Below are 224,325 nucleotides of genomic sequence, written 5' to 3' on the forward strand. Positions count from 1 at the left end.
TACCGCCGACCAATGCTTCCAACGCCAGGTTGGATAGTTCCGAATTCAAGGCCTCGACCAGTTCGGCGTAGGTCGCGGCCTCGGCGAAGCTGTCGCTGGCCAGCACGGTCAGTTGGTCGTTGACGCGAACATGCAGTTCTTGCAGTCCCAGGGCGCTGAGGTCGCTGGGGTTGGAGAGGTTGAGCAGCTTCAGGCTCAGCGCGTTGTCGCTGTCCGCCGGAGCGGTCTCGGTGTCCGGCAAGCTCAGTTGCAGCAGGTCGGCCAGCGCGGCGGGGATGTGGGTCAGTTGCCCGTCGGCTTCCAGGCGAATCCGCAGCGGTTGTGGCGATTGACCGGGGAGCAGGTGCAGATCGGTGGGGCTGGTGATGGTCAGGTTGGGCTGACCGCCCGCCAGGTAGAGCTGCGAGGCATTGGCGTGCGCCTTGGGCGCCGCCATGAGCCAAACGGTGGCGAGCAAGCCCACGACCAGCAGCATGATGAAGCGGTTGGCGCTCGGCCAGCGGTTTGAGAGGGTCTGGCGTGGTGTTCCTGTGAGCGGCGTGTGCATGCTGTCGGTCCCCTGTTGGCGCTCTGGCCTGTTGAACGCGTCCTGTTCGCTGCCTGAATCAGCGCGGGCGTGTGTCTGGCAGATGGCGACCCGACCGGGCGATGGGCTCGCCGGGGGTGGCCGTGATGATGTCGCTGAGTGGTGGCGGCGGATTGTCCCAAATAATGTCGCGAACTCGCAACCCATCGAAATCGTCGGGATAAACGCCGCTGTCGTTTAGTTGCGGCTGCGACAGGGTGAAGCGGTAAGATGGGCGCGCTATCGCGCCCGCGCGCCGCGTGGGAGATCGACAACGGTGGAATTTTGACGGAGAAGTGGAATGAGTTCGAGTAGCGTGCGGTTTGCCGAGGCGGCGATGCGTCATCTGGCGGGTGAGGATGTGGCCTTGAATGAGGCCCTGCAGAGTATTTTTGCGCGCATTCTGAGCCGTCAAGTGACGGTGGATGAGGCCAATGACAGTATCGATATCGCGGATGCGTTTGCCACCTTATTGCCGGTCTTCACCTTTGTTGCCTCGCCGCCAACCGCCGAGGATCGGCCGACGGCGCCGATGCTCTACGGGGAGCGAATCGATGATGCGATCGATCAAGCGAGAGCCGAACTCTTCGGCGACGAGACCGATCCCGATCCCGATCAGGTGGCCTATCACAGCCTGGCGCAAGGGGTCGAGCAGCAGACGCTCAGCGGGACCACTGGCCAGCAGGATGTCTTTGTGGTCCCTATCAGGGAAGATGACAGCGGTGTCTTTGCCAACATCGGGGAGGCGGTGATCCAGGATTATCAGCAGGAGGATGGCGATCTGATCCTGTTCGTGGGGCAGCGCAATGAGTGGGCGTCTTTCGATGAGTGGGCGCCGATCAGCGTGCGGCCGCAAGATGGCAACGCCACCCTGAGGTTCGACAACAACGAACAGCTCAGCGCGCCCGACCAACTCCAGCGGCTGATGATCGAGGGCGCGGAGACCGCTCGCCCCTATTCCAACGCGCCCACCGACATCACCAACGTAGAGATGGCCTTTGCTGCTCAAGCCAGCCTGGAGGATGCCGGCGGCCTGGAGGCCTATGTCACTGAATGGCTGCTTTGACTCGCGCGCGATCCTGCTCATCGACCTCGCCTTCGTGCTGATGCGCTGATGGTGTACTGACACGCTGATGGCGAACCCCCCTTTAGCTGAATTGCGCCAGGTCTTCCAGCATGTCAACGGCCACTGCGCGCTCAATGATCTCTCGCTGGCGGTCAACCAAGGCGATGCGCTGTTGCTGATCGGTCCGAACGGCGCCGGCAAAAGCCTCACGCTCAGGCTCATGGTCGGCCTGGATCATCCGTCGGCCGGATCGGTGCGGTTGTTCGGACAGGATCTGAGACACCTGACGGATGCGCGGATGAATCGCTTGCGAGGACGCCTCGGTGTCGTCCTACAGGGCGGCTCGCTCCTCGATGAGCTGACGGTGCTCGAGAATCTGCTGCTGCCGATGCGCGCGCAAGCGCAACCGCGCGCGCGCCTCGCCCGCGCCGCGCGGCTGGCGATCACCCAACTGCAGCTCGACGGCATGGAGCATCAGTACCCGCGCGCGCTGTCGCTCGGCCAGCAACGCCGCGCGGAGTTGGCGCGCGCCCTGATCAACCAGCCCGAGCTGCTGATCTGCGATGGCCTCAGCGATGGGCTCGACCCGCCGGCCCTACGCGATATCCTTGGCATCTTGAAGGTACAGCGCGAGCGTCGTGGTCTGAGCATCATCGCCACCGATAACGGCATGCTGGAGATCATCGGCCCCGACGACCGTGTGGCCGTGTTGGATCGCGGCCGGCTCCTGTTCGCGGGCACCCGCGCGGATCTGGAGGCTCGCAGCCGCGATGATCTCGCGCTTCGCACCCTCTTCGAGGGGCATCCCTAGCCGCCGAGCAGGCCAGTCACCAGAATCACCAGGATGAGCAGGTTGAACCGTCTCTATTCTCCCCCCGAGCTGGGCGCGCCGGGTAAGCGTCAGGCCCAGGACCGACAGCGCGAGCTGACCCTGGCGGGACTCTTCGTGCTCCTGATGGCCGGCGTGGTCGTCGCCATCCTGCTCTGGCTCGCCCCTGGCCTGTTCGGCGGCTACGACCTGCGCGCCTACTTCCTCGAAGCCGATGGTCTCGACAGCGGCATCGATGTGATCCAGGAAGGCTTCGTGATCGGCCGGGTGCGTGCCTTGGAGCCGGTCTTCCAGCGCGATGCCGACCGCGGCGATTGCCCGCCGCCGCCTGCCGCGCGCGCGCCCGAACTGCCCTGTTTCCGCGCCACCCTGCACATTCAGCAGGCCTGGCCCGTGCCTGGCGAAAGCGTCGCCCAACTGGCCTCGGCGGGCGTGTTGCGTGGCAATATTATCCGCATCCTTCCCGGCCCCTCCGCCGATACCCTGAGCCCTGGCAGCGTCATCCCGACGATCGAGCGCGAGCCCGATCTGGGCATGCAGATCGCCACCGCCCTGACCCAAGCCCAACGCACGCTCGATGAGCACATCCGCCCAGCGCTGGCGCAACTGCAGGCGCGTCTCCAGGGCGTCTTGGCGATGTTCGGCGAGCAGGCCGAGGACGGTGACGGCGAGGGGGGCGTTGGAGCCGATCTCGGCCAGGGACTGGGCGCGGTGCTCGACAACCTGGTGCAACTGAGCGCCGATATCGAGCAGAGTGTCGACCCGGAACAGATCCAGGCGATCCTGACCACCGTGCAGAGCCTCTCCGAGAACCTGGCGAGCGTATCCTCGACCCTGCCCGCGCGCACCGACGACATCCAGGCGGCCGTCGCCCGCTATGGCGCGCTCGCCGACGAACTCCGGGGCTTGGTCGAGAACAGCCGCCCGAATGTCGAAGGCTCGCTCGACGATGTGCAATATGTGCTGCAAGAACTCTCGGCGGCCCTGGCGCCGATCCTGGCCAATATCGAGAACGCCTCGCGCAATCTCTCCGCCCTCGCGCGCGAGCTGCGCGAGCAACCCACCTCGCTGCTGCGGGGCCGCGAGCAGGAGGATCAAACCCCATGGTTCGAGCGTTGATCACGCACCGCCGGTGGGCCGGCGGTCTCGGCCTGTTCCTGCTGATCTGCCTGTTCCTGCTGAGCGGCTGCGGCTCGGGACCGCCAGTGCGCGAGCATTTCTACAGCCTGCAGCCCGAGGTCAGCGTCACGCCAAGCGCCCAGACTCTCCCTGGCACCTTGCTGGTGACCCCCTTGGGATCACGGGGATTCCTGGGCGGCACCCAGATCGTCTTTCGCACCGCCGAGGAACCGCTACAGGTGCAGCGCTATGACGACTTCCTCTGGGAGACCACGCCCGGACCGGCGCTCGCCGAGGCGTTGATCTCCGCGCTGCGCACCACCAACACCTTTGCCTATACGGTCTCGATTGCCGATCGGGCGCGGGCCGATTTCATGCTCAACGGCGAACTCACCCGCCTGGAGCATCGGCCTACCGCCGACCCGCCGGCGGTGAGCCTGGCCATGACGCTCACGCTGATCACCAACCACGATCGAGCCACGCGCTTCTCGCACACCTACAGCGGGAGCGAGCCGACCAGGGCGAGCACCCCCGAGGCGATGGTAAGCGCCTTCAACCGCCTGAGCGGGCGCCTGCTCTCCGAGGCCGTGCGCGATCTCCAGCGCCTGGCGCCACGGCTCGCGCGTGACGCACCGCTCACGCGTGACGCGGCGGGTCGCGACTAAACCTTGTCTCGGCGCGACGCGGACCCCTTCGCGGCCCTGATGCCGGCCGAGGTCGGCCGCATGCCGGTGGCCTGGCATCAGTTGCGCATCCCGGGACCGCCGCCCGCCTTTGCGCTGCGCCCGGAAGAACGGCACGGCAACACGCCGATGGAGCGCTTTCAGCGCCGTCGTATCCAATCGCTGGAGATTCCGCGCGGGGATGATTCCACGGCTGGAACCAGCCCCGGCTCCGGCTCCGGCTCCGGCTCCGGCTCCGGCTCCAGACAAGAGACTGCAGTGGGCCCTAGGGACCACCTTGCCCTGATCGACAAGGCCGCGCCGCACGCGCTGTTCGATCTGATGCTGAGCGAGGTCTCGCCGCCGAGCGCCGATCACCCCGCGAAGGCCGATGCCAGCGCGGTGGCGCCGGCCACGGGCCGCGTCCTCTGGCAGACGGCGGCGAATTTCCACCGCTTCGTCGCCACTCCCGAAATCCGGCGCGCCTTCGGCCTGGAGGGTGGCTGGCCGCAGTTGGCGCTCAACTGCGATCCCCACACCCGCGACCGCGAGAGCGTGCAGGCGCTGAAACAGTTCCACCTGCACCTGATCTACTGGCGCGCTGGCGATTTGCAGCCCTTGCAACAGGTCGAGCGCCTCGCCGATCAGCGCGATCCTTATCTGAGGCGTCAGTGTCTCGACCCACTCAGTTTCCTCGGCCCTGAGATCCTGCACGAGCGTTTGGCCGATCTCGCTCTCGATCCGGATGGCGCTGGCGCTAGCGCTGGCCATGGCGATCTCGCGCGCGCCGGCGTCACCCTGCTGCCGCCTGATCCAGTCGCGACCTGCATGGGCCAGCGCCCGCTGGGCTGCCTGCTGCGAATCGCGCACTGGGACCTGCTTGCGAGCGCCGCCTTCGAGCAGCTCATCCGCGCCCTGCATCGGCGTCTCGCCGAGACCGCAGCCCTCTTGCTGCAGGCATTCACCGGCGCCACGCAACCGCCCGCGCCTTGGCAACGGCATCGGCTCCTGCCCAGCGCGCGGATCGCCGAACAGCTCGGCCAGCTCGGTCTCAGTGCCGAGAGCGAGGCCGGGCTGCGCGCGCTGGCCCAGCGCCTGCGTGACCTGCCAGCTCCGCTCGCCGAGGCGCTGCGGCACGCCTCGGCCGCGCGGCGCATGCACTGCATGACCCTGAACCAACCCTGCTATAGCCTGACGCTCAGCCCGCTGGATGCGCGCGGCGATGGGCCGCTGTTGCTGACGCTGCAGGTCAAGCTCCTGTCTGGCATCGGCGGTGCCGGGCTGTTCTCGTTTCCCGGCATCCCGAGTGTTCGGGTGCTGCGCTCCCAGGGCTGTTTCTCACAAGAGGATTGGCGCCAGCGCGCGGACTTCCAGCGCCGCTTCGCGGCCTACAACAGCGAGGCCTTGCAGGCATCCGGGATTGGCGCCGGCACCGGCAATAACGCTGGCGAGACCGGGCTGGCCCGTGGGCCTATCGCGCGGCTGCGCGATCTCGCCACCGGTTGGTCGCTCTAGGCGCTCGCGATGGACTTCGCTGCCTATGCCCATCTGTGGATCCTTTTCTCGCTGCTCTCGGCGTTCTTCCATGCCTCGCGGCTCGCGGTCACCAAACACCTGAGCCTGACCCTGTCGGCGCGTGCGCTCACGCTCTATGTCAACCTCGCCAGCCTGCTGGTGACCCTGCCACTGGTGATCTGGTCTCACCAGTTCCCGGTCGATGATCCGGTCTATCTCGGCGCGGTGCTCTTGGGCGGGCTCCTCTCCGGCCTGGGGGGGTGGTCGCTGAATGTCGCCATCAAGCGCAGTGAGGTCTCGCTGGTGGGACCGATCTTGACGCTGACGCCAGCGTTCGTGATCGTCATCGAATGGCTGCTCACCGATACCCTGCCCGGCCCCTTCGGTTTCGTCGGCATCGGCTTGTTGATCATCGGCAGCTATGTGCTCTCGCTCGGCGCCGCGGAGGAGGACTGGTACCAACCGCTGCTGCGTCTGGTCACCAATCCGGGCAGCGCCTTCACGTTGACCGCAACCGGCTGCTTCGCCGCCGCCTCCACCCTCGGGCGCATCGGCATCGAGCGCTCCGATCCGCTCTCGTTCGCGGTGGTGGTCGCGGTGGTCAATCCCCTGGTCCTGTTCACGCTGTTCAGCCTCCAGGACCGGCGCTTCTATCGCGAGGTGTTGCCCCCGGATCTGGCCCGCCAGACCAAGCCGCTGCTGCTGCTCGGGCTGCTCTTCGCGCTCATGCGCCTGGCCGATCAGATCGCACTCAGCATGACGCTCGCCAGCTATGCGATGGCAGTCAAGCGCGCCGCCGGTATGTTCTCGGTGCTGATCGGGCGCTGGTGCTTCGCCGAGGGCGGCACCCGCACCAAGCTGATCGGCAGCGCCATCATGCTGTTCGGCCTATTCGTGCTGACGCAGCTCTAGCCGAGACGCCGCGACTGATAGCTCGTCAACGGTGCTGGACAAGCCCTGAGGATGACCGCAACTGGATCGGCCGACGACCACTCAATTCGACGCGAACCGAGCGACGTCGATCGAGACCGCATGACTATGCACGCTCGTTCAAAGGGCGAGTCCAGGTTAATAGAGGTAGGGAATGAACTTGCGCACGCGCCGCGCATAGTCGTGATACTCGGGATGGCGCGCGCTCAGCCAGGCCTCCTCCTTGCGTGCCTTGAAATCGAAGAACAGGAAGCCGACGATCAGGAGCAGAACATGCGATAGGCTGAGCGTGTAGAGGGTCCAGGCCAGGGCAGCGCTCAACAGGCTCGAATAGAGCGGATGGCGCACCAGCGCGTAGACGCCATGTTGCACCACCTGGCTATGATCGACCGGATAGGGCAAGGGCGTCAGATAATCACGGAGATGATGAGAGCCCAGGGCCGCAAAGATCAGCGCCGCGAGCGCTAAGGGCACGGCCAGGATCAGCCGCGGCAGCAGCAGATCGGCAAACAGGCCGGGTGAGAGCCCGGGGTGCCACACTGGGGTGATGGCAAAAATGAGCATCAGCGCGAACTGGATCGCGACGAGCAGCTCGCCGCGCCGTCCGAACCCGGGTCGAGCGCTGGATGGATTCATGAGAGTCTCCGCTATCGGCGTTATCAGAGCCCTTCAGTATCTCATCCGCCCGCCTGCCGTGTTGGGTTCAATCACCGCCGAGGCGGCACCAACGGCCTCCCGGATGCTAACTCTGGTGCTGGACCCAAGCCGCCCAAGCGTCCAGACTGTCTCGCCATGCTCAAGCCCATACTCGCATTGCTCCTCGTCATGACCACGTCCGCCCTCGCCTATAACCTCGGCCTGATCGATGATTGCCGCCACCCAGACACGCAATCCACGCTTGGAACCACTTGGCGCCTAGCCACTGATCGTGTCATGGGCGGGGTCTCGGAGGCACGCATGACCAAGCGTATAGTCGATGAGCGCCCGGCCTTGTGCCTAAACGGTCGCGTGAGCCTGGAGAACAACGGCGGTTTCGTGCAGATGCACCTCGACTTGTCCCCTGATCCCGGCCCGGTCGACGCCAGCGCCTTCGACGGCATCCGGTTGATCGTGCGCGGTGATGGTGCCGATTACAATATTCATCTCAAGACGACGGCAACGACCCTGCCCTGGCAATCCTACCGAGCTACCTTCAGCACCGACTCGCAATGGCGTGAACAGCGGTTACCGTTTGTGGCATTCGAGCCGCACCGTTTAGGCGACTCCTTTGATCCGAGCCAACTCGAGCGCCTTGGCGTCGTGGCGATCGGCCGGGCGATGACGGCCGATGTCTGCATCGCCGAGATCGGTTTCTATTCGCACTAGCACCTTCTCGCACCCTCGCCACCGGGGTTAGCCCAGGCGTCTCGCCTCAGCCCCCATCCAGAGCAGGCCCGCATCCGCGCTCGCTAGCGCGCGACTCGATCCCGTTGGCCTGCTCTAGTCCCCTTACCTCCGCGCGATCAAGCACTCGGCAAAGACTCCGATATCCGGGGTCAATAATCGAGGCTAGGCCTCAGAAAACGTTTACTAATCGCCTCTTCAAACAATTTTTTCAAAGTTGCCGTAATCACCTTGTCTTACAACGAAAATCGGCATTTTCAACCTTGACCTGCGGAAACCGCCCTCTTAAGATTGAGAAAAAGTGGGGCAAGGTGGAGTCTTGGGGAGCGACTGATCGCCTCTTAAAGAGGGCTGGTCATGTTTCGGGGGACACAATTTCTGAGCCTAGACGCGAAAGGACGGCTTGCGATCCCTTCGCGTCAACGCGAGCGGCTGATGCAGCTCTGCGACTCTCATCTTGTCATCACCGCCCACCCGCAGCGGTGCCTACTGATCTATCCAGAGCCCGGCTTTGCCGAGCTTGAGCGCAAGCTCAACGCGATGCCCGCGCATCTCGAGGAGACGACGGCGCTTCAGCGGTTGTTGATCGGTTACGCGAACGACGTCGACATGGACGCTCAGGGGCGCGTGCTCCTAACACCAGCGCAGCGTGAATTCGCTGCCCTGGAGAAGCGCGTCGCGCTGGTCGGCATGGTGAATCGCTTCGAACTCTGGGACGAGGCCGCCTGGCAGGCGACGATCAAGGAGGCTGAAGGGGTCGACCTCGCGAGGTTGGCCAACAATCCGGAAACGGCATCGTTCTCGTTCTAAACCTGAACCAGAACCAGAACAGCAGCAAATACATAGGGGGCGAGCCAGTCGATGGCATCGCATGAGCATGTCCCGGTGCTATTGGAAGAGAGCATGCAGGCTTTGGCAATCAGCACACATGGCCGCTACCTGGACGGCACCTTCGGTCGCGGTGGCCATGCCCGCGCGCTGCTAGCCCGACTTGGGCCTGCGGGACGGCTGCTGGCCGTTGACCGCGATCCCGAGGCGCTCGCGGCCGGCCAAGCCCTGGCGGCCAGCGACCCGCGCTTGGAGGTCGAGCAGGTCCGCTACTCGCAGCTCCCCGCGCTTGCGCGAGCGCGCGGCTGGACGGGGCGGATCGACGGCCTCCTGCTCGATCTCGGCGTCTCCTCGCCGCAACTGGACCAACCCGCCCGTGGCTTCAGCTTCCATGCCGATGCCCCGCTCGACATGCGCATGGACCCGAGCAGCGGACAGAGTGCCGCCGACTGGCTTGCGAGCGCCAGCGAGCAGGCCATCGCCAGCGTCCTCAAGGAGCTGGGCGAGGAGCGCTTCGCCCGCCGCATCGCCCGCGCCATCGTCGCCGCGCGGCAACAGCAGCCGCTGACCACGACCGGCCAGCTCGCCGCCCTGATCGAGCGCGCGGTGCCCACGCGCGAGCCCGGAAAGCACCCGGCCACGCGCAGCTTCCAGGCCATCCGCATCCAGATCAATGGCGAACTCGACGAATTGCGCAGCGCCCTCGCCGGCGTCTGCGACCTGCTCGCCAGCGGTGGTCGCTTGGTCGTGATCAGCTTCCATTCGCTCGAGGATCGGCTGGTGAAGCGCTTCATCCGCGACGAGGCCCAGGGCGCGAACATCCCCAAGGGCGTGCCGGTGCGCGACGCCGAGCTGTGCCGACGCCTGCGCATCATTGGCTCCCCGGTGCGCCCCTCGGCGGCGGAGATCGAGCGCAACCCACGCGCGCGCAGCGCCGTGCTGCGCGCCGCCGAGAGGTTGCCATGACCCCTCCAGGATCGCGTATCGGAGCCCTCATCGGGATCGGCCTCCTCGGCCTCGCCGTGGTCACCACGGCCACCGCCGTGGTCTATGTCAAGTATCTGACCCGCGTCGAATTCGTCGACCTGCAGGCGGTGCGCGCCGCGCGCGATGCACTCGATGTCGAATGGGGCCGGCTGCGCATCGAGGAAGCGGCGATGGGCACGCAAACCCGCATCGAGCGTACCGCCCGCCAGTCGTTGAAGATGCATCTGCCGCGCACCGGCGAGCTGCGTGTCGTCGAGGTCAAGCGCGATGATCGGAGCTGATCGCAAGGCGGGCCGCAAGACGGGGCACACACAGGGCCGTCAACGGCGAGCATCGGCACCGCATGCACGCGTAGGCGGGCGTTTCGACGCGCGGCGCATGCTCATCGGCCTGGTGCTGGCGGCGGCCTTCGTCTCGGTGACCGCCAGCGCCTTCTATCGTCAGGTGGTCGAGACCGACTTCCTCAAGAACGAAGGCACCAAGCGCTTCCTGCGCGACCGCGAGATCCCGGCCCGTCGCGGCATCATCATGGATCGCAATGGCGAGCCGCTCGCGATCAGCACCGCCGTGGCGACCATCTGGGCCGACCCCCAACACTTGATCGCGCGCGCCGACGCCTTCGAGGCCCTGGCCCGCGCGCTCGAGGAGCCAGAGGAGGCCTTGGCGGCACGGATCGCCCAATATGCGAACAAGGGCCGGCGCTACATGTATCTGCAGCGCCGGGTCGAACCGCACCGCGCGCGCGCGGTCGAGGACGTGGTCGAGACCTATCGCCTCGCCGGTGTGGGCATGGATACCGAGTATCGCCGCTTCTACCCAAGCGGCGAGATCCTGGGCCAGGTGGTGGGCTTCACCGGCATCGACGATCAGGGACAAGAAGGCATCGAGCTGATCCGCAACGACCAGCTCGAGGCCAACCCCGGCAAGCGCCGGGTGATCCAGGATGGACATCGGCGCATCGTCGAGGAGGTCGAGCAATTGCGCGCGCCGGTGCATGGCGAGGATGTCGTGCTCAGCATCGACCAGCGCCTCCAGTTCCTGGCCTATCGCGAACTCAAGCGCGCGGTCGAGGAGCACCAGGCCATCGGCGGCTCCGCGGCGCTGTTGGACGTGCGCACCGGCGAGATCCTCGCCTTGGTCAATCAGCCTTCGTTCAACCCCAATCAGCCGCGGCGTGAATCCGCCGAGGCGCGCCGCAACCGCGCGCTCACCGATGTCTTCGAGCCCGGCTCCACGGTCAAGCCCTTCGTCATCGCCGCCGCGCTCGAGCGCGGCCTGATCAAGCCGCACACCGCGATCGACACCTCGCCCGGTGTGCTGCGCATCGGCAGGAATCGGGTGCGCGACTATCGCGACCTCGGCCAGCTCGATACCACCAGCATCCTCACCAAATCCAGCAATGTCGGCGTGGTCAAGATCGCCCAGCAGATGGACCGGGCGGTGCTCTGGCAGCTCTATGGGGCGATTGGCTTCGGCCAGACGACCGAGGTCGGTTTCCCCGGAGAACGCACCGGCTACCTGCCTCATTATTCGGATTGGTCGAGTTTCGAGCATGCCACACTGGCGTTCGGCTACGGGCTCAATGTCACCACCCTGCAACTGGCCCAGGCCTACGCGATCATCGCCGCCGATGGCCTCAAGCGGCCCATGACCCTGTTCCGGCGCGATCGCATTCCGCCCGCCGAACGGGTGTTGACGCCTGCCACCGCGCGGGCCGTGCGACAGATGCTCGAAACCGTGATCTCGAGCGACGGCACCGCCCGGCGCGCCGCGATTCCGGGGTATCGGGTGGCGGGCAAGACCGGCACCGCGAAGAAGGCCACGGCGAACGGTTATGTCGACGGCAAGTACCAGTCCGTGTTCGTCGCCATGGTGCCGGTCACCGAGCCGCGTTTCGTGATGGTGGTGATGGTCGACGAGCCGAGTGGCGAGGACTATTACGGCGGCCTGGTCGCCGCGCCGACCTTCGCCAAGGTGATGCCGGCGGCGCTGCGGCTCTACAATGTCGCGCCCGATGATCCCAAGCATCCCCTGATCCTGACCTCGGCCCCGGAGGCCCCGCGATGAGCACCGCACCCGCCTCGACACCCGCCGCCGCGAGCGATCCGCCCCGGTGGACGCTCGCCGCTGCCGCCGAGGCCATCGGCGCGCGGCTCAGCGGGGCGGATGGCCCCTTCGCCGGTGTCACCACCGACAGCCGAGGCGACTGTCGAGACCGCCTCTTCATCGCCCTGCGCGGGGTGCGTTTCGACGGCCACGACTATGTCGCCGAGGCCGCCGCCAACGGTGCCATCGCCGCGCTGGTCGAGCAGGCGTTGGACGACGACCCGCTGCCTCAGCTCATCGTCGCCGACAGCCGGCTCGCCCTGGGGCGACTGGCCGCCGCCTGGCGCGATCGCATCGCGGCGCGGGTGATCGCCATCACCGGCAGCAACGGCAAGACCACAGTCAAGGAGATGCTGGCCGCCATCCTCGCGCAGGTCGGTCCCACCCGCGCCACCGAGGGCAACCTCAACAACGACATCGGCATGCCGCTGACCCTGCTCGGTGCGCGCGACGAGCGGTTCCTGATCCTCGAGATGGGCGCCAACCATCATGGCGAGATCGGCTATCTCACCGAGATCGCGCGCCCCGATGTGGCGCTCATCACCAACGCCGGCCGCGCCCATCTCGAGGGCTTCGGCAGTGTCGAGGGCGTCGCCCACGCCAAGGGCGAGATCGCGCGCGGCCTGCCCGCCGACGGCACCTTCGTGTTCATGGCCGACGTGCCCTGGACGCCACTCTGGCAAGACCTGGCCGAGGCACGCCCGACCCTGAGCTTCGGCACCGGCCCGAATGCGCAGGTGCATGCCGACGAGCAGGCCATCACCCAGACCTGGGATGCCGACGGCTTCCGTAGCCACTTCCGCGCGATGATCCACGGCGCCGAGCTTGAGATCGCGCTGCCCTTGGCCGGCTCCCACAATGTCCGCAATGCCCTGGCGGCGATCGCCGGCGCCACCGCCCTGGGCATCGATCCAGCCGCGATCCGCGCCGGCCTCGAGCGCTTGCACCCGGTCGCGCGTCGCCTGCAACCGCGTCGCGCCCGAAATGGTGCCAAACTCCTCGACGACAGCTATAACGCCAACCCGGACTCGCTCGCGGCCGCCGTGGATGTGCTCACCGCGTTGCCGTTGCCGAGCGATGGGCGCCACCTGCTGGTGCTCGGGGATTTCGGCGAGCTGGGCGCCGACAGCGTCGAGGTGCACCACGAGATGGGCGTCGCGGCACGCGCGGCGGGCGCCAGCGCCCTCTATGCGCTCGGCCCGCTGAGCACGCACGCGGTCGCAGGCTTTGGCGAGGGCGCGCGGCATTTCACCGATCAACACCGCTTGATCGAGACACTGCGCGCCGAGACCGGCCCGGCGGATGTGCTCTTGATCAAGGGCTCACGCCGCGCGGCCATGGATCGCGTCGCCGATGCCCTATGCACGGACCGAGAGGAACACTAACGGATGCTTTTGCTCCTGACCGATTGGCTCAGCCAGTACCAGAGCGGTTTCACCGTCTTTCGCTATCTGACGCTGCGCGCCATCCTCGGCGGGCTGACCGCGCTCGCCATCTCGCTGCTGATCGGACGACCGCTGATCCGCTGGCTGAGCGCCTACAAGGTCGGCCAGACCGTGCGCGACGACGGCCCCGAGACCCACTTCTCCAAGGCCGGCACGCCGACCATGGGCGGCACCCTGATCCTGGTGGCGATCGCGGTCAGCACCCTGCTGTGGGCAGATCTGCACAATCGTTTCGTCTGGGTCGTGCTCCTGACCACGCTCGCCTTCGGCGCCATCGGCCTGCTCGACGATTACCGCAAGCTCGTCCTGCGCGACCCCAAGGGCCTGGCGGCGCGCTGGAAATACTTCTGGCAGACCGTCGCCGGCCTGGCCGCCGCGCTCTATCTCTATCTGAGCGCCACCACCGCCGGCGAGACCGCGCTGCTGGTGCCCTATCTCAAAGAGGTCAGCTTCCAGCTCGGCCCGGTCTTCGTGCTCTTTGCTTATCTGGTGATCGTCGGCTCCAGCAACGCCGTGAACCTGACCGATGGGCTCGACGGGCTCGCCGTGCTGCCCTCGGTGATGGTCGCCGCCGGCCTCGGCATCATGGTCTACGCGGCCGGCAACATCGAGATCGCCGGCTATCTGAAGATCCCCTATGTGCCCAATGTCGGCGAGGTGGTGATCTTCTGCGGCGCCCTCGCCGGGGCCGGGCTCGGTTTCCTCTGGTTCAACACCTATCCGGCCCAGGTCTTCATGGGCGATGTCGGCGCGCTGGCGCTCGGCGCCGCCTTGGGCGCCGTCGCCGTGGTCGCGAAGCAGGAGATCGTGCTCTTCATCATGGGCGGCATCTTCGTGCTCGAGACCCTGTCGGTGATGCTGCAGGTCGGCTCCTACAAGCTCACCGGTAAGCGCATCTTCCGCATGGCGCCGCTGCACCATCACTATGAACTCAAGGGCTGGCCGGAGCCGCGCGTCATCGTGCGTTTCTGGATCGTCACCGTGGTGCTGGTCCTGATCGGCTTGGCGAGCCTCAAGATCCGATGATGACGAACCGCGCGCACAAGATCGTGGTCCTCGGGCTGGGCCAGACCGGTCTCTCCTGCGCCCGCTGGCTGCAGGCGCGCGGCAGCGAGGTAGCCGTGCTCGACTCGCGCGCGTCACCGCCCGGGCTGGCACGACTGCAAGCGGAGCTGCCCGATGTCGCGGTCCTGCTCGGCGGCTTCGATGAGGCGGTCTTGCACGCTGCCGACGAGATCGTCGTCAGCCCTGGGGTGCCACTCGAGACGCCCGCGCTCCAGGCCGCGGCGGCGCAAGGCATCCCGATCATCGGGGATATCGAGCTGTTCGCACGCGCCGTGACGGCACCGGTGATCGCGATCACCGGCTCCAACGGCAAGAGCACGGTGACCACCCTGGTCGGAGAGATGCTGCGCCAGGCCGGGTCGAAGGTCGCCGTCGGCGCCAACCTGGGCGTGCCGGCGCTGGATCTGCTCGGCGCCGAGGCCGATGGGTATGTGCTCGAACTCTCGAGCTTCCAGCTCGAAACGACCTCCTCGCTTCGGGTGCAGGCGGCAACGGTGCTGAATCTCTCCGCCGATCATCTGGATCGTTATACGAGCCTGGCCGACTATGGCGCCGCCAAGGCGCGCATCTTCGCGCACGCCGCGTGCGCCATCGTCAACCGCGATGACCCGGTTGCCGCGAAACTCGCCCAGGGCGTGACCGAGCAGATCGGGTTCTCGCTCTCGGCCCCTGCGGGCGAGGCCGACTATGGGCTCGTGATGCACGCGCGCGAGCCCTGGATCGCGCGCGGCACGCAGCCATTGATGCCCGCCGCCGCGCTGCCGGTCCCCGGTCGCCACAACCTGGCCAATGCCCTGGCTGCGCTGGCGCTCGCCGAGCGCGCCGGCATGGACCCCGAGAGCGGCTGCGAGGTCTTGCGCGAGTTCAAGGGCCTGCCGCACCGCGGCGAGGTGGTCGCCGAGCGAGGCGGCATCCGCTGGATCAACGATTCCAAGGGCACCAATCCCGGCGCCACGGTTGCCGCGCTTGCCGGGGTCGTCGCCGATGCCCCCCGCGCTGGCGTGGCGCCCGCTGACGCGACCGATTCCAGCGCGATCGCTCCCGTCGCCACCGGGCACGCCCGCGCCGTGCTCATCGCCGGCGGCGATGGCAAGGGCGCCGATTTCTCGCCGCTCGCACCGGTGGTGCAACGCTGCGCCCGCGCCGTGGTGCTCATCGGCCGCGACGCGCCGCTACTCGAGCAAGCCCTGCGAGACACCGTGCCATTGGAGCATGCGGCGAACATGGCGGCGGCGGTACGACTGGCCGATCGGCTCGCCGAGCCCGGCGATAGCGTGTTGCTCTCGCCTGCTTGCGCGAGCTTCGATCAATTCGACGACTATCAGCATCGCGGCCGCGCCTTCGCCGCCGCTGTCGCGGAGTTGCACGCATGAGCCCGCCGCGCCCTGCTCCACGCTCACCGAGCGCCCGCCCGAGTGCCACCCCCAGGCGCGGCCGCCCGCGTCGGCGTGATCAGATCGATGCTCCCATCGATACGGCCTTGCTGGTCTGCGTGCTTGGTCTGCTCGGACTGGGGTTCGTCATGGTGGCCTCGGCCTCGCTGCCGATCGGTGCTCGCGATTATGCTGATCCCTTCTTCTTCGTGATTCGCCATGGTATCGCCCTTGCTCTCGCCGCGATCTGTGGTCTGCTCTGTTTCGCGATCCCGATCCAGGTCTGGGAACGCTCCGGCATTTGGCTGATGCTCGTCGTCTGCGCTTTGCTGCTGCTCGTGCTCATCCCGGGCATCGGCCGCACCGTCAATGGTGCCACGCGCTGGATTGCGCTCGGCGGCTTCAATCTGCAACCCTCCGAGCTGATCAAATTCACCTCGGTGGTCTATGTCTCGGGCTATCTGGTGCGACGCCAGCTCGAGGTCACCACCTCCCTGATCGGCTTCGCGCGGCCCATGGTCCTGATCGGCCTCGCCGCGAGCCTGATCATGGTGCAGCCCGACTTTGGCACCACCGCCGTCTTGCTCGCCACGGTGATGGCGTTGCTGCTGCTCGGGGGCGCTGCGCTTTGGCCGTTCGCGCTGCTGTTCAGCACGGTCGTCTCTGGCATGGCGCTGCTGATCTGGATCGAGCCCTACCGCCTCGAACGGGTGACCTCGTTCCTCAAGCCCTTCGATGACCCGTTCAACACCGGCTATCAGCTCAGCCATGCACTGATCGCGATGGGGCGCGGGGAGTGGCTCGGCGTCGGCCTCGGTAACGGCATCCAGAAGCAGTTCTATCTGCCCGAGGCGCATACCGACTTCCTGCTCGCGGTCATCGGCGAGGAACTCGGCATGCTCGGCGTGCTCGCGATCATCCTGACCTTTGCGTTCATCACCTGGCGCGCCTTCGCGATCGGCGCGCGCGCCCATGCCCTCGGTGCCTTTTTCTCGGCCTATGCTGCGCATGGCTTGGGTCTGGTGCTCGGCATGCAGGCGTTCATCAGCGTCGGGGTGAATACCGGCCTGTTGCCGACCAAGGGCCTGCCGCTGCCCTTCATCAGCTACGGCAGCAATGCGCTGATCGTCTCGGTGATGATCGCCGCGCTGCTGTTGCGCATCGACTTCGAGCTGCGCCGCAAGGAAGGTGCGCCACTGCCCGCGGCCGGTGTCGCCCGCAGCATGCGCAGGCCTGGGAGACTCCGATGGCACCGCGCATAGTCATCATGGCCGGGGGAACCGGCGGACATGTGTTCCCGGCGCTCGCCGTCGCCGAGGTGCTGCGCGCGCGCGGGGCCGAGGTGTGCTGGCTCGGCACCCAGGCCGGCATCGAGGCGCGGCTGGTGCCGGCGCAGGGTTTCGAGATCGACTGGCTCGCGATCACCGGTCTCCGTGGCAAGGGGCTGCGCACCCGGCTCGCCGCGCCGCTGCGGCTGGCGCTGGCATTGCGCGAGGCCGGGCGCATCCTCGAGCGGCGCGATCCGCACGCCGTGCTCGGCATGGGCGGTTTCGTCTCCGGGCCAGGCGGCATCATGGCGCGGCTGCAGCGACGGCCATTGCTGATCCAGGAGCAGAACAGCGTGCCGGGCCTGACCAATCAATGGCTGGCGCGGGTCGCCGATCGGGTGTTCGAGGCTTTCCCCGACAGCTTCCCGGCCGCGCGCCGGGCGATCACCACCGGCAACCCGGTGCGCGCCGAAATCGCCGCGCTGCCAGCGCCCGGCGAGCGGCTTGCCGGGCGCAGTGGCGCCGCGCGGCTGCTGGTGCTCGGCGGCTCGCTCGGTGCCCAGGCGCTGAACGAAACGCTGGCGCGCGCGCTGGCCGAACTGCCACCCGCGTTGCGTCCAACGGTGCGCCACCAAGCCGGCGAGCGCACCCTGGCACTGGCCCGCCAGGCCTACGCCGAGGCCGGCATCGAGGCCGAGGTCAGCGCCTTCATCGCCGACATGGCCGCCGCCTATGCCTGGGCCGATCTGGTGGTCTGTCGCAGCGGCGCGCTGACCGTCGCCGAACTGGCGGCGGCCGGCTTGCCGGCCATCCTGGTGCCCTATCCGCACGCGGTCGATGACCATCAGGTCGGCAACGCGCGCTGGCTCAGCGAGGCCGGCGCCGCGCGGCTGCTCCTACAACGCGAGATGAGCGTTGAGCGTCTCGCGAGCCTGCTGCGCGAACTGCTCGCCGATCCCGCGCAACGGCTGCGCATGGCCGAGGCCGCGCGCGCCAAGGCCCAGCCAGATGCGCAAGCGCGCATCGCCGACACCTGTCTGGAGCTGGCGCGATGAATGCCGCCCATCGCATCCACAGCGCGGCCAACATGGGTCGCATGCGCCGGCTGCACTTCATCGGCATCGGCGGCGCCGGCATGAGCGGCATCGCCGAGTTGATGGCCAACCTGGGCTATGAGGTGCAGGGCTCCGACCAGCGCGAGAACGAGGTCGTGCGCAGGCTCCGTGGACTCGGCGTGCACTGCTTCATCGGCCACCGCGCCGAGCAGGTGCACGAGGTCGATGCCGTCGTCGTCTCGACCGCGATCGATGAGGCCAATCCCGAGATCCAGGCCGCGCGCGCCGCGCGCATCCCGGTGGTGCGCCGTGCCGAGATGCTGGCCGAGCTGATGCGCTTCCACTACGGCGTGGCCGTCGCCGGCACCCACGGCAAGACCACCACCACGAGCCTGATCGCCAGCGTGCTGGCCGAGGCCAATCTGGACCCGACCTTCGTCATCGGCGGTCTGCTCAACAGCGCCGGGGCCAATGCGCGCCTTGGCAGCAGCAAATATCTGATCGCCGAGGCCGACGAGAGCGACGCCTCCTTCCTCTATCTGCAGCCGATGCTGGCGGTGGTCACCAACATCGATGCCGACCACATGGGCACCTACGACAACGACTTCGATCGCTTGCGCGGGACGTTCAAGGAATTCATCCATCACCTGCCCTTCTATGGGCTGGCGGTGCTCTGCGTCGATGATCCCGAGGTCGCGGCGCTGATCCCGTCGATCTCGCGTCCGGTGCGCACCTATGGCACCACCCCGGAGGCCGATGTGCGCGCGCTCGATCTGCGCCAGCAGGGGCCGCGGATGCATTTCGAGGTACGGCACACGGAGGCCGAGGAGCCGTTCCCGGTCACGCTCAATCTGCCCGGCCGGCACAATGTCCTGAACGCACTTGCGGCGATCGCCATCGCGCTCGAGCTGGGCATCGAGGAGCGCGCGATTCAGCAGGCGCTGAGCACCTTCGCCGGCATCGGTCGGCGTTTCGTGGTCAGCGACTGCACGCTCTCGGATGGGCGCGCGGTGACGCTGATCGACGATTACGGCCATCATCCCCGCGAACTCGCGGCGACCATCGAGGCGGCTCGGGGCGGTTGGCCCGGCCAGCGCCTGGTGCTGGTGTTCCAGCCGCATCGCTATTCGCGCACCCAGGAGCAGTTCGAGGACTTCGTGCAGGTGCTCTCCGAGGTCGATCAGCTGCTGCTGTGCGAGGTCTACCCGGCCGGCGAGCCGTCGATCCCCGGTGCCGACGGGCGCAGCCTGAGTCGGGCGATGCGCTCCCGGGGTCAGGTCGAGCCAGTGTTCGCCCAGGAGCTGAGTGAAGTCCCAGCCCTGCTCGAGAGCCTGCTCGAACCTGGCGACCTGCTCCTGATCTCCGGCGCCGGCGACATCGGCCAACTCGCGGCGCGTCTGCCGGGTCTGCTCGGGGAGGCGCGGACATGAGGACGCGCACCGCGGACATGAGTACGAGCACGGGGACGGGCACAAGCAGCCTGCGTGGAACCCTGCTCCTGGACGAGCCTCTCGGCCGCTACACCAGTTGGCGCGTCGGCGGGCCGGCCAAGCGGCTCTATCGACCGGCCGATCAACAGGATCTCGCCTGCTTCCTCGCTGGGCTCGAGGCCGATGAGCCGCTGTTCTGGCTCGGGCTCGGCAGCAATCTGCTGATCAGCGATACCGGTTTCCCCGGCACCCTGATTCATACCCAAGGCTGCCTGAACACCATCACCGCGCACTCCGACACCCAGCATTCCGAAACCCGGGGTTCCGGCGAGGCTGCCGCAACCACGCTTCGGGTCGAGGCCGGCGCCAGTTGCGCCAAGCTCGCCCGCTTCGCCAGCCGTCTGGGGCTGGTCGGTGCCGAGTTCCTGGCCGGGATTCCCGGCACCCTGGGCGGCGCCCTGGCCATGAACGCCGGTGCCTGGGGCGGCGAGACCTGGCCCTTAGTCGAGCGCGTGCGCACCATCGATCGTGAGGGCCAAATCCGTGAACGCGCGCGCAGCGCCTTCCGCGCCGGGTATCGACAGGTGACGGGGCCGGAGGGCGAATGGTTCTTGAGCGCCGATCTGGTCCTCGCGCCCGGCGACAGCGAGGCCGCGCAAGCCCGCATCCGCACGCTGCTGGACCAACGCGCGGCCACGCAACCGATCGGCCTGCCGAGCTGCGGCTCGGTGTTCCGCAATCCCCCCGGGGACCACGCCGCGCGCTTGATCGAGGCCGCCGGTCTCAAGGGCCGCCGTCTCGGCGGCGCCGAGGTCTCGCCCAAGCATGCCAATTTCATCATCAACCTCGGAGAGGCCACCGCCCGCGAGATCGCCGCCTTGATCGACCTGGTCCAGGACGCGGTCGAGCGCCACAGCGGCATCCGTCTCCAGCCCGAGGTTCGCCGCCTGGGGGCATTTTCATGAAGACCCTGTTCCCCGCTCCCTTCGATCCGGCGCGCTACGGTCGGGTGGCGCTGATCCTCGGCGGTCACTCGGCGGAGCGCTCGATCTCGCTCAAGAGCGGCGCGGCGGTGTTGGCGGCACTGCAACGGCTCGGCATCGAGGTGACGCCGATCGATCCGGCCGAGCGCCCGGGCAGTCGCTTGTTCGAGGCGCTCAGCCCCGCGCACTTCGATCGCGCCTTCCTGATCCTGCATGGTCGCGGCGGCGAGGATGGCCAGATGCAGGGCGCGCTCGAGACCCTGGGGCTCGCCTACACCGGCTCCGGCGTGCTCGGGTCGGCGATCGCGATGGACAAATACCGCAGCAAGCAGATCTGGAACGGGGCCGGACTGCCCACCGCCGAGTGCGCGCTGATCCTCGATGAAGCCGATCTCGCGCCGGCGGCCGAACTCGGCTTTCCCCTGATGATCAAGCCCGCGCACGAGGGCTCCAGCCTCGGCATGGCGCGCGTCGACGACCACGATCAACTCGTGCACGCCTGGCGCGAGGCGGCCACACTCGATGCCAGCGTGATCGCCGAGCACTGGCTCACCGGGGCCGAGTACACCTGCGCTATCCTCGGCGACCAGGCGCTGCCGCTGATCCGGCTGGAGACCCCGCACGTCTTCTACGACTTCGACGCCAAGTATCAGGCCGACAGCACCGCATATCGCTGCCCCTGCGAGCTGCCGGACGCGCTCGAGGCCGAGTACCGGCAGCTCTGTCTGCACGCCTTCCGCAGCCTCGGCGCCAGCGGTTGGGGACGCGTCGACTTCATGCTCGATGCCAACGGCCGGCCGCGCCTGCTCGAGGTCAACACCATCCCCGGCATGACCGATCACAGCTTGGTGCCGATGGCCGCGCGCGCCGCCGGCCTCGACTTCGACAGCCTCTGCGCGCGCATCCTCGAGACCAGCCTGCCAGAGGCATGCGTATGATGACCGAGACCACCCGGTTGACCCTGCTCGTGCGCCTATCGAGCGCCCTGTTGCTTATCGGGGCCCTGATCGGCGCCGGCTGGATTGCGCTACAGTGGGAGCCGGTGCTGCTGCCGGTGCGCGTGGTCAGCATCGAGGGTGAGATGCACGGGCTCTCGCGCGATGAGTTGCAGCAGACCATCGGCGCCGAGATCAGCGGCGGCATCCTGACGCAAGACCTGACCACCTTGCGCACGCGCGTGCAGCGTCTACCCTGGGTCGAGCGGGCCACGGTGCGCCGCATCTGGCCCGATCGCATCCAGCTCACCGTGCACGAGCACACCGCCATCGCGCGCTGGAACGACAACGGCCTGGTCACCGAGCGCGGCGTCGTGTTTCGCCCAAACGACGCCCGGCTTCCGGCCGGGCTCGCCCGCCTCGGTGCCGCCGACGATACGCACGCCCCCGAGGTGGTCGCGCGCTTTCGCGACTGGGGCGCGCGTTTGCTCGCGCTCGGGCTGATCGTCGATGGGGTGCGCCGCGACGCGCGCGGCGACTGGTCGATCGAATTGCTCGGCGGCACCCAGGTCCTGCTCGGCACCGATGATGTCGAGCGCCGCCTGCAGCGCTTGGTCGCCGCTTATGGCGAGATCGAGGCCATTGGCATCCCCACCCGGCTCGATCTGCGCTACAGCAATGGGCTCGCCGTGCGCTGGCTGCCGGCCGGACGCAGCGGTGGTGGCCCTAAGCGCATCGCCGCTCACTGACTTTCTATTCGGAGCGCAACTGCATGGCAAGACGCAGTGAAAAAAACCTCGTCGTCGGACTCGACATCGGCACCTCGAAGGTGGCCGCCCTGGTCGGCGAGATCAAGGCCGATGACACCATCGAGGTCATCGGGGTCGGCACCCACCCCTCACACGGGCTGAAAAAGGGCGTGGTGGTGGATATCGAGTCCACCGTGCAATCGATCCAGCGCGCGGTCGAGGAGGCCGAGCTGATGGCCGGCTGCGAGATCCATTCGGTGCACGCCGGCATCGGCGGCAGCCACGTCCGCAGCCGCAACAGCGACGGCGTCACCGCGATCAAGGACCACGAGGTCAGCCAGAGCGATGTCGATCGCGTCATCGACGCGGCGCGCGCCGTGGCCATCCCGGCCGATCAGAAGATCCTGCACATCCTGCCGCAGGAGTTCATCATCGACGATCAGGATGGCATCCGCGAGGCCATCGGCATGTGTGGCGTGCGCCTCGAGGCGCGCGTGCACATGGTCACCGGAGCGGTCAGCGCCGCCCAGAACGTCGTTAAGTGCGTTCGCCGCTGCGGTCTCGAGGTCGATAACCTGGTGATCGGTCAGCTCAGCTCATCGCTCGCGGTGCTCAAGGAGGATGAAAAGGAACTCGGTGTGTGCCTGGTCGATATCGGCGGTGGCACCACTGACTTGGCCGTGTTTACCGATGGCGCCATCCGCCATATCGCGGTGATCCCGATCGCTGGCGATCAGGTCACCAACGATATCGCCGTCGCCTTGCGCACACCGACCCAGCACGCGGAGACGATTAAGATCGAGCATGGCTGCGCGCTCTCCTCGAAAGGCGGACAGGAGACCATCGAGGTGCCGAGCATCGGTGAACGGCCACCTCGGCAGTTGTCGCGCCAGACACTCGCCGAGGTCATTGAGCCCCGCTATGAAGAGCTACTTAATCTGCTCCAGGGCGAACTCAGGCGCAGCGGCTTCGAAGAGCTGATCGCCGGCGGCGTTGTGCTTACCGGCGGCAGCGCGAAGATGGAAGGCATCGTGGAACTGGCCGAGGAGGTCTTCCACATGCCGGTAAGAGTCGGACTTCCCCAGTCGGTCACGGGAATGGAAGACAGCATCGCCGATCCGGTCTACGCGGCCGGCGTCGGGCTGCTCATCTATGCCAAGCAGCATCGCTTCTCGAGTGCTGCGGATCGCCAGAGCGCGGGCGTTTGGGGACGCCTGCGTCACTGGTTAAGCGGCAATTTTTAACGATGATCATCGGGCGAGACCATCCCTGCGGCCCGAGGGGACAATGGGCAACGCAGTCGATTACAACAGTGATTTCGCGAGGTAACTGATATGAGCTTCGAGCTAATGGACACCCAAACGCAAAACGCCGTGATCAAGGTCATCGGTGTCGGTGGTGGCGGCGGTAATGCCGTCAACCACATGGCGGCGGCCAACATCGAGGGCGTGGAGTTCATCTGCACCAATACCGATGCGCAGGCGTTGGAGAATGTCGCCATCAAGACCATCCTGCAGTTGGGCGCGGGCATCACCAAGGGGCTGGGCGCCGGTGCCGATCCCGACGTCGGCCGGCGCGCGGCGGAGGAAGATCGCGATCGCATCAAGGATGTGCTCGATGGCGCCGACATGGTCTTCATCACCGCCGGCATGGGCGGTGGCACCGGCACCGGCGCCGCGCCGATCGTCGCCTCGGTGGCGCGCGAACTCGGCATCCTGACCGTGGCCGTGGTCAGCAAGCCGTTCGTGTTCGAGGGCGGCAAGCGCGCCAAGGTCGCCACCGACGGCATCCTCGAGCTGGAAAAGCACGTCGACTCCCTGATCACCATCCCCAACGACAAGCTGCTCGCGGTGCTCGGCAAGCAAATGACCCTGCTCGATGCCTTCAGCGCCGCCAATGATGTGCTACTGAACGCCACCCAAGGCATCGCCGAGTTGATCACCCGTCCGGGTCTGATCAATGTCGACTTCGCCGATGTCAAGACCGTGATGTCCGGCATGGGCGTCTCGATGATGGGCACCGGCTCGGCGACCGGCGAGAACCGCGCGCGCGAGGCCGCCGAGAAGGCCATCAACAGCCCGTTGCTGGAGGACATCGATCTCGCCGGTGCCAATGGCATCCTGGTCAATATCACCGCCGGCATGACGCTGACCATCGGTGAATTCGACGAGGTCGGCAACACGGTGCGGGACTTCGCCGATGACAACGCGACCGTGGTGGTCGGCACCGTCATCGATCCGGAGCTGGAAGAAGAGCTGCGCGTCACCGTGGTCGCCACCGGGCTCGGCGATCGCAAGGCCGAGCGCCTCGCCGCCCGGGGCGGCGAGCCGAAGATGCGCTTGGTCGAGAACGAGCGCGACAGCACGGCGCCGGATTATCGGGATATGGACCAGCCCGCCTATATCCGCAACAAACGAGCCGCAGGCGGCGGTGAGGCCACCGCAACCGACCTCGACTATCTCGATATCCCGGCTTTCCTGCGCCGGCAAGCGGATTGATCGCGGGCAACCCCCTAATGCAACTTATTGGCGCTGAGTCACACATCTCTCGCGATACGATTCAGCGCTTGATAAAAATTCGGGAAAACCCTAACATTCACGTTCTGTGAAAGCCGCGCCATGCTGAAGCCCATGGATGGGCACAGCCGGCATGCCCTAACCAAGATCCCAAGACGCGGTCCAGTGCCAGGGTGCCGGTCACCGCAACGCTCGGAGGAGCGCTCATGATCCGCCAACGAACACTCAAGAATGTGATTCGGGCGACCGGCGTCGGTTTACACACCGGCGAGAAGGTCTATCTCACGCTCCGCCCGGCGGCGGCGGATACCGGTATCGTCTTTCGCCGCACCGATCTCGATCCAATCGTCGATCTTCGGACCAACCCACTGAATGTCGGCGACACGCGGCTCTCGACCACCCTGTGCAATGGCGACATTCGGGTCTCCACGGTCGAGCATCTGCTTTCGGCCTTCGCCGGCCTTGGGATCGACAATGCCTTTGTCGATCTGAGCGCGGCCGAGGTGCCGATCATGGATGGCAGCGCGGCGCCCTTCGTGTTCTTGCTCCAGTCCGCCGGCATCGAAGAGCAGAACCGTCCACGCCGCTTCATTGCGATCAAGAAACCCATCGTGGTCGAGGATGGCGATAAATATGCGCGCTTCGATCCCTGGGAGGGCTTCAAGGTCGAGTTCTCGATCGACTTCGACCACCCCGTGTTCGCATCGCGACTGCAAACGGCCACAATCGATTTTTCCACGACCTCGTTCGTCAAGGAAATCAGTCGCGCACGCACTTTTGGATTCTTGCGCGATATCGAGGCCTTGCAACAGCAAAACCTAGCACTCGGCGGCAGCTTGGATAATGCCGTTGTGGTGGATGATTTCCGCGTGCTGAACGAAGGCGGTCTCCGCTACGAGGACGAATTCGTCAAGCACAAGATCCTAGATGCGATTGGCGACCTCTATTTGCTCGGGCATCCGCTGATCGGCGCGTTCCACGGCCACAAATCTGGCCACGCCTTAAACAATCGTCTGCTACGCGCCCTGCTCGCTGATCAAGCGGCCTGGGAAGAGGTCACCTTCGAGGATGATTTGGAATTCCCCATTCGCTACGGGCAGCCGATCACGGCGAATTAATCAAGACTATGCTCGCTTGCAAACGCTTGGCCGTTTAGAATGGGGCCCGCTCTAGGGTTCGCGCTAGGCGTTCGAGCGCCAATGACAGTTCAGAACGCCCAGCCTCGTTGCGATCTGAGCCGTTACCCACGCACTCAGCCGGTGGGCTAGAGTCTGGCGGCGGATGCCGAGGCATGGACAGTGCCACCTGCGGCGAGACGCGCACCCGACAGGTCTCGACTTCAATGCCAGCGGGGGCAAGGCTGGCAATCAGCTCAGAACAAAGAAACCGAACACGGTCAACCCAGACGGGGGAATCAACAAACAGCGTCAGTTCACCCGCCAGCAGTGAGGCCTGACGGCAATGCATTGCACTGTCTGCGGGTAAGTGTCCGCGAATCTCATACAGTAGCCGCTCGCGCCGCTCAATCTCATCGAGCAAGGCCGCGACAGGTTTGCTTGCGCGTAAATGACGACGAACATGGGATGTCGGCTTGGGCATGGAGTGAGCCTCAGCGTTATCGAGAAATCGAGAAAGATATCCAAACGTCCGTTCGGCATGGCCACGCAGTTCCGCTGCGCGTCGTTATGACCGGATCCGATTGCGAGACGCAGCTTGGCTCACCAGCCGCGTTGCGAACGTGAATGACAAAACTGCTCGGAGAAACGATGCAACGGCTCAACGACAGTGACTCTCAATCCGGCTACAGTTCCGTAGCACTCCTTGTGGTGATGCTGATTGCCATGCTGGCAGGCACCACCGGCTTCTGGCTTGGTAAGCACCGCTTTTCGGCACCCGCACAAAACGACCTAAAAACCGTCCTCACTCACGTCAACGCCCGACATAACACAAGCACCGAGCGCGACGATGATGCTCATCTAGACAGTATCGCGATCCGAGTCGGGCAACTCCAGGCCGAAATCATCCGAATCAATGCGCTTGGGCAACGTCTCGTCGAGATGTCTGGGCTCGACAGCGAAGAATTCGATTTCCAACACCCTGCCCCCTCTGGCGGCCCAGAGAAGGCGAGCCTGCGCGAGAACAGGATCGATGAGGTCGGACAAGACCTCGCTAAGGTGCTCGCCGAGATCGATGACCGAAAACGCAAGCTCGGTCTTCTCGAAACGCTGATCATGGAGCGAGACCTCACAAGTCAGGCGGTTCCAGATGGCTGGCCACTGACCACTGGCGGCGTGGTGACCTCAACCTTCGGACTGCGTCGCCATCCGATCACTGGGCGCCGCAGCGTACACAAGGGCATCGATATCGCCGCCAAGCATGGCTCTGATATCGTCGCCATGGCCGACGGCCTCGTGGTCTTTTCCGGGCGCAAGAACGGCTATGGCAAGATCATCGAGATCCGACATACCGATGGCCTAGAAACCTGCTATGCGCATAACTCACGCAACCTGGTCAGCGAAGGCGAACTCGTCACTAAGGGGCAGGTTATCGCCAAGCTGGGGTCAACAGGGCGCTCGACAGGTCCCCATGTTCACTTCGAGGTACGACGCCATGGCAAGGCCCTTGACCCCATGCGATTCCTCGATCTGAACGAGCGTTCACGTTTCGCCCGCCTCTAGCTCCGGTATTATGCCGCGTCAATTCCAGCCCACTACCTGAAAGAGCCCCAATCATGGCCCTACGCCTTTTCCGAAAGGTCTTCGGCAGCCGTAATGAGCGTTTGGTCAAGCGGTTGATGAAGTCCACCGAGCAGATCAACGCGCTCGAGGACAACCTCAGCACGCTCTCCGACGAGGAGCTGCGTGCGCGCACCGGTGTCTTTCGCGAGCGGCTCGCCGAGGGCGCCAGCCTCGATGATCTCCTGCCCGAGGCCTTCGCCGTGGTGCGCGAGGCCGGCAAGCGCGTGCTCGGCATGCGCCACTTCGATGTGCAACTCGTCGGCGGCATGGTCTTGCACCATGGCAAGATCGCCGAGATGCGCACCGGCGAGGGCAAGACGCTCGTCGCCACCCTCGCCGCCTATCTCAATGCGCTGCCCAAGAAGGGCGTGCACATCGTCACCGTGAACGACTACCTGGCGCGGCGCGACGCGACCTGGATGGGTCAGCTCTATCACGCGCTGGGCTTGAGCGTCGGTGTCATCAACAGCTCCGGCGGACTCGGCCCGGACAACGCCTCGTTCCTGTTCGACCCACACTATGAGCCGCCCGAGCAGGAGGGCTACCGGCATCTGCGCCGCGCCACCCGCCGCGAGACCTATCATGCCGACATCACCTACGGCACCAACAACGAGTTCGGCTTCGATTACCTGCGCGACAACATGGCGTTCACGCCCGAGCAGCGGGTGCAGCGCGATCCCTTCTACGCCATCGTCGACGAGGTCGACTCGATCCTGATCGACGAGGCGCGCACGCCCTTGATCATCTCCGGGCCGTCGGAAGGCAACACCGAACTCTATACCAAGATCGACCGGATCATCCCCGGCCTGACGCGCCAGGAGCCGATCACCAACGACGAGGGCCAGCCCGACTTCGGCCCCGGTGATTACTCGGTCGACGAGAAGGCGCGCCAGGTCTACCTCAGCGAAGAAGGTCACGAGAAGGTCGAACAACAGCTCGCCGAGCTGGGCCTGCTCGGCGCGGGCGAGAGCCTCTATGACGCCGGCAACATCGTGCTCATGCACCATGTCTACGCCGCGCTGCGGGCGCACGCGCTGTTCCAGAAGAACGTCGACTACATCGTGCGCGAGGGGCAGATCATCATCGTCGACGAGTTCACCGGCCGCACCATGCCGGGCCGGCGCTGGTCCGAGGGGCTGCATCAGGCGGTCGAGGCCAAGGAAGGCGTGGCCATCCAGCAGGAGAACCAGACGCTGGCCTCGATCACCTTCCAGAACCTGTTCCGACTCTACCCGAAGCTCGCCGGCATGACCGGCACCGCCGACACCGAGGCGTTCGAGTTCCAGAGCATCTATGGGCTCGAGGTCACGGTGATCCCCACCAATCAGCCGATGATCCGCGATGATCGCGGCGATCTGATCTATCTGACCCAGGACGAAAAGTACCGCGCGATCATCGCGGACATCCGCGACTGCGTCGAGCGCGGCCAGCCGGTGCTGGTCGGCACCGCCTCGATCGAGACCTCGGAGCTGGTCTCGCAGAAGCTCAAGGACGCGAAGATTCCGCATGAGGTGTTGAACGCCAAGCAGCACGAGCGCGAGGCCGGCATCATCGCGCGCGCCGGCGAGTCCAGCGCGGTGACCATCGCCACCAACATGGCCGGTCGCGGCACCGACATCGTGCTCGGCGGCAACCTCGATGCCGAACTCGAGCAGGCGGCCAGCGAGTCCGATCGCCGACGCATCAAGGCCGATTGGAACCGCCGTCATGCCCAGGTCATCAAGGCCGGCGGCCTGCATGTGATCGGCACCGAGCGCCACGAATCGCGTCGCATCGACAACCAGTTGCGCGGGCGCTCCGGGCGCCAGGGTGATCCGGGCTCGACCCGCTTCTATCTCTCGTTGCAAGACAACCTGATGCGCATCTTCGCCTCCGAGCGCGTGGCCAATATGATGCAGCGCCTCGGCATGCAGGATGGCGAGGCGATCGAGCACCCCTGGGTGACCAAGGCGATCGAGAATGCGCAACGCAAGGTCGAGGGACGCAACTTCGATATCCGCAAGCAGTTGCTCGACTACGACGATGTCGCCAACGATCAGCGCAAGGTGATCTATCAGCAACGCCGCGAACTCATGGATAACGAGGATGTCTCCGAGACCATCGCCGCGATGCGCCACGACGTGCTCGACGAGCTGATCAACGGCTTCATCCCGCCCCGCAGCTTGGAGGAACAATGGGATGTGGCGGGACTCAGTGCGGCGTTGCAGGATGCCTACGGCGGCGATTGGCCGATCCAGCACTGGCTCGATGAGGACGACGAGCTGCACGAGGAGCCCTTGCGCCAGCGCATCGCCGCCCAGCTCGAGGCGCTGGCGGCGGAAAAGGAGCGGTTGGTCGGCGCAAAGAACATGCGCCAGGTCGAGAAGGCGGTGATGCTGCAGACGCTCGATACCCAGTGGAAGGACCATCTCGCGCAGATGGACTACCTGCGCCAGGGCATCCATCTGCGCGGCTATGCGCAGAAGAATCCGAAGCAGGAGTACAAGCGCGAGGCCTTCGAGATGTTCTCGGCAATGCTCGCGAGCATCAAGCAGGATGTGGTCAAGACCCTGGCGCGGATGCAGCTGCAGATGCCCGAGGACATCCTGCCACGAGGACCGAGCCCAGAGGCGTTCCAGTTCAAACACGAGGCCTTCAAGGGGCTGCCCGCCACGGCCAAGCAGGCCGAAGAGGCTGGCGCCGGGCTGGCGCCACATCAGGCCGTGGCGAGCGACACCCAGCGCCCGGACGACGCCGAGGAGGCGCAGCCCTTCGTGCGTGATGGTCGCAAGGTCGGTCGCAACGAACCCTGTCCCTGCGGCTCGGGCAAGAAGTACAAGCAATGCCATGGGCGTGTCGCTTGAGGCCCAGCGCGTCGCCGATGCCTGAGCATGCCTCGATTCGCGGCATCCGGGTCGCCGCCGTGCCGGCCGCGATCCGCTATCGCGACCGCGACGACCTGGTCTTGATCGAACTGCCGGAGGGGACCGCCTGCGCGGCGACCTTCACCCGTAATGCCTTCTGTGCGGCACCGGTCACCGTCGCGCGTGAGCATCTGGCGACAGCCGCTCCACGCTGGCTGTTGATCAATGCCGGCAACGCCAATGCTGGCACGGGTCGCCGGGGGCTTGAAGACGCCGCGGCCTGCTGTCAGGCATTGGCGGCGCTGAGCGCAGTGGAGCCGGCCCAGGTGTTGCCCTTCTCGACTGGCGTGATCGGTGAGGATCTGCCGGTCGATCGGCTCACGGCGGCACTGCCGACGGCGCTCTCGGCCCTCGCTGAGGACGGCTGGGACGCCGCCGCGCGCGCGATCATGACCACCGATACTCAGCCCAAGCGCGCGACGCGACAATGGCGGCTCGGCGACCGGCAGGCGACCCTGACCGGCATCGCCAAGGGCGCCGGCATGATTCGCCCCGATATGGCGACCATGCTCGCCTTCATCGCCACCGATGTGGCGATCGCGCCGGGGCTGCTGCAACAGTGCTTGAACCAGGCCGTGGATGGCTCGTTCAATGCGATCAGCATCGACGGTGACACCTCGACCAACGATGCCTGCGTGCTGGCCGCCGCCGGCAGTCTCGGCAATCCGCCCCTCGATGATCCCAACGCGCCTGAATGCATCGCCTTTCAGCAGGCACTCGAGGCGCTCTGCGAGGAACTGGCGCGCACCATCGTCGCCGACGGCGAAGGCGCGACCAAGCTGGTCAGCATCGAGGTCAGCGAGGCGCGCGCTCCAGCCGAGGCTCGCCAGGTCGCCGAGACCATCGCGCATTCGCCCCTGGTGAAGACCGCGCTCTTTGCCTCGGACCCGAACTGGGGGCGCATCCTGGCTGCGGTGGGGCGCGCGGGTCTCGAGTCACTGGATATCGACAGGGTGCGCATCTGGCTCGACGAGGTGTTGATCGTCTCCGGCGGGGGCCGCGATCCGAGCTATGAGGAGACCGCTGGACGCGCCGTGATGGCCCAGGCGGCGTTCAGCATTCGGGTCGCGCTGGGTCGGGGCAGCGCCAGCGCGCGATTGCTGACCTGTGATCTCTCCTATGACTACGTCCGCATCAATGCCGAGTACCGGACCTAGCGTGGGGCTAGTCCATGTCGCCGCTGGGGTTCTCAGCGACAGCGAGGGGCGGGTACTGATCGCCCAACGCCCAAAGGGCGCTCACCAAGGTGGCCTCTGGGAGTTTCCCGGTGGCAAGCTGGAGCCCGGCGAGCCCGTCGAGCAGGGGCTTGCCCGCGAACTCGACGAGGAACTTGGCATTCAGGTGACCGCCTCACGGCCGCTGATCCGCCTGCGGCATGATTATGGCGATCGCCGCGTCCTGCTCGACATCCATCGCGTGCTCGACTACCAGGGCACGCCCAGCGGGCGCGAGGGTCAGGCGTTGGATTGGCAGCGCCCAGAGCACATGGACCCCGCGCGCTTCCCGGCCGCAGATCGCCCCGTCATCAGCGCGTTACGTCTGCCGAACCGCTATCTGATCACAGGTGCCGGTGCCAATGTCGGTGCCCATGCCGGACCCAGCGACCCGGACGCCTTCGTCGCCCGGCTCGGGCAGATTTTAGCGCGTGCCGATCTGCGCATCGTCCAACTGCGCGCGCCTGGACTCGATGCCGAGGCCTACGCCCAACTCGCCCAGCGGTGCGCCAACGTCTGCCGCGATACCCAGGCCCGGTTGCTGCTGAACTGCGATCCCAGGCTCGCTGCCGAACTGCCCGGCTCCGGCCTGCATCTGACCGAGGCCCGGCTTTTGGCACTGACCGAGCGGCCCAGGATCGACAAGCCGCTGATCGGTGCTTCTTGTCACAGTGCAAGCGCGCTGGCCAAGGCGGCCGAACTCGGGCTCGACTACGCACTGCTCTCGCCGGTACGACACACGCGCAGCCACGCGGACGCGATCCCGCTGGGTTGGTCGCGCTTCGCCGAGCTGGTCGAGGATGCCTGCCTGCCGGTCTATGCCTTGGGCGGTGTCGACGAGGCCGATCTCGACACCGCGATTCGCCATGGCGCCCAGGGCGTCGCTGGCATCAGCGGCTTTTGGGGTTGATCAGCGCGGAAGCATCCCCCACAGCAGCAGGAGGATCACTGCGAACGCGCCAACCGCATGCAGCAATCGGTCGTGCCACCGATGCTGGCGATGCAGCGCCTCGATGCGGCGATCGAGACGGGCACGCTCGGCCAGCGCGGGATCGATGAAGGTGCGGCGGTGATCAAGCTCGATGGCGTCGGCCGCGATCACCGCCTCCTCGAGCGTGACCGCGTAGCGCCGCGGCTCCAGGGTGATGAGTTGGTGACGCAGGCGCTCATGCAGATGCATCGAGGCGGCCTCGATATCGTCGAAGCACGCAACGAACCCCAGCCCGGGACGATCGGGCCGGGGTTCGTGATCCTGTGTGCTGACCAACACCACATCGGGTTGATCTGGCGGTTGATCAGGCTCAGTCTCGAGCAGTAGGTAGCCTTTTTGCATCAGTGTTGCCGTGGCGCACTCAGGCACCCGTCCAGCACGGGCCCGCGCCTGGTCTCAAACGGCCTCGGCGGTCAGCTCCCAGTTGCACTGATCGATCAGCTCCAAGGTCTCGCGTTTCAGGGGCGCGCGCTCATCGGGCTTGAACTCGCGGCCGTTCGACCAGGCTTGTTCGGCGATTTCAGCCTCGAACTGCAGGCCTTGGCGACGCAGATGCCATAAGGTGTGGGTTTGTTTCGGAGTCATCGTTCATTCCTCGGTATGGGCTGAAGCATAGTGTAGCCAGGACAGTCCTCAATGGGTCACATGTCCCTGTTGCCCGAAGTAGACACGAATCGAGCGCGTGCATCAATCACCAAGACGCATCCCATGAGCCTGCTCGATGTGGTGGCGAGCCTTGCGCTTGCCCAGAAAACCACAGCGTTATCAGGGATTCTGCCGAACACCGTCGGCATCGTCACAGGCCTGCGCGCGTCGGGTGCCGGCGCGAAATGCTGCGCCGCGTCAATTGATCAATCCCTGGCGGCTTTTCTCGCAAGCGCATCGGCCTTATGTTGGACATCGAGAACGCGTCACGTTTCACCCTCCTGTCGATCAGCCGTCCCTGAGCAGTCATTGAGATGGACCAACGGGTATCAACCTCTCTAACCTTGGCACAATTACCGGTGGGCGCCTGCGCTGTGGTCACCCGGATCGTCGGTGGCCATGAGCTGCACCGCAAGCTGCGCGGACTCGGCATCCGCCTCGGCACCGAGCTGCGGGTCGAGCATCGACGCGGCTCGGGACTCGTGGTGTCGGCCGGCAATACGCGCATCGCGCTGGGCGGCGGCATCGTTGAGAAGCTGACCGTCAGCAGGCTCGACCAGCCCTCATGAATCACACGCCTGACCAGCCAAACCGCTCGACGCCGTCCAAAGCGCCCTTGATCCTGGCGCTGGCCGGCAATCCCAACTGCGGCAAATCGGCGCTGTTCAACGCGCTCACCGGGATTCGCCAAACCACGGGCAACTGGCCGGGGGTCACGGTCGAGCGGCGCGAAGGCCGCAGCGAACTCGATGGCCGCCCGGTGCGCGTGATCGATCTGCCCGGCATCTACGCCCTGGACGCGGACTCACTCGACGAACAGGTCACCCGTGACTATCTGTTGAGCCGCGAAGCGGATCTGGTCATCAATGTCGCCGATGCCTCCAACCTCGAGCGCAACCTCTATCTGACCATCCAGCTCCTGGAACTCGATGTCCCGGTCGTGCTGGCGCTCAATATGATGGACGTCGCGCGCAAGCGCGGCATCGCGTTCGACACCGACACCCTTGCCGAGAAACTCGGCTGCCCGGTGGTGCCGGTGGTCGCGGTCTCCAAGGAGGGCATCACCGAACTCAGCGCGCGCGCACTGGCCGTCGCCGATGGCCGCGAGCCCGGCGGTCATGCGCTCGGCCATGATGAGAGCGTCGAACAGGCCATCGCCGAGCTGGCGCCCAGACTCAGCGGCGAGTCCGAGCGCAATCAGCGCTGGCGCGCGTTGAAGCTGATCGAGACCGGTCCCGAGGCCCAGACCAAGGAGGCAGCGGGGCTCGAGGAACGGATACAGCGTTGGCGCCGGGCGATTGCCGCGCGCTCCGGCGAGGACGCCGACATCCAGATCGCCGACACCCGCTTCGCGCATGCCCACGCGCTGGCCAAGACCGTGCAGCGCCAGCGCGGTGGCACCGGTAGTCATCTGTCCGATGCCATCGATCGCGTCGTCCTCAGTCGTCTCTGGGGCATCCCGCTGTTCCTGGCGATGATGTACCTGATGTTCGTGTTCACCATCAACATCGGCGGCGCCTTCATCGACCTGTTCGATGGCGTGGCCAGCGCCTTGTTCGTCGATGGCCTGGGCGCGCTGCTGAGCCAGCTCGGCGCCCCGGATTGGCTGCGGCTGATCCTGGCCGATGGTGTTGGCGCCGGCCTGACCGTGGTCGCCACCTTCATCCCGATCATCGCCAGCCTCTACATCTTCCTCTCCGCGCTCGAGGATTCCGGCTACATGGCGCGCGCGGCCTTCGTCATGGATCGCTTCATGCGCTCGATCGGGCTGCCCGGCAAGGCCTTCGTGCCGTTGATCGTCGGCTTCGGCTGCAACGTCCCGGCGGTGATGGCGACGCGCACGCTCGAGAACGAGCGCGAGCGCAAGCTCGCCATCCTGATGAACCCCTTCATGTCCTGCGGCGCCCGCTTACCCGTCTATGTGCTCTTCGCCGCTGCCTTCTTTCCGCATTCCGGCCAGAACGTCGTCTTTGCCCTCTATCTGACCGGCATCGCGATCGCGCTGCTCACCGGCCTGGTCATGAAACGAACCCTGCTCGCCGGCACCAGCACGGGCTTCATGATGGAGCTGCCGCCCTACCACATGCCGCGGCTGCGCGGGGTCTTGCTGCGGACCTGGGACCGGGTCAAGCTGTTCCTGCGCGAGGCGGGCAAGATCATCATCATCATGGTCGTGATCCTCAACCTGCTCAGCTCAATCGGCACCGACGGGCGCCTGGATCAGACCGACAGCGATGAGTCGATCCTGGCCGCGACGAGCCGCCTGGCCACACCCTTGTTCGCGCCCATGGGAATCGGCCAAGACAACTGGCCCGCCGTGCTCGGCATCTTCTCCGGCGTGTTGGCCAAGGAGGTCATCGTCGGCACCCTGGATAGCCTGTACAGCCGTCTCGCGCTCGAAGCCGCGCCCGCAGAGGAGGATCAGCGCTTCCGTCTGGGACCGGCGCTCGGCGCCGCGCTCGCCACGGTCCCGGCCAATCTGAGCGAGGTCGGCCGCAGCATCGCCGATCCGCTGGGGGTCGGGATTGGAGCCGAGGTCGATCCCGAGGCGATCGCCGCCGAACAGGCCCTCACGCCCGGCACCTTCGGCGCCATGGAAGCGCGCTTCGACGGGCGTGCTGGGGCCTTTGCCTATCTGCTGTTCGTGCTGCTCTACTTCCCCTGTGTGGCCACCCTGGGCGCCATCGTGCGCGAGGCCGGCGCCCCGTGGGCCAGCTTCGTGGCGGCCTGGACGACAGGAATCGCCTATATCAGCGCGACCCTGTTCTACCAAACGCTCACCTTCGAGCGCCATCCGCTCGCCTCCGGGATCTGGATCGGCGCCTTGCTCGTGCTCCTGATCCTAGTCTTCACCGGCCTTCGCCTCTGGGGCCAGCGCGGTCGCACGAGGCCACTGGCCACCGCGCGCGAACACGCCTGATGCTGATCCAAGCCCGCGATCTGGTGCGCCAGCAGGGCCTGGCCTCACTGCAAGAGGTGGCCTTGCAGCTCGGCGTCTCGAGCGAGGTCGCGCGCGCGCTGCTCGCAAAATGGGTCGCGAAGGGACGCATCGAGCGTCTCCCGACAGCCACCGCTTGCAGCGGCTGCACCCTCTGTGACAGCGCGCCGCGCGAGCTGTATCGCTGGTCCGGGAACCGTGCTGACAGCGCCGCTCACTCGCGGTCCGGGCGCAGCTCCAAGGTGCCGAGCACCTGTCCCGCGGCGGGGCCCTCCCAGGGCCAGGGATGCGATTGGCCCGATAACCAGTCATCGAGTTGATCGGCGCGGAAACGCGACAGGCGATGCCCAGATTGCCCAAGCGTCAGGGTGCCGCGCGTTGCGCCCCAGTTGCTCGGCGCGAACACCACTCGCATCGAGGCGACATTACCGATCTCGCGCGGATGCGTCAGCGGTGCCAGGGCCACGTCGATGGTGCCATGATCGCCGCCACGGCCGATGGGACCGAGATTGAAGAGCGTCCCGAGCAGTGGCTCCCCGTCGAAGGCATGGGGGAAGGTCAGCCGACGAAGCTGGGCCAAGGTCGGTGCCGCCTCCCCCAACGCCTCCTCCAGCGGCACGGCCTCTTGCAAGGCGCGCGCCGTCGCATGCAGCGCCCGCGCCCAGATCGCCGCTGGGCCCTCCTGCTGCTCGGATGTCTCGCGATCGTCCCAAAAACTTGAATGATCGCTGCGCATCGCCTCGGCCAGCGGTCCGTAGGTGCGGGTCTCTAACCCCATCAGCAGTTCCAGATCCGGTCCCAGTTCGTCGCCATAGAGCGCCCGATAGAGGGCTGGGCGCAACAGCACGAAGAACGCGGCCGGCCGGCTGTCCTCCGAAAAATCCCCCGACCACTCCAGCAACCGCGTCTCGGCGAGCTTGGCTGCCGCTGGATCAAGGCGCTTGATCTCGGGGAGATGCCGCCGCAAGGAGGCCAAATAGAGCGTCGCCTCCAGGCTGACGCGATCGGACTGCATGCGTTCCATCCGACCGAGATCGAACGTTCCTGGCCGGTCCAGCAGCGCCTTGATCCGTTGCGCCCGGAACGGTGCCAGCCAGGAATGGCCGATCACCAGCCTGTCCTCGCCGCCCGCAGTCGTGTGGTCTTCGTCGCCGGCGGTCATCGCATCATTGGCGCTGACCAAGCGTTCGCTGGCCGGATCGGAAACGCCAGGGTTGCGCGCGAATGGCAGGTAACCGTTCCAGCCATAGCCAGACACCCAGCCTGGGGCTGGAAAGGCCCCGCTGCCGCGTCCACGGCGTGGCATGAGCCCCGACACCTGCCAGGCAATCCGGCCATTGCGATGCGCGAAGAGCAGGCTCAGTGCGACCTGGCGAAAATCCTCGGCGGCCGCGCGCGCCTCCTCGATGCTGGTCGCGGTATTGAGCCGCCACAGGCCGACGAAGGCGCGATCCGGGCGATCGAAGGTCGTGCGCAGGGCGATGCGCTCGCGCGGGCGGCGCACCGCTGCGAGACCGGCGGGATTTGCATCCGGTGTCTGCAGCAAGGCATCGATCAGCACCCCATGACGGGTCGAGCGAATCGGCAGCGCGATCGTCTCTTGCAGCCCTTCGGAGGCGCTAGCCACCCTGATCCGCTCAACCCGGACCTCGATCGGTTCCCAGCGGTCATCGGGTCGCAACACCTGCGTGCCATCCTCACTGAGGCGCTCCAGAAAGACATCCTGCGTATCGGCCACAGCGGCGGTGAGCCCCCAGGCCAGGTGCTCATTGTGCCCGAGCAGAATCCAAGGCACGCCTGGGAGGCTGACGCCAGCGGCGTGATAACCCGGCGCCTGCATCTCGAGTTCATACCAGGAACTCGGGAGCGACACGAACAGATGCGGATCATTCGCGAGCAGCGCGGCGCCATCGCGGGTGCGCTGGCCGGTGATGGCCCAGGCATTGCTCAGGGCCTGGGCGGCACGGTCCACCCTCGCCGACGCTGGCGCCGATATCGAGGCAAGCGGTATCGAGGCAGAACGCCTCCCGGACGCGAGCCGATAATCCGGCAGCTCGAACGCATCGGCGGGTGCCGGCTTGCCGAGATCGGTCGGAAACAGCTCCAACGCGCGAGCATTGCCCAAGCGCTGCGCGAGCCGCAAAAAGACCAATTCCTCGGCGAGATTCCCCGAGTTGAGCCACGCCATGTAGGCACCGACAAGCAGGCTATCGTGTGGCTGCCAGGGGCTGGGTTCGAGCCCGAGCACCTGGTATTCGAGCGGCAGACGATGCTCCGCGAGTGCCTGGTCCAGATAGGCATTGACGCCATCGGCGTAGCGCTGCAGCAGGCGTTGCCAGCGTGGCTCGAGCGCGTCGAAAGACAGATGTGCGGCATGGGACAGTCCGATCGTGCGGTAGAAGCGGTCGGCGACTAGCGCGTCCTCGCCAAAGAGTTCGGCCAGACGTCCACCCGCAAGCCGGCGAAGCAGATCCATCTGCCAGTGCCGCTCGCGAGCGACCACGAAGCCCTGGGCGAAGAGCAGATCACCGAGGCTCTCGGCCTCAATGCTCGGCACCGCATGAGGACCGTAGCGCACCGTCACCGGCTGTTTGAGCGCGGCGAGCTTCAGCTGACCGGCGTAGCTCGGATTGGGGCGATGCAGCCACCAATACAGCAGCCCCGCGATGATGAGGAACGTCACGGCGAAGCCGAGTAAGAGCCAACGCCATCGCGAGCGCATGCGAGTAAGCAAAGATCAGCCTCGGATGGAAGTGCGCGCCAGACCCAACGGAACCGGCGCCGGCCAAACAGCCTAGCGTTGACCAGCGCCGATCGGGTCCGACTAATTGCGCAGTGCCTTGACCTCCTTTGCACTCACCGGAGGCGCATCATTGCCCCAGTTGGCGCGGATATAGCTCGCGACGGTGGCCAGTTGCTGGTCGCTCAGCACCGAGCCGAACGAGGGCATCACCACATGCGCTGAGAACGCCTCCGAGGGATCGGCCGGGGCACCGAGCAAGAGGGTCTTGAGCACATCATTCGGCTGCTTCTGGTCGACCACTGGATTGCCACGCAAGGCCGGGAAATAAGGTTTCAAGCCCTGACCATGATCCTGATGGCAAGCGCTGCAGTTCTTCACGTAGAGCGCACGTCCCTTCTTGTACTGTTCCTCGGTCAGCATCTCCGGCACCCGAGGCTGATGGTCCGGCTCGGTCTTCGCCGGCAGATCCTTCAGGTAGACGGCCATCGCGCGCAGGTCGGAGGCCGCTAGCTTCGATAAACTCTCATGCACCACCTCGGCCATCGGCCCCAAGGCGGCGGTTGCGGGGGCGTCACTCGGGTCCGCCTCGGTCATCGCATCGGCCGAATCAGCCGAATCAGTCGCATCAGCCGGCGCCAACCCAGTCCGTAGGAAGGTGGCCAGCTCGTCGACACTCCAGCGGCCAAGGCCTTGATGGAGATTCGAGGTCAGATTGGGCGCATACCAGCCATCGACGATCGCCCCGGTCATCGCCTCTGCAGGCTCGGTGGCTCCAGCCAGATTGCGCGGGGTATGGCAGGCGCCACAGTGGCCGAGGCCCTCGACCAGATAGGCACCACGATTCCATTCATCGCTGCGCTCGGGATCAGGCTCGAAACGACCTTTGTCGAAATAGAGCGTCTGCCAGCCGAACATCACATCACGCACCGAGAACGGCCACCGCAGCGTGTTCTCGGGGGGTTGATAATTCGAGGGCTCGAGCGACATCAGGTAGTCCTTGATCGCGAGCAGATCATCATCCTTGACCTTGGTGAAGGACGGATAGGGCAGCGCCGGATAATAGGGCAGCCCGCTCGGCGCGATGCCATCCTGCAAGGCATGCAGGAAATCCTCATCGCTGAACGCGCCGATGCCCTTGTCCTTCGAGGGCGTGATATTCGGTGTATAGAGCGTGCCGAACGGGGTCTCGATCGGCACACCACCCTCGAACGGCTTGCCATCGGGGCGCGTATGGCAGGCGGCGCAATCACCCGCGATCGCCATGTAGCGACCGTACAGCAACCGGCCTTCGGATAGATCACCGGCGGCAGGCGCCGCTTCGGCGGGTTCATCACCAGCGATCGCGAGCGCGCTAGCGCACAACAGGCCAACCGTCAAACTCAAAACGTGAAAACGCATAACCGATGTCTCCATCTGCAGCAGGATGAATGAGGGAATGAGGGAGTCGAGCGGCCGACACCTGCAGAAACTGTCCATCAACTTATTCCAGATTTGAACACCCGTGTAAGGCGATCATTGGGAAGTAAAAAAGTGGACAGCGACTCAGAAGGCAACGGTTCCATGTCCGGTCGCCTCCTGATCGAACACATCCAGGTAGGCGGTGAAGATCGACAGGCTCACCAAGGCCGCGAACAGGAGCATCAGCGGGATCAGCAGCAGCATCAGCACCCCCGTCAGCATCTCCGAGACGATACCCAAGAGCGCTGTCAGCAGACCGAAGGTCAGGCTGGCCCCCACCAGGAGCGACAACAACGCCAAGCCGTAGACGGCAAAGGGGACGATATTCTTCCAACAGGCGCGAAAACTCATGCGCATGGCCGCCACCGCCGTCATGCCATCGAGCACCACCAGCGCCGGCGCGAACCAGTACAGCATCAGCAGCGGCACCAGACAGAGCAGTAGCAGCACCAGGAAGAGACCGAGCCCAGGCCCGACGACAGCGGCGGCCAGTGCCGAATCATTCGAACTCAAGGCCTCCATCGACCCGGCCGTCAAGACGCCGGTCGCCACCGAAATGAGTCCCGCCACCAGCGAGACGACCATCAGGCCAGCCACGTAGAGCAAGCCGACCGTCGCCAGTTGCCGGCCGCGATGGGAAAAGCCCACCAAGACCGTCGTCACCTGCAGGGTGCCGGTGCGCTGCTGCTCCCGTGCGCCGAGCATCAGACCACCGGCAAAGACGGGGCCCAGGATCATCGAGACCAGGGAACCGATGACCGGTACCAGGCTGAGCACCACGGTCACCAGGTAGACCAAGGCCAAAGCCGTGAGCCAGGCCCAGGACTGCTGCTTGAATTGCGCCCAGGCCTGCTTGATCCAACCCCAACCATGGCGGGCCGGACGCGCTGCCGGATCGAGCGACGGACGCATCCCTGTCGTGCTCACCCCTGAGGCTGGCCACGAGGGAGGCGGTGGCGCGGTCGCGGTCACGGCCGGCGGCGTCTGCTCGCTGGCCCCTGACATCGGCTCGATGCGCGCCACGAGGCCAATCTCCTTGAGCACCTCGAGATAATGCCGGGCGTTGGCCTCATCGACATCGGTCTTCAGCACCCGCGACTCCCCGGCATCGATCAGGGCGCGTGCCTTGTCCTCGCTCACCTTGAACACGGCGGCGAAATCGCGCACGGCCGCCTCGACCGGGGTCGAGGGGCTGAGCGTGCCGGTAAAGACGACCTGAAAGACCTGCGCCATCGCTCCACTCCTCAAGCGGTCAACCGCTTCTTCATCCAACTCAACAAGCCCGGTTCCGCTTCCCAGACATCGCGCATCGCCTCGCGATAGAGCCAGGCCTGATCCTCCCCGCCGGGAGTGAACCCGGCATCGTCCAGGGCCGGGCGCTTGATGCGTTTGCGCAGCAGGAAGCGCGGGATGCGCGGCAAGCGATCGACCGCGCTGCTCAGCGCGCGTGCCGCGCGCTCCTGCTGGCCGAGCCGATAGAGCGCGAGCACCTCGCCATAGGCCAGATCGGCGAGCAGATCGTTCGGGAAGCGGCGCGCCAGCTCCAAGGCCTGGCGATCCGAGCGGGCGCGCAGATAATGGTTCATCAACTCGGCGCGCGCGCCATGATTGTCCTGCGGATTGAGCGCCAGCAAACGCTCGACCACCGCTGCGGCGGCCTCCTCGCGCCCCGCCTCGGCCTCGTGCAGATAGGCGCGGAACAACAGCCTCAGCGCCGGCCGATTACGCTCGGCGCTCCAGGGCAGACTGGCGATGCCGGTGGCCGCCACCGAGGTATCGATGATCGCCAGCGCGCGCTGATAGAGCGGACCGAGCAGCGTATGCGCCACCCAGGGCAGGCTGCTCTCCGGATGCTCATAGAGCGCGGTCGCCAGATCATCGAGCACATCCAGGCTATTCGCCGCGCTCGGCTGCGCGCTGAGAAACCGCATCCAATCGTCACTGTCCCAGAGCGCGCCGTCATCGAGCGCCGAGAGCTGAGTCGAATAGGGTTTCGAGGCCGGGAAGACACGGTGCCATTCCCGCTCGATGGCGCGCAGATCGGTGCTCGGCAACAGCGCGCCAATCGCGCCCGAGAGCGGATAGGCGCACTCGCTCGGGAACGGCTCATCCGGGAACAGCGACAACTGCAGGCCGGCCCCCGACGCGAGCGGATCATCCAATGGCTCGATCTGATAGGGCGCCAGCGGCAAGGCGGATAACGACCTGATCCAGTGACAGAGTTCCAGCAGCAGCGGGTCCATGGCCGCCGCGTGGCTGGACACCAGCGCCTCCTGCGGATCGACCATCGCCTGCTCCAGGAACTCGAGCAGGCCGGCATCGACGGTGCCCGTGCGCCGCAGCCGATGGCGCCAGAACTGCGCCCGAGAGCGGGCACGCACATCATCATGGCGGGCCGCGAGTAGCGTGATCTCGAGCACCGCCGTGGAGGGATTATCCGGGCCGTGGCGCAGCGCCTGCTCGAAGGCCTCGTCGGCATAGTCGAGTTCACCCTCGTCCATGAACATCATGGTGAAGCGCTGCCAGGCGGCGGCCTTGAGTTCGCGGCTGCCTTCATCGGTGATGCGCAGCAGGAACGCCTGCTTCTTCTTCCAGTGATCGAGCGCATCGAGCGCATCGCAGAGGATATCGAGCGCGGGCTCGAAACGACCATCCAGATCCCCGATCTCGCCTCGGAACAGCGGCTCCAGCAAGGATGCGGCCCGCCCCGGCCGATCATGCTCGAGCCAGCGTTCGGCGACCTTCGCCAGCAGGGTATCGGGAACGGCCTGACGCCTGAGGGCCTCCTGCATCGCCTCCTCCGGCAGATCCTCGATCAGCAAGCCCCAGATCAGCTCCGGCGGCAGCTCGGGCAAGGGCCCAAGCGGCTCGCAACAGTCGCCATAGCTGAGCCCGGAGCCGCAGAAACAGGGCTCATCGCTTTGCGGTGTCGACAGCGTGAGCGGCCGCCAATCATTGTCGGCACGCGGGGTCGCATTCCAGATCGCCACCCCCAGCATGGTTGCGAGACGCTCGGCCTCGCCGTCGAGCAGCTCGGACTCGACGCCGAGTTCGGCTGGAATAGTCGCCTGCGACCAGGCGATGTAGCGGCCCAGATCACCATCCCCGGCGATCTGCCGCACGGCCTCGCGCAGTAGTCGCTCCATCCGCTGCGGGTCCGTCGTCTCGCTTTGCATCAGGACGCCCTCCGGCTGGTTTCTGCTGAGATAGTGCCAACACGATTCCCTCGTGGCATTGTACCCGGATGGGCGCGGGCCGTCTCGGCGCCTACTTCGCCTTCTGCTAATGAGCCCATGAGCGATACCGTCGTCAAAATCTTCGTCTCCTCACCCGCCGATGTCGACCACGAGCGCGCCGTGGTCAAGGACATCGTCGAGCAATTGGCAACCGAATATCTGCCCTACTTCGAGCTGCGCGCGGTGCTCTGGGAAGAGGAGGCGCTAACGGCGGATCGGACCTTCCAGGCCGGCCTCACGCAACCGCAGGATTGCGACATCGTCCTGGTCATCCTCTGGACCCGGCTCGGCTCACCGCTGCCGCAGGAACCCTATCGCGGCATGACCGGCACCGAGTGGGAGTTCGTCAACGCGGTCGAGGCCTCGGCGCGGGCCGGCAGCCCCGAGGTGCTGGTCTACAAGAAGTCCATGCCGAAGCTGGTCGACATCACCGATGCCGGGCTCGCGCGCGAGGCGATCGAGGACCGGCGCCGTCTCGAAGACTTCTTCCGCACCCACTTCTTCTTCGAGGACAACAGCTTTCGCCGCGCCTTTCGCACCTTCGACAACGCCAGCGCCTTTCGCGAGTTGGTCGCGACCCAACTGCGCAAGCTCCTGAACCGGCGCATCAGCGCCGAGCGGCGCGCCGCCACCGGCGAGCTGCACTGGCAAGGCAGCCCGTTTCGGCCCGATCGGCCCTTCGACACCAGCGACGAGCGCATCTTCACCGGCCGCGAGCAGGAAGTCCGCGAACTCCTGCGGGCACTCGAGCGATTCGCGATGAAACGCACGAGACGAACCAGCCGGGCCAACCCGGTCAGCAAGACCCGCACGGCCAACCTGCTGTTGTTGACCGGCCCGAGCGGCTGCGGCAAGACCTCGCTGCTGCGCGCGGGCGTGTTGCCACGCCTGACACGCCCGTTCCAGTTCGACGGGATTGCCGCCGTCTGGGTGTGCCTGGTCGCGCCAACCGAGGACTCGGTCGATCCCCTGGCAATCCTCGCCGAAGCCCTGTGCGCACAGGCCAGCCTCGGTCCGCTGCTGGCCGGCTTCGGCTTGCGCGCGCCCGCGCTACGCCGCCTGCTGCACAAAGATCCCGAGCTGGCGGCGCAACAGATCGCCAGCGCCATGGCCCAGCGCACCCCCGGCACCGCCAGCCGCGATGGTCATCGCCTGCTGCTCCTGCTCGACCCGTTCGACAGCCTGCTCGAGCAGGCCAGCGACAAGCAGTTGCTCCACCTTGCCGAGGCCCTGCAGGCGCTCGCGTTCACACCGGCGATCTGGATCATCGCGCTGCTGCGCAGCGACGCGGTGCCGGCGCTGGAACGTCTACCGGCCCTGCGTGCGTCGATTCGCGCCCAGGGCTGGACCGAGATCGAGCCGCCCTCAGCGGCGCGCATCCGCCAGGTGGTCGAGATCCCGGCGCGCGTCGCCGGCATCGATTTGGATACCCACAGGCTCGGCGAACGCGAGCTAGTCGAACAGCTCGAGGCCGATGCCAGCCGCCTGCGCCTGTGGCCGTCATTGCTCCAGCCGGTGCTCGAGGCCGCTTATCAACGCGCCCAGCAACGCCAGGCCAGCGACGGCGGCGAACTCTGGCTCTCGGGGGCCGATTATCAGGCCGCTGGGGGCATCGGCCGCCAGGTGTTGACGCGAGCGGCCGAGGTCTGGAGAAGCGTCGATGCCGAAGCACATGCCGCGCTGCCACGCCTCTGCCGCGCACTGATCACCTTGGAGGGCGGTGCCCTCGCCCGCCCGACCATACGCCACGGCAACCTCGAGCTGCTGCGCCGCGATCCGGCTTGCAAACGCTTGCTGGAGCGCCTAATCGAGGCGCGCCTGATCATCAGCGAGGGCCTGCACGATCCGACCCTGAGCATCCATTGTGACGCGCCTGACCAGCGGATACGCGCTGAACCGACCACGATCTGGCACGACTGGCGACGACGCTGGAGGCGTCCGCGTCGGGGCGGACCTGATCCGGAGCCGCCCGCGGCGGAAGCTCAAACGGCCGCTGCATCGACCGCAACCGCAGTCGTCGCCGGCGACACCGCGCAAACCGTCGATGCCAGTACCGACGCCGATACCGACACCGAGCACCAGGATTGGCGCGAGTACCAAGCCGTGGTCAGCTTCAGCCACCCCTGGCTGCTGACCCACTGGGAGCCGGTGCACACCTGGCTCGCCGTGCCCGCCAACCGGCAGTGGCTGGCGCGGCGTTTCCAACTCGATCGCCAAGCCCAGCTCTGGAAGCGCACCAATTGCAACAGCGAATACCTGCTGCGCGACGCCGGCTCGGTCGAGGCCCTGGCCTTGCAAGAGACCTATGCCGAGGAACTCGAGCCCTTGGAGCGCGAGTTCATCGACCACTCCAAGGCCCATGTCGCGCTCCTGCGTCGACGCCGCTTCATGGTGCGTTTGGTCGGGCTGGTGCTCGCGGCCCTGGTGCTGATCTCGGCGCTCTCGGCCGGCCTGGCCTACCACGCCTATACCGACGCTCAGATCAACCTGAGCCGCAGCAAGCTCAACGAGGCCAATCTCTCGATCAACCGTGGCAACACGCCGCAGGCGGTCGATCTGGCGCTCGGCGCCGGCGCCGACCTGCCGCAGCGCGCGGTGCAAACCCTCGGCCTGGCCTTCAGCAGTAATCGACTGCTGGCGATGGCCGCCGCTGCGAATCCCGGGCCCGACGAACCACGCCTACCCAGCCTCAATGCTGCCGGCTCACAGCTCGCCACCTTCCTGCCAGGCCGTGGGGCGACGCTGCTCGCGCTCGAACAGGGCCGCTTCGAGCCGATCCAAACCCTGGCCGACCCAGCGCTGGGCGTACATACGCTGGTCTTCGGGCCGGACACCCTGGTCGTTGGCATCGGCGCCGAGGGGCTTTGGCGCCTCCCGGCCGGCGCTGGCGCCGAACCGGATTATCCCTGTGGGTCCTCACCCGGACTCAGCCTGGCCCTGGATGAGCGCCGCCAGCGCCTCGCTCTCAGCCGCCCGGGCGCGGATGGTCAGCAGGGCCTCTGCGTCGTCGATCTCGCGCAGCCGGGGCGCGTCATCCTCGACAAAGCGCTCGCCGATGGCCCCCTGCGCAGCCTCAGCTTCGCGCCCGATGGCCAGGCCTTGCTGACCGCTGCGGCCAGCGGTCGCACGCGCCTCATCGACCTGCAATCGGGCGCGGTGACCCTGTCGCTGCCGCGCGACAAGGCCACCGGCCGGCCGTTCAACCGCGCTGTGTTCGACGCCCGTAGCGAGCGCATCGCCATCGCCTCCGCCGACGAGCGCATCCGGCTCTACCAACGCGACGGCGAGCCGATCGCCGAACTTTCATCCGCGCGCATCGGAGGACGCATCTTCAGCATGCATCGCAGTGCGGTGCGCGATGTCGCCTTCGACCCCTCCGGCGCCTTCCTGGTCGCCGCCGACGACGAAGGGCAGATCGTGCGCTGGACCCTGAGCGACGAGGCGGGTGGCACCCTGAGCGACGAGGCGCGCGGAGCCGAGGACGCTCAACCGCCTCGCTTCGATCAGGCCGTGGTGCTGAGCAGCCATCGCCTGAGCGCCGGCCCGGTGCGCATCATCGAGCCCCCCGCGCGGGCGGAGTTCAACGAGAGCCTGGTGCTCAGCGCCTCGCTCGACGGCACCGCCAAGCTGACCGGCCTGCAGACCGGCAAGCCCATCGCCGTCCTCGGCCATGACGCGGCGATCACCAGCGCCGACTTCCATGCTGGCGGCGAGCGCGTGGCGACCTTCTCAGCGCGCGATGAGACGGTGCGCCTGTGGAGCGTCAAACCGGTCTCGCGGCTTGCTTACCGGCTGCGGCATCCGGACCATGTCTGGTCGGTCGACACCGCCCTCGCGCCGCCCGCCATCGCCCGTGGCAGCGAGGCGCTGTTGTTGGCCACGGCGGGCTTCGACGGTGGTGTCAGGGTCTGGCGTTACAGCCGCCAGGGCGCAAGCAGCCAACCCACACCCTGGGTCGCGTTTCTCGATGACGACGCGCAACGCCCGGTGCGCCAAGTCCGCTTCTCGCCGTCCGGGCGCCGCCTGGTCTCGGCGCACGACGACGGGACCGCGCGCATCGCCGATCTGATCGACAAGCGCCTCGACTGCCGGCTGCAAGTCACCGAGTCCGACCGAGGCGAGGTCTACAACGCCCTCTTCAGCCCCGACGCCCGTTGGATCCTGACCACCTCCAATGACCCCTCCGCGCCGGTGCGCGCCTTTTCCTCGGAGACCTGCGAGCCCTTGCACACGGGTGATTGGCCCGATGTCGGGCTCCAGCACGGCGGGCAGGCCATCAAGGCCGCCGCCGTGGCCAGCACGGCGACGGGCACCCTGGTGGCGACCGGTGATGAGGCCGGCATCCTGCGGCTGGCCGAACGCACCCACGCCGGTCGCTGGCAGCATCGCTGCAGCATCGAGGTCGGCGTCGGCGCCATCGGCGACATTGCCCTGAGCCTGGACGCGAGCCGGGTCGCCGTCGCCGGCGAAGCCAACCGCGCGGCCCTGATCAGGCTCGATGCGCCGACCGCGCTCCGGGCGCTCGATGCGTCCTTCACGGCCGACGCATTCCTCGCCGGCCAGGATGCCGTCACAGAGGACGCAGTCTCCAAGACCGACTGCGGCTCGATGCGCTTCCTCGAGGGCCACAGCGACCGTCTCTACAGCATCGCCTTCGCGCCGGATGGCAAGCAACTGGTCACCGCGTCCCTGGACAAGACCGCGCGCCTCTGGGACCAGCACGGCGAGCCCATCGCGATCCTGGTCGGGCATCAGGATCGCATCTATCGCGCCGAGTTCAGCCCCGACGGGCGGTGGCTCCTCACGGGCTCGCGCGATGGCAGCCTGCGTATCTGGAAGCGCCCGCAACACCCGCAACGAGCCAGCGACGACGTGGCCAGGCTGTCGACCTTCCTGCCGCTGGAAGCCGATGCCGGTGGTGTCGCCAATGCGGTGTTCAGCCCCGACGGTCACTATGTCGCCGGCGCCTATTGGGAGAACGCCGCCATCCTCTGGCGACTCTGGGCCGAGGATGCCGAGGCGACGGGGAGCGCGCGCACGGATTGGGGACCGGACCGCTCGGCGTTGGCGCTGGTGCGCGAGGCCTATCGTTTCCGACGCGATAACCAGGTCGCCGAGCCGACAGCCAGCGACCTGGAATCCAGCCGCCTGAAGCCCAGCGACTGATGCGCCCTCAGTCCCAGACCGCCACGCCCGCGTGTCACCGATGAACAGGCCGAGACAGCACGGAATCGGAGGCGGGCGCGGTGTCGCTCCCAGGCAACGGCTCGGACTCGCACGCTGGCTCCAGCGACCGCTTGCCGCGCTTGGCCGGGCGCTTGGCCAGACGCCTGACTGGGCACCTGACCGGGGACGCTCGCGCGTGAGCTGGGTGGGGCTGATCCTGGCCATCGCGCTGCTCGCGGTCATCACGAGCCAGATTCCGTTGCGCGAGACCGACATCGCCGTCTATTCGACCGCCGCCGAGCGCGTGTTCACCGAGGCCGAAGACCCCTACCCGCGTCGCCCCGGCGACGTGCTGCCCTTCACCTATCCGCCCACCGCGCTGGTGTTGCTGTACCCGATCGCCGGCTTGAGCCTCGAGCAACTGGCCGCCGCGATGCGGGCGTTGAACCTGCTGCTGGCGCTGGTGGTGATGATCGTCATCGTCGGTGAGTTGGCGCGCGACGACCCGAGCGACAGGCTGCGTGTCTGGGGGCCGCTCTATATCGCCGGCTTCGGCGGGCTCTATCTGAACCTGCAGTTCGGCCAGATCAATCTCTTGCTCCTGCTGCTGATCTGGGGCTACTGGCGCGCGCTGCGCCGCAGTCGCGAAGGCGCCGGCGCGGGCGCCCTGCTCGCGCTCGGCTGCATCGCCAAACCCCATTATGTGCTGCTCGCTCTCGGCGCCGGGCCGCTGCCGCAACGGCGGTTGATCGTCGGCGGCCTGCTCGCGGGCGGTCTGCTGATCGCGCTCAGCCTCTGGGTCGCGCCGACCGGCAGTTGGATCTCCTGGTGGCGGGAGATCGTCGCCACCGCCAGCCTCACCGAGCTGCCCCCCGGTCATAGCTCGATCGCCGCGCCCTGGAATCGCAGCCTGGCGGGTGCTATCGCGCGCTTCCTGGTGCCGAACAAGTTCAGCACCCTCATCGCCGATGATCCGGCCCTGGCCGCGCGTCTCACCGGTAGCGCGATACTGATCGTCATCGGTGCCACTGGCGCGCTGCTCTGGCGCTCGATGCGGCGCGATCTCGCATCGGACAGCGCGACAGCAACAGGGCTCCGAGATCGGAATCGCCTCGAGCAACAGGCAGCAGAGGCGACATCGACGCCGATACCGCCGCGCGGTGCGCTCGATCACGACCTGGAACTCTCGCTGATCAGCATCGCGGTCTTCCTGATCGCGCCCGCAAGCTGGACCCACCATCTGGTGCTCTTGCTACCAGCCGCCCTCGTGGTGCTGCGCGAGCGGGTCCTCGCGCCCAGTCGCGCGGTCAGCAGCCGCTTTGCCGCCGGCCTGGTCCTCGCCGTGCTCGCCCTCACCCTCGATGACCTGATCCCACGCGAGATCCGGGTCAGCTCGCTGCCGCTGATGTCGCTGATGACCGTCGCCGTCATCGCACTCTGGCTGCTGCTGGCAGAGCAGCTCTGGCAACGTAGTGGCCGGCGGGGAACGCGCATCCCGATTTGAGCACCCCAGCGCGCCGGTACCAGTCCGTTGGCGGACTATCGAGTCCGCGGTGATCGGAAGTATGCTGAACCACAGCGGCCACGGCCTTCAGCCGCGACCCAACCAATGACTGTCCACCGACACTGAGCATGAGGGCAACGCAGCATGTGGGACCAACGCTTCGACCGTGACGACTACTTCTACGGCACCGAGCCGAGTCACTTCCTGGTGGCGCAGCGCGATCGGCTGCGGCCGGGGCAGCGCGCGCTCGTGGTCGCCGAGGGCGAGGGACGCAATGCCGTCTACCTCGCTGAGCAGGGGCTCGCGGTCACGGCGTTGGACAGCTCCCGGGTGGCCTTGGCCAAGGCGCAACGGCTGGCTGCGGAGCGTGGCGTCGAGGTCGATTTTCGCGACGCCGACCTCGCGCATTGGCCGTGGGAGCCGGAGGCCTATGACCTGGTCGTGGCCATCTTCATCCAGTTCGCCGATCCCGCGCTGCGGGCCGCCATCTTCGCCGGCATGCAGCAGACCCTCACCCCCGGAGGCCTACTCTTGCTGCACGGCTTCACGCCGGCCCAGCTCGCCTATGGCACTGGCGGCCCGCCCTGTGCCGAGCTGCTGTACACGCCGGAGCTGCTGCGCGAGGCCTTTGCCGAGATGGAGATCCTGCGCCTCGATGAATACGAACGCGAGCTTCAAGAAGGCAGTGGTCATGCCGGACAGGCCGCGCTGATCGATCTGGTCGCTCGCCTGCCCGTCGCCGCCGAGCTAGACGTTCCCGGGTGAGGTCTGATCAGCCACTGATACTGCTCGGTATCGTCGGCCATCAGCTGACATGCAGCGTGGGCGCCAGCACAATGACGTCTCCTGGCGCTCAAGGGCTCTGGGGCGAGCAGATCTGGCCTCACGTTGGAAGTAGACTTGGTCCAGCGGCACGGACTGAGCGCGCTCACAAGCAGCCTCCAACATGAAATCCGATCGATTCTTGCCCAGCAGATTCGCTGCCTGATCGATCAAGTCACGCTGTTCAGGGAGGGCTCAGGTTGATAGCGGCAATGCGCAAAGCAGGCTCCAGCCGTGTAGACAATCGATACACCCTCGAGAAATTGGTCGCCTTCATCACAGCAGCAGCGGGCCAATGATGATAAGGATCTGGAGGCTGAAGACAGCATGAACAGACAAACAGCGGAAGCGTTGTTGCGAACGGCCACAGGCAGACTGGCCGCAGATTCAACAGCAGATCTTGTCAAACCAGATCACCGCGATTTTCGCAGGAGCGACTGTCCAATGAATCCTTCGTCGATGAGGTTCTTCTACCGATTGCGGACAGGATTGGTCTGTTGGTCGTGGACGAGGCGCACTGCATCTCCGACTGGGGACATGATTTCAGACTGGACTATCGTCGTCTGGTCAACATCCTTCGGCAGCTGCCGCCAAACATGCGTGCAGGTCAAGCACCTGGCCTCGAAGGTCTTGGCGTTGGCCGCGCGTCGCGTCGCCCACGACTTCTCGGCGCGCTATGGTGAGGCGGTGGTGCTGCTGGAGACCTTCGTGGAGACGCCGCGCTTTGCCGGCACCTGCTACCGGGCCGCGAACTGGCAGGCGCTGGGCGAGACCACCGGGCGTGGCAAGCTCGATCGCCACCACCGCGCCGCCTTGCCGCGCAAGACGGTCTATGTCTACCCGCTGCGCGTGGACTTTCGCACCGCGCTGGGGGTGGCGGCATGAGTGCACTGGCCGCCGAGTTTGCGGGGATCCATCTGAGTGATCAACGTCTGAATTGCCGCGCCCGAGGGTTGCTGGAGAAATTGGGAGACAAACCGACGGTGAGTATTCCCGCCGCCTGTGGAGGCTGGCACGAGACCCGTGCCGCCTACCGCCTGTTCGAGTCACCGCCGAGCGCGTGCTGGCACCGCATATCGCCTGTACCGAGGCGCGTCTGCGTGAGCATCCCCGGGTGCTGTGCATCCAAGATACGACCGAGCTGGATTATTCCACCAAGAAGGGCATCGCCGGGCTTGGGCCATTAAACTACGAAAGCCGCTGGGGCCTGTATCTGCATCCGACCCTGGCCGTGACCCCGGATCGGGTGGCGCTCGGGCTGCTCGATCTCTACAGCTGGGCGCGCGAGCCCGGCCGCTTAGGGCAGGAGAAAGACACCAACCGACCCCTTGAGGACAAAGAGAGCGTGCGTTGGGTCGATGGCTTTGCGCATGTCAATGAACTGGCCGAGTCACTGAGCGAGACGCGCCTGACCTATATCGCTGATCGCGAAGGCGATCTCTATGAATAGCCATGCGGCGGTCGAGCCATCTAGTGTTGGCGTATCACCATCGTTTTCGCCGGGACTGATTTCACCACCAAGCGCATGGCGAGATAGGCGCCATCACAGGCATAATTCAGCGTTTAGAGACCAAGGTGCGGACAAGCGCGCACCACGAAAGAGCATGCAATACGATACAGACGATCTTCGCATTCGCGCCATCAAGCAGGTCATCGCCCCGAAAGACCTGCACGCCGAGTATCCCATCACCCCTGCGGCGGCCACCACGGTCCATGAGACGCGCAAGGCCATCCAGCGCATCCTGCACGGCGAGGACGATCGCCTGCTGATCGTGGTTGGCCCCTGCTCGGTGCATGATCCAGCCGCCGCACTCGAGTATGCCCAGCGGCTGGGCGAGGTCCGCGATCAGGTCCGCGATCAGCTGCTGATCGTGATGCGGGTCTACTTCGAGAAGCCGCGCACCACAGTCGGCTGGAAGGGCCTGATCAATGATCCCTACCTCGACGGCAGCTTCGAGATCAACAAGGGCCTGGGTCTGGCGCGTCAGTTGCTCATCGACCTCAACGACCAGGGCATGCCGGCTGGCACCGAGTTCCTCGATCTGATCAGCCCGCAATACATCGCCGATCTGGTCAGTTGGGGCGCGATCGGCGCGCGCACCACCGAGAGCCAAGGACATCGCGAGCTGGCCTCGGGCCTATCCTGTCCGGTCGGCTTCAAGAATGCCACCGATGGCAGCGTCAAGGTCGCCATCGATGCGATCCATGCCGCCGCGCGCCCGCATGTGTTCATGTCACTGACCAAGGACGGGCACTCGGCGATCTTCTCCACCACCGGCAACGAGGATACCCATATCATCCTGCGCGGCGGCAGCCGGCCGAATTACGACACCGAGAGCGTCGACATCGCCGCCACCGCGATCCAGGAGTCGGGGCTGGTGCCGAAGATCATGATCGACTTCAGCCATGCCAACAGCCGCAAGCAGCCGGACAAGCAGGCGCGGGTCGCCGAGGATGTCGCCGGTCAGATCGCGCGCGGTGAAACGCGTATCCACGGTGCCATGATCGAAAGTCATCTCGTCGGCGGGCGGCAAAACCTCACCGCCGCCGGCGAACTGGTCTACGGCCAGAGCATCACCGATGCCTGCCTGGACTGGGAGCAGACCGCGCCCATGCTGCTGCGCCTGGCGGAAGCCGCCGAGCAGCGTCGCGCCTGTTGCTGACGGTTGACGCGCCCAGCCTCGGGAGCGGGCGCGCTACTTCTCGTCGAAGCCCGCCATGTGATACCAGCGGCGGGCCTCCTCGGGATCCTTCTCGACACCGCGCCCTTCCTCGTACATCATCGCCAAGGTGGTCTGCGAGCCGGCCAAGCCCTGCTCGGCGGCCTTCTTGAACCAGGCCACGGCCTTGCTCGCGTCTTGATCGATGCACTCGCCTTCCATGTACATGAACCCCAGCCCGTGCTGGGCGACGCCGAGCCCGGCCTCGGCCGCCGCGCGCATGTATTTGAAAGCCTGCATGGGATTCTCGAGCATACCGAGCCCATTCTGCGCCATGATCGCAACACGATACTGTGCTTCCGGATCACCGGCCTCGGCGAGCGGTCCCAGCAGACCCACCGCGCGCGAGAATTGCTTGGATTCGAATGCGGCGATGCCGCTGCTGAGATCCATGTCCTGGTTGGTAAAGGCTTCGCTCATCGGGAGAGTCCTCGTCGGTTGGGGTGTGCGGGATGGCGGTGTCGAGGCGCCGCGATGTGGCTGTCAGACAGCCTGTTCGCCGTGACTCATCGACTCATCGGCAAGGCCACGCGCGCTTGCCATTGACCGAGCAGATCCTCGTTCGCGGCGCCCAAGGCGATCCGTTTGTCGAGCCTGAGGGTCGCATCTGGCGCGTTGCCGCCGGGCGCGTACAATCGGGTCGCGGCGCCGGCCTCCTCGGCGATCAGGCGGCCGGCGGCGTGGTCCCAGAGTCCTTGACCGCCGTGCAGATAGAGCTGGAAACGCCCGGCACCGAGCCAGCACCATTCCAGCGCGACCGCGCCCAGATTGCGCTGCGAGCGGAAGGAATCAGCACCGAACAGCTCGGCGACACGTGCTTTTGGTAACCGCTTGAAGTCGATCATCGCGAGACAGTCCCCAAGATCTACGCCAGGGCTGTAGGGTCTGATCGGCTGGCCATCGAGCTGGGCGCCCTGGCCAAGGCGCGCGCTGAAGCATTCGTCGCGCACCGGGTCCAGCACCAGCCCAAGCTCGACCCGACCGGCCCGCAGCAGGGCCAGCGAGATGCAAAACCCGGGAAAGCCACAGGTGAAGTTGCTGGTGCCGTCGAGCGGGTCCAGACACCAGAGCGCGGTATTCTCATCGGCGAGCAGACGCGCTTGCTCGGCGCTGGACATCTCCTCGCCGAGCAGCGGGATCATCGGCCAGCGTTCGGCGAGCGCCGTCACCAAGCGCCGCTGCACGGCGAGATCGGCGTCGGTGACCAGACTGCCATCGGCCTTCTCGCGGGCCTGCGGCTGGGCGAAGCGGGGCAGGAGTTCAGCGCGCGCGATCTCGCGCAGGAGTGTGCTCAGCGTGGCAAGATCGGGCAGTGCGTCGGTTGACATGCGGGTTGGCTCGGCTGTGTGGGCGATCTCCGAGGAGGACAGATGCACGCGATTCGCCGCAAATCAATCGGGCCGGAGTCGAAATCCATGGGCGAGGCGGATCTGATGGCGGCGCACGGCCGGGCGTCTTCACCGCCACAGGTCCGGCTGCGAGCGCGGCCTGGGTGGTCTCGCCATGCCGCCCAAGCCCTGCTGTTCGCGTTACTGTTGTGGGCGCTGCCGGGCGCCTTGGAGCCGCCTTCGGAGCTTGAGCCGCAGTATGCCGCAGCGGCGGCGATCCAAGTCCCGGACGCGGTGCGTTTCGATGCCGCGCGCGCGGCCCTCGGCGCCGGCGAGCAGGACACCTTCGAGCAGTTGACGGCGACGCTCGAAGGCCACCCACTGCAAGCCGAGCTGCAGCGCGCCGAGTTGCACGCGCGCATCGATCGCGCCGAGGCGTCCGAGGTGCGGGCCTTCCTGGAACGCTACCCGGGCAGCGTCCCGGCCGAGCGCATTCGCCACCAATGGCTGGCGCGACTCGCGCGCGAGGGGCGCTGGACGGACTACCTCGAGGACTATGTCGATGATGGCTCGACGCAGCGCGAATGCTGGTATCGACGCGCCCTGCTCGCGACCGGACGCGCAGCCGACCGCACAACCGGACCTGAGGCCCAAGCCTTCGCGGGATTGACCGAGCTGTATCTGACCGCGCGCTCGCTGCCGGCGGCGTGCGATCCGTTGTTCGCCGCCTGGTACGCCGCCGGCGGGCTCGACAGCGAGCAGGTCTGGGCGCGCGTCGAACGCGCCTTGGCACACGACAACGCCGGGGTCGCTGCCTATCAGGCGCGTTATCTGCCGAGCACGCAGCAGCCCTGGCTGGAGCGGCTGGTGGACGTGCATCGGCGTCCGGAACAATTGCTCGAGGCGCCGCTCACCGCCGAGCAGGTGCCGGACGCGCTGCGCCGCCAGCACATCCTGGTGCACGGCCTGCAACGCCTCGCCGAGCGCGCGCCGGCGCAGGCCGAGCTGCTGCGGGCCTCGATCGCCGCGGCCGAGACCCTGCCTGCGGCGCTCGCCGAACGCGCCGATGCCGCCGTCGGCCAGGCGCTGGTGCGGGCCGGAGATGCGCGCGGATTGGATGCGCTGGCGCGCCTCGAGCCGCGCGCTGACAATATCGACCTGCAGCTCGCGCGGCTGCAAACGGCCCTGCGCGCGCGCGCTTGGTCGCGGCTCGCCGCCTGGTCGCGGGGACTGCCGGCGGCGGCCGATGAGCTTGGCAAATGGCGCTACTGGCGCGGTCAGGCGCTGATGCGGGTCGCGACCAGCGCGGCCGAGCGCGCGGCGGCCGCGCATGCCTTCGCCTCCGCAGCCAGGGAGCGCACCCTATGGGGCTTTCTCTCGGCGGAGCTGATCGGGCGCCCGTTGGCCCTCGATCACCAGTCGATCCCGGTCGCCGCCGATGCGGTCGAGACGCTCCTCGCCTCGGAGACGATCGCGCCCATTCAGGCCTTGCAAGTGCTCGGCCGCGATGAGGATGTGGCCCGCGAATGGCGCGCGCTCACGCGCTCGATGTCGCGCGAGCAACGGCTGGCGGCGGCCGCCGCCGCGGCCCGACTCGGGCTGGTGAACGAGTCGATCCTGACCCTGGCGCGCGCCGCCTACTGGGACGATCTGGAACTGCGTTTCCCGCTCGCCCATCGGTCGCTGGTGCATGATGCCGCCGCCGAGCAGGGGCTGCCGTTGGACTGGGTCTATGCCGTCATTCGCCAGGAAAGCGCCTTCGCGCCCGGTGCCGCCTCGCATGCTGGCGCCATCGGCCTGATGCAATTGATGCCGGCCACCGCACGCGAGGTCGCGAGCAAGACCGGCCGCCCGCCCCCAGAGCGACCGGACCTGATCGACCCGGCATTGAACATCGCGCTCGGCACGACCTACCTGGCCGAGATGCAGCGTCGCTTCAACGCTCATCCGCTGGTCGCCAGCGCCGCTTACAATGCCGGCCCAACGGCGGTGCGCCGCTGGCTGCCGGAGGCGCCGATGCCCGGCGCCCTGTGGATGACCGAGATTCCCTATGCCGAGACGCGCCAATACGTGCGCCGCGTCCTGACCTATCGCGTCATCTATCGGTACCGGCTCGGGCTGGAGCCGTTGCGGGTCGGCGCCTTGCTGCGTCCGGTGCCTTGACGCAGTCCTGAGCGGGAGACGCTGATCGATCTTTCACGGCTCTGTTATCCTGACCCGCTGCGGGGTCTTACCCTCGTCGCCACGCGCTCTTTTCCCACTGCCTCCTGCCAACTGCTCCCCTCTATCGCTGCAGCCTCATGCGTTTTTTTCTCCTCATCGCCGTCGTGCTGAGTCTGTCGGCCCTCGTTCCCGCGCCCGCTACCGCTGGCGATGCGGCCGATGCCATGGCCCAGGCGATGGCGCGGATGATGGAGGCGATGGGGCTCTTCGATGGCGATGGCGATGCGCCCGCCTCGTCCATGCCCTCGATGATGCCGGGTATGAGCCCGTTCGGTGGCCAGATGCCCTGGGGCCAGATGCCGGGCTATGAGAGCTTCGCCGATCCGATCACCGCCTTCGGCATGCGCGGCATGACGGACGCCTTCACCGCGAACGGAGGCTGGCCCTGGGCCAGCAGCGGCAACCGCCTGGATGGGATCTGGGAAGGGCGCGATGGCGGGCTGATGATCCTGCGCCAACCACGCTTTCGGCTGCATGCAGCTCAGGGCGGGCATATCGAGGGCCTGTTCCAGCACCGTGGCGAGCGCATCGCCTTCTACGAGCCCACCACCGAAAGTGTGCGTGCCTACGAGCTGGCCGAGCAGCAAGGGCGGTTGGTGATGCGCGATGCCGCTGGCAACACCTATCTCTATCGGCGCCTCTGGCTCGAAGCACCGAGCTGGGATTGGCCCCAGGGCGGCAGCGGCCACTGACCTCAACCGATGAGCAGGCCGAGGCCGACCAGGATCAGCAGGCCGGCGAAGAGGCGTTTCAAGGTCGCGGTGGGCAGATGATGCGCCAGGCGCGCACCGAGAGAGGCGCTCGGCATGCTGGTGCTGACGATGGCGAGCGCCGCCGGCCAGTAGACGAAGCCGAGGCTGTGGGCGAGCAATCCGCTCTGCTGCCAGCCCGAGAGCACGAAGCCCAGGGTGCCGGCGGCTGCGATCGGCACGCCGCAGGCACTCGCGGTGCCGATGGCGTGGCGCATGGCGACCCCATGCCGGGCGAGAAAGGGCACCACCAGAATGCCTCCGCCGACGCCGAGCAGGGCGGACAGGGTGCCGAAGCCAAGGCCGGCGCCGAGCAATCGCGTCGATCCGGGTCGCGGACGCGGGCGCGGCCTGACCGGGCGCAAGAACATGCGCAGCCCGGCATAAAGCAGGAAGCCGGCGAACAGACGCTGCAACCAGAGCGGGGCGATCCAGGCGCCAGCGAACGCCCCGAGGCCGGCGCCGAGCAAGAGCCCGGTGCCGAGCCAACGAAACAGGCTCCAGTCGACGGCGCCGCGCCGATGATGGGTATAGGCCGAGATCGCGCCGGTGGCGACGATGGTCGCCAAGGAGGTCGCGACGGCTTGATGCGGCGCCCAGTCGCCGTGCAACGGCAGCCAGGCGAAGAGGGCGAGCAGCGCCGGCACGATGATCGCCCCGCCGCCGACCCCGAACAGCCCGGCGAGCAGGCCGGCGAGTGCGCCAGTGGCCAAGTAAGCGATGAGGGCGAGGGGAGTCAATGGGGCTCAGGGTGTGCCGGTTCGGGGCGTGTCGGTTTGAGGGCGTGAGGCATGAGGATCGATTCGATGATGAGCGAAAGCACACAGGCAACGAGACAGGCGGGCGATCTCGTCTCGACCGGTCTGGACGGCTTGGACCGGGTGCTCGATGGGCTGCGCCTGGGCGACAATGTCGTCTGGCGCGTGGATGATATCGAAGATTATCGTCATTTCGTGCCGCCTTTCGTCAGCGCCGCCGCCGCCCAGGGGCGCGCGGTCATCTATGTCCGCTTCGGGCGCCATGCGCCGCTGATCGCGCCGGGGCCCTCGGTGCGTCGCGTGCGCGTCGATGCCCTGCGCGGGTTCGAGGCCTTCACGCGCCATGTGCATCAGTTGATCACCGATCACGGTCGGGGCGCGTTCTATGTCTTCGACTGCCTCTCCGATCTGCTCTCGGCCTGGGCCACCGATCTGATGGTCGGCAACCTGTTCCGGGTGGTCTGCCCCTATCTCTGTGAACTCGACACCGTGGCCTACTTCGGGCTGCTCTCGCAGGCGCACTCCCACCGCACCATGGCGCGCATCCGCGACACCACCCAGGTGCTGATCGACGTGCGCCATGCCAACAACGCGCGCTATCTGCAGCCGGTCAAGGTCAGCGGCCGGCACTCGCCGACCATGTTTCTGCCGCACACGCACCATAACGGCGACTTCACGCCGGTCGCCAACAGCAGTGCGGCGACGCGCTTGCAGGCGGCGCTGCTGCGGCGCGACAGCGAAAGCGCCTGTCAGATGGATTACTGGGATCGGCTGTTCCTGGAGGCCTCGGAGTTGACCGCGCGCGAGGCCCCGCACGCGCAACGCGCGCAGGTGCTTGACCAGCTCTATCGGGTGCTCATCAGCCGCGACGAGCAGGTGCTCGACCTGGCCCGGCGGCATCTCGATCTGCAGGATCTGGTCGCCATCCGCGGGCGCATGATCGGCAGCGGCTTCATCGGTGGCAAGGCCGTCGGCATGTTACTCGCGCGGCGCATCCTCGAGCGCGATGATCCGGCGTTCTGGGCGCCCATCCTGGAGCCACATGATTCCTTCTACCTCGGCTCCGATGTCTACTACTCCTATCTGGTGCACAACGGCTGGTGGACGCGCTTGATGCGCCAGCGCACGCCGGAGGGCTATTTCGCCGAGGCAGAGACCCTGCACGCCGATCTGCGCCAAGGCGAACTGCCCGAGGAGGTGCGTCTGGATCTCGAGCGCATGCTCGATCACTTCGGGCAGTATCCGATCCTGGTGCGCTCGAGCAGCCTGCTGGAGGATGGCTTCGGCAACGCCTTCGCCGGCAAGTACGAGAGTGTCTTCTGCGTCAACCAGGGCTCGCCGGAGCAGCGCCTCGCGCAGTTGGAGGCGGCGATCCGCCAGGTGTTCGCCAGCACCATGAGCAACGATGCCCTGGTCTACCGTCGCCAGCGTGGGCTGGAGGCGCGCGAGGAGCCGATGGCGCTGCTGCTGCAGCGAGTCAACGGGCGCTATCACGGGCGCTATTATCTGCCCGATTGTGCCGGCGTCGGGGTCTCGCGCAACCTCTTCGTCTGGGAGCCCGATCTGGACCCGGCCGCCGGCATGCTGCGGCTGGTGGTGGGCCTGGGAACCCGTGCCGTGGATCGCATCGAGGGCGATCACGCGCGCGTGGTCGCGCTCGATCAGCCGCGCCGGCTGCCGTTTCGCGATGCCAATGATCCGGGCCAGTTCTCCCAGCACGATGTCGATGTGCTGGACATCAGCGATAACCGGCCACGCACGCTCGCGGTGCGTGATCTGGCGGCGCTGGCGCCGGCCTGGCCGCTGTCCTGGTGCGCCGAACTCGACCGCGAGGCCAGCGAGCGGGCACGCGCGCGCGGTGGCGCGCCGGTCTGGCGCGTGACCTTCGCGCCCCTGCTCGAGCGCACCGCCTTCGGCGCGGTGCTGCAGCGCATGCTGCGCACGCTGGAGGCGGCCTACGCCTATCCAGTCGATATCGAGTTCACCGCGCACCTGGCCGCCGACGGCACGCCGACCTTCAGTCTCGTGCAGTGCCGCCCATTGCAAACCCTGGGGCCGGCGCAGCGGGTGGAGCTGCCCGAGACGGTGGCCGAGCAGCGGTTGTTCTTCGCCACCCGCGGGCATTTCATGGGCGGCAATATCGATCGGCCGATCAGCCGCGTGATCCGCGTCGATGGCCGCCGCTATGGCGCCTTGTCGCGGACGCAAAAGTACGCCGTCGGGCGGCTCGTCGGTGACGTCAACCGCGCCCTTGCCGAGCGCGACGCCTGCCCAACCTTGCTGATCGGCCCCGGCCGGTGGGGGACCAGCAGCCCCGAGCTGGGGGTGCCGATCCGCTTTGCCGACATCAACCGCATGGCGGTGATCGCCGAGGTGGCCGAGATCGGCGCTGGCATGACCCCGGATCTGTCCTTCGGCTCGCACTTCTTCCAGGATCTGGTCGAGTCCGGCATCGCCTATGTCGCCCTGTTTCCCCGCCTGCCCGGTCATCACTACCATCCGGACTGGCTCGAGCGCCTGCCCACTGCGACACGCATCGCCGCGCCCGCCGAGACCGATCCCGAGGTGGCGGCGAGCGTCAGCGTGGTCGATGTGAGCGCCACCGGCCTGCGCCTGAGCGCCGATGTGGTGCGTCAACGCTTGCTGTGTTATCAGCCGGCCGAGTCAGTCGAGCCGACCAGCTAGCCAACCCAGCCGTCAACGCCAGCACTCAGATCAGCCCCATCGCCACCATCGCGCGGCCGACCTTCAGGAAGCCGGCGATATTGGCGCCCACCACATAGTTGCCAGACTGGCCGAACTGGTCGGCGGTCTCGAAGCAGGTGCTGTGGATGCTGGTCATGATCTCGCGCAGGCGCGCCTCGGTGTACTCGAAGGACCAGGAATCGCGACTGGCGTTCTGCTGCATTTCCAGGGCGCTGGTGGCGACCCCGCCGGCGTTCGCCGCCTTGCCTGGGGCGAAGGCGACGCCGGCCTCGAAGAAACGCTCGATGGCCTCGGGCGTGGTCGGCATGTTGGCGCCCTCGGCGACCGCGATGCAGCCATTGGCCATCAGCGTGCGCGCATCCTTCTCGGTCAGTTCGTTCTGGGTCGCGCAGGGCAGCGCGAGCGCGCAGGGGATGTCCCAGATGCCGCCGTTCTCGGTATACAGGCTGTCGGGCTTGCGCTCGGCATAGACTTTGATCCGGCGCCGCTCGATCTCCTTGATCTCCTTGAGCAACGCCAGATCGATGCCGCCCTCGTCGAGGATCACCCCGTTGGAATCCGAGCAGGCGATGACCCTGCCGCCGAGTTCCTGGATCTTCTCGATGGCGTGGATGGCGACATTGCCGGAGCCGGAGACGACGCAGGTCTTGCCGTCGAGCGAATCGGCGCGGACCTTGAGCATCTCCTCGAGGAAGAACACCACCCCGTAGCCGGTCGCCTCGGTGCGTGCGCGGCTGCCGCCCCAGTCCAAGCCCTTGCCGGTCAGCACGCCGGATTCATAGCGATTGGTGATGCGCTTGTACTGGCCGAACAGGTAACCGATCTCGCGCTGTCCGACGCCGATGTCACCGGCCGGGACATCGGTATTCTCGCCGAGATGGCGATACAGCTCGGTCATCAGGCTCTGGCAGAACCGCATGATCTCGCGATCGGAACGGCCCTTGGGATCGAAGTCGCTGCCGCCCTTGCCACCGCCGATCGGCAGGCTGGTCAAGGCGTTCTTGAAGATCTGCTCGAAGCCGAGGAATTTGATGATGCCCAGGTACACCGAGGGGTGAAAGCGCATGCCGCCCTTGTAGGGGCCGAGCGCGCTATTGAACTCGACGCGAAAGGCGCGGTTGATGTGCACGACGCCCTGATCGTCCTGCCAGGGCACGCGGAAGATGATCTGGCGCTCCGGTTCGCAGATGCGTTGGATGATCTTGTAGTCGGCGAACTCGGGGTACTTCACCAGCACCGGGCCCAGTGACTCGAGCACCTCGCGCACCGCTTGGTGGAACTCGGTCTCGCCGGGGTTGCGGTGCAGCACATCCTGATAAATGGGCTCGAGTTTTTCGTCTAGGCCTACTGCCATGGTGTCATCTCTCCACAGACGTCGGATGAAGCTCGGATGCCAGGCGATGACCGCTAGGTGCGGTGCCGGAACCGAGCCGGAGCGCTGGATCAGGCCCCGCTAGAGGTTCATAATGCACGATTTTCACCGTCCGGGGTGCCGATGACCCTGCTTGAGCCTTAGGGACCGTTTGGATGAGCGCGAAAACAGTCTGTATTCTCGGTGGTACCGGTTTCGTCGGGCAGCACCTGCTCGGCCGTCTCGGTCGGGCCGGCTGGCATTGCCTGGTACCGACGCGGCGGCCGCATCGCCACCGCGAGCTGAAGCTGCTCGAGCAGCTGACCCTGGAGCCCGTCACGGCCTTGGATCGGGTCACGCTCGATGAACTCCTGCCGGGCTGCACGGCGGTCGTGAACCTGATCGGCATCCTCAACGAGGACGGCCGTTCGACCTTCGAGCGGGTGCATGTCGAGCTGGTGCGCGAGCTGACCGCCGCCGCGACCGCCGCCGGCGTGCCACGCCTGATCCAGATGAGCGCGTTGAACGCCGATGCCGAGCGCGGCGCCAGCGCCTATCTGCGCTCCAAGGGCGCGGGCGAGGCGCTGGCGCATCGGGCCGAGGGTTTGCAGGTCACCAGCGTGCGCCCATCGGTGATCTTCGGTCGTGGCGACAGCTTCTTCAATCGCTTCGCGTCCTTGCTGGAGCTGACGCCGGGGGTCTTTCCGCTGGCCTGTCCGCAGGCGCGCTTCGCGCCGGTGTGGGTGGGCGATGTCTGCGAGGCCATCGCGCGCGCGTTGGAAGACCCGCAAACCATCGGCCAGCGTTACGATCTCTGTGGCCCGCGGGTGTTCAGTCTCGAGGAGTTGGTGGCGCAGACCGCACATTGGATCGGTCGACGGCGTCTGCTGATCGGCCTCAACGATCGCGCCTCGCGCTGGCAGGCCGAGTTGTTCGAGCGTCTGCCCGGCAAGCCGTTCACGATGGACAATTACCACTCGATGCAGATCCCGAGCACCTGCGGCAAGCACGCCGGGCTGCTCGAGCTGGGCATCCATCCGAGCGACATCGAGACCATCGTGCCGACCTATCTGCGCTGAGGCTAAGGCCAATGTGGCGTTCGTCGTGGTCCGATGTTCGCCGGGCCGTCCAGGTTAGAGCCGGTCACTGAGATCGCGAACGGCGAAGCCACCGAGCCTCAGCGCGTCGAGCCCTTTCGACAGCGCCAGCACCTGAAAACGCTCGCCCATCTGGCTCGGCAACAATAACTGCTTGGCGCCGGCGGTCAACGCTAGCATCGCCAATGGATCATCGGCGCCGGCCTCGGCAATCAGCGCATCGATGCCACAGCCAATCAGGAAGTTGGCCTGGGTGGTGTAGCCGGCGAGCTCGAGTCCCGAGGCTTGGCCGGCCTCGGCCAGGGCGCTGAAATCGACGTGAGCGGTGATATCCTGCAAGCCTAGGTTGCGATAGGGGTCGCTGTGCGCGCGATGACGACTGTGGCACATTAGGGTGCCTTGGTCGCGCTCGTCGAGGTAGAACTCGGCGCGTGGATAGCCATAGTCGATCAGCAGTAGCAGGCCCGCATTGAGCATGGTGGCGAGGGCCTGGGTCCAGGGCGCGAGCCGCAGATTGATCTCGGAGCGGTAGCCAGGCTGGGTGGCGAGGCCCCTGGCCTGCAAGGCCTCGACCGCGGACTGGAGCGCGGGCGCGGCCGGTTCCGCGAGGATCTCGGCGAAGCCCTCGCCCTCGATGCCGACGCAAACCTCTTGCACCCGGCCCTCGTCGCTGATCTGGAAACGATGCACCGGCATTGCGTCCAGCACCTCGTTCGCGAGGATGATGCCGTTGAAGTGCTCTGGTAGGCGCTCGAGCCAGTGGCAACGCTCGCACAGTTCGGGTACCCGTTCTGTTAGGGTCCGACGCTGCCGTTCGGCTAGATCCGGACTCGGCTCTAGGATCAGGTAACGCTCCGGCAATGGGCCGTGCGCGGCTAGGGCCGTCAGCAGTTCGGCCGCTAGAGCGCCGGTGCCGGCGCCGAGCTCGAGCAGATCGCCGCAGCCGGCGCCATGGGCGCCGAGCGTGGTCAAGACCTCGCGGCTGGGCGCCGCGAGGCAGCGCGCGAACAGCGGCGAGATCTCCGGGGCGGTGACAAAGTCGCCTTTCGGCCCCAGTTTCGGGGCACCAGCGACGTAATAGCCGAGTCCAGGCGCATAGAGCACGAGGTCCATGAAACGGTCGAACGCTAATCGGCCGCCGGCGGCGACGATCTCGTGGCGAACCAGGGCGTCAAGTGCCGTGCGTTGGGCGCTGGTCTGGTCTGAAGTATCAATCATCACGAATCAGGGATAGCTTGGGAGGGTCCTTTGAGCGATCGAACAGCTTCGAATCCAATGAGCCCAGCGCGGAGCTCACTCAGCGGCAAGGTTGCGCTGATCACCGGCGCGGCGCAGCGCATTGGCGCACGCATCGCGCGCCTGTTGCACGCCGAGGGCGCCGATCTGGCGCTGCACTATCATCGGTCGCGCGCGGCCGCCGAAGCCTTGCAGCAGGAGCTGCAGGCGCAGCGCCAAGGCTCGGTGCAGTTAGTGCAAGCGAATCTCTGCGACATCCCGCGCCTGCCGGCCCTGCTCGCCGAGGTCGAAGCCTATCACGGGCGCCTGGATCTGCTGGTCAACAATGCCTCCAGCTTCTACCCGACGCCGCTCGAGGAGGCCACCGAGGCGCACTGGGACGAGCTGCTGGGCTCCAATCTCAAGGGGCCCTTCTTTCTCACCCGCGCCGCCGCCCGACTGCTGCGCGCAAACCACGGGGCGGTGGTCAATCTGGTCGATATCCACGCCCAGCGACCGCTCAAGACGCATCCGATCTACTCCATCGCCAAGGCTGGGAATGCGATGATGGTCAAGACCCTAGCGCGCGAACTCGGCCCCGAGGTGCGGGTCAACGGCATCTCGCCGGGCGCCATCCTCTGGCCGGAACAGGGGCTGTCGGACACCACCAAGGATGAGATCCTTGGGCGCACGGCGCTCGCCCGCGCGGGTTCGCCGGACGACATTGCGCGCACCTTGCTTTTTCTGGCACGCGACGCCGATTACATCACCGGCCAGATCATTGCCGTCGATGGTGGCCGTACCCTGCAGCAGTGAGCGCCGCGTGTCGCTCTTATCAACCCTCCACTATCAACCAACCCCTCAGGTATCTGATGACTGAAGAGAAGAAAGCCATCCTCCATCAAGGTTCCGAGCGCAGCTCGCCGTATCCGGTTAGCCGGCTGGCGCCGGCATTTCAGGCCCCGGCTCTGGCCGAGGAGATCGAACGCGCCGAGTCCATGCTCAGCGCGCGTACGAGCGCCAAGCTGCGCGTCATCGCCGATCAGATCAAAGCCCTTCAGGCCGAGGCACGCAAAGCCCTGGACGAGGCGCGCGACGAGCACGCGCTGACCCATGCCGAGTGCGCTTTCAAGCGTCTGCCCGGCAAGATCTACCATCTCTATCAAAGGCCTGATGGCCGCCGCTATTTCTCGATGCTGTCGCCCGAGGATTGGCGCGACGCACCGCCACATCCCTATGTCGCCTCCTATCGGCTTGAGGCGGACTACTCTTGGACAGCACTCGAGGATCTGGATCAGTCCGACGATACGGGCGATCTGGTGCAGCAGCTATTGCGCATCGATGGTTTGGCTGGTCTTTAGTCCGGCACTATCAAGCCAGGCCCATCAAGCCAACCAGCTCCTCGCTGCTCATCACATGACAATAGATCATGTTGATGATCGCCAGCTCTTGCTCGTGCAATGCGTCGGTACCTGCCGCGCAGCAGTCCTCGAGTAGGATCACTTGGAAACTCTCGTCGGCGAGGCTGCGCACTGTCGATGAAACGCATTGATCGGTGTAGATGCCGGTCACGATCAGGGTGCGGATGCCCATGTTGCTCAGCAACAGGCGCAGGTTGGTGCCGGTCAGCGCGCTGTCGGTGGTCTTGGTGACTACGATCTCGCCCGGCGCCGGTGCCAGCTCCGGGATGATCTGGGAGCCTGGGCTGTCCTTGGGCATCAGCAGGTTGTTCCAGCCCGGCATCTTCTGACTCAGCGAGCGATCGCGCCCGTCCTCGAGCTGGCAGGCGATGCGGGCATGGAGCACGTCCAGGCCGTTCTCGCGAAACCGTTGTTGCAGCGCTTGCAGCCGGGGGATCACTGTAACGCGCATGCGCTCATGGAACGGCGCCCAGCGCACGCGCTCGCTCGGATCTTCATGCAGTTCCATGCCATAGTTCTGGACATCGATGCAGAGCAAGGCGGTCTCGGCATGGATGAGGACCGGATCTTCAGGCTCGGGGGCGTTGTGGTAGTAGAACGAGCGGTGAGCGGTCTTCCAGGTCATCGGGTTGGCTCCGGAGCAAGGGGTTGGCGACACGTTTACCGGGGCTGAGCGCTGCCTACTCTGCCAGAACGTCCGGTCAGCGTCATCAGTGAGCGGCCTGGGCGCGGGGCCTTGGCCGTCGGATGTTGCGCTTCTTCAATGCCATTGCGCGCGTAATCCTTAGAATTCTCCTCAGTTATGTCCGATTCCGCGTTGCGGCCCCTTGGTATGTCACAGACTGCTCTCGATACCCGTCGACTTCCTCATTTCCCAATCGCCTTCTTCGCCGTGGTGATGGGCCTCTCCGGGCTGACCATCGCCTGGGAGAAGGCGTTGCACGTGTTCGCGCTCGAACTCGATGGCGTCGGGCTCGATCCCAGCCTCGGTATTGGCCTGTGGATGGCGAGCACGACGGCGGCCATCTTCGTGCTCCTGCTGCTGTTCTATCTGGCAAAGCTGGTGGTGTATCCGAAAACGGTGCTCGAAGAGCTGCGCCACCCGGTCAAACTCAACTTCTTTGCCGCGATCTCGATCAGCTTGTTGCTGCTCTCGATTGCCTTCTTGCCCATCGATGAGTCCATCAGCCGCCCGCTGTGGATGACCGGTGCCAGCTTGCACCTGCTGTTCACGCTCTATGTGGTCAGCGTCTGGATCCATCATGAACACTTCGAGGTCCATCACATGAACCCGGCCTGGTTCATTCCCGCCGTCGGTAATGTGTTGGTGCCAGTCGCTGGTATGCCGCTGGGATTCATCGACGTCTCCTGGTTCTTTTTCAGTATTGGCCTCCTGTTCTGGGGCCTGCTGATGACGATTATCTTCTATCGGCTGTTGTTCCACGCTCCGATCCCTGAGCGTTTCATGCCGACGCTGTTCATCCTGATCGCGCCACCGGCGGTGGGCTTCATCGCTTACATCAAACTGGTGGGCCAGCTCGATCCGGTGGCGAAGGTGCTCTACTTCGTCGCCCTGTTCTTGACCTTGCTGCTGTTTGTCCAAGCGCGCTACTTCGCCCGCTTGCGCTTCTTCCTCTCGTGGTGGGCCTATACCTTCCCGCTCGCGGCGATCAGCATCGCCAGCATGCTGATGTTCGAGCAGGGCCAGGGTGATGTGTATCGCTGGATCGGCGCCGGGCTGCTCGCGGTCCTCACGCTCGTGGTCGCCTTCCTGCTTTTGCGCACCCTGTACGCCATCGCGCGCCATGGCATCTGCCTGCCTGGGCATTAGCGGCGGAAATCCCTAGAGCCCGCCGTCCGGCGGGACCTTATCCACCGCCCTTCAACCTGTTCGAGATCATCCATGAAACAGACCCTTTTGCAAGAGAAATACCCGATTTACACCCTCGAAGTCAGCAAGGACGAAACCCGTTTCACGGATGTCGAGTCGGTGATTGCCTACCTGAAGACGTGCATCGATGCGCACGAGGTTGCGCGCTACATTGGCGAGTTCGATCACCTCGAGCACACGCGCTCGTTGCCAGCCGGGCGGATCGCCGAGGGGATCGAGTCCGCGAAGCACATCCTGTTCTGCTTTGGCACCAAGCTGCTCGACCCGCATGTGATGGCGGTTCGGCCGCGCTCGATCGGCGTCGTCGATCAGGGAGATCGCTTCATCGTGACGTTCCTCGAAGCGCCGATGCCGCCCGCGAATGAGGCCATGGAGCGTTGGGTGAAGGCACTCGTCGAACAGCCAAACCCAATAGCTGCCTGAGATCGGACCTAAGCGAACTCGCTGCATGCTTAGGACGCGGCGCTCCGCGAACCGCGCTTCAGCGGCTCGCCGCAGCGCTTGCAGAGGTAGCGTTGTCCCTTCGCGACCTTATTGTGGCGGATGCTCGAGAGCCGATGCGCCATGCAGCCGCAGTGATAGTCGAAGTAGTGCAGCGTGCGTGTCTCTAAACCGCTCACATCGTAATCATGGCAGCGCGTCGGTTCGGCGCCGAGCATGCGCATGATGCGCTGCCATTCGGCTCCGTGCGGGCGGATGCCCGGACCGTGACATTGATAGGCCAGGACATGGGCGACCTCATGCGGGATCGTCTCCTCGATGAAATCGGCGCCGCCGCGCTTGAGTAGCTCGAGGTTGTAGCGGATCAGAGCGCGACCGTCTGGGCGAATGCGCACCTGGCCCGCGCTCTTGCCGCGCAGATCAAAACGGATCTCGATTCGAGTGCGTTCCAAGCGCCCTAGCAGGGCACGAGTCCGCGCCTCCGCCACCGCGATCAGATCGGCAACCGACGCGCGGCGCAGCTTGCTCGCCTCGGCCTCGACCTCGGCGTCAGCATCGGGCGACGAAGCCGGCATTGCGTTCTGGTTTTGCGTTTCGCTCACGATAGGCTTATCATTCATTGGCTGAGATACAAGGGTTGAGTTGGCTGATGCCGCTCATCGCCTCAGGCGTGATGGCCCCGGTCTCGGGGTTTTTTCATCCGCGATCCGCTGCAGACCCCAGACGAGGCTGCTTCCGGCAGAGTCTCGCAGGGTGCTGCTCCGAACAAGGGGGCCGCTGGCCCTCTTTTTTGTTTGCGGTCCAGCACATGCGATGGGTGCCGCGCTCGCCGTGAACTCTAGCCAGTACTCGGCCATCGCAAGCCGGGTGGACGCGATCCTATCAGCGGTACTGAATCTTTAAGATGCGACGGGCAAATGATCGACTAACAACCCTGGTGACCTCGGTCGTCGAGCCGATGGGCTACGAGACCCTTGGCGTCGAGCATGCCTCGGCTGGCAGCGGGCAAGCAGTGTTGCGAGTCTACATCGATCACGCCGACGGCATTGGCATCGAGGATTGCGAGACGGTCAGCCGGCAGCTGAGCGGTGTCCTTGATGTCGAAGATCCGATCAGCGGTCACTATGATCTCGAGGTGTCGTCGCCTGGGCTCGATCGGCCGCTGTTTACAGTCGAGCAGGTCGCTCGCTACCGCGGTCACCAGATTCGCGTGCGGCTCGAGGAAAAACGCGATGGTCGGCGCAACTTCGAAGGCGAGGTGTTGGGGGTGAGCGACGATGGTAAGCACATCGAACTCGCGCTCGACGGGGTGGCGATACAGCTGCCGGTAGAGCGGATCGAAAGTGCCCGTGTTGTGCCGGAATTCAATTTTTCACAGTCCGCTCGTTGACGAACCGGATGCCGGACGGGCCGAGAGCGACCGACATCAGGGTTAGGGGCCGATGAACAAAGAGATATTGATGGTCGTCGATGCCGTCTCGAACGAGAAGGATGTTCCCAAGGACATCATCTTCGAGGCCATCGAGGCCGCGCTCGCCTCGGCGACGCGCAAGAAACATGGTGGCGATATCGAGGTGCGGGTCGCGATCGACCGCAGCACCGGTGATTACGAGGCCTTCCGCCGCTGGCAGGTGGTCGAGGATCAGGATGGTGAGCCGCTCGAGGCCTCGGAGCGCCAGATCACCTTGTCCGCAGCCAAGGAGCTTGATCCTTTGCTCGAGCTCGGTGGCTACATCGAAGAGCAGATCGAGTCGGTGCTGTTCGGGCGCATCGCGGCGCAGACCGCCAAGCAGGTTATCGTGCAAAAGGTGCGCGAGGCCGAACGCGCCAAGATCGTCGAGCTATTCAAGAGCCGCGAAGGCGAGCTAGTCACCGGCATCGTCAAGAAGGCCGAGCGTGGCACCATCGTCATCGATCTGGGCAACAACGCCGAGGCCTTGGTCCCGCGTGATCAGGTGATCCCAAAGGAGACCGCGCGCCCCGGCGATCGCCTGCGCGGGCTGCTCTACGAGGTGGCCGCCGAACTCAAGGGGCCGCAACTGTTCGTCAGCCGCACCTCGCCGAAATTGCTGATCGAGCTGTTCAAGCTCGAGGTGCCGGAGGTCGGCGAGGGCACGATCGAGATCATCGGTGCCGCGCGCGATCCGGGCACGCGCGCCAAGATCGCGGTGCGCACTCATGACCAGCGGATCGATCCCGTCGGCGCCTGTGTCGGCATGCGCGGCTCGCGCGTGCAAGCGGTCTCGAACGAACTCTTCGGCGAGCGCGTCGACATCATTCCCTGGGACGAGAACCCGGCGCAGTTCGTGATCAACGCCATGCTGCCCGCCGACGTCGTCTCGATCGTCATCGATGAGGACGCCCGCAGCATGGATGTCGCGGTGAAAGAGGAAAACCTGTCGCAGGCGATCGGCAAGGGCGGGCAGAACGTGCGCCTCGCCAGCCAGCTTACCGGTTGGGAACTGAACGTGATGAGCGAGGAGGACGCCGCGGCTAAGAGCGAGGAAGAGGGGCGCCGCCTGGTCGAGCGTTTCATGTCGGATCTGCGGGTCGATGAGAATGTCGCCGGGGTCCTGGCCGAGGAAGGCTTTACCACAGTCGAGGAGATCGCCTACGTGCCCGAGTCGGAGCTGTTGGCGATCGCGGATTTTGACGAGAGCCTGGTTGGCATTCTGCGCCAGCGGGCCCTCGAAGCGCTGTCGAGCCAAACGCTCGCAAACAACGAGAACCCGGATGCGGTACCGGATGCGGATCTGTTGGCGATGCCGATGATGGAGGAGGCCCAGGCCTATCGGCTAGCTCGACGCGGCATCATCACAGTCGCTGATCTCGCCGACCAGTCGGTGGATGAGCTGTTAGAGGTCGACGGCATGGACCCGGAGCATGCGGCCAGCCTGATCATGGCGGCCCGCGAGCCGATGTTCGCCGGCTCGCAGAACGACTAGTCATCGGAGGTGCGAATGAGTACTGAAGTCACGGTCAAGCAACTCGCGACGACGGTCGGGATCCCTGTGGAGCGGCTGCTGACGCAGCTCCAGGAAGCGGGCATCTCGGCTCAGGCCGAGAATGCCACTATTACCGAGGGTGAAAAGATCCAGCTGCTGCAGCATCTGCGGCGCAGCCACGGTAAAAAAGACGAGCCGGCTGAACAGCCGGAGAGCGAGGCGACCAGCGTGCGACGTCGGCCGGCCACCAACGATAGCCGGGCCGCGCGTCCGTCGCGGCCAGCGCCAAACCGCGGTGCGGCACCTCAGCGTGGCTCGGCGGCTCGCACGGGCAAATCGGTCAATGTCGAGGTGCGTCGTAAACGCAGCTTCGGCAAGCGCAATACGGAGACGCCGCAGCCGGCGGCCACAGTGCGCACGACACAGCGTCCCGAACCCGAACGCACTGAGGCCAAGGGTGCCTCGCCGATCGATGAGCAGCGCCGGCGCGCCGAACTCGAAGCACGTCGTGCCGAGGAGGATGCCCGCCGGCTCGCCGAGCAGGAGGCGCTCGAGACCCGCCAGCGCGAAGAGGCACGGCGCAAGGCCGAGGCCGATGCGCGCGCCAAGGCCGAGGCTGAACAGCGCCGCAAGGCCGAGGAAGAGCAGGCGCGAGCGCGCGCGGAGGCACCGACGGCAAGGTATGAAGCCACGGAGCCAGACGAAGCGATGCCGGTTCCAGCCGCTGATGCGGGCGAGAGCGAGAGCGAGACCGAACAGCAGCGCGATGAACGGCGCAAGGCGGCGAAGAAACACGCCGAGCGCAGCGAGAAGGAACGCCTAGAGCGCGAGCGCGAGCGCGCCGAGAAAGATCGCAAGGCCGCCCGCAAGGAACCGACGCGGACCAAGAAGCATGATCCCACCACAGCGCTCGAGGAAGAGACCTCGGAAGAGGCCGTGATCACGCGCCCCTCGGTGCGTCGGCGCAAGAAGCCGGGCAAGCCGCAGCTGCAGGACAAGCACGGCTTCCAGCGGCCAACCGCACCGGTGGTGCGCGAGGTCGAGGTGCCGGAGACGATCTCGGTCGGCGATCTCGCCGCGCGCATGTCGGTCAAGGCCGGTCAGGTCATCAAGGAGCTGTTCAAGCAGGGCATGATGGTCACCATCAACCAGACGCTCGATCGCGATACCGCGATGCTGGTCGTCGAGGAGATGGGCCACAAGGCGGTCGAGGCCAAGGAAGAGGATGCCGAAGATGCGCTGATGGCCTTGCTGGAAGAAGAAGTCGGTCAGGCCGAGGCCCAGTCGCGCCCACCGGTGGTGACCATCATGGGCCATGTCGACCACGGCAAGACCTCGCTGCTGGACTACATCCGCCGCGCCAAGGTCGCTGCTGGCGAGGCCGGTGGCATCACTCAGCACATCGGCGCCTATCACGTCGAGACCGAGCGCGGCACCGTCTCATTTTTGGATACCCCGGGCCATGCCGCCTTCTCGGCCATGCGCGCGCGTGGTGCCAAGGCCACCGACATCGTGATCCTGGTGGTGGCCGCCGATGATGGGGTTATGCCACAAACCATCGAGGCAATCCAGCACTCGAAGGCGGCCGGGGTGCCGGTGGTGGTGGCCGTGAACAAGATGGACAGGCCCGATGCCAACCCGGATCGGGTGATGCAGGAGCTGACCCACCATGAGCTGGTGCCGGAGGAATGGGGCGGCGATACCATCCTGGTCAAGGTCTCGGCTAAGACCGGTGATGGCATCGACGATCTGCTCGACGCCGTGCTGCTGCAATCCGAGGTGCTGGAGCTGAAGGCGCCGGTCGAGGGGACGGCCCACGGCACCATCGTCGAATCGAGCCTGGAGAAGGGCCGCGGCACGGTTGCCACCGTGCTGGTGCAATCCGGCACGCTGCGGGTGGGCGATATGATCGTCAGCGGCGCCGAGCACGGCCGGGTGCGGGCGATGTTCGATGAGCTGGGGCGCTCGGTGAAGAGCGCCGGCCCCTCGATCCCGGTACAGGTGTTGGGTCTCTCGGGCTCGCCGAATGCCGGCGATGACGTGATTGCCGTCACCGACGAGAAACGGGCGCGCGAGGTCGCCGAGCTGCGCCGCGAGCGCGATCGGCAGACGCGCATGGATGAGCAACGCGGCGCGAATCTCGATCAGCTGTTCTCGCAGCTCAAGGAAGGCGACCTCAAGAGCGTCAACATCATCCTCAAGGCCGATGTGCAGGGCAGCGTCGAGGCGCTCAAGGAATCCCTGGTCAAGCTCAGCAACGATGAGGTCAAGGTCGCCGTGGTCGCCTCTGGTGTCGGCGGCATCACCGAGTCGGACGCCAACCTGGCGGTGACCTCCAACGCCATCGTCCTTGGCTTCAACGTCCGCGCCGATGCCGCGTCGCGGCGGGTGATCGAAGAGCAAGGGCTCGACCTGCGCTATTATTCGGTGATCTACGAGCTGATCGATGACGTCAAGAAGGCCATCTCCGGTCTGCTCAGCCCGATCGTCACCGAGGAGATTATCGGCTTGGCGCAGGTGCGCGACGTGTTCCGCTCGTCGAAGTTTGGCGCCATCGCTGGCTGCATGGTGATCGAGGGCGTGATCCGCCGCAACAGTCCGATTCGCGTGCTGCGCAATAACGTGGTCATCTACGAGGGCGCGCTGGAATCACTGCGCCGCTATAAGGAAGACGTCAGCGAGGTCAAGAACGGCACCGAATGCGGCATCGGCGTGAAGAACTACAACGATGTGCAGCCGGGCGACCAGATCGAGGTCTTCGAGCGCAAGGAGCGGGCGCGCGAACTATGACGAGCGTTCGCCAGCAAGACCGCGCATGCTCCAGCCGTGCAGTCTCCAGCCGAGAGTGCGCCAGCCGCGCGCACCCTCGGCGGGTACGCCCTGGCAGCCAAGCGCGCTCGGGGTCGGCCCGATGAGTCGCGCGCCCCAGCGCGGTTTCGATCGCGGCGAGCGCATTGGCGCGGCGATGCTGCGCGAATTGACGCAGCTGCTCAGGCGCGCCAAGGACCCCCGCCTGGGTGAGATCACCCTGCATGAGGTTCGCGTCAGCCGCGATCTGGCGCATGCGAAGGTGTATTTCACCTGCTTTCCGGCCGATGAGGCCGGCGCGGAGCAGCAACGGCTCTTGAATGGCACGCTCGCGGGCTTCCTGCGCCATGAGTTGTCGCGGACCGCGCGCCTGCGCACGGTGCCGCAGTTGCATTTCGTCCACGATGAGTCGGTCATGCGCGGCGAGCGCTTGTCCGCGCTGATCGATGAGGCGGTCGGCCAGGAGGCCGATCAGCCGCGGACCGATTCTCGGATCACCGGCGATGACGATCAGCGCGCGGATGAGGCAGCCGATGCCTCCGCGAACGAACGCTGAACGCACGCCCCGCACTTGGAACATCATGGGTAGACGACGCAGACGGGGCCGCGAGGTCAACGGCATCCTGTTATTGGACAAGCCTTTGGGGATCTCCTCCAATCACGCGCTACAGCGCATCAAGCGCCTGTTCGACGCGCAAAAAGCAGGCCACACCGGCAGCCTGGACCCGCTGGCGACCGGCTTGTTGCCGTTGTGTTTGGGCTATACCACCAAGTTTTCGGCCTTCCTGCTCGACGCCGATAAGCATTATCGGGTGCGGGTGCGGCTCGGCGAGACCACCGAGACTGCCGATGCCGAGGGCGAGGTCATCGCGACCGCTCCGGTCGACGACGTCACCGAGGCGCGGGTGCGCACGGTGATGGAGGGCTTCGTCGGCCTGATCGAACAGTTGCCGCCGATGTACTCGGCGGTCAAGCACGAGGGTCAGCGCCTCTATAAACTGGCGCGCGAAGGCAAGGAGGTCGAGCGCACGCCACGCGCGATCCATATCCACAGCCTGGAGCTGGTGGAGTTCGCGCTGCCGGAGATCGAGCTGGACGTGCATTGCTCCAAAGGCACCTATGTGCGCACCCTCGCCGAGGATATCGGCAAGCAGCTCGGTTGCGGCGGTCATGTCGCGGCACTGCGCCGTACCGGTGTCGGCCCCTATCTCGAGGGCGAGACCGCGTTCGTGACCCTGGCCGAGATCGAGGCCCAGGCCGAGGAGCAGGGTGCCGAGTCGCTCGATGCGCGGCTGCTGCCGCTGGAATCGACGCTCGGGCATTGCCCGGCCGTGCGCCTCTCGGCCAACAGCGCCTTCTACCTTGGCCAAGGCCAGCCGGTGCTGGTGCCGCAGGCGCCGACCGAGGGCCTGGTGCGGCTCTATGATGTCAGTGATCACTTCCTTGGTGTAGGTGAGATCCTTGACGACGGTCGCGTGCAACCAAAGCGCCTGATCTGAGGTCACCGATGCGAGGGGCCTGCCGGGGCCTCGGTTTCAAACCGGTGACGGAGTCCGTAGAATCGCGCCTCTCACAGATTCAACGCCTTGTCCCTGAAGTCATTGTTGGGGCCGGGGCACGTTCAACCGACGCCATCCAAGGCGTCGTTTTCCATCAGGAGTCAGACAATGACAATGACCGCAGAAGAGAAACGCCAGATCGTCGAGGAACATGCGCGCGGCGCCAACGACACCGGCTCGCCCGAGGTGCAGGTCGCGCTGCTGACCGCCCGCATCAAGCAGCTCACCGGCCACTTCACCGAGCACAAGCAGGACCATCACTCGCGCCGTGGCCTGGTGCGCATGGTCAGCTCGCGGCGCAAGCTGCTCGACTATCTGAAGCGCAAGGATCTGGATCGCTACCGCGCGTTGATCCAGAAGCTCGGCCTGCGTCGATAAACGCCTCTCGCTCGCTCATTCCCATGCCAGGTGCGGGCTAGCGGCTCAGGTCGCCAGCGCTCGCCCCGATCCCCGTTCGGGGACCATCCAGAGGACCGTCCTAGTGACCCCAATCCGCAAGACTTTTCAATACGGCGATCAGACGGTAACGCTCGAGACCGGCGAGATCGCGCGCCAGGCCGATGGTGCGGTCCTGGTCAACGTCGACGATACCGTGGTACTCGTCACCGTCGTGGTCGACAAGCGTGCAACGGAGATGAAGGATTTCCTGCCGCTGACCATCGACTACCAAGAGAAGACCTATGCCGCCGGACGTATCCCCGGCGGCTTTTTTCGTCGTGAGGGCCGCCCCAGCGAGGCCGAGATCCTGACCTCGCGGCTGATCGACCGCCCGGTGCGCCCGCTGTTCGCCAAGGGCTTCGGGCGCGAGGTGCAGGTGATCGCGACGGTGAAATCGCTGAACCCGGCGGTCAACCCCGAGGTGCCGGCCCTGATCGGCGCCTCGGCGGCGCTGTCGATCGCCGGTCTGCCGTTCAACGGCCCGATCGGTGCCGCGCGCGTCGGCTACAAGAACGGCGAGTACATCCTGAATCCAGTGGTCACCGGGCTGAATCCAGACAGCGATCTCGACCTCATCGTCGCCGGCACCGAGAGCGCCGTGCTGATGGTGGAGTCCGAGGCGCGCAGCCTCTCCGAAGAGGTCATGCTCGGCGCCGTGCTGTTCGGCCACGAGCAGATGCAGAGCGTGATCCAGACCATCAAGGAGCTGGCCGCCGAGGTCAACAAGCCGCCGCTCGACTGGGAGCCCGCGCAGACCGACGCCGAACTCAAGACGGCCGTGACCGAGGCCTGCGCCGATCAGATCGGCGAGGCCTATCGCATCAAGGACAAGATGGAGCGCCAGGCGGCGCTGACCGAGATCCGCAAGGCGGTGTTCGAGCAGTTTGCCGGCGAGGACTCGCCCTGGCCCCAGCCGCAGGTCTATGGCGTGGTCGAGAAGCTCGAAAAAGAGATCGTGCGCGGGCGCATCCTGGCCGGCGAGGCGCGCATCGATGGCCGCGATACCGCCACCGTGCGCCCGATCCACGTTCGCACCGGCGTGCTCCCGCGCACCCACGGCTCGGCGTTGTTCACCCGCGGCGAGACCCAGGCCATGGTCATCACCACGCTGGGCACCGAGCGCGACTCGCAGATCATCGACGCACTCGAGGGCGAGCGGCGCGAAGCCTTCATGCTGCACTACAACTTCCCGCCCTTCTGCGTCGGCGAGACCGGCCGCGTCGGCAGCCCGAAGCGCCGCGAGATCGGCCACGGTCGCCTGGCCAAGCGCGGCGTACTGGCCTCGATGCCGACCCCGGCTGAGTTCCCCTACTCGATTCGCGTCGTCTCCGAGATCACCGAGTCGAACGGCTCCAGCTCCATGGCCAGCGTCTGCGGCACCAGTCTGTCGCTGATGGACGCCGGCGTGCCGATCAAGTCACCGGTGGCCGGTGTGGCGATGGGCCTGATCAAGGACGGGGAGCAGTTCGCGGTGCTGACCGACATCATGGGCGACGAGGATCATCTCGGCGACATGGACTTCAAGGTCGCCGGTCCGGCCGAGGGCATCAATGCCCTGCAGATGGACATCAAGATCGATGGCATCACCCGCGAGATCATGGAGCAGGCCCTGGCGCAGGCGAAGGACGGCCGGCTGCACATCCTCGGCGAGATGAACAAGGTCATCGAGACCCATCGCGCCGAGATGTCGGAGCACGCGCCGCGCATCATCGAGTTCAAGATCCACCCGGAGAAGATCCGCGACGTGATCGGCAAGGGCGGGGCGACCATCCGTGCGCTGACCGAGGAGACCGGCGCCACCATCGATATCAACGACGATGGCGTGGTGAAGATCTTCTCGGTGCAGAAGAGCGCCGGCGAGGAGGCGAAGAAGCGCATCCGGCTGATCACCGCCGATGTCGAGGTCGGCAAGATCTACGAGGGCAAGGTCGCGCGCCTGATGGACTTCGGCGCCTTCGTCACCATCCTGCCAGGTCGCGATGGCTTGGTGCACATCAGCCAGATCAGCGACGAGCGCGTCGAGCGCGTGAGCGACAAGCTCAAGGAAGGTGATGTGATCCGCGTCAAGGTGCTCGAGGTCGACAAGCAGGGCCGTATCCGTCTGAGCATGAAGGCGGTGGCCGAGGATGAGGCGCCCGACGCCTGAACCGGCTGCCTGAGCCGGCTGCCTGCTCGCCGAGCCCGTCGGCGAGCGGCTTATCGCGGCGCTTGCGTGCGCTGCGATCAGTCCTCGCAGGAGAGCTCGAACGCGATCATCCCCTCCTCGAGATGATCCGAGACCATCGGATGGGCGAGCACATAGGCGGCGGCGCGGATGCTGAAGTCGCCCAAGGCCTCGTCCACCGCTTCCTCCCATTCCTCGGTGCTGTAGTCACCGCGCCCGACCCACATCAACGCCACCAGCTCCGAGCGTTGACGCTCCGACATCTCGGTGACGATGTTGCTGAATTCGGCGACGTTGTAGTCATCGCCGTGATGCGCCAAGACCTGCATCGCCCAATCATCGCTGGGGCTGGTCGGGACCTCCGGGAAAACCACCGATTCCTTGGCCTGGAACTCGCGTGCCAGGTCGATCAGTGAACAGAGTGTGTCCAACGGGATGTGCAGCCGCACCTTTGCCTCCTCGAGTCCCCTGGTTGCGGGACGGGTTTTTTCATCGTGCTTGCAGTGTACTACGCCGCGTTTGCTCGCCGGTCTGACGCGGAACAACCCGGCGCGCCATGATGCGGCAGCCATCTCGGCGGCGCGCCCCTGTACTGGACAGCCCCTTGGCAGCGAGGCACACTTTCCCTCTGCCCACGGAGCCAAACCATGTCATCGAACCCCGATCACCACCCGGGGCACGCCCCGGAACCGACTCGGAACGATACCGCCCACGCGGCCGCTGCGCCCTCAGCGCGCCTATCGAGAGGACTGGCGCGCGTGCGCGATGGCGCCCGCTTCTGGGCCGATGTGGTCAGCAAGACCGGTCAGGCCTGGCTGCAGAGCCAGGCCTTCATCTACGCCGCCGCGTTGGCCTTCTTCACCGTGTTCTCGATTGCGCCGGTCTTGATCATTGCAGTCACCGTCGCCGGCGTCGTGTTCGGTCCCAAGGCGGCCGAGGGTGCGCTGCTGGAGCAGCTCGAAGCGGTGGTCGGCCCGCAGGCTGCCGGGGTCATCGAGACCGCGCTGGCCAATTCACAGATCGCCGAGGCGGGCATCTGGCCGACCCTGCTCGGTCTGGCCGCGATCCTGCTCGGTGCCACCACCGTGTTTGCGCAGATGCAGGTCTCGTTCAACAGCATCTGGGGCGTGGCACCGAAACCCTCGAAAAACAGTCTCTGGCTGTGGGTACAGGCCCGGCTTCGCTCGCTGAGCGTGATCCTCGCCATCGGCGTGGTGCTGCTGCTGTCGTTGCTGGCCAGCGTTGCGCTGAATACCGTCATCACCTATGCCGACCAATGGTTGTTGGTGTCCGCGCCTTTCATTCGGGTGCTCAACGGGTTGCTCTCACTGGTCGTGATCACGCTGCTGTTCGCGGCCATGTTCAAGATCCTGCCCGATGTCCAGTTGCGCTGGAACGATGTGCTGCTCGGCGCCTTCCTGACCGCGCTGCTGTTCACGCTCGGGCGCTCGCTGATCGCCGCCTATCTGTCGCAGACCGCGACCGCCTCCACCTATGGCGCCGCCGGCTCCCTGGCGCTGCTGCTGCTGTGGGTGAACTACTCGGCCTTGATCATGCTGTTCGGAGCCGCCTTCACGCGCGCCTATCTCGAGGCGCGCGGCAAACCGATCCACCCGACGCCGCTGGCCGTGGCCGTGCGGCAGCGGTTGGTTGGTGAATGATGAATAACAACGCGCTCATATTGGCAGATGCGGCGATACGATCTTTGGCTGATGATGCCGATCTTTCCGATAGTCTATTGACTATTTTTGCTCGGATATTGAGCCACCAAGTGACCGTCAATACAGAAACCGAGGAGGTTGAATACGGCGCTGCGTTTGACAAGCTGCTATCCGTTTTTACCTTTGTCGCTATTCGCCAAGACGAGCGTCAGGGCTCGCCCTCCGACTTTGGAGGTGGTGGCGAGGATAATCCCAAGGGGCACGCCCTGCTGGCGTTCCAGAACCGGCGCATCGGGGTCATTGACGACGTCTTGACCGACACCCGCAGCCGCCATGAGATGCCGTTGCTGCGCGATGACGACCACCGCAGCGACGCCTTGACCCGGGAGCGCCGGACCGTCTAGGTCGCGGATCGGGCCTTTGTCAATGCGCCGTTCTGGGATGCGAAGAAACGGGCGCTGAAGGTCACGGTGATCACACGCATGAAGAAGAACCTGTGCGTGGATTCAACCGAAGGGTTGCCGATCGCCGAGCCTCCCTGCAATGCGGGGGTGCGCTCGGACTTGCGCATCCGCCTGGTCAGCTCGCAGGAGGACTGGCCTCTGATCCGCTATCGCACGCCCAGTGGCACGGAACTGGCTTTGCTGACCAACGAGTTCAGCCTCCTTCCGGGCGTGGTCGCCTTCCTGTATGGCCGGCGCTGGGAACAGGAGAAGACGCATGACACTTGGAAGAACGACTTCGCCGTGGCCAAGGCTTGGGGCCAATCATCGGTGGCCATCGCCAATCAGGCCGATCTGGCGATCATCACCACCCTGCTGGTGCATCGGATGCTCGCGCGCTGCCTGAACGGCGAGCCCGCTGGCGATGAGAAGGCGCTGCGCAAGCAGGATCGGCGACAGCAGGGCCTCGCCGATCGGGCGGTCAGCACCGAGCGCCCGGCCTGGAGTGCGCCGCTGTACCGCTACACGTCGAAACTCAGCCGTCAGGTGCTGCGCTTCTTTAAGCTCGCGTTTCTCAAACCCGCCTCGCCACAGCTCTATGAGACGCAGCTGCGGCCATTGTTGATGGCGTACCTGTGAGGGGGAGGCGGACACCGTTGCGAATACCAGGACCACGCGCGATCACGTCAATGCCGGCAATCTCACCAATAACCTCAAATTCGGTCATACCAATTTTTGTCTCTCAGCGCGTATCCAGAATGGCAGCAACCAGCGCGCGGTCGAGATCAAGCGCTTCAGCGATCTGCATCGGATCGAGACCCAGCGCGTGCAGCTTGGTAACAGCGGCGATGCGGGTGGCGTCGCGCTGCGCTTCGGCCTGTTTTCGGGCCTGTTCTTCCTGCTGCCACTGCGGATAGACGAAGGCCTGGTAGAGGGGGTCGTGGCGTAGCGCATCCAACGGCGTGCGCCCGAGCAGATCGCGAATGTCGAATTGGAAGCCGGGCAAGGCCCAGGAACGGACAATGCCGTCAGGACCAAGCAGCGACTGGAAGCGGCCGTCGCTGCCCCGCGACAGAAAGGTCAGTCGCTCGGGATTGTGATGAACGATGTAATACTCACGCACGCCAGCTTGCGCATAGTCGCGACGCTTCTCCACCTCATCGCGCTCTCGCGCGGCGCGGTTGCTGTCGGACAGGGCCTCGATACAGAGGTCGAAGACACCGCGATAGGAGCGGTCGAGATCGCCTAAGGGAACCGGATTGTCGTTGCGCACGACGGCAAGGTCCGGTTTGCGAATGACGACGCGATCGGAGAGCGCCAGGCGAAAGCCATGCTCAAGCGCCGTGCACCTGGCGATCGGATGCCACTTGAGGAACTCGTCGAGCAACGCACGGAGCCAGTTGTAGATCCAGTAGGTCAGATTGTCCGACACTGGCTTCTCCTCCAAGCGGCCGTTGTTCCATTCGTAGTGCACATCCGGAAATTCGTAGTAAAAGGCCCAGTATTCGGCCTCGGAGACCCGGCGCCCGTCGGCATTCATCAGCTCGTCCTCGTTAGGCCGGAGATCCTCAGTGATGGGTAAGGCCTTGGCGGCAGCAGGCATGTGGGCACCCCTTGGGTGTGGAGCGAACGGTTGACGACATTGCCCCATTAAGCCGTTGTCATCTTGGAGAACGCTAGAGCGAGGATGTGCTGAAGCCAAGACGCAGCAGCTGGCTATCGATACCGCGCGACCGCAAGCGACGCGAACGAATGATGGCCTCTGGGATACGGCTGAAGACAACCGCGACCAGCCAAGCCAGCAGTGAATATTCGATGACGACGAAAATCCGCGCGATGGTTTGCAGCATCGCCCCGGTAAAATTGATCTGCCAGCCAATCAGCGCATGGACGCCAACAGCCAGCAGCAGCGCGAGTACCAATGCGGCCATCGTGCGCCAGCGTGTCTCTCGGCCGAGCTGGGCCTTGGCACGACGCTCGGCGCGGCGCGCCAGCTGATAGGCCAAGAGCGCGATGACGATCGCGCTGATGACAGCCACTGCAGCGGCCAGCCACTGCCAGACCGCCTGCCCAAGCCATTCCCTGGCCAGCCAAGGCGGCAGCGCTTGATTGTCGGCCCAGGTGAAATCGATGCCGGTGCCAGGTGTCAGCGTGTAGGCACGATAGATCCCCGGGGTCGAGCCCTGCGGCAGATAAGGCAGATCCTCAACACTCGCAAAGAAGTCCTCCGCCCGGTCGACGGTATCGGTACTGAACAGCCAGGATTCCGCCCGTGGCCCTTCTTGCACCTGCTGGAGCAGGATCTCGGTATTAGGTATCCGCCATTGGGTCAGGGCCTGGCGCTCAACCTGCTCGGCATCCGGGATACTGCTGTAAGGCGGCAGTCCGACGCGATCGATGACCTCCTTCAGCAAGAGCGCGACCTCAACGCCGACACTATCCGCAAAGGCCCGGGGAACCTCGCTGAGATCCAAAGTCCGTACCGCACGACGCAGTGGCCGAATCGTCTCCCGGCCCGGCTGCTCGGGGTCCTTGCCGATCAGATAGACGCGGTCCAGGTTCAGGACCAGGCTTTCAATGGTGGCCCTTGGGCTTGAGGTGTCCGGCGGCCTGAGCGGATTGGCATCAGGGGCAATCGCTGTTGGCAGCCAGTGATCGGTGCCTTCAGCGAGGAGCGGTTGCCCCAGTAAGGCCGACAGCACAAGCAGCCCGCCGAGCAGCCCCCTGAGCGCGCATCGCAGTAGCAAGCAAATGAACCGAGCCAAGATCACCCCAAGCATCCTATCGTCCGCGCCAAATCAGCGCGACAGTCTATCCTGATTCTGACGACGCAGGCGGTGACGTCGGCAGGCTAGACGCACGCCCAAACCACCGCTGCAGCCGTCCATGCGCACTCTCATGCATCGACAATAGCGCTGGAATCACCAGCAGGATCAGCAGGGTTGCGAAACCGAGTCCGAAGGCGATGGACGTCGCCATCGGGATCAGGAATTGGGCCTGATACGAGGTCTCGAACAATAGGGGCATGAGTCCGGCGATGGTGGTCAGCGAGGTCAGCAGCACCGCGCGCAGGCGTTGGCTGGCGGCCTCGATCAGCGCCTGCTGGATCGACAGTCCCTCGCCGCGCAGCTGCTTGTAGAAGCTGACCAGGATGATCGAGTCGTTGACGACGATGCCGGAGAGACCAAACATCCCGAACAGCGACAAGATGGTCAGATCGATGCCCATGAACCAATGCCCAAACAAGGCGCCGGTGAGCCCGAACGGGATCACCGCCATCACCACCAGCGGCCAGCCGTAAGAGGAAAACACCCAGGCCAGGATCAGGTAGATCAGGACCAGCCCGAGCATCAACCCCTTGCGCATGTCCGAGAGGGTGTCGCGCTGATCGGCCGAGCGGCCCTCGAACGAAGAGTCGATGCCGTAATCGCGCTGCAGCTGCGCCAGGGTGCCGTCCTCGAGGCCGGCGATCACCTCGCCGACAGTGGTCACGGTAGCATCGACATCGGCCGTGACCTCGATCGCGAGCTTGCCCTCGGCATGGCGCAAGACCTCGAAACCACGCCGCGAGTCCCAGTCCGCGACCGCCGTCAGCGGCACCGAGTCGCCCGCCGGCGTGCGCACATTGAGCCGATACAGACTGGCCAGGGTGCCACGCTCGGCCGAGGGCAGCATGACCCGGACCTCGACCTCATCGGCGCCATCCTGAAGGATTTGCACCAGTTGGCCATCGAAGGCGGTACGCAGCTGGCGCCCGAGATCGGACACGGTCAGGCCCAGCGCCTCGCCCACCGGGGTGAGCCGATAGATCAACTGCTCGCGCCCATAGGCCATGTCGTCATCGACCTCGAGCACGCCGTCGATGCCGGCGATGGTCTCGGCCAGGGCCAGCGCGGCGGTCTTGAGCTGTTCCGCCGAGGCGCCGGTCAGCCGGATCGTCAGATCGCGGCCGGGCGGGCCGACCCGGCGGGCGGTGATGTTCAGCGACTCCAGCCCTGCCGGCATCTGGATACGCTCGCGCCAGGCACGGATCAGCGCATTGTTGCGCACGCGGCGCAGGTCGGGCTCGACCAGCTCGATCTGCAGCGAGCCGAGCTGATCGGCCGCAGCGCCACTGCCAGCGCCGCTCTTGGAGCCGTGAAAGGCGAGGACGACGTTGATCAGCGGGCCTTGGTCGAGGGCCTGCTCGGTCTCGGTCAGTGTCTCCTCCAGGTGCGCCAGGAACCGGTCGACCCGCGCGCGCGGCGTGCCAGCGGCGAAGGTCACATTGGCGTTGATGATCTGCGGCTCGGGCGTCGGGAAGAAGACGAAGCCGAGTCGCCCACCGGCGAGCAGGCCGACCGCGAGGGTCAGCATCGCAATGGCGCTGGCGACGGTCGCGAAGCGCTGGCGCACGGCGACGATCACCAACGGCCGGAAGGCACGGTCGCGCAGCCACTCGAAGCCCCGGTCGAGACGCGCGCGCAGCGAGTTCGGCTTGATCTTGTGCGTATGCACGAAGGCATTGCGCAGATGCCCCGGCAACACCAGGAAGCTTTCGACCAACGAGGCCAGGATCACGCAGATGATGACGATGGGGATAGCACCGAGGATGTTGCCGATGCGCCCACCGACCAGGATCAGCGGCAGAAAGGCGGCGACGGTGGTCAGCGATGAGGCGATGACCGGGGCCAGCATCCGCCGCGCGCCGCCCTCGGCCGCCAGTAACGGATCCTCGCCCATTTGGTAGTGCGCCATCGCGTCCTCGCCGACGACGATGGCGTCATCGACGATGATGCCGAGCGCCATGATCAGCGCGAACAGGCTGAGCATGTTGATGCTACCGCCGACCAGGTAGAGGATGAACAGCGTGGCGGCAAAGGAGACCGGAATCCCCCAGGCGACCCAGAAGGCGACCCGACCGGTGAGGAACAGGTAGAGGATCGCCACCACCAGCACCAGCCCGCCGAGGCCATTGGTGACCAGCAGCATGATGCGATCGCGCACCAACTCCCAGGAGGCATCGTAGACGCTGATCTCGATGCCGGGCGGCAGGGTCTGGCGCGCCTCCTCCAGCCATTGGCTGAAGGCGCGCGCCGCCTCCAGGGTGTCGCCGCGCTCACTGCGTTGCAGCACCATCTCGATCGCCGGCTGGCCATCGACCGTGAGCAGCACCGAGCGATCCTGCGGCACGCGCTCGATCTCGGCGACATCGCCGAGTTCGACGCGCAGCTGCTGGTCGGCGCGGATCGGGATCTGCTCGAAGCCCAAGGCCTCGCGGCGCTTATCGAGGCTGCGCAGCTCGCGCGAGCCTTCATCGCGGCCGATCGAACCGGCGGGCAGATCCAGGCTGAAATCACTGACGCGCTGGCCGACCTCGCGCAGGCCGACCCCAAGCTGCTCGAGTTGGTCGTGATCGACCTGGATGCGGATCTCCTCCTGCGGCAGGCCATTGATCTGCACCTGATCGAGACCGCGCTCGAGCAGCTCGGTCTCGAAGCGGCGCACGAGCTGGCGCATCTCGGCGCGATCCTGGAGCCCGGTGATCAGCAGCCGCGCGACCTGCTCATAGCGCGTCGTCAGTGCGACTTCCGGCTTCTCGGCATCCTGGGGAAAGTTGCGGAATGCATCCACCGATCGGCGGACTTCGTCCAGGGCCAACAGGGGATCGATCCCTTCGTCGAATTCGAGCGTGATCGAGGAGATGCCCTGGCTTGAGGTCGAGGTCATCTTGTCGAGCCCGTCGACGGTGCGCAAGCGCTGCTCGAGCGGGTCGGTGATGCCGTCTTCGATATCCTCGGCGCTAGCGCCGGACCAAACCACGCGCACCGAGACGATATCCAGCTCGAAGGTCGGGAAGAACTGCACATTGAGCCGATCGAGCGCGAAGGCGCCGGTCAGCAGCATGATGACCATCAGCAGGTTGGCGGCAACCTTGTGATGGGCGAACAGACCGATGATGTCGGTGCGATGCTGCTCGAGCCTGCTCATCGCCCCGTCTCTCCAGCGGCATCATCAGCAGCCTCAGCGCCGATGATCTCGACCCGGAGCCCCTCGACCGCATTCGGCATGTGGGTGGTCACCAGCGCATCCCCGGGTTCGAGTTCATCGGAACGCACCAATAGCCGCTCCTCGCCACGCGCGCCGAGTCGGGTGCCCAGGGGCTCGACATCGATCCCATGCATGCGCCCATCCTCGACCACATAAAGGCGGTTACTGCCATAGACGGCGCGGAACGGCACCTCGATCAGCGCCTCGCGCAGCGGTCGCTCGAGCGTCACGCTCAACAGCTGCCCGAAGCGCACCAGGCCCGGCTCACCCTCGACCTCGAACAGGGCGTCGACACCGCTTGGATCGGCTTCCCCCGCCAATCGGTCGAAGCGCAATGTCAGGGATTCGCCGCCGATCATCGCCCTCGCCCTCAGTGCGATTCCCTGAGTGGCCGCCGCGATCAGCTCGTCCTGATAGGGCGCTGGAATCCGCGCCCGAACCTCCAGGCGCTCGGTGGCATAGAGGCGCACCAGCACCTCGCCCTTGCTGACCTGATCGCCCTCGGTCACCTCGACGCCGGTGACGATCCCCTCATAGGGCGCGCGGATGGTCGCGCGCTCGAGTTCGAGTTGCAGCTCCGCCCGTCTCGCCTCGGTGCTGGCGAGCCGCGCCTCGAGCCCACGCAGTCGGCTCGGATGATCGGCGATCGCCATTTCACGGTTGCTGACCACCAGTTGCTGCTGGGCCTCGCTGCGCTTGGCATCATCCAGCGCCTGTTCGGCGCCGACCTGCTGCGTCTTCAAACGCTGCTGACGCGCCACCGCGTCCCGCGCCAGTTGTAGCAGGCGCCGCTCTTGTTCGAGCGCGCGGCGATCGGTCTCGGCGCGGTTCTTCTCGCTGGCGATCTGCGCCTCGAGATCGGCGATCTCGGCCTCGACCTGCGCGATACGGGGACGAAAATCACGCTCGTCGAGGCGCAGTAACACCTCGCCTTCGGCCACGACATCCCCATCCTGGACCCGTACCTCGGCCACCCAGGCCGCTGCCGAGGCGGCCGCGCGCAGCAGATCCGGGGTCTCGACCCGACCATAGAGTTCGAGCTGGGGTGAGGCAGTGATGCGCTCGACCGGTTCGACCTCGACCCGCCAGATACGCTCTTGCACCGTCGGCGAGGCCTGCTCGGACTTGGTCGATTTCAGGATTTGGAAGGCACCGACACCCATGGCGAGGATGAGGACGGGCAGCAACACTTTGAAAAGACGTCTCACGCGGGATTCTCAAGACAGACGAACGAGGTGGGGATTGGCGTAGTGTCGTGGCGCGCCGGGTCAATGGCAACGACGAAGCGCAGCACATGGGCGCCGAAGGGGGCGGACACAATGAGCGAGTTGGGATTGGACAGCGCGCTTGTGGAGGAATTCGCGGCGGTTGGAGCAGTGTTCAGTACCCGCGCTCGGCGAGCAGCAGCGCGCGCACGGGGGCTGGATGGCCCTCGATGGTGAGACTCGGATCGTTCGGATCGAGACAATCGGCCAGGGACTGAAAGCGCATCCAGGGCGTCGCGCGTTGCTCTTCAGTGGTCGTGCGGGACAGGTCGACCAACCGAATCTCGCGGTAACCCGCCGCCGCGATCCAGTCGACCAGGGTCGCGACGCTTGGGATTGCGTGGACGTTGCGCATCCGGGCATAGCGCCCGGCCGGGATCAGGGTCTCGTGATGTGATCGCTCGGGGCGATCGATCACGAGCGTCTCGAGGACCAGCTCGCCACCCGGGCGAAGACAGTCGCGCAAGCGGGCCAGGTGTTGAGCTGGATCGCGTCGGTGATAGAGCACGCCCATCGAGAACAGGGTATCGAACCCGCCTGCGGCCGCGTCGCAAAGGCTTGGCAGATCATCATCGGCGAGCGGCAGCACGGCGAGGCGTTCAGCGCCGATGAGTTGGTTGAGGGCGAGGAACTGCAGCACGAAGCGCGCCGTGGGGTCGATACCGAGCACCCGCTCGGCGCCGGCACCGAGCGCGCGAAAGCCGTAGTAGCCATTGCCACAGCCGACATCGAGCACCCGGCGCCCGGTCAAGGGCGCGATGGCCTCGGCCAGACGCGCCCATTTCCAGTCCGAGCGCCACTCGGCATCGACTTCGACCCCATGCAGACAGAACGGCCCCTTGCGCCAGGGGTGCAAGGCGTCCAGCGCCTGGCGTAGCTGGGTCTTCACCGCCGCCGGCAGCGGTCGTTCGCTCGTCACCCCGACGCAGGGCTGATCCAGGATCACACGCTCCGCCGGCAGCGTCGGCAGCCGTTGCAGGGCCTCCACCCAGTCGAGCAGATCGCCATGCCGGGCCGGCTGCAGCCGTTCGCCGGTGAGCTGCGCCAAGGGCGCGCTCCAGGCGGCGAGCGGTGTCGCGCGCAAGGCCTCGAAGAAGGGCGCGAAGCGCTGTGTGAGGGCCTGTTCGGAAGCCATCAGCGCGCCACCCAGCCAACGAAGTTCAGACATTGGAAGAAGGGCTCGATGCGCGTGAAACCGGCCTCCTGCAATCGATCCTGATGCGTTTGCATGCTGTCTGGGATCAGCACCTGCTCCAAGGCCGCGCGCTTGCGAGCGATCTCGAGCTGGCTGTAGCCCTGCGCGGCCTTGAAGTCGGCATGCACCTGGGTCAAGAGTGCGTCGTCATCGCCCAAGGCGACCTTCTCGGCCAGGATCAGCGCCCCACCCGGTCGCAGCCCAGCGCGGATGCGCTGCAGCAACGGCAAGCGTTGCTCGGGCGCGAGGAATTGCAGGGTCAGGTTCAGCACCACGAGACTGGCATCGGCGATGGCGACATCGGCCAGATCGGCACAGATCGGCTGCAGCCGACCGCGCTGGATCGGCTCATCGAGCCGCAGCCGCAGCTCATCGAGCATCGCTGGCGCCCGATCGACGGCATAGAGGCGGATGGCGGCGTCCCCGTCATCCAGGCTCGGCGGCAGCCGGGCCAGGATGCTGGCGCTGCTGGCGCCGAGCGAGCAGCCAAGATCATAGACGCGCGTGCCTGGCTGCACCAGGCGGGCACCGAGCAGGCCGATCAGGCGCACCAATTCGGCCAAGCCGGGCACCGAGCGGGCGAGCATGTCGGCGAAGACCCGCGCCACGCGCTCGTCGAAGATGAAATCACCGCGCGGCGCATCGGCGCGCGCGTAAAGGGTGTCAACGCATGAAGGTGGCATTACAACAGATCGCATCAGACCAGATTGGAGACCATCGCCGTCGCGCCCTGTTAGGATACTCGACCCTGTCGATCGACTTGCCCCCATCGGGAGCCATTCATGAACGATGCCAGCGCGCAACCCATGGTCGAGGACGATGAGGCCGATATCACCTCGGTCGACACCGATGCGCCGCTTGTCAACCCGGAGCCTGACCTGGACGATCCCGCACTGTACCTCAACCGCGAGCTGACCTGGCTCGCTTTCAATCGCCGTGTGCTGCACGAGGCGGATGATCCTCGCACACCGCTGCTCGAACGGGTGAAATTCCTCGCCATCGTCAGCAACAACCTCGATGAATTCTTCATGAAACGCATCGGCGGTCTCAAGCAGCAGATCGCCGCCGGGGTTCACAGCCAGACCGTCGATGGGCGCACACCGCGCCAGCAGCTCGATGAGTGTCGCGATGAGATCGCCGAGATCCAAGCCGAGCAAGCGCGTATCTACCGCGAGGTCATGCGCGCGCTCGAGGCGCAAGACATCCATCTGGTCGAGGTCCACGCGCTCTCGGCCGAGGTGCGCAAGCGCCTGCGCGAGCATTTCCGCACCGACATCTTCCCGATGATCACGCCGTTGGCGATGGACCCGGCGCACCCCTTCCCGTTCATCTCCAACCTGGCGCTGAATCTGCTGGTGCGACTGCGCTTCCCTGGCGGCAGCGACACCTACATGGCACGCGTGAAGGTGCCGGTGAGCAAGGATGTCTCCAAGCGCCTGATCCAGGTCGATGGGCTCAACACCTTCGTCACCCTCGATGATCTCATCGTCCACAACCTCGACATGCTCTTCCCGGGCATGGAAATCGTCAGTTGCGAGCTGTTCCGGGTCACGCGCAACGCCATCGTCGAGCCCGAGGAGGAGGCCGCCTCGGACTTGCTCGAGATGATCGAGACCGAGCTGCGCGAGCGCCACTTTGCGCCCATCGTCCGCCTCGAGGTGCAGACCGGGATGGACCCGGTGCATCGCGGCATGCTCGCCGCCGAGCTGGGCCTGAACGAGGCCGATGATGTCTATGAAGTCGGCGGGCTGATGGGCCGGCGCGACCTGTTCGAGTTGGCGAGTCTGGACATCCCGGAGCTGCGCGACAAGCCGCATCGTGCCGGCGACCATCCGGTGCTCGGCAATGATCGGCGCAATATCTTCCATATCATCCGCGAGAACGGCCCGCTGCTGCTGCAGCACCCCTATGAGTCGTTCTCGACCACGGTCGAGCGTTTCCTGACCACCGCCGCCAAGGACCCCAAGGTGCTGGCGATCAAGATGACCCTGTACCGGACCTCGGGTGGGGCCATCCTCGATGCGCTGATCAAGGCCGCGCGCAACGGCAAGCAGGTCGCGGTGATGGTGGAGCTGAAGGCGCGCTTCGACGAGGCTGCCAACATCGGCTGGGCGCGGCGTCTGGAAGCCGAGGGCATCCATGTCACCTACGGCGTGGTCGGTCTCAAGACCCACTGCAAGCTGATCTTCGTGGTGCGGCGCGACTACTCGCAGCTACGCCGTTACTACCACATCGGCACCGGCAACTATCACGGCGGCACCGCCAAGCTCTACACCGATCTCGGCATGCTCGGCTGCGACGAGGACATCGGCCAGGATCTGACCGAGCTATTCAATTATCTCACCGGCTATTCGCCGCCGCCGAGCTATCGCAAGATCCTCGCCGCGCCCTACACCCTCAAGCGCGGCATCCTCGAGAAGATCGAGCGCGAGATCGCCGTGCATGAGCGCTCGGTCGAGGAAGGCGGCGGCGGTCTCATCCAGATGAAGATGAACGCGCTCGAGGATGCGGACATCGCCCGCGCGCTCTACAAGGCGAGCCGCGCCGGTGTGAAGGTCGATCTGATCGTGCGCGACACCTGCCGCTTCCGCCCGGGCGTGCCGGGGTTGAGCGAGAATGCACGCGTGGTCAGCATCGTCGGGCGCTTTCTCGAGCATGGCCGCATCCTCTATTTCCGCAACGGCGGTGACGAGGAATACTTGATCGGCTCGGCCGATATGATGCGGCGCAATCTCGAGAGCCGGGTCGAGGTCCAAACCCCGGTCGAGAACCAAGAGCTACGCCAGGAGCTGCGGTTGATCCTTGATGTCCAGTTGGCCGATCAACGTTCGGCCTGGGAGATGCAACCGGACGGCAGCTATAAGCAACGCCAGCCTGACGACGAGCACGCCAAGGGCGCGCAGGAGACGCTGATGGGCGTGGCCGAAAAACGCCTTTCGGCCGCAGCCAAGCACAAGGAGAAGAACCTGCGCTCACGGCTGCTCAGTCATTTCGAGCATCGGTTGGCGAGCACTTCCTAAGAGCGCTTGCAACGCTCTTAAAGCGGTTTCCAACCACACCGCGAGCAGGTCAGTACCGGCAAGTGATGGCAGTGCTCGGGTGTCTGTGATGAACTCTGAATGTCTGCTCAAGTTCAGGGGTTGACGTCGGTTGGTCTGGACTGCAAAGGCGGGATCGCCGGGCACAAAAAAGCCCGCAACACGGCGGGCCTGAAATGGCTGGGGGACTAGGATTCGAACCTAGGTTGACGGAGTCAGAGTCCGTAGTCCTGCCGCTAGACGATCCCCCAAAAGCGGTAGGGTGAGCTGCTGTACGTATCAGGCCAGTCTCACCGCCGACAATGCTAACGTATCGATTAACGTTTTGAGAACTGCGGCCGCTTCCGCGCCTTGTGCAAGCCGATCTTCTTACGCTCGACTTCACGCGCATCACGGGTCAGGAAGCCAGCGCGGCGCAGGGGCGAACGCAGGCGCTCGTCATGGCCGACTAGGGCGCGGGCGATGCCGTGGCGGATGGCGCCCGCCTGACCGCTCGAGCCACCGCCAACCACGGTCGCCTTGACGTCAACGCGGTCGACCAAATCAACGGCTTCGAGGGCTTGGCGAACCAGCATGCGCGCGGTCTCGCGACCAAAATATTCATCGAGCGAGCGCCCGTTGACGTTGATCTGCCCGGAGCCCGTGCTCAGGAACACGCGCGCCGAGGAGCTTTTGCGACGCCCTGTGGCGTACTGTTTTTCCATGGTTCAGGTTTCCGAGAAGAATGCAGTGGTATCGACTAGATCTCGAGCGGTTGCGGTTGCTGTGCCGCGTGGCGATGCTCGGGTCCAGCAAAGACTTTGAGTTTCTTGAGAATCGCGCGGCCGAGCGGGTTGCGCGGCAGCATGCCCTTGACCGCAAATTGGATGACGCGCTCCGGGTGCTTATCGAGCATCTGCGCGAGGCTGGCCGAACGCAGGTTGCCGATGTAACCAGTGTGACGGTAGTACATCTTGTCGGTCATCTTGTTGCCGGTCACCCTCACCTTATCGGCATTGACGATGACCAGGAAGTCACCGGTATCGACATGCGGCGTGTAGGTGGGCTTATGCTTTCCGCGCAGCCGGCGTGCACACTCGCTCGCGAGCCGACCCAGCGTCTTGCCTTCAGCATCGATCAGGTACCAAGCCCGCCGAACGTCAGCCGGCTTTGCGCTTTGGGTTGTCATGGCGTCGCTCCCAGCGAGTCATCAGTAAAAAGATAGACCGCCTAATATAAACAATCCTGGCGACCCTCGCAACCATCTCGCGCAGCGAGATGGCCTCACAGTTCTTCGGCCGACATCACCTGCTCGCCCCAGCGCTCGAGTCGCTCGAGGATCGCCAGCGCGCGCGGATCGGCGCCGTGCTCGGCGCGCAAGCGCGCGAGCCTGTCTTCATAGGCGTCGATGGTCAGCGCGGCCCCGGCGTCTGGATCGGTCAGGCGCTCGAAGCGCCAGGCATCCCAGGCCTCGCGCTCGTCCTCGCTCAGCGTCTCCGGCCAACTGCGCGCGCGCATGCGAAACAGCAGGGTCGGCAGGCGCGCGTCCTCGAAGGGCGGCCGAGCCTCGGCCAGCGCGGACGGTGAGAGCGCATTGAGCTGCTCCATCAGGCGCCGATCGTGCTCCGAGAAGAACCCACCGCTGTAGAGCATCCGTTCCGGGTCGTTCGGCGTCTCGAACGGCGCCCGCGCGGCGAACGCAGCACTCAGGCGCTCGGCGATCTCGGTGCGATGCCGCAGCGCGCGGCGCGCATGCTCAGCGACCTGATTAGGATCGATCCGCCAGCGCTCGGCAGCGTCCGGGTTCAGGGTCTTCATCGGCGCCAACATCGGGGCGGCATTGATCTTGATGCCTTTCACCGGCACGCGCTCGACCCCGGCGGGCAGCGCCTCACGCCGGGTGAAAATCCGCCGTTGCAGATCATCCGGCGAGTACTCCAGCACCTGGGTCGGATCCTGGCGCAGATCGAAACACAGCCGCGTGTTCTTCTGGCTCGGATGCGCCGCCATGCTGAGGATCGGCGCTATGCAGCCCTGAGCCGCCGCATAGCGCTGCGAGCAGTGCAGCAAGGGCTCGCCAGCGGAAAGCATCTCGTCGACACGCTGTTTGTCGCGCAGCCCCAGCGCGTAGTCGAACAAGCGCGGCTGCGCCGCCTTCAGCCGTCGCGCCAGGCCCAGGGTCGCGCGCACGTCGGCGAGGGCATCATGGGCACCATCGTGGGCGATCGCATTCGCTGCGGTCAGCTCCTCGAGCTTGAACGAGGTCACACCGGGTTCGCGCTCGGGCCAGTGGATGCCCTCAGGGCGCAACGCATGCGCGAGCCGGAGCACATCGATCAGATCCCAGCGCGAGTTGCCGTTCTGCCAGCTATGCGCATAGGGGTCGATCAGGTGGCGGTAGAAGAGCCAGTTGTTGACACGATCGTCGAACCTCAGGCTGTTGTAGCCGACCGAACAGGTGCCGGGCACTATCAGCTCGCGCTGGATCGCCCGCGCGAATTCGGCCTCTGGCAGGCCACGCTCGAGCGCTTGCTCGGGCGTGATGCCGTTGACCAAGCAGGCCTCGGGCTGCGGCAGGAGATCGGTCGCTGGGCGCGCATAGCACACCAGTGGCGCGCCGATCTCGTTGAGATCGGCATCGGTGCGCAAGCCGGCGAACTGGCAGGGTCGATCACGCGACGGGTCGTTGCCCCAGGTCTCGTAGTCGTACCAGTAGAAGCTCGCCGCCATGGCTCAATTCAGCCGGGGCCCAACAGCAACGCCACGGCCTCGTTCAGACCTTCTCTTTGATACGCGCGGCCTTGCCGGTGAGCCCACGCAGGTAGTAGAGCTTCGCGCGCCGCACATCGCCACGCCGCTTGACCTTGATCTCCGCGATCGCCGGGCTGTGGGTCTGGAACACACGCTCCACGCCTTCGCCATGAGAGATCTTGCGCACTGTGAAGGCGGAATTGAGGCCGCGGTTGCGCTTGGCGATGCAGATACCCTCAAACGCCTGCAGACGTTCACGCTCGCCCTCCTTAACGCGGACCTGCACCACTAGGGTATCGCCGGGTGCGAACGCAGCCACCGCTGGACGCATCTGTTCTTGTTCGATTTGCTGGATGATATTGCTCATGTCATTGCTCACTCTGTTCCGCTCCGACGCTCGGCCGCGACCGTGACGCCTCCCGAAGATAGTCGTCGAGCAGCTGCTGCTCGACGTCGCTCATGCCTCGTTCTTGCAGCAGCTCTGGACGCCGCTGCCAGGTTCGCCCCAGCGCCTGCTGCAAGCGCCAGCGCTCAATCGCCCGATGATCCCCGCTCAGCAGCACCTGAGGCACGCGCTGATCGGCGATCGTCTCCGGCCGGGTGTAATGGGGGCAGTCCAATAACCCGTTGGCATGTGAGTCCTGGCGCGCCGAGTCGGCATGGCCGAGCGCGCCTGGCAACAGCCGAATAACCGCATCCATCACCACCATGGCCGCGAGTTCGCCACCGCTGAGCACATAGTCGCCGATGGACCATTCCTCGTCGACGCAGTCCTCGATCAGGCGCTCGTCGACGCCTTCATAGCGCCCCGCAATCAACACCCAGCCGGGCGCGGCACTGATGCGCGCGATCTTAGCCTGATGGATCCGCTCACCCTGCGGCGACAGGTAGGCGACACGACTGCGCACCCCAGCGGCGGCGGCCTCGGCCCGGGCGGCCTCGATCGCGGCGCGCAAGGGCGCGTAGCGCATCACCATGCCAGGGCCGCCGCCGTAGGGGCGATCATCGACGCTGCGATGCACATCGGTGGTGTCATCGCGCGGGTTGCGCAGGTGGATCTCGGCGATCCGCCGCTGCAAGGCCCGCGCCACCACGCCCTCTTCGGTCAGCGCCGTGAACTGCGCCGGAAATAGGGTGATGACATCGAAACGCATTGTTCACACCTAGGCTTCACCGCGGGGTTTCCGCCCGGGAACGCCGCCTGAGCCTGCCCGGGAAAATCCCGCCCGGCGCTAGAACGCCGGATCCCAGTCCACCAGCAGCCGACTCGCCTTGAAATCAACCTCGAGCACGCATTGCCCCCAGACGAAGGGCAGTAAACGCTCGCGTTCTCCGCGCACCACCAAGACATCATTGGCACCGGTCTCGATCAGGTGACTGACCTGCCCGAGTGCGACGCCCTCGCTGGTCTCGACCCGCAGCCCCTGCAGGTCGATCCAGTAGAATTCATCCGCCGATGGCGGCGGCAGTTGATCGCGTTGAATCGCAATCGTCTTACCGCTGAGGGCCCGCGCCTGATCGCGATCCTCATAGCCCTGTAGCTGCGCCACTAGGCCTTTACCATGCCGTCGCCAAGCGAGAACGCGGTGCGCATCGCCATCGATCAGCCAGGGCATGTAATGGAAGATGTTCTCGAGCGGGCTGGTCTCCGAAAAGACCTTCAGCCAGCCGCGCACGCCATGGACCCCGAGAATACGACCGAGGACAACAGTCTTCGGTATCAGGCCGTCCGAAGCATCAGCGCCATCGCTCATGGGCCATTCGCAATCTGGGCTTCAGCAGCGACGCGGATGCGCGCGGCGCGCTGTTAAGTGGCAACCGCGACGTCGGCGTCCTTCGCGGCTTCCTTGAGCAACTTGGTCACGCGCTCGGACGGCTGTGCACCCTGCTCGAGCCAATGTTGAGCGCGCGCGCGATCGACGCGCAGGCGGCTCTCACCACCAATGGCGCAGGGATTGAAGAAGCCCAGGCGCTCAATGCAACCGCCATCCCGTGCCTTACGGATGTCGGTGACGACGATTTGGTAGAACGGACGCTTCTTGGCGCCGCCACGGGTGAGTCTGATCTTGACCATCGCTATTGATCCAAATACTCGCTTTGTCGGAAAGACTGGATGCTGGCAGGCGCGCATGCACCAACCAAACGTAACAGACTATGATACCTGAGCGTTTCCACTCAGAAAAGGAAAAAACGCGGCTTCACCACCAGCATGCGTGGAGAGGATCGGGAGCCGGCCTGTAAGCCGGGTTCTGTCGTGAACAGTCATTCATCTGGGACGCGGGTCACCCCGCGCCTCGAGCGACCTACCCGGGAGCCCATGCGGGCCGCATGTTGCAGCCGAGGCTGCTCGCTCCCCTATTTGGTCTTGCTCCGGGTGGGGTTTACCGTGCCGTCGCATGTTGCCACCGACGCGGTGCGCTCTTACCGCACCTTTTCACCCTTACCGCCCGCTCGCGCGGGGTTGGCGGTTTGTTTTCTGCGGCACTGTCCGTAGGCTCTCGCCCCCCAGGCGTTACCTGGCACCCTGCCCGATGGAGCCCGGACTTTCCTCCGCCTGACGCTGACGCCAAGCCGCGACTGTCCGGCCGACTCCCAGCTGCAGTTTAGCCTCTCACGGCCAACCTGGCCATGGCAGCGACACACTCGGTCACCCACCGGCCTCATCTCGCGCCACCAAGGCGGCCTGATACAATTGATTACGCGCGCCGCCGGTGATGGCTGCGGTCAGCGCCGCCGCCTGCTTCAACGGCAGCTCGGCCGCCAAGAGTTGGAGTACGCGCCGTTGCTCGGCGCGCTCGCGTTCATCGTCGCCGCGCGCGTCGCCCTCGATCATGATCACCAACTCGCCGAGCTGCTGCTCGGGATTCGCGGCCACCTGCTCGGCGAGCTTGTCGAGGCGATCGGCGAGAAAGGTCTCGAAGCGCTTGGTCAGCTCGCGCGCGACCACGGCGCGGCGTTGCGCGCCCAGGCCCTCGGCGAGATCAGCGAGGGTCGCGGCGGCGCGGCGCGCGCTCTCGTAGCAGATCAGGGTGCCCGGCTCCTTGGCGAAGCCTTGACACCAGGCCAACCGTTGAGCGCTCGTGCGCGGCGGGAAGCCAACAAACAGGAAACGATCACTCGGCAATCCGGCTGCCGACAGGGCGCAGATCGCGGCGCAGGGGCCTGGGATCGGCTCGACCCGGAGACCCTGCTCGCGCGCGGCGCGCACCAGCAAGAAGCCGGGATCGCTGATCAGCGGTGTGCCGGCATCACTGATCAGCGCCACCGTCTCGCCGGCGCGCAGTCGCTGCAGCAGGCGCGGAGCCACCTGATCCTCGTTGTGCTCGTGATAGGACAACAGCTCGCCAGCGATGCCAAAGGCCGCGAGCAACGGACGGCTGTGACGGGTGTCCTCGCAAGCGATGACATCGGCCTCGGCCAGCACCATCTGTGCGCGTGGGCTAAAATCCTCACGATTGCCGATCGGTGTCGCCACCACGTATAGTATCCCAGCCAAATCAGTCCCCCTACCGGTCGGTCTCGTTGTTTTCTTCTCACAAGAGTGCATGATGCCTGCACAACGCGTTCCCCTCCTAGGGGCCTGGGAGATCAGGTGGGGAAGCCAGGGCATTCGACCCAAGCAACAGGAGATGCTGGTGTCCCTATCACGACTCGCCCTTGTCGCCATTATCATTGCGATCAGCCTTGCCCTGAGCGGCTGCTTCTACACCAACGCCGCCCAAGTGCCGATGGCGAAAACCTATCCCTATAGCGAGCAGCAGCGCATGCAAGCGGCTCACCATTGGCAGGTGCTGGCCGAATATGAAGCCAAGGGCATCCTGCAGCAGCAGCATCTGCGCGCGACGCCGTTGTACCTGCCCGAGCGCCATGATCACACCAGCGGCGAATTCGCGCGCGGCTATCACGCCCTGCTCACCAGCGAGCTGGTCTCCGGGGGCGCCATCGTCAAGAAGCGGCCAAGAGGCGCTGTCACTGTCGATTTCGACGTCGAGGTGATCCACCACTCCGACCGGGGGTTCATTCGTCCCTACCCAGGGATGATGACCCTGGCCGCCTTCGCCTCTGGCGTCTCCGTGCTGGTGGCGCCCTCAAGTAATGCGGGGCTGGCACTCATACCGCCGGTCGTGGCGTCGGACGTCACCAGTGGGAGCTGGGCCTCCGTGGGTGATGAGGAAGTCATCATTACCACCGAAATCACCGATAACGAACGCGTTCTCTATTCTTCCTCCAACATCTATTACATCAACCAGGGCGATCGCCGACACTATGCGCCCCATCGAGTCCCGAAACCACCACCCGTGCCCCGCGTGGCCCTGGATAATCAGTGGTAAGGGGCCAGTGATGAAGCAATCAACGCTCCCCACCTTCAGCACTCGCCGAGTCTGGCTCGGCCTTCTAACAAGCCTGCTCGGTCTGCTGTTGGCTGGTTGTATACCGGCTTCCAGCGCCCCTTACAGTACCTATACGCGCTCCTCTTACACGCAGCCCTATGAGTCGACAAACCTCTCCGCCGAAATCAGCGCTGCCGCCAAACGCTTACTGAGCGTCAACCCTGAGCTGTCACAGCACGATCCAATGATCGCCGCAACCTTCGTCGACATCAATGATCTGCGCGTTTCCTCGACCTTCGGGCGCATCAGCTCCGAACTCTTCGCCTCAGCCCTGTCTCAGGCGGGTATCCACATGCGGGAGGTGAAGATGCGCGATAGCCTCTTCATCGAGGAGCGACTCGGCGAGCTGATCCTCTCGCGCGAGGTCAAACGCCTCAAGGAGGCTTATTCTGCCAACTCGATCCTGATGGGAACCTATGCGCTGGGCGATCATCGTGTCTACGTCAGCGTGCGGGTGGTTCGAACCCGGGATGCCATCGTCTTGGCGACAGCGAACCTCAGCCTGCCGCTAGACCATAATCTGCGCTCGATGTTCTCTGACAGCGCTTGGTGATGCCCCGAGTTCACATCCTCTGCTGCCCCCTGGAGGGGCCGGTGTGCTCGATTGCCGAGCTCTTCAGCCACCACGTATAGTATCCAAGCGAACGATCTCCCTGCTGCTCGGTCTCATCGGTTTCTTTACAGGAGTGCATGATGCTTGCTCAGCGTCTCGGTCGGCAGCTTCAACAAACATCTCCTCCAATGAGGCGCTCAAGCCGTTCGAGCTTCCACGCAAAGGCCAAGCGCGGCCGCCCACTCGTGCGGCGCACCGCCCTAGTACTGATCATCGGCGCCAGCCTGATTGCCGGCTGCGCCATCGATCCCGTCAAGGACGCCGAGCGTTTACTCGACACCTTGCCGCCCAATGCACTCGCTGAAGCACGCAGACTAGAGCGCAACGATCAACCAGGCGCGGCGGCCGACGCCTATCTGGCGCTCGCCGAAACCGCCTCTGCGCCGGCACGCCAACAGCTCGAGATCGAAGCCGCCGCCGCGCTGCTTCAAGCGGGCGACGCACGACGCGCGCAACGCCTCCTCCTGACGCTTGATCAATCGGCATTAACCGCCTCGCAACGCCAGCTCGCGCTGCTGCTGCAGGCCGATGTCGCGCTGAGTCGCGGCCGCGCGACGGAGGCGATCAACACCCTCGATCGCGTCAGTCAAGGCACGCTCCCAGCGCGCCTAAAGAAGCAATATCTCGGTTCCCTGGCGGCCGCCTACAGACTGAGCAATCAGCCTATACGCGCAGCCGAGCAGCTCGATCAGCTCGATCGGCTGCTCGACGCCGCCGATGCGCGCATGGACAACCAGATCTCGCTGCTCTTTACTCTGACCAGCATGAATCAGGCTAGTCTCGCGCAGGCCACGGACTCCACTACCGGGCGGCTGCGCGGCTGGGTCGAGCTGGCCCAGTTGCTCGCCGGCAAGAGTACGCCCTCGTCGGCGCTTGATGCCAGCCTGCGCGACTGGCGTCAGCGCACGCCGCGCCATCCGGCCCTTCCCAGGCTCGAGACCACCTACTTCGCGCGTCTCGCCGGCAGCTATGCAGCGAACACCGAAGCCCTCGTTCTTCTCCCCACAGAGGGGCACTTCAGCACTGCCGGCAACATCCTCAGAGAAGGCATTATGGCTGCCTATGACGCCGATCGTAGTGGGACGCGGCCAGTGCTCCGCTTCCGGCCGGACAGGGTTTCGGCATCGTCGCGGGAGAACCTCGCCGGCGCCGATCTCGTGATCGGGCCCGTGAAAAAATCATCCGTCACCGCGATTGCCGACCAAGGCTCGCTACCCGTGCCCACGCTGGCCCTCAATCGAGTTGACGGCGCGACAACCTGGAACCTGTTCCAATTCTCGCTCGCCCCGGAAGACGAGGCCGCGAACGCCGCTAATTACGCCTTCGCGGCTGGGCTCAAACGCGCGGCACTCCTCTATCCGCAGAGCCCCTGGGGAACACGCATGGCGAAAGCGTTCCGCAGCCAATGGCAGGCACTTGGCGGAACCCTGGTCGCACAACCAAGCTATGGCTCGATCAGCGAGGCTGCCGAATCCGTGGCGCGCGGCGATGCGCAGGTGGTGCTCCTGGTCGCCACGACGAAGGACGTTACCCCGCTTTGGGAGGCTTTGCGGTTCACTGGTGTCGAGGTCCCGGTCATCGCGACCTCGCATGTCTACGACGGCACCTTCAAACCGGCCCAGGATCAGGCCTTGGCGGGACTCTACTTCGTCGACATCCCCTGGCTGCTCGACCAGCAACGCTCCGACAGACTCTCGCGTCAGGCCCTGCGTGGAACCCTGAGCAATGTCAGCAGTCCGCTCGCAAGGCTCTATGCGATGGGCATCGATGCCTACCGGCTCGCCCCGCGCGTCTCCGAGATGCGCCAGCAGCCCGGAACCTTCTTTCCCGGGGAGACCGGCGGGCTGAGCCTCGACTCACGCGGTCAGGTGCGACGGCAATTGACGCTAGCACGTTTCACCACCTCGGGGATCATCAGACCGGCAGGCATCAGTGGCCCCGCCCATCGGGCCACCGATGATTGAGGCCGCGCGCGACTAGCAGGCACGATAAGGATTCGATCTTGACTACGACGGCAACGCCCTGGCGCAAACAGCTCGGCGACACCAAGGAGCGCCAAGCGCGTGATTATCTGGAGCACCAGGGGTTACACCATATTGCCAGCAACGTGCGCTGCAAACGCGGCGAGCTGGATTTGGTCATGCGCGATGGCGACACGTTAGTCTTCGTCGAGGTCCGATTTCGGGCATCGGGACGCTTTGGTGGTGCCGCCGCGAGCATCGACTCGCGCAAGCAGGCTCGCCTCAGCGCAGCCGCAGCCTATTATCTGCAGCGCCACCCCATCGCACTCCCCTGCCGTTTCGATGTCGTCGCCATCGATGGTGCTGGGGCCCTCACGTGGATTCGTCATGCCTTTGTCGCTCGCTCTTAACGCCGTCACGCCAGCGCTGATGGCCATCGCCATCGCTCTTGTACCCTTGCTACAGGGTTGTGCCCCCGCCGCTGTGGTCGGAACCGCCTATGGCGCCTCGGTGATCCACGAGCGCCGCTCGGCGGCCACTGTCATGGATGACGAGATGATCGAACTCAAGGCCAAGCATCGCTTCCTCCAGAATACCGAGATTAGGCGAGCGAGCCGCATCTCGATCACCAGCTACAACTACCGAGTGCTGCTAACAGGTCAAGCCGAAAGCGCCGAGGTCAGCCAGCAGTTCGCCAAGGTTGTCAGTCGCTTGCCGAAGGTCGAGCAGGTTTACAACGAAGTCCAGGTTGGGCCGCCGATTTCACTCGCACAAGAAAGCCGAGACGCGCTCATCACCTCGCGGGCCAAAATCGCCATCGGTGGCGGACGCGGCATCGAAGACTTCGATGCGACCCGCGTCAAGATCGTCACCGAGAACGGCGTGGTTTTTCTGATGGGGCTTGTCACGCGCAAGGAGGCCGAGACGACCACCGAGATCGTGCGCCGGTTACCCGGCGTCGAGCGCGTGGTGAAGATGTTCGAGTACATTGATGCCTCTCTCTGACAGCATCACCAAAGCCCTAGCCGCCATCGTCGGCGCCGACGCCCTGCTTGTCGATGCTGCCGATTGCTGGCCTTATGGATACGACAACAGCCGTCGGCAAAGTCTGCCCGCAGCGGTCGCCTTCGTCACCAACGCAGCGCAAGTCCAGGCCGTCGTCCAACTCGCACAGCAGCAAGGATTGCCGGTCACCGCACGCGGGCTCGGCACGGGTACCACCGGCGCCACCGTGCCCGAGCGCAATGGTATCGTCATCGCGTTCGAGCGCATGAATCGCATCCTGCGCATCGACCCGGCCAATCGCCTGGCGGTGGTCGAGCCCGGTGTCATTAACGATAACCTTCAGCGCGTCCTCGGCGAGCATGGCTTCTTTTGGCCGCCCGATCCGACTAGCGCCGCAGTTTGCACCATCGGTGGCAATCTGGCGTACAACTCGGCCGGGCCAAAAGCCGTGAAATATGGCACCCCCCGCGAGAACACCCTTAGCCTCGCTGCGGTGACCGGCAGCGGACAGCTCATCCGCACCGGCGTGCTGACCACCAAGGGCGTGGTCGGCTACGACCTGACCCGACTCATCATCGGTTCGGAGGGCACGCTAGCCTTGGTCACCGAGGCAACCCTGAAGCTCACCCCCATCGCCGATGCCAAGCAAACCCTGCGCGCGACCTATCGGGATATCCATGCCGCAGCCGATGCGGTGGCCGCAATCATGGCGCAGCCGATCACGCCCCGCGCACTCGAATTCATGGACGCCGCGGCAATCGAGATGGTGCGCCAGTTCTCGGACCTCGGCGTGAGCGCCGAGACCGGCGCACTGCTCATGATCGAGGTCGACGGCCCCGAACAATGCGTTTCGAGCATTGCCGACACGGTAGCCGCAGCCGCACGCAACCCGGGCTTGCTCGAACTCAGCGTCGCTCGGGAGCGGGAACAGATCGCCGCGCTCTGGCGCACCCGGAAAGCACTGTCGCCGGCGCTGCGGCATGTGGCGCCAAAAAAGATCAATGAAGACGTCGTGGTGCCGGTCTCGCGCATCGCACCGTTCATCGATGGATTGGAGCGGCTCGCACGCGAGCATCGCATTCGCATCGTCAACTTCGGTCACGCCGGCAACGGCAACATCCATGTCAACCTACTCGTCAATCCGGACGATACCGATGAGATGGCGCGCGCGGCTCTGTGCTTAGATGGTGTCTTCGAGCTCGTGATCGCGCTCGGTGGCACCCTCTCCGGCGAGCACGGGGTAGGGCTCGAGAAGCGCGACTTCGTCGCCCGCGAAATCGACCCACCGGCACTCGCCCTGATGCGGGCTATCAAGGCTCAATTCGATCCAAACGGCATCCTGAACCCAGGTAAGGGGCTCCCACTGCAGGCTGACAACTAACAGGCAGACAACTCATCGGCCACGTGGCTATCGCCGTCGCTGGCGAAGATAACCGCGGCTGCCTTGCAACGCTTGCGGCGAGAGCAGATCCTGCGCCGGCGCCCCGTCCGGATAGAGCAACGGCGCCAGTTCTTGTAAGGCGCGCTCATAGACCCGGCGTTTGAAATAGACCACATCCTTCACTGGATACCAGTAGCGAACCCAGCGCCAGGCATCGAACTCGGGCTTCTCGCTGCGATCGAGGCAAAAATCCCCCTCACCGCACTGAATCCGCAGCATGTACCAGACTTGCTTCTGGCCGATGCAGATCGGACCGCAGTGACGGCGGATGAAGCGCTTCGGCAAACGGTAGCGAAGCCAGCCGCGCGTGCAGCCAAGGACCTTGACCTGCCCTGGCAGCAGGCCAACCTCCTCCTCCAATTCCCGATACATCGCCTCGAGCGGGGTCTCGTCGGACTTGATCCCCCCCTGCGGGAATTGCCACGCATTCTGCCCGACACGACGTCCCCAAAAGAGACGCCGCTCCGCGTTGCTCAAGATGATGCCGACGTTTGGCCGGAAACCGTCCCCGTCGATCAAGTTGCTGTACCTTGTTACGTTTCCATCGCATTCTTCCATACTCTACCCAGCGGCTTCAAATGCCGCACACCCAAGTGATCCATATCTCCATATCGAACCCGCCTCGCCCGCGGAGAGTCGAGCCCGCACGGCGAGATCCACGATTATTGCGCACCATCGCCAACCAGCCCTTGAGCAACCGCTATGCCTCTTGCCCTCTTCGACCTTGATAACACCCTGCTCGCCGGTGATTCAGACTACCTTTGGGGCCGCCATCTGATCGATTTAGGTGTCGTCGACGGCGATCACTACGAGCGCTCCAACCAACAGTTTTTCGATGACTATCGCGCGGGGTGTCTGGATATCGACGCCTTTCTACGCTTCTCGCTCGCGCCGCTCCGTCAGCATCCCGTAGAGACGCTCAAGCAGTGGCGAGAGGGCTTCATACGCGAGCGTATCGAGCCCATCATCCTCACTGCGGCATGCGCGCTGGTCGAGCAGCATCGCCGCGCGGGTGATACGCTCATGATCATCACCGCCACCAATGCCTTCGTCACCGCCCCCATCGCCGCCCGGTTCGGCATCGAGCACCTGATTGCCACCGAGCCCGCGCGCGCGGCGGGACGCTATACCGGCGAGGTCATCGGACCACCGGCGTTTCGCGAAGGCAAGGTCGAGCGCTTGCGCCAGTGGCTGGCCACGCATCAGGCGACATTGACCGGCAGCACGTTCTATAGTGACTCGATCAACGACTTACCCTTGCTCGAGACGGTCGATTTTCCGGTCGCCATCGACCCCGATCCGAGGTTAGCCGCGATTGCCCAGGAGCGCGGCTGGCCGATTCGCTCGCTGCGCGACTGAGGGCGCCGCGGCAAGCATCGAGTGCGCAGACTGTCATCGATTCGTCATGCTCGAGCCATCGGATCGACATGCGTCTTCGTTAAACTGTCAAGTTACCCCGTTGCGATGGTCGGAGAGAACATGGGAGCGAGCGCACCTGCTCTAAGTATCAAACGCGGTGAGCGTCTATTCGTCGAGCTGGCTGATTCACCGCACGCAGTGCGTGAGGCGCAGGCGTTGCGCTATCGCGTCTTCGCAGAAGAGCTGGGCGCCACGCTCAAGCCGGGCGAGCATGGCCTGGACATCGATGAGTTCGATGCCGAATGCGAACACCTGCTGGTGCGCGAGACCAAGGGCAATCGTGTGGTCGGCTGCACCCGGCTGTTGAACGATCGCGGTGCCGAGCGCCTCGGGCGCTTCTATTCGGAGAGCGAATTCGACCTCGGCGCGATCCCCTCGCTGCCTGGCCGCCTGCTGGAGCTGGGACGCACCTGCGTCTCGCCGGAATGCCGGCACGGCTCGGTCATCGCCGTGCTCTGGTCCGGGGTGGCGCACTACATCCAACAGCATCAGGTCGATTACCTGTTCGGTTGCGCCAGCGTGCCGCTAGGCGAGAACGACTGCCAAGCCGCCGCCATCATGAATCGGCTGCGGCGCCAGGCCATGGCACCGGAACACTTGCGGGTGACACCGCGCGCGCCCTTACACGCCACGGCAGGGGCTGATGATGTGTTGGATGCCCCGTTGCCGGCGCTGCTCAAAGGCTATGTGCGCCTCGGCGCGCTCGCCTGCGGCGAACCCTGTCGCGATCCGGATTTCGAGGTCGGCGACATCCTGATGCTGCTCGATCTGTGTTCGCTCAATCCCAGTTATGCGCGCCACTTCCTGGAACGGATCTAGACGCGCGCTCATCGAGGACTGCTTGATGCTTGAGACACTCATCCCGCATCTGCGTGCCAGTGCACGTCTGCTGGCGCTGATCGCGCTCAATGCGCTGGGCGCGGTGATCGTACTCGGCATGGGCCTTTGGCGCCGCCTTGGCGGCTCCAGTGCCGCCACTCCCGCCATCGTTCAGTGGTGGTTTCGGCGCGTCACGCCGATCCTCGGTCTGCGGATGCGCGTCGAAGGCCAGCAAGCCAAGAGCGCGCTGATCATCGCCAATCACATCTCCTGGCTCGATATCCCCGTGCTCGGCGCGCTCGGGCCGGTCGGTTTCCTCTCCAAGGCCGAGATTCGCCAGTGGCCGTTGATCGGCTGGATGGCCGCGCAAATCGGCACGCTCTTCATCACCCGGGGCGGCAATCAGACCGCCGATCTCATCGAGCGCATCGAGACGCGCATGCGCGAGCAGCGCCCCGTCGTCATCTTCGCCGAAGGCACCACCAGCGATGGCCGTCAACTGCGCGGCTTCTACCCGCGACTGCTCGCGGCGGGCCAGCAGCCGGGCGTCGACGTGCAGCCGGTGGCGATTCGCTATGGCACCAACGCCGAGCCCGATCTGAACGCGCCGTTCATCGATGATGACACCTTGGTCGAGAGTCTTTGGCGCGTGCTCTGCCAGCCGAAGACCGAGGCTCAGGTGCACTTCCTCGCGCCCATCGTCGGCGCGGACCTGGATCGACGCACGCTCGCGACCCTGTGCGAGAGGCAGATCGCGGACGCACTCGAGGTGCCCATCGTGGCCAGGGCAACCGCCAAACGGCGAGGCCCGGAGGTCACGACGCCGTGAATGCAGACAGCGGCAGCGTCCAGGCGCGCCGGTCAACGGATGCGCGATCAAGGCTCCATGTCGCGCTGGTCACCGAAACCTATCCGCCGGAGATCAACGGCGTCGCCAATACCCTGGCACAACTCGCGCGTGGCCTCGAGCGGCGCGGACACCACGTCAGCCTCGTGCGCCCACGCCAGCCGGTGGATCGGCGCAACGCGCCACCGGCACGGGAGTTGCTCGTCAGCGGTGTGCCCTTGCCGGGTTATCGCGGCCTGCGCTTTGGCCTGCCGGCGCTCGGGGCCGTGCAGCGGCGCTGGCGCGAGGCGCGCCCGGATGCGGTCTACATCGCCACCGAGGGTCCGCTCGGACATGCCGCGCTGCGAGCCGCCACGCGCCTCGGGATCCCCAGCCTGACGGGATTCCATACTCAGTTCCAGCAGTACTGCAGCCACTATGGTGTGGGCCTGCTGATGAAACCGATCATCAGCCTGCTCAGGCGCTTCCACAACCACTCCGGTGCGACCCTGGTGCCAACCCGCGCCTTGCAACGCGACCTTGCGGCGGCCGGATTTCGCAATCTGCATGTGCTCAGCCGTGGCGTCGATACCGAGCGCTTCTCCCCGACCTACCGAAGCACAGCGTTGCGCGCCTCCTGGGGGTGCGATGATGCGACGGTGGTGGCGCTCTACGTGGGCCGGATCGCCGCCGAGAAGCACGTCGATCTGGCGATCGAGGCCTTCGATCGGATTCGACGCGCTCGGCCCGACAGCCGCTGCGTCCTGGTCGGCGACGGGCCCGAGCTGGCGCATCTACGCCGTCAGCATCCTGACCATGTCTACACCGGCGCCAAGGTCGGTGCGGCGTTGTCCGCGCACTACGCCTCGGCGGATCTGTTCGTGTTTCCGAGCCTGACCGAGACCTTCGGCAATGTGCTGACCGAGGCGCTCGCCAGCGGCCTGGCGCCCATCGCCTTCGATTATGCCGCCGCACGCGAGCACTTACACCATGGCCAAAACGGCTATAGTGTCCCCATGGCCGATCGCACGGCGTTCCTGGCGCAGGCTGAACGGGCTGTCAGCGACCCTGAACAGCTCAAACGCCTTGGCCAAGAGGCGCGACACACCGCAGAAACGCTGAGTTGGGAGCGTGTGATCCGCGATTTGGAGCACCATCTGTTCTCCGTGATCGATTGCGCCGGCAACCAGGGCGAGCGCCATGAACCCATTCCTGCGACTGCTGAATGAACTCGAAACACCGTTCTGCCGACGTTGGAACCGTGCGCATCAGCGACCCTGGCTGTTGCGCCCCTTCGCGCTCGTCAGCCGGCTCGGCAATGGCGTCTTCTGGTATAGCCTGATCGCCGTGCTACCCGTCGTCGATGGACTCGACGGCCTCGAAGCCGCCGTGCACATGCTCCTGATGGGCGGCATTGCGCTGATCCTCTACAAGAGCCTCAAGGGTCGCACCCGCCGCATACGCCCCTGCCACTACGCGGCCGATATCGCCGCCAGCGTGCCACCGCTGGATCGCTACAGCTTCCCGTCCGGACACACCCTGCACGCGGTCAACTTTTCCACGATCGCGCTGTTCTACTATCCGCAGCTTGGTTGGCTGCTGATCCCTTTTACCTTGCTGGTCGCCGCCTCACGGGTCGTGCTCGGCCTGCATTATCCCACCGATGTGCTGGTCGCCTCGGCGATCGGGCTCGGCCTTGCCTATAGCAGCCTGTTGTTGGTCGCCTAGTCGCCAACGAAACAGCCCGGCGGCCGCCCCCCTAGAGGGTCGGCCGCCGGGCCTTGGGCCGTTAGGCGAGAGACTGGCTCTGCTTATTTGGCTTCAGGTGCGGCCGGAGCGGCCGGTGCGCCATAAGGCATGGCACCCTGGGGAGCCGCATAAGGGACTGCGCCATAAGGGGCACCATAGTAGGGCGCGCCGTAGCCGCCGTAGTACGGGTTGCCGTAGCCATAGCCGTCACCGTAGCCGCGGCCATAGCCGTAACCACGCCCACGACCATAGCCGTGACCGCCGCCGCTCATGCTCATATTGAAGTCGCCGTAGCCATCGCCGAACATGTCACTGAACATGTCGCCCATGCCGTCGCCCCAACCATTGCCATAGCCCGGGCCACCGTAACCCGGACCACCCCACCATGCGTTGGCGGACGCGGACACACCAAGAAGAGCGGCAACGGCTGCGGCAGTAGCAAGCTTTTTCATCTATCTTTCTCCGAACTCGATTTTGTCTGGGTTGCAAGCGTCGCCGCCTTTCTTGCGACAACAGAGATCATTATATTAGCGTTTTCTAAAATTTATAGTCGCTAATCTCGATCTATCATCGCCCGGCGATAGATATGACAAATCGCAATCCAAACCGCCCTCTCGACTCAGACCGAGGGCGTCACCAAGCGCATCGACAGATCGACCGCCTCGACATGCTTGGTCAGCCCGCCGATCGAGATCGCATCGACCCCGGTCTCGGCGATCATCCGTAACCGCTCGTGACTGATGCCGCCGGAGGCCTCGAGCCGCGCGCGTCCAGCCGTCAACTCAACCGCGCGTCTCAGTTCCGGCAGGTCAAAATTATCCAGCAAGACCTGCTCCACACCAGCCTCCAGCGCCTCGCGCAGCCCAGCCAAGGACTCGACCTCGATCTCAACCGGGATACCCACGGTCAGATCCTCGGTCAGACGACGCGCGGCCGCGATCGCGGCGCTGATCGAGCCGGCCGCGCTGATATGGTTCTCCTTGATCAGGATCGCATCGAACAGCCCCATACGATGGTTATCGCAGCCACCGCAGACAACGGCATACTTCTGCTGGCGTCGCAGCCCCGGAAGCGTCTTGCGCGTATCCAGGATGCGCACCGGCAGCCCGGCCACCGCATCGGCATAGCGCCGCGCGCGGGTCGCGGTGCCAGAGAGCAACTGCAGGCAATTGAGCGCGGTCCGCTCGCCGGTGAGGAGCGGGCGCAAGCGACCCGCGAGGGTGCAGAGCCGCTGCCCCGCCCGCACCGACTCGCCATCGCGCGCCTGCCAGTCGACGCTCACCTCGGGGTCGAGCTGACGGAAGACCTCATCGAACCAGGCGCGGCCGCAGAGCACCGCATCCTCGCGGGTGATGACCTCGGCGCGCGCGGTTGCCTCCGCCGGCAGCAGGCCTGCGGTCAGGTCGCCGGTGCCGACATCCTCCGCCAGCGCATCGCGCACCTGGGCCGCGATGAGGTCCAGCGGCGGCAGGCAGCGAGACAATACCTCCGCGTTCGGGTCGGGGGTCGGTACAGCGGTGGGCATCGGATCAGATCCTCGGAACGGTTAGCATAGGCGGGGATCATAGTGTGCGGGCTGATGGCCACTCAAGCGGCTCGCCAGACCAGCGAGAACATGCAACACCGATGACTGATCCGAGCGCCCCCGCCATCGACCCTGCTGGTCGCCTGAACATCGCCCGCTGGCGGCCCTCCCCCAATGCCGACCAGCGCCCGCCTGGTAGCGGGCCGGATCTGCTCGTGATCCACAACATCAGCCTGCCCCCGGGGCATTTCGGTGGCCCCTGGATCGAACAGCTATTCCAAAATCGGCTCGATCGCTCGGCGCACCCTTACTTCGCCACGCTCGCCGGGCTGCGTGTCTCCGCGCACCTGCTGATCCGCCGCGATGGCGAGCTGCTCCAGTTCGTCGAACTCGATCGGCGCGCCTGGCATGCCGGGCGCTCCGCGTTCGAGGGTCGGATCGAGTGCAACGACTACAGCATTGGCATCGAACTCGAGGGCAGCGACGCGATCCCCTTCCAGCAAGCCCAGTACACACGGCTTGCCCAGGTCACCAGGTTAATTCGCGCGCGTTATCCGGCGATCACAGCGGCGCGCATCACCGGACACCAGGAGATCGCCCCGGGACGCAAGACCGATCCCGGTCCCGCCTTCGACTGGGACCGATATCGGGCGCTGCTCAGCGACAGCGAAGGAGAGCGGTAAGGCACTCAGCCGAGCCGAGCGGCCACCGCGGCGGCGGCGGCAGCCGGGCGAGGCACCGGCATCGGTTGCGGCTGCTCGGAGGTCAGTACCTGTTGCGCCTCGGTCCAGCGCAGCAGCTCGATGGTGCCATCGTGATGCTCGACCAGCGCCGTGCAGCTCTCGACCCAATCGCCGCAGTTGCAGTAGGTCACGCCATCGATCTCGCGGATCTCGGCGTGGTGGATGTGCCCACAGATCATGCCATCGACAGCGCGGCGGCGCGCCTCGTCGGCCACGGCCTGCTCGAAGTTGCCGATATAATTGACGGCATTCTTGACCCGATGTTTCAGATAGGCGGCGAGCGACCAATAGCCGAACCCAAGGCGGCGCCGGAAGGCATTGAGCCGATGGTTCGCCGACAGCAACAGATCGTAGAGGTGGGAGCCGAGCATCGCCAGCCAGCGCCCGTTCTGCACCACCTGATCGAACTTGTCCCCGTGCAGGATCAAGAACTGGCGACCGTCGGCGGTGGTGTGGACCAGCTCATCGCAGAGGCGCACATTGCCGTACTCGGAGCCGAGATGATCGCGCAGGATCTCATCATGGTTGCCCGGCACATAGACCACGTCGGTCCCGCTGCGCGCCTTGTCCAACACCGCGCGCACCACATTGTTGTGCGCCTGCGGCCAGAACAGCCCGCCTTTCATCGCCCACACGTCGATGATGTCGCCGACCAGATAGAGCTGCTTGCACTCGGTCGATTGCAGGAAATTCAGCAGAAAATCGGCTTGACAACCGCGAAACCCGAGATGCACATCCGAGATCCAGATGCTCCGGTATTTCAACGGCCGTAGATGTTTCACCTGACTCATGTCACCCAGGTCCTCATTTATTAGCGTGGGCGCCATGGTCGCGCGGCTTTGTTGCGAGAGGATGGACGCGCGATGAAGATCTGGTGAACACGCATCGTACCGACGCACGTCGCGCACTGCGTATACTGAGCGCCTTTGCCGTAGAGAGGAGTTTTTTTCGATGCCACGCGATTCCGTGAACAAGGTCGTCCTCGCCTATTCAGGCGGGCTCGACACCTCTGTGATCCTGACCTGGCTGCGCGACGAATACGACTGCGAGGTGGTCACCTTCACCGCCGACATCGGCCAGGGCGAGGAGGTCGAGCCGGCCCGCGTCAAGGCCGAAGCGGCCGGGATCAAGGAGATCTACATCGAGGATCTGCGCGAGGAATTCGTGCGCGACTTCGTCTACCCGATGTTTCGCGCCAACGCCATCTACGAGGGCGAGTACCTGCTCGGCACCTCGATCGCCCGCCCGCTGATCGCCAAGCGCCTGGTCGAGATCGCCACCGAGACCGGCGCCGATGCCATCAGCCACGGCGCCACCGGCAAGGGCAACGATCAGGTCCGCTTCGAGATCAATGCGCTGGCGCTGCGGCCCGACATCAAGATCATCGCGCCCTGGCGCGAATGGGATCTGCTCTCGCGTGAGAAGCTGATGGCCTATGCCGCCGAGCACGGCGTACCGGTCGAGCAGAAGCGCGACGGCACCAAATCGCCCTACTCGATGGACGCCAACCTGCTGCACATCTCCTATGAAGGCTACGATCTCGAAGACCCCTGGGTCGAGCCGGGCTTGGCGATGTGGCGCTGGACGCGCGACCCGGAGCAGGCACCCGACACCGCGCAGGAGATCGAGCTGACCTACAGTGCCGGCGACATCACCGCCATCGACGGCAAGGCCATGACGCCGGCGGAGGTCCTCGCCGAGCTGAATCGCATCGGCGGCGAGCACGGCATCGGCCGCGCCGACATCGTCGAGAACCGCTATGTCGGCATGAAGTCGCGCGGCTGCTACGAGACCCCCGGCGGCACCATCATGCTCAAGGCCCATCGGGCGATGGAATCCTTGACGCTCGACCGCGAGGCCGCGCACCTCAAAGACGAACTGATGCCGCGTTATGCGACCCTGATCTACAACGGCTACTGGTTCAGCCCGGAGCGGATGATGCTGCAGGCCGCGATCGATGAGAGCCAGCGCGTGGTCAACGGCAAGGTCCGGCTCAAGCTCTACAAGGGCAACGTGATGGTGGTCGGTCGCCAGTCGGACAGCGACAGCCTGTTCGATGAATCGATCGCCACCTTCGAAGACGACGCTGGCGCCTACGATCAGAGCGACGCGACCGGCTTCATCAAGCTCAATGCCCTACGGCTGCGGGTCGCCGGGCGCCGCCGCGGGCGGTAGCTCGGACGGCGCCTCACCCCGCTCGCGCAGCACCTCGAACGGATCGGGGGCGGAGCGTGAGCGGCCGACGTCTTTCAGCCGATCCAGATAGTCGAGCCACAACGGCTGCCAGCCGCGACCAAGTTTGTAGAGATACTGCCAGTCATAGAGGCCCGAGCGGTGACCATCGTCGAAGACGATCTTCACCGCATAGCTACCAACCTGCTGCAGATCGGTGATATTGACCGCCTCCTTGCCGATCTGCAGCTTGGCCTGATCCGGCGTATGGCCGCGCACCTCGGCCGAGGGCGAATAGACGCGCAGGTATTCGCAGGGCAGGCGAAAGCGCGCGCCATCGTCGTAGGCGATCTCGAGGATGCGCGATTGCTGATGCAGATTGATCTCGGTCGGCAGCGGATGCTGTTCCATCGGTCGGCAACTCCGGGAGGCTTCAAGTCTGCCGACTCAGGTGCGGACGCCGACCGGGTTTGCAATGCAACGCCCGCCGAGGAATCGCGGGCTCAGGCGGCTTGCGCGTGCGCGAGTCGCTCGACCTCGGGCCAACCGCGACAATGACGCTCGATCAGCCCCGCCAGCATCTCGAGATGGGCAGGATCATCGTTGAGGCAGGGAATGTAGTGATACTCCTTGCCGCCGGCGTCGATGAAGTAGCCGCGGTTCTCGACGTCGATCTCCTCGAGCGTCTCCAGGCAATCGGCGGAGAAGCCGGGCGCGATCACATGCACGCTCTCGACGCCATCGCCACCCCAGAGCTTTAGCGTCTCGTCGGTGTAGGGCTGTAGCCACTCATCACGCCCCACCCGCGATTGGAACGAGACCATCCAGCGGTCATCGTCCAACCCCAGGCGTTCGGCGACCAGGCGCGCGGTCTTGTGACAATGGCAATGATAGGGATCGCCGGCCATGAAGTAGCGTTTCGGGATGCCGTGGAACGAGAACAGCAGCCGCTCCGGCTCGCCCTTCTCGGCGGCTGCGGCGCGAATGCTGTCGCACAGGGCGTCGATATAGCCCGGCTCATCGTGGTAGTGGTTGATGAAGCGCAGTTCGGGCAGCCATCGCCAGGTCGTCATCTCATTGGTGACTGCATCAAAGGTCGAGGCCGTGGTGGTGCCCGAGTATTGCGGGTAGAGCGGTAGCACCAGCAAGCGGCGCACATTCGAACTCTTGAGCCGGCCGAGGGCCTCGGCAACCGAGGGCTTGCCGTAGCGCATGCCCAGCTCGACATGGACGTTGTCACCAAAGCGCTCGCTCAAGAGCCCCTGCAGTCCGGCCGCCTGGCGCCGGGCCACATCGAGCAGCGGCGAGCCCTTGTCGGTCCAGACCGCCTGGTAGGCCTTGGCCGAGCGGCTCGGGCGCACCCGCAGAATGACGCCATGCAGGATCAGCCACCAGACCGGGCGTGGAATCTCGACCACGCGCGGGTCCTTCAGGAACTCCGCAAGATAACGGCGCACCGCCGTTGGCGTTGGCGCCTCGGGAGTCCCGAGGTTCAACATCAACACGCCTAGGTGCTCTGACATGTCGTGCTCGAAGCCGACGACGCTCTTATATTTCATCGAAGTCCCAAGGGTTTACGCGTTTTCCCTGATCTCTATGCCCAGTTCCACAGATTGGCGCGTGCCGGCTGCTGTTTCAACCGAATTGCGCAATTGTGCACCAGTTTTCCATTGCCATCCGAGGCCGACTCAACCATCTCGCCCGAGTTTCAACTGTTTGAAGATCATGCGAAAGCGCTCGGGGTCTTTCTGGCCGAACACCGGGTCCTCGACATTCGGCGCCACCGCCAGCAGCTCCGACCAGACCGCCTCGGACAGACAGGTCAGCGCCAGCGGAAAGGCCCGCTCTTCCTCCAACTGCATGTGCTCGCGCAGTTGCGCGATCAGCGTGCGCCCCTGGCGCTCGACCTCATCGCGGCGCAGAACCTCCTCGTGCACGATGCCCTCGAGCGATTCCTTGAAGCGTCGATTGAGTTGCATCAGGCTCTGATGCTGCTGCATCAGTTGGTTCAACACCGCGTGGCCGGGGCCGACTTCGGCCAGGACCCGCTCGAAGATCAGATCCTCACTCGGATGGTGGACTTGATCCTCGTAATCGATCAGGTATTCCATCAACTCGCACATCAGCTCGTAATCAGGCTCAAGACCATCGCGAAACTCATCGAGCAGTCCCTCGAGCAGGTTCAGCAGTTGCGCGAGTCGTCGGTGATCCTGACCGAGACGCTCCACTAGATCGTTCATTTGGGCCACCTCGTTGTGGGGTCGGCACATCGGGTGCCAGGAGTCGCCTGTACGCTCATCGGCGCGGCAATGGGCCCATGATAGCGCGCTCGCACCGCTCGGCACGCAGCCGCATCACAGACCCTCCTCGTGCTGCGGTGATTCGCCATGTCCCTGATCCGGGGCTTGCGCGCTGCCCCAGGTCTGCGGCCAACGGCGGCGCAACCAGCGCCAGACCAACCCACGTGGCAGTTTGACGCCGGTGACCACATAGGTCAGCACGTCCGGATTGTTGAGCGTCCACTGCATCCAATCGCGCGCGCCAAGCTGTCCGCACAACAGCAGCCTGTCGCCGACGCGCAGCGGCTGATCGAGCCTCGGCAGCGGTCGGTGCTCACCGGCGCGCTGATGGACGAGGATGATCGCCGGCAGCATGTCCGATCGCTGTCGGGGATCACGCAGTATATCCTCCAGGGTCAGCGCATGACCCTGCGCGGCAAGCAGGCTCACCGCCTGCCCAACGCTCGCATCGATGCGCAGCTCCCAGAGGATCGGCGGTTTCGCCTCGACCAAGGCGACGAGTCGGCTGACCAGTTCGCAGGACCAGCTATCGGGCTCTTTATCCGCCGCGCTGACGAATTCATTGAGCAGTGGCGCGCTGAGCAGGGTCCGGATCCGTTGCGCCACGATCAAGCTCGGGTGCATCAGGATATCGGCCTCGACCGCCTTGAACAGCTCCTCGTTGATCAACTGATTCTCGCGCACCACGGTGAACAGCCCCGGATTGAGTTCCTTGGCCGTCATGATGATCGAGAGATTGTTGGCGTCATTGTCGGTGCCGGCGACCAGCCCCACGGCGCGGTGGATATCGGCCTGCTCCAGGGTCACCGCCTCGGTGCCGCGTCCCTTGATCAGCGGCCCTGGCGGTAGCCCAGTGCGCTCGGGCTGCATCTCGACCACCATCAGTTCGATGCCATCCTGCTCGGCCAGATGGGCATAGAGCGCCTTGCCGAAACGCCCATAGCCGCAGATGATCCAGAGCCCGTCGGCCGGCGGATAGATCGGTTCGGGCAGCATCGCGCCGCGTAACTGCGCGAGCCACTCCTGCAAGGCGGTGAGGCAGGGCGAGTCGATCGCGATGCTCAGATAACGCGCGAAGATATCGAAGGGGTCATAGATGTGATCGGTGCCGAACGAGGCCATGTTGGCCTCGATATCGTGCGAGTCGGCGCGGCAGATGACCTTGGCGTCTGGATGCATCAGCTTGGCCGCGAGCGCCACCTTCAGGTTGACCTCATTGACCGAGGTCAGGGCCAGGACGCCGGCACAATAGGGGCTGCGCAGCCCGGCCAGCAGCAGCGTGTCGGGGCGGCGCACATCGGCGCGCAGCGCCGGCACGAACTCGCGCAAGGACTCGAGCTTGAGCAGATCGATGCGCTCCGGATTGTTATCCAGGACGACGGCGCGCTGGCCGCGCTCGGTCAATGCCCGCACCAGGCCGCTGCCGGTCTGACCGTAACCGCAGACCAGATAGAAGTCCTCGTTGATGGCGCGCACATGGGCGCTGAAACGATGTTCCTCGATGGTGCGCCGCAGGGCCTTGTCCTGCAGCAGCGTGATCATCGCGCCGATCGAGTAGAGCCAGCCGCTCACGGTGGCATAGATACACAGCGTCACCCAGATCCGCTGCGCGTCGCTGAACGCCTGTGGCAGCTCGCCGAAGCCGATGGTCGTCGACATGTAGCTGACGAAGTAGAAGGCGTGGAAGATGCTCAGATGCCAGGGATTGCCCTCGGCATCCTGGCCCGGGATCAGCACCAAGCCGACGATCGTGATCGAGTAGAGCACGATCAGCGTCAGCAGTGGCGCACGCATGCGCCGCAGGATGAGGAAGATGATGCTGTCCACCGCAGGCTCCGCTCGACTCGCCTTGGCGCGCTCGCCGGTCAGCGCCGCAGCATGGTCGTCTCGATGATCAGCAGGATCACCGAGACCACATTGGCGACCATGGCCCCGGCCGCGAGCGAGACCACGCTCGCGAGTGAACCGGCGGTAAAACCATCCGCCGAGGCATGCACCGCCACGGTCCAGATCACCGCCCCGGCGATCAACTGCAGGATCGCCACCAAACTCGTCGCCAGCAGCACCGCGCCCATCTGTGAGCGGTCACCGAGCTTGAGCACGGTCGCGATCAGGTTGACCACCAGGACCGATGCGAACTCCCAAGCATGGTGATGGGCATGATTGTCGATCTCGCCATAGACGAAGCCGAAGTTCAACGTCAGGGCCAGCAGGATGAAGAATCCAAAGACGACCTTCTCGGGATTCATCAAGGGTCTCCTCGGTGGGCGCGGACAGTTCCGCTGATCACGCGTATCCTAGCGGGTTTTTCCAGCGTGCCATCCGCGAACAGGCGTCTGTCTGCCATGAGTCAACCATCCGTGTCCCTGCCCTTACCCGAAGCCGTCGCCGCGCCACGCGATCACATTCGCACCGAGCAGGCTGGACGTATCGCCTATTACCACGACACGCGCGGCGACGGTCGACCGCTGGTCTTGGTGCACAGCATCAACGCGGCCCCGAGCACCTATGAGGTCAAGCCGCTGTTCGAGCATTACGCCGGCACCAGGCCGGTCTACAGCATCGACCTGCCCGGCTTCGGTCACTCCGAGCGCAGTGAGCGTGCCTATTCCGCCGAACTCTACGCCAATGCGATCCGCGCCTTGCTCGAACAGGTCGTCCAGGCGCCGGCGGATGTCCTCGCGCTCTCACTGAGCGCCGAATTCGCCGCGCGCGCGGCGCTTGGCTCGCCCGCGAGTGTCGCCTCGCTGGTGTTGATCTCGCCGACCGGCTTCTCGGAGCGCGGTCTGCCGCCTCAACTCGTCGGCCAGGCCGTGCATGGAGTGATCGGCGCGCGGCTCTGGAGCCAGGGACTCTATGACCTGGTGGCCTCAAGGCGCAGCATCCGCCACTACCTCGGCAAATCCTTCCAGGGCCAGCCCCCGCAGGCACTCGTCGACTATGCCTACGCCACCTCGCATCAACCGGGTGCCCGCCACGCACCGCTGATCTTCCTCTCGACGCAACTGTTCACGCGCGAGGCCGTCTCCAAGCTCTATGCACGACTGACGACACGGCCGGTGCTGGCGATCGCCGACCGCGATCCCTATGTCACCTTCGAGCGCCTGCCCGAGCTGGTGGCGCATCAAGCGAACTGGCAACAGCAGAGCCTCGGACCACATCGCGGGCTGCCACACTGGGAACAACCGCAGGCCTTGTTCGCCGCCCTGGATCGCTTTTGGGCCACCGTTTGACCTCGGCGCGCCTCTACCTCGCGAATGCGGAAGACCCGGCCGGGATGGCCGGTGGTGAACAGCACATTCATGTTTCCCATGGATCGATCAGTGTGACGCCTGTCTCCCAAAAATCCTTGACATTCCGAGTGGCTATAGAGGCGCCTCTGGATTGCGCGATGGCAGCAATCATGGCATCGAACTGACTGATGGGACGCCCGGCTTGTCGGCGGGCAACGGCGATCCGCGCATAGGCATCGGCCGCATCTCGATCAAAGCTCCACACGAGACCGGCAAGATCCTGATCCAGGATGGCTCGTATCACCTCCAGCATCTGTTGGCGCCGCTGTCCGTCAGGCAACAAATAGAGGCCGTACAGGATTTCGCCTCGCGTCACGCTGGTCGTGAACAAGGATGTACGCGGTTGTCTCTCCATCCAATCGAGCACCTGTGGTGCCGGCGAAGGACGCAATGCCTCTGACAGGACATTGGTATCGAGTACGATCATGAGGCGAGATTCGTTGCCTCACGAATCGCCTCACGGGCAGGCACGTCCAACTCGACCCCACCCAGCGGCTCGATGCGGGAACGGATCGATTGAGCCAGAGAGGGCGGTTCAGCCGACTCAAAGAACAGCGCCGATCGCAAAATTTCCCGCGCCTCGTCCTCCATCGAATGCCCGTGAAGGGTTGCGCGAGCGCGTAGACGGTCCTGGATCTGATCGTCGATATGATGAATCGTCATGCTTGCCATCCGGACCTCCACATTTCTGAGCAATGGTCGATACCTTGTGCTCGGCCTTAGCGTCGACCGCGCGACCGCCACCAGGTGCCGCCGACATAGAGCAGCGACCCGATCAGCATCACGATCATCGAGAAGCCGAACCAACCGAGGAACAGATAGACCACCCGCAACCAGGCCACACCCCCGGCCTCGATGTCTCTGAGGTCGACCGGCGCTTGGTGCAGGAAGCCGATCAGGGTCATGCCCAACGCCAGCACCAGCGACCAAAACAGGGAAAACAAGAGCAGATTCGGCTTCTTTTTCATCGGTAACGAGGAGCGGCAAGGGGCGTCAAGGAACCATCACGGACAATCAAACAACGGGCGCGAGCCTCAGGCCGCCGATTCCGCGGCGGCCTTGGCATCGGCGAGATCGCGCTGGCGTTTCAGCGACCAGTGGATCACCAGATTCAGCATCCGCATGGTCGCGCCGATCGCCGCGAACACCTGGTTGGCGTGCACACCGCGGGTCTTGAAGGTGCCCCGATCATCGGCCCAACTGATCGTACACTCGGTAAGCGCATCGGTGCGGCCACCCTTGGGGATGCGCACCTCGTAGTCGACCAGTGCCGGCAGGCTCAGGCCCTGGGTCTTGACCACCCGCGCCAAGGCCTTGTTGAAGGCATCGAAGCCGCCATTGCCGCTGCCGGTGGCGGTCAGATGCTCGCCGCGCAAGCAGAGCTTGATGCTGGCGGTCGATTCCAGCCCATAGCTCGAGGAGACATTGCAGGCGATCAGCTCGGCATGGCTATAGTCCTTGCTCTCGAGCACCTCGGCGATGATGAACGGCAGATCCTCGGCGGTGATGGTCTTCTTCGAATCGCCGAGTTCGACGATGCGCTTCAACACCTTGCGCTGATTCTCCTCGGAGAGCGTGATGCCGATGCGCTCCAGATTCTTCGCCAGCGACGCTTTACCCGCGAGCTTGCCGAGGGCATAGACGCGCCGGCGCCCGAAGCGCTCCGGCGAGAGCTTGGTGTGATAGAGGCTGCCCTTGTTGTCGCCATCGGCATGGATGCCAGCGGTCTGGGTGAAGACATCGTCGCCGACGATGGGCGCGTTATCACCGATGCGCTTGCCCGAGAAGTATTGCACCAGCTCGCTGACGCGCCCGAGATGGCTCTCGTCGATGCCGATCTCCAGGCTGAGCTGATCGCGCAGATTCACCACCACCTCGGCCAGCGACGCATTGCCGGCGCGCTCGCCCAGGCAGTTGACCGTGCAATGCACCGCTGCGGCACCGGCCTGCGCGGCGGCGAAGACGTTCGCGGTGGCCAGGCCATAATCGTTGTGCGGATGGAAATCAAAGCGGCAGTCCGGGAAGCGCCGGATCATGTCCGACAGCGCCGCGAACACCCGCTCGGGCGTCATCACGCCCAGGGTATCTGGCAACATGAAATGCCCGACCCCGCTCTCGGCGAGGGCTTCGATCAGCGCATAGACATAGGCCGGGTTGTCGGCATAGCCGTTCGACCAGTCCTCGAGATAGAGATTGACCGCGAGGCCGCGCTCACGCGCGATCGTGATATCCGCCCGCACATCCTCGGCATGTTGCTCGGGAGTCTTGCCAAGCTGGGTGCGGCAATGCTTCTCGCTGCCCTTGGCCAGCAGGTTAATCACCTGACCACCGGCGCGCCGAATCCAATCGACGCTGCGCCCGCCATCGACGAAGCCGAGCACCTCGACGCGCCCATCGAGCCCTTTCGGACGCGCCCAGTCGATGATCTGCGCCACCGCCGCCAGCTCGCCCTCCGAGACCCGCGCCGAGGCGACCTCGATGCGATCGACCCGCAGCAGCTCGAGCAGCGCCTTGGCGATGTTGACCTTCTCATCGGGCGAGAAGGAGACGCCCTGCGTCTGCTCGCCATCGCGCAGCGTGGTATCGAGGATCAGAATGCGTTGGTCGTCTGAGGTCACGGATGCTCTCGGGCCGAGGTGTCTAGGGTTTCGCGCATGAAACGGCTCACCGCCTCGGCCTCGGCCGGCAGCTCGACGCAGCGCGTCTCGCGCTCGAGCAGGCCGCGCAACGGCGGAGGCGGTGCCGGCTCGATGCCGATGGCTTCGACCACTGCGGTCTCGAACTTGGCCGGATGCGCGGTCGCGAGCACCACCGCATCGGGGTGATCGGCCGCGGCGCGGGCACCGACGGCGGTGTGCGGACAGAGGAGATAGCCACCGGCCTGATAGACACGGCGGATCTCGGCCAGGGTTTCGGCATCGGAGACGGCACGCGCGTCGAAGTCCTCGGCCACCCGGCGCTGGCGCTCGCCATCGACCTGGAGCTGCCCGGTCTGCTCCATCTCGGCGAGCAGCGCACGCACCGCCGCCGGGTCTTGGTCGAGCAGATAGTAGAGATAGCGCTCGAAGTTCGAGGCGAGCTGGATATCCATCGCCGGGCTCAGGGTGTGATAGACCTCGCCGGCGCGGTAGACCCCGCTGGCGACGAAGCGGCTGAGGATATCGTTGCGATTGGTGGCGATGATCAGCCGATCGATCGGCAACCCCATGCGCTTGGCCAGCCAGCCGGCGAAGACATCGCCGAAGTTGCCCGTCGGCACCGAGAAGCTGACGCGGTGCGCGGGATCACCGCCGCTGAGCCGCCCCCACGCGTAGAAATAGTAGATGGTCTGCGCCAGGATGCGGGCGAGATTGATCGAGTTGACCGCGCCGAGGCGGTAGTCACGCTTGAACGCCAGATCGTTGAACAGAGCCTTGACGATACGCTGGGTGTCATCGAAGGTCCCCTCCACGGCGATGTTGTGCACGTTGGCATCGAGCACCGTGGTCATCTGCCGCTCTTGGATCGGCGAGACGCGCCCCTTGGGATGGAGGATGAAGATCTCGATGCCGGCCTTGCCGCGCACGCCATCGATCGCCGCCGAGCCGGTATCGCCCGAGGTCGCACCGAGGATGCGCAGCACGCCGCGCTCGCGCGCGATGAAATACTCGAAGAGGTTGCCGAGCAGCTGCAGCGCGACATCCTTGAACGCCGCCGTCGGGCCGTGGAAGAGTTCGAGCCAGGGCCGCCCCGCCTGCTCGACCACCGGCGTCACCTCGGGATGCGAGAAGCGCCCATAGGAGTGCTCGACCAGCGCCACGAGATCGGCGCGCGGCATCGCCTCACCGACGAAGGGCGCCAGCACCTCGACCGCAAGCGCTTGAAAACTCAAGCGCGACCAGGCCACCAGGGTGTCCTCGCTCAGGCGCGGGATGTGCTCTGGCACCAGCAGCCCGCCATCGGTCCCCAGCCCCATCATCACCGCCTCGGCAAAGCCGACCGGCTCCACACCGCCGCGTGTACTCAGGTATCGCATCGTATCCTAGCCGTTGTTCGAGGGAGGGCGCGGGACGCCCCGTCGTTGGCCCGCCAAGGTAGTGAAAAGGGGCGTCGCTCGCAAGCAGGCGTCGGTCCTGAGACTTTTTCTGGGAGATTCAGCCCCTTCGCCCAGCCCCCTTGTCGTTGACAGGGGATTATACCGGGCAACACAATGCGCGACCGCTTGCACAGGCAGGGACGCTGCTCGGCAGCGCGTACCCATGACACCAACAACAAGGGTCGAGGCTGGCGCAGTCTAGGCATGACCCGCCACACCCTTATCACCTAATTCCACACTCTTGAGGGAGGGACATCACGGTGACACCTGAAAACCGGTCCGACTATTGGAAGGCGAATATCCGCCTCTTAGCCATCCTGCTGATCATTTGGTTCATTGTCTCCTACGGATTCAGCATCCTGCTCGTCGAGCCCCTGAACCAATTTAACCTCGGCGGCTACCCGCTGGGCTTCTGGTTCGCGCAGCAGGGCTCGATCTATGTCTTCCTGGTGCTGATCTTCACCTACGCGTTCGGTATGAACCGGCTCGACAAGAAATTCGACGTGGAAGAATAGGAGCCGCCACTCATGACCAATCTCGATATCTGGACCTATTCGGTCGTCGGCTTCACCTTTGCCACCTACATCGGCATCGCCATCTGGGCGCGTGCTGGCACCACCGGCGAGTTCTACGTCGCGGGTAAAGGCGTCCACCCCGTGCTCAACGGCATGGCTACCGGTGCTGACTGGATGTCCGCCGCTTCCTTCATCTCGATGGCCGGCCTGATCGCCTTCAAGGGCTACGGTGGCTCGGTGTTCCTGATGGGTTGGACCGGTGGCTATGTGCTGCTCGCACTGCTGCTCGCGCCCTATCTGCGCAAATTCGGCAAGTTCACGGTGCCGGAGTTCATCGGCGACCGCTACTACTCGCAGGCCGCGCGCATCGTCGCCGTCATCTGCCTGATCCTGGCCTCGATCACCTACGTCATCGGCCAGATGAAGGGCATCGGCGTGGCGTTCTCGCGCTTCCTCGAGGTCTCCTACGACATGGGCCTGTATATCGGCATGGCCATCGTCGCGGTCTATGCCGTGCTCGGCGGCATGAAGGGCATCACCTACACCCAGATCGCCCAGTACGTCGTGCTGATCATGGCCTACACCATCCCGGCCATCTTCATCTCGCTGAACCTCACTGGCAATCCGTTCCCGCAGCTCGGCCTCGGTAGCGAATATGCCCCCGATGGCGTCGCCAGCGGCATGAGCATGCTCGCCAAACTCGATCAGGTCGTGACCGAGCTCGGCTTCAAGGAATACACCACGCAGACCATGGGCAGCACGCTGAACATGTTTGCCTACACCCTGTCGCTGATGATCGGCACCGCTGGACTGCCACATGTGATCATCCGCTTCTTCACCGTCCCCACGGTCAAGTCCGCGCGCTTCTCCGCCGGTTGGGCATTGGTCTTCATCGCGCTGCTCTACACCACCGCCCCGGCGGTTGGCGCCATGGCGCGGTTGAACTTCATCGATACCCTGATGATCGAGAAGACCGACACCACCGAGCAGGGTCTGGCGGCCTTCGAGCCGTTGCCTGGTGATGAGCTGCCTGGCTGGTTCCAGAACTGGTCACAAACCGGCCTGCTGGTCTGGGAAGACAAGAATGGCGATGGTCTGGTCCAGTACTACAACGACAAGGATGAGGCGACGATCGCCCAAGCCGATGCGCTCGGCTACGAGGGCAGCGAGATCTTCCACGGCACCACCGATGCCCTGAAGCCGGGGCCCGACCTCGACATCATGGTGTTGGCCAACCCGGAGATCGCCGGTCTGCCGAATTGGGTCATCGCCCTCATCGTTGCCGGTGGTCTGGCGGCCGCGCTCTCCACGGCCGCGGGTCTGCTGCTGGCCATCTCCTCGGCCATCTCGCATGACCTGCTCAAGGGCGTGTTCATGAAGGACATCTCGGAGAAGGCCGAACTCAACGCCGGGCGCCTCTCGATGATCGGCGCGATCATCGTCGCCGGTTACCTGGGTCTGAACCCACCGGGCTTCGCGGCCGGTACCGTGGCCATCGCCTTCGGACTGGCGGCCTCATCGATCTTCCCGGCGCTGATGATGGGCATCTTCTATAAGAAGATGAACAATAGCGGGGCGGTCGCCGGCATGATCGCCGGCATCACGGTGACTTTGCTCTATGTGTTCCAGCACAAAGGTCTCTTCTTTATACCGGGTACCGAGTTTCTGGCACCGCAACTCGGCATGGGCAAGGATTGGTTCTTAGGCATCTCGCCGAATGCCTTTGGTGCCGTGGGCGCGATCGTCAACTTCACCGTCGCCTTCATCGTCTCCGCCCTCACCGCGCCACCGCCGGATCACATCCAGCATCTGGTCGAGGATGTCCGCGTGCCGCGCGGCGCCGGCGAGGCCACTGGCCACTAAGTCAAGACCACCACCGACATGGCCCCGCATCTGCGGGGCTTTTTCGTTGGGCCGCACGAGCAGCCGGCGGTCGACTTACGGCATACTCGGCAAAAAAACAGTGAACGAGCCGCCCGCCCCCTGCCAACCGAGGATGCCCCGATGGACGTCGAGCTGATCGAAATCCAAGAGTTTCTCGCCAAACACCCACCCTTCGAGCAGTTGCCCGAGGAGGCGCTCGAACAGCTTCCGCGCCAATTCGTCGTGCGCTACCTGAAACGCGGCTCTCGCTTTCCGCCGTCGGACGACCAGGCCGCGCATCTCTACATCCTGCGTCGCGGCGCCATCGAGCTGCGCGACGCCGAGGGCGAGCTGGTCAGCAAGCTGGCCGAGGGGGACCTGTTCAGCGATGTCTGCCTCAGCGGCGACAGCACTAGCAGCAGCGACCACGACAAGCCCTCACTCACCGGCGAAACCGTCGAAGACAGCCTGCTGTATTCGATGACCTGTGCGCACTTCGAGCAGCTTCGCTCGGCGCATCCCGAGTTCGCCGACTACTTCGATGGCTCGACCACCAAGCGTCTGCGCAAGGCCCTCGATGCCTTTACCGAATCCTCCGCCACCACCGGCGGACTGATGACGGTCAGCGCGCGCGATCTGGTGCGCCGCGAGCCGATCATGGCCAGCCCCCACATCAGCATCCGCGAGGCCGCCAACCTCATGTCCGTCGAGCGCGCCTCGGCCCTGCTGCTGACAGAAGACGAACAGCTCAGCGGTATCATCACCGACCGCGACCTGCGCAACCGCTGTGTGGCCACCGGCCTGTCCACCGAGCAGCCGGTCAGCGAGATCATGACCGTAGCCATTTCCACGATCGACGCCGATGCCCTCGGCTTCGAGGCCCTGCTGCAGATGACCCGGCTCAATGTCCACCATCTGCCGGTGGTCGATGGCAAGCAACTGCTCGGCATGCTCTCCACCAGCGACTTCACCCGCTACCAAAGCACCAGTGGTGTCTACATCGTCGGCGACATCCACAAGGCCGACTCCGTCGCCGCGCTTGAGGCGATCAGCGCCAAGGTGCCGGACCTGCAGGTGCAATTGATCAGCAGTGGCGCCACCGGCGGGCATGTCGGGCAGGCCGTGAGCGCGGTCACCGATGCCATCACCAAGCGCCTGCTCGAACTCGCCGAGGCCGAGCTTGGCCCGCCGCCGGTGCCCTATGCCTGGCTGGTCGGCGGCTCACAGGCGCGCCGCGAGCAATCCTCGCACTCCGATCAGGACAACGCCCTGCTCATCGCCGATGGCATGAGCAAGGACGATGACCACTACTTTCGCCAGCTCGCCGAGCGCGTCAACGACGGGCTCAACGCCTGTGGCTATATCTACTGCCCCGGCGACGTGATGGCCAAGACCGCCAACTGGCGCCAGCCGCTCGCCACCTGGCAGCAGTATTTCGAACACTGGATCAAACGCCCCGACCCCAAGGCACTGATGCTCGCCAGTGTGTTCTTCGACCTGCGCGCCCTGCACGATCCGGCCGGGCTGTTCGATGGGTTGCACGAGCAGGTGCTCGAACTCTCGCGCGACAATCGCATCTTCATCGCCTACATGGCCGCCAATGCGCTCAAGCATCGACCGCCGTTGGGTTTCTTTCGCAACTTCGTACTCATCCACGGCGGCGACCACGACCGCACCTTCGACATCAAACATCGCGGCACCGTGCCGATCATCGATCTCGCCCGCGTCTACGCGCTCTCTAGCGGCCTGGCGCCGATCAACACCGTCGAGCGGCTCGAAGCCGCCGCCGAGACCGCCGCGCTCACCCATGACGGCGGCGCCAATCTGATCGACGCCTTCGAGCTGATCAACACCCTGCGCATCCGCCATCAGGCCAACCAACTGCGCAACGGCGAAAAGGCTGATAATTTTCTCGCCCCCGAGCAGCTCTCCCCGCTCGAGCGCGGCCATCTGAAGGACGCCTTCCTGCTCATCGATCGCATGCAGGAGACGCTCGGGCAACGCTATCAAGCGGGACGGTTTGGATAAGCGGGGTCAGACCGCATGCGCTCGCCATCGGAGGGACGTCGCCGCCACTGCTTGCGGCAGCTCGATGCCGGACCCTTGCGTGAGTACTTCGGGCGCCCGTTCCCGTCGCCGGCGCTCGACTATCGCTGCGTCGACTACGTCGCCATCGATCTCGAGACCACCGGCCTCGACCATCGGCAAGACCAGATCCTGAGCGTTGGCTGGGTGCTGGTGCGCGGCCAGCGTATCGATCTCGCCAGCGCCCGCCATCGGTTGCTGCGCTGCGACGGCGACATTCCGGCCGAGACCGCCGTGATCCATCAGATCACCGACGATGAAGCCGCCGCTGGACTGCGCCAGAGCCGTGTCCTGCGCGAGCTGCTCGGCGTGCTCGCCGGGCGGGTGCTGATCGCCCATCACGCCAAGATCGAACTCAGTTTCCTCGACGCCGCCTGTCGCGACCTCTACGGCGCCGGCCTGCTGGTGCGCTGCGTCGATACCGAGGTCTTGGCGCGGCGCACCTTCGAGCGCCGCAACATCCCCTTCCGACCCTCGGAGCTGCGTCTGCATTCGCTCTGCGAGCGCTACAACCTGCCGCGCTACCGCGCCCACAATGCCTTCTACGACGCCCTAGCGGCCGCCGAGCTGTTCCTCGCCCAGGTCGCCTATCGGGATAATGGCAACGGCTTTCGGCTTGGGGATCTGCTTTGAGGAACGTGGCGTGGAAACAGGCGGTGTATTGGAATCCTTTTAGGTGGCCGAGGATGGCTTCCTCAGTCCGCCGCTCTGAAAGATGATTTTCCGCAGAAACGCAGAAACGCAGAAACGCAGAAACGCAGAAACGCAGACCCGAGACCCGACGATCGCCCGATCTGCGTGCTGCTGTTGGACATAGGCGCTCAACCACCACCGTGTTCGATCAGCAGTGTGTTGCCAACCGTTGCTGGCATCGCCAAGCGCGCATAAAAATGCGCGGAGCGATCTTGCCGATTGCGGCGCATCGGCTTGACCTCAGTCTGCTCGAGCAACTCGCCATTGGCCCCGAACAACGAAATGCGTACCTTGCCCGGAATCAGACCGCGCTGAAGGATCACGCGCGCGACCTCGCCGCTGACGCGGATCGACTCGGCACCGGACTCCACCCGGACACGGCTGAACTCGTAGCGACTCGATGTGACACGCTCAATGGTGAGCCTATCGGCATCGACACGATCACCGAGCGGCTGGCTGGCGCAGGCAGAGCCAAGGACACTGCTGAGCGCGATCAGTAGTGCAATCCGATGCAAGCGAGTTCGATTGTTGAACATCAGGTCATCTCCAAGTGGGTGGGGTGTTAAAGCAGTGATGTTGAAACGACACGGTATCGTGCGCCGCTTAACGGATCAGTCGATGTGACCAGCCGCCAACATCGGCAGCAGCCAGTAGTGCAGCCCGCTACCGCTGAAGTCTGCGCGCACGGCCTCGAGCAATGCGCGCGCGGTCGGCTCCGGCAGCTCGAGCAGAAACATCACCCGTCGGCTGCGCCCAGCCACCTGCTCGGCCAGGCTCATCGACTGCTCGGAGGAGCCATGACCGGCGATCGGCAGGCTGGTAAAGCCGGGAACCTCGGCGCGCTCGAGCAGCCATTCGGCGAGGCTGTCCTCGACCTTGGGCGAGCAGATCAGATGCAGCAGACAATCAGCCATCAGTGGTCTCCAGTCAGGCCTGTGATCAACCGAAGCTGATCAACCGAAGCGCCGATACAGGATCGGCAACAGCACCAGCGTCAGCAGGGTCGACGAGACCAGCCCACCGATGACGACGATCGCCAGCGGGCGCTGGATTTCGGAGCCGGGGCCGGTCGCGAACAGCAACGGCGCTAGCCCGAACGCGGCCGTGGTGGCCGTCATCAGCACCGGTCGCAGGCGGCGCTTGGCCCCTTCGACCACCACCTCCTGCATCGGCCGTCCCATCGCGCGCAGCTGGTTGAACCAGGTCACCAACATGACCCCGTTCAGCACCGCGATACCGAGCAGCGCGATGAAGCCGACCGAGGCCGGCACCGACAGGTACTCGCCGGTGACGGCCAAGGCCACCACGCCGCCGATCAGCGCAAACGGGATATTCGAGAGCACCAGCAGCGATTGGCGCAGCGAGCCGAAGGTCGAGAACAGCACCAGGAAGATCAGCACCAGCGCGATCGGCACCACCAGCGCCAGCCGCGCGGCGGCGCGCTGCTGGTTCTCGAACTCACCGCCCCATTCGATCCAATAGCCGACCGGCAGCTTGACCTGCTCGGCGACGGCCGCGCGTGCCTCGTCGACGAAGCCGACCAGATCACGCCCGCTGCCGACGTTGGCGACCGCCGTCGCCATGCGGTTGCCAAGCTCGCGCGAGAGCACTACCGGCCCGGTCACGCGCTCGATGCGCACCAGATTGTCCACCGGCACCGAGCGCCCATCGGGTAGCGCCAATTGCAGGCCACGGAAGCGCGCCGGCGAGGTGCGCAGCGCCTCGGAGCCACGGATCACCAGCGCCCGGCGCTTGCCCTCGCGATAGATGGTGCCGATCTCGAGCCCCTCGATCTGGGCGCGCAGCATCGCCGCCAGCGCATCGGCATCGACCCCGAGCCGCCCGGCCTCGAGCCGATCGATCACCAGGTTCAGATACTGCGCGCCCTCGTTCTTGGGCGTGAACACATCCTCGGCGCCATCGAGCTGCTCGAGCACGGCGACAATCTCGTCGGTGATCCGATTCAGCTCATCCTGATTGCCACCGAAGACCTTGACCGCCAGATCGCCGCGCACACCGGTGAGCATCTCCGAGACCCGCATCTCGATCGGCTGGGTGAACGCATAGTCCAGCCCCGGAAAACCCTCGATCACGGTGCGGATGGCGTCGATCAGCGCGTCCTTGGTGTCGAAGCGCCAGTCCTCGCGCGGCGCCAGGACCAGGAAGCTGTCGGTCTGGTTCAGCCCCATCGGGTCCAGGCCCAGCTCATCGGAGCCGGTGCGCGCGACGACACCGCGCACCTCGGGCACCGCCTCCATGATCGCCTGCTGCACCCGCAGATCGATGTCGAGCGACTGCTGCAGGTTGATCGATGGCAGCTTCTCCAGCTGCACGATCAGATCGCCTTCATCCATGGTCGGCATGAAGGTCTTGCCGACGCGCAGATAGAGCGCGCCGGCGCCGACCAGCAGCGCCACCGCGAGCCCGACGATCAGCCATTCGCGCTTCAGCGCCCAAGTCAGCGAGGGGCCATAAACCTTGAGCAGTTGACGCACCACCCAGGGCTCCTCGGCGCCACCCTTGCCGAGCAGATAGGAGGCCAGCACCGGGATCACTGTGAGCGACAGCAGCAGCGCGCTCGCCAGCGCGAAGACGATGGTCAGCGCCACCGGCACGAACAGCTTGCCCTCGAGCCCCTGCAGGGTCAGCAGCGGCAGGAACACGATGACGATGATCAGGGTGCCGGAGGCAACCGGGACGGCGACCTCGCGCGTCGCCCGATAGATCAGATGCAGCCGCGGCAGGCGGCGTGCGCCGGTGTCACCTCCGCTCCCATTCGTGCCATGACGAGCAAGCTGAGTGACGACGTTCTCGACCACCACCACGGCCGAATCGACCAGCATGCCGATCGCGATCGCCAAGCCGCCGAGCGACATCAGGTTGGCCGAGAGCCCGAACACCCGCATCAGCACGAAAGTCGCAAGCGCCGCCAACGGCAGGATCAGGGCCACCGTCAGCGCCGCGCGCAGATCACCAAGAAAGAGCACCAACAGCAGCACGACCAGCACCACCGCCTGCACCAAGGCCATGCTCACCGTCGACACCGCTCGATCGACCAGCACGCCGCGATCGTAGAAGACATCGATCTCGATGCCCTCAGGCAGGCCGGCCGCCAGCTCGTCGAGCTTGGCCTGGACGCCCGCGACCAGCGTGCGCGCGTTGGCGCCGCGCAGTCCGAGCACCAGTCCCTCGACCGCCTCGCCTTCGCCGTTGCGCGTCACCGCCCCATAGCGGGTCAGCGCCGCGCGCCGCACCTCGGCGACATCGGCAACGCGCACCGGTTGGCCGGCATCGCCGCCGACGACGATCGCGGCCAGATCCTCCAAGGTCTGGATCGCGCCCTCGCTGCGCACCAGCAAGACCTCTTCGCCGTCATCGAGCCGCCCGGCGCCGTCATTGCGGTTGTTGGCCTCGATCGCCGCGCGCAGCTGCCCGAGACTGATGCCGTAGGCGCTCATCCGCGCGTTGTCGGGCTCGACCTCGAAGGTGGTCACGAAGCCGCCCAGGGAGTTGACGTCGGCCACACCGGTCACCGAGCGCAGCGCCGGGCGGATGGTCCAGTCGAGCAGGTCGCGCTTCTCGGCCAGCGTCAGGGCATCGCCCTCGATGCTGAACATGAACATCTCGCCGAGCGGCGTGGTCAGCGGCGCGAGGCCGCCCTCGATGCCGGCCGGCAGATCGCTGCGAATCGCCGCCAGCCGCTCGGCGACCTGCTGGCGCGCCCAGTAGATATCGGTGCCTTCCTCGAAGTCGACGGTGATATCGGTGAGCCCGTACTTGGCGATCGAGCGCAGCATGACCTGATTCGGGATGCCGAGCATCTCGATCTCGATCAGGCTGGTGATCCGGGTCTCGATCTCCTCCGGCGTCATTCCCGGTGCCTTCATCACCACCTTGACCTGTGGCACCGAGACATCCGGAAAGGCATCGATCGGGGTCTGTTGGAACGCGCGCCAGCCGGCCCCGACCAGGGCCAGGGCCACCAGCAGCATCAGCAGCCGCTGGGTGAGTGCGAATCCGATCAGGCGAGCAAACATCAGCCGGCGGCTCCAAGCCAGGCCGCCTTGAGTTCGACCACGCCCTTGACCACGATCCGATCCGAGGCCGCGAGCGAGCCGGTGACCACGGTCTCGCCCTCTTCCTCGGCGATCAGCCGCACCGAAATCGGCTCGAAACCGCCCTCGCGTGCAACGAACAGCATGGCCTCACCGGCATGGCGCACGACCGCCGCCGCCGGCACCCGCCAGCGCCCGCCGGCCTCGGTGGTCGCGGCGAGCTGTACCTCGATGAACTGGCCCGGGCGCAGCTGCTCGGCGCCATCGGCTACCTCGGCGCGCACCAGCACGCCCTGGTCCTGACTGTGGACCAGGCGACCAACGGTGATGATGCGCCCCTCGATGCCCAGTGTCGGCAGCAACGCCCGGTCGCCGGGTGCGAGGTCCGCGACCCGATCGACCGGCACATGCACCTCGATCCACAAGGGCTCGAGATCGGCGATCCGATACAGCGGCGTGGCCGCCGTCAATGACTGGCCGGTACTGACCATCTGCTCCAGCACCACGCCCGCGATCGGCGCGCGCACCGGTAGACTGGTGGTCAGGGTGCGACTGCGGGCGAGGGTATCGATATCGGCCGCAGACATGCCGGCCAGCGCCAGCACCTGGCGGCGTTGCTGGACCATGGTCGCGAGCTCGTCGCGGCGCGATTGGCTCTCGATCAGCCGCCGCTCGGCGATCACCCCTTCGCGCTGCAGCATGCGATCGCGCGCCACTTCGCTCTCGGCCAAGGCCAGGCGGGTCAAGGATTCGAGATAGTCGCTCTGCGCCGAGACCAGATCCGGACTCTGCAGGCGCGCCATGATCTGCCCCGCGGTCACCCGTTCGCCCTCGGCGACCAGCAAGGTCTCGACCACGCCAGCCTTGCGCGCGGCGACCACCCGCAGTTGTGGGTTGGGAACGGCGACGCGCGCCGGGTAGCGGCGCGTGAGGCTGGTTGCGGCCGGTTGCGGTGCGGCCAGTTCGATGCCGAAGCGCTCCTGCTCGGCTAGTGTCAGTGGGATCAGATCAGCTGCGGCTGCGCTCGTGGCGCCGGTGGCACCCAAGAGCAGCAGGATCGCTCCCAGTGCGGGGCCGAACCCCGAGTCGAGCCGTGAGGCGAGCCGTGAGCCGGGCGCGCTCACCATGCACTGAATCTGACTCACCCAATTTGGCCGGCTCAGGCGACCGTTGTGGTTGGAGCACATCATTGCGGGATCATCCCTAAGGCTTGATTGACCCGCGCCAGTGCCTGGCCTTGTTCGGCGCGGCGCAGGGCGAGATCGAGATGGGCTTCGCGGGCGCGTCGCTCGGCAAGCAGCCGCTCGGCGAGATCAGTCTCGCCGAGCTCGAAGGCACGCTGGGCGACCGACAGCGCATCGGCGGCCAAACTTGCGCGCCGCTCGGCGACCTGCAAGGCCTCTGCGGCCCCGCGCCGAGCGAGCACCGCCGCCGCCAGCTCGCGCTCGGCCTCGCGGCGCATCCGGTGCAGCTCGGCCAGGCGCTCGGTGACCTGCCGCTCGCTGGCGGCGATCTCCGGTGCCGATTGGCTGGCGAGGCCGAACGGGATCGACAGCTCGAGCTGCAGGGCATCGTCGGCAGGAAAGGCACGCGCGTCGCGCGTCCGCCTGCCGCCGAGACTCAGAATGGGGGTGCCACGGCGATCGCTGACGACCTGCTCACGCTCGGCGCGTGCGCGCGCCAGTGCGGCATCGGCCTCGGCAAGCAGCGGGTGATCGTTGGGTAGTCCGCCAATGCCGTTGCTCGCCATGCCGTCGCTGCCAAGGCGCTGGTCAGTCGTGATCGGTGGCACGCTCGGCCAGTTCGGTGGCTCCGGCAACTGCAGCCGGCCAGTGATCTGCGCATAGGCCGCTTTCGCCTGCTCCCAGTCCGCACGCGCGGCGGTCAGTTCGGCCTGGCGGGCGAGCGTCTCCTGCTGCGCGGTCAGCAGGTCGAGCCGCGCCAGCTCGCCGGCGTTGTAGCGTTTGGCCACCACTGACTCAAGTCCTTGTGCGGCCTCATAGGTGGCGTTCGCCTGCTGTAGCTGGACCTCGGCGAGCTTGGCTGCCCAGACCGCATCACGCACCGTGCCAGCAACCTCCCAGCGCAACAGCCGCGCCAGGGCCTCGGCCCGCAGGCCGAGCGAGCCCGCCAGCTCCAGGCGCGCGCGGCGCTGGCCGGGCAGCCAGAGCGGCAGCTCGAGCAGGGCCTCGACCTCGTAGGCACCGTCATCGCCGGTGAAGCGATCGGACACCCCTTTGAGGCGCAGCGCCGGATCAGCGGCGGTCCAGGCACCGGCCTGGCGGCGTACCGCGTCGGCCTCGCCGCGCAGCGCATCCGTGCGGATCAGTTGCCCGGCTTGCTCCAATGCGGCAGCGACGGCCTCAGCGAGGGTCGCCGGTGATGCCGCATTGGCACCAGCGACACCAGCGGCACCAGCGGCACCAGCGGCACCAGAAGACACTAAGGTGCTGGCGGGCGAAGCGGCGTCAGCCGTCATGGGTGCTGTCAGAACCAACATCGACAGCAGAAACCAGGCTGGGCCAAAGCGCGCACTCAAGCCCTTGTCGCGCCAGACAGTCGACACCTGCACGCACGCACCCGCTCGCCCAGTCAAGAGCCGAGCACCGGGGGCGACTTGGCGCCAAGAAAAAGCACGGGGGACGCGTTGGCGCCCAAAAGCGGCAAGCAGGTTCATTGGCCGAGCGGTCGTTTGCGACCAGTGACCATGCTGCGTGGCAGGTTCTCGCGCGTGGCGATGCTCGCGAAGACGACGCCAACGATGTGCAACAAGACCAGTATCAGGACCAGATTGGCGAGGACTTCGTGCAGTTCCTCCCAGAACTCCTCGGCGCCCTCGTGCGCTTCGCGCTGTCCAGACCCGCGCTCGGCATAGCCTTCACCTGTGCGCTCGCCGGCTTCACCATGCTCGCCATGTTCTTCATCGTCATCATCGGCCTGCGCCGTCGAGACCAGTGCGAACGGCGCAACACCCTGGTTGAACTCATCAGTACTCACGAAACCCGCGAGCGGCCCGGCGTTCTCCTCCAGTGCATACAGCACCAGCCCAGAGCCGACGATGGCGAGCAGGCCAGCCAGCAGCGCCCAGACCATCACCGCACCGGCCGGGCTGTGTCCGATGTGTCGGATCGCCTTGAAGCGGACCAGATCGAACAGATAGGCCAGCACCGCCTTGAGCGGAAAGGCAAAATCGGAGAACCGCGCGTGCTGCGGTCCAACGAAGCCCCAGATGATCCGCGCCAGGACCAGGACGCCGATCAGATAGCCGGTCCAGACATGCAGCAGCTGCACGTCCTCGCTAAAATAGGCGACGAAGAAACCGACCGCGAGGGTCCAGTGGAAGACGCGGACGAAGGTATCCCAGACCTGAATCGAGCCCGGCTGAGGGGCTGTACCGCTTGAATCGGACATGGCGTCTCTCGCTCGGTCGCAGAGCGTCACCCGCCTGCGGCCAACCAGTGAACGGCCGCTCGCGGGGACTCGAGATGGAACTTGATCGCGAGAGCTTAATGGTCGAAGCTGAAACCAAACTGAAAGGCGACCATGGCCGGGTCGCAAATCCCTCATCCTGAGCGGGTTGCGGGCCTATGAGCCCGCTGCGTTGCGGGGGTGAGCATGTGCGTGACCGGCAGCTCGACGCTGGCACGAAAACCGCCAAGGTGTGGGGAACGGCCGAGTTCAAGCCGGCCGTGGTAAAGATCGAGGATCTCACGCACGATCGAGAGGCCAAGGCCATGGCCATCCACGCGCTCGTCGATGCGTACCCCGCGCGCGCCGATGGCGGCGAGTTCGGCCTCGCCACAGCCTGGACCGTCATCGTCGACCCAGAGACGCAGGCCGTCGGTGCTGGGCTCCAACCGGCAATAAACCTGGCTTTTGGCCCATTTGCAGGCATTGTCGAGCAGGTTGCCGATCAGCTCGAGCATATCCTCGCGGTCGATCATCAGGGGCGCTGACAGCGCGTTGTCGCAGCGGATGTTCAAGCCCTTGTCCGCGTACATGCGCTCGAGCAGCTCGATCAATACCGGCAGATCGGCGGCGGTCTCGAACATTGAGCCAGGCCGCATGCCGCCGGCGATACGCGAGCGTTTCAGCTCGCGCTCCGCCAGCGCTTGCACGCGCCGCACCTGCTCCCGGCAGCGCTGGCGCTGATCCTCGCTAGAGGCCTCATCGAGGCGCTCGAGCTGCTGCAAGATCAGGTTGAGCGGCCCCTTGAGCGCATGCGCTAGGTTGCCGGCGGCGTTGCGCGAGCGCTCCAGGCGCTGTCCATAAACGGCGAGCAACGCGTTGAACTTACGCACTAGCGGCAGGATCTCGAGCGGGATCTCCTCGGAGATGGCCTCGGCCGTGCCACGCTCTAGCGCATCAATGTCCTGGTAGATCGGCCGCAGCTGAAGCAGCGCCCGCCGCACGATCAGCCGTTGCACCAAGAGCATGAGCATCAGCCCGCCAATCGCGAGCACCGCGAACAGGCGCTCGAACACCTGCAGCTCGACCATCAATGGATTCAGATCCTCGGCAACGGCAATCGTGACAGTCTCGTCGCCGATCCGATAACCAGCCCCGCGTACCAGCAATCGCTGGCCGAGCGGGCCGTTCGTCTCCCAATCGACGACATGGCCGGCCGGCACTGGCTCGGCGGCGAGTCGTTGATCCCACAGCGAGCGCGACAGGCGGCGCGCGCCATCGGCGCCGATGACCTCGTAGTAATGGCCGGAGAATGGCTGCTGATAGATGGGACCCAGCCCGTGGGACTCTGCTTGCAACTCAAGCGCCGGGGCGGCCTGCGACAGTGTGCCAAGCAGGGCCTCGGCATCATGCTGCAGCCGAGACAGCACATAGGCATCGGTACTGCGATGCAGCGCGGCGTGGCCCAGCCACCAAGCGATGCCGATGACCAGCGCCAGGCTGGTGCCAAGGCCAAGATGCAACCGCGCTTCAAGCGATTTCATCGCAAGTGACGATGGCGCCATGCGCGCGACGCAGGCTAAGGCCGCGAAGGGAACACATAACCCTGCCCCCGCTGGGTGCGTAGATGTTCGCGACCGAGCTTCTCGCGCAGACGTCGCACATAGACCTCGATCAGATTGCTGCCATGCTCGGCATGCTGATCGTAGACATGAGCGATGAGTCGCTCCTTGGAGAGCACCTTGTCGGCATTGAGCATGAAGTAGCGCAGCAGGCGAAACTCGGTGCCGGTCAGTTCGACCTCGCGGCCGTCGGCGAGCACGACGCGCTGATGCTCGTCGTCAAGGCGCAGACCGGCACTGCTGATGGCGGCGCCGGCCTGTCCAACGGCGCGGCGGATCAACGCCTGCAGGCGGGCGATCAGCTCCTGCAGATGGAACGGTTTGCCGAGATAGTCATCGGCGCCGGCCTTAAGCCCGTCGACGCGCTCGTGCCAGGCATCGCGCGCGGTCAGCACGAGCACGGGGGTGCGCAGCTCGGCGGCACGCCAGTCACGCAGCACCTCGAGCCCGGGCTTCCCCGGCAACCCCAGGTCGAGGACGATGGCATCATAGGGCTGGTCACGGCCGAGGAAGGCGCCGTCGATGCCATCCAGTGCCCAATCCACCGCGTAACCGTTGGCCATCAAATCGGCGCGTAGGCCGCTGCCGAGCGCGTGATCATCCTCGATCAGCAAGAGGCGCATCGACCGTCAGTCCTCATCGGTATCGAGATCGATCAATTGGCCCGTCTGGGCGTCGAACGCGATCGACCAGACAGTGCCCTCGCGGTCGAGCATCTCGATCTCATACACATAGGCGGTTGAGTCATCCTCAGCGTGCAGCTCGACTTCCACCGGGATGCCGGCCCGGAGCGCCTGCGCGCGAGTGAGCAGTTGCTCGAGCGGCAGGATGCGGCCCTGCTTCAGCAGGCGCCGGGCGAGTTCGACATCATCGTCGGCATCGGCCGGCCCAAGCAGGGCGCCGGCGAGCGCGATCGTCAGAGCGCAACGCTGCCAGGTGGTGCTCTTGGCGTCGCGCCCCACCCAGGACCGCTTGAGGCGCGTTCCCGACAACCCCTTATTTAGTCGTCGAATGGATCCGCGATCGACAGGTACTCGCGTCCAGATTCAAGGACGATATCGATATCGCTTTTCTCGGAGGCGAGATGCACCTCTTCCAAGGTCGCTGCCAAGGCGCCGAGTTCGGCCTGCATCTTGGCAATCGCGTTCTCGAGTGTGTAGGTCAGCTCGTGGATGTGCGCAAGGTCGGCGCCTTCAATGCTGCCATCTTCCAGGTAATCCTCGAGTTCCTCGTTGCCCTCCTCGAAGTGGTGCAAGGCTTCCTTGAGGGTCGCGGCTTCCTTGCCCGAGAAGTGGGGGCGGCCCTCGGGCGACATCTCCTCGGCCGCAACACCGCCGGCGATGGCGAGCAGTAGGGTCAGGCTGATTGGCATGAGTCTCATCAGGATAGGCTCCAACAGTGGATGGGTTCGAATCGGTGTCTGGAAGATGTGGATGTGCGGCCAGAACCCAATCCTTGGGAGCCGACGCCGGGGACAAGGACCCGGCTGACTTTCCATGCTATGGCATTGCTCGGGTGTTCGTGGCCACAACACCCGATGAAACAGCGCCCTTCTCGCTTAGTGCGGGTAGCGTCAGGAGCCAGACCTTGCCTCCTAAAAAAGCGCGCAAGCTGCCCCGCTATCCAGTCATGCCATTACCCATATCTCAAAAGGATCAGAGCCAACTGGGGCTGGACACACCTGCCCGCCTCTGGTGAGATATCGCCCCATCTTAGTTGATGGGGCGAAAACAGATGGACGAAAGCCTACCAAGGCGGCTGTGCGGACGGGCGTTTAACGAGGCGGATCTGGCGCAGATTCGCCAAGCGGTGAGCGAGGCGGACCCGCCCCTGCGTGCCGAGATCGCGCGCCGGGTCTGCCAGGTCTTGGACTGGCGCGATGTCCAAGGCCGCCCGAAGCTCATGAGCGCGCGGGTCGGGCTGCTGCGCCTGCATCGCGCTGGCCTCATTGAGCTGCCGGCGCCGAGCCGAGGCAACGGCAATGGTCGTGGTCTCGTGCATGGGCCGGAGAACTGCCCCGAGCCGATGCCGGTGACCGGCAGCTGAGCGGCCTGCGCCTTGAGCCGGTGGCCGATCAACGCGCCTCACGGCTGTGGAACGGGCTCATCGATCGCTACCACGATCTCGGCTACAAACCGCTACCTGGCGCCCAACTGCGCTACCTGATTCAGTGGGACCACGGGGTGCTGGGTGCCGTCGGCTTCGGTGCCGCTGGAGACCTTTGTCGAGACACCACGCTTTGCCGGCACCTGCTACCGGGCCGCGAACTGGCAGACGCTGGGCGAGACCAGCGGGCGTGGCAAGCTCGATCGCCACCACCGCGCCGCCTTGCCGCGCAAGGCCGTCTATGTCTACCCGCTGCGCGTGGACTTTCGCACCGCGCTGGGGGTGGCGGCATGAGTGCATTGGCCACCGAATTAGCGGGGATCCATCTGGGAGCAGTCAGCTATCGCGGGACCCGAACTCGAGACAGATCCGACGCCACCATCTGCACGAGTCCTCACTGGGACGGTAGATCCACCGGGCAGCAAGCCAAGCTGGGATCGCCAAGCGCATTACCAGCCATGTGCTGCGGCATTCGTTTGCGACTCACCTATTGGAGGCCGGTTACGACATCCGTACAGTACAGAAGCTGCTCGGACACGCGGACTTTTCAACCACCATGATCTACACGCATGTGCTGAACCGCCCGGGAGCGCTTCCAGTGAAGAGCCTTGCAGATTTTTGAGCGAAACCGCGACCCCAACAGGCGATGGAGGGGTTGACGCTCAAGAACGGAATCGGCTCAGCCCGGAAACGCCTGCTGGCAGAGCGTGAACAGCGTGGCCGGATACATCCCCAATAACAGAATCGCGGCACCGTTGACGGTGATCGCCACCCGCGCGCTCGCATTGGTCGTTACCGGCACCTCGGTGGTCGGCTTGTCGAAGTAGAGCATCTTGACCACGCGCAGATAATAGAAGGCGCCGATGATCGAGAACGCCACCGCGACGATCGCCAGCCACACCATGCCCTGAGCAATAATCGCCTCCAGCACCAGCAGCTTGGCGACGAAACCGACCATCGGCGGCACACCGGCCATCGAGAACATCATCAGCGCCATCATCGCCGCCAGCCAGGGCGCGCGGTCGGATAAGCCCTTGAGGTCATCGAGCTCCTGCACATCCTGGCCCTTGCTCGAGATCATCAACAGCACGCCGAAGGCACCCGCCGACATCAGCGCATAGACCACCGAGTAGAACATCGCCGAGGCATAGCCCTGCTCGCTGCCGGCGAGCAGCCCGAGGAAGATGAAGCCGACATGCGAGATGGTCGAGTAGGCCAGCATGCGCTTGATATTGGTCTGCGCGATGGCGACCACATTACCGAGCGCCAGCGAGAGCACCGAGAGGATGACCAGGATCTCGCCCCAGTCCGACTGCAGTCCGCCGAGCGCTTCGATCAGGATGCGCGCGGCCATCGCGAAGGCGGCGATCTTGGGGGCGCTCGAGAGGAACAGCACGATCGGCGTCGGCGCGCCCTGATAGACATCCGGCAGCCACATGTGGAAGGGCACGGCGCCGAACTTGAAGGCGATACCGATCAGTGCGAAGACCAGTCCAAAGACCAGGATCTTATCGTTGACGCCATCACTGGCAACGGCCGCGGCCACATCGGCGAAGGCGAAGCCACCGGAAGCGCCGTAGAGCATCGAGATGCCATACAGCAGCATGCCCGAGCCGAGCGCACCGAGCACAAAGTATTTCATCGCCGCCTCGGCCCCCTGCTTGGAATCGCGATCGAAGGCGACCAGCGCATAGAGACAGAGCGAGAGCAGCTCCAGGCCCAGATAGAGGGTCAGGAAGCCGTTCGCCGAGACCATGATCAGCATGCCGAGCACCGCGAACAGCAGCAGCACATGGTATTCGCCGACCCACATCTCGCGGTCGCGCATATAGTCCTTGGCATAGATGAAGGTCAGCAGCGAGACGATGAGGATCGCGCCCTTGAGCAGATCGCTCATCGGGTCACGGATGAAGCTCTCGCTGAAGGCCTCAGTCGGCACCGAGCCGCCGACGAAGCCCACCGCTATCAGCGCCAGCAGCAGGCCAATGATGGTCAAGTTGTGATTGCTCTGCTTCTGGTCGTCGCGGGTGTAGAGATCGGCGACCAACACGGTACAGGCGGTGACCAGGATCACCAGCTCTGGCAGGATCGCGATCATCGAGGAGGTCAGGGAGGGCGTAAGCGTCGTCATCACAGAGATCCGTTAGGGCTGAAGTCCGGCAACCGGGGCGTCGTCGACGGCGATCGCCGACGGCAACTTGCTGACCTGCACCTGCTGCACCAACTGCTCGATGGTCGGCTCCATCACATCGATCAGCGGTTTGGGCCAGAGGCCGATGGCCAGCGTCGCGGCGGCGAGTACGCCGAGGTTCAGCGTCTCGCGACGATTCAGATCCTCGAGCTTGGCGACCTGCTCATTGCCGACCTCGCCGAAGATCACCCGCTTGACCAGCCAGAGCGTGAAGGCGGCGGCCAGCACCAAGGTGGTCGCGGCCAGGAAGGCGAACCAGAAATCGGCCTGGAACGCGGCCAGGATCACCATCAGCTCGCCGACGAAGCCCGAGGTGCCCGGCAGACCGGCGTTGGCCATGGCGAAGAAGACGACAAAGGCCCCAAACCAGGGCATGCGATTGATCACGCCCCCATAGGCCGAGATCTCGCGCGTGTGCATGCGGTCGTAGAGCACGCCGACGCAGAGGAAGAGCGCGCCGGAGATGAATCCGTGCGAGATCATCTGCACCATGCCGCCCTCGATGCCCATCACCGCACCGGCGGTCTCGGCGCGCTGGAAGATCGCGAAGATGATGAAAAAGCCCAGGGTGACGAAGCCCATGTGCGCGATCGACGAATAGGCGATCAGCTTCTTCATGTCCTTCTGCACCAAGGCCACCAGGCCGATGTAGATCACCGCGATCAGGGACATGGCGATGATCAGCCAGTCGAGCGCGGCGCTGGCGTCCGGCGTGATCGGCAGACTGAAGCGCAAGAAGCCATAGCCGCCGATCTTGAGCATGATCGCGGCCAGGATCACCGAGCCGCCGGTCGGTGCCTCGACGTGCGCGTCCGGCAGCCAGGTATGCACCGGAAACATCGGCACCTTGACCGCGAAGGCGAGCAGGAAAGCGATGAAGATCAGGATCTGCGCGCTCAGGCCGAGCGGCGCGGCATGGAAGCCGAGGATGTCGAAACTACCGGTCTGGAAGTACAGATAGATCAGCGCGACCAGCATGAACACCGAGCCGAAGAAGGTGTAGAGGAAGAACTTGATGGTCGCGTAGACCCGATTCGGCCCGCCCCAGACCCCGATGATGATGAACATCGGGATCAGCATCGCCTCCCAGAAGAAGTAGAACAGGATCGCATCGAGCGCCGAGAAGACCCCGACCATGATGCCTTCCATGATCAAGAAGGCGGCCATGTAGTGCGAGGGCCGATAGTTGATCACATCCCAGCCGGCAATGATGACGAAGATGCCGATGAAGGTGGTCAGCAGGATCAGCGGCATCGAGATGCCATCGATGCCGAGGTGGTATTCGACCCCGAGTGCCGGCAGCCAGGCCGAGCGTTCGACGAACTGCATCTCGGCGGTCGTCGCGTCGAAGCCGAACCAGAGCACTAGGCTGACCACGAAGGTCAGGATCGCATACGCCAAGGCGATGCGCTTGGTGAGTTCGAGATTCTGCTCACCACTGGCGATGACCGCGATACCGCCGATGATCGGCAACCAGATGATCAACGAGAGCCAGGGAAATTCCAATAACATGCGCCGCGTCTCCCGCGTCTTAGAGGGTCACGAACAGGGTCAAGAGGACCACCAGCCCGAGGATCATCGCGAAGGCGTAGTGGTAGAGCATGCCGGTCTGCAGATGCCGGACCACGCCCGCGAGCCAACCCACCGCCCGCGCCGAGCCATTCACCACCGCGCCATCGATCATGCGCTGATCGCTGCTCTTCCAGAGGAAGCGGCCGATGCGCTGGCTTCCACCGGCGAACACGCGCTGGTTGAAGTCGTCGAAGCCGTACTTGTCCTCGAGCAGGTGGGTCAGCCAGCCACCCCGCTGCTGCAGCTCGACATCGATCTTCGGATTGCGCTGCAGCACATAGGACCAGTAGTAGGCCGCCAGTACCAAGCCGGCCATCGATAGCCAGAACGGCGCAGCTTGCATCCCGTGACGAATGAATTCGCGCTGCCCATGCCAATGCGCGGCCAGATGATGCAGCGTATCCTGCTCGGGCTTCACGGTGATCGCATCGCCGAGCCAGTTCTGCACCAGCAAGGGCTCGATGGCGTACCAGCCGATGAAGACCGAAGGGATTGCCAGTGCGATTAACGGGATGGTCACGACCCAAGGCGTCTCGTGCAGATGCGAGCGGGTGTGATGATCCATGCGCGGCTCACCGTGGAAGACCAGGAAATAGAGCCGGAAGCTGTAGAGCGCGGTGACGAAGGCCCCCAGGGTCAGCAGCAGATGCGCCAGACCCGCGCCACCGATGTGGGAATGTCCCACCGCCTCGATGATCGCATCCTTGGAGAAGAAACCGGAGAAGCCGGGGAAGGCAATCAGCGCCAGCGAGCCAAGCAGCGCGGTGATCCAGGTGATCGGCATGTAGCGCTTCAAGCCACCCATGTTGCGGATGTCCTGATCATGGTGCATGGCGATGATCACCGAGCCTGCGGCCAGGAACAACAGCGCCTTGAAGAAGGCATGGGTCATCAGGTGGAAGATGCCAGCGGCATAGGCCGAAGCGCCGAGCGCCGCGATCATGTAGCCGAGCTGGGACAGGGTCGAGTAGGCGACGACGCGCTTGATATCGTTCTGCACCAGCCCGACCAGCCCCATGAAGAAGGCGGTGACCGCGCCGATCACCAGCACGAACGACAGCGCCGTGGTCGAGAGCTCATAGAGCGGCGACATGCGCGCGACCATGAAGACACCGGCGGTGACCATGGTCGCGGCGTGGATCAGGGCCGAGATCGGCGTCGGGCCTTCCATCGAATCCGGCAGCCAGACGTGCAACGGCATCTGCGCCGATTTGCCCATGGCACCGATGAACAGCAAGATACAGATCAGGGTCATCAGCGAGACCCCGCCGAGCACCGCGACCTGGGTATCGGCCAGCGCCGGCGCCTGCGCGAAGACCTCGGCGTAGTCGAGCGAGCCGAAGTACATCACCACCGCGGCGATGCCGAGGATGAAGCCGAAATCGCCGACCCGATTAACCAGGAAGGCCTTGAGATTCGCCGAGATCGCCGACTCACGCACCGTGTAGAAGCCGATCAGCAGATAGGAGACCAGGCCCACCGCTTCCCAGCCGAAGAACAGCTGCAGGAAGTTGTTCGACATCACCAGCATCAGCATCGAGAAGGTGAACAACGAGATATAGCTGAAGAAGCGCTGATAGCTGTTGGTGCCGACGCGCGAGTCCTCGGGCCAGTTGTGGGCGTCGTCGGCCATGTAGCCGATGGTGTAGATGTGCACCATCAGCGAAACGAAGGTCACCACCGCCATCATCAGCGCGGTGAGGCGATCGACCAGGAAGCCGATCTCGAAGCGGATGCCATCGGCGACCATCCAGGTGTAGACGGTGCCGTTGAAGGCCTGCTCGTCGTGCCAGATGAAGCGCGACAGCACCCAGAGCGACAGCAAGGTCGCGATGCCGACGCCAAGGATGGTCACCGAGTGCGCGCCGACGCGGCCGATCTTGCCGCCGAAGAAGCCGGCAATGATGGCGCCGATCAGCGGCGCCAGCACGATGGTCAGATAGACGGTCTCCATGGAAGGATTCTCCGAGCGGTGTCCGGTGGGCTCAGCCCTTGAGCATGTCCAGATCGTCGACGTTGATGGTGCGCCGATTGCGGAACAGGACCACCAGGATGGCGAGCCCGATCGCGGCTTCGGCAGCGGCGACGGTGAGGATGAAGAAGACGAAGATCTGACCACTCAGATCGCCGAGGAAATGCGAGAAGGCGACGAAGTTCATGTTCACCGCCAGCAGCATCAGCTCGATGCACATCAGCAGGATGATCACATTCTTTCGGTTCAGGAACACCCCGGCGACCGAGATCGAGAACAGCAGCCCGCCGAGCAGCAGGTAATCGGAGAGGGCGATCATTTGGACTTCTCCTTCAGGGCCGGCATTGAGACCAGGCGGATGCGATCCGGTCCCTTCTTCACCCGCACCTGCTTCGAGGCATCCTGATACTTGGTTTCAGGCCGCCGGCGCAGGGTCAGGCGAATGGCGGCGACGATCGCCACCAACAGGATCACCGCGGCGATCTCGAATGGATACAGATAGGTGGTGTAGAGCTGCAGCCCGAGCTCGACCGTATTGCTGTAATCGGCAGGCTGCGCCTCGGGCTTCGCAAACAGCTCGAGCCCGAAGTTGGACGGACCCAAGACCAGGAACAGATTCACCACCATCACCAGCGCGATCAGTAGCCCAATCGGCAGGTAGCGAATGAATTGCCCACGCAGCGCGGCGATGTCGATATCGAGCATCATCACGACGAACAGGAACAGCACCATCACCGCACCGACATAGACTAGCACCAGCACGATGCCGAGGAACTCCGCCTCGAGCAGCAGCCAAAGGGCGGCACTGCTGACGAAGGCCAACACCAGAAACAGCACCGCGTGCACCGGGTTGCGGCGCGTCACGACCATCCCTGCCGCGACGACGGTGATGGCCGCGAAGACGTAGAAGAGGAATTTTTCGAAGCCCATGGGATTTCCAGCTGGCGTGGCTGCGCGGAAGAGCGAGGGGCTCGCGCGCAGACAGACGTTGACAGTCGATATTTCAATCGGACCACGCACTCGATGCGCCCAGCCCGGGCAGCGATATCGCTGCCACTCACTTTTTTTAGTCGCGCTGTCGCTCAGCGATAGGGCGCATCTGCGCTCCGCGCCGCCGCGATCCGCGACTCGTATTTATCCCCGATCGCGAGCAATTTATCCTTGGTCATGATGTTCTCGCCGCGATTCTCGAAGTGGTATTCGTAGATATCGGTCTCGACGATCGAATCGACCGGGCATGACTCCTCGCAAAAGCCACAGTAAATGCATTTGAAGAGATCGATATCGTAGCGCGTGGTGCGCCGCGACCCATCGTCTCGTGGCTCGGCCTCGATAGTAATCGCCAATGCTGGGCAGGTTGCCTCGCACAGCTTACAGGCAATGCATCGCTCTTCACCGTTTGGATAGCGGCGTAGCGCATGCAGACCACGGAAACGCGGCGAGATCGGCCCCTTTTCTTCCGGATATTGCACCGTGAACTTGCGTTTGAACAGGTAGCGCCCGGTCAGGCCCATTCCACGGAAGAGTTCGACGAGCAGGAGGCTGTTGAGATACGTGCGAGCGGCTTGAAGCATGGTTCACTCTATCGTCTATCGACTAGCGCGGAGGTCGCGGTCACTCGGCATCACCATCCCAACTAGGCGGATGCGGCCGACCACCAGGGTGGTAACTGCGCGAGCACGGCCACGGCGACCACAAGAATCCAGACGATTGTGATCGGAATGAACACCTTCCAGCCCAGCCGCATGATCTGATCATAACGGTAGCGCGGAAAGGTCGCGCGAAGCCAGAGGAAGACGAACATGAAAAAGAAGGTCTTGAGCAGAATCCAGATCAGCCCCGGCACCCAAGCCGTCGCCTCGTCGAGCATCGGGATACCCTGGAACGGTGATAGCCAGCCGCCGAAGAACAGCAGCGTGGTCAGCATCGCGATCAACACCATGTTCGCGTACTCGGCGAGGAAGAAGATCGCGAAGGCCATGCCGGAGTATTCGACGTGGAAACCGGCGACGATCTCCGACTCACCCTCGGCGACATCGAAAGGCGCACGGTTGGTCTCGGCCACGCCGGAGATGAAGTAGACCCCAAACAATGGCAGCAGCGGCAGCCAGAACCAGGTGAGTAGATTGCCGCTCTGGCTCTCGACGATAGCGCTCAGATTCAGGCTGCCGGCCGCCACCAGCACCCCGACCAGCGCGAAGCCCATCGCAATCTCATAGGCGACGATCTGCGCCGCTGCACGCATCGCGCCGAGCAGCGCGTACTTCGAGTTCGAGGCCCAGCCAGCAATGATGACGCCGTAGACCCCGAGTGAGGTCAGTGCCAGCACATAGAGCAGGCCGGCATTGATATCGGCGAGCACGAGGCCGGCATCGAAGGGAACCACTGCCCAAGCCGCGAGCGCCGGCACGATCGAGATCAGTGGCGCGAGCAGGAACAGGCCCTTGTTGGCCTTGGTTGGTACGATGATCTCCTTGACCAGCAGCTTCAGTGCATCGGCGATCGGCTGCAACAACCCACGCCAGCCGACCCGGTTTGGCCCAATGCGCGCCTGGATATAACCGATCACCTTGCGCTCTGCATAGGTATACCAGGCCACCACCGTCAGTAGTGGGACAATGATCGCAACAATCGCGACCAGGCTCTGCACCGGAAGCGGCAGCCACTGCCACAAATCCATCATCTGCTTGCTCTCCTATGCCCCAATCTTCTCGATGCGCACCGGTCCGATGATCGGCCCAAGTGCTTCGCTGCCGTCGACGCCGGCTGGAATCCGTGTGCAGCCGAGCGCGATGCGGTCATCCAGCACCACGGGTGCCCGTGCCTCTTTCGCCGCTGCGTTATCGCCCACCGAGCCAGAACCAGAATGAGAGCCAGCACCTTGGATTAGTCGCACCTGATCACCCTCGGTTAGCCCCAAGTCGGCCGCCTGCTGCGGATGCAGATACACCGCCAGCGACTCGGCCAAGGGCGTGCGCTGCAAGGCAGGCGCATGGCGCACCAATGCATCGCTGGCATAGATCGGCAGGTTGCCGATCCGCGTCAGTGCGCCAGCAGACGGCGCCGACCGCTCGGTGATGGCGGTCAACGCCCGCGCGTCACTCAACCGGTTATCCGGCGCAAGCCCCGAACAGGCGTGGGCAACCTCGTCATGGACCTCACGCGCGTTGTTCTGGCCGAAGCCGTCGAACTCGAGCATGGTGCCGAGCACCCGCAAGACCTTCCAGCCCGGACGCGCATCGCCCGCCGGCGCGACCGCACCCTGGAACCGCTGCCAGCGTCCCTCGGCATTGACGAAGGTGCCTGCGGTCTCGGCAAAGGCCGAGATCGGTAACAGCACATCGGCGACCTCATCGAGGGCCGCGCTCTTGAAATGACTGCAGGCGACCACCTGCTTGGCGCTGCGTAGCGCGGCCATCGCCAAGCTCGGATCAGCGAAGTCGCGATCCGGCTCCAGTCCCCAGAGCAGATAGCCCTGGCGCGGATCGGTCAGCATCGCCTGGGCATCGAGCCCTGGCCGCTTCGGCGCGGCACCGCCCGGCAGGCGATGCGGCAGACTGCCCGCCAGCCGGCTGCCGATGCTGTTCGCGGCCGCCGCCAGGAAGCCAAGCCTGCACTCGGCGGTCTCGGCCAGCGCGGCGGCCAGCGCTCGGATCAGACTGTAATCGGGATCGGCCTCGGCGAGCGCGCCGAGCAGGACCAGGCCCTGCCCGGCCTTGCCAGCCGCCTGCAGGGCGGTAGCGATCTGTCGATGCCGATCGCTGATCTCGACCGTCGCACCCTGCACCGGTTTGCCAAGCACTTGCGACAGCGCCCGTAACTCCGAGGCAAGCGCCGGCGGCGCCGCAACCAACTGAAGGCTGGCGTGATTGAGGGCGAGCGCATAGGGGTTCAGCAGCGCGATCGTCGCGCCATCGAGCGCGGCCATGCGCAAGCGGTGCGCCAGCAATGGCTGTTCTTGGCGCAGATCACTACCGATGAGCAGCACGCCTTGCTGCTGCTCGAGTTCGGCGATTGGCAACCCAAGCCAGGGGAATGTCGGGTCGGCGGCATCGCCACGAAAATCCTGCTGTCGCAGCCGAGTGTCGATGTGATCGCTGCCCAGCGTGCGTACCAGCCTCTGCAGCAGATACTGTTCTTCCAGCGTCGCAGTCGGCGAGATCAGACAGCCGAGCTGATCCGGCCCCGGCGCTTGCAACGCCTCGAGCGCCGCATGCAGGGCCTCCTGCCAGTCGACCGTTTGCCATTGACCATTGCGCTTGAGCAGCGGCTCGGTCAAGCGCTCGGGACTGCTCAGGCCTTCGTAGCTGAAACGGTCGCGGTCCGAGATCCAACATTCATTGACCGCCTCATTATCGCGCGGATGCACGCGCATGACCTGGCTGCCACGAATGTGCAGCCGCAGGTTCGAGCCGACGCTGTCATGCGGCGCAATACTCTCTTCGGAAGTCAACTCCCAGGCGCGGGCGGTGAAACGATAAGGCTTCGAGGTCAGCGCGCCGACCGGGCAGAGATCGATAATGTTACCGGAGAGTTCGTGCGCGACCGTGCGCTCGACGAAGGTGCCGATGCGCATGTCCTCGCCACGGCCGGTCGCACCCAGCTCGCGCAACCCGGCGATCTCGGCACCGAAGCGCACGCAGCGGGTACAATGGATGCATCGGGTCATCTCGGTCGCGATGAGCGGGCCGAGATCCTCGTCCTTGACCACGCGCTTGCGCTCACTGAATCGCGAGACATCCTCACCATAGCCCATGGAAACGTCTTGCAGCTCGCATTCGCCCCCCTGATCACAGATCGGGCAGTCGAGCGGATGATTGATGAGTAAGAACTCCATCGTGCCGCGCTGCGCATCGAGCGCCTTCTTCGAGCGCGTGAGCACCTTCATGCCATCGTTGACCGGAGTCGCGCAGGCCGGCACCGGCTTCGGGAAGGGACGTCCGCCCTGCTCAGCTTCGACCAGGCACATGCGGCAATTGGCGGCGATCGAGAGCTTCTCGTGGTAGCAGAAACGCGGGATCGCGATGCCCTCGCGATCGGCCACCGCGATAATCATCTCACCAGGCACCGCCGTACAGAGACGGCCGTCGATCTCGAGGGTGATCTTGTCGTCCGACATCGATTTGGGTCTACCTGCTGTGGTTGCGCCGCAGCGTCATAGGGTTTGCACGAGAACGCCGTGTCCGAGGCACGGCGCTCAGGCCGCCTCAACCAGCGGCCGGCCGTGCTCGACGAGATACTCGAACTCGAACCGGTAATGCTTGAGGAAGCTCTGCACCGGCATCGCCGCAGCATCACCGAGCGCGCAGATGGTGCGGCCACCAATGCGCCCGGCTACATTGTCGAGCAGATCCAGATCCTGGGTGCGGCCTTGCCCGGCGAGCATCCGATCGAGCACCCGTGCTAGCCAACCCGTGCCCTCGCGACAGGGCGTGCACTGGCCACAGGACTCATGCGCGTAGAAGTGGGCTAGGTTGGCGAGAACCTTCACCATGCAAGTCCCCTCGGCGATGACGATCACCGCGCCAGAGCCGAGCATCGAGCCGGCCTTAGTGATCGAATCGTAATCCATGTCCGTGGTCAGCATGACATCCCCGGGTACCACTGGCACCGAGGAGCCGCCCGGAATCACTGCTTTCAATGCCCGGCCGCCACTCACCCCGCCCGCCATCTCGAGCAGATCCCTGAACGGAGTACCAAGCGGGATCTCGAAGTTATCCGGACGCGCGACATGGCCGGTCACCGAGAACAACTTGGGACCCCCGTTATTCGGTCGCCCCTGCTCGAGGAACCATTGACCACCCTTCTCCAGGATCACCGGCACCGAGGCCAGGGACTCGGTGTTGTTGATTGTGGTTGGCTTACCATAGAGGCCAGCCTGGGCCGGGAACGGCGGCTTGAAACGGGGCTGGCCCTTTTTGCCTTCGAGCGATTCGAGCAACGCTGTTTCCTCGCCACAGATGTAGGCGCCAGCGCCGAGATGTGTATAGAGATCGAAATCGATGCTCGAGCCGAGCAGCTCCTTGCCCAGCAGCCCTGCCGCGTAGGCCTCTTCGAGCGCCTCATCGAAGCGCGCAATCGGCTCGTAGAACTCGCCACGGATATAGTTGTAACCGATCGTCGCGCCGATGCAGTAACCGGCGATCGCCATCCCCTCGATCAGCTGATGGGGGTTGTAGCGCATGATGTCACGGTCCTTGCAGGTACCAGGCTCGCCTTCGTCGGAGTTGCAGACGATGTACTTCTGGTCCGGTTTGCTCCGTGGCATGAAGCTCCATTTCAACCCGGTCGGGAAACCGGCGCCGCCACGGCCGCGCAGGGCCGAGGTCTTGACCTCATTGATCAGCTGGTCCGGGTCGGGCTTCTCACGCAGGATGCGCTCCCATTGCCGATAACCACCGACACTGCGATAGCTCTCAAGGGTATGCCGCACCCGCGCGTCGAGGTGCATGGTACGAAAGCAAACGGTGTTCTGGTTCTCAGCCATAGGTCGCGCGCACTCAGTCGAGGTCGTCGATGATCTTGTCGATGGCGTCCGGGGTCACGCACTCATGGTAGGCCTTGTCGACCATCACCACGGGTGCGTGCCGGCAGGCACCGAGGCATTCGAACTCCTTGAACGTGAGCTTGCCGTCGGCGGTGGTACCACCGGGCGCTACGTTGTGCTTCTTTTCGATGTGGTGCATCAGCTCCTCGGCACCACCGAGCATGCAGGAGATGCTGTTACAGACACAGACCTTGTGCCGACCGACCGGCTCCAGGTCGTACATCGCATAGAAGGTCGCGACCTCGTAGACCGCCGTCTCGGGCATGTCCAGATAGGCGGCGACCTGATCCATCAGCTCGCGGCTCAGCCAGCCGCCGTTGTGATCCTGCACCAATGTGAGCGCCGGCATCACCGCCGACTGTTTCCACTCGGGTGGATACTTGGCGACATGCTTGTCGATCTCGGCGCGCAGCTCGGGCGTGAGCAGCGTCTCCTTGTCGACATCCTGAATGACCGCCAGCGGTGTATTGCGAAAACTCATCAGCGGTCAATCTCCCCAAACACGATATCCATGGTGCCGATGATGGCGACCACATCGGCGAGCATGTGGCCCTTGGCCATCTCGTCCATCGCCGCGAGATGCGGGAAGCCGGGCGCCCGGACCTTCAACCGATACGGCTTGTTGGCGCCATCGGAGACGATGTAACAGCCGAACTCGCCCTTGGGTGCCTCAACCGCGGCGTAGACCTGACCCGGCGGTGGGCAGTAGCCCTCGGTGAAGAGCTTAAAGTGGTGGATCAGCGCTTCCATGTCGTCCTTCATACCGACCCGAGTCGGTGGCACCACCTTGTGGTCATCGACCATCACCGGACCGGGATTGGCGCGCAGCCAATCGATGCATTGCTTGATGATGCGATTGGACTGGCGCATCTCTTCGATGCGCACCAGGTAGCGGTCGTAACTATCGCCGTTCTGGCCTACTGGGATGTCGAACTCGACCTGGTCATAGGCCGCATAGGGCTGCATCTTGCGCAGGTCCCAGGCGACCCCGGAGCCGCGTAACATCGGGCCGGTGAAGCCCAGATTCTTGGCGCGATCGGCATCAACCACACCGATGCCAACGGTACGCTGCTTCCAGATGCGGTTATCGGTAAGCAGGGTCTCGTACTCATCGACCAGCTTTGGAAAACGCTCGTTGAAGCCCTCGATGAAATCCAGCAAGGACCCGCTACGCGGTTTGTTGAGCTTGCGCATCGCGCGCTTGCCATGCCACTTCGAACCGTCCTCGTCGAAACGCGGCATCTGCTCGGGCAGATCACGATAGACTCCGCCCGGGCGGTAGTAGGTGGCATGCAGACGTGCTCCCGAAACCGCCTCGTAGCAGTCCATCAGATCCTCACGCTCGCGGAAGCAGTAGAGGAAGACGCTCATCGCACCGACATCGAGCGCGTGCGCGCCGAGCCACATCAGGTGGTTCAGGATGCGCGTGATCTCGTCGAATAGGGTGCGAATATACTGCGCCCGAATCGGCGCCTCGATACCGAGTAACTTCTCGATGGCGCGCACATAGCCGTGCTCGTTACACATCATCGAGACATAGTCGAGTCGGTCCATGTAACCGATCGAATGATGATACGGCTTGGACTCGGCGAGCTTTTCGGTCGCGCGATGCAGGAGCCCGATGTGGGGGTCAGCGCGCTCGATCACCTCGCCGTCCATCTCCAGCACCAGACGGAGCACCCCGTGGGCGGCCGGATGCTGCGGACCGAAGTTTAGCGTGTAGTTACGAATTTCAGGCATCGGCTGCATCCTTTGCACCGGTCACGGCCGGATGGTCGTCACCGAGGTAGCGGCTGTCATCGCGGATAACCTTTGGCACCAGCACCCGCGGCTCGATCTCGACCGGCTCGTAGACCACGCGCGCCTGCTCGGGATCATAGCGCATTGCGACCTGACCGCTGAGCGGGAAGTCCTTGCGAAATGGATGCCCGACGAAGCCGTAGTCGGTGAGGATGCGGCGCAGGTCGGGATGGCCATCGAAAAGGATGCCATAAAGATCGAATGCCTCGCGCTCGAACCAGTCGGCGGCTGACCAGACCGACACCACCGAGGGCACTAGGGGCTGGACACCGCCGGTGCGAACCACAAGCCGTAGCCGCCAATTGTGGGCAAGTGAGAGCAGGTGATAGACGACCGCGAAGCGATCCGCGCGCTCGGTCTCTAGCTCAAGGTCGCGATCGACACCCCGGCTGAAACCGAAGTGCGAGGCCTCGCTAGTCGCCCACTCCGAGAGTCCGTAGGCGGCATAGTCGACGCCACAGAGGTCGATCAGTTGCTCAAAGCCGAGATTTTTATCATCCCGTAGCCGCGTGCAGGTCTCGATCAACGCAGTCGCCGGCAGCTCGAAGGTCAGCTCGCCGCGATCGGTGCTCAGGGGGCGACTGGATTGGTCATTGGGTTGAGCGTCGGCCTCAGCGCCGATGTCCATAAAGGCCAGGTTCAAGCGCGCCGCAAGCTCGTCGAGGCGCGCATCACCGCTCATGATGGTCGAATTAGACATGAGTGAGGTCACCGCGCGATGGTGTTGGTGCGACGGATCTTGTTCTGCAGTTGCAGGATGCCGTAGAGCAAGGCCTCGGCGGTGGGCGGGCAGCCGGGCACATAGACATCCACCGGCACGATGCGATCGCAACCGCGCACCACCGAGTAGGAATAGTGGTAGTAACCGCCACCGTTGGCGCAGGAACCCATCGAGATCACCCAGCGCGGCTCGGCCATCTGGTCATAAACCTTACGCAGGGCGGGTGCCATTTTGTTGACTAGGGTGCCAGCGACAATCATCACATCGGATTGGCGCGGACTTGGGCGAAAGATGATGCCAAATCGATCCAGGTCGTAGCGCGCGGCGCCGGCGTGCATCATCTCCACCGCGCAGCAGGCCAGTCCAAAGGTCATCGGCCAGAGCGAGCCAGTGCGGGCCCAATTGATCAATTGATCGGCGGTGGTCGTGACCACGCCTTCTTCGAGAACACCTTCAATACCCATTTCAGCCCCCTTAACTCAGCCGTTCGACATCTCGGCAGCAGCCGTCGAGTTGCCGGTCATTCCCAGTCGAGGGCGCCCTTGCGCCATTCGTAGATGAAGCCGACGACGAGGATGCCCAGAAATACGGACATGGAGAGTAGTCCGGCCGTTCCCAACTCCTCGAGCACCACGGCCCAAGGGAATAGGAAGGCGATCTCGAGATCGAACAGGATGAAGAGAATGGCGACCAGGTAGTAGCGCACGTCGAATTTCATACGCGCACTCTCGAACGCATCGAAGCCGCACTCGTAAGGAGCGTCCTTCTCGGGGTCCGGCCGACGTGGCCCAAGCAGCATCCCGAGAACGCGCGGCGCGAAGCCGATCAGAATCGCGACCGCCAGAAAAATCAAGATATGGAGATAGTCCTCTAACATCTAGCGGTGGCTCCAAGACGCAGGTCGTTTTACGCGACGAAAACCTTTCATATGCTAGAGCCTGCGCGCTCGGCTGTCAACCCAGAGAAGTCAGGCAAAACCATGCGAATCAACAAGTTATCTAGTAAACCCCATAAATAAAGGCGACCCCGCAAGCGGGTGTCGCCTTTTTCAGATTGGTGCCGACGGCCGGACTCGAACCGGCACGGCTTGCGCCACTGCCCCCTCAAGACAGCGTGTCTACCAATTCCACCACGTCGGCAAATTTGATGTCCCTATTATCGCAGATTTTGTGACTCAGAGGTTACGCAATTTGCACTCTACATTGAAGCGTATCTAATCAACCGGTGGTAAATCGCTTCCAGAGGCTGCTTCTGCGCTTACTCCTTCGTGCTCAGCGTTTTCATCATCTGCCGCGGCAGGTGGCAGATCGGATGGCTTTTTGCTAGGCACGACGGCATCCGGGGGCACTGCGGGAAGATCATCGGTCACTGGCGGTTTTTCGGACATCGGTTCGGAGGCGGGCGGCCCGTCTTGCTCCGACGCTGTCGGAATCGTCATATCGATGCCGTCCATGAGCCCTTCCGGCTCGCCGACGCGCGCGGCAAAGTAAGCCAATGCAATGCTGGTCAAGAAGAATAGGATGGCGATGATCCCTGTCGAGCGCGACAGGAAAGAGCCGGAACCCTGGGCGCCGAAGACGGTTGAGGAGGCGCCACTACCAAATGCCGCCCCGGCATCGGCACCCTTGCCATGCTGAAGCAGCACGAGCGTGATGAGGCCAATCGCGAGCACGAGATGGAGGACGGTCAAAATGAGCTGCATGAGAGGTCTCGATCTAGTGCAAGGCTTGGCGGACACCAAGCCCCCGTCGGTTTAGGCGTTCGCATCGCCTGCCTTGCAAATCGCCAAGAAGTCAGCCGCCTTGAGCGCTGCTCCACCAATGAGGCCGCCATCAATATCGGCCTGCGCCATCAGCTCCAGCGCGTTCCCAGGCTTCATGCTGCCCCCGTAGAGGATGCGCAGCTTGGCCGCGACCTCAGTATCTTTTTCGGCAACCCGCTGACGCAGGAAGGCATGTACCTCTTGCGCCTGCTCCGGGGTTGCGGTAACACCGGTACCAATCGCCCAAACTGGCTCGTAGGCAACGACCCCCTTTGCCAGCAGATTGAGGCCGTCAGGCAAGTCGAGCACCGCGCCGAGATGGCGGGCGACCACCTCCTCGGTCCTGCCCTGCTCGCGCTCCTCGAGCGTCTCGCCGACGCAGAGGATTGGTGTCAAACCATGCGCCGCGACCATTTGGCACTTCCGCGCGATCACGGCATCGGTTTCGGCGTTGAACAGGCGGCGCTCGGAATGGCCGATGATCGCGTAGGTGCAGCCGAAATCCCGGAGCATCGTCGCCGAAACCTGCCCCGTGAAGGCACCATCTTCCTCGCGCGAGCAATCCTGCGCGCCATATCGGATGGCGGTTCCACTCAGCATCTCTTCAGCGAGGTAGAGATAGGGAAACGGCGGGCAAACGGCGACCTCGGAGGTCCTAACATCACCAATGCCGACCTTGATACCATTCAACAGCTCAGCCGTCACGACCTTGCTGCCATTCATCTTCCAGTTACCCGCGATCAGGGGCTGACGCATGACTGTCTCCCGAAGAAAAGAGCCGATCATCTTAACGGGCTATCTGAAGCCACGCAAGCGCATACTGAAGAAAGATGCTTCCGTCCCGCCGGGTGGTGGCTTAGACTGTAGTGATGGCGAAAGGAAAGAAAAAAACCAGCCCCCCCAGCAGCACGATTGCGCTGAACAAGAGGGCTAAGCACGAATACCATGTCGAGCAGCGCCTGGAAGCTGGCCTCGTCCTCGAGGGCTGGGAGGTCAAGAGCATGCGTGCCGGACGGGTCCAGCTAAAAGAGGCCTACGTCAAGATTCTCCATGGCGAGGGCTTCTTGATCGGCTGCCATATCTCAGCGCTGTCATCGGCCTCAACCCACGTTGACCCAGACCCAACGCGCACCCGCAAGCTACTTTTGAAGGGCACCGAACTCAGCCGCCTGATCGGCCAGACCGAGCGCGCCGGCTACACGCTAGTGCCATTGGCGCTCTACTGGAAGCGCGGCCGCGCTAAGCTCGAGATTGGGCTTGCCAAGGGCAAGAAATTGCACGACAAGCGCGCCGACGCCAAGGAACGTGACTGGCAGCGGGAAAAAGAGCGCCTGTTTAAGCAGCATTAGGGAAGCTCCCGCACCTCGGCCTTGCCGATGCCGCGCGGATCACTCGCGGCGCGGACGCGCTTGGCCGCCCGATCCCAAGCGATCAGTTGCATGTTGCCGTAGTCCTGTGCCGCGGGCGACAGTCGATGACCCCGCGCCCGTAGCGCCTGCCGCAGTTCAGGGCCGAGCGCCTCGGGCTCGAACAGGATCTCATCGGGGAGGTCCTGGTGATGGAAGCGTGGCAATGCGACCCAGTCCTGCGGGTCACCGCCCGCGATCGCGGTCAGAATGCCATGCAGCACCATAGTGATGATGCGACTGCCCCCAGGCGTACCCAGGATGACCACCTGATCCTCGGAGGTCGCGAAGGTCGGACTCATGCTTGAGAGCATGCGTTTACCGGGTGCAATCGCATTCGCCTCCCCGCCGATCAAGCCATAGGCATTGGGCACGCCGGGCTGGGATGAGAAATCGTCCATTTCATCGTTCAGCAGCACTCCGGTCCCCGGCGGCACGAAGCCAGAGCCAAATGGATAGTTGATGCTCAGCGTTGCCGCCACCCGGTTGCCCTCGGCGTCCAAGATCGAGAAGTGCGTCGTATCCGCGCCTTCGGACGCGCTCGCCCGTGACACGCTCGGCGTCGCCCGCATCGGGTCAACCCCCCGCGCCAAACCCGCCGTGTAATAGGGATGCGTCAAACGTTCGATCGGCACCTCGACCTGATCTGGATCACCCAGATACAGCGCGCGGTCACGATAGGCGCGCCGCATCACTTCCACCAGGCGATGCACCCGGTCAGCCTCATCGGAGGGCACGCCAAGCCGAGCCTCGAGCGCTTCCAGCATCCCGAGCATCTGCACCAGCGCGACGCCACCCGAGGAGGGCGGCGCGGCACTGACGATCTCCCAGCCCTGGTAGTGCCCAACCACGGGCTCGCGCTCGACGACCCGATAGCTCCCCAAATCTTCTAGCGTCCAGATGCCACCGGCCGCACGGGTTCCGGCGACCAGGGCGCGCGCGATCTCGCCCTCGTAGAAACCGGCACGTCCATGCGCGGCCAGCGCCTCCAGCACCGCGGCGAGATCGGGCTGTCGGATGAGGGTGCCCAGTTCGGGTACCTCACCCGCCTCCAGGAACTGCGCGGCAGCGGACGGCGATGCCCGCAACACCTCGAGACGCCAGCTCGCCATGCGGCGATAGAGCTCATCGACCTCAAACCCCTCACGCGCGAGGCGTATCGCGGGCGCCAGGCTCTCGCTCAACGGCAATGTGCCGTAGCGCTCGGCGATATGCACCAGCGCTGCCGGCGCGCCGGGGACGCCTGCGGCCAGCGGTCCATTGAGCGAGGCGTCCTTAATCAAGGCCCCACTGTCATCCAGATAGAGATCGCGGGTCGCCGCGAGCGGGGCCCGCTCGCGGCCGTCGACCATCAGATCTCGACCATCGGCAGCTCTGTGCAACAGCCAGAACCCGCCCCCGCCAAGTCCCGAGCTGTATGGCTCGACCACGGCCAGCACCGCGCTGATCGCCACAGCCGCATCAAAGGCATTGCCCCCGGCCGCCATCAGCGCCAGCCCGGCCTCGGTGGCCCGGGGATGCGCGGTCGCCACCGCCATCGCCGGCGGGCGCGGAGACTCAGCCGACTCGGCCAGGACCACCGACTCAGCGAAGGCCCAGACCGGCAGCAATAACGCCACCAGCAGGAACATGCGCAAGCCAGCGATGAAAAAAAGGCCCCCGTCGGGAGCCTTAGTCCTGGTTTTCATCTAACGAGCCCGGGTCAGCTCGACTCACCGGTGATGCGCTCATACTTGGCGCGCAGCTCTTCTTCGGTCTCTTTGTTGTCCGGATCGACGATGATGCAGTCGACCGGGCAGACCTCGACGCACTGCGAGGTCTCATAGTGACCGACGCATTCGGTGCACAGATCCGGCTCGATGACGTAGATCTCGTCACCTTGCGAGATGGCGCCGTTCGGGCACTCGGGCTCGCAGACATCGCAGTTGATGCATTCGTCGGTGATGATAAGCGCCATGGTTCTACTCCTACGCGTGTCAATGATGGGACGGGGGGGGTAAGAAATGTCGGGAACCCCGTTATCCGGGCTGAACGCTCTGGGCTAAACGCGCTAGCGCGAACGCGACAAAACGTCTTTCCTCCGGGGCCGCAACGCAAAGTTTGCGGAGATTACCAGCGTCCGTTCGCCAGGGACATTGGGATGGCGCAAAGTTTATCCAAACCGTTGCCGCAATGCAGCATGGACGCTCGCATCGACAAACCCCGAGACATCGCCCCCGAGACGCGCGATCTGCTTGACGAGCGACGACGAGATATAGGCATATTGCTCTGCCGGGGTCAGAAACAGGGTTTCGATCTCTGGCGCCATGCGCCGGTTCATGCCGGCAAGCTGGAATTCGTACTCGAAGTCGGAGACCGCACGCAGGCCGCGCATGATCACATGCACACGCGCCGAGCGCGCGAAGTCGACCAGCAAGCCCGAGAAGGGCACCACTTCGACATTGTTCATGCGTTCACAGACGGTACAGGCCAGCGCGACCCGCTCCTCGGCGGAAAAGGTCGGATGCTTGGCGCTGTCGCGTGCCACCGCCACGACCACGCGATCGAAGAGCCGAGAGGCACGATCGATGAGATCACTGTGGCCATTAGTGATCGGGTCGAAGGACCCCGGATAGACGACGCTACGCAAGTTGTGTGCTCTTCATTAGGGGATTGCGATAGGGGCGAGCATAGCAAAGTCGCAGCCAGGCAGACCGTCCAGATACGCGTCTAGACTAGCGCCCAGCAGCGTTAGGCGTGCCGACCCGCGCCAACGCATAACGCACCTGACCCGCGTGCTTATCCCTAAGCCACCACCAATGCCCGGGCAAATCGGGCAGCGGCGTCGCCTTAGCGATCTCGATGTAGACCTGAGCGCCAACCGCCAGCCAACCGCCCACCTCTAGTTGTTCGAGCACCGGTACCAAGAGGCCGCCCCGGAAGGGGGGGTCTAGGAAACAGTGATCCACCGGCGCCAGCGACGTGCGTCCTAACCATTCCAACACATCAGCACAGTGCACGGTCACCTGATCGGCGCCAAGCTCAAGTACATTGGCCTTCAGTCTGTTCGCAACGGTCGCGTTGCGTTCGATCATGGTCACCGATCCGGCCCCACGCGAGGCCGCTTCCAGCCCCAACGCACCACTACCGGCAAAGCAGTCTAGAACACGGCTTCCTTCGATGCTCGGCGTTAACCAATTAAAGAGCGTCTCGCGAATGCGATCGGTCGTCGGCCGAAGCCCCGGCTGCACCACAACGGGTAGCCGACGTCCGCGCCAGCACCCACCGATGATGCGCAGACGCCCAGGCTCAGTCCTGGCCAACTGCGTCCGCGCCAACCTGTTGTGCCGCCTCGGGACCGGCCTCGGCACCGGACTCGCTCGAGCCACCGACCGCGACTACCGCTAAGCGCTCGGGATCAACGCGGCGACGGAACGCATCCCGGATCTGCTTGGCGCTCAGGGCGCGGATGCGGCCCGGAAAGGCGTCCAGATAATCGAGCGGCAGGTCATAGAACCCAATAACCGCTAGATAACGCACGATCTTGCTGTTGCCGGCGATGCGCAGCGGGAAGCCACCGGTGACATTCTTAATCGCCGCCTCTAGCTCCTCGTCCGTCGGCCCCTGCTCGATAAAACGCTTCAGGGTATCCAGCAGCACCTGTTGTGCCGCCTCGGCTTGGGCGTTCTGGGTTTGCAGCCCCATCACCAACGGCCCCTTCCGAGCCAATGGCGCAAAATAGCTATAGACACTATAGGAAAGCCCACGCTTCTCGCGCACCTCCTCCATCAGTTGCGAAACCAGCCCACTGCCTCCCAGGATGTGGTTGCCTAGGTAGAGCGCAAAATAGTCAGGGTCGCCACGGCGCATCCCGGGCTGGCCAAGATAGAGATGGGTTTGGCTGGACGGGAAGGCGATTTGATGCATTCTCCCTTGTTCGAGTGCCGGCACCGGCGGCAAGTCTGGAGGTGGCTCAGCGTCCGGAAGCGCGGCCGTGAGACGCGCCGCGAGGGTCTCAGCCTGGGCGCGATCGAGTGCGCCGACGATGGCGATGGTTGCGTTCGCCGCGCCATAATAGCGATTGTGGAAGGCACGCAGATCATCGGTGGTCAAAGCAGCGACACTCGCGGCAGTCCCACTCGGGTCCGAGGCATAAGGGTGCGCGCCAAAAATCGCTCGATAGAGTGCCTTGCGTCCCACGCTCCCGGGATCCTGTTTAGCCAACCGCAACCCGGTCAACCGGTTCTGCTGGACTCGCTCAAATGCGCTCGCGTCGAAGTTCGGCTCGGCAAGCACCTTGAGCAGGATATCTGTCGCGATTTCCAGTGCCTCGGGCTCGGTCAGCGAGCGCAGCCGCGTGTAGCTGGTATCGCGATCCACACCGGCTCCGAGTTCAGCCCCAACCGCCTCGACGCGCTCGGCAATCGCATCGGCATCCAGACCAGCGGCCCCCTCAGTCAGCATTGCCGCGGTCAGCGATGCGAGCCCGGGCTGCTCGCCATCGCGAGCACTTCCGGCATCGAAAACCACCCGCACATCGACCATCGGTAGCTCTTGCGCCGCGACGAACAGGACCTTGCCCCCCGTCGGGGTGCGCCAGGTCTGAATCTCGGGCACTGCATGAGCCCCGTGCATGACGAGCATGCCAAGCCCGAACACCGCGCTTAGCGCGAGCCGCGGTGACCTTAAACGAAGATTAATGAACATGGCGTTCCCCCGTGGTCATGGCCGTCTCGCCCGATGGCTTTTCACCATCCAAAGGCTGCGGATCGAGTAAGGCGACAGTGCGGTTCTCGTGCGTCAGATAGCGCCGTGCTACCGCCTGGATCTGCTCCGGGGTGATCGCGGACAACCGCTCTACAGTCTGATCGACGAGCTCCCAGCCAAGCCCAACGGTCTCGAACCGCCCGAGCAACATGGCCTGATAGAACACGCTATCACGCTCATAGATCTTATCGGCGATCAACTGACTGCGGATACGCGCCAGTTCCTGTTCATTCACCGGCTCAGTCCGCAACCGTTCGAGCTGCGCTAGGATCGCCTGCTCTAGGGCCTTGATTGAGGTCCCTTTGGCAGGTGTTGCATCGATCCGCAGCATCCCCGAAAGTCGAGCGAAGGCGTTATAGCTAGCGCCTACCGACACAGCAACTCGCTCCCCCCTGACCAACTCGCGGCTGAAGCGGGAGCTTGAGCCAGCATCCAACACCGAGGCTAGCATCTCCAACGCATAGGGTTCCCAAGACACCTCGGCATCACGTAACGTCGGTGTTTTCCAGCCCATGAGTAAGTAGGGCTCATTGGCCGGAGCCGCGACCACGAGTCGCTTCTCGCCTTGTTGAGCGGGCTCCTTGCGCGGCCGCGGCTGCAGTGCCGGGCCCGGCTCGAGCGGTCCGAAATAGGTCTTGGCCAGTGCAAAAACCTCATCCGGTTCCACGGCGCCAACCACGACCAAGGTGGCGTTATTCGGCGCATACCACATCCGGTACCAATCGCGCAGGGCCTCGACGTTCATGACCTCGAGATCGCTCTGCCAACCGATGATCGGGTGGCGATAAGGGGAGGCCGCATAGGCAGTGGCGTTGAACTGTTCGAAGGTCAACGCTTCTGGATCATCATCGATGCGCAGGCGGCGCTCTTCCTTCACTACCTCGATTTCTTTCGCAAACTCATCGGCGGGCAATGCTAAATTGCGCATTCGATCCGCCTCCAGCTTGAAGGCAATCTCGAGGCGATCCGCGGCTAAGGTCTCAAAGTAAGCAGTATAGTCACGCCCTGTGAAGGCGTTCTCGTCGCCGCCATTTTCAGCGATGATGCGTGAAAACTCTCCAGGCGCGAGCTGCTCCGTGCCCTTAAACATCATGTGCTCGAGGGCGTGCGAGACACCGGTCACCCCGCCGTGCTCATAGCTGGAGCCGACCTTGTACCAAACCTGGGAAGTCACGATCGGCGAGCGATCATCGCGCTTCACGAGAATCTTGAGCCCGTTATCTAATATCTGCTCATACACATCCTGGTGCTCGGCCGATAATGCATCATCGGTCCGCGCAGCGACCGGCGGGAGCGCAACAAGCATTGCCGCCAGCACCATAAGGACGTACGGTTTCATCATCGAATTGTCCATCGCATAAGCCTAACCTGGCCGCTAAGTGGCGACAGCGGCGCGTTGTTACAATGCGTCAACCACATGCTCGGCAGCCCTGGCCGCGACACATCATCGACCGAGTACTCAAAGACACCCCATGTTCGGATTTGGAAAGAAGAAGCAACGCCAGACCGAGGCCGAGGACGCGCTCAAAGACGCTAGCCTCGACCCGCAACCGAGCCCAGCGCCGGTAGCGGAGCCACTCATTGTCGACCTCCAGGGTGATGGGCAGCCATCAATAGAACACAAGCGCACAGAAAACCCATCCGATGCGGCGCCCGACCAAGGACGCCTCGGCGACGCGATCGCCCGCGCCGCAGCCAAACGCGAAGAAGAGACGTCACAGCAGCGCCGCCTCTTCGCGGGACTTAAGTCCGGGCTCGCGCGCACCCGGGCGGTCTTGAATGCCGATATTGGCGACCTCGTCTCCGGGCGCACCGAGATCGACGAGGACCTGCTCGAAGAACTCGAGATGCTCTTGTTGGCTGCCGATGTCGGCGTGCCCGCCACGCGCCGCATCATCGATGATCTGGCCTATCGCGTGAAGCGGCGCGAGGCCCTGGAGCCGGACGCCTTTCTCGCCGCCTTGCGCCGTGAGCTGGCCAGTCTTCTGGTCGCCAGCCAAGCGCCGGTGAAGCAGCCGACTGCGGGGCGGCCACAGGTGATCCTGATGGTCGGCGTCAACGGCGCCGGCAAGACCACCACCATCGGTAAGCTCGCCCGCCAGCTCAAAGATGAAGGCAACAGCGTCATGCTCGCGGCCGGCGACACCTTCCGCGCTGCCGCCGTCGAGCAACTGCAGAGCTGGGGCGAGCGTAATCAGGTGCCGGTGATCGCGCAGCACACCGGCGCCGATCCGGCCTCGGTGATCTTCGACGCGCTCCAAGCCGCGACCGCGCGCGGGATCGATGTGCTGATTGCCGATACCGCCGGGCGCCTGCACACCAAATCGAATCTGATGGAGGAATTGCGCAAGATCGCCCGTGTGCTCAAGAAGCTCGATGCCGACGCCCCGCACGAGGTGATGCTGGTGGTCGACGCCACCGCCGGGCAAAACGCCTTGCAACAGGCGGTGCAGTTCAACGACACCCTGCCACTCACCGGCATCACCCTGACCAAGCTCGACGGCACCGCCAAGGGCGGCATCATCTTCGCGATCGCCGAGCGCCTGCCGGTGCCGTTCCGCTTCATCGGCGTCGGCGAGCAGGTCGAGGACCTGCGCCCGTTCGAGGCCGAAACCTTCTTGGATGCGCTGCTGAGTCCGTGATCCGCTTCGAGCACGTCAACAAGCGCTATCCGCAGCGCGGCGAGGCGCTCAAGGATTTGAGCCTCGAACTCGCCGCCGGCGAGATGGCCTTCTTGACCGGCCATTCGGGCGCCGGCAAGAGCACCTTGCTGAAACTGATCGGCCTGATCGAGCGCCCGAGCCGCGGCCGCATCCTCGTCGATGGCCGCTCGCTCGGCGACCTCCCGCGTCGGCGTATCCCCTACCATCGTCGCGGCATCGGCATGATCTTCCAGGATCACCGGCTGCTGAACGATCGCACGGTCTCCGAGAATGTCGCCCTGCCCCTGGTGGTGGCCGGCATGGCCAGGCGCGAGGTCGGCCGGCGCGTGCGCGCCGCGCTCGATCAAGTCGGCCTGCTCGCCCTCGAGCGCGCGCAGCCCATCGCCCTCTCTGCCGGCGAGCAGCAGCGCGTGGGCATCGCCCGCGCCGTGGTCGCGCGGCCGCCGATCATCCTCGCCGATGAGCCGACTGGCAATCTCGACCCCGATCTGTCGAGCGAGATCTACGCCCTGTTCGAGCGTTTCCACGAGGTCGGCGTGACCTTGCTCATCGCCACCCATGATCAGGAGCGCGTCAGCCGCATGGCGTACCGCATCCTGCGCTTGCATCAAGGGCGACTGGTCGCCGACTCGGGGAACTGGTAGATGACGAGGCGCCGCTTTCAGCCCGTCAATCGGCGTCGCCCGCGCAGCCCTGGCCTGAGCCGCCGGCGTCTCTCGGCCTGGCTCGAGCAGCATCGGGAGAGTGCGCTCGAGAGCCTGTGGCGGATGCTGCGCCAGCCCTTGGCCACGCTGATGACCGTGGCCGCAGTCGCGATTGCCTTGGCCTTGCCGACCGCGCTGGTGGTGGTGCTCGATAACCTCAGGACGCTTGGCGGCGACTGGCAACGCAGTGCTGCGGTCTCGGTGTTCCTCGCGCAGGATCTCGACGAGGCCGAAGGTGCGCGGCTGCGCGAGCGCATCGCACAACGCCCGGAGGTGGCGACCGTCGCGCTGATCAGCCGCGCCGAGGGACTGGCCGAGTTTCGCGCCTATAGCGGTCTCGGCGGCGCCCTCGATCAGCTCAATGAGAACCCGCTGCCGGTGGTGCTCGAACTCCAGCTCCATCCCTCGGCCCTGGAACCGACGCACCTGACGCCATTCCTCGCGACCATCGAGGCCCTGCCCGAGGTCGCCTTCCTGCGCGAGGATGCGCAATGGGCGCAGCGCTTTCAGGCCATCCTCGGCCTGCTACGCGCCGGGGTCGCCCTGCTCGCGCTGCTGCTTGGGCTTGGCGTGTTGCTGGTAATCGGCAACACCATCCGGCTCGAGATCGAGAACCGCCGCGATGAGATCCACATCATGAGCCTGGTGGGCGCAACGAACAGTTTCGCCCGTCGTCGTTTCCTCTATAGCGGTGCCTGGTATGGCCTCCTCGGCGGGCTCCTAGCCTGGCTCTTGGTCACGTTGATGGTCTGGCTACTCGCCGACCAAGCCGCTTCACTGGCCAACCTCTACCATCGCTCGTTTGCGCTCCAGGGGCTAGGCGTCGCCGATGTCGCAACGCTTTTCGCCGGTAGCGCACTACTCGGTATCCTCGGCAGTTGGATTGCCGTCGGCCGCCATCTCGGTCTCAGCGACGACATTTGAGGCATGGGCGCGAACTTGTCGGCCGAATTGGCATCAAACCCCGAGACTCAATACCGCTAGATCAGCAGGGCCTCTTTGGGTTTGTCTAATCTTTGCCGTAGGAACTTTCTGTTCAAAGTCCGCTCGAAAACCCTGTCGCGACTATTGTCAAACGTCGCAAACACTGCTAGCATTATTCCCGAGCAAAACACTAGGGTATTCCATCATGAGCAACGACATCGCGGCCATTGGATCGTTATCAACTGGCAACATCGATACTTACATCTCGAGCGCCTACCAGATTCCAGTCCTGACTGCCGAGGAGGAGCGCTCCCTCGCCCTCAGACTGCGCGACGACGGTGACATGATGGCGGCGCGGCGCTTAGTCCTCTCACATCTGCGCTTCGTCATCCGCATCGCGCGGGGTTATCTCGGATACGGACTCCCCCTTCCAGACCTCATTCAAGAGGGTACGGTGGGGTTGATGAAGGCCGTTCGACGCTTCGAGCCCGATGTCGGCGTGCGGCTGGTCTCGTTCGCCGTACATTGGATTCGCGCCGAGATCCACGAGTACATCCTGCGTAACTGGCGCATCGTGAAGGTCGCCACCACTAAGGCGCAGCGTAAACTATTCTTCAACCTGCGCAGCTCCAAGAAGCGCCTGGGCTGGTTCACCAAGCAAGAGGTCGACGACGTCGCCGCTGATCTCGGCGTCAAGCCCGAGACCGTCCTCGAGATGGAATCGCGGCTCTCGAGTCATGATATGGCATTCGACGGGCACGACGACGATGATGACGAATCGCCGTCCGCGCCCTCGACCTATCTGCCGGATATCCGCATGGAGCCCGCCGCCGCGCTCGAGCGTGAGGACAACGATGGCTGGCAGCGCGAACGCCTGTTCGCCGCCCTCGAGCAGCTCGATGAGCGCAGTAAGACGATCCTGCGCGAGCGCTGGCTGAACGAGCGCAAGCAGACGTTGCACGAGCTGGCCCAGCAGTTCAATGTCTCGGCCGAGCGCATCCGCCAGATCGAGAAGAATGCGATGAACAAGCTGCGCGTTCAGCTCGAGTTCTAGCACCCCCAGATCGAGACGGGCGCATCGGCGAGCGAGAAAACCGGCGAGCGACGAAGCAAGCCGGGGCCTCTCGCTCGCCGGGCGTCCAGCAATCAGGGAGACCCGCCCGAGTCCCATGCACCATCCAGGCACCATCCATGCCTCATTCGGGCCTCATCCGGATCGACGGCTCCGTCGCGACTTTCATCACGAGCGCCAACCAGCCCACCGATGACTTCGATGATCACAACCTCGATGATCACCGCCTTCGCACGCCCCCGGGTTCGATTTGGCGTTGCCGGTTTCCTCACTGCCGCAGCCCTCATGACACCCCTGTTGGCGCATGCGGCCGTCCCGGCCACGCCGCTCATGACCCTCTACAAATTCAACGGACCGCTCGAGATCCCGTACTTCGAGATCGGCCCCGACGGCCCAGGCCGACCGGCCGGCCGCCTCCCGCAGGGCACCTCGGTCATCCCCTGCCTGGTCATTCGCAACGGCCGTGCGCTCACCGATGCCAAGGGCACGCCCTACGTCGGCTTCGAGGTCGTCGTCAATCCCGCCAAGGACAAAGGCGAGCGCGCCACGGGACGATTCAAGCGGGTCTTCTCCGAGCGCGAATCGCTCCAAGTCGAGAACCACCATTGCGACAGCAGTGTGCGTCACGTGCTCAATGTGCGTGACCTCTATGTGCTGAAGAAACCGCCTTTCTTCGATCCGCCCGGCCAGGGTGATCCGGCAGCCGCCGAACGCCAGGGGCAAAGCCGGTTGGATCAGATCGTGCGCGTCTTCCATAACTCCCCCGAATGCGCCTCGGTCGATGCCACCTTGCTCGGACGGCGGGCCCGACTCGCACTGGCTTGGGATCGCTTCATGAGCAAGCACGATGGGCGCTGGGACGCGACCACGCTGGCGCGCGCCAAGCATCTCGATTACAGCATGCGCACGGCCATCTATGAGGGACATCTCGACCGTGGCTGTTCGGCTTACGGCGCCTGTGAGCGCAATGTGGTGGTGCTCTCGATCCGCAACCGCGGGGTCGGCCACTGTCTGGCGCGCCAAGGCTGTCGGTTTCCGGGCGATTTCCAGGGCATCGCCTCCGATGTCTCGCAATACAACATCTGGGACGCCTATCTGACCCAGATCTCCGGGCTCACCTCCTGTTACCTGCGCACCGACCTTGCCAAGCGCGAGCATTACGATCGTGTCCAGGCCATGTACGCGCAGAGCGTCGGCGACGCCGAGACCATCCTCTATGGCGGCACGCCAGCACTGGCGAGGGTCTTTCGGGGCACCCCGCTCGGCGAGCTGACCGAGCTGCGCCATTACTACCACCCGCCGGCGATGGGAAAATGCTTTCCGCAGCATGATCGCATCGAGTACATGTCCGGCGCTGTCGCCAAGCAGGGCGCCGATCACGTCCTGCTCGCGAACACGCGGATCGAGGTTGGTGAGCGGGTCGGCAGCGGCTATCGCTTCCAGGCCTTTCGCTTCGAGCAGGACGGGCTGATCGATGCCGTGCGCATCGAAGATCAGTACCCTGGCTTCATCGTCGATGCGCGCAAGGTGAGCTTGGGTGGCGGTAGCGGCTGTACCCCCTATGGCGTCTCCAGCGGCTGCCGTTTTTCCAACATCGGTCGCTACCGGCGCACGCCGAGCTGGCTCAGTGCGGGCAAGCCGCTGGCCATCCACTGCCGCATCGATGCGCGCGGTGCCTCATGCCGCGACAGTGGACGCGAGCAACAGGTCACCGTCGGCGGTGCCTGCGATGTCGACATGATGCCGGTGGCGCGGGTGCGTTGAGGGCTGTTCACCCGGACGCGAAAGGGGGCATAATCCAGCGCTTTCCCGAACCGCCCTGCCTTTGGCACCTGGCAGGCGGGCAACCAGGGGGAGTAGCGCATGCCATACGACAGTCATCTGTATCAGATCTTGGCCCCGAACCCGGGGCTGGTCGCCTCACAATTGGACCCAGAAGCCTTCGCCAAGCATTACACGGCCGGCTCGGTCCGCTATTACGCCGGTAAGGTGGTGTTCGCGGAAATCGATCTCGATTACCGCCATCCCTACTTCAAGATCGACGAAGCCCTGGCCGGCTTGCAGCCGCACCCGGATGGCCGGCCCAAGGCGACCAAGTTCATCTCCACCTATCGGGTGCTCGAGCACATCGACCTCGAGGCCATCCAGCGCCTGTTCCTGAGCACCCCGGAAGGCTATACCCTCGGGCTCGATCCGGCGCCCTATGACAAGACGCACGAGGCCGGCTTCCTGCGCATCTACGCCGATATCGCGCCACTGCGCATGCTGGTGATGTCGCGGCTCGATTTCCCCGCCTTCGGCAAGTACATCACCGATCCGGGCTTCCCCAAGGGCGCGCCAAAACAGTTCTACACGCAGATCGAGCTCGATATCGAGCATTTCCTCGAGGAGTTCGAGGAGCGCCCCACCATGCATCCGCCGATCCCCGGCTTGCATCCCTCGAACCTGCGCGCAGCCATCATGGAACTGCGCGCCGAGCCGGACAAGCTGACCAAGGGCCTGCGCCTCGACAGCGCCTTCGAGACCATGCCCTACAAGGTCATTCGCCACGGCTTCATGTTCGCCTCCCAGGAGACGACCCGGTTCTTCCCGATGCCCTCGTCGGAGCAGATCGAAGCGACCAACTACCGCTTCTGGCGCGCCATGTAAGGCTCATGGCAGCCGGCGTGGACACACGCGCTCGCGGCCAAGCCCACCCCTTCAGCGGCCTTGCGCCGCTGCACATGACAACGACAACGATTCGAGCGAGAAGGAGAGTCATCTAAACCATGAGCCTGAATGCTCTCATACCCATCGTCTTTGGCATCCTGGGCCTGTGGATGGCCCAGCGGATCTTCCGCATCGTCAAGGCCTATCCGAAAGGCGAGTCGAAGGTCGCCGCCATCGGCGACGCCATCCACCTCGGCGCCATGGTCTTCATGCGCCGGGAATATACGGTGCTCGGCGCCTTCGCCGCCGTGCTCGTGGTGGTCCTGTTCATCTTCCTTGGCTGGAAGACCGCCCTCGCCTTCGTCGTCGGCGCCCTCACCTCGGCGCTGGCCGGCTTCATCGGCATGAACACCGCCACCCAGGCCAATGTGCGCACCACCGTCGCGGCGCATACCAAGGGCCCGGCCGAGGCGCTCACGGTCGCCTTCTTCGGCGGCTCGATCATGGGTCTGGCGGTCGCCTCACTGGGGCTGCTCGGCCTCGGCACGCTCTATCTGCTGTTCGGCGGCGACCCGGAGACGGCGCATGCCATCCACGGCTTCGGCATGGGCGCCTCGAGCGTGGCGCTGTTCTCCCGCGTCGGCGGCGGTATCTTCACCAAGAGCGCCGATGTCGGCGCTGATCTGGTGGGCAAGATCGAAGCGGGCATCCCCGAGGATGATCCGCGCAATCCCGGCGTCATCGCCGATAACGTCGGTGACAACGTCGGCGATGTCGCCGGCATGGGCTCGGACATCTTCGAGTCCTACTGCGGTGCGATGATCGCCACCATCGCCATTGCCTCGACCCTGGCGGTCGATGTCATCGACCCCATCGGCGAGCGCCAGGCGCTGATGTTCTTGCCGCTGGCCCTGTCCTCGGCGGGCCTGCTCTGCTCCATCGCCGGTATCTGGCTGGTGCGACACTTCTCCAGCCAGACCCCCGAGCGCGCGCTGCGCATCGGCACCATCGGCGCCAGCCTGCTGTTCATGGCCGTGGCCTATCTGGTGATCGTTGGCACCGGCATCAGCAGCGCGGTCTGGGGCGCGGTGCTGATCGGCGCCCTCGGTGGCATCGTCATCGGCCTGGTCACCGAGTACTACACCTCATCGAAACCGGTCGCCAGCATCGCGCTGGCCGGCGAGACCGGCGCGGCGACGGTCATCATCACCGGCTTCGCGGTCGGCATGCGCTCGGTGATCGTGCCGCTGCTCACCATCAGCGCCATCATCTTCGTCTCCAACGCCCTGGTCGGCCTCTATGGCGTCGGCATCGCCGCCGTCGGCATGCTCGCCACCGTTGGCATCACCATGGCCATCGATGCCTATGGTCCGGTCGCCGACAACGCCGGCGGCATTGCCGAGATGGCCGGCCTCGGTGTCGAGACTCGGCGCATCACCGATTCGCTCGATGAACTGGGCAACACCACCGCCGCCATCGGCAAGGGCTTTGCGATCGGCGCTGCGGCATTGGCGGCGCTGGCCATCATCACCGCCTATATCGAGAGCGTGTCCTTGCACGTGCCCGATTTCGAGCTGCTGTTGAGTGACCCGATGGTGATCATCGGCCTGTTCATCGGCGGCATCCTGCCCTTCGCCATCGCCGCCATCACCATGACCGCCGTCGGTGAGGCCGCGTTTGCGATGATCAACGAGATCCGCCGCCAGTTCCGCGAGATCACCGGACTGCTGGAAGGCACCGCCGAGCCGGATACCGCCCGCTGCGTGGACATCGCCACCACGGCGGCGTTGAAGAAGATGGTGCTGCCCGGCGTCATCGCCATCGCCGCGCCCTGGGTGGTCGGCTTCGTCCTCGGGCCAGCGGCGCTCGGCGGCATGCTCGGCGGCGCCCTGCTCGGCTGTGTGCTGCTGGCGCTGACCATGGCCAATGCCGGCGGCGCCTGGGACAACGCCAAGAAGTTCGTCGAGAAGGGCCATCACGGTGGCAAGGGCTCGGACACCCACAAGGCGACGGTGGTCGGCGATACCGTCGGTGATCCGTTCAAGGACACCTCGGGGCCGTCGATGAACATCCTCATCAATGTGATGGCGATCGTCAGCCTGGTGATCGCGCCGCTGCTCGGCAACAGCCTGCTGGGCTGAACCTGGTCTGATCTCTGATCGCGGGGCCGACTTCGATTGGGTCCACTCGGGGACAGGCTCAAGCAACAGACGCCGGCGCCGGGCAACCGGCACCGGTTTTTTGTATCAAGGCTTGCTTGCTGTGCCGTCCGGCGCTAGCTAAGGCTAGGCGGCCCACCACTGGGTTACTCCGGGCTCTCGCCAAGCGTCTGATAGTACTGCTTGATATCTTCGCCGATGGTGGCGCTGATCTGATAAAAGACCTCGTGCGAAATCAGCACCGGTTGGTTGCCGACCTGATCGGCTTGAGCACAGGTCTCGGCGATGAGACGGTAGAGGTAATTGAGGACGAAGCGCGGCTGGCGCAGTTTGTCCAATGCGCTCAGGATCTCGCGTTGCGGAATCGCCGAGGCAAAGAGATTATCCAGTGGATAGGGATGACTCGGATCGGCCCGGCAGATGCGCAGGCGGGCCGACATCATGTCGAACAACTGCTTATCGCCCCAGCGAAACGGATAGATGATCTTCTGTTTGTCGAAGCGCGCCTCGTTGGCCTTCTCCGAGCTAGCCTTGCGCACGGCTTCGTAGAGCTGGCGCGGCAACAGCATTTTGAAGCTAAGGTTCGGATGCAGTTGCAGGATGCGGTTGTTCCAGAGCGGCCAGACGAAGTCCTGCATGCGCTCGCGATCGCCATTGATCAGCGAGGGCTCGTCGACCTTGTCCATCACTACCACGATCTGCTGATAGCCGAGGCTGAGCGCAATATCGATGAACTTGGTCGCGAACAACCGGCGCACGTCGTCATCGTCGCGCCACCCGCCGCGCTTCACATCCTGATCCTTGAGATAGCCCGGCGGGATCGAGCGCAGCGCGCGTTCGACATCGCGCATATTGCGATCGCGCACCAGGATCTCGCGCTCCACGGTACGCGCCACGCCGCGGTAGAAACTGCGTTTCACCAAGGGCACGATCCCCAGTGTGAGCAGCCCGACGATCAGCCCCTTGAGTCTGCTCAAGGTGCCTTTGATCAGCCCCCGCGGCAACAACCGATTCGCCAATGACGTCATGATGCGGTTGTAGCGATCCGGTGGACCGCTGACATAAAACGCCATCAGCATCATCAGATCATGACGCCGGTATCGTTCCAGCCGCTCCAAGGGCAGATCAGCACTCTTGATCTCGTCGAGCAAGGCTTCCATGCCACAGACCAAAATCGCGTCGAGATGCTGCGCCAAGCCAAAGTCTTTCAGCGTGATCGGCTCTTGACGGCGTCGATCCTGCTGCTCGCGCTTGCGCTTAAACGCTTCGAGAAAACCGTTGAAGTCATCGTAGCGCAGCATCAGGATGCTCTCCTCATGCTCGCGGTTGAAGTGTTCGATGTTCTTTTCCAACGCCAAGCGCAGCGCTGACTTACCACTCCCTTTCACGCCGAAGATCATCGAGGTGCCGCGTCCGGGCGGTTCACCGAAGAACTTGTCCCACGCCTGATGATTGAAGGTGTAGTCGGATTCGTTGAGGAGCTCCTCGAACACCTTGTCGTTCTGCGCCTCTTCCTCGATGAAAGGATTGCGAACGAGCCCATGGGACCCCAGGAATTGCGACATCGTCATAGACATGGGAAGGATACCTTTTCGCCGTCAACGTCGGTCGCGCCCGCGGAGCCACCGAGGCATCGGTGGCCGCCACGCGCAGGCCTCGGCACTCACCTAAGCACGCCCTGCTCGCATCCGCTCGCGCTGCCGAGCAAGGGGGCTGCGGGGATTGTGGTTAGACTGTGATTTAGAGTTTTGGCGAGTGCTCAATCACGATGTAGAAGAGCACAGCAAAGGAGAGCCCCATCATCACGAAACGCGGCAACAGGGATTTATCCGCGTGATCGTGCAGCTTGCGTTTCAACTCGCAGATAAACCCTCCCTCGGGTGACTCGCGCATCTGGCACAGACGCAGTGCGAGCCGTGCCAGGAGACGACGCCCCACATCGAAGACGGAGTATAAAAAGAGAATGAGCGCCAAAAATGTCGTTAAACCGAGTAGCCAGTTTTCTAGATATCCCATTATCCTGTACAACTGTTAGGGGCCCTACACTTGAGGGAGGACCCTACCCCGAAGGTCTAGGGGCTATCCTGCCATAGTGGCGGGACGCTGTCTTGTTGATCGCGCATCGAACCGTCAACGCGGCCCTCACTGCGGCGATGTCAGCACATCGGCGGACTGGTCCGCCCACCAGACCGCCTTGAGATAGGCATCGGTCATCTGTGAAGGGGTCAGATGCGCGAATCGGGCTTGCTGAAAATCGCCCTGCTCGTATGCAATCACGCTTGCCAGTGCCTCACCATAAGGCCCCTGGTGATGTAACATCGCATCACGCACCTCGCTTGTCAGCGGCAGGGCATCGAGTACCTCCGTCAAGGGCGCCCTCATCATGGCATCGAGCAGCGAGAATAATCCCACAGTGAAATAACTGTCGGTCTGCGCACGACCGGCAAATGTGGCCAGCAGCTCGCACATCTTGGCACGATGGATGCCTTGAGCCATCAGTTCACTGGATTGATTGTCGAGCTTTGCGAGCAGCAACAACGAGGCCCAACGCTGGATCCTTTGGGTGCCGAGGTAGACCACCGCCGCACGCAGCGATTCAACCACCCTGGGAAGCGCGAAGAAGGCGGAATTGAGTTGGCGTAACAGCTTGTAGCTGAGCGTGACATCCTGGCTGATGATCTCCTCGAGTTCTGAGATATCGACGTCGGGATTCTGCAGCCTGGTCGTCAACTCCAGCAGCTTGAGCCGATTGAGCGGAACCTGGGCTCCTTGCACGATATTGGGTCGGGAAAGGAAATAGCCCTGAAAGTAATCGAACCCGAGCTGCTTGCAGTATTCGAATGCCTCCTCGGTTTCGACCTTCTCCGCCAACAACTTGACATCGTACGCACGCAGTAATCGCACTTGCTCAACGAGTTCCTGCCGCGACGATACCATGAGATCAAGCTTGACGATGTGTGCTAGCTCTATGAAAGGTCGCATCGAGTCCCGGAAGACAAAATCATCCAACGCCACCGTGAAGCCGTCCCGGACATAGGCCCGCAACCCGGCGATCACATCGGCATCGAGCCGCACATCCTCCAACACCTCCAGCACCACGCGTGTCGGAGGCAATGGCAGTGATTGACGATCAACAAGGAAGCGACGGGTGAAATTGATGAAGGCGCGATGCGGGCCAACGATGCGGTCGAGGCCGAACTCCAGAAACACATTCACAATCACCTGCGACGTCGCCTGGTCGCGATCCAGTTCGCCCGCATAGTTCCCTGAGCCATCGCGGAATAGGAGTTCATAGCCGTACAGTTTCGAGTTCCGATCGAAGATCGGTTGACGCCCGACGAAAATCTCGTCCATCGTCTATCTCCTTGGTGTGCCGCCTCTCGAGACGTGTCTTTCACCCCTGCGCAACCACCCCAGCCAGTTGCCCAACAGCCAGCCACCCCTACTACCCTAACCCGCCACCGAGCGGATGCAGCAGCGGGGGACCAGGAGGTCAATTATCCGCTAAGCGCTCTCAGCCGAGGTATCGAGTCGCGAACAGCGCACCATGCGACCATCTCGCAGTTGCCGGGCCTGCGGATAGGCCCGCGCGCACTCAGCGATGGCTCGCGGGCAGCGCGGATGAAAATGACAGCCCGCCGGGGGCGTAGCGGGTGACGGCATATCGCCTTCGAGCCGGATAATCTGGCGGCGCTCGGCCTTGTCCATCATCGGCACCGCCGAGAGGAGCGCCTGCGTATAGGGATGGCGCGGATCATCGAGCACCTCGGCGGCGCGACCTTGTTCAACGATACGGCCTAGATACATCACCGCGACCTCATGCGCCAAATAGGCAACCACCGAAATGTCGTGGGTAATAAACAAATAGCTGAGCCCAAGCTCGTCCTGTAGCCGCTTGAGCAGGTTCAAGATCTGCGCTTGTACCGAGACATCGAGGGCGCTGGTCGGCTCATCACAGACGATCAACTTGGGATCGACCGCCAATGCCCGAGCGATACAGATGCGCTGGCGTTGACCACCGGAGAACTCATGCGGATAGCGATCCATCGCCTGCTCACCGATACCGACCTGTTCCAATAAAGCCGCCACCCGATGCCGCCGCGTGGCCCGACTCTGTTCGATGCCGAGCGCTTGCAGCCCCTCGCCGATGATATCGCCAACCAGCATGCGCGGGTTCATGGACGCAAAGGGATCTTGGAAGATGATCTGCAGATCCTTGCGGTAGCGACGCATCTGCCCGGCCTGGATTGAGGCAAGATCGACGCCGTTGTAGCGCACCTGGCCGTCGGTGGGTGGCATGAGCCGCAGGATCGCCTTACCAACGGTGGTCTTGCCGCAACCTGACTCACCGACCAGGGCCAGGGTCTGCCCAGCCTTCAGATGCAGGTCGACACCATCGACGGCCTTCACATGACCAACTGTGCTCCGGAATAGGCCACGCTGGATCGGAAAGTGGACCCGCAGCCCATCGACGGCGAGCAATGTCCGCGGATCAGGCTCAGCAGAACGAACTGATGCCGACGCTGCCTCGAGCGTAGCATCGCCTGCTTTTGCTTTAGCTTCCGCGGCCGGCGGTGCTAGGGACGCAGTTGCCGCGTCTAGCCTAGCTGCGCCCTGGTCCAGGCTTGGCTCGACAACACCATCAGTACCAACGCTAATCTCCTCCTCACGAAAACGCGCCGAACCCTTGGCCCAGAGCAGACAGCGCACCTGCTGCTTGCGGTTGGGTTGGAACCAACCGATCGGCGCTTCACGGCAGGCTGGCATGACATCGCCACAGCGTTCCGCAAAGCGACAACCGGTAAAAGACTGATCCAACGGTGGAACCCGGCCCGGGATCACCGCCAGCTTACCGCGCCGCTTGCTCGCGTTTGGCACGCTCTCCATCAGCTTGCGACTGTAAGGGTGCGCCGGCGCGGCGAAAAATGCGTCGACGCTGGCCTTCTCGACAATCTGCCCGGCATACATCACCGCGAGTCGGTCAGCGGTCTCGGCGACCACCCCGAGGTCATGGGTGATCAGCAGCACCGCCATCCCGGTTTGCGCCTGCAACCCTTTGAGCAGTTGCAGTACCTGGGCCTGGATGGTGACATCGAGTGCAGTGGTCGGCTCATCGGCAATCAGCAGCTGCGGATCACCGGCGAGCGCCATCGCGATCATCACTCGCTGCTTCATCCCGCCCGAAAGCTGGTGCGGGAACTCGCCTACCCGCTGCGCGGGGTCCGGGATACCAACTGCCCGCAGCAGCTCGACCACGCGTTCGGCAACCGCCGGCTTCGCCAGGCGCTTATGCAATCGCACGGCCTCGGCGATCTGCTCACCGACCTTGAGCACCGGGTTCAGCGAGGTCTGCGGCTCTTGGAAGATCATTGCCATGCGCCCACCGCGAACGCCGCGCATCTCGCGCTCGGTCAGTGCCAACAGCTCGCGGCCATCGAGCCGCACCGAACCACCGGTGATGCGACCCGACAGAGGCAATAGGCGCATCAGTGACAGCGCCGTCATCGACTTGCCGCAACCCGATTCACCCAGCAGCGCGACGGTCTCGCCACGGCGGATCTCGAAACCGACATCATCACAGACCCGCACCGGCCGCTCGCTCGAACCGAGTTGCGCCGACAAACTCGAGACATGCAGCAAGACATCGCTCATCGAAACAGACCCAGGCGGCGGATCATGGGAAAAGAGGTCTTGGACTTACTCGACAAATCGGGTGCAACGGGCTCACTTGGCAGGGTCCAAAGCCGATTCATGTCGCACTCCGTAGGCGCGGATCGAAGGCATCCCGGACCACATCAGCCAGCAGATTGGCGGCCAGCACCAGGGTGAACATGAACATGAAGGCCGCCGCCAGCGACCACCAGACCACAGGGTCGCGCGCCAGCTCCAGTCGGGCACTGTTGATCATATTGCCCCAGCTATTCATGGTGGGATCGACACCGATATTGACATAGGAGAGCACTGCCTCGGCCAGCACCAGGCCACTGAAATCCAGCACCAAGGTGATCATAACGATATGTAGCACATTCGGCAGGATGTGGCGGCTGATCACCGTCGAGTGCCGGACCCCGAGCGAGCGTGCCGCCTGCACATAATCGGCCTCGCGCAGCTTCAGCGACTCTCCGCGCAGAAGACGGCACAAACCGGTCCAACTGGTGACGCCGAGGATGATACAGAGGAACAGTAGGCGCAGATCGGCGCGCTCGACCAGGCTTTGGAATTGATCCGCGTGATTGGTCATGTAGACCTGCAGCATCAAGATCGCGGCCGCGATCAGCAGCACGCCCGGGATCGAGTTCAGCGTGGTGTAGAGATACTGGATCACATCGTCGGTGCGACCGCCGAAGTAGCCGGCCATGATGCCCAGGATCACCGCCGCCGGGAGCATCACCAGCGTCGTCAGGGTGCCGATCACCAAGCCAGTACGGATGCTTTTCAGGCTTTGATAAAATACATCCTCGCCGACCTTGTCGGTACCGAGGATGTGGTACTTGGCCGCTAGCTCGGCGGCGACGAAGCTCAGCACCAGCATCAACGCCAGGGTGATCAACCCCACCCGCCAGGGAAACTCGGTCTCACCGCGCCAGATCGCCTGCGCGCTCTCATTGAACGACTGACGCCAACGCAAGGCGAGCACCGCGATCAGAATGGCCATCAACGCGACCCAGACGATCAGCCCTGTGAGCATCCCGAACAGCCCGCGCAAGGCGATATCGACGCCACGCCGCGACGGATCACCCAAGTGTGTGCCCCCATGCTCAAGGCGCGGATAACCGCGGACCACACTGCCGTCGGGCTGTTCAATCGCTTCCTTAACAAACAGCTGAGTGGCGAACGGTGCCGAGAAGGTCTTCTCCTGACGCTCGCGTAGGCCACTAAGCCAGAGGTCGAGCACCGAAATGATTTGTGTTGAATAGGTCGGTGCGTCCTCATCGCGGCCGTTGATCTGCTGAGCCCTAGCGGTTGCTGTCTGCTCGGCGGCGTCTACCTCTGCGTCGGCCTGCGTCGGCGTGCTCGTCAGCGCGGCGACCGGTACCACCGGCTCAATGCGCGGATGAAAATGCAGCGAATCGAGCAACCCGATGCCAACGTAGAAGAGGATCACCACCAGCGCGGCAACCCCGACCGACGAGCGCCCGACCTGGAGCCAGGGACCGCGCAGATGTTCGTGGCGCGCGGCATAGACGCCAAAGCCGATGCCCACCGCGATCAGCAAGAAGATGAGGGTGTCTGTGATCAGGATGATCGGCACGGCACAGTCCTCAAGACAGCCTGACCCTGGGGTCGACCAGAGTGTAAGAAATGTCGGTCATCAGCAGACCGATGATGTAGAGCACCGAGCCAAGGAAGACCATCGCGCGCACAATCGAGAAGTCCTGACGGTTGATCGCATCGATGGTATAGCTGCCAAGCCCAGGCACGCCAAAGAAGGACTCGATAATCAGCGCGCCCATGAACAACAACGGCAAGACTGCGACCACGCCGGTCAGGATCGGGATCAACGCATTGCGCAGCACATGACGAAACAGGACCACGCGCTCACGTAGTCCCTTAGCGCGGGCAGTGCGCACGTAGTCGCGGTTAATCTCTTCGAGGAAGAAGGTGCGGTACAGGCGTGTGCTGCTACCAATGCCGGCGACAACGCCAACCACCACCGGCAAGATCAGGAACTTTAGCGCCTCGAGGCCGGTGTCGTAACCGGAAATCGGCACCAAGTGGAACAGCTTACCGATCAGGAACTGGCCACCGATAATGTAGAACAGCCCGGAGATCGACATCATCGCCACTAGCAGCACAACGCTCCCAAAATCGATATAGGTGGCGCGAAAGAATACGATCATCAGTGCATAACTCACGCTGATCGCCAGCCCCACCAGCAGGGTCGGGATCGCGATCGCCAGGCTCGGCCACATGCGCTGGCGGATGTCGAAACCGATATCACGACCACTGTCGGACTGACCAAAGTCGAACGCAAACAATTTCAGCGATTTGTCAAAGAAGATGGTCTCGGTGACAGTCCCCAGCCCGCCGGCATCGGCGTTGAACAGCAGCGGCTTGTCGTAGCCATGCTCGGCCTTCCAGGTGTCGATGGCTTCCTGGGTCACGCGCTTGTCGCCGAGCTGCATCCGCGCCATGTCATCGGGCGAATTGACGACAAAGAACAGCAGGAAGGTGATCAGGTTGACGCCAATCAGAATCGGAATCGCATAGAGCAGGCGGCGCAGGATGTAGGCGCTCATCGGGCTCGGCTCCGCTCGCGCCGGCGCGCGACCATCAGCGCCGGGATGGAGCCAAGGATCAGGATCACGACCAGCGCGCCAATCGGCCAGAGCACCGGCGGATTCCAGCGCTCACGCAGCTGCTCGCGGATCTCAGGCTCGAGGCGGCGATACTTCAGGGTGTTATTGGCCATCAGGTTCGGCTTCACGTTATCGAGCCACTGATGATGCAGGCTAAACGCCTTTGGATAGAAACCGAATGACCAGGGCGCATCATGGCGAATGATCTCGGTCATGCGATCGATCACGGCCTGGCGCTCTGGACCGTCCTCCATGTTCTTCATGCGCTCAAACAGCTGATCGAACTCCGGGTTCTGATAGTTGGCCGCGTTCTCGCCACCGTCGACCTTACGATTCGGCCCATAGAGCAGAAAGAAGAAGTTTTCTGGGTCCGGATAATCGGCATTCCAGCCCCACATGAAGACCTGGCCGGTGCCCTTGCGCATCTTCTCTTGGAAGCGATTGTAATCGGTGGCGCGCACGACCAGCTCGATACCGAGCTTGTCGAACTGCTTGCGCATCCAGTTCAGCCGCGCCTTGCCGTCGGGCCCCGCATCCATGGCCTCGTAATAGATCGTCAATGGACGCCCGGTCTCTGGATCACGCCCATCCGCATAGCCGGCCTCGGCGAGTAGCGCCTTGGCGTCGTCTAACGGCTTGCGCACCGCCCGTCCATCACGCCAATCGAATACATAGGGATTGATCCCAGCCTCGCCCTCGCGATGGCCGAAGATCCCGGGCGGAATCGGCCCCTGACCCTCGACGCCACGGCCGTTGGCGAAGATCGAGATGTACTCATCGAAGTCGACCGCGATGCTGATCGCCTGCCGCAACAGGCGCGCGCGCTCCGAATCGCCACCGAGCAGCGGATCGAGCATGTTGAAACCCATGTACCAGATCGAGGTCTGCACCGCTGTCACCAGCTCGATGCCCTGCTCGCGCATGTCGTCGGTGAGGCCGGCCTCGCCCGCCGCGTCGAACTGGATCGCCTGGTCGAAGGCGTCGGAGCTGACGCCCGAGCTATCGTAATAACCCTGCAGGAACTTGTTCCAGTACGGGATGCTTTCTTGCTCGAGACTGTAGATGGCCTGATCGATGAACGGTAGTGGCTTGCCGGCATCCTCGAGCAGCCCAGCCGCCTGATCCTCGGGCATGCCCGCGCCCGGATAGCGCTCGCCATGGAAGTTTGGATTGCGCGTCAGCACCATGCGCAGGTTCGGATTGTTCTCGCTGAGCATGAACGGCCCGGTGCCGACTGGGTACCAGTCGAGCGTCAGGTTGTTTTGCTCCATACCAAGCTGTCCATAGAGGGCTTCGGCCTCCCAGGGCATGGGCGCAAAGAAGGGCATCGCCAACCAATAGACGAACTGCGGATAACGGCCTTCGAGCCGAATCCGATAGCGGTAACGGTCAATGACCTCGGCGCCCTCGAATGCGACCTGGCGCAGATCGAAGAACGGCCGTTCGCCATTCACCGGGTCCGGCGCTTCGTCCTCGATTTTCTCGCTCAGGGCCTGAAAGCCGAGAATATGTTCGCCCATCAGCCCAGCGATCGGCGAATGCAGCCAGGGCGTGGCCAGACGCTTGATCTGGTAGACATAGTCCTCGGCGATCAGCTCGCGGGTACCGGTCTCTGGCAACTCATCGAGTGTGTTAATCCGAGCAACCGCCTGCGTATTGAGATCGTGATAGCGATAGGCGCCCTCCTCGTCCTTAGCAAAGGCGGCATGCGGCTGATATTGGATACCGGGCGAGATCTCGATCAAATACTCACTGACCGCAATCCGATCTGGATCGGCGTCGGCCGCGAGCGGCTTCCCGTTCGCGTCGAGATAACGAACCTCTGGAAGAGCGTGGGCGGTCAGCGGAACCAGTTCGTAAGGGCGCTTCAGAAAATGATACTGCAGCGGCGGCTCGTAGATCTGCGCGATGAAGGCGTATTCGTTCGAGCTGTACGAGCGCACCGGGTCCAGGTGCTTGGGTCGCTCGGTAAAGGCGCCGTAAAGGATATTCTCGCCCGACTGCGACGCTGGATAAGGGTTGTTCCAGGGTGGCTGCCCGCATGCACTGAAGAGCAGCACGACAACCATCAGCAGAGGCCAGGAGCGGCAGGTTCGCAACATCGATGCTTTCCGCGCAGGCTGAGTTTCTGTAACGTTAAGGACTGCCTCGAGCACAGCCGGTTTGCCTCGCCCCAGCGCGCAAGTCAACCAGCACGGGATCCAACCGCCTCCGCGGCCGATCGTCTTCATGCTCAGGGCGCGGCGGCGCTCAGAAGATGAGGCTTGTATTTCATTAGGTCATCAGCCCGCTGATCGCTCGCGTTCACAGCGGCGCACACCTATCCTACACATTTTCCGCATGGAGAGACTATATGGGCTTCTTGTCCGATAAACGTATCCTGATTACCGGGGTCGCTAGTAACCGCTCGATCGCTTGGGGCGTTGCTCAGGCCATGCATCGCGAGGGCGCCACCCTCGCCTTCACCTACCAAGGCGACAAGCTCAAGGACCGGGTCGAAGACCTGGCCTCGCAATGTGAAGCCGAGTTGGTGCTGCCGCTCGATGTCTCTAGCGACGAGGAGATCCATGCCTGTTTGACCACGCTCGGCGAACACTGGGACGCCCTAGATGGCATCGTGCACTCGATCGCATTCGCGCCCAAGGACCAACTCGAAGGCGATTACGTTGACAGCGTAACGCGCGAGGGATTCGCCGCCGCGCACGATATCAGCTCCTACAGCCTGGCGGCGCTAGCCAAGGCTGGCCGGCCGCTGATGCAGGGGCGCAATGGCGCCATCCTCACCATGAGCTACCTGGGCGCGGTGCGCGCGGTGCCCAACTACAACGTGATGGGGATTGCCAAGGCCAGTCTGGAGGCGAATGTGCGCTATTTAGCCGCGTCGCTCGGACCTGAGGGCACACGGGTCAACGCGGTCTCGGCGGGCCCGATCCGCACGCTGGCCGCGGCCGGCATCGCCGATTTCCGCTCGATGCTGAAACAGGTGGAAGAGCGCACCCCGCTGCGACGTAATGTCACTATCGACGAGGTAGGTAACGCCGGGGCCTTTCTTTGCTCCGATCTGGCCTCCGGCATCACCGGTGATGTGCTCTACGTCGATACCGGCTACCACATCCTCGGGCTAGGCTGAACCTCGCAGAGCTGCGCGCACACTTGGGCGCTGCCGGTCTAGAATGGCTCATCCGAGACGACCGGCTCGCGCTCGATCTCGGCGCGCGCCCGCATAGCCGCCAAGACCGCATCGATGTCAGCGCTCGCCAGCGCCCGCTCGAGAACGCTCGCCTCAGCCTCGAGTTCAGCCTCGTCAAGCTGCGCTGGGTCGCCGTCGATGACCTCGGAGACAACGACCACGAAGGCATCACCTCCATCCTCCGCGCTGGTACTGCCAATCCGGCGCTCGGTGTCGGCGTCAGGTCGCGGCAGCGAGAACGCAAGCTGAACCACCTCGGGCGGAAGCTCGCTCGTGGTGCGACTGACCCGGCCAGTCTCAATGGCTTCAAAGTCCTCGGCCGCCTCAGCGAGGTCTTGCCCAGCCCGAATCCGCTCTGCAATGGCCTCGGCCTCGGCCTGTGCCGCCTCAGCCGCTCGTTGTGCCTCGAGCAGCGCAACGATGTCGTCTCTCACCTCCGCCAACGGACGCACCGAAGGCTCGCGATGGTCGGCGACTCGCAGTACCAGGGCCTGAAGCTTATCGGGATCGGGCTCTAGCAGCTCGCTGTTATTGCCCCGCGCCAACACTTCCTCGCTGAAGGCGGCGCCAATGACCTTCGGATGGGCAAAGAGGCCCTCGCCGCCGCTGCGGTCGATCCAATCACTCTCCTGAATCTCAAGCTCGAGAGTCTCGGCGGCCGGGACCAGGCTATCGGGCGATTCATAGGTCAGGGTTGCGAGCTGCTCGGCCTGTTCAAAGTAGATGCCCTCGCTACCACCGCCGCGCAGATCAGCGATCAGATCCTCTTTCACCGATTCGAATGGCTGCGGCTCACCACCACGCACGTCCAAGACCTCGACCAGATGATAGCCAAAGCGACTGCGCACGGGATCGCTCAGGGTCTTAGGCTCGAGCGCGAAGACGGCCTGTTCAAAGGCAGGATCGAGCGAACCACGGCTGATCCAGCCAAGCGCCCCGCCACTGTCGGCACTGCCGGGGTCCTCGGAGACCTCGGCCGCCACCTCGGCAAAAGATTCGCCGTCGCGAAGATGCTCTTGAATCGCTTGCAGACGCTCTCGCGTCGCTGCACGCGTGGCTTGATCGGCATCGGCTGGAACCGTCAGTAGAATATGACGGACCCGCCGCTCTTGCGGAGCCGTAAACTCGTCAAGTCGCAGCTCATATTGCTCGCGCAAAGTTGCCTCGGCGATGGCCTGATCCGGAGCCGAGAGCGTTGTCGCATCGAGCAGCAGATAGGCGACCCGAACTTGCTCCGGGGTGGCGAACTGCTCCGGATGCTCGTCATAGTAGGCCGCGACGACCTCATCGCTAGGAGCTTGAACGCGCTCCTCGAACGCGGTGCTCGGCACGGGCATGTAGGCCAACACACGCTGTTGGCGCACCAGACTCAGGCTGCGCTCGGCCAGGGCGTCGGTCACAAAGGCCGTTTCACGAATCGCGCGCGGTAGCTGAGTCATCAGCAACTGACGTCGTAACGACTCTTCGTAAGCGGCCGGGGTCAACCCCTGCCGTCGCAGCACCTGCTCGTATTGGGCGTTAGAAAAGGCACCATCGCGCTGAAAGGCTGGCTCGCCGAGGATGGCCGCGCGGACGGCTTGATCCGAGACCCGCAGCCCCATGGCCTCGGAATTCTCCAGCAGCAGGGTCTCGCGAATCATGCGCTCGAGCACTTCCTCGCGTATACGAGCGTCACCAAACAAGGCGGGATCATAGGCATTGCCCAACCGATCCCTGAGCTGGACCCGAGTGCGATTGACGTTCCGGTTGAAGGCCCTTTCGGTAATCTCGGTGCCATTGACACTGGCCACCACAGGCTCTGCCCCGCCACCGAAGTAGGAATCGATTCCCCAGAAAGCAAAGGGGATGCTGATCAGAATGATGATGGCCCAGGCGACCCATCCCTGTGCGCGTTCTCGGATCTCCTGCAACATAGCGTTTTGGACTCAGCGTGCAAACAATGACAGGACAAATGAAAACGGGGTACCCCCAAGAGGATACCCCGTTTCAAAGTAATGGCGGAGTGGACGGGACTCGAACCCGCGACCCCCGGCGTGACAGGCCGGTATTCTAACCAACTGAACTACCACTCCACGAAACTGTGGTGCCGCAACCCTGGGTGGTGGGTGCTGCAGGGATCGAACCTGCGACCCTCGCCTTGTAAGGGCGATGCTCTCCCAGCTGAGCTAAGCACCCTCTCTTCTGGGCACCCGCCCGAATGAAGCAATCATTGTATCGCGTCTTTGAGCGCTTTACCAGCCTTGAATGACGGGTTTTTTGAGGCCGAGATCTGGATGGCCTCGCCAGTCTGCGGGTTGCGCCCGGTGCGCGCGGCACGCTCCTTCACGGAAAAGGTGCCAAAGCCGATGATCGAGACGGTCTCACCATTCTTCAGGGTGGCCGCGACGGAGTCGGTCAGCGCGTCGAGCGCGCGGGCTGCCGCGGACTTAGAAATATCGGCCGCATCGGCCATCGCGTCCACGAGTTCTGATTTATTCATTGATCCCCCTGATTGACCCCATGCCCTGGGGTCGTTTTGCCGTGTGCTTAAGCGCGCGAGTCGAGCCAGTACTGGCTCGCATCGCGACATGGATAGAATAACGTGAGTCGTTCCGATCAACTCGGGATTGTTAAGGAGCTCCCCAGAGGTGTCAACCCGAAACCAGCCATGACGCGTACTGGGCAAGGATGAGCGGGGACACCGGCAAAGCCCGACCTCGATCTCGAGGCCGAGCCTGATGGGCTGTGAACTTCAGTGGTGCGTGCGCACGCCAGCGTCGGGCTTCTTACTGTCCTCGACGGGCGGAGCGGCCTCCTGTGCAAGTTCCTCCTCATCCGAACGAGGCGTTGGACGACCAGCCAACGCTAGCTCCAAGACCTCGTCGATCCAGCGCACCGGTCTGATATCGAGACTCTGCTTGATGTTCTTTGGAATCTCGACCAGATCGCGCTCATTCTCGTGCGGAATCAAGACCTGCTCGATCCCACCGCGATGCGCCGCGAGCAGCTTCTCCTTCAGGCCGCCAATCGGCAGCACCTCGCCGCGCAGCGTGATCTCGCCGGTCATCGCGACACTCGAGCGCACTGGCATCTGGGTCAGCGCCGAGACCAAGGCCGTGCACATGGCGACACCGGCACTCGGCCCATCCTTCGGCGTCGCGCCCTCGGGCACATGGATGTGCATGTCGTACTTCTGGTGGAAATCGGTCTCGATCCCGAGTAACTCGGCGCGCGAGCGCACCACCGTCATTGCCGCCTGGATCGACTCCTGCATCACATCGCCCAGCTGGCCGGTAAAGATGAACTTACCCTTGCCCGGCACCAACGCCGCCTCGATGCGCAGGAGTTCGCCACCGACCTCGGTCCAAGCCAGGCCAGTGACTTGCCCAACCTGATCGTGCTCGTCGGCAAGCCCGAAGCGGAAGCGGCGCACGCCAAGGTACTTATCCAACGACTTAGGCGTGACCGTGATGGTCTTATCACGCTTCTTAACCAGGATCTCCTTGACCACCTTGCGACAGATCTTCGAGATCTCGCGCTCGAGATTACGCACGCCGGCCTCACGCGTATAGTAGCGCACCAGATCGCGCAAAGTGGCCTCGCGGATCGTCAGCTCGCCACGCTTGAGCCCGTTATTCTTCATCTGCTTCGGGATCAGGTAGCGTTCGGCGATGTTGATCTTTTCGTCCTCGGTGTAGCCCGAGAGCCGGATCACCTCCATGCGGTCGAGCAGCGCCGGCGGGATGTTCAGCGTGTTGGCGGTGGCGACGAACATCACCTCGGAGAGATCGAAATCGACCTCGAGGTAATGGTCGTTGAAGGTGTTGTTCTGCTCCGGGTCGAGCACCTCGAGCAGCGCCGAGGCCGGGTCGCCGCGGAAGTCCATCGCCATCTTGTCGATCTCGTCGAGCAAGAAGAAGGAATTCCGCGAGCCGGCCTTGGACAGATTCTGGATGATCTTGCCCGGCAGCGCGCCGATATAGGTGCGCCGGTGACCCCGGATCTCGGCCTCGTCGCGCACGCCTCCTAGGGACATGCGCACGAACTTGCGATTGGTCGCACGCGCGATCGACTGACCGAGCGAGGTCTTGCCGACGCCGGGCGGTCCGACCAGGCACAGAATCGGCCCCTTGAGTTTGCGCACACGCTGTTGCACGGCCAAGTACTCGGTGATGCGTTCCTTGACCTTCTCGAGCCCGTAGTGATCGGTATCGAGCACCTTCTCGGCCACACCGACATCGTTGCGAATCCGGGTCCGCTTCTTCCACGGCACCGAAACCAGAGTGTCGATATAGTTGCGCACCACGGTGGCCTCGGCCGACATTGGCGACATCAGCTTGAGCTTGTTGAGCTCGGCGGTCGCCTTCTCCTTCACGTCCTTGGGCATCCCGGCTTCCTCGATGCGCTTACCGAGATCCTCGAGTTCATTCGGCGCATCCTCGAGTTCGCCGAGCTCCTTTTGGATGGCCTTCATCTGTTCGTTCAGATAGTACTCACGCTGATTCTTCTCCATCTGCCGCTTGACGCGGCCACGGATGCGCTTCTCCATCTGCAGGATGTCGTTCTCTGACTCCATCAGCCCCATCAGATGCTCGAGGCGCTGCTGCACATCGATCATCTCGAGCACGCGCTGCTTCTCATCGAGCTTCAGCGACATGTGCGCGGCCATGGTGTCGGCCAGGCGGCTGGCCTCGTCGATGCTGGCCAGCGAGGTCAGCACCTCCGGCGGCACCTTCTTATTGAGCTTCACATACTGATCGAACAAGGCCACCGCCGAGCGCATCAGCACCTCTTGCTCGCGCTCATCGGCCTCGAGCGTTTCGGCGAGCGGGGTGGCGGTGGCGGTGAAGGCGTCGTCGGTGGAGACGTAGCGGCTCGACTTGGCGCGCTGATGCCCTTCGACCAGTACCTTGACCGTACCATCCGGAAGCTTCAGTAGCTGTAAGACGTTGGCGAGGGTGCCGATCTCGTGCAGATCCTTCACCGAAGGATCATCGACATCGGCGTTCTTCTGCGCGACCAGCAGGATCTGCTTGTCGCTGGTCATGGCCGTATCCAACGCCTTGATCGACTTGTCGCGCCCAACGAAGAGCGGGATCACCATGTGTGGATACACGACGACGTCACGTAGCGGCAGGACCGGAATGGCCTTGACGGATGTCACTCCATCAACGACCGGAGAGTTCGAATCACTCTTGCCCATAGACTGTGCCCATATTCTGAACGCCCGCCGGCCCAGGGGCTAACCCCATGTGGTCATGAGCCGACGCGGCAGGTTTTGCGTAAATGCCCAATAGGGAATGAGGTTAGGGCAGCGCCCGGGCGCTTCAATCAGCGCCGCGGGCTCACCTGCAAGAGAGCGGGTGCAAGAAATAGGCCAAAAGATCACTCAGAGGAAGCAATGCGGTGCTGCTCGCCCCCATCGTAGATCACGAACGGCGGGCTCTCGCCGTTGACCACGGAGGCATCGACCACGACCTTGCTGACGTCGTCGATCGATGGCAGGTCGTACATGATATCAAGCAGCACCTGCTCCATGAGGGTGCGTAAGCCGCGTGCTCCAGTCTTGCGCTCCATCGCCTTGGTCGCAATGGCGCGCAATGCGTCCTCGCGCAGCTCGAGTTCGCAACCCTCCATCTCGAAGAGACGCGCATACTGCTTGGTGAGCGCGTGCTTGGGCTCGGTCAGGATCCGGATCAGGGCCTCTTGGTTGAGTTCCTCGAGCGTCGCCATCACTGGCAGGCGGCCGACGAACTCGGGGATCAACCCATAGCGGATCAGATCCTCGGGCTCCACATGACTGAGCAGCTCGCCGATCGCCCGATCGTCGTTCTTGCTGTGGACCTCGGCCGAGAAACCGATGCCGGTCTTCTTGGAACGATCGCGGATGACCTTGTCGAGCCCGGCAAAGGCGCCGCCGACGATAAACAAGATATTGCTGGTATCGACCTGCAGGAACTCCTGCTGCGGGTGCTTACGCCCCCCCTGGGGAGGCACCGAGGCGACCGTGCCCTCGATCAACTTCAGCAGCGCCTGCTGCACACCCTCGCCGGAGACATCGCGGGTGATCGAGGGGTTGTCGGATTTGCGCGAGATCTTGTCGATCTCATCGATGTAGACGATGCCGCTCTGCGCCTTCTCGACATCGTAGTCGCACTTCTGCAGCAGCTTCTGGATGATATTCTCGACATCCTCACCGACGTAGCCGGCCTCGGTCAGCGTGGTGGCATCAGCGATGGTGAAGGGCACATTGAGCAAGCGCGCCAGGGTCTCGGCAAGCAGTGTCTTACCCGAGCCCGTCGGCCCGATCAGCAGGATGTTGCTCTTGGAGATCTCGATGTCTTCCTTGGCGTCGGAGACCTCGAGTCGCTTGTAATGGTTGTAGACCGCGACCGAGAGCACCTTCTTCGCCTTCTCTTGCCCGATCACGAACTGGTCGAGCGAGTCATTGATCTCGTGCGGCTTCGGCAGGCGACTCGTTGCCTCACCGAGGCCCTCTTGCATCTCCTCGCGGATGATGTCGTTGCAGAGTTCGACGCACTCATCACAGATGAAGACCGAGGGACCCGCGATCAGCTTGCGAACCTCATGCTGGCTCTTACCGCAGAACGAGCAATAGAGGAGCTTGCCTTCATCGCTCTTTCCATGGGTGTTTCCGCTCATAGATCATCTCTCCAGGATAGGCGCTGCGGGGGCCGGACGGGAATGGGGTGGGTTAAGACGGAACGATCGGCCGCCAAGCGTCTCTCGATCATAACCCGACATGTCCAAATGGCAACATGCACATCTAGACCTGCATCAGGATATAGGTCATTGCAAGCGTCTTACCAACTCCGCGTCGAGCCTTTGCTGGGCTCGACGCGGATTTCAAGCAGATCGACGCCTCAATCAGCAGGCTTGGCGCGCGTGTCCAAGACCTTGTCGATCAGGCCATAGGCCACCGCATCCTCGCCGCCCATGAAGCGATCGCGCTCGGTATCGTCGGCGATGCGCTCGATCGGCTGCCCGGTATGATGGGCGAGGATCTGGTTGAGCTGTTCCCGAGCGTGAAGGATCTCACGCGCATGGATATCGATATCGCTGGCTTGCCCCTGGAAGCCACCGAGCGGCTGATGGATCATGATGCGCGAATGCGGCAGGCAAGAGCGTTTGCCAGCGGCGCCACCGGCGAGCAGCAGCGCCCCCATGCTCGCGGCCTGGCCCACGCACATGGTGCTGACCTCGGGGCGGATGAACTGCATGGTGTCATAAACCGCCAAACCGGCGGTCACCGAGCCACCTGGCGAGTTGATGTAGAAGTGGATGTCCTTGTCGGGATTCTCCGACTCTAGGAACAGCAGCTGCGCCACCACCAGGTTGGCCACGTGATCGTCGACCGGGCCGACGAGAAAGACCACGCGCTCCTTGAGCAGGCGCGAAAAGATATCGAACGAGCGCTCGCCCCGGGCGGTCTGCTCCACCACCACGGGAACCAGGCCCAGCGCCTGTGGATCGGTGCGCTGAGGGGCGTTTTCGGTGTTCATCGTCATCTGAGGCTCGACTTGGTTGGGGAAAGGTCAGCCAGCAGCAGGCGTCACTGTTGCTGTGCCGTCAGCTCGCTGAAGCTGGTCGGCTCGTCGGTCACCTGGAGCTGCTCGAGCAGATGCTCGACGACCAAGTCTTCGAGCACGATGGATTCGATCGCTGCCAACCGTTGCCGATCAGCGTAGTAGTGGTCGATCACGGCCTGTGGATCATCATAGCTGGCGGCCATCTCCTCGACCGTGGCGCGCACACGCTCCGGGTCGGGCGACAGCTCTTGCTGTTTGATCACCTCGGCGATGATCAGTCCAAGCGCGACGCGTCGCCGAGCATTTTCGGCAAACAATTCATCCGGCAGCTTAATCTCAGACCCGGCACCGCCGAGATTTTGCATCATCTGCTGACGCAGCGATTCGATCTCTTCAGCGAGCAACGCCGCCGGCACAGGGAGCGGATTGGCCTCGAGCAGCGCATCCATGACCTGATTCTTGACCTTAGCCTTGGTGCGCTGCGCCAGCTCGCGCTCCAGGTTCGCGCGCACATCGGCTCGAAAACGCTCGAGATCGCCATCCTCGATGCCGAACTCGGCGATGAGTTCGGCATCGAGCGCGGGCAGGATCGGCTCCTCGACGCGTTTCACCACCACCTTAAAACGCGCTGGCTTCCCTGCCAACGCCGCTTGCTGGTAGTCGTCGGGGAAGGTCACCTCGACCACAGGCTCGTCCCCGACACTAGCACCAATCAGCTGCTCTTCGAAACCGGGAATAAAGCGCCCGGCGCCAATCTCGAGCTGGACATCCTCGCCACGCCCGCCCTCGAAGGGCTCGCCATCGATCTGCCCCTCGAAGTCTAAGGTGAGACGATCACCGCTCGCTGCCACCCGCTCGACGGGCTCCCAGCGCTTGCGCTGTTGGCGCATGTGCTCGAGAGTTTCCTCGACATCGGCCTCGGTGACCTCGGCCTGCGGCCGGATCACTGAGCCCCCATCAAGCGACTGCAGCGTCAGCTCGGGCATGATCTCGAATTCAGCGACATAACCGTAATGCCCAGCGGCCTGATCCAGATCGGGCTCGATCTCGGGGCGACCAACCGGGCGCAGCTCGGACTCGGCGATGGCTTGCGGAAAGCTCGCCTCGACGCGCTCGCCGAACACTTCCCTGCGCACGGAGTCACCATAGCGCTGGCGGAGCATGCGCATCGGCACTTTACCGGGCCTGAAGCCCGGCAAGCGCGCGGAGCGGGCATAGTTTTGCAGACGCTTGTCGATCTCCTGCTCGATTTCCTCAGCAGGCAGCTCGACCTTCAATCGTCGCGTGAGACCGTCGCCAGTCTCGACCGATACTTGCATTGTTGTCCTCCGGCCATGGTGCCGGCGGCACCGGTAAAACGATCAAAATTACCACTAAAAGCGCCGCTAGACCAAATCCGGGCGTCGCTTCTCATCAAGAGCTAGGTGGAGAAGCCCCCTCAACCGGATCTTCGCGCCTCGATCCTGACGCATCGGACGCGATGAGCTGAAGCACTGGTTTCAACCGCAACCGTTTCGCGGCCTGGTACTCCTCCTCGCTCATCTGGCTACCGACGATGTTGCGTAACAGATCGGCATCTTGATCCCCTTGCTCGATGGCGAGTGAGAGCCAATAGTGGGCTTGAGCTAGGTCGATGTTGACACCCCGCCCCTCGGCGTAGATCAGCCCAAGCGCATAAAACGCATCCACCTCGCCGCGCGCCGCCGCCTCGCGCACCTGATGCACGGCAGAAGGATCGTTCCTCAGCAACACCAGGTTCTTGAGATAGCTGTTATCGTTCATCGTTGCCGCCTCTCGAGTTGATGCTGTCATCGACGCAACAGCGGGACATAAAAAAGGCGGGGAATGCCCGCCTTGACCACTCTCGACGCCGAGACAGCCGGCCGGCGCCGCCGTGCGGCGACAGCGACCGACCCGCACGCCAAGGCTCACCTCAGCCTTTAGACCACTGAGAGAAGTTGTCGGTGCTCTTCTCCTCACCATCGGCATAACCGGCCTCATAGGCCTCGGTCAAGCGCTGCTCTTCACGCTTCGGATTCTGCAAGAATCCACATTGCCAGCCTTGGATATACTCGTCATCGACACCAAGCTGTTCCATTTTGGTGACAGCGTCGTAATAGAATTGGTTCATCGTCCACTCTCCGGTCAGCGATTAAGATTCGGTTGCAAACCTTTGGTTGCGGCTGTCCTCGTGAGTGCGACAGCCGCCTGATCCAAGCCCTTGACGGGAGCGCGTCGAACCGGTTGTCGACGCGCCTCGCACGCAGGGGATCTCCACAGCGCGCACTCGCCCGAATCTGGCTTAACGGATAAGAATACCGCTTCTTTCTAATGCACACCAGCGCCGGAGGTTGCCCCCAGATTGCTCAGGCTGAGCGAGCGGCCTGCTGACCTGGCGCAGTCAGGCCTCACTTGCGATTGACGGCGACACCACCCAACCTTAGACGACTTACAGTGCAGCCGAGCCTCGCTTCGGCCCCGAGTTTGCTCGGTACGAGTCTGATCGATAAAGGAGACCGCCCCATCATGCGTCCCGCCCAGCTGTTATCCGTCCTCGAGCGCGAACTCGCCAGTGCCGCCGAAGGGCATCACACGCCCGTCATGCTCTGGGGGCCGCCCGGGGTGGGGAAGTCCCAGATGATCGCGCTGGTCGCGCAGCGCCAGCAGGTGCCGGTGATCGATATCCGCCTCTCGCAGATGGAACCGAGCGACCTGCGCGGCATCCCGTTTCGGGTCGAGCAGCACGTCGAATGGGCGATTCCCGCGCTCCTGCCCGACGTCCATCGCCATGGGCAGGCGGGCATCCTGTTCCTCGACGAGATCACCTCGGCACCGCCGGCGGTCTCGGCGGCGGCCTATCAGCTGATCCTCGATCGGCGTCTCGGCGAGTATCAGGTGCCAGCACATTGGGCCATCTTCGCCGCCGGCAATCGCCAAGGCGATCGCGGCGTGACCTACAGCATGCCCGCGCCCTTGGCGAACCGTTTCTCGCACTTCGAGGTCGACACCCACCTTGACGACTGGGTCGCCTGGGCCTATGCCAAGGGGCTCGATGAGCGCGTGATCGCCTTCCTGCGCTTTCGCCCCGAGCTGCTGTTCGATTTCGACCCGGCGCACAACCCGGTCGCCTTCCCATCGCCGCGCTCCTGGGAGTTCGCCCATCGCGCCTTGCAAAAATTCCAGGCTGACCCGCAACTGCTGCAGGGCACCCTGCAGGCCTGCGTGGGACCGGCGGCCGGGATCGAACTCGCCGCCTTCATCGCCAGTATCGACCAGATGCCGGACCTCGACGCCATCTGTCGCGGCGAGCCGGTGCCGGTGCCGAGCGAGATCGATCTCCAATACGCGGTCGCCGCGGCGCTGGTCGGCAAGGCCATCCGTGCCCAGGGCAGTGCCGAGCAGCAGACCCTGATCGGCCATATCCTGGTCTATGCTGGGCGCTTTCCACAGCGGGAGATGGGCGTGATGCTGGTCTCCGATCTGCACCGCGCCATCGGCGGCGCGCTGTTCGAGGTGCCGGCCTTCGCCGAGTGGGCGAACGCCATCGCCGATGTCATGCTCTATCAATAGACCTCACGACAGACCTCACGACCACCGGAGACCCATGGCTGCCGATTTCATTGGTGATATCCAGACGCATCCGCAGGGTGAATGTCCAAGCGAGACCGGTGCGCCCGCGCTGGACGCAGAAGCGTGCGCGGCCATCGAGACCAAGCTCGCCGCTGCGCGGACCCGGCTGATCCTCGACAAGCCCTTCCTGGGAGCGCTCGTGCTGCGCCTGCCGCTGCAGGCGGCCAAGGGCGATTGGTGCCCGACCACGGCCACCGATGCGCGCGCCTTCTATTACAACCCCGACTATATCGACGCGCTGAGCCTCGACGAGACCCAATTCATGCTCGCCCATGAGGCGCTGCACTGTGCCCTCTCGCACTTCGCGCGCCGCCAACATCGCGTCAAGCACCGCTGGGATCTGGCCTGCGATTACGCCATCAACCCATTACTGGTCGAGGACGGGTTGAAACCACCACCCAACGCGCTGCTGATGCCGATGTACAAGGGCATGACCGCCGAGGAGATCTATCCGCTGATCGATGACAACGATCAGTCCGAGACCCTCGACACCCATGCCTACGATCGCGAGGCTGAGGGCCAGGGGCAGCACTCGGGCATGGATGAGCGCGACGTCCAGGCGCAACAGCAGCAGACTCAGGCCGAGGGTGGCGAACAGGGTCAGGGCACCCCGCAACAGCGCGACACACCGGCGTCTGCACCACCGGCTTCGGCACCCGACACGCCGGCGCCGGAGGCCGCGCCCGAGGCGCACACCGCGCCGCCACCCCTGACCCCCGACGAGCAGGAGACCCTGCAGGTGCAATGGCAGCAGCGCATGGCCGGTGCCGCGCAACAGGCGATGCAGGCGGGTCGGCTGAGCGGCGAACTCAAGCGCCTGATCGACCATCTCTTGCAGCCGCAACTGCCCTGGCGCATGCTGCTGGCGCGTTACATGAACGCGCTCTCGCGCCATGACTACAGTTGGTCGCGGCCCTCCCGGCGCGAGGGCGCGCACCTCCTGCCGAGCCTGCGCAGTCAGCACATCGAGCTAGTGGTCGCGCTCGACACCTCGGGCTCGATCAAGGACGCCGAGATGCAGGCCTTCATCGATGAAGTCGACGCCCTCAAGGCCCAGGTCCAGGCACAAGTCATCCTGCTGCCGTGCGACAGCGCCCTGTGTCCGGGCGCGCCCTTTCGGTTCGAGCCCTGGGAGCGCTTCGAGCGCCCACGCGATCTCCAGGGTGGGGGCGGAACCAACTTCAGACCCGTGTTCCAATGGGTGCAAGACCAGGGGCTGAGCCCAGACCTGCTGGTCTACTTCACCGATGCCGACGGCCGCTTCCCGGACCATGAGCCACACTACCCGGTCATCTGGCTGGTCAAGGGTCGCTCGAGCGTGCCTTGGGGCCAGCGCGTGCAATTGAACTGAGCCATGACCAACCCCCTTCCCCTCATCGGTCGGCGCATTCCAACTCGCATCCCGGCCCGCATTCCGGTCCGCATCCCGGCTCGCATCGGGGCACTGCTCCTCGCCGCCATGCTGGTCTTGCTGCCGGCCATGGGTCCAGCGGACCCGTTTGCGCTGCCGGATTTCGGCAGCTCGGCCGACAGCCTGATGTCGCGCGCCGAAGAGCGCGATCTTGGCCAAGAGTTCATGAAGTGGGTGCGCAAGGCGTTGCCGGTCTCGGATGATCCGGTGCTGACCGATTATCTCGAAACCCTGGGCCAACAACTGGTCGCCGCGAGCGGGAATCCTGGGCGCTATCGCTTCTTCCTGGTCGAGGAGCCGACGATCAACGCCTTCGCCGGACCCGACGGCCACATCGGCGTCTTCGCCGGCTTGATCCTGGCCGCAGAGACCGAGGGCGAACTCGCCGGCGTCATCGCGCACGAACTCGCCCATGTCAGCCAAGACCATCTGATGCGCCGCTTCGAGGCGCAGAAACAGATGGCCCTGCCGGCCACGGCACTGCTGCTCGCCGCCGCCGTGCTCGGGGCGACGGTCGATGCCAACATCGGCGCTGCCGGGCTGATGGGCGTGCAGGGCGCCGCCGCCCAGAAGCAGATCAACTTTACCCGCGCCAACGAGGAAGAGGCCGATCGCATCGGCATCGACACCCTCTCGCGTGCCGGTCACAACCCCTATGCGATGCCGGGCTTCTTCCAACGCCTGGCGAAGACGACGCGCATCTCGGACAGTGCGGCGCCCGCCTTCCTGCGCACCCATCCGGTGACCACCAGCCGCATCGCCGATGCCATGAACCGCGCCCGGCAACACGGCGTGCGCCAGCGCCCGGACAGCCTGCGCTTCCATCTGGCGCGCGCCAACCTGCGCCAGCGCCGCGAATCCAACCCGGCGCGCGCCGTCGAGCACTTCGAGAAGACCCTCGAGCAGGGCCGCTACCGCGACGAGACCGCGCAACGCTATGGCTACGCCCTCGCCCTAATCCGGGCCGGTCGCCTCGAGGCCGCGCGCCAGCAGCTCGCGCCCCTGCTCGAGGCGCACCCGAGCCAGACCGAGTTCCTGGTGCTGCGCGCCGAGATCGACCGCCGCGCCGGCAACCCCCAGCAAGCGGTGCGCGATCTCAAGGGCGCCGTGGGATTGGCGCCTGGCAATTGGCCGCTCAATCAGGCCTATGCCGAGTCGTTGATGGCCGCCGAGAAGCCCGCGCAGGCGCTCGCGGCCCTCGAGCGCTTCGTGGCGCTGCGCTCCGACATCGCCCCGATCTACGAGCTGATGGCCGACGCCGCCGGGCAAGCGGGTCAGCGCGCGTTGAATTATCGCTATCGCGCCGAATACCTCTACCTGAGCCATGCGCTGGAGCCGGCGATTCGCCAGCTCGAGCTGGCACTGCGCCTCGAGGATCTCGACTTTCATCTGGCCTCGCGACTCCAGGTGCGCCTTGCTGAGCTCAAGGCCCTCGAGCGCGCGCGCGAGGCGCGCGACTGACCCCGGCGGTGGTCTCAGCGGGCGCAAAGGCGGTTTTCAGTATCCGACGGATGCGCTAAGCTAAGCCGATCGTCAAGCTGGGAACCATCGCCGGTGCCTTGAGTCAACGAGATAACGCAAGGCCAAGACACCAGCGCTTCGATGGCAGCAGCGCATCCAACGACGCAGAACGACAATCACAGTTCACGCCCCAAAGGCCCCACCCCCGTGTTCGATAGAGGAGATGTTCCATGATCGACGCAAAACGCAGAACCCTACTCAAGGGCTCCCTTGGTGTTAGCGCAATCGGCGTAGCCGTGAGTGCCGGCCTGCTGACGCCTGGCACCGTCCTCGCCAACTGGCCGAAGGCCGCCTTCGCGGCTACCGAAACCGATGCCGCACTGAACGAACTGTTAGGCAGTAATGCCACCGAGAACAGCGATCAGATCAAGCTCGAGGCACCGGATATCGCCGAAAATGGTGCCCAGCTTCCGGTGGTGGTCGATACCGACCTCGAAGGCGTCCAGTCGATCTCGATCATCGCCTCCGCCAACAACTCTCCACTGATCGCCTCATTTGATTTGGGCACCAATGCCGTTCCCTTCGTCTCCACCCGCATCAAGATGGCCGAGTCCGCTGATATCATCGCTGTCGTCAAGACTGACAGCGGCCTGTTCAGCAAGACCAAATCCGTCAAAGTCACCATCGGCGGCTGCGGCGGCTGACGCCAACGCTTCTGTCTTCAACCACCGATTTACAAACTGAGGTAAGACAATGGCAGGCAGCATCAAGATTCGCGCTAGGAACAGCAATGGCGTTACCACCGTCAAATCGATAATACAACATGAGATGGAGACCGGACTGCGCACAGATAAGAAAACCGGCGAACCGATTCCCGCGCACTTCATCCAAGAGGTCACCGCCAAGTGGAAGGATGAGGTGGTAATGACCGGCCTTTGGAGCGGCGGCGTCTCCAAAAACCCCTATCTGTCGTTTAAGTTCAATGGCGGCGAAAAAGGCGACAAGATTGAAATCACCTGGGTCGACAATCAGGGACAGAGCGGAACCGTAACAGATGAAATCGGTTGATCACGCGCTGACCTCCGCGTAACTGTAAACCCCGCCCATAGAGCGGGGTTTTATTTTAGTCCTTGATCATCAATTCGCCTGTTCACTGTCTCGCGCGCACAAGACGAACGGGTAGTTCGTAGCCCTTAGGGTTACCGCTGACGCCGCCGTAGCTGAAATCGACGTGCGACGCGAAGCGCGACTCGTCGGCATCCGTCGACGAAGACCAAAACCAGCCTGACGGCGTATTCGGAAAATAGCGCTCATCGATCGCTATGTGGCTGAAGTCTAGGAAGCGTGGCTCGACCAGTGAAGCTAGCTCGTTCTTGTTCGGCAGGCGCCATTGACCACTATCACTGTCGACAGCATGCTGCATCGCCGCTTCCCAGCTGAAACGCTGAACTCTTCCAGTAGCGCAGTCCCTCCCGCTCAAGCCTTCCACGCATTGTTTCCAGACCAGCCCAGTATCCCGATCAGTGACGGTGCCGTCACCGTTGTCTTCAAAACGACTGCCAGGAGCGTTGCAATTCTGCTCACATACGAGGCGAACGTATGAGCCGCTAGTCTTAGAGCGGGAGCCGAGGTGGCCATTGTAGAAAAAGACGAACCACGCGTCGCGCGAATCGTCGGCACTCGGCGACGAAGACCAGAACCAGCCTGACGACGTATTCGGAAAATAGCGCTCATTGATTGCCGGGCTTTGGCAGCGGCGCTCGACCAGTGAAGCTAGCTCGTCCTTGTTCGGCAGGCGCCATTGACCACTGTAACTGTCGTCGATAGCATGCTGTAGTGCCGCTTGCCATTTGAAACGCTGGGCGCGTCCAGTAGCGCAGCCCGCCCCGCTCAAACCTTCCGCGCATTGTTTCCAGATCAGCCCGGTATCCAGATCAGTGACGGTGCCGTCACCGTTGTCTTCAAAGCGATTGTCGGGAGCGGTCGCAGCAACCGCGTCGTCGCAGGTCTGATCAGCTTGCGTCGCAATCATGAAAAAGCTTAAGCCAAGGGCGGTCAAGATTCGTATCATGAGTCTAGCCATTAGGGTTCCTCGCTTAGGGTTGATAAATCCAATCGGTTGGTCGGCCACGCCGACATTTGGAGTAATGGGCTTCGTCGGGGCCAAGAGACAGGTCGCGCGCACAACACGCAGCGCTTCATGCCGCCGGGCAGATAGCCCTCTTTGGTGGCTAACAGTACCCGAGCCCGGAATGACGCAGCTACCGACTGCAACGACCAATTCGGTGAGGGCCTGAAATTGAGGCTCATGGGGCAAGTTGTGTGGATCCCCTATTTAAGGGGCAATGCATCCCAAAGATCTGCACTGACCAACCATAGATTAACCACTCAGTTCGCATCAACAAACTGTTTTTTCACATAATCGACCTCAGGTTCTTCGCACGGCCGGGAGTGAATCGTTGAGACCAAAAAAAACCTGCTTGCTTCACTTTTGCTCTAACGACTCTTATTTTCGATTGTCCGAAGTTTTCTCTGTGAATTTCTCCATGTTCTTTTTCAACATGCAGAAGAAATTCTATGTCAGATAGTGCCTCTTTTAAGTCGGACTTTAGTAACTCTTGATTTCTGAACTGCTTCCCAATTATCGCTGCCGCTAGTGCTGCAATAACAGATGCTACGATTGTGCACCCTCCGATTATGGCAGCAGCAGTGATTTCTGGGTGATTGAACATGAAAACCTCACTTTCACCAAAGCTTGAATGTCATTTTTGCTTTCACTTTATGTTAGAAAACAAAAAATTCTGAATCTTTAGGTGTAACAGCGTCAAAGTTAAGTAAGCCAAAGAGCTTTTAGCGATACGATAACAATAGTCTCGTTTTAAACCACCTTAATATAAGGCCTTGTTCAAAGAGTAGGGTTTCGGAGTCAGCCCTTTTTAGGCGGCGTTCTGTTGCTCTACTGCAACTGCTTGATTACACGAACATATGCCCTTGCTGCGCTCCATGCAAGAGCGTTGCTGTAGACCTACTTAAATCCGCAAGCAACTGATCTGAATTTTTTTATGCACCTTAAAAGAGCTGCTATGCACGTCCCAGGTCAGTGGTGCACTTGATAATACGCTGCAATGCAATGCGGGAGATTTGATCAAGAGCAAGCAATTAGCGCTTCGAGCAGATTGGCACTTCATCCAAAAAATGATCAAGTCGTCATGACCAGCCTCTGGGGCGGCGGCGTCTCCAAGAATCCCTATCTGTCGTTCAAGCTCAACGGCGGCGAAAAGGGCATGGAACTGACGGCCATAATCTTATTTTTTCTACAAAAATATTATATTTTCTCGAAAACTTGACAGACCCTGAGCGGCTCTTTAGGGTTCGTCCAGGCACGACAATCAAGTGCCAATCATGGTCGCGACGCGCTCAGGCGAGACCTTAAACGCACGCAAGAGTCAGGTAAGACGGGTTCGCCCGCACTGGTGTTGACGGCGTGAACATGGCTGAGATAAGGACAGATTATTTCCATTATCTCAGGCATTTATGAGCGGCGACACAGTCGAGATCACTTGGGTCGACACCCATAGCATGTAACTGAGCCTTTAAATCTTCGACAATCTAGCATAATATTGCTTTATGGAACGAAAGCTAGTGAAGATTGGCGAAGCTGCCGCACTGATCGGCTCGACTCCCGCAACCCTGCGCAAGTGGGAAGCGACGGGCGAACTACTACCAACCCGAAAGACCAAGGGCGGAACCCGGTATTACGCCGTCGCGGACCTATTGGCCCTCGGAGACACGGACGTGCCGACGATCTGTTACGCCCGTGTCAGTAGTCACGATCAGAAGGCTGACCTGGACAGGCAGCACGAGACGCTGGAGGCTTACTGCGCTGCCAAAGGTTGGCGCAGTGAAGTGATCCGGGACTTGGGCAGCGGTATGAACTACCGCAAGAAAGGGCTCCAGCGCCTTTTGGAGATGATTCTGCGTCGGCAAATGCGCCGCCTTGTCCTGACCCACAAAGACAGGCTTTTGCGTTTTGGTTCCGAGTTGGTCTTCGCTCTATGCGAGATACAAGGCATCGAGATCGTCATCATCCATAAGGGCTCCCAGCCGAGCTTTGAGGAAGAGCTTGCGCAGGATGTACTGGAAATCATCACCGTCTTGAGTGCGAGGCTGTACGGCAGCCGTTCACGAAAGCATAAGAAGCTGCTGGCTGACCTTCAGTCTGCGGGTGATGCGATTGCCGAAGAACTTGGCCTCTACGATGTTACTCGCACACAAGATTGAACTGCGGCCCACGCCTGAACAGGCGGACTATCTAGCCCGCGCTTGTGGGTCGCGTCGCCACTGCTACAACCAGTTGCTTGGGCACTTCGGTCAGAAGGATGTGAAGTGGTCGAAGGCCGCCGCCTATCAGCACTATATCAAGGTCATCCGCCCGGCGTTCCCTTGGTACAACGAGGTATCCAGTCGCGTCACCCGCAACGCCATCGACGACCTGGACAACGCCTTCAAGCACTTCTTCCGCCGCGTGAAGCTTGGACAGAAGCCCGGCTTCCCGATCTTCAAGAAAAAAGGCATCGGCGACAGCTTCGCGCTGCGCGAAAAGCCAAAGTTCGGCGTCAACGGTCGAGCACTTCGCATCGAAAAGCTCAAGACTCCAATCAAGATGCGCCAGCGGGTGCGGTTCACCGGCACCCTGAACCAAGTCACGATCAGCCAGAGAGCGGGGATGTTCTATGCGTCTTTTTTGGTCGAGACTGAAGACTACGATCCGCACGCGCCGGAACAGAAAGCGGTCGGCGTTGACTTTGGCGTGAAGTCCCTCGCGGTGTTCTCAGATGGAACCGAGATCCCCGCCAACAATGCTTTGAAACGGAACCTCAAGGCCCTGAAGCGCAAGCAACGTCGCTTGTCGCGTAAGCAGAAAAGATCGAACCGTCGAGCGAAAGCCAAGCTCGCGGTTGCCAAGCTGCACAAGCGCATCAGCGACCAGCGTCAAGCTGTGCTGCACGAGCTGTCAGACCGATTGACCCGCGACTACAAGGTCATCTGCCTGGAAGACCTGAACGTCAAAGGCATGGTCCGCAACAGGAAGCTTGCCCGCTCGATCAGCGATGCTGGGTTCGGCACGCTGCGGCGGATGATTGAGTACAAGGCCGAGCTGCGCGGTGTCGAAGTGTCCTTCATCGGACGCTTCGAGCCGAGCAGCCGGACGTGCTCTGAATGCGGTCAGATTCATGACATGCCGCTCGACAAGCGCACGATGAAGTGCGACTGCGGCAACGTCATGGACCGCGATTTGAACGCTGCCAAGAACATCCTGAACCGTGGTCTGGACACGCTCAGGCCGGACCTTAAACGCACGCAAGAGTGGCGTAAGACACCGGGCTTGTCCGGCGCGGCTGCGTTGACGGCGTGAACATGGCTGAGATAAGGACAGATTGCGTTGATTATCTCAAACATTTATGAGCGGTGAAAGTGAGACCGGAACCGCTGAAATCAGCTGATCACGCGCTGCTCGCCCGGCGGCTGACAGCCCCGCCCCTTCTTTAGGAGCGGGGCTTTTTGATGCGCCGCGCGATCTCGATCGCCGAGGCATCACGCAAGGAACCGGTGTAGAGCTTGCGCCCCGCCAGCGGGCGGCGACGAAAACGCCGGTAGCTCCACAGATACTGCTCCGGGCAGAGAGCGATGCACTGCTCGATGCCCTGGTTCAGCGCACTAGCGGCGCTGACATCATCCTCGCTCTCGATCCCCGGCGGCGCCTTCAGGCAATGGATGCGATAACCACCCGCGCGCGGTAAGCGCTCGGCGAACATGAAGATCACCGCCGCGCCACTGCGCCGCGCCAAGCGGTTGACCAGCAGCATCGTGTAGGCCGGCACCCCAAACAGCGGCGCAAACACCGCGCCCTTGTCCTCGCGCGGTTCCTGATCCGGCAGGATACCGACGAATTCACCGCGCTCGAGCGCACTGAGCAAGACGCGAATACCGCGCGCGGTAATCGGCGCCAGTCGCGCGCCCGCGCGTTTGCGAGCATCGACGATCAGCTCATCGAGCAGGCGCTGGGGCTTATAGAAGATCGCCGTCGGCCCGCGCGTTGAGAGATAGAGCCCGGCCAGCTCCCAGGCACCGATATGCGGCGAGAGGACGATCAGGCCCTGGCCAGGCGCGCGCTCGAGCAGCTCGCTGCCGCGCACCTCGCGAATCAACGCCAACGCCTCGGCCGGCGGTCGCAGCCACAGCGGCGCCGTCTCGAACAGGGTCTTGCCGAGTTCCCGCAGGCTGCGATCGCGCATCCGCACCAACGCCGAGGCGGGCCGATCGGGCGCATACAGGGTGAGATTGATCAGCGCATTGCGGCGCTGTCGATTCGGGACCAGCGCGATCAAGCCACCGACGACAGCACCGGCCCGCTGCAGGATCGGCATCGGCACCCTGGCCAACAGCCGGACCAGCACACGCGCCGCGTGCTCGCGCCAACGCAGGCGGGTCGCCGTTGCGGAAGGGATCCTGGCCGGGCCTGAACGGCTCGTTCGCTGACGCCTGTTCACGGTCTAGTTAGGCAATCCAAAAAAATAACATGACGGTATCTGACTGCCAATTGATCCATAATCGCCGATCATCCTTCTCAGGAGAACCTCCATGAGCGAGCGCTTACCCACACCACTGACGCCGGAACAGGCGCATCAACTGATCCAGGACGACCCCCAAGCCCTGTTGGTCGATATCCGCTCGACCATGGAATTCCTCTTCGTCGGGCACCCCAGCGGCGCCGTCCATGTGCCCTGGATCGATGAACCGGATTGGACCGTCAATCCGCAGTTCCTCACCGAGATTCGCAAGCGCTTGCTCGGCGGCGCCGTCTGCACGACCGAGGACGCCTGCGCGCCGGTCGTGCTGATCTGTCGCAGCGGCAAACGCTCGCTCGAGGCCGGCAAGGCGCTGCTCGAGGCCGGCCTGCCCCATGTCTTTCACGTGGACGAAGGCTTCGAGGGCGAACTCGATGAGCAGCACCACCGCTCGACCCGAGGTGGCTGGCGGTTCCGCGGCTTACCCTGGGAGCAATGCTGAGCCGCCCTGGGATGTTCCAGCACTCAGGTCTTGCGCGCCTCGCTGCCTTCAAGCATTGGCTTGCCCGGTTGGGCGCACTGGATCAAGGCGAACCTTGGTGCCCTCGGCGCGACTTGCCTCCAACGGACGCTTCGCGCCGCGGCTAGACGCCGCCTCGGAGCCGCGCTCGACGAGATCGCGCAAGCTGATATTGTTGAGATAGCCGTAGATACGATCGCTCAGATCCATCCACAGATCATGGGTCAGGCAGGGGCCGTCCGCCTGACAGTTGTGCGCACCACCGCAACGGGTGGTGTCGACATTCTCATCGACTGCGGTGATGACCTCCGCGATAAAGATGGAGCGGGCTTCACGCGCCAAATTATACCCGCCCCCAGGTCCGCGCACACTGAGCACGAGCCCGCGCTTGCGCAGCTTCGCGAACAGCTGCTCCAGGTAGGACAGCGAGATCCCCTGACGCTGCGCGATATCCGCAAGCGCAATTGGCCCTTCACCTTGATGGATTGCAAGGTCCAACACCGCGGTCACCGCATAGCGCCCTTTCGTTGTCAGTCTCACTTCAACTCCTCCTGGCTGATACCGTCGTAACCGACATCCTATGATAGCCGACGAATACCATCAATTTTTATCGAGCGGTTCGGCGGGATCGAGCACACAGTCTTCCAGATCATCCAGATGCTCGAAATGACGGGTAATGCCCTGCTCCTCGAGCGCCCGCGACATAGCCTCCATGCGCCGATCGAGAATGTGAATATGGTCGAGCATCCGATTCACCGCGTTGGCGACCGGGTCGGGGGCATCGCGGGTCGCCCCATAGGCATCGAATCCCATGCGCTTGGCTGTATCCGCGCGCCGGCGGGTAGCCGCGTCCGCGGCGTGCTCGATCACCCGCCCCGGCACCCCAACGACGGTGCCGCCGACCGGCACCGGCTTTAATACCACGGCATTCGAGCCGATGCGGGCACCATCGCCGACATGGATCGGACCCAAAACCTTGGCCCCGGCCCCCACCACTACATCGCGTCCCAGGGAGGGATGGCGCTTACCCTTTTGCCAACTGGTCCCGCCGAGCGTGACACCGTGATAAAGGGTGCAGTCATCGCCGACCACGGCGGTCTCGCCGATCACGACGCCCATCCCGTGGTCGATAAAGAAACGTTGGCCCAACCGCGCCCCTGGATGGATCTCGATGCCGGTCAGCAGACGCGCCAGGTTCGATAAAATCCGCGCCAGCCATTTGAAGCCGCGCTCCCAAAGAGCGTGCGAGACCCGGTGCATCATGACCGCGTGCAGCCCGGGATAGGTCGTCAGGACCTCGAATGCGTTACGCGCGGCCGGATCGCGCTCGAACACGCAAGCGATATCGTCCCGTAGGCGCTTGAACATCAGACGATCTCCTTAAAGAATCGGTCGCTTCCCGCCCCCTAGCGGCGAAACCGATCCGGGTGTTTCCGCCCCTCGGCCGCGGACAGGATGCCGCGCAGGATATTCAGCTCGGTGCGATCCGGGCGCGCGCGGTTGAAGAGCCGTCGCAGCCGTCGGCGCAAGGTGCTGGATTGGTCCGGATCGGCAAACCCGATCCGCGTCATGGTCTGCTCCAGATGCCCATAGAAGCTCGCCATCTCGTCGGCGGTCGCCAGATCGCTTCTCGGCGCACCAGCCGAGAACGGGCCCGAGGCCGGGGCTGGTTCCCCTGCCCGCGCCGCGCCGAGCTGTCCCCGCAGCGCCACACGCCGCAACTCATAGGCAAAGACCTGAGCGGCGGCGGCAATATTGAGCGAACTGTAATCCGGATTGGCCGGTATCCGCGTCAAGAAATGGCAATGCGATAGCTCATCGTTGGTCAGGCCTGAGCGCTCCCGTCCTAACAACAAGGCCACTTCGGCCTCTGCGGCATTCTCTAGTAAGCGCTCGGCACAGCCCGCTGGATCAACCTCTGGCCAAGCCAGGGAGCGCGCACGCGCGCTCGAGCCGATCACCAACCGGCAGCCGGTCAGCGCCTCCTCGAGCGACGCGCACACCCGCGCGCGAGCCAGTAGATCATCAGCCCCGGCCGCGCGCGCTAGCGCTTCGGCATCGAGCGCCTGCCGAGGCCGCACCAAGCACAATTGCATGAGCCCCATGGTTTTCATCGCGCGCGCAACCGCGCCCATGTTCGCACTCAGGCTGGTCTCGATCAGCACGAAGCGGACCCGGCCAAGTTGCGCCAAGTCAGCCGGCTGGGCGGACATGTTATCACCTGCATCCATCACATCAGCTCTTCAGACTTTTTCGCTCTTGTCAATCTACTATCCAAGACGCAGCTGCGTTATCGTTAGCGCCATGGATGCCATGTTAAATATTGCAGTACGCGCCGCGCGCCAGGCCGGACGTATCGCCGTGCGCTCCTACGAGCGCGGCGGTGATCTCCGAGTCAACGAGAAAAGCCGTAACGACTTCGTCAGCGAGGTCGACCGCGCCTGCGAGGCCGCCATCATCGACGAGCTGCGCGGCAAGTTTCCCAATCACGCCATCCTCGCCGAGGAAAGCGGCGGCAGCAAGGGCCGTGACGGCAGTGATGAGTTTCAGTGGATCATCGATCCGCTCGATGGCACCACCAATTACCTGCACGGCTTCCCGCAATGGTCGATCTCGATCGGCCTGCGCTACCGGGGGCTGATGGAGCAGGCCGTCGTCTACGATCCGTTGCGCGAGGAACTGTTCACCGCCAGTCGCGGGGGTGGCGCCATGCTCAACGATCGGCGTATTCGGGTCAGCGACCGGCGCGGACTCGAGGGCGCCCTGATCGGCACCGGCATTCCCTTCCGTGATCAGTCGCACCTGACCAGCTATCTGAGCATGCTCGCGGCGATGGTCCGCGACACCGCCGGCATCCGCCGGCCCGGCTCGGCGGCGCTGGATTTCGCCTATGTCGCCGCTGGGCGCCTCGATGGCTTCTGGGAACTCGGCCTCTCGCCCTGGGACTTCGCCGCCGGCGCGCTGTTGGTCGCCGAGGCCGGCGGCACCGTCAGCGATCTTGCCGGCGGCGACCGCTTCTTCGAGACCTGCAACCTCGTCGCTGGCAGCCTCAAGGTCCATCGCGCCATGATCGAGCGTCTCAAGCCCTTTCGCGGCGGTGACCTCGCGGCCTAACAGGGCTCTGATCCGCTCGCCATTCGAATACCGACTCACATGGAGGTTCGAGTGACAGCGCACAGCAGCGCACACCAGCACCGCCAACCCGAACCTATCACGGTCGCCGTCTGCGGCTCAGGCGGCAGTGGTGCCGTCACGGCCGGGCTGATCCTGCTCGCGGCGGCACGCCGGTGCGGCTACTATGGACTGCTAATGCGCGCGGCCGGCCCGCAGGTACGCGGTGGCGAGTCGGTCTCAATCCTGCGTTTCGGCACCCACCCTATCGGCTGTATCGGCGATCGGGTCGACCTGCTCGCGGCGCTCGACTGGCGCAACATAGAGCGCTTCGTCGACGAACTCCCGCTTACCCAAGAAGGATTGATTCTGACCGATCCGGCCAGCGGCCCAGTGCCAGACGCGATCAGCGCGAGCGGCGCCACGCAGTGTAAGATCAGCTTCAGCGGCAGCGCCCGTGAGCATCCAGGCGGACGCGCGAACATGGTCGCGGTCGGCACCCTTGCTCGCGAAGCCAGACTCGGGCTCGACGCGCTGCTTGCTGGCGCCGAAGAAACACTGGCGAAGAAGAGTCAATTCGTCATCGACGCCGCTCATGCATGCATTCGGGCTGGCTATGAAGCCGCGTCGCCCACCGCCGGTCAGTCTACAATCAATCAGCCCGCAGCCAGGGATCAAGGTGAAACGCCACGCTGGCAGCTCAGTGGTAATGCCGCCGCCGGCCTCGGCGCGCTCCGGGCCGGGGTGCGCTTCGTCGCGGCCTATCCAATCACCCCGGCAAGCGAGATGTTGGAATGGCTCGCGCCGCGCATCGAGCGCCTCGGTGGAACCCTCGTGCAAGCCGAGGACGAACTCGCCGCGGTTAATATGCTGGTTGGCGCCAGCTTCGGCGGCATACCGGCGCTCACCGCCACCTCCGGCCCCGGCCTGAGCCTGATGAGCGAGGGCATCGGGCTAGCGATCGCGAGCGAAACGCCTATTCTGGTCGTCAATGTCGCGCGCGGCGGGCCGAGTACCGGCCTACCCACCAAGTCCGAGCAGGCCGACCTCGATCAGGCCCTCTACGGGCTGCATGGCGACGCGCCGCATCTGGTGCTAGCCCCGATCAGCATCGCCGATTGCAGCTTCAGCGTCGAATGGGCCAGCCGCCTCGCGGAACGACTGCAAACCGCCGCCATCCTGCTCTCCGATCAGATGCTCGGGCAGACGCAGGCGACCATCGATCCCCCGCCTCCGTGTTCACCGGTTCCCGAGCGCAAGCGCATCGAGGCACAAGGGATCGGCGACATTGGCGGTGACGCCGGAGCCACTGGCGCTAAGGCGCCCCCGCAGGTGCCCCAGCAGACACCAGCGGACACAGCCTGCGCTCGCTACGCGCTCACCCCGGACGGTATCTCACCGATGCCGATTCCCGGCCAGCCCGGCTATACCTACACCGCCGATGGCCTAGAGCACGATCCTTGCGGCACGCCCTCGAGCCGCGCCAGCGACCACGCCCTGCAACTCGCCAAACGCCGCGACAAACTGCTCGCATACGACTATGGCGCGGCCTGGGCCGAGATCGACCACGGCGGGCAGCAGGACACCCCCCAATTGGGACCCGCCAGCAGTTCATCCACCAACAGCGAGCCACCCAGACTCACCCTACTCACCTGGGGCTCAAGCTGGGGCGCGGTGCAGGAGGCGGCAACGCGGCTGCGCGCCGACGGGATCAGCGTGCGGGCCATCGCATTGCGGCTGATCGCGCCGTTGCAACGGGCGGCACTGCGCTCAACGCTTGGCAGCGATCCGGTACTCGTGGTGGAGCTAAACCATTCCGGCCAACTCTTCGGCTATCTCCACGCCGAGCGCAGCCTGCCCGCCGGCGCCCAATCGCTCGCCCGTCCTGGACCGCTGCCGCTTCGCCCAGCGGAGATCATTGCTGCGGCGCAACAGACATTGCTGTCCGACCCAAAGTGAGTGATCAAATCGTGTCTAGACTCTCGCGCATCCTGTCATCCGTCCAGCCAACTCTGTCGCGCCTCCTGTCGACCATGCAGCCGACCGTGTTCCTCGGCTCGGTGGCGGTGGTGATCGTCTTCGTCACGCTCGGCGTCGGCTGGCCGGATGCTGAGCAACGCGCCTTTGGCGCCGTTCAATCGGTCATCCTGAACCAATTCGGTTGGGTCTATGTGTTCGGCGCGACCAGTCTGCTGGTGTTCGTGCTCTGGCTGCTAGCTAGTCCCTATCGCCATATTCGACTCGGTAACGATGACAGCAAGCCGGAATTTGGCTATCTGTCCTGGTTGGCAATGATGTTCAGCGCCGGAATGGGCACCGGCCTCGTGTTCTGGGGCGTGTCCGAGCCGGTGATGCATTGGAGCGACCCGCCCTTTGCACCGACCACCGAAGGGGGGCCAGTGCGCGAGGCGCTGCGTCTGAGTTTCTTCCATTGGGGTCTGCATCCCTGGGCTATCTACATCGTCTTCGGACTCTCGATCGCCTACTTCCACTTTCGCCACGAGCTACCATTGGCCCCGCGGTCACTCCTTTATCCGCTCATCGGCAAGCGCATCGACGGTCCGATCGGTCATGCCGTCGACATTCTGGCCACCGTGGGCACCCTATTCGGCGTAGCCACCTCGCTCGGCCTCGGCGCGATCCAGATCAACGCGGGGCTGCAACGACTCTTGGGCCTCTCGCAGACGGAGTGGGTCCAAATAGCGATTATCGCGGTGATTACTGCGATCGCGACGCTCTCGGTCATCTCCGGTGTTCATCGCGGCATCCGTTGGCTCTCGAGCTTCAATCTCGGCCTGGCCGGCGTGCTCCTGCTGTTTGTGTTCATCACCGGCCCCACGGTCTATCTGATTCAGCTCTTCATCTCCTCTACCGGCGCCTACCTGCAGCAACTCGTGAGTCAGAGCCTGTGGCTCGACGTGCGGCCGGGGAGCGAATGGCAGTTTGACTGGACATTGTTCTACTGGAGCTGGTGGATCTCCTGGTCCCCCTTCGTCGGTGTCTTCCTGGCGCGGATCTCGCGCGGCCGCACGATCGGCGAATTCATCGTCGCCGTCCTCTTGATACCGGTACTGATCACCTTTTTATGGCTGACAGTCTTCGGCGGAACCGCTCTGCATGGTTCCCTGTTCGGCGACAGCGGTATCGAGGCCGTGGTACAAGCCAATGCCAGCGCGGGCCTCTACGCCATGCTCGAGCAGCTCCCTTGGCAGGCACTGACATCGTTGCTCGCGATCCTGATGGTGATGGTGTTCTTCATCACCTCATCCGATTCCGGATCGCTCGTCGAGGAGATGATTACCTCGGGTGGTCACCCGCACCCGCCCAAAGCCCAGCGGGTCTTCTGGGCGGTGATCGGTGGGGTCACCGCAGCGATCTTGCTCCTCTCGGGCGGGCTGCAGGCCCTGCGCACTGCCTCCCTAACCTCGGGGCTGCCGATGACGCTGTTCTTGTTGATCGCCTGCTGGGGCCTGCTGAAAGCGCTCCGGACCGACGAGCAGGTCGCCGGCATTCCCTCTCATAAGGCATTGCGCGACTGACCCATCGCCAGCGCAAGCAGCGGCGAGACCGGGAGCGCCGCTAGGGCGAGGATGCGTTTTCGCTGTTCATGTCGAGGGATCAGGTGCGCGCCCATGACATCGCTGTGAGTAGTCTCAGTTGGCGGCAGCCGCCGCAGCCGACAGCGATTCCGGCGCTTCGCTCGACAAGCCGTACTTGTGGATGCGATAGCGCAGCGTCTCGCGGGTGGTGCCGAGGGCGCGGGCCGCAGCAGTGACATTGTAACCGCTGCGCTCGAGCGCGGTGCGGATGATGTAGCTGTCCATCTCGTCGAGCGCCATGCTGCCGTCGAGCGGGATCAGCAGCTGATCACCCTCGACGCTCGGCCCGCTGCCCGGCGCGGCTGCCATCCCTTGACCGAGTTGCAGCCATTCGATTGGCAAGACGTCGTCATGCGCCAGCAGCACGGCGCGCTCAACCACATTGCGCAGCTCGCGCACGTTGCCCGGCCAGTGGTAGGCGCGCATCTGCTCGTAGACCGCCGGCGGCACCTCGCTCACCTGGCGGCCAGAGCGGGCGTTGTATTCGTCGATCAACACCGGCACCAGCTGACCGAGGTCCTCAAGGCGCTCGCGCAACGGCGGCAGGTCGAGGCGGAACACCGACAGGCGATGAAACAGATCGCTACGGAACTCGCCGCTGCTCACGCGCGCCTCAAGGTTCTGATTACTGGCAGCGATGATCTGCACATCGACCTTGATCAAGCGTTCGCCACCCAGTCGGCGCAAGTGCCGATCCTCGAGCACAGTCAAGAGCTTGGTCTGCAGATCGAGATCCATCTCGGCGATCTCATCGAGAAACAGGGTGCCCTCGTGGGCCTGCTCCAGATACCCGCGATGCCGGCCCTTGGCGCCGGTGAAAGCGCCGGCCTCGTGGCCGAACAGCTCGGATTCGAGCAGTTCGCGTGGCAGCGCGGCGCAGTTGACCTCGATCAAGGGGCCCTCGGCGCGCGGACCGCCATGGTGGAGGATACGCGCCACCAGGCCTTTGCCGGTGCCGGTCTCGCCGCCGATGATCAGCGCGCTGAACGGCACTTCGGCGAGCCGCGCGATCAAGCGGCGCGTCTCCTCGGTGGTCTTGCTGGCACCGAGATAGGAACTCGGCGCATAGCGGCGGCGGCTGTCGCGGGTCTGGGTGTGCAGGCGGCGCTGGGCCAGGGCGCTGCGGCGGGCACCGGCGACGACGAGTTCCAGCCGTGGTAGCGGACAGGGTTTCTCGAGGAAATCATAGGCACCGAGACGCAGCGCGCGTACCGAGTCTGGGACACTGCCATAGCCGGTGAGCAGAATCCATTCGCCGGGTATTTTCTGCTCGCGAATGCTCTCCATCAGGTCAAGCACGCTGCCGTCCGGCAGACTCATGTCGGCCAGGATGACCAGGGGCTCGAGCTTTTGGCTAGTCAGGATCTCCCGTGCTTGCGACAGCCGCTCAGCGACCTCGACATCCCAGCCCTTGGCAGAGAAATGGTGCTCGAGTTCGCGCGCGAGCCCATCTTCGTCTTCGATAATGAGGAGGGAATCGGCCATCGGTCACTCTTTACAATTACAAACCATCTAACGGGCATCGCCGCGTACCCGCTGCTCCTACTCCGAGGCGGGCCCGGTGCTGATCGAAGAGCCGGCAGACCACAGCATCCGGGCTATGCGTAAGCAACTTCCATGCCGCACTTGCGCGTCGCGCGACAACGCCTAGCTGACAACGAGCGGCCGTCCACCACGCCCACACAACCGGCTGATATCAACCACAGTCCAGTTGAAAACAACCATTCGGTCGCAAATGCTGGGTATCCTGCCACACTCGTGTACCGTGCACTAGCGCACTGTGCGCAGGCCTTAGACACATTATCGCCATGACCGAACGTGCCGCGAACACCTTGATGCGGGCCGCCCGCCTGCCTGTCGTACTGGGCACCTTGGGACGTCTGCTCATCGTCCTCGCGGCGCTCTCCGCCCCTCCGGCGCTCGCGGCCTGGAGCCAGGCGAGCAACGCGCTAGGTTTGCGGCTTGCGGTAACCGCCGTCGCTTTGCTCCTGGTCGGTTGGCCGGTCTCGCGTCTGCGACCCTTGCGCGCGGACGAGCACGATATCCAATGGAACGAGGCGCTCGCGGTCACTGGGCTGGCGTTCCTACTCGCGGCCCTGGTCATGGTTTGGCCCCTGACCGCTGCTGGCCTTGGCGGGGTTGACGCCTTGTTCGAAGCGACGTCCGGCATCACCACCACCGGGCTGACGATGCTGCGCGGCCTCGACAAGGCCGACCCAGCCGTGCTGTTCCTGCGCGCCTGGATGCAATGGTATGGCGGGCTCGGAATTGCCGTACTCACGGTCGCGCTCATCATGCGTCATCACGCTAGCGCACGCCGGCTGCTGGAGACCACCGGCGAACAGCTCACCGACGCCGGTGCCCGTGGCCATGCCCGTCGCGTCTCGATGGTTTATCTCGCGCTGACGGTGATCGCGATTGGCGCCGTCTGGATGACCGGCCTTGCGCCAATGGATGCCTTGCTGTACGCGCTTCCCGCTGTCGCAACTGGTGGCTTTGCACCGTCCGATCAGAGTCTCGCCGGATTACCCGGTGCCACGATCGCGACACTCTCACTGCTCTGCATCGCCGCCGCGGTGAGTCTCCCGCTGTATGCAAGACTGCCCCACCGCGGCCTGCGCGCACTCACGCATGAGCCGGAGTTGATCGCGCTGCTCGGCGCGATCCTGATCACCATGCTGCTGCTCAGTGCCATCGCAGCGCTGGCGAGCGGCTTGCCCTGGCCGCAGGCACTGGCCCAAGGCTTCACGCTCGGCGTCTCGGCGCAGACCGATACCGGTTTCAGTACGGTCGCTGTCGCGGACCTGCCCGCGACCTCGCAGGTGGTGCTGATGGGGTCGATGAGCATCGGCGGCTGTACCGGATCGACCGCCGGCGGAATCAAGCTCATTCGGCTCCTGATCATCATCCGCCTCGTACAGCTGGCATTGCGCCGTACCGCGATTGCCGAGCGCGCCGTGTTGCAGGCGCAGGTCGGCGGTGCGCGCATCGAGCCGTCGATGGTGACCGCCACACTGCAGTTGCTGGCGCTCTGGGCGATGGTGCTGCTGACCTCATGGCTCGCCTTCCTGGCGCTCGGACAACCACCACTGGCGAGCCTGTTCGAGGTGGTCTCGGCCACCGCGAATGCCGGGCTCTCGGCGGGGCTGACCAGTCCCGAACTCCACCCGGCGCTGAAACTGGTGCTCTGCGCCGATATGCTGTTTGGACGCGTGGAGGTCTTGGCGCTGCTCGTAGTGCTGTACCCGCCAACCTGGTTCGCGCGCAAACGCAACCCTTAACGAGAGCGACAACGCTATGAGAGCCGCATTTATCGGTAGCAATTCGCTGACCTTGTCCACGGCCGAGCTGCTGCTCGAGGACGGTCGCGAGGTCATCATCATCGAGCGCGACCGCAACCGCATCGACGCGCTGTCCGAGCGGATCGATGCCGGATTCGTCCATGGAGACGGCACGCTGCCGGATGTGCTGCGCGATGCCGAGCCCGAGAACACCGATGTGCTCTTCTGCCTGATGGAGAGCGACCAGACCAATATCCTGGCGGGACTGATCGGCCGCTCGCTCGGGTTCGCACGCGTGGTTCCGCGGGTGAATGACCCGCAATTCCAGCGTATCGCCGCGGAGCTTGGGCTTGAAGACAGCATCATGCCCAACCGGGCGGTCGCCGCGCACCTAAAGCAGATGCTCTCGGGTGGTAAGTCGCTAGAGCTGTCGTCGGTGATCCGAGGTGAGGCGGCGATCTTCAGCCTCAGCGCCGAAGAGACCGAGAGGGGGCCGATCGATGACCTCGACCTGCCAGAGCGCACTCGGGTCGTCTGCCTCTACCGCAACGAGCATTTCTTTCTGCCGCACGAGGTCAAGGCGATCAAGCCGCGTGACGAAGTCATTCTGATTACCAGCCACCAACAACTCCCCAAACTCGAGCAGCGCTTCGAGCGCAGCGAGGCCGGTGATCAGCTGAAGGCCGATTGACCGGTATACCCATCCTCTCGCACATCGGCGCCGGGAAAGCGCAGGCTGTACCAAGACTGCGAGGGCGCACGCATTGCGTGCCGCATCACAACATTGGTTTCAAATTTGCAGCACACAAGACGTCCGGCAATGGTGCACACTGAACATGTCAGGGCTGCAACCACAGCCGGTCAGTCCAAACTCAACGAGCGAGGCAGCCATGAGATACGCCACAGCAACCGCACTGACCCTCACATTGACCACGGCCCTGAGTCTACCGGTGCTTGCCCAAGACACCGCGCCCCCGGCAGCCGGCCCAAGCGCTACCGGGCAGCGTCCCGGCATGGGGCCTGGAACCGGCGGCAGGGGGCCCGGGGCCGGCATGAGACCGGGAATGGGCCGAATGGGTGGACAGATGCCGGCCTTCTCGTCCTTTGATACCGATGGCGATGGTCTGCTTAGGGAGGATGAATTCGCCCAAGGCCGGGCAGAGCGCATCAAGGAGCGTTCGCAGCAGGGCCATCAGATGCGCAACCTTGCCAACGCACCCTCCTTTGAGGAAGTCGATCAGAACGGCGACGGCCAGATCGACAAGGAAGAGTTCGAGAGCGCCCAGATGCAGCACCGGAAGAGGATGCAGCCCTAAATGGCCGACGCTCACCATCGAACGGCGCCGGGGCACCTGGCGGCTCCATCCACGCCAGTTCGTGCCGCGGCTCCATTTGGCCAAACGGCTGCTTCGGATAACGTATGCACCCATTATGGCCCCGAAGGGGCACCTTAAAGCGTTGGAGCAATCAAGATGAAGGTTGCGGTTTTCTCGGATGTGCAGGCCGTGCTGCCGGCACTCGAAGCGGCCATCGAGCAGATCGAGGCTTGGCGGCCAGATATGGTGGTGATGGCCGGCGACCTCGTGAACCGCGGCCCTGACAGCAGCGGCTGTCTGACCCTGTTCGATCAGATGCGGCGCGAGCAGGGCTGGCTACCGGTCAACGGCAATCACGAGGTCTGGGTGCTCAGCTGTAGCGCTGGGCCACCCGCTAACGAGGGCGAGCGGGAGATCCGCCGCTTCACCGACTGGGCATGGCAGCAGGTCGCCGATCAAGCTGACCGACTGCGCGGCTGGCCGGACCATCTCTGCCTGCACCCACCACAAGCCGATGCCTGGCTGCATGTGACCCACGGCTCCATGGCCGGCAACCGTGACGGCATCACGGCCAATACCACCGATGAGTCCCTGGTCGGCAAGCTGCCGGAAGGGGTCGCGCTCTTCGTTGCCGGCCATACCCATCGGACCCATCAGCGTCATACTCAGGGCATGGATGTGGTCAACGTCGGTTCGGCCGGCTCGCCGTTCGACGGCGACGTGCGCGGCAGCTACGGCCGCTTCACCTGGCGCGGCGGCAGCTGGCATACCGAGCTGGTGCGCTTCAATTACGATCGCGAGCGCGCTGCTCGCGATTTCGAGGCATCTGGCTTCCTCGACGAGGGCGGCCCCCTCGCTCGCTTGGTCTACCTCGAATGGCAGCGCGCTCGGCTGCTGATCGGCGGCTGGCGCGAGCGCTGGCAAGCAGCGGTATTGCGTGGGGAGATCTCGCTGGAGGAGTCCGTGTCGCGCTATCTGCGCGATTGCCGCTGACATGCTGGCGCTCGGTATTACCGCCGTGCCGATGTGGTCAACATCTACCCTGCCCTAGAGTTGAGATGCCATGAACACCGCGATGACCGCATCTGCTTTCCTGATCCTTGTCATCACCGCATTGGCGCCCCCCGAACTCGCCGCTCAAGCATGGAATCCAGCCAAGCCTAACGAAGCGATGCGAACACCGAGCGGCCAGCCCTGGCGAGGCACCCTCCAGAGCGGCGCTGAGGTCTGGGTCGACCCGCGCACGAACCGGCCAATGACCCGAGGGGCCGGCTACCAGACCCAGCTCTGGGATGGCGTCCACCGCCTTAGCGACGGCACCGAACTGCATGTGCGCAACGGCCGGGTGGTACCGACCACTGAGATGCTTGAGCGCCGACATGCGACACCGACGCCGCCGACACCCGAAGCACAGGCAGATGAATCCCGGCTTCCCGGTGGCCGGAGTAAAACCGGGCAGCCAGCCGCAACGGCATCAGCGCAGCGCAGTGGCGGCCATCCCTGTCAGGCGCTCATTGACCAGACCTGCGGTCGCGACAACGCCTGTGCGGAAACGACCAAGTGCAGCGCAGCACGGCAGCTGCTCGATATGGCGGCTGAAGAGCGAGCGCGGCACGCTAACCCACAAGTTCTGACGGACACCGGGCTCAAGTGCCGCGAGGCGCTCCACGACAGCTTTTTCACTCCCTGTCAGACAAACGCCACTGGCGAGTAAGCAGCCGCACCGACGCGTTCATTGGTCGATGATCCCGACGGCCTCATTGCCGAGCGCGAACTCGGCGCTGAGGCACCACCTTGCTAGGGCGGCGCGGCCGCCCCCATCTTCCTGCAACGATTGCCGATATCCACCCAGCAGAGCTGATGCCAGCCGGCGCCATCTAGGCGTCATCCGCTCGCCCCGAGCACGGCGTCCGCGCGCCGGCGGAATGAGGACACGACCTCCTCCGTGCGGCGCCGGAAGAAAGGCCCCGCAGCGGCCGCCGCCGGCCCACCCCGCAGCGCGTACTCGGTCCACAGCTCCACCAACGTCTCGTTCGGCTCGCGCTCTTCAAAACGCCAAACCTGGTGCAGCCGGCGCAGCGGACCGCCCCCGCCCTCAATGCGAATCTGGTGCGGGCGTTCCAGCACCGCCTCCGTACGAAAGCGCCAGACGAAGGAGTAGATCCCCACGGCCTGTTCCACGGATCGGCGGTTTTCCTTCTCCCACAGGATCCGTGCCTCCTTCCAGCCGGGAACAAAGTCTGGGTAGCGCTCAATGTCCGCTACGAGGTCGAACACATCCGGGCGCGCGTGGTAGAGCGATTCTCGGACAGTGAAGCTGGGCATGGTACTGGGCTCGTGCAGTGCGGTGGAACGGTAGGCCGCGGCTGGGCTTAGCCGGTAGTGCGGATCTGTCCATGCGCGCGGGAGGCCTTCTCCAGGGGACGCGTTCGCGGGCTGCAACCAAGTCGGCAAGCGTCAGATCGAGTTGCTCGTCGAGTGCTTGAGCGCCGGCCGCGACCCCCGCCTTGTGGTCCTCAAGCCTCGCCGTTGCCTTCAGGCATCTTGCTGAGGCTGACCTCGTCAAAGTGATCGTCGAGCATGACCCGGAGAGTCTTATGACCCACGTTTTCATGGCAGCTGACACAGCCCTCGCCGACGTCGCCGCCGAAGTAGGCCTTATGCGCGGCCAGTGCCGCGGGATCATCGCTGGTCGCATCCTTCAACGCCGCGTGGCAGCTCAGACAACCGAAGTCGTAGACGTACTCAGCGCGATCCTCGAGGCCCGCGATCCAGTCCGGCTTGTGAAACGGATAGATCGCCTGCGCAACGGCATCGCGCACTCCGGTCGTCGCCTTCGCGAATAGGTGTTGGGCCGCGCCGTCATGCGGGAGATGGCAATCGGTGCAGTTGGCGACCACACCGCCCAGATTGTTACCACCATGGACATCCTGCTCATGGGCCCTGGCAAAAGGCTCCATGGTATGGCAACTGGTGCAAAACTCAGCCTCCGAGGTATTCTCGACCATGGCCTCAGTACCAATCCAGCCCGTCGCCATGACGACTGGAACAATGACGGCGATTGCAATCAACGTCACGAGTAGGCGTCGAATCCAGCGCTTGTTCATTGCGAGTCTCCTTCGGTTTGGACTATGCCGATGCGTTCACTTTGCTTCAGGTCACTCGACTCAAGAGCAGTTCAAGATCAGCTCAAAACGCCGGACGCGGACGCCCGTAGACGTCATAGAGCACTGTCTCGAGGCGCTCGTTGACCGCTTCACTCGGATCGAACGGTGGCGCTTCCTCGATGCGTTCGGCAGACACATCAGCAACCACCTGGCGCGAGACCCAGTCGATCTCAGCGATCGCGTCCACCGGCAGTAAGACTTTCTTTGAGAACGGCAGCCGGGAGGTGTCGATGATGAACGCACGCAGCGCCCAGCTGCTGTCGTTAACGATGAGGTCGACGACACGACCGACCTTGTCGATGCCGCTATCCACGGTGCTCGGGGCGACGACGCGATAGCCCGTCACCTCGCGCACAGAGCGCAGATGGACATCATCGCCCTCTTCCAGATCGGCATCCTCAATGGTCGCGCCGCTCGTCGCGGTCGCCGGCTCAATGCGCGCTTCCTGCATGGTCGTCAGGCTCGTCGGTATCGGAAAGTCCCCCCAAAGGCCGCTGCCAAGCCAGTAGCTTGGTAGCGAGTGGAATTCGTTGTAGAGCTGCTCGTAACGCCGCGAGACCGGCGCATCGACGTCCAAGGGTGGGCTTTGCTCGATCTGGGTCTTGGTCAACGTGACCGGCATGCGCTGGCGCTCCCAATCCGGCGCTTCGAGTTGGGCGGGCGAGATCAACACCTTGCGCCCAGACAGCCAACCGCCGGTATCGGCCACCATGTAGCGCAATGTCCAGAGCTCGTCATCGAACAGGAAATCGTGGCAATGGCCAATGTCGCCATCGAGTGCTTCAAGCCGGTAGCCTTCGGGCTCGGCGAGGCTTCTGAGCATGGAGTCCTCCATTCATCTGGGGCTGGTGCGGCGAGCACAAAGACGACCGCGCCGCGACTACATTGCTTCATCCAAGGACGCGCAGAAATCGGGCCAACCCAGAGACAGCTGCAGTTGGGCGCAGTAGCCCGGGCGCCGCCTGCTGGCTTGGTTCATAAGCCCCAGGGGCGCGGCATTTGAACCTCATCCAAGACCAGCGCGAGCCGCGAGCACAATCTTGAACGGAGAGAGGAGAGGCGAGAATTAGTTGTCGCACTCGCGCGCGACGATTAGAGTACCTGAACCGGCGCCAGGCCCGCTGCACCGCTGCCGTGGCCTGGGAGTCCAGCGGTTCGTCATCCGACCCGAACGCACTCGAGTAGTGATAACCCGGCTACACAGCCAGGGAGCGCTCGCCCCGCTCATTGCGGGCCTCGCCGGCCGATCAACGCCAACGGCTCTTGCGACTCGCTTCTCCAACGCCTCCAACTCAGCAGGTATTGCCCTCATGAAACAAAACCTGAAACTCGGCCTTTTGATCCTCGTCGTACTGGTTCTCGGCTTCGTGTATCTTTTCTGGGGGCCGAAATCCTGGGAGGTACAGATTACCGGCGCGACCGGCGATGGCCGCGATGTCCAATACCGCATCGAAACGGTCAAGGCCGGCACGTCGGACACCTTGATCTTCAGGAACGAGGACGCCGGCTTCATGCCGCCTTATTTCAAGTTCGATGCTGCTCGGCTGCAATCGATTGCCCGCAGAGTGAGTGAAAACTGCCCCCAAGAGGCCGTCGACCTCAATGGCTATGGCCTTCGCATCCCTTGGTTGAGCATGTTCCCTAACGCGACCTCCATCGACGCGCCGGAGCGTTGCCGCATGGCGCGGTCTGCTGAATCGCCGCAATGAAGAGTACCCCGAGCGTCAAGAGCGGGACCGACGCTCCCGGTGATCGCGCAAGCAGCGCCTGAGCGTCGAACGCGAGGATCCCTTCGATGTCGCATCAAGCAGCCAATCTACTCGTCGGCATCGGCGTGCTGTCCTTGGCGGCGCACTGGCTCGCCTGGCGGGTGCGTATCCCGGCCATCGTCTTCCTGCTCGCCGCCGGCATCGCCGCCGGTCCGCTCACCGATTGGCTGCATCCGGATGCAACAGCTGTTCGAGCAGCTTGCCGTGATCGCCCGCGCCTTGGGTCATTCGGCACGGTTGGAGTAGCTCGACTACCTGGCTCAGGGCGAGCGCAGTGTCGAGGAACTGGTGCGACTCAGCGGGCTGTCGGTGGCCAACACCTCCAAGCATCTGCAGCAGCTCAAGGCTGCGGGGCTGGGTCTCGTCGAATAGGTATTCGACCTGGGTAACGGCGGCCTGAGCAAGTATGAGGATGGCCAAGGCCTACGATGGCCGTCACCAAAACCAGCAGCAGGAAATGGGTTCTCAGGTATCAACTGCAGGGGCGGCGACGCGAGATGGGACTCGGCAGCTATCCCGCGGTCAGCCTCAAGCCGGCGCGCGATAAAGCCGCACAGGCATGCTCACAAGCTGCGGCGGGCATCGATCCTATCTCAGCTCGGACACAGGTCCAGACAGCAACCTATGTACCGCATGGGTTCCGGTCATCGTTTCGAGATTGGGCGGGCGAAGTGTCGTCATTCCCAAGAGAAGTCTGCGAGATGGCGCTTGCCCACGTCATCGAGAACAAGGCGGAGGCCGCCTATGCGCGTGGCGATCTATTCACCAAGCGGCTAAAGATGATGGCTGAGTGGGCGCAATGGTGCGGCAAAGGCGCGGCAGATAATCCGGTCGACCCTCACCCGCAGCAGCAAGCAACTGATGACTCAACAAAAGAGGGTCAATGACGCAGGAGACCATGCTGTATCAATGGCTATGGGCAGCGGCGCAGGCGGCATCTATCACCGTATCGGAGAGGAAATAGCCAGCACCTTTCAGGTCAAGCAACGTGTCCCGCAACTCATCAGCGAGCAAGCCGCGCCGATGGGCTTCGACCAAGAGCCCGGCCGTTCCTTTGACCGGTAGCCCATAGATTGAGTGCGCGATCTTGCGCCCACGTTTTTCGTCGATGATCGCCAGGCAGGGTGCTAGGCTGCGAGCCAGCGTGATCACGGCCGCCTCGCCAGGATCGAGCTCAGCAACCAGCAACGGGGCCGCTTCGGCCGATGACCGGACATGGGCGGCCCAGCGGGCGCCGGCCAGGGTTTCCGCACCTGGCCGCCGCATCCCGGCGACGGTCACTTCATCAAAGACCCGCTGCGGAATCCAGAATTCGCTAAACAAGGCCGGCAACAGGTCTAATCGACCTGCTAGCGACAGCGCGACCAGCGGGCCAGCATTGATCACAGCACGCTCGGCAGGCATCAGGCGAACTCGTTGGTCAGGTCATCGCCCTGTAAATCGACCACCGGTACACCTGATCGGCTCGCCGCCAGCAAAAACTCGACGCGCCCCATACCGCACAGTCGGCCGGCTTTTCCCGATGAGATGCGGCCTTGCTCAAAGAGCTTAACGGCGAGCAAAAAACGCGCTTCGTCGGCAAAGTTAGCCGGCAACTCGGCAGCCGAGGGCATCGATCATGATCGCGCAGGTACACCTAAGAAGGAGCCGCTTCGGCATCCTGGTGCTCTTCGACTGATAGTCTGTCCTACCACGCCAAACGCGCCGGGCTGATCGAGCACCTCCTCCCTCCGGCGAGCGCTTCAGCTCGACAAAGCTCTCGAAGGCGTAGCCGGTGCGCTTGATCCAGAGTTCCGGCAGATTGGGCGGTGCATAGCTCAGTTTGGCCCTGGCCAGGATCATGAGGCTGCTCTCGGAATCGGGCTTACAGCCGGGGGGCGCTGAACCTCGGTCAGCTCAAGGGCGGCGACAATCTCGCGCAGATCAGCACGCGGCGCGGCGGTGGTCGGGTCTCGATCCCAATGCCGTCATCGCTCAGCGCCAGGATCGCGGCGAACGCCTTGCCGTGGTCGTCGTCGCCAAAGTCGGCCGGGGACACCAGGTCCACAACGCGCGGGACGGCGTCGGGCTCGATCATCAAGCCACTGAGCAGTGCGCGTTCGGCGCGGCTGATGATTGCACGCTGAGACGCGTCTTGGTGCTGCTCCATGGCTTGGGGAGGCCTTGTGTGGTTAGCTAACACACTAAGTAGACGTCCAATTTCTACTTCCCGATGATCGCTCCAAAGTGCTGCTCAAATCGGGAAAAGTTACTGGACAGTTTCTAAGTCGTCGCTGGTCCGCCTGATTCGCAAGTGTCGGCTCTCTAACTCGGTTTCATCGAGCTCAGCAACCACGTGCAAGCTGATCTCATCATCAACTTGGAATGGAGACATCACAGCCACAACGGCGATGCGCCGATCTTGCTCCGCAGAAAACGCTCCAGACGCTCCAGGCAAGTCATCCGTCCGCAACAGACACTGATCGCCCTGCATGACCCGAAACTGCACTGAATCGCAGTCATCGCCCGGCGGAAGCGTCAAGGTCGCCACCACACAGAGCCTAGGCAGCACCACCGGCACGT

General features: G+C 64.3%; 212 protein-coding genes, 4 tRNA genes, 1 other RNA gene and 3 pseudogenes (2 of these 220 only partly in view). 106 read left to right on the plus strand and 114 right to left on the minus strand.

Annotated features, from left to right (window positions below):
• Positions 1-547, minus strand: partial view of an Lcl domain-containing protein gene (locus CCR82_RS10390; protein WP_201245727.1) — the beginning only. The gene continues 6,569 nt to the left of window position 1, outside the view; 547 of the gene's 7,116 nt are visible here — the first part of the coding sequence; the start codon lies at positions 545-547; its stop codon lies beyond the left edge, outside the window.
• 319 nt (positions 548-866) lie between these two features.
• On the opposite strand from CCR82_RS10390, the gene CCR82_RS10395 reads away from it, so the two are divergent.
• From CCR82_RS10395 to CCR82_RS10420, 6 genes are all read left to right on the plus strand, one after another.
• The gene (locus CCR82_RS10395; protein ID WP_201245728.1) at positions 867-1,631 is read left to right on the plus strand and encodes a hypothetical protein; all 765 of its coding nucleotides are present in this window, start codon (positions 867-869) and stop codon (positions 1,629-1,631) included.
• 67 nt (positions 1,632-1,698) lie between these two features.
• Positions 1,699-2,442, plus strand: coding sequence for an ATP-binding cassette domain-containing protein (locus tag CCR82_RS10400; RefSeq protein WP_201245729.1), 744 nt, complete (start codon positions 1,699-1,701; stop codon positions 2,440-2,442).
• Between the two features lie 33 nt (positions 2,443-2,475).
• A complete protein-coding gene (locus CCR82_RS10405; protein WP_201245730.1) occupies positions 2,476-3,579 on the plus strand; it encodes an MlaD family protein in 1,104 nt (367 codons plus the stop codon).
• A complete protein-coding gene (locus CCR82_RS10410; RefSeq protein WP_201245731.1) occupies positions 3,564-4,244 on the plus strand; it encodes an ABC-type transport auxiliary lipoprotein family protein in 681 nt (226 codons plus the stop codon). The genes CCR82_RS10405 and CCR82_RS10410 overlap by 16 nt, the downstream gene beginning before the upstream one ends.
• A 3-nt stretch (positions 4,245-4,247) precedes the next feature.
• Positions 4,248-5,756, plus strand: a complete 1,509-nt coding sequence (locus CCR82_RS10415; protein WP_201245732.1) for a hypothetical protein — start codon at positions 4,248-4,250, stop codon at positions 5,754-5,756.
• A gap of 9 nt (positions 5,757-5,765) precedes the next feature.
• The gene (locus tag CCR82_RS10420) at positions 5,766-6,668 is read left to right on the plus strand and encodes an EamA family transporter (protein ID WP_201245733.1); all 903 of its coding nucleotides are present in this window, start codon (positions 5,766-5,768) and stop codon (positions 6,666-6,668) included.
• Between the two features lie 156 nt (positions 6,669-6,824).
• Here CCR82_RS10420 and CCR82_RS10425 read toward each other — a convergent pair whose 3' ends face one another.
• Positions 6,825-7,322, minus strand: a complete 498-nt coding sequence (locus tag CCR82_RS10425; protein ID WP_201245734.1) for a methyltransferase family protein — start codon at positions 7,320-7,322, stop codon at positions 6,825-6,827.
• 189 nt (positions 7,323-7,511) lie between these two features.
• On the opposite strand from CCR82_RS10425, the gene CCR82_RS10430 reads away from it, so the two are divergent.
• The 17 genes from CCR82_RS10430 to lpxC all read left to right on the plus strand — a co-directional run bounded on the left by CCR82_RS10430 (position 7,512) and on the right by lpxC (position 25,927).
• Positions 7,512-8,051 carry a CIA30 family protein gene (locus CCR82_RS10430; protein WP_201245735.1) on the plus strand — a complete coding sequence of 180 codons (540 nt, stop codon included), beginning with the start codon at positions 7,512-7,514 and terminating at the stop codon, positions 8,049-8,051.
• A 375-nt stretch (positions 8,052-8,426) separates the two neighbouring features.
• Positions 8,427-8,879 (plus strand): division/cell wall cluster transcriptional repressor MraZ, encoded by a 453-nt coding sequence (gene mraZ / locus CCR82_RS10435; RefSeq protein ID WP_201245736.1) that lies wholly within the window; start codon positions 8,427-8,429, stop codon positions 8,877-8,879.
• A gap of 51 nt (positions 8,880-8,930) precedes the next feature.
• Positions 8,931-9,863 (plus strand): 16S rRNA (cytosine(1402)-N(4))-methyltransferase RsmH, encoded by a 933-nt coding sequence (rsmH, locus tag CCR82_RS10440; protein ID WP_201245737.1) that lies wholly within the window; start codon positions 8,931-8,933, stop codon positions 9,861-9,863.
• Positions 9,860-10,165, plus strand: coding sequence for a cell division protein FtsL (gene ftsL, locus CCR82_RS10445; protein ID WP_201245738.1), 306 nt, complete (start codon positions 9,860-9,862; stop codon positions 10,163-10,165). Before rsmH ends, ftsL begins: the two co-directional genes overlap by 4 nt.
• Positions 10,152-11,951, plus strand: coding sequence for a peptidoglycan D,D-transpeptidase FtsI family protein (locus CCR82_RS10450; RefSeq protein WP_201245739.1), 1,800 nt, complete (start codon positions 10,152-10,154; stop codon positions 11,949-11,951). The genes ftsL and CCR82_RS10450 overlap by 14 nt, the downstream gene beginning before the upstream one ends.
• Positions 11,948-13,375, plus strand: a complete 1,428-nt coding sequence (locus tag CCR82_RS10455) for a UDP-N-acetylmuramoyl-tripeptide--D-alanyl-D-alanine ligase (protein ID WP_201245740.1) — start codon at positions 11,948-11,950, stop codon at positions 13,373-13,375. The genes CCR82_RS10450 and CCR82_RS10455 overlap by 4 nt, the downstream gene beginning before the upstream one ends.
• A gap of 3 nt (positions 13,376-13,378) precedes the next feature.
• Positions 13,379-14,461: a phospho-N-acetylmuramoyl-pentapeptide-transferase gene (mraY, locus tag CCR82_RS10460; protein WP_201245741.1), complete on the plus strand. Its 1,083-nt coding sequence runs from the start codon at positions 13,379-13,381 to the stop codon at positions 14,459-14,461.
• Positions 14,458-15,873 carry a UDP-N-acetylmuramoyl-L-alanine--D-glutamate ligase gene (gene murD / locus CCR82_RS10465; RefSeq protein WP_201245742.1) on the plus strand — a complete coding sequence of 472 codons (1,416 nt, stop codon included), beginning with the start codon at positions 14,458-14,460 and terminating at the stop codon, positions 15,871-15,873. Before mraY ends, murD begins: the two co-directional genes overlap by 4 nt.
• Positions 15,870-17,135, plus strand: coding sequence for a putative lipid II flippase FtsW (ftsW, locus tag CCR82_RS10470; protein ID WP_201245743.1), 1,266 nt, complete (start codon positions 15,870-15,872; stop codon positions 17,133-17,135). The genes murD and ftsW overlap by 4 nt, the downstream gene beginning before the upstream one ends.
• Positions 17,120-18,196 (plus strand): undecaprenyldiphospho-muramoylpentapeptide beta-N-acetylglucosaminyltransferase, encoded by a 1,077-nt coding sequence (murG, locus tag CCR82_RS10475; protein WP_201245744.1) that lies wholly within the window; start codon positions 17,120-17,122, stop codon positions 18,194-18,196. The genes ftsW and murG overlap by 16 nt, the downstream gene beginning before the upstream one ends.
• Positions 18,193-19,626 carry a UDP-N-acetylmuramate--L-alanine ligase gene (gene murC, locus CCR82_RS10480; RefSeq protein WP_201245745.1) on the plus strand — a complete coding sequence of 478 codons (1,434 nt, stop codon included), beginning with the start codon at positions 18,193-18,195 and terminating at the stop codon, positions 19,624-19,626. The genes murG and murC overlap by 4 nt, the downstream gene beginning before the upstream one ends.
• Positions 19,623-20,591, plus strand: a complete 969-nt coding sequence (gene murB, locus CCR82_RS10485) for a UDP-N-acetylmuramate dehydrogenase (RefSeq protein WP_242513400.1) — start codon at positions 19,623-19,625, stop codon at positions 20,589-20,591. Before murC ends, murB begins: the two co-directional genes overlap by 4 nt.
• Complete coding sequence (locus tag CCR82_RS10490) at positions 20,588-21,547, plus strand: D-alanine--D-alanine ligase (protein ID WP_201245746.1); 960 nt, start codon at positions 20,588-20,590, stop codon at positions 21,545-21,547. The genes murB and CCR82_RS10490 overlap by 4 nt, the downstream gene beginning before the upstream one ends.
• On the plus strand, positions 21,544-22,293 hold the full coding sequence (locus tag CCR82_RS10495; RefSeq protein ID WP_201245747.1) for a cell division protein FtsQ/DivIB: 750 nt from the start codon (positions 21,544-21,546) through the stop codon (positions 22,291-22,293). Before CCR82_RS10490 ends, CCR82_RS10495 begins: the two co-directional genes overlap by 4 nt.
• Before the next feature lie 23 nt (positions 22,294-22,316).
• A complete protein-coding gene (ftsA, locus tag CCR82_RS10500; protein WP_201245748.1) occupies positions 22,317-23,537 on the plus strand; it encodes a cell division protein FtsA in 1,221 nt (406 codons plus the stop codon).
• A 90-nt stretch (positions 23,538-23,627) separates the two neighbouring features.
• Positions 23,628-24,791 carry a cell division protein FtsZ gene (gene ftsZ, locus CCR82_RS10505; RefSeq protein WP_201245749.1) on the plus strand — a complete coding sequence of 388 codons (1,164 nt, stop codon included), beginning with the start codon at positions 23,628-23,630 and terminating at the stop codon, positions 24,789-24,791.
• 224 nt (positions 24,792-25,015) lie between these two features.
• Positions 25,016-25,927: a UDP-3-O-acyl-N-acetylglucosamine deacetylase gene (gene lpxC, locus CCR82_RS10510; protein WP_201245750.1), complete on the plus strand. Its 912-nt coding sequence runs from the start codon at positions 25,016-25,018 to the stop codon at positions 25,925-25,927.
• Between the two features lie 34 nt (positions 25,928-25,961).
• On the opposite strand, the gene CCR82_RS19365 is transcribed toward lpxC, so the two are convergent.
• On the minus strand, positions 25,962-26,408 hold the full coding sequence (locus CCR82_RS19365; protein ID WP_201245751.1) for a DciA family protein: 447 nt from the start codon (positions 26,406-26,408) through the stop codon (positions 25,962-25,964).
• 167 nt (positions 26,409-26,575) lie between these two features.
• Between CCR82_RS19365 and CCR82_RS10520 the strand changes: the two genes are divergently transcribed.
• The 4 genes from CCR82_RS10520 to CCR82_RS10535 are packed head-to-tail and all read left to right on the plus strand — an operon-like array spanning position 26,576 to position 32,574.
• The gene (locus CCR82_RS10520; RefSeq protein ID WP_201245752.1) at positions 26,576-27,487 is read left to right on the plus strand and encodes a M23 family metallopeptidase; all 912 of its coding nucleotides are present in this window, start codon (positions 26,576-26,578) and stop codon (positions 27,485-27,487) included.
• Between the two features lie 53 nt (positions 27,488-27,540).
• Entirely contained in the window at positions 27,541-30,390 is a 2,850-nt protein-coding gene (secA, locus tag CCR82_RS10525; RefSeq protein ID WP_201245753.1) for a preprotein translocase subunit SecA, read from the plus strand.
• 17 nt (positions 30,391-30,407) lie between these two features.
• The gene (gene argJ, locus CCR82_RS10530) at positions 30,408-31,607 is read left to right on the plus strand and encodes a bifunctional glutamate N-acetyltransferase/amino-acid acetyltransferase ArgJ (RefSeq protein WP_201245754.1); all 1,200 of its coding nucleotides are present in this window, start codon (positions 30,408-30,410) and stop codon (positions 31,605-31,607) included.
• Between the two features lies 1 nt (position 31,608).
• A complete protein-coding gene (locus CCR82_RS10535) occupies positions 31,609-32,574 on the plus strand; it encodes a Nudix family hydrolase (protein WP_338073149.1) in 966 nt (321 codons plus the stop codon).
• Here the strand turns inward: CCR82_RS10535 and CCR82_RS10540 are convergent, their stop codons facing one another.
• On the minus strand, positions 32,575-32,997 hold the full coding sequence (locus CCR82_RS10540; protein ID WP_201245755.1) for a hypothetical protein: 423 nt from the start codon (positions 32,995-32,997) through the stop codon (positions 32,575-32,577).
• Between the two features lie 54 nt (positions 32,998-33,051).
• A complete protein-coding gene (locus CCR82_RS10545; protein WP_201245756.1) occupies positions 33,052-33,240 on the minus strand; it encodes a hypothetical protein in 189 nt (62 codons plus the stop codon).
• A gap of 374 nt (positions 33,241-33,614) precedes the next feature.
• On the opposite strand from CCR82_RS10545, the gene CCR82_RS10550 reads away from it, so the two are divergent.
• The 3 genes from CCR82_RS10550 to CCR82_RS19370 are packed head-to-tail and all read left to right on the plus strand — an operon-like array spanning position 33,615 to position 36,558.
• On the plus strand, positions 33,615-33,869 hold the full coding sequence (locus CCR82_RS10550; protein WP_242513401.1) for a FeoA family protein: 255 nt from the start codon (positions 33,615-33,617) through the stop codon (positions 33,867-33,869).
• Complete coding sequence (feoB, locus tag CCR82_RS10555) at positions 33,866-36,220, plus strand: Fe(2+) transporter permease subunit FeoB (protein WP_201245758.1); 2,355 nt, start codon at positions 33,866-33,868, stop codon at positions 36,218-36,220. The genes CCR82_RS10550 and feoB overlap by 4 nt, the downstream gene beginning before the upstream one ends.
• Positions 36,220-36,558: a FeoC-like transcriptional regulator gene (locus tag CCR82_RS19370; RefSeq protein WP_201245759.1), complete on the plus strand. Its 339-nt coding sequence runs from the start codon at positions 36,220-36,222 to the stop codon at positions 36,556-36,558. The genes feoB and CCR82_RS19370 overlap by 1 nt, the downstream gene beginning before the upstream one ends.
• Here the strand turns inward: CCR82_RS19370 and CCR82_RS10565 are convergent.
• The 4 genes from CCR82_RS10565 to CCR82_RS10580 all read right to left on the minus strand — a co-directional run bounded on the left by CCR82_RS10565 (position 36,453) and on the right by CCR82_RS10580 (position 43,615).
• Positions 36,453-38,960, minus strand: coding sequence for a penicillin acylase family protein (locus CCR82_RS10565; protein WP_201245760.1), 2,508 nt, complete (start codon positions 38,958-38,960; stop codon positions 36,453-36,455). The genes CCR82_RS19370 and CCR82_RS10565 overlap by 106 nt on opposite strands.
• Positions 38,961-39,062: 102 nt before the next feature.
• Complete coding sequence (locus tag CCR82_RS10570) at positions 39,063-40,379, minus strand: cytochrome c (protein WP_201245761.1); 1,317 nt, start codon at positions 40,377-40,379, stop codon at positions 39,063-39,065.
• A 144-nt stretch (positions 40,380-40,523) separates the two neighbouring features.
• Positions 40,524-41,672, minus strand: coding sequence for a BPSS1780 family membrane protein (locus CCR82_RS10575; protein WP_201245762.1), 1,149 nt, complete (start codon positions 41,670-41,672; stop codon positions 40,524-40,526).
• 11 nt (positions 41,673-41,683) lie between these two features.
• Positions 41,684-43,615 carry an SEC-C domain-containing protein gene (locus CCR82_RS10580; protein ID WP_242513402.1) on the minus strand — a complete coding sequence of 644 codons (1,932 nt, stop codon included), beginning with the start codon at positions 43,613-43,615 and terminating at the stop codon, positions 41,684-41,686.
• 117 nt (positions 43,616-43,732) lie between these two features.
• On the opposite strand from CCR82_RS10580, the gene CCR82_RS10585 reads away from it, so the two are divergent.
• From CCR82_RS10585 to CCR82_RS10595, 3 genes are all read left to right on the plus strand, one after another.
• The gene (locus CCR82_RS10585) at positions 43,733-48,841 is read left to right on the plus strand and encodes an AAA family ATPase (RefSeq protein WP_201245763.1); all 5,109 of its coding nucleotides are present in this window, start codon (positions 43,733-43,735) and stop codon (positions 48,839-48,841) included.
• A gap of 196 nt (positions 48,842-49,037) precedes the next feature.
• Positions 49,038-50,345 carry a glycosyltransferase 87 family protein gene (locus CCR82_RS10590; protein WP_201245764.1) on the plus strand — a complete coding sequence of 436 codons (1,308 nt, stop codon included), beginning with the start codon at positions 49,038-49,040 and terminating at the stop codon, positions 50,343-50,345.
• A gap of 144 nt (positions 50,346-50,489) precedes the next feature.
• Positions 50,490-51,110 (plus strand): SAM-dependent methyltransferase, encoded by a 621-nt coding sequence (locus CCR82_RS10595; RefSeq protein WP_201245765.1) that lies wholly within the window; start codon positions 50,490-50,492, stop codon positions 51,108-51,110.
• Here the strand turns inward: CCR82_RS10595 and CCR82_RS19375 are convergent.
• A complete protein-coding gene (locus CCR82_RS19375; protein WP_420827323.1) occupies positions 51,093-51,341 on the minus strand; it encodes a type II toxin-antitoxin system TacA family antitoxin in 249 nt (82 codons plus the stop codon). The genes CCR82_RS10595 and CCR82_RS19375 overlap by 18 nt on opposite strands.
• Positions 51,342-51,704: 363 nt before the next feature.
• Here CCR82_RS19375 and CCR82_RS10605 point away from each other — a divergent pair, with 363 nt between their 5' ends.
• The 4 genes and pseudogenes from CCR82_RS10605 (at position 51,705) to CCR82_RS10615 (ending at position 53,830) form a co-directional block, all read left to right on the plus strand.
• On the plus strand, positions 51,705-52,052 hold the full coding sequence (locus CCR82_RS10605; RefSeq protein ID WP_242513404.1) for a Druantia anti-phage system protein DruA: 348 nt from the start codon (positions 51,705-51,707) through the stop codon (positions 52,050-52,052).
• A pseudogene (locus CCR82_RS18695) lies at positions 52,049-52,159 on the plus strand (transposase DNA-binding-containing protein); the annotation flags it as partial. The gene CCR82_RS10605 and the pseudogene CCR82_RS18695, both read left to right, overlap by 4 nt.
• A gap of 68 nt (positions 52,160-52,227) precedes the next feature.
• The gene (locus tag CCR82_RS10610) at positions 52,228-52,617 is read left to right on the plus strand and encodes a hypothetical protein (RefSeq protein ID WP_242513445.1); all 390 of its coding nucleotides are present in this window, start codon (positions 52,228-52,230) and stop codon (positions 52,615-52,617) included.
• 154 nt (positions 52,618-52,771) lie between these two features.
• Complete coding sequence (locus CCR82_RS10615) at positions 52,772-53,830, plus strand: 3-deoxy-7-phosphoheptulonate synthase (protein WP_201245766.1); 1,059 nt, start codon at positions 52,772-52,774, stop codon at positions 53,828-53,830.
• Positions 53,831-53,863: 33 nt separating this feature from the next.
• Here the strand turns inward: CCR82_RS10615 and CCR82_RS10620 are convergent, their stop codons facing one another.
• Together CCR82_RS10620 and CCR82_RS10625 are read right to left on the minus strand one after the other, a co-directional pair.
• Positions 53,864-54,307 carry a tetratricopeptide repeat protein gene (locus CCR82_RS10620; protein ID WP_201245767.1) on the minus strand — a complete coding sequence of 148 codons (444 nt, stop codon included), beginning with the start codon at positions 54,305-54,307 and terminating at the stop codon, positions 53,864-53,866.
• A gap of 86 nt (positions 54,308-54,393) precedes the next feature.
• Entirely contained in the window at positions 54,394-55,215 is an 822-nt protein-coding gene (locus CCR82_RS10625; RefSeq protein ID WP_201245768.1) for an inositol monophosphatase family protein, read from the minus strand.
• A 42-nt stretch (positions 55,216-55,257) separates the two neighbouring features.
• Here CCR82_RS10625 and CCR82_RS10630 point away from each other — a divergent pair, with 42 nt between their 5' ends.
• Together CCR82_RS10630 and CCR82_RS10635 are read left to right on the plus strand one after the other, a co-directional pair.
• Positions 55,258-57,378, plus strand: a complete 2,121-nt coding sequence (locus CCR82_RS10630; protein ID WP_201245769.1) for a lytic transglycosylase domain-containing protein — start codon at positions 55,258-55,260, stop codon at positions 57,376-57,378.
• Positions 57,379-57,515: 137 nt separating this feature from the next.
• Positions 57,516-58,130: a hypothetical protein gene (locus tag CCR82_RS10635; RefSeq protein ID WP_201245770.1), complete on the plus strand. Its 615-nt coding sequence runs from the start codon at positions 57,516-57,518 to the stop codon at positions 58,128-58,130.
• Positions 58,131-58,132: 2 nt separating this feature from the next.
• Here the strand turns inward: CCR82_RS10635 and CCR82_RS10640 are convergent, their stop codons facing one another.
• Positions 58,133-58,927: a sulfite exporter TauE/SafE family protein gene (locus CCR82_RS10640; protein WP_201245771.1), complete on the minus strand. Its 795-nt coding sequence runs from the start codon at positions 58,925-58,927 to the stop codon at positions 58,133-58,135.
• A 69-nt stretch (positions 58,928-58,996) separates the two neighbouring features.
• Here CCR82_RS10640 and CCR82_RS10645 point away from each other — a divergent pair, with 69 nt between their 5' ends.
• Entirely contained in the window at positions 58,997-61,630 is a 2,634-nt protein-coding gene (locus tag CCR82_RS10645; RefSeq protein ID WP_201246046.1) for a PEP/pyruvate-binding domain-containing protein, read from the plus strand.
• Positions 61,631-61,655: 25 nt separating this feature from the next.
• Here CCR82_RS10645 and gdhA read toward each other — a convergent pair whose 3' ends face one another.
• On the minus strand, positions 61,656-63,005 hold the full coding sequence (gene gdhA / locus CCR82_RS10650; protein WP_201245772.1) for an NADP-specific glutamate dehydrogenase: 1,350 nt from the start codon (positions 63,003-63,005) through the stop codon (positions 61,656-61,658).
• 173 nt (positions 63,006-63,178) lie between these two features.
• Between gdhA and CCR82_RS10655 the strand changes: the two genes are divergently transcribed.
• The gene (locus CCR82_RS10655; protein WP_201245773.1) at positions 63,179-64,081 is read left to right on the plus strand and encodes a complex I NDUFA9 subunit family protein; all 903 of its coding nucleotides are present in this window, start codon (positions 63,179-63,181) and stop codon (positions 64,079-64,081) included.
• Between the two features lie 54 nt (positions 64,082-64,135).
• Here the strand turns inward: CCR82_RS10655 and CCR82_RS10660 are convergent, their stop codons facing one another.
• Positions 64,136-65,317: a class I SAM-dependent methyltransferase gene (locus CCR82_RS10660; protein WP_201245774.1), complete on the minus strand. Its 1,182-nt coding sequence runs from the start codon at positions 65,315-65,317 to the stop codon at positions 64,136-64,138.
• Positions 65,318-65,374: 57 nt separating this feature from the next.
• Here CCR82_RS10660 and CCR82_RS10665 point away from each other — a divergent pair, with 57 nt between their 5' ends.
• On the plus strand, positions 65,375-66,130 hold the full coding sequence (locus CCR82_RS10665) for a pteridine reductase (RefSeq protein WP_201245775.1): 756 nt from the start codon (positions 65,375-65,377) through the stop codon (positions 66,128-66,130).
• Positions 66,131-66,186: 56 nt separating this feature from the next.
• The gene (locus CCR82_RS10670) at positions 66,187-66,675 is read left to right on the plus strand and encodes a DUF2452 domain-containing protein (RefSeq protein WP_201245776.1); all 489 of its coding nucleotides are present in this window, start codon (positions 66,187-66,189) and stop codon (positions 66,673-66,675) included.
• 10 nt (positions 66,676-66,685) lie between these two features.
• Here the strand turns inward: CCR82_RS10670 and CCR82_RS10675 are convergent, their stop codons facing one another.
• The gene (locus tag CCR82_RS10675) at positions 66,686-67,360 is read right to left on the minus strand and encodes a cysteine hydrolase family protein (protein ID WP_201245777.1); all 675 of its coding nucleotides are present in this window, start codon (positions 67,358-67,360) and stop codon (positions 66,686-66,688) included.
• 207 nt (positions 67,361-67,567) lie between these two features.
• On the opposite strand from CCR82_RS10675, the gene CCR82_RS10680 reads away from it, so the two are divergent.
• Positions 67,568-68,566 carry an SLAC1 anion channel family protein gene (locus CCR82_RS10680; protein ID WP_201245778.1) on the plus strand — a complete coding sequence of 333 codons (999 nt, stop codon included), beginning with the start codon at positions 67,568-67,570 and terminating at the stop codon, positions 68,564-68,566.
• Between the two features lie 72 nt (positions 68,567-68,638).
• Positions 68,639-69,049 carry a DUF6858 family protein gene (locus CCR82_RS10685; RefSeq protein WP_201245779.1) on the plus strand — a complete coding sequence of 137 codons (411 nt, stop codon included), beginning with the start codon at positions 68,639-68,641 and terminating at the stop codon, positions 69,047-69,049.
• A 29-nt stretch (positions 69,050-69,078) separates the two neighbouring features.
• Here CCR82_RS10685 and CCR82_RS10690 read toward each other — a convergent pair whose 3' ends face one another.
• Positions 69,079-69,669 carry a SprT-like domain-containing protein gene (locus CCR82_RS10690; protein ID WP_201245780.1) on the minus strand — a complete coding sequence of 197 codons (591 nt, stop codon included), beginning with the start codon at positions 69,667-69,669 and terminating at the stop codon, positions 69,079-69,081.
• Between the two features lie 302 nt (positions 69,670-69,971).
• Between CCR82_RS10690 and rimP the strand changes: the two genes are divergently transcribed.
• From rimP to pnp, 7 genes are all read left to right on the plus strand, one after another.
• Positions 69,972-70,457, plus strand: coding sequence for a ribosome maturation factor RimP (gene rimP / locus CCR82_RS10695; protein WP_201245781.1), 486 nt, complete (start codon positions 69,972-69,974; stop codon positions 70,455-70,457).
• A 52-nt stretch (positions 70,458-70,509) separates the two neighbouring features.
• Positions 70,510-72,012: a transcription termination factor NusA gene (gene nusA, locus CCR82_RS10700; RefSeq protein WP_201245782.1), complete on the plus strand. Its 1,503-nt coding sequence runs from the start codon at positions 70,510-70,512 to the stop codon at positions 72,010-72,012.
• A 15-nt stretch (positions 72,013-72,027) separates the two neighbouring features.
• Complete coding sequence (gene infB / locus CCR82_RS10705; RefSeq protein WP_201245783.1) at positions 72,028-74,802, plus strand: translation initiation factor IF-2; 2,775 nt, start codon at positions 72,028-72,030, stop codon at positions 74,800-74,802.
• A gap of 121 nt (positions 74,803-74,923) precedes the next feature.
• The gene (gene rbfA, locus CCR82_RS10710) at positions 74,924-75,376 is read left to right on the plus strand and encodes a 30S ribosome-binding factor RbfA (RefSeq protein WP_201245784.1); all 453 of its coding nucleotides are present in this window, start codon (positions 74,924-74,926) and stop codon (positions 75,374-75,376) included.
• Positions 75,377-75,401: 25 nt separating this feature from the next.
• Positions 75,402-76,319, plus strand: a complete 918-nt coding sequence (truB, locus tag CCR82_RS10715) for a tRNA pseudouridine(55) synthase TruB (RefSeq protein WP_201246047.1) — start codon at positions 75,402-75,404, stop codon at positions 76,317-76,319.
• 168 nt (positions 76,320-76,487) lie between these two features.
• Positions 76,488-76,757 (plus strand): 30S ribosomal protein S15, encoded by a 270-nt coding sequence (gene rpsO / locus CCR82_RS10720; protein WP_201245785.1) that lies wholly within the window; start codon positions 76,488-76,490, stop codon positions 76,755-76,757.
• Between the two features lie 103 nt (positions 76,758-76,860).
• Positions 76,861-78,963, plus strand: a complete 2,103-nt coding sequence (gene pnp / locus CCR82_RS10725) for a polyribonucleotide nucleotidyltransferase (RefSeq protein WP_201245786.1) — start codon at positions 76,861-76,863, stop codon at positions 78,961-78,963.
• A 77-nt stretch (positions 78,964-79,040) separates the two neighbouring features.
• Here pnp and CCR82_RS10730 read toward each other — a convergent pair whose 3' ends face one another.
• Positions 79,041-79,430, minus strand: a complete 390-nt coding sequence (locus CCR82_RS10730; RefSeq protein ID WP_338073150.1) for a DUF3775 domain-containing protein — start codon at positions 79,428-79,430, stop codon at positions 79,041-79,043.
• A gap of 198 nt (positions 79,431-79,628) precedes the next feature.
• Here CCR82_RS10730 and CCR82_RS10735 point away from each other — a divergent pair, with 198 nt between their 5' ends.
• The 3 genes from CCR82_RS10735 to CCR82_RS10745 all read left to right on the plus strand — a co-directional run bounded on the left by CCR82_RS10735 (position 79,629) and on the right by CCR82_RS10745 (position 81,724).
• The gene (locus tag CCR82_RS10735; RefSeq protein WP_201245788.1) at positions 79,629-80,642 is read left to right on the plus strand and encodes a YihY/virulence factor BrkB family protein; all 1,014 of its coding nucleotides are present in this window, start codon (positions 79,629-79,631) and stop codon (positions 80,640-80,642) included.
• Positions 80,639-81,046, plus strand: coding sequence for a hypothetical protein (locus CCR82_RS10740; protein WP_201245789.1), 408 nt, complete (start codon positions 80,639-80,641; stop codon positions 81,044-81,046). Before CCR82_RS10735 ends, CCR82_RS10740 begins: the two co-directional genes overlap by 4 nt.
• Positions 81,047-81,124: 78 nt before the next feature.
• Entirely contained in the window at positions 81,125-81,724 is a 600-nt protein-coding gene (locus CCR82_RS10745) for a hypothetical protein (RefSeq protein ID WP_201245790.1), read from the plus strand.
• Positions 81,725-81,827: 103 nt separating this feature from the next.
• Here the strand turns inward: CCR82_RS10745 and CCR82_RS10750 are convergent, their stop codons facing one another.
• The 6 genes from CCR82_RS10750 to cmoA form a co-directional block, all read right to left on the minus strand.
• Positions 81,828-82,688, minus strand: a complete 861-nt coding sequence (locus tag CCR82_RS10750) for a Uma2 family endonuclease (RefSeq protein ID WP_242513405.1) — start codon at positions 82,686-82,688, stop codon at positions 81,828-81,830.
• Positions 82,689-82,761: 73 nt separating this feature from the next.
• Positions 82,762-83,832 (minus strand): hypothetical protein, encoded by a 1,071-nt coding sequence (locus CCR82_RS10755; RefSeq protein ID WP_201245791.1) that lies wholly within the window; start codon positions 83,830-83,832, stop codon positions 82,762-82,764.
• Positions 83,833-83,896: 64 nt separating this feature from the next.
• The gene (locus CCR82_RS10760; protein ID WP_201245792.1) at positions 83,897-87,055 is read right to left on the minus strand and encodes an efflux RND transporter permease subunit; all 3,159 of its coding nucleotides are present in this window, start codon (positions 87,053-87,055) and stop codon (positions 83,897-83,899) included.
• A complete protein-coding gene (locus CCR82_RS10765; protein ID WP_201245793.1) occupies positions 87,052-88,323 on the minus strand; it encodes an efflux RND transporter periplasmic adaptor subunit in 1,272 nt (423 codons plus the stop codon). The genes CCR82_RS10760 and CCR82_RS10765 overlap by 4 nt, the downstream gene beginning before the upstream one ends.
• A 172-nt stretch (positions 88,324-88,495) precedes the next feature.
• On the minus strand, positions 88,496-89,548 hold the full coding sequence (gene cmoB, locus CCR82_RS10770) for a tRNA 5-methoxyuridine(34)/uridine 5-oxyacetic acid(34) synthase CmoB (RefSeq protein ID WP_242513406.1): 1,053 nt from the start codon (positions 89,546-89,548) through the stop codon (positions 88,496-88,498).
• Positions 89,515-90,258 (minus strand): carboxy-S-adenosyl-L-methionine synthase CmoA, encoded by a 744-nt coding sequence (cmoA, locus tag CCR82_RS10775; protein WP_201245794.1) that lies wholly within the window; start codon positions 90,256-90,258, stop codon positions 89,515-89,517. The genes cmoB and cmoA overlap by 34 nt, the downstream gene beginning before the upstream one ends.
• Positions 90,259-90,357: 99 nt before the next feature.
• On the opposite strand from cmoA, the gene ppk1 reads away from it, so the two are divergent.
• Positions 90,358-92,595, plus strand: a complete 2,238-nt coding sequence (gene ppk1, locus CCR82_RS10780) for a polyphosphate kinase 1 (protein ID WP_201245795.1) — start codon at positions 90,358-90,360, stop codon at positions 92,593-92,595.
• 195 nt (positions 92,596-92,790) lie between these two features.
• On the opposite strand, the gene CCR82_RS10785 is transcribed toward ppk1, so the two are convergent.
• The 10 genes from CCR82_RS10785 to rsmI all read right to left on the minus strand — a co-directional run bounded on the left by CCR82_RS10785 (position 92,791) and on the right by rsmI (position 98,890).
• Positions 92,791-92,864: transfer RNA gene (locus CCR82_RS10785), tRNA-Gln, on the minus strand.
• 66 nt (positions 92,865-92,930) lie between these two features.
• Positions 92,931-93,317, minus strand: a complete 387-nt coding sequence (gene rpsI, locus CCR82_RS10790; protein ID WP_201245796.1) for a 30S ribosomal protein S9 — start codon at positions 93,315-93,317, stop codon at positions 92,931-92,933.
• 35 nt (positions 93,318-93,352) lie between these two features.
• On the minus strand, positions 93,353-93,781 hold the full coding sequence (rplM, locus tag CCR82_RS10795) for a 50S ribosomal protein L13 (protein ID WP_201245797.1): 429 nt from the start codon (positions 93,779-93,781) through the stop codon (positions 93,353-93,355).
• Positions 93,782-93,876: 95 nt separating this feature from the next.
• A complete protein-coding gene (sbcB, locus tag CCR82_RS10800) occupies positions 93,877-95,322 on the minus strand; it encodes an exodeoxyribonuclease I (RefSeq protein WP_201245798.1) in 1,446 nt (481 codons plus the stop codon).
• Positions 95,323-95,365: 43 nt separating this feature from the next.
• Positions 95,366-95,710: a 50S ribosomal protein L19 gene (gene rplS / locus CCR82_RS10805; protein ID WP_201245799.1), complete on the minus strand. Its 345-nt coding sequence runs from the start codon at positions 95,708-95,710 to the stop codon at positions 95,366-95,368.
• A gap of 1 nt (position 95,711) precedes the next feature.
• Positions 95,712-96,497, minus strand: a complete 786-nt coding sequence (trmD, locus tag CCR82_RS10810; protein WP_201245800.1) for a tRNA (guanosine(37)-N1)-methyltransferase TrmD — start codon at positions 96,495-96,497, stop codon at positions 95,712-95,714.
• A 78-nt stretch (positions 96,498-96,575) separates the two neighbouring features.
• Positions 96,576-97,097, minus strand: a complete 522-nt coding sequence (gene rimM / locus CCR82_RS10815; RefSeq protein WP_201245801.1) for a ribosome maturation factor RimM — start codon at positions 97,095-97,097, stop codon at positions 96,576-96,578.
• 53 nt (positions 97,098-97,150) lie between these two features.
• Positions 97,151-97,417 carry a 30S ribosomal protein S16 gene (gene rpsP, locus CCR82_RS10820; protein ID WP_201245802.1) on the minus strand — a complete coding sequence of 89 codons (267 nt, stop codon included), beginning with the start codon at positions 97,415-97,417 and terminating at the stop codon, positions 97,151-97,153.
• 148 nt (positions 97,418-97,565) lie between these two features.
• Positions 97,566-97,936: RNase P RNA component class A (gene rnpB / locus CCR82_RS10825), an RNA gene on the minus strand.
• A gap of 54 nt (positions 97,937-97,990) precedes the next feature.
• The gene (rsmI, locus tag CCR82_RS10830) at positions 97,991-98,890 is read right to left on the minus strand and encodes a 16S rRNA (cytidine(1402)-2'-O)-methyltransferase (protein ID WP_201245803.1); all 900 of its coding nucleotides are present in this window, start codon (positions 98,888-98,890) and stop codon (positions 97,991-97,993) included.
• A gap of 88 nt (positions 98,891-98,978) precedes the next feature.
• Between rsmI and CCR82_RS10835 the strand changes: the two genes are divergently transcribed.
• The 6 genes from CCR82_RS10835 to CCR82_RS10860 all read left to right on the plus strand — a co-directional run bounded on the left by CCR82_RS10835 (position 98,979) and on the right by CCR82_RS10860 (position 104,694).
• Positions 98,979-99,674, plus strand: a complete 696-nt coding sequence (locus tag CCR82_RS10835; RefSeq protein ID WP_201245804.1) for a hypothetical protein — start codon at positions 98,979-98,981, stop codon at positions 99,672-99,674.
• A 10-nt stretch (positions 99,675-99,684) separates the two neighbouring features.
• Positions 99,685-100,287, plus strand: coding sequence for a FlgO family outer membrane protein (locus CCR82_RS10840; RefSeq protein WP_201245805.1), 603 nt, complete (start codon positions 99,685-99,687; stop codon positions 100,285-100,287).
• A 188-nt stretch (positions 100,288-100,475) separates the two neighbouring features.
• Positions 100,476-102,311, plus strand: a complete 1,836-nt coding sequence (locus CCR82_RS10845; RefSeq protein WP_201245806.1) for a penicillin-binding protein activator — start codon at positions 100,476-100,478, stop codon at positions 102,309-102,311.
• A 38-nt stretch (positions 102,312-102,349) separates the two neighbouring features.
• Positions 102,350-102,718 carry a YraN family protein gene (locus CCR82_RS10850; protein WP_207190975.1) on the plus strand — a complete coding sequence of 123 codons (369 nt, stop codon included), beginning with the start codon at positions 102,350-102,352 and terminating at the stop codon, positions 102,716-102,718.
• Positions 102,696-103,313, plus strand: coding sequence for a BON domain-containing protein (locus CCR82_RS10855; RefSeq protein WP_242513407.1), 618 nt, complete (start codon positions 102,696-102,698; stop codon positions 103,311-103,313). Before CCR82_RS10850 ends, CCR82_RS10855 begins: the two co-directional genes overlap by 23 nt.
• A complete protein-coding gene (locus tag CCR82_RS10860; protein ID WP_201245807.1) occupies positions 103,300-104,694 on the plus strand; it encodes an FAD-binding oxidoreductase in 1,395 nt (464 codons plus the stop codon). The genes CCR82_RS10855 and CCR82_RS10860 overlap by 14 nt, the downstream gene beginning before the upstream one ends.
• Positions 104,695-104,721: 27 nt before the next feature.
• Here the strand turns inward: CCR82_RS10860 and CCR82_RS10865 are convergent, their stop codons facing one another.
• Positions 104,722-105,273, minus strand: a complete 552-nt coding sequence (locus CCR82_RS10865) for an RNA pyrophosphohydrolase (RefSeq protein WP_201245808.1) — start codon at positions 105,271-105,273, stop codon at positions 104,722-104,724.
• Between the two features lie 183 nt (positions 105,274-105,456).
• On the opposite strand from CCR82_RS10865, the gene CCR82_RS10870 reads away from it, so the two are divergent.
• From CCR82_RS10870 to CCR82_RS10890, 5 genes are all read left to right on the plus strand, one after another.
• On the plus strand, positions 105,457-106,113 hold the full coding sequence (locus CCR82_RS10870) for a histidinol-phosphatase (protein ID WP_201245809.1): 657 nt from the start codon (positions 105,457-105,459) through the stop codon (positions 106,111-106,113).
• A 120-nt stretch (positions 106,114-106,233) separates the two neighbouring features.
• A complete protein-coding gene (locus CCR82_RS10875) occupies positions 106,234-106,992 on the plus strand; it encodes a GNAT family N-acetyltransferase (RefSeq protein ID WP_201245810.1) in 759 nt (252 codons plus the stop codon).
• 25 nt (positions 106,993-107,017) lie between these two features.
• Positions 107,018-107,821 carry a lysophospholipid acyltransferase family protein gene (locus CCR82_RS10880; RefSeq protein ID WP_201245811.1) on the plus strand — a complete coding sequence of 268 codons (804 nt, stop codon included), beginning with the start codon at positions 107,018-107,020 and terminating at the stop codon, positions 107,819-107,821.
• Entirely contained in the window at positions 107,818-109,047 is a 1,230-nt protein-coding gene (locus CCR82_RS10885) for a glycosyltransferase (protein ID WP_201245812.1), read from the plus strand. The genes CCR82_RS10880 and CCR82_RS10885 overlap by 4 nt, the downstream gene beginning before the upstream one ends.
• Positions 109,019-109,546, plus strand: coding sequence for a phosphatase PAP2 family protein (locus CCR82_RS10890; RefSeq protein ID WP_201245813.1), 528 nt, complete (start codon positions 109,019-109,021; stop codon positions 109,544-109,546). Before CCR82_RS10885 ends, CCR82_RS10890 begins: the two co-directional genes overlap by 29 nt.
• An 83-nt stretch (positions 109,547-109,629) precedes the next feature.
• Here CCR82_RS10890 and CCR82_RS10895 read toward each other — a convergent pair whose 3' ends face one another.
• On the minus strand, positions 109,630-110,019 hold the full coding sequence (locus CCR82_RS10895) for a sulfur globule family protein (RefSeq protein ID WP_201245814.1): 390 nt from the start codon (positions 110,017-110,019) through the stop codon (positions 109,630-109,632).
• A 167-nt stretch (positions 110,020-110,186) separates the two neighbouring features.
• Entirely contained in the window at positions 110,187-111,092 is a 906-nt protein-coding gene (nadC, locus tag CCR82_RS10900; RefSeq protein WP_201245815.1) for a carboxylating nicotinate-nucleotide diphosphorylase, read from the minus strand.
• A gap of 101 nt (positions 111,093-111,193) precedes the next feature.
• Between nadC and ampD the strand changes: the two genes are divergently transcribed.
• Positions 111,194-111,775: a 1,6-anhydro-N-acetylmuramyl-L-alanine amidase AmpD gene (gene ampD, locus CCR82_RS10905; protein WP_201245816.1), complete on the plus strand. Its 582-nt coding sequence runs from the start codon at positions 111,194-111,196 to the stop codon at positions 111,773-111,775.
• A gap of 5 nt (positions 111,776-111,780) precedes the next feature.
• Here ampD and CCR82_RS10910 read toward each other — a convergent pair whose 3' ends face one another.
• On the minus strand, positions 111,781-112,626 hold the full coding sequence (locus tag CCR82_RS10910) for a UDP-2,3-diacylglucosamine diphosphatase (RefSeq protein ID WP_201245817.1): 846 nt from the start codon (positions 112,624-112,626) through the stop codon (positions 111,781-111,783).
• Positions 112,627-112,786: 160 nt separating this feature from the next.
• Here CCR82_RS10910 and CCR82_RS10915 point away from each other — a divergent pair, with 160 nt between their 5' ends.
• Entirely contained in the window at positions 112,787-114,010 is a 1,224-nt protein-coding gene (locus CCR82_RS10915) for an argininosuccinate synthase (RefSeq protein WP_201245818.1), read from the plus strand.
• Here CCR82_RS10915 and CCR82_RS10920 read toward each other — a convergent pair.
• The 5 genes from CCR82_RS10920 to CCR82_RS10940 all read right to left on the minus strand — a co-directional run bounded on the left by CCR82_RS10920 (position 113,972) and on the right by CCR82_RS10940 (position 118,556).
• Positions 113,972-114,418 carry a gamma-butyrobetaine hydroxylase family protein gene (locus CCR82_RS10920; protein WP_201245819.1) on the minus strand — a complete coding sequence of 149 codons (447 nt, stop codon included), beginning with the start codon at positions 114,416-114,418 and terminating at the stop codon, positions 113,972-113,974. The two genes, CCR82_RS10915 and CCR82_RS10920, sit on opposite strands and share 39 nt — an antisense overlap.
• Before the next feature lie 92 nt (positions 114,419-114,510).
• Positions 114,511-115,566, minus strand: a complete 1,056-nt coding sequence (gene hemH, locus CCR82_RS10925; RefSeq protein ID WP_201245820.1) for a ferrochelatase — start codon at positions 115,564-115,566, stop codon at positions 114,511-114,513.
• 129 nt (positions 115,567-115,695) lie between these two features.
• A complete protein-coding gene (locus CCR82_RS10930) occupies positions 115,696-116,247 on the minus strand; it encodes a hemerythrin domain-containing protein (RefSeq protein WP_201245821.1) in 552 nt (183 codons plus the stop codon).
• Between the two features lie 114 nt (positions 116,248-116,361).
• Positions 116,362-118,134 carry an NAD-binding protein gene (locus tag CCR82_RS10935; protein WP_201245822.1) on the minus strand — a complete coding sequence of 591 codons (1,773 nt, stop codon included), beginning with the start codon at positions 118,132-118,134 and terminating at the stop codon, positions 116,362-116,364.
• Between the two features lie 38 nt (positions 118,135-118,172).
• Complete coding sequence (locus CCR82_RS10940; RefSeq protein ID WP_201245823.1) at positions 118,173-118,556, minus strand: DUF6394 family protein; 384 nt, start codon at positions 118,554-118,556, stop codon at positions 118,173-118,175.
• A gap of 96 nt (positions 118,557-118,652) precedes the next feature.
• On the opposite strand from CCR82_RS10940, the gene CCR82_RS10945 reads away from it, so the two are divergent.
• The gene (locus CCR82_RS10945) at positions 118,653-119,540 is read left to right on the plus strand and encodes an alpha/beta fold hydrolase (RefSeq protein ID WP_201245824.1); all 888 of its coding nucleotides are present in this window, start codon (positions 118,653-118,655) and stop codon (positions 119,538-119,540) included.
• 67 nt (positions 119,541-119,607) lie between these two features.
• Here CCR82_RS10945 and CCR82_RS10950 read toward each other — a convergent pair whose 3' ends face one another.
• From CCR82_RS10950 to thrC, 5 genes are all read right to left on the minus strand, one after another.
• Entirely contained in the window at positions 119,608-120,027 is a 420-nt protein-coding gene (locus tag CCR82_RS10950; RefSeq protein ID WP_201245825.1) for a type II toxin-antitoxin system VapC family toxin, read from the minus strand.
• Positions 120,024-120,272, minus strand: a complete 249-nt coding sequence (locus CCR82_RS10955) for a FitA-like ribbon-helix-helix domain-containing protein (protein ID WP_201245826.1) — start codon at positions 120,270-120,272, stop codon at positions 120,024-120,026. The genes CCR82_RS10950 and CCR82_RS10955 overlap by 4 nt, the downstream gene beginning before the upstream one ends.
• A 47-nt stretch (positions 120,273-120,319) precedes the next feature.
• Positions 120,320-120,568 (minus strand): hypothetical protein, encoded by a 249-nt coding sequence (locus CCR82_RS10960; RefSeq protein ID WP_201245827.1) that lies wholly within the window; start codon positions 120,566-120,568, stop codon positions 120,320-120,322.
• 66 nt (positions 120,569-120,634) lie between these two features.
• A complete protein-coding gene (locus CCR82_RS10965) occupies positions 120,635-122,218 on the minus strand; it encodes a hydroxymethylglutaryl-CoA lyase-like TIM-barrel protein (protein ID WP_201245828.1) in 1,584 nt (527 codons plus the stop codon).
• Positions 122,215-123,615 carry a threonine synthase gene (thrC, locus tag CCR82_RS10970; RefSeq protein ID WP_201245829.1) on the minus strand — a complete coding sequence of 467 codons (1,401 nt, stop codon included), beginning with the start codon at positions 123,613-123,615 and terminating at the stop codon, positions 122,215-122,217. Before thrC ends, CCR82_RS10965 begins: the two co-directional genes overlap by 4 nt.
• 320 nt (positions 123,616-123,935) lie before the next feature.
• Between thrC and CCR82_RS10975 the strand changes: the two genes are divergently transcribed.
• From CCR82_RS10975 to CCR82_RS10990, 4 genes are all read left to right on the plus strand, one after another.
• Positions 123,936-124,190: a sodium/substrate symporter small subunit gene (locus CCR82_RS10975; RefSeq protein WP_201245830.1), complete on the plus strand. Its 255-nt coding sequence runs from the start codon at positions 123,936-123,938 to the stop codon at positions 124,188-124,190.
• A gap of 12 nt (positions 124,191-124,202) precedes the next feature.
• Complete coding sequence (locus CCR82_RS10980; RefSeq protein WP_201245831.1) at positions 124,203-126,053, plus strand: sodium:solute symporter family protein; 1,851 nt, start codon at positions 124,203-124,205, stop codon at positions 126,051-126,053.
• Positions 126,054-126,194: 141 nt separating this feature from the next.
• Positions 126,195-128,081: a DUF294 nucleotidyltransferase-like domain-containing protein gene (locus CCR82_RS10985; RefSeq protein WP_201245832.1), complete on the plus strand. Its 1,887-nt coding sequence runs from the start codon at positions 126,195-126,197 to the stop codon at positions 128,079-128,081.
• Between the two features lie 15 nt (positions 128,082-128,096).
• On the plus strand, positions 128,097-128,771 hold the full coding sequence (locus CCR82_RS10990; protein ID WP_201245833.1) for a 3'-5' exonuclease: 675 nt from the start codon (positions 128,097-128,099) through the stop codon (positions 128,769-128,771).
• Positions 128,772-128,959: 188 nt separating this feature from the next.
• Here the strand turns inward: CCR82_RS10990 and CCR82_RS10995 are convergent, their stop codons facing one another.
• The 10 genes from CCR82_RS10995 to CCR82_RS11040 form a co-directional block, all read right to left on the minus strand.
• Positions 128,960-129,367, minus strand: coding sequence for a hypothetical protein (locus tag CCR82_RS10995; RefSeq protein ID WP_201245834.1), 408 nt, complete (start codon positions 129,365-129,367; stop codon positions 128,960-128,962).
• Positions 129,368-129,442: 75 nt separating this feature from the next.
• Positions 129,443-129,745 carry a DUF3240 family protein gene (locus CCR82_RS11000; protein WP_201245835.1) on the minus strand — a complete coding sequence of 101 codons (303 nt, stop codon included), beginning with the start codon at positions 129,743-129,745 and terminating at the stop codon, positions 129,443-129,445.
• 39 nt (positions 129,746-129,784) lie between these two features.
• On the minus strand, positions 129,785-132,868 hold the full coding sequence (locus CCR82_RS11005; RefSeq protein ID WP_201245836.1) for an efflux RND transporter permease subunit: 3,084 nt from the start codon (positions 132,866-132,868) through the stop codon (positions 129,785-129,787).
• Entirely contained in the window at positions 132,868-134,031 is a 1,164-nt protein-coding gene (locus CCR82_RS11010) for an efflux RND transporter periplasmic adaptor subunit (RefSeq protein ID WP_338073151.1), read from the minus strand. Before CCR82_RS11010 ends, CCR82_RS11005 begins: the two co-directional genes overlap by 1 nt.
• Before the next feature lie 41 nt (positions 134,032-134,072).
• The gene (locus CCR82_RS11015) at positions 134,073-135,365 is read right to left on the minus strand and encodes a TolC family protein (RefSeq protein WP_201245837.1); all 1,293 of its coding nucleotides are present in this window, start codon (positions 135,363-135,365) and stop codon (positions 134,073-134,075) included.
• A gap of 194 nt (positions 135,366-135,559) precedes the next feature.
• On the minus strand, positions 135,560-136,297 hold the full coding sequence (locus tag CCR82_RS11020; RefSeq protein ID WP_201245838.1) for a cytochrome b/b6 domain-containing protein: 738 nt from the start codon (positions 136,295-136,297) through the stop codon (positions 135,560-135,562).
• Positions 136,298-136,449: 152 nt separating this feature from the next.
• Positions 136,450-137,838: an ATP-binding protein gene (locus CCR82_RS11025; RefSeq protein ID WP_201245839.1), complete on the minus strand. Its 1,389-nt coding sequence runs from the start codon at positions 137,836-137,838 to the stop codon at positions 136,450-136,452.
• 35 nt (positions 137,839-137,873) lie between these two features.
• A complete protein-coding gene (locus CCR82_RS11030) occupies positions 137,874-138,539 on the minus strand; it encodes a response regulator transcription factor (protein ID WP_201245840.1) in 666 nt (221 codons plus the stop codon).
• A gap of 6 nt (positions 138,540-138,545) precedes the next feature.
• The gene (locus CCR82_RS11035) at positions 138,546-138,908 is read right to left on the minus strand and encodes a PepSY domain-containing protein (RefSeq protein ID WP_201245841.1); all 363 of its coding nucleotides are present in this window, start codon (positions 138,906-138,908) and stop codon (positions 138,546-138,548) included.
• A gap of 8 nt (positions 138,909-138,916) precedes the next feature.
• Positions 138,917-139,297, minus strand: a complete 381-nt coding sequence (locus CCR82_RS11040; RefSeq protein ID WP_201245842.1) for a DUF6746 family protein — start codon at positions 139,295-139,297, stop codon at positions 138,917-138,919.
• Positions 139,298-139,650: 353 nt separating this feature from the next.
• On the opposite strand from CCR82_RS11040, the gene CCR82_RS18700 reads away from it, so the two are divergent.
• From CCR82_RS18700 to CCR82_RS18715, 4 genes and pseudogenes are all read left to right on the plus strand, one after another.
• Positions 139,651-139,962 carry a hypothetical protein gene (locus CCR82_RS18700; protein ID WP_242513408.1) on the plus strand — a complete coding sequence of 104 codons (312 nt, stop codon included), beginning with the start codon at positions 139,651-139,653 and terminating at the stop codon, positions 139,960-139,962.
• 20 nt (positions 139,963-139,982) lie between these two features.
• Positions 139,983-140,069, plus strand: a pseudogene (locus CCR82_RS18705) (hypothetical protein); the annotation flags it as partial.
• A 37-nt stretch (positions 140,070-140,106) separates the two neighbouring features.
• Positions 140,107-140,316, plus strand: a complete 210-nt coding sequence (locus tag CCR82_RS18710; RefSeq protein ID WP_338073152.1) for a hypothetical protein — start codon at positions 140,107-140,109, stop codon at positions 140,314-140,316.
• A 37-nt stretch (positions 140,317-140,353) separates the two neighbouring features.
• Positions 140,354-140,644 (plus strand): annotated as a pseudogene (locus CCR82_RS18715) (tyrosine-type recombinase/integrase); the annotation flags it as partial.
• Between the two features lie 57 nt (positions 140,645-140,701).
• Here CCR82_RS18715 and nuoN read toward each other — a convergent pair.
• From nuoN to tpiA, 17 genes are all read right to left on the minus strand, one after another.
• Positions 140,702-142,153: an NADH-quinone oxidoreductase subunit NuoN gene (nuoN, locus tag CCR82_RS11055; RefSeq protein ID WP_201245843.1), complete on the minus strand. Its 1,452-nt coding sequence runs from the start codon at positions 142,151-142,153 to the stop codon at positions 140,702-140,704.
• A 12-nt stretch (positions 142,154-142,165) separates the two neighbouring features.
• Positions 142,166-143,725 carry an NADH-quinone oxidoreductase subunit M gene (locus CCR82_RS11060; protein ID WP_201245844.1) on the minus strand — a complete coding sequence of 520 codons (1,560 nt, stop codon included), beginning with the start codon at positions 143,723-143,725 and terminating at the stop codon, positions 142,166-142,168.
• Positions 143,726-143,744: 19 nt separating this feature from the next.
• Positions 143,745-145,739, minus strand: a complete 1,995-nt coding sequence (gene nuoL, locus CCR82_RS11065) for an NADH-quinone oxidoreductase subunit L (RefSeq protein ID WP_201245845.1) — start codon at positions 145,737-145,739, stop codon at positions 143,745-143,747.
• A 31-nt stretch (positions 145,740-145,770) separates the two neighbouring features.
• Entirely contained in the window at positions 145,771-146,076 is a 306-nt protein-coding gene (gene nuoK / locus CCR82_RS11070; protein ID WP_201245846.1) for an NADH-quinone oxidoreductase subunit NuoK, read from the minus strand.
• Positions 146,073-146,687: an NADH-quinone oxidoreductase subunit J gene (locus CCR82_RS11075; protein WP_201245847.1), complete on the minus strand. Its 615-nt coding sequence runs from the start codon at positions 146,685-146,687 to the stop codon at positions 146,073-146,075. Before CCR82_RS11075 ends, nuoK begins: the two co-directional genes overlap by 4 nt.
• A gap of 152 nt (positions 146,688-146,839) precedes the next feature.
• Entirely contained in the window at positions 146,840-147,331 is a 492-nt protein-coding gene (gene nuoI / locus CCR82_RS11080) for an NADH-quinone oxidoreductase subunit NuoI (protein WP_201245848.1), read from the minus strand.
• A 62-nt stretch (positions 147,332-147,393) separates the two neighbouring features.
• Entirely contained in the window at positions 147,394-148,440 is a 1,047-nt protein-coding gene (gene nuoH / locus CCR82_RS11085) for an NADH-quinone oxidoreductase subunit NuoH (RefSeq protein WP_201245849.1), read from the minus strand.
• A 12-nt stretch (positions 148,441-148,452) separates the two neighbouring features.
• The gene (nuoG, locus tag CCR82_RS11090; protein WP_201245850.1) at positions 148,453-150,876 is read right to left on the minus strand and encodes an NADH-quinone oxidoreductase subunit NuoG; all 2,424 of its coding nucleotides are present in this window, start codon (positions 150,874-150,876) and stop codon (positions 148,453-148,455) included.
• Positions 150,877-150,954: 78 nt separating this feature from the next.
• Positions 150,955-152,244: an NADH-quinone oxidoreductase subunit NuoF gene (nuoF, locus tag CCR82_RS11095; RefSeq protein WP_201245851.1), complete on the minus strand. Its 1,290-nt coding sequence runs from the start codon at positions 152,242-152,244 to the stop codon at positions 150,955-150,957.
• 13 nt (positions 152,245-152,257) lie between these two features.
• Positions 152,258-152,785, minus strand: coding sequence for an NADH-quinone oxidoreductase subunit NuoE (gene nuoE / locus CCR82_RS11100; protein ID WP_201245852.1), 528 nt, complete (start codon positions 152,783-152,785; stop codon positions 152,258-152,260).
• A complete protein-coding gene (locus tag CCR82_RS11105) occupies positions 152,785-154,044 on the minus strand; it encodes an NADH-quinone oxidoreductase subunit D (RefSeq protein WP_201245853.1) in 1,260 nt (419 codons plus the stop codon). Before CCR82_RS11105 ends, nuoE begins: the two co-directional genes overlap by 1 nt.
• Positions 154,037-154,804, minus strand: coding sequence for an NADH-quinone oxidoreductase subunit C (locus CCR82_RS11110; protein ID WP_201245854.1), 768 nt, complete (start codon positions 154,802-154,804; stop codon positions 154,037-154,039). The genes CCR82_RS11105 and CCR82_RS11110 overlap by 8 nt, the downstream gene beginning before the upstream one ends.
• A gap of 8 nt (positions 154,805-154,812) precedes the next feature.
• The gene (nuoB, locus tag CCR82_RS11115) at positions 154,813-155,289 is read right to left on the minus strand and encodes a NuoB/complex I 20 kDa subunit family protein (RefSeq protein WP_201245855.1); all 477 of its coding nucleotides are present in this window, start codon (positions 155,287-155,289) and stop codon (positions 154,813-154,815) included.
• Between the two features lie 56 nt (positions 155,290-155,345).
• Entirely contained in the window at positions 155,346-155,702 is a 357-nt protein-coding gene (locus CCR82_RS11120; RefSeq protein WP_201245856.1) for an NADH-quinone oxidoreductase subunit A, read from the minus strand.
• Between the two features lie 177 nt (positions 155,703-155,879).
• Positions 155,880-155,964: transfer RNA gene (locus CCR82_RS11125), tRNA-Leu, on the minus strand.
• Positions 155,965-156,038: 74 nt separating this feature from the next.
• A complete protein-coding gene (gene secG, locus CCR82_RS11130) occupies positions 156,039-156,527 on the minus strand; it encodes a preprotein translocase subunit SecG (RefSeq protein ID WP_201245857.1) in 489 nt (162 codons plus the stop codon).
• A gap of 51 nt (positions 156,528-156,578) precedes the next feature.
• Positions 156,579-157,343: a triose-phosphate isomerase gene (gene tpiA / locus CCR82_RS11135; RefSeq protein WP_201245858.1), complete on the minus strand. Its 765-nt coding sequence runs from the start codon at positions 157,341-157,343 to the stop codon at positions 156,579-156,581.
• A gap of 113 nt (positions 157,344-157,456) precedes the next feature.
• Here tpiA and smpB point away from each other — a divergent pair, with 113 nt between their 5' ends.
• On the plus strand, positions 157,457-157,936 hold the full coding sequence (gene smpB, locus CCR82_RS11140) for an SsrA-binding protein SmpB (RefSeq protein ID WP_201245859.1): 480 nt from the start codon (positions 157,457-157,459) through the stop codon (positions 157,934-157,936).
• On the opposite strand, the gene ggt is transcribed toward smpB, so the two are convergent.
• The 6 genes from ggt to CCR82_RS11170 form a co-directional block, all read right to left on the minus strand.
• Complete coding sequence (gene ggt / locus CCR82_RS11145; RefSeq protein ID WP_201246054.1) at positions 157,933-159,624, minus strand: gamma-glutamyltransferase; 1,692 nt, start codon at positions 159,622-159,624, stop codon at positions 157,933-157,935. The genes smpB and ggt overlap by 4 nt on opposite strands.
• Before the next feature lie 71 nt (positions 159,625-159,695).
• Positions 159,696-159,950 (minus strand): YfhL family 4Fe-4S dicluster ferredoxin, encoded by a 255-nt coding sequence (locus tag CCR82_RS11150; RefSeq protein WP_201245860.1) that lies wholly within the window; start codon positions 159,948-159,950, stop codon positions 159,696-159,698.
• 195 nt (positions 159,951-160,145) lie between these two features.
• Positions 160,146-160,622 carry a pantetheine-phosphate adenylyltransferase gene (gene coaD, locus CCR82_RS11155; protein ID WP_201245861.1) on the minus strand — a complete coding sequence of 159 codons (477 nt, stop codon included), beginning with the start codon at positions 160,620-160,622 and terminating at the stop codon, positions 160,146-160,148.
• A gap of 85 nt (positions 160,623-160,707) precedes the next feature.
• Positions 160,708-161,361: a 16S rRNA (guanine(966)-N(2))-methyltransferase RsmD gene (rsmD, locus tag CCR82_RS11160; RefSeq protein WP_338073153.1), complete on the minus strand. Its 654-nt coding sequence runs from the start codon at positions 161,359-161,361 to the stop codon at positions 160,708-160,710.
• On the minus strand, positions 161,282-162,679 hold the full coding sequence (locus tag CCR82_RS11165; protein WP_201245863.1) for a M16 family metallopeptidase: 1,398 nt from the start codon (positions 162,677-162,679) through the stop codon (positions 161,282-161,284). The genes rsmD and CCR82_RS11165 overlap by 80 nt, the downstream gene beginning before the upstream one ends.
• Positions 162,669-164,093, minus strand: coding sequence for a M16 family metallopeptidase (locus tag CCR82_RS11170; RefSeq protein ID WP_242513409.1), 1,425 nt, complete (start codon positions 164,091-164,093; stop codon positions 162,669-162,671). Before CCR82_RS11170 ends, CCR82_RS11165 begins: the two co-directional genes overlap by 11 nt.
• A 118-nt stretch (positions 164,094-164,211) precedes the next feature.
• Here CCR82_RS11170 and ftsY point away from each other — a divergent pair, with 118 nt between their 5' ends.
• The 7 genes from ftsY (at position 164,212) to CCR82_RS11205 (ending at position 172,892) form a co-directional block, all read left to right on the plus strand.
• Positions 164,212-165,381 (plus strand): signal recognition particle-docking protein FtsY, encoded by a 1,170-nt coding sequence (gene ftsY / locus CCR82_RS11175; protein WP_201245864.1) that lies wholly within the window; start codon positions 164,212-164,214, stop codon positions 165,379-165,381.
• Positions 165,378-166,046: a cell division ATP-binding protein FtsE gene (ftsE, locus tag CCR82_RS11180; RefSeq protein WP_201245865.1), complete on the plus strand. Its 669-nt coding sequence runs from the start codon at positions 165,378-165,380 to the stop codon at positions 166,044-166,046. The genes ftsY and ftsE overlap by 4 nt, the downstream gene beginning before the upstream one ends.
• Positions 166,047-167,030 (plus strand): permease-like cell division protein FtsX, encoded by a 984-nt coding sequence (gene ftsX / locus CCR82_RS11185; protein WP_201245866.1) that lies wholly within the window; start codon positions 166,047-166,049, stop codon positions 167,028-167,030.
• A 205-nt stretch (positions 167,031-167,235) separates the two neighbouring features.
• Positions 167,236-168,084 carry an RNA polymerase sigma factor RpoH gene (gene rpoH, locus CCR82_RS11190; RefSeq protein ID WP_201245867.1) on the plus strand — a complete coding sequence of 283 codons (849 nt, stop codon included), beginning with the start codon at positions 167,236-167,238 and terminating at the stop codon, positions 168,082-168,084.
• Between the two features lie 234 nt (positions 168,085-168,318).
• Entirely contained in the window at positions 168,319-169,866 is a 1,548-nt protein-coding gene (locus tag CCR82_RS11195) for a hypothetical protein (RefSeq protein ID WP_242513410.1), read from the plus strand.
• 99 nt (positions 169,867-169,965) lie between these two features.
• Positions 169,966-170,751 (plus strand): hypothetical protein, encoded by a 786-nt coding sequence (locus CCR82_RS11200; RefSeq protein WP_201245868.1) that lies wholly within the window; start codon positions 169,966-169,968, stop codon positions 170,749-170,751.
• Between the two features lie 119 nt (positions 170,752-170,870).
• The gene (locus CCR82_RS11205; RefSeq protein ID WP_201245869.1) at positions 170,871-172,892 is read left to right on the plus strand and encodes a sodium-translocating pyrophosphatase; all 2,022 of its coding nucleotides are present in this window, start codon (positions 170,871-170,873) and stop codon (positions 172,890-172,892) included.
• A 164-nt stretch (positions 172,893-173,056) separates the two neighbouring features.
• On the opposite strand, the gene CCR82_RS11210 is transcribed toward CCR82_RS11205, so the two are convergent.
• The 7 genes from CCR82_RS11210 to CCR82_RS11240 all read right to left on the minus strand — a co-directional run bounded on the left by CCR82_RS11210 (position 173,057) and on the right by CCR82_RS11240 (position 183,312).
• Positions 173,057-174,487, minus strand: coding sequence for a hypothetical protein (locus CCR82_RS11210; protein ID WP_201245870.1), 1,431 nt, complete (start codon positions 174,485-174,487; stop codon positions 173,057-173,059).
• Positions 174,488-174,650: 163 nt separating this feature from the next.
• On the minus strand, positions 174,651-174,926 hold the full coding sequence (locus CCR82_RS11215) for a hypothetical protein (protein WP_201245871.1): 276 nt from the start codon (positions 174,924-174,926) through the stop codon (positions 174,651-174,653).
• Positions 174,927-175,052: 126 nt separating this feature from the next.
• A complete protein-coding gene (locus CCR82_RS11220; protein ID WP_201245872.1) occupies positions 175,053-176,264 on the minus strand; it encodes an EAL and HDOD domain-containing protein in 1,212 nt (403 codons plus the stop codon).
• Between the two features lie 150 nt (positions 176,265-176,414).
• Complete coding sequence (locus tag CCR82_RS11225; RefSeq protein WP_201245873.1) at positions 176,415-178,562, minus strand: ABC transporter ATP-binding protein; 2,148 nt, start codon at positions 178,560-178,562, stop codon at positions 176,415-176,417.
• A 97-nt stretch (positions 178,563-178,659) separates the two neighbouring features.
• Positions 178,660-180,162: an ABC transporter permease subunit gene (locus CCR82_RS11230; protein WP_201245874.1), complete on the minus strand. Its 1,503-nt coding sequence runs from the start codon at positions 180,160-180,162 to the stop codon at positions 178,660-178,662.
• 10 nt (positions 180,163-180,172) lie between these two features.
• Positions 180,173-181,150, minus strand: coding sequence for an ABC transporter permease (locus CCR82_RS11235; RefSeq protein WP_201245875.1), 978 nt, complete (start codon positions 181,148-181,150; stop codon positions 180,173-180,175).
• Complete coding sequence (locus CCR82_RS11240; protein ID WP_201245876.1) at positions 181,147-183,312, minus strand: ABC transporter substrate-binding protein; 2,166 nt, start codon at positions 183,310-183,312, stop codon at positions 181,147-181,149. Before CCR82_RS11240 ends, CCR82_RS11235 begins: the two co-directional genes overlap by 4 nt.
• 251 nt (positions 183,313-183,563) lie before the next feature.
• On the opposite strand from CCR82_RS11240, the gene CCR82_RS11245 reads away from it, so the two are divergent.
• Entirely contained in the window at positions 183,564-184,340 is a 777-nt protein-coding gene (locus CCR82_RS11245; RefSeq protein ID WP_201245877.1) for an enoyl-ACP reductase FabI, read from the plus strand.
• Positions 184,341-184,378: 38 nt separating this feature from the next.
• On the opposite strand, the gene CCR82_RS11250 is transcribed toward CCR82_RS11245, so the two are convergent.
• From CCR82_RS11250 to CCR82_RS11295, 10 genes are all read right to left on the minus strand, one after another.
• Entirely contained in the window at positions 184,379-186,313 is a 1,935-nt protein-coding gene (locus CCR82_RS11250; RefSeq protein ID WP_201245878.1) for a SurA N-terminal domain-containing protein, read from the minus strand.
• 82 nt (positions 186,314-186,395) lie between these two features.
• A tRNA-Asp gene (locus CCR82_RS11255) sits at positions 186,396-186,472 on the minus strand.
• A 27-nt stretch (positions 186,473-186,499) separates the two neighbouring features.
• A tRNA-Val gene (locus CCR82_RS11260) sits at positions 186,500-186,575 on the minus strand.
• A gap of 31 nt (positions 186,576-186,606) precedes the next feature.
• A complete protein-coding gene (locus CCR82_RS11265) occupies positions 186,607-186,969 on the minus strand; it encodes an HU family DNA-binding protein (RefSeq protein ID WP_276570562.1) in 363 nt (120 codons plus the stop codon).
• A gap of 162 nt (positions 186,970-187,131) precedes the next feature.
• Positions 187,132-189,582, minus strand: coding sequence for an endopeptidase La (gene lon, locus CCR82_RS11270; protein ID WP_201245880.1), 2,451 nt, complete (start codon positions 189,580-189,582; stop codon positions 187,132-187,134).
• 182 nt (positions 189,583-189,764) lie between these two features.
• Complete coding sequence (clpX, locus tag CCR82_RS11275; protein WP_201245881.1) at positions 189,765-191,042, minus strand: ATP-dependent Clp protease ATP-binding subunit ClpX; 1,278 nt, start codon at positions 191,040-191,042, stop codon at positions 189,765-189,767.
• Between the two features lie 221 nt (positions 191,043-191,263).
• Positions 191,264-191,902: an ATP-dependent Clp endopeptidase proteolytic subunit ClpP gene (clpP, locus tag CCR82_RS11280; RefSeq protein WP_201246057.1), complete on the minus strand. Its 639-nt coding sequence runs from the start codon at positions 191,900-191,902 to the stop codon at positions 191,264-191,266.
• A gap of 50 nt (positions 191,903-191,952) precedes the next feature.
• Positions 191,953-193,248, minus strand: coding sequence for a trigger factor (gene tig / locus CCR82_RS11285; RefSeq protein ID WP_201245882.1), 1,296 nt, complete (start codon positions 193,246-193,248; stop codon positions 191,953-191,955).
• A 94-nt stretch (positions 193,249-193,342) separates the two neighbouring features.
• A complete protein-coding gene (locus tag CCR82_RS11290; protein WP_201245883.1) occupies positions 193,343-193,711 on the minus strand; it encodes a tetratricopeptide repeat protein in 369 nt (122 codons plus the stop codon).
• Positions 193,712-193,862: 151 nt separating this feature from the next.
• Positions 193,863-194,060 (minus strand): Alvin_2107 family globule sulfur oxidation protein, encoded by a 198-nt coding sequence (locus CCR82_RS11295; protein ID WP_201245884.1) that lies wholly within the window; start codon positions 194,058-194,060, stop codon positions 193,863-193,865.
• A 395-nt stretch (positions 194,061-194,455) separates the two neighbouring features.
• Here CCR82_RS11295 and CCR82_RS11300 point away from each other — a divergent pair, with 395 nt between their 5' ends.
• The 5 genes from CCR82_RS11300 (at position 194,456) to soxZ (ending at position 199,499) form a co-directional block, all read left to right on the plus strand.
• Entirely contained in the window at positions 194,456-195,499 is a 1,044-nt protein-coding gene (locus tag CCR82_RS11300; RefSeq protein ID WP_201245885.1) for an AAA family ATPase, read from the plus strand.
• Between the two features lie 34 nt (positions 195,500-195,533).
• The gene (locus CCR82_RS11305; protein WP_201245886.1) at positions 195,534-196,910 is read left to right on the plus strand and encodes a vWA domain-containing protein; all 1,377 of its coding nucleotides are present in this window, start codon (positions 195,534-195,536) and stop codon (positions 196,908-196,910) included.
• Positions 196,911-196,913: 3 nt separating this feature from the next.
• Positions 196,914-198,431, plus strand: coding sequence for a M48 family metalloprotease (locus CCR82_RS11310; protein ID WP_201245887.1), 1,518 nt, complete (start codon positions 196,914-196,916; stop codon positions 198,429-198,431).
• 230 nt (positions 198,432-198,661) lie between these two features.
• Positions 198,662-199,135, plus strand: a complete 474-nt coding sequence (gene soxY, locus CCR82_RS11315; RefSeq protein ID WP_201245888.1) for a thiosulfate oxidation carrier protein SoxY — start codon at positions 198,662-198,664, stop codon at positions 199,133-199,135.
• Positions 199,136-199,184: 49 nt separating this feature from the next.
• Positions 199,185-199,499, plus strand: a complete 315-nt coding sequence (soxZ, locus tag CCR82_RS11320; protein WP_201245889.1) for a thiosulfate oxidation carrier complex protein SoxZ — start codon at positions 199,185-199,187, stop codon at positions 199,497-199,499.
• 82 nt (positions 199,500-199,581) lie between these two features.
• Here the strand turns inward: soxZ and CCR82_RS11325 are convergent, their stop codons facing one another.
• Together CCR82_RS11325 and CCR82_RS11330 are read right to left on the minus strand one after the other, a co-directional pair.
• A complete protein-coding gene (locus CCR82_RS11325; RefSeq protein ID WP_201245890.1) occupies positions 199,582-200,490 on the minus strand; it encodes an Lcl C-terminal domain-containing protein in 909 nt (302 codons plus the stop codon).
• A 355-nt stretch (positions 200,491-200,845) separates the two neighbouring features.
• Positions 200,846-201,163 (minus strand): hypothetical protein, encoded by a 318-nt coding sequence (locus CCR82_RS11330; RefSeq protein ID WP_201245891.1) that lies wholly within the window; start codon positions 201,161-201,163, stop codon positions 200,846-200,848.
• A 393-nt stretch (positions 201,164-201,556) separates the two neighbouring features.
• Here CCR82_RS11330 and CCR82_RS19380 point away from each other — a divergent pair, with 393 nt between their 5' ends.
• The 3 genes from CCR82_RS19380 (at position 201,557) to CCR82_RS11345 (ending at position 203,847) form a co-directional block, all read left to right on the plus strand.
• Positions 201,557-201,778 carry a thiosulfate oxidation carrier complex protein SoxZ gene (locus CCR82_RS19380; RefSeq protein ID WP_201245892.1) on the plus strand — a complete coding sequence of 74 codons (222 nt, stop codon included), beginning with the start codon at positions 201,557-201,559 and terminating at the stop codon, positions 201,776-201,778.
• 280 nt (positions 201,779-202,058) lie between these two features.
• Positions 202,059-202,712: an IS607 family transposase gene (locus CCR82_RS11340; RefSeq protein WP_201245893.1), complete on the plus strand. Its 654-nt coding sequence runs from the start codon at positions 202,059-202,061 to the stop codon at positions 202,710-202,712.
• The gene (locus tag CCR82_RS11345; RefSeq protein WP_201245894.1) at positions 202,690-203,847 is read left to right on the plus strand and encodes an RNA-guided endonuclease InsQ/TnpB family protein; all 1,158 of its coding nucleotides are present in this window, start codon (positions 202,690-202,692) and stop codon (positions 203,845-203,847) included. Before CCR82_RS11340 ends, CCR82_RS11345 begins: the two co-directional genes overlap by 23 nt.
• A 130-nt stretch (positions 203,848-203,977) precedes the next feature.
• Here the strand turns inward: CCR82_RS11345 and CCR82_RS11350 are convergent, their stop codons facing one another.
• Positions 203,978-204,982, minus strand: coding sequence for a lysophospholipid acyltransferase family protein (locus tag CCR82_RS11350; protein ID WP_420827324.1), 1,005 nt, complete (start codon positions 204,980-204,982; stop codon positions 203,978-203,980).
• A gap of 91 nt (positions 204,983-205,073) precedes the next feature.
• Between CCR82_RS11350 and CCR82_RS11355 the strand changes: the two genes are divergently transcribed.
• Positions 205,074-205,502, plus strand: a complete 429-nt coding sequence (locus CCR82_RS11355) for a rhodanese-like domain-containing protein (protein WP_201245896.1) — start codon at positions 205,074-205,076, stop codon at positions 205,500-205,502.
• A gap of 48 nt (positions 205,503-205,550) precedes the next feature.
• Here the strand turns inward: CCR82_RS11355 and CCR82_RS11360 are convergent, their stop codons facing one another.
• The 3 genes from CCR82_RS11360 to CCR82_RS11370 are packed head-to-tail and all read right to left on the minus strand — an operon-like array spanning position 205,551 to position 207,751.
• The gene (locus tag CCR82_RS11360) at positions 205,551-206,060 is read right to left on the minus strand and encodes an Rrf2 family transcriptional regulator (RefSeq protein ID WP_201245897.1); all 510 of its coding nucleotides are present in this window, start codon (positions 206,058-206,060) and stop codon (positions 205,551-205,553) included.
• Between the two features lie 60 nt (positions 206,061-206,120).
• Entirely contained in the window at positions 206,121-206,888 is a 768-nt protein-coding gene (gene cysE, locus CCR82_RS11365; RefSeq protein ID WP_201245898.1) for a serine O-acetyltransferase, read from the minus strand.
• 38 nt (positions 206,889-206,926) lie between these two features.
• Positions 206,927-207,751: an RNA methyltransferase gene (locus tag CCR82_RS11370; RefSeq protein WP_242513412.1), complete on the minus strand. Its 825-nt coding sequence runs from the start codon at positions 207,749-207,751 to the stop codon at positions 206,927-206,929.
• Between the two features lie 73 nt (positions 207,752-207,824).
• Between CCR82_RS11370 and CCR82_RS11375 the strand changes: the two genes are divergently transcribed.
• From CCR82_RS11375 to CCR82_RS11385, 3 genes are read left to right on the plus strand one after another with little or no spacing between them, the layout of a single operon-like run.
• The gene (locus CCR82_RS11375; protein ID WP_201245899.1) at positions 207,825-208,634 is read left to right on the plus strand and encodes an inositol monophosphatase family protein; all 810 of its coding nucleotides are present in this window, start codon (positions 207,825-207,827) and stop codon (positions 208,632-208,634) included.
• Positions 208,635-208,685: 51 nt separating this feature from the next.
• Positions 208,686-210,590, plus strand: coding sequence for a 2-oxoacid:acceptor oxidoreductase subunit alpha (locus CCR82_RS11380; protein ID WP_338073155.1), 1,905 nt, complete (start codon positions 208,686-208,688; stop codon positions 210,588-210,590).
• A 32-nt stretch (positions 210,591-210,622) separates the two neighbouring features.
• On the plus strand, positions 210,623-212,170 hold the full coding sequence (locus CCR82_RS11385) for a BCCT family transporter (protein WP_420827329.1): 1,548 nt from the start codon (positions 210,623-210,625) through the stop codon (positions 212,168-212,170).
• 114 nt (positions 212,171-212,284) lie between these two features.
• On the opposite strand, the gene CCR82_RS11390 is transcribed toward CCR82_RS11385, so the two are convergent.
• Positions 212,285-213,715 (minus strand): sigma-54-dependent transcriptional regulator, encoded by a 1,431-nt coding sequence (locus CCR82_RS11390; protein ID WP_201245901.1) that lies wholly within the window; start codon positions 213,713-213,715, stop codon positions 212,285-212,287.
• A 323-nt stretch (positions 213,716-214,038) separates the two neighbouring features.
• Between CCR82_RS11390 and CCR82_RS11395 the strand changes: the two genes are divergently transcribed.
• The 5 genes from CCR82_RS11395 to CCR82_RS11415 all read left to right on the plus strand — a co-directional run bounded on the left by CCR82_RS11395 (position 214,039) and on the right by CCR82_RS11415 (position 218,541).
• The gene (locus CCR82_RS11395; protein WP_201245902.1) at positions 214,039-215,511 is read left to right on the plus strand and encodes a TrkH family potassium uptake protein; all 1,473 of its coding nucleotides are present in this window, start codon (positions 214,039-214,041) and stop codon (positions 215,509-215,511) included.
• Positions 215,512-215,527: 16 nt separating this feature from the next.
• Positions 215,528-216,202: a potassium channel family protein gene (locus tag CCR82_RS11400; protein ID WP_201245903.1), complete on the plus strand. Its 675-nt coding sequence runs from the start codon at positions 215,528-215,530 to the stop codon at positions 216,200-216,202.
• A 199-nt stretch (positions 216,203-216,401) separates the two neighbouring features.
• Positions 216,402-216,827, plus strand: coding sequence for an EF-hand domain-containing protein (locus CCR82_RS11405; protein WP_201245904.1), 426 nt, complete (start codon positions 216,402-216,404; stop codon positions 216,825-216,827).
• A gap of 156 nt (positions 216,828-216,983) precedes the next feature.
• Positions 216,984-217,820, plus strand: a complete 837-nt coding sequence (locus CCR82_RS11410; protein ID WP_201245905.1) for a metallophosphoesterase family protein — start codon at positions 216,984-216,986, stop codon at positions 217,818-217,820.
• 82 nt (positions 217,821-217,902) lie between these two features.
• The gene (locus CCR82_RS11415) at positions 217,903-218,541 is read left to right on the plus strand and encodes a hypothetical protein (protein ID WP_201245906.1); all 639 of its coding nucleotides are present in this window, start codon (positions 217,903-217,905) and stop codon (positions 218,539-218,541) included.
• A 170-nt stretch (positions 218,542-218,711) separates the two neighbouring features.
• On the opposite strand, the gene CCR82_RS11420 is transcribed toward CCR82_RS11415, so the two are convergent.
• The 3 genes from CCR82_RS11420 to CCR82_RS11430 all read right to left on the minus strand — a co-directional run bounded on the left by CCR82_RS11420 (position 218,712) and on the right by CCR82_RS11430 (position 220,817).
• Positions 218,712-219,152, minus strand: coding sequence for an SRPBCC family protein (locus CCR82_RS11420; protein WP_201245907.1), 441 nt, complete (start codon positions 219,150-219,152; stop codon positions 218,712-218,714).
• A gap of 191 nt (positions 219,153-219,343) precedes the next feature.
• Positions 219,344-219,934, minus strand: coding sequence for a cytochrome c3 family protein (locus tag CCR82_RS11425; protein WP_201245908.1), 591 nt, complete (start codon positions 219,932-219,934; stop codon positions 219,344-219,346).
• 82 nt (positions 219,935-220,016) lie between these two features.
• On the minus strand, positions 220,017-220,817 hold the full coding sequence (locus CCR82_RS11430; protein WP_201245909.1) for a PRC-barrel domain-containing protein: 801 nt from the start codon (positions 220,815-220,817) through the stop codon (positions 220,017-220,019).
• 487 nt (positions 220,818-221,304) lie between these two features.
• On the opposite strand from CCR82_RS11430, the gene CCR82_RS11435 reads away from it, so the two are divergent.
• Complete coding sequence (locus tag CCR82_RS11435; protein WP_201245910.1) at positions 221,305-221,703, plus strand: DUF1523 family protein; 399 nt, start codon at positions 221,305-221,307, stop codon at positions 221,701-221,703.
• 107 nt (positions 221,704-221,810) lie between these two features.
• On the opposite strand, the gene CCR82_RS18935 is transcribed toward CCR82_RS11435, so the two are convergent.
• Positions 221,811-221,936 (minus strand): hypothetical protein, encoded by a 126-nt coding sequence (locus CCR82_RS18935; RefSeq protein ID WP_276570563.1) that lies wholly within the window; start codon positions 221,934-221,936, stop codon positions 221,811-221,813.
• Complete coding sequence (locus tag CCR82_RS19485; RefSeq protein ID WP_476702792.1) at positions 221,920-222,183, minus strand: hypothetical protein; 264 nt, start codon at positions 222,181-222,183, stop codon at positions 221,920-221,922. The genes CCR82_RS18935 and CCR82_RS19485 overlap by 17 nt, the downstream gene beginning before the upstream one ends.
• 8 nt (positions 222,184-222,191) lie before the next feature.
• Here CCR82_RS19485 and CCR82_RS19385 point away from each other — a divergent pair, with 8 nt between their 5' ends.
• On the plus strand, positions 222,192-222,650 hold the full coding sequence (locus CCR82_RS19385) for an Arm DNA-binding domain-containing protein (RefSeq protein ID WP_201245911.1): 459 nt from the start codon (positions 222,192-222,194) through the stop codon (positions 222,648-222,650).
• A gap of 19 nt (positions 222,651-222,669) precedes the next feature.
• Here the strand turns inward: CCR82_RS19385 and CCR82_RS11450 are convergent, their stop codons facing one another.
• The 4 genes from CCR82_RS11450 to CCR82_RS11465 form a co-directional block, all read right to left on the minus strand.
• The gene (locus CCR82_RS11450; protein WP_201245912.1) at positions 222,670-223,167 is read right to left on the minus strand and encodes a PIN domain-containing protein; all 498 of its coding nucleotides are present in this window, start codon (positions 223,165-223,167) and stop codon (positions 222,670-222,672) included.
• On the minus strand, positions 223,167-223,376 hold the full coding sequence (locus CCR82_RS11455; RefSeq protein ID WP_201245913.1) for a UPF0175 family protein: 210 nt from the start codon (positions 223,374-223,376) through the stop codon (positions 223,167-223,169). The genes CCR82_RS11450 and CCR82_RS11455 overlap by 1 nt, the downstream gene beginning before the upstream one ends.
• Before the next feature lie 278 nt (positions 223,377-223,654).
• Positions 223,655-223,912: a DnaB-like helicase N-terminal domain-containing protein gene (locus tag CCR82_RS11460; RefSeq protein WP_276570564.1), complete on the minus strand. Its 258-nt coding sequence runs from the start codon at positions 223,910-223,912 to the stop codon at positions 223,655-223,657.
• A 99-nt stretch (positions 223,913-224,011) separates the two neighbouring features.
• Positions 224,012-224,325, minus strand: partial view of a DUF6941 family protein gene (locus CCR82_RS11465; RefSeq protein ID WP_201245915.1) — the 3' portion only. Its footprint extends 106 nt past the window's final position; only the last 314 of its 420 coding nucleotides appear in the window; the start codon falls outside the window, past its right edge; its stop codon occupies positions 224,012-224,014.

This window comes from Halochromatium salexigens, from assembly GCF_016653295.1.
Classification (GTDB): domain Bacteria; phylum Pseudomonadota; class Gammaproteobacteria; order Chromatiales; family Chromatiaceae; genus Lamprobacter; species Lamprobacter salexigens.

What these genes read in the sequence shown, in the direction of transcription:
- CCR82_RS10410 (WP_201245731.1), top strand. Translation starts at nt 3,564, where the DNA reads ATGGTTCGAGCGTTGATCACGCACCGCCGGTGGGCCGGCGGTCTCGGC.
- nuoE (WP_201245852.1), bottom strand. Translation starts at nt 152,785, where the DNA reads ATGAGTTTTCGCAATACACCGCTGGCGGTCATTCAGGATGTCGACAAG.
- CCR82_RS10620 (WP_201245767.1), bottom strand. Translation starts at nt 54,307, where the DNA reads ATGAGCGAAGCCTTTACCAACCAGGACATGGATCTCAGCAGCGGCATC.
- cmoA (WP_201245794.1), bottom strand. Translation starts at nt 90,258, where the DNA reads ATGCCACCTTCATGCGTTGACACCCTTTACGCGCGCGCCGATGCGCCG.
- CCR82_RS10540 (WP_201245755.1), bottom strand. Translation starts at nt 32,997, where the DNA reads ATGCAAAAAGGCTACCTACTGCTCGAGACTGAGCCTGATCAACCGCCA.
- hemH (WP_201245820.1), bottom strand. Translation starts at nt 115,566, where the DNA reads ATGAAATATAAGAGCGTCGTCGGCTTCGAGCACGACATGTCAGAGCAC.
- CCR82_RS10745 (WP_201245790.1), top strand. Translation starts at nt 81,125, where the DNA reads ATGAAGAAGAACCTGTGCGTGGATTCAACCGAAGGGTTGCCGATCGCC.
- CCR82_RS10685 (WP_201245779.1), top strand. Translation starts at nt 68,639, where the DNA reads ATGAAACAGACCCTTTTGCAAGAGAAATACCCGATTTACACCCTCGAA.
- CCR82_RS10995 (WP_201245834.1), bottom strand. Translation starts at nt 129,367, where the DNA reads ATGTTCAACAATCGAACTCGCTTGCATCGGATTGCACTACTGATCGCG.
- CCR82_RS11245 (WP_201245877.1), top strand. Translation starts at nt 183,564, where the DNA reads ATGGGCTTCTTGTCCGATAAACGTATCCTGATTACCGGGGTCGCTAGT.
- rimM (WP_201245801.1), bottom strand. Translation starts at nt 97,097, where the DNA reads ATGAGCGATGGCGCTGATGCTTCGGACGGCCTGATACCGAAGACTGTT.
- ftsZ (WP_201245749.1), top strand. Translation starts at nt 23,628, where the DNA reads ATGAGCTTCGAGCTAATGGACACCCAAACGCAAAACGCCGTGATCAAG.
- nuoL (WP_201245845.1), bottom strand. Translation starts at nt 145,739, where the DNA reads ATGGAGACCGTCTATCTGACCATCGTGCTGGCGCCGCTGATCGGCGCC.
- CCR82_RS10735 (WP_201245788.1), top strand. Translation starts at nt 79,629, where the DNA reads ATGTCATCGAACCCCGATCACCACCCGGGGCACGCCCCGGAACCGACT.
- CCR82_RS11430 (WP_201245909.1), bottom strand. Translation starts at nt 220,817, where the DNA reads ATGCTCAGAAGCCTCGCCGAGCCCGAAGGCTACCGGCTTGAAGCACTC.
- CCR82_RS10615 (WP_201245766.1), top strand. Translation starts at nt 52,772, where the DNA reads ATGCAATACGATACAGACGATCTTCGCATTCGCGCCATCAAGCAGGTC.
- CCR82_RS11345 (WP_201245894.1), top strand. Translation starts at nt 202,690, where the DNA reads ATGTTACTCGCACACAAGATTGAACTGCGGCCCACGCCTGAACAGGCG.
- CCR82_RS11310 (WP_201245887.1), top strand. Translation starts at nt 196,914, where the DNA reads ATGACCAACCCCCTTCCCCTCATCGGTCGGCGCATTCCAACTCGCATC.
- CCR82_RS11460 (WP_276570564.1), bottom strand. Translation starts at nt 223,912, where the DNA reads ATGGAGCAGCACCAAGACGCGTCTCAGCGTGCAATCATCAGCCGCGCC.
- truB (WP_201246047.1), top strand. Translation starts at nt 75,402, where the DNA reads ATGGGTAGACGACGCAGACGGGGCCGCGAGGTCAACGGCATCCTGTTA.
- CCR82_RS11225 (WP_201245873.1), bottom strand. Translation starts at nt 178,562, where the DNA reads ATGAGCGATGTCTTGCTGCATGTCTCGAGTTTGTCGGCGCAACTCGGT.
- murC (WP_201245745.1), top strand. Translation starts at nt 18,193, where the DNA reads ATGAATGCCGCCCATCGCATCCACAGCGCGGCCAACATGGGTCGCATG.
- CCR82_RS10910 (WP_201245817.1), bottom strand. Translation starts at nt 112,626, where the DNA reads ATGAGTCAGGTGAAACATCTACGGCCGTTGAAATACCGGAGCATCTGG.
- CCR82_RS10625 (WP_201245768.1), bottom strand. Translation starts at nt 55,215, where the DNA reads ATGTCAACCGACGCACTGCCCGATCTTGCCACGCTGAGCACACTCCTG.
- rpoH (WP_201245867.1), top strand. Translation starts at nt 167,236, where the DNA reads ATGAGCAACGACATCGCGGCCATTGGATCGTTATCAACTGGCAACATC.
- CCR82_RS11250 (WP_201245878.1), bottom strand. Translation starts at nt 186,313, where the DNA reads ATGTTGCAGGAGATCCGAGAACGCGCACAGGGATGGGTCGCCTGGGCC.
- CCR82_RS10990 (WP_201245833.1), top strand. Translation starts at nt 128,097, where the DNA reads ATGCGCTCGCCATCGGAGGGACGTCGCCGCCACTGCTTGCGGCAGCTC.
- CCR82_RS11435 (WP_201245910.1), top strand. Translation starts at nt 221,305, where the DNA reads ATGAAACAAAACCTGAAACTCGGCCTTTTGATCCTCGTCGTACTGGTT.
- CCR82_RS11015 (WP_201245837.1), bottom strand. Translation starts at nt 135,365, where the DNA reads ATGACGGCTGACGCCGCTTCGCCCGCCAGCACCTTAGTGTCTTCTGGT.
- CCR82_RS11000 (WP_201245835.1), bottom strand. Translation starts at nt 129,745, where the DNA reads ATGGCTGATTGTCTGCTGCATCTGATCTGCTCGCCCAAGGTCGAGGAC.
- CCR82_RS10660 (WP_201245774.1), bottom strand. Translation starts at nt 65,317, where the DNA reads ATGATTGATACTTCAGACCAGACCAGCGCCCAACGCACGGCACTTGAC.
- CCR82_RS10760 (WP_201245792.1), bottom strand. Translation starts at nt 87,055, where the DNA reads ATGAGCAGGCTCGAGCAGCATCGCACCGACATCATCGGTCTGTTCGCC.
- smpB (WP_201245859.1), top strand. Translation starts at nt 157,457, where the DNA reads ATGGCGAAAGGAAAGAAAAAAACCAGCCCCCCCAGCAGCACGATTGCG.
- tig (WP_201245882.1), bottom strand. Translation starts at nt 193,248, where the DNA reads ATGCAAGTATCGGTCGAGACTGGCGACGGTCTCACGCGACGATTGAAG.
- CCR82_RS11210 (WP_201245870.1), bottom strand. Translation starts at nt 174,487, where the DNA reads ATGTCTATGACGATGTCGCAATTCCTGGGGTCCCATGGGCTCGTTCGC.
- CCR82_RS11235 (WP_201245875.1), bottom strand. Translation starts at nt 181,150, where the DNA reads ATGAGCGCCTACATCCTGCGCCGCCTGCTCTATGCGATTCCGATTCTG.
- CCR82_RS11295 (WP_201245884.1), bottom strand. Translation starts at nt 194,060, where the DNA reads ATGAACCAATTCTATTACGACGCTGTCACCAAAATGGAACAGCTTGGT.
- CCR82_RS18935 (WP_276570563.1), bottom strand. Translation starts at nt 221,936, where the DNA reads ATGCAGCCAATCGGTGAGCGGACCGGCGGCGATGCCGGCGGCGAGCAG.
- CCR82_RS11395 (WP_201245902.1), top strand. Translation starts at nt 214,039, where the DNA reads ATGACCGAACGTGCCGCGAACACCTTGATGCGGGCCGCCCGCCTGCCT.
- CCR82_RS10680 (WP_201245778.1), top strand. Translation starts at nt 67,568, where the DNA reads ATGTCACAGACTGCTCTCGATACCCGTCGACTTCCTCATTTCCCAATC.
- CCR82_RS10605 (WP_242513404.1), top strand. Translation starts at nt 51,705, where the DNA reads ATGATTTCAGACTGGACTATCGTCGTCTGGTCAACATCCTTCGGCAGC.
- murD (WP_201245742.1), top strand. Translation starts at nt 14,458, where the DNA reads ATGATGACGAACCGCGCGCACAAGATCGTGGTCCTCGGGCTGGGCCAG.
- CCR82_RS10880 (WP_201245811.1), top strand. Translation starts at nt 107,018, where the DNA reads ATGCTTGAGACACTCATCCCGCATCTGCGTGCCAGTGCACGTCTGCTG.
- CCR82_RS11425 (WP_201245908.1), bottom strand. Translation starts at nt 219,934, where the DNA reads ATGAACAAGCGCTGGATTCGACGCCTACTCGTGACGTTGATTGCAATC.
- CCR82_RS11405 (WP_201245904.1), top strand. Translation starts at nt 216,402, where the DNA reads ATGAGATACGCCACAGCAACCGCACTGACCCTCACATTGACCACGGCC.
- CCR82_RS11205 (WP_201245869.1), top strand. Translation starts at nt 170,871, where the DNA reads ATGAGCCTGAATGCTCTCATACCCATCGTCTTTGGCATCCTGGGCCTG.
- ampD (WP_201245816.1), top strand. Translation starts at nt 111,194, where the DNA reads ATGACTGATCCGAGCGCCCCCGCCATCGACCCTGCTGGTCGCCTGAAC.
- CCR82_RS11265 (WP_276570562.1), bottom strand. Translation starts at nt 186,969, where the DNA reads ATGTCGCGATGCGAGCCAGTACTGGCTCGACTCGCGCGCTTAAGCACA.
- ftsW (WP_201245743.1), top strand. Translation starts at nt 15,870, where the DNA reads ATGAGCCCGCCGCGCCCTGCTCCACGCTCACCGAGCGCCCGCCCGAGT.
- CCR82_RS10985 (WP_201245832.1), top strand. Translation starts at nt 126,195, where the DNA reads ATGGACGTCGAGCTGATCGAAATCCAAGAGTTTCTCGCCAAACACCCA.
- CCR82_RS19380 (WP_201245892.1), top strand. Translation starts at nt 201,557, where the DNA reads ATGCAATGCGGGAGATTTGATCAAGAGCAAGCAATTAGCGCTTCGAGC.
- CCR82_RS10670 (WP_201245776.1), top strand. Translation starts at nt 66,187, where the DNA reads ATGACTGAAGAGAAGAAAGCCATCCTCCATCAAGGTTCCGAGCGCAGC.
- CCR82_RS10750 (WP_242513405.1), bottom strand. Translation starts at nt 82,688, where the DNA reads ATGCCTGCTGCCGCCAAGGCCTTACCCATCACTGAGGATCTCCGGCCT.
- CCR82_RS10400 (WP_201245729.1), top strand. Translation starts at nt 1,699, where the DNA reads ATGGCGAACCCCCCTTTAGCTGAATTGCGCCAGGTCTTCCAGCATGTC.
- CCR82_RS10495 (WP_201245747.1), top strand. Translation starts at nt 21,544, where the DNA reads ATGATGACCGAGACCACCCGGTTGACCCTGCTCGTGCGCCTATCGAGC.
- CCR82_RS11105 (WP_201245853.1), bottom strand. Translation starts at nt 154,044, where the DNA reads ATGCCTGAAATTCGTAACTACACGCTAAACTTCGGTCCGCAGCATCCG.
- CCR82_RS10855 (WP_242513407.1), top strand. Translation starts at nt 102,696, where the DNA reads ATGCCTTTGTCGCTCGCTCTTAACGCCGTCACGCCAGCGCTGATGGCC.
- CCR82_RS11025 (WP_201245839.1), bottom strand. Translation starts at nt 137,838, where the DNA reads ATGAAATCGCTTGAAGCGCGGTTGCATCTTGGCCTTGGCACCAGCCTG.
- gdhA (WP_201245772.1), bottom strand. Translation starts at nt 63,005, where the DNA reads ATGGCAGTAGGCCTAGACGAAAAACTCGAGCCCATTTATCAGGATGTG.
- CCR82_RS11005 (WP_201245836.1), bottom strand. Translation starts at nt 132,868, where the DNA reads ATGTTTGCTCGCCTGATCGGATTCGCACTCACCCAGCGGCTGCTGATG.
- nuoB (WP_201245855.1), bottom strand. Translation starts at nt 155,289, where the DNA reads ATGGGTATTGAAGGTGTTCTCGAAGAAGGCGTGGTCACGACCACCGCC.
- CCR82_RS10635 (WP_201245770.1), top strand. Translation starts at nt 57,516, where the DNA reads ATGCGTTTTTTTCTCCTCATCGCCGTCGTGCTGAGTCTGTCGGCCCTC.
- CCR82_RS10405 (WP_201245730.1), top strand. Translation starts at nt 2,476, where the DNA reads ATGAGCAGGTTGAACCGTCTCTATTCTCCCCCCGAGCTGGGCGCGCCG.
- CCR82_RS11040 (WP_201245842.1), bottom strand. Translation starts at nt 139,297, where the DNA reads ATGAGACTCATGCCAATCAGCCTGACCCTACTGCTCGCCATCGCCGGC.
- CCR82_RS10655 (WP_201245773.1), top strand. Translation starts at nt 63,179, where the DNA reads ATGAGCGCGAAAACAGTCTGTATTCTCGGTGGTACCGGTTTCGTCGGG.
- rpsI (WP_201245796.1), bottom strand. Translation starts at nt 93,317, where the DNA reads ATGGAAAAACAGTACGCCACAGGGCGTCGCAAAAGCTCCTCGGCGCGC.
- CCR82_RS10420 (WP_201245733.1), top strand. Translation starts at nt 5,766, where the DNA reads ATGGACTTCGCTGCCTATGCCCATCTGTGGATCCTTTTCTCGCTGCTC.
- CCR82_RS10870 (WP_201245809.1), top strand. Translation starts at nt 105,457, where the DNA reads ATGCCTCTTGCCCTCTTCGACCTTGATAACACCCTGCTCGCCGGTGAT.
- CCR82_RS10570 (WP_201245761.1), bottom strand. Translation starts at nt 40,379, where the DNA reads ATGCGTTTTCACGTTTTGAGTTTGACGGTTGGCCTGTTGTGCGCTAGC.
- CCR82_RS11410 (WP_201245905.1), top strand. Translation starts at nt 216,984, where the DNA reads ATGAAGGTTGCGGTTTTCTCGGATGTGCAGGCCGTGCTGCCGGCACTC.
- CCR82_RS10945 (WP_201245824.1), top strand. Translation starts at nt 118,653, where the DNA reads ATGAGTCAACCATCCGTGTCCCTGCCCTTACCCGAAGCCGTCGCCGCG.
- CCR82_RS11220 (WP_201245872.1), bottom strand. Translation starts at nt 176,264, where the DNA reads ATGGACGAGATTTTCGTCGGGCGTCAACCGATCTTCGATCGGAACTCG.
- ggt (WP_201246054.1), bottom strand. Translation starts at nt 159,624, where the DNA reads ATGTTCCTGCTGGTGGCGTTATTGCTGCCGGTCTGGGCCTTCGCTGAG.
- murG (WP_201245744.1), top strand. Translation starts at nt 17,120, where the DNA reads ATGGCACCGCGCATAGTCATCATGGCCGGGGGAACCGGCGGACATGTG.
- CCR82_RS10545 (WP_201245756.1), bottom strand. Translation starts at nt 33,240, where the DNA reads ATGACTCCGAAACAAACCCACACCTTATGGCATCTGCGTCGCCAAGGC.
- murB (WP_242513400.1), top strand. Translation starts at nt 19,623, where the DNA reads ATGAGGACGCGCACCGCGGACATGAGTACGAGCACGGGGACGGGCACA.
- CCR82_RS10520 (WP_201245752.1), top strand. Translation starts at nt 26,576, where the DNA reads ATGCAACGGCTCAACGACAGTGACTCTCAATCCGGCTACAGTTCCGTA.
- CCR82_RS11375 (WP_201245899.1), top strand. Translation starts at nt 207,825, where the DNA reads ATGGATGCCATGTTAAATATTGCAGTACGCGCCGCGCGCCAGGCCGGA.
- ppk1 (WP_201245795.1), top strand. Translation starts at nt 90,358, where the DNA reads ATGAACGATGCCAGCGCGCAACCCATGGTCGAGGACGATGAGGCCGAT.
- CCR82_RS11060 (WP_201245844.1), bottom strand. Translation starts at nt 143,725, where the DNA reads ATGTTATTGGAATTTCCCTGGCTCTCGTTGATCATCTGGTTGCCGATC.
- CCR82_RS11240 (WP_201245876.1), bottom strand. Translation starts at nt 183,312, where the DNA reads ATGTTGCGAACCTGCCGCTCCTGGCCTCTGCTGATGGTTGTCGTGCTG.
- rpsO (WP_201245785.1), top strand. Translation starts at nt 76,488, where the DNA reads ATGACAATGACCGCAGAAGAGAAACGCCAGATCGTCGAGGAACATGCG.
- nusA (WP_201245782.1), top strand. Translation starts at nt 70,510, where the DNA reads ATGAACAAAGAGATATTGATGGTCGTCGATGCCGTCTCGAACGAGAAG.
- CCR82_RS11390 (WP_201245901.1), bottom strand. Translation starts at nt 213,715, where the DNA reads ATGGCCGATTCCCTCCTCATTATCGAAGACGAAGATGGGCTCGCGCGC.
- sbcB (WP_201245798.1), bottom strand. Translation starts at nt 95,322, where the DNA reads ATGGCGGCGAGCTTCTACTGGTACGACTACGAGACCTGGGGCAACGAC.
- CCR82_RS10580 (WP_242513402.1), bottom strand. Translation starts at nt 43,615, where the DNA reads ATGCAAAGCGAGACGACGGACCCGCAGCGGATGGAGCGACTACTGCGC.
- nuoI (WP_201245848.1), bottom strand. Translation starts at nt 147,331, where the DNA reads ATGCTTCAAGCCGCTCGCACGTATCTCAACAGCCTCCTGCTCGTCGAA.
- trmD (WP_201245800.1), bottom strand. Translation starts at nt 96,497, where the DNA reads ATGCGTTTCGATGTCATCACCCTATTTCCGGCGCAGTTCACGGCGCTG.
- CCR82_RS11030 (WP_201245840.1), bottom strand. Translation starts at nt 138,539, where the DNA reads ATGCGCCTCTTGCTGATCGAGGATGATCACGCGCTCGGCAGCGGCCTA.
- nuoK (WP_201245846.1), bottom strand. Translation starts at nt 146,076, where the DNA reads ATGATCGCCCTCTCCGATTACCTGCTGCTCGGCGGGCTGCTGTTCTCG.
- CCR82_RS10565 (WP_201245760.1), bottom strand. Translation starts at nt 38,960, where the DNA reads ATGCGCTCGCGATGGCGTTGGCTCTTACTCGGCTTCGCCGTGACGTTC.
- CCR82_RS10840 (WP_201245805.1), top strand. Translation starts at nt 99,685, where the DNA reads ATGAAGCAATCAACGCTCCCCACCTTCAGCACTCGCCGAGTCTGGCTC.
- CCR82_RS10980 (WP_201245831.1), top strand. Translation starts at nt 124,203, where the DNA reads ATGACCAATCTCGATATCTGGACCTATTCGGTCGTCGGCTTCACCTTT.
- CCR82_RS10455 (WP_201245740.1), top strand. Translation starts at nt 11,948, where the DNA reads ATGAGCACCGCACCCGCCTCGACACCCGCCGCCGCGAGCGATCCGCCC.
- CCR82_RS19370 (WP_201245759.1), top strand. Translation starts at nt 36,220, where the DNA reads ATGCTGATCCAAGCCCGCGATCTGGTGCGCCAGCAGGGCCTGGCCTCA.
- ftsA (WP_201245748.1), top strand. Translation starts at nt 22,317, where the DNA reads ATGGCAAGACGCAGTGAAAAAAACCTCGTCGTCGGACTCGACATCGGC.
- CCR82_RS10575 (WP_201245762.1), bottom strand. Translation starts at nt 41,672, where the DNA reads ATGGCGCAGGTCTTTCAGGTCGTCTTTACCGGCACGCTCAGCCCCTCG.
- CCR82_RS10595 (WP_201245765.1), top strand. Translation starts at nt 50,490, where the DNA reads ATGTGGGACCAACGCTTCGACCGTGACGACTACTTCTACGGCACCGAG.
- CCR82_RS10585 (WP_201245763.1), top strand. Translation starts at nt 43,733, where the DNA reads ATGAGCGATACCGTCGTCAAAATCTTCGTCTCCTCACCCGCCGATGTC.
- nadC (WP_201245815.1), bottom strand. Translation starts at nt 111,092, where the DNA reads ATGCCCACCGCTGTACCGACCCCCGACCCGAACGCGGAGGTATTGTCT.
- CCR82_RS10960 (WP_201245827.1), bottom strand. Translation starts at nt 120,568, where the DNA reads ATGAAAAAGAAGCCGAATCTGCTCTTGTTTTCCCTGTTTTGGTCGCTG.
- CCR82_RS18700 (WP_242513408.1), top strand. Translation starts at nt 139,651, where the DNA reads ATGGACGAAAGCCTACCAAGGCGGCTGTGCGGACGGGCGTTTAACGAG.
- CCR82_RS10860 (WP_201245807.1), top strand. Translation starts at nt 103,300, where the DNA reads ATGCCTCTCTCTGACAGCATCACCAAAGCCCTAGCCGCCATCGTCGGC.
- CCR82_RS11370 (WP_242513412.1), bottom strand. Translation starts at nt 207,751, where the DNA reads ATGGATGCAGGTGATAACATGTCCGCCCAGCCGGCTGACTTGGCGCAA.
- CCR82_RS10890 (WP_201245813.1), top strand. Translation starts at nt 109,019, where the DNA reads ATGAACCCATTCCTGCGACTGCTGAATGAACTCGAAACACCGTTCTGC.
- CCR82_RS10920 (WP_201245819.1), bottom strand. Translation starts at nt 114,418, where the DNA reads ATGGAACAGCATCCGCTGCCGACCGAGATCAATCTGCATCAGCAATCG.
- secG (WP_201245857.1), bottom strand. Translation starts at nt 156,527, where the DNA reads ATGCAGCTCATTTTGACCGTCCTCCATCTCGTGCTCGCGATTGGCCTC.
- CCR82_RS10675 (WP_201245777.1), bottom strand. Translation starts at nt 67,360, where the DNA reads ATGACCTGGAAGACCGCTCACCGCTCGTTCTACTACCACAACGCCCCC.
- CCR82_RS11455 (WP_201245913.1), bottom strand. Translation starts at nt 223,376, where the DNA reads ATGCCCTCGGCTGCCGAGTTGCCGGCTAACTTTGCCGACGAAGCGCGT.
- CCR82_RS10915 (WP_201245818.1), top strand. Translation starts at nt 112,787, where the DNA reads ATGCCACGCGATTCCGTGAACAAGGTCGTCCTCGCCTATTCAGGCGGG.
- CCR82_RS11305 (WP_201245886.1), top strand. Translation starts at nt 195,534, where the DNA reads ATGGCTGCCGATTTCATTGGTGATATCCAGACGCATCCGCAGGGTGAA.
- CCR82_RS11110 (WP_201245854.1), bottom strand. Translation starts at nt 154,804, where the DNA reads ATGTCTAATTCGACCATCATGAGCGGTGATGCGCGCCTCGACGAGCTT.
- rimP (WP_201245781.1), top strand. Translation starts at nt 69,972, where the DNA reads ATGCGACGGGCAAATGATCGACTAACAACCCTGGTGACCTCGGTCGTC.
- cysE (WP_201245898.1), bottom strand. Translation starts at nt 206,888, where the DNA reads ATGTTCAAGCGCCTACGGGACGATATCGCTTGCGTGTTCGAGCGCGAT.
- CCR82_RS11120 (WP_201245856.1), bottom strand. Translation starts at nt 155,702, where the DNA reads ATGTTAGAGGACTATCTCCATATCTTGATTTTTCTGGCGGTCGCGATT.
- rsmI (WP_201245803.1), bottom strand. Translation starts at nt 98,890, where the DNA reads ATGCACTCTTGTGAGAAGAAAACAACGAGACCGACCGGTAGGGGGACT.
- CCR82_RS10940 (WP_201245823.1), bottom strand. Translation starts at nt 118,556, where the DNA reads ATGAATCCCGAGAAGGTCGTCTTTGGATTCTTCATCCTGCTGGCCCTG.
- clpP (WP_201246057.1), bottom strand. Translation starts at nt 191,902, where the DNA reads ATGAACACCGAAAACGCCCCTCAGCGCACCGATCCACAGGCGCTGGGC.
- CCR82_RS11340 (WP_201245893.1), top strand. Translation starts at nt 202,059, where the DNA reads ATGGAACGAAAGCTAGTGAAGATTGGCGAAGCTGCCGCACTGATCGGC.
- CCR82_RS19365 (WP_201245751.1), bottom strand. Translation starts at nt 26,408, where the DNA reads ATGCCCAAGCCGACATCCCATGTTCGTCGTCATTTACGCGCAAGCAAA.
- ftsL (WP_201245738.1), top strand. Translation starts at nt 9,860, where the DNA reads ATGACCCCTCCAGGATCGCGTATCGGAGCCCTCATCGGGATCGGCCTC.
- CCR82_RS11075 (WP_201245847.1), bottom strand. Translation starts at nt 146,687, where the DNA reads ATGGGCTTCGAAAAATTCCTCTTCTACGTCTTCGCGGCCATCACCGTC.
- CCR82_RS10875 (WP_201245810.1), top strand. Translation starts at nt 106,234, where the DNA reads ATGGGAGCGAGCGCACCTGCTCTAAGTATCAAACGCGGTGAGCGTCTA.
- rplS (WP_201245799.1), bottom strand. Translation starts at nt 95,710, where the DNA reads ATGAGCAATATCATCCAGCAAATCGAACAAGAACAGATGCGTCCAGCG.
- infB (WP_201245783.1), top strand. Translation starts at nt 72,028, where the DNA reads ATGAGTACTGAAGTCACGGTCAAGCAACTCGCGACGACGGTCGGGATC.
- nuoN (WP_201245843.1), bottom strand. Translation starts at nt 142,153, where the DNA reads ATGACGACGCTTACGCCCTCCCTGACCTCCTCGATGATCGCGATCCTG.
- CCR82_RS19385 (WP_201245911.1), top strand. Translation starts at nt 222,192, where the DNA reads ATGGCCGTCACCAAAACCAGCAGCAGGAAATGGGTTCTCAGGTATCAA.
- CCR82_RS10955 (WP_201245826.1), bottom strand. Translation starts at nt 120,272, where the DNA reads ATGGCAAGCATGACGATTCATCATATCGACGATCAGATCCAGGACCGT.
- CCR82_RS11215 (WP_201245871.1), bottom strand. Translation starts at nt 174,926, where the DNA reads ATGGGATATCTAGAAAACTGGCTACTCGGTTTAACGACATTTTTGGCG.
- CCR82_RS10895 (WP_201245814.1), bottom strand. Translation starts at nt 110,019, where the DNA reads ATGAAAAAGCTTGCTACTGCCGCAGCCGTTGCCGCTCTTCTTGGTGTG.
- feoB (WP_201245758.1), top strand. Translation starts at nt 33,866, where the DNA reads ATGAATCACACGCCTGACCAGCCAAACCGCTCGACGCCGTCCAAAGCG.
- CCR82_RS11330 (WP_201245891.1), bottom strand. Translation starts at nt 201,163, where the DNA reads ATGTTCAATCACCCAGAAATCACTGCTGCTGCCATAATCGGAGGGTGC.
- CCR82_RS11420 (WP_201245907.1), bottom strand. Translation starts at nt 219,152, where the DNA reads ATGCCCAGCTTCACTGTCCGAGAATCGCTCTACCACGCGCGCCCGGAT.
- CCR82_RS10645 (WP_201246046.1), top strand. Translation starts at nt 58,997, where the DNA reads ATGAGCGAAAGCACACAGGCAACGAGACAGGCGGGCGATCTCGTCTCG.
- CCR82_RS11170 (WP_242513409.1), bottom strand. Translation starts at nt 164,093, where the DNA reads ATGGACAATTCGATGATGAAACCGTACGTCCTTATGGTGCTGGCGGCA.
- CCR82_RS10450 (WP_201245739.1), top strand. Translation starts at nt 10,152, where the DNA reads ATGATCGGAGCTGATCGCAAGGCGGGCCGCAAGACGGGGCACACACAG.
- CCR82_RS10665 (WP_201245775.1), top strand. Translation starts at nt 65,375, where the DNA reads ATGAGCCCAGCGCGGAGCTCACTCAGCGGCAAGGTTGCGCTGATCACC.
- CCR82_RS10425 (WP_201245734.1), bottom strand. Translation starts at nt 7,322, where the DNA reads ATGAATCCATCCAGCGCTCGACCCGGGTTCGGACGGCGCGGCGAGCTG.
- CCR82_RS10845 (WP_201245806.1), top strand. Translation starts at nt 100,476, where the DNA reads ATGAGGCGCTCAAGCCGTTCGAGCTTCCACGCAAAGGCCAAGCGCGGC.
- CCR82_RS11165 (WP_201245863.1), bottom strand. Translation starts at nt 162,679, where the DNA reads ATGTTCATTAATCTTCGTTTAAGGTCACCGCGGCTCGCGCTAAGCGCG.
- nuoF (WP_201245851.1), bottom strand. Translation starts at nt 152,244, where the DNA reads ATGGCTGAGAACCAGAACACCGTTTGCTTTCGTACCATGCACCTCGAC.
- CCR82_RS10550 (WP_242513401.1), top strand. Translation starts at nt 33,615, where the DNA reads ATGGACCAACGGGTATCAACCTCTCTAACCTTGGCACAATTACCGGTG.
- lpxC (WP_201245750.1), top strand. Translation starts at nt 25,016, where the DNA reads ATGATCCGCCAACGAACACTCAAGAATGTGATTCGGGCGACCGGCGTC.
- tpiA (WP_201245858.1), bottom strand. Translation starts at nt 157,343, where the DNA reads ATGCGTCAGCCCCTGATCGCGGGTAACTGGAAGATGAATGGCAGCAAG.
- nuoH (WP_201245849.1), bottom strand. Translation starts at nt 148,440, where the DNA reads ATGATGGATTTGTGGCAGTGGCTGCCGCTTCCGGTGCAGAGCCTGGTC.
- rpsP (WP_201245802.1), bottom strand. Translation starts at nt 97,417, where the DNA reads ATGGTCAAGATCAGACTCACCCGTGGCGGCGCCAAGAAGCGTCCGTTC.
- argJ (WP_201245754.1), top strand. Translation starts at nt 30,408, where the DNA reads ATGCCTGAGCATGCCTCGATTCGCGGCATCCGGGTCGCCGCCGTGCCG.
- CCR82_RS10930 (WP_201245821.1), bottom strand. Translation starts at nt 116,247, where the DNA reads ATGAACGATCTAGTGGAGCGTCTCGGTCAGGATCACCGACGACTCGCG.
- nuoG (WP_201245850.1), bottom strand. Translation starts at nt 150,876, where the DNA reads ATGTCGGACGACAAGATCACCCTCGAGATCGACGGCCGTCTCTGTACG.
- CCR82_RS10430 (WP_201245735.1), top strand. Translation starts at nt 7,512, where the DNA reads ATGACCACGTCCGCCCTCGCCTATAACCTCGGCCTGATCGATGATTGC.
- ftsX (WP_201245866.1), top strand. Translation starts at nt 166,047, where the DNA reads ATGACGAGGCGCCGCTTTCAGCCCGTCAATCGGCGTCGCCCGCGCAGC.
- CCR82_RS11200 (WP_201245868.1), top strand. Translation starts at nt 169,966, where the DNA reads ATGCCATACGACAGTCATCTGTATCAGATCTTGGCCCCGAACCCGGGG.
- CCR82_RS10490 (WP_201245746.1), top strand. Translation starts at nt 20,588, where the DNA reads ATGAAGACCCTGTTCCCCGCTCCCTTCGATCCGGCGCGCTACGGTCGG.
- CCR82_RS11195 (WP_242513410.1), top strand. Translation starts at nt 168,319, where the DNA reads ATGATCACCGCCTTCGCACGCCCCCGGGTTCGATTTGGCGTTGCCGGT.
- thrC (WP_201245829.1), bottom strand. Translation starts at nt 123,615, where the DNA reads ATGCGATACCTGAGTACACGCGGCGGTGTGGAGCCGGTCGGCTTTGCC.
- soxZ (WP_201245889.1), top strand. Translation starts at nt 199,185, where the DNA reads ATGGCAGGCAGCATCAAGATTCGCGCTAGGAACAGCAATGGCGTTACC.
- CCR82_RS11355 (WP_201245896.1), top strand. Translation starts at nt 205,074, where the DNA reads ATGAGCGAGCGCTTACCCACACCACTGACGCCGGAACAGGCGCATCAA.
- CCR82_RS10395 (WP_201245728.1), top strand. Translation starts at nt 867, where the DNA reads ATGAGTTCGAGTAGCGTGCGGTTTGCCGAGGCGGCGATGCGTCATCTG.
- rplM (WP_201245797.1), bottom strand. Translation starts at nt 93,781, where the DNA reads ATGACAACCCAAAGCGCAAAGCCGGCTGACGTTCGGCGGGCTTGGTAC.
- CCR82_RS11020 (WP_201245838.1), bottom strand. Translation starts at nt 136,297, where the DNA reads ATGTCCGATTCAAGCGGTACAGCCCCTCAGCCGGGCTCGATTCAGGTC.
- mraZ (WP_201245736.1), top strand. Translation starts at nt 8,427, where the DNA reads ATGTTTCGGGGGACACAATTTCTGAGCCTAGACGCGAAAGGACGGCTT.
- CCR82_RS11300 (WP_201245885.1), top strand. Translation starts at nt 194,456, where the DNA reads ATGCGTCCCGCCCAGCTGTTATCCGTCCTCGAGCGCGAACTCGCCAGT.
- clpX (WP_201245881.1), bottom strand. Translation starts at nt 191,042, where the DNA reads ATGAGCGGAAACACCCATGGAAAGAGCGATGAAGGCAAGCTCCTCTAT.
- soxY (WP_201245888.1), top strand. Translation starts at nt 198,662, where the DNA reads ATGATCGACGCAAAACGCAGAACCCTACTCAAGGGCTCCCTTGGTGTT.
- CCR82_RS11150 (WP_201245860.1), bottom strand. Translation starts at nt 159,950, where the DNA reads ATGGCGCTTATCATCACCGACGAATGCATCAACTGCGATGTCTGCGAG.
- ftsY (WP_201245864.1), top strand. Translation starts at nt 164,212, where the DNA reads ATGTTCGGATTTGGAAAGAAGAAGCAACGCCAGACCGAGGCCGAGGAC.
- cmoB (WP_242513406.1), bottom strand. Translation starts at nt 89,548, where the DNA reads ATGTCTGAACTTCGTTGGCTGGGTGGCGCGCTGATGGCTTCCGAACAG.
- rbfA (WP_201245784.1), top strand. Translation starts at nt 74,924, where the DNA reads ATGAGTCGCGCGCCCCAGCGCGGTTTCGATCGCGGCGAGCGCATTGGC.
- CCR82_RS10630 (WP_201245769.1), top strand. Translation starts at nt 55,258, where the DNA reads ATGCACGCGATTCGCCGCAAATCAATCGGGCCGGAGTCGAAATCCATG.
- CCR82_RS10740 (WP_201245789.1), top strand. Translation starts at nt 80,639, where the DNA reads ATGATGAATAACAACGCGCTCATATTGGCAGATGCGGCGATACGATCT.
- mraY (WP_201245741.1), top strand. Translation starts at nt 13,379, where the DNA reads ATGCTTTTGCTCCTGACCGATTGGCTCAGCCAGTACCAGAGCGGTTTC.
- secA (WP_201245753.1), top strand. Translation starts at nt 27,541, where the DNA reads ATGGCCCTACGCCTTTTCCGAAAGGTCTTCGGCAGCCGTAATGAGCGT.
- CCR82_RS10950 (WP_201245825.1), bottom strand. Translation starts at nt 120,027, where the DNA reads ATGATCGTACTCGATACCAATGTCCTGTCAGAGGCATTGCGTCCTTCG.
- CCR82_RS11400 (WP_201245903.1), top strand. Translation starts at nt 215,528, where the DNA reads ATGAGAGCCGCATTTATCGGTAGCAATTCGCTGACCTTGTCCACGGCC.
- lon (WP_201245880.1), bottom strand. Translation starts at nt 189,582, where the DNA reads ATGGGCAAGAGTGATTCGAACTCTCCGGTCGTTGATGGAGTGACATCC.
- CCR82_RS11290 (WP_201245883.1), bottom strand. Translation starts at nt 193,711, where the DNA reads ATGAACGATAACAGCTATCTCAAGAACCTGGTGTTGCTGAGGAACGAT.
- CCR82_RS11450 (WP_201245912.1), bottom strand. Translation starts at nt 223,167, where the DNA reads ATGCCTGCCGAGCGTGCTGTGATCAATGCTGGCCCGCTGGTCGCGCTG.
- rsmH (WP_201245737.1), top strand. Translation starts at nt 8,931, where the DNA reads ATGGCATCGCATGAGCATGTCCCGGTGCTATTGGAAGAGAGCATGCAG.
- CCR82_RS11415 (WP_201245906.1), top strand. Translation starts at nt 217,903, where the DNA reads ATGACCGCATCTGCTTTCCTGATCCTTGTCATCACCGCATTGGCGCCC.